This is a genomic window from Streptomyces sp. NPDC024017, from assembly GCF_040638895.1.
Classification (GTDB): Bacteria; Actinomycetota; Actinomycetes; order Streptomycetales; family Streptomycetaceae; genus Streptomyces.
In genome coordinates this window covers 114,931-345,075 of record NZ_JBEZYZ010000008.1, presented here as the reverse complement: position 1 = coordinate 345,075, position 230,145 = coordinate 114,931, and the positions used below count along the sequence as shown (strand labels likewise).

Sequence of the window (230,145 nt, the reverse complement as noted above, 5' to 3'; positions counted from 1 at the left end):
CAGGACGCCGCCCAGTACCTGCCGGGGCTGCGGGGCCAACGCCTGCGCTACGACAGCCCGGCCCTGGCCAGCGGCCAGACCGCCCTCGCCCATGACGCGACCCGCGCCCTGTTCTGGGCGGCCACCCGCGGCGACCGGCCGCAGAGCCGCGCCTCGACCTGGGTGAACCTGCGCAACGTCAAGATCGAGGGCATGGCCACCGGCACCATCGACTTCACCGGCGCCCCGCTCTACGGCGACCGCACCGGGCACAGCATCGTCCTCAAGAAGGTCAGCCGCGCCGACGACGGCACTGCCGAAACCCGGGTGCTGTGCCGGCGCACCGCGGGGGACACGAAACGCCTCACCCAGCAGGAGTGCCGGATCCGCTGAGCCCCGCCTCAGCCCTGCTCGGGGGCCAGCCGCAGCGCGATCGAGTTGATGCAGTACCGCTGGTCCGTGGGCGTCGAATATCCCTCGCCCGCGAACACGTGCCCGAGGTGTGAGCCGCACCGGGCACACCGGACCTCGGTCCGGACCATGCCGTGCGACCGGTCCTCGATCAGCTCCACCGCGTCGGTGTCCCTGGGGTCGAAGAAGGACGGCCAGCCGCAGTGCGACTCGAATTTCGTGTCCGAGGTGAACAGGTCCGCGCCGCAGGCCCGGCAGGAGTAGACGCCCCGGGTCTTGGTGTCGGTGTACTCACCGGTGAAGGCGGGCTCGGTGGCCGCCTGCCGCAGGACCGCGTACTCGCCCGGGCTCAGCTCCGCGCGCCACTGCTCGTCCGGCTTCTCGACGTCGTACGCCATGAGCTTCCAGCCCCTCAGTTCGACAGACGGTCCAGGATGTGCGGGCCGAGGTCGGTGACGTCGCCCGCTCCCATGGTGAGAACGAGGTCACCGGGCTTCGCCATTCCCGCGACGACCGACGGGACGTCCGCCTTGTCGTGCACCGGCGTCACGTCGGCGCCCGCGGCCCGGGCCGCCTCGATGATCAGCTCGCTCGTCACACCCGGGATCGGGTCCTCACGGGCCGGGTAGATGTCCAGCACGATCGAGGCGTCCGCGAGGGCGAGGGACTGGCCCATCTCCTTGCCGAGCTCCTGCGTCCGCGAGAAGAGGTGCGGCTGGAAGACGACCAGGATCCGGGCGTCACCGGCCGCCGCACGCATGGCCTCCAGGTCGGCGGTCATCTCGGTGGGGTGGTGCGCGTAGGAGTCGATGACCTGCACGCCGGCGGCCTCGCCCTTCAGCTGGAGCCGCCGCTTCACGCCCGTGTACGCGGCGATCGCCGAGGCCAGCTCGGCCGCCGGGACCCCGAGGGCCACACCCGCCGCCAGCGCGGCGACCGCGTTGTGCGCGTAGTGCCGGCCGGGGACGGAGACCGTGAAGGTCAGCTCCTGCCCCTCCAGCACCACGGTGACCTCGCTCTTCAGCCCCTGCGGCACGACCGACAGGATGCGCACGACCGCGTCCTCGGACTCGCCGTACGTCACCACCCGCACGCCGCGCCCGGCGACCCGGCGCGTCAGTTCCCGGGCGCCCTCGTGGTCGGCGGCGATCACCAGCGTGCCGCCCTCGGTGATCCGGTCCACGAACGTCTCGAACGACTCGTAGATCTCGTCCATCGACGCGTAGTTGGCGTGGTGGTCGAGCTCGACGTTCAGCACGATCGCCACGTCGGGCGCGTACTTGTGGAAGCTGCGGTCCGACTCGTCCGCCTCGGCGACGAAGATCTCGCCCTCGCCGTGCAGCGCGTTGGAGCCGGGCGCGTCCAGGTCCCCGCCGATCGCGTACGAGGGCTTCAGGCCCAGCTCGCTCAGCGACACGGCCAGCATCGAGGTCGTGGTCGTCTTGCCGTGCGTACCGGCGACGGCGATCGGCCGCAGCCCGTCCATCAGGGCGGCGAGCGCGTCGGAACGGTGCACGACGGGGATGCCGAGCTGGGCCGCGCGGGCCAGCTCGGGGTTGTCCTGCCGGATCGCCGACGACACGACCACACAGCTGGCGTCGTCGGCGAGATGCTCCGCGGCATGCCCGATGTGCACGGTCGCCCCCAGCGCCCGCAGCGCCTCGGCCGTGGCCGACTCCTTGGCATCACTGCCCGCCACGACGGCCCCGCGCTGCGCGAGGATCTTCGCGATCCCCGACATCCCGGCCCCACCGATCCCGATGAAGTGCGGTCGGTCCATGGCGGAAGGAAGGCCGGCTGCCATGCAGATCTCCAAGAGCGAGCGACGACGGTGAGCGCCCCCAGCCTATTTCAGGAACGGGGGGTGCTGTGGCCGACCCGGGGGCGCGGGGAACCGCGCGGGCAACCACCACCGGCCCGCACCCGACGAACCAGGACGACCCGCCCCTACGCCTTGCTGTGCGAGAACAGCTTCAGCACCGGCACCCCGACCTTGTGCCGGGCCCGGGAAGCCCAGTCCCGGTGGAAGAACTCCTCCACGTAGTGGGGATCGGTCAGCACGATGACCTCGTCCGCCCCGACCTCCTCCACCAGGGTCTTCAGCGCATCGAGCGGATGATCCTCGATCAGCCGCCCCTCCGCCCCACTGCCCGAGGCACGCAACGCGGCGAGGGACACCTCCAGCGCCCGCTGCCCCACGCTCAGCGCCTCCTCGCCCTCCGGCGTCTCCCCTTCGCGGACGGCCTCGTCGAGCTCGCCGAGCGCCACGTCGTCGATGGCCCGCAGCAGGCGGTCCGCCTGCTCACCGCGCGGCTGCAGCAGCACCTGGAAGGAGACCTGCTCCTCGCCGTGCAAGGTGGTGACGAACTCCACGTCGGCGGACGTCAGCGCCTTCTCGATCATCAATACGCTTGTGAACACCAGGCGCCCCTTCTGCTCCCGGGGGCCCGTGGCCCCCACTTCTCCGCGGGCCGTGCCAGGCCCTGCGGAAACCATCCTGCCCCGCGTGCGCACGGGTACTGCCGGATCCAGTGTGCCCTTCGAAAACCAAACGGAACGGCACATTCCATCTATGAACGGGCCGACAGTGAGGTTCACCCCCGCTTCGGGACGAACCGGCCGGCCGGATCCCCGGCCGCCGACACCTTGTACCCCCGGTCCGGCGATTCAGTACGCCGCTCAGGTCCGCCCGTAGCGCGTGAACAGGAAGCCGTTCTCCTCCAGCATGGACACCAGCCCGAAGCGGTGCGGGACCGTGACCGCGGGCCCCCCGGCGATGCGCTGCGCCTCGCCCGCCGTGAGCATCGGGGAGACGGTCAGGCACAGCTCGTCGAGCACGCCGGCCGCGACCATCTGCCCGAGCAGCCGCGGGCCGCCCTCGGTCAGCAGCCGGGTGTGGCCGAGGTCGGCGAGGGCCCGGACGGCGCGGGCGGGATCCACGCCGATGCCGTCTCCGGCGGTCACCACCCGGGCGCCGGCCTTCTCGGCGGTGGCGACGCGGGCCGGGGCGGCCGCGGCCCCCGTGAGGATCAGGGTGGGCACCAGGGGCGAGGTGAACAGCGGGAGCGAGAAGTCCAGGTCGAGGCTGGCGGTGACGACCGCGATCGCGGGTGCGGGCTGCTGCCCGGCCGCCCGGCGCATCGCCGCGAAGTCCTCACGCGCCCGGGCCGGCCGGTAGCCCTCCTGCCGTACCGTCTCCGCGCCGACGACCACGACGTCGGCCAGCGCCCGCAGCGTGCCGAAGATCCGCATGTCGGTGGCGCTGGAGATGGGCTGCGAACGGCCGTCGTGCTGGGCGGCCCCGTCCAGCGTGGACACCATGTTGGCGCGCAGCCACGGCACCGGACCCCCGGGCCCCGGCTCGGGATAGGCGTACGCGGCGGCCAGCTCGTCCAGGCTCCATTCCCGCCCGGCGCCCTCACCGGACGCGCCACCCGGCGCCGGAGCTGCTGTTTCATCGGTCACAGGGAACAGACGTCGCATGCCGTGAAGTGTTCCACGCGCCGTAGCATGGTGAACCGTGTCTTCTCCCCTGGCCCCCTCCGGATCCGGCCCCATAACCGACCCGGCCCCGCTGTCCCTGTGCGCCCGTGAGCCGCATGTCCCCGCGGACCGGCTGGTCGCCGAGATGGTGCCGCCGCCGCGGTTCGACTCCGTCCGCTTCAGCACGTACATCCCCGACCCCGACCAGCCCAGCCAGATCGAGGCCGTCGGGGTCCTGGAGGGTTTCGCGGCGGGCCTCGACTCGGGAGCGGCCGGAGGGTCCGGCAAGCGGCGGCTGTTCGGCTTCGGCAAAGCGCCGAAGAAGGTCCCCGCGGGCCCGCGCGGCGTCTACCTCGACGGCGGCTACGGCGTCGGCAAGACCCACCTGCTGGCGTCCCTGTGGCACGCCACCCCGGCCGAGCCCGCGCTGAAGGCGTTCGGCACGTTCGTGGAGCTGACCAACCTGGTCGGCGCCCTCGGGTTCCAGCAGACCGTCCAGACGCTGTCCGGCCACCGTCTGCTGTGCATCGACGAGTTCGAGCTCGACGACCCGGGCGACACCGTCCTGGTCTCCACCCTGCTCGGCAAGCTGGTCGACGCGGGCGTGGCGCTCGCCGCCACTTCCAACACGCTGCCCGGCAAGCTCGGCGAGGGCCGGTTCGCCGCGGCCGACTTCCTGCGCGAGATCCAGGGCCTGTCGGCCCACTTCCGCGCCCTGCGCATCGACGGCGAGGACTACCGCCACCGCGGTCTGCCCGAGGCGCCGCCGCCGTACTCCGACGCACAGGTGACCGACGTGGCACACGCCACCGAGGGCGCCTCCCTCGACGCGTTCTCGCCCCTCCTGGAGCATCTCGCCCGGGTCCACCCGAGCCGGTACGGCGCTCTGACCGACGGAATCAAGGCCGTCTGCCTCACCGGTGTGCGGCCGGTTCCCGACCAGTCGACGGCCCTCAGGCTGGTCGTCCTCGCGGACCGGCTCTACGACCGCGAGGTGCCCGTGCTGGCCTCGGGCCTGCCCTTCGACCAGCTCTTCAGCGACGAGATGCTGAACGGCGGCTACCGCAAGAAGTACTTCCGGGCCATCTCCCGGCTCACCGCCCTCGCCCGCGACGCGGGCAGGCTGGCCGACACCCCCTGACGACAGCCCCATTACCGCGTCAACCGCCTGGTGGGAAGTGCCTGTTCAAGCCAGTCCACCCGCGGTTTTCAGGCTCTCTTCAGCTTGAAACGTTAAGTTAACCCTGCAAACGACCTTGCAGGGTTAACGTGTTTCTTGACCAGCCATTGACCAAGTGTTGGTCCGCACTAGACGTGCGAATCATCTGAAGGGGGGCGCATGTACCGAGGTACGACGGCACGGACCGTGGTTTCGCTCCTCGCCGCCATCCTGCTCGCCCTTCAGTTCTTCGCACCGACGGCGTCCTTCGCATCCGCGCATGCGCACAGTCAAGTCAAGGCCAACGCTCAGCCCGGAATGAAGCCCTCCGGCACATCGGCGCGCCCCGTACACAAGCTGTCCGGGAAGGCTCTGCGCGACGAGACGGCCACCTGCCGAGCCGGACACCACGGGGACCCGACCGGTCCCCTGCGGACCCGCGACCGGTCCCACACCGCCGACTCGGCGCCCTCGGCGCCCGAGCGGCCCCTGCACCGGCACATCCAGCCGACGGCACCCGAACCGGTCAGACCCGGTGCCGCGCACCACCGCACGTCGAGATCCTCGACGTCGCACACCCCGGCGGCACTTCAGGTCTTTCGCTGCTGAGCAGCAGAGCAGTTTCCCCCCCACCCTTTGCCATGCCCGTCCGACGCGCCCCCACTGCGCGCCAGGAGGAGTCACCACACTCATGCAACCCCTCATCGACAACGCCCGCACCTTCGGACAGCGCCCTGAGGAGTTCGCCCACCTCGCCGAGGGCCAGTCCCCCGACGTCCTGTTCATCACCTGCTCCGACTCCAGGGTCGTACCGGCCCTGATCACGGGCGCCCGTCCCGGCGAGCTCTTCGAGCTGCGCACCGCGGGCAACGTCGTCCCCCCGCACTCCTTCGAGCACCCCACGTCGGAGGCGGCCACGATCGAGTACGCCGTGGAGGTTCTCGGCGTCAAGGAGATCGTGGTCTGCGGCCACTCGCACTGCGGCGCCGTGGGCGCGGTGGTACGCGGCGACGACCTCGCCGCCGTACCGGCGGTGCGTGACTGGCTCGCGCACGCCGCCGCCGAGCCCAAGTGCTCGGACCCGGCCGACCCGACGGTCGCCGAGGCCGTGCAGAACCACGCCCTCACCCAGGTGCTTCGACTGCGCTCCTACCCCTGCATCGAGCGCCGGCTGGCGGAGGGCCGACTCGGCCTGCACGCATGGTTCTACGAGGTGCACACCGGCACCGTGCGGCAACACCGCGCGGACACCGACTCCTTCGAGAAGCTGTGAGGGAATCCATGACCAAGTTCCCTTATCTCAGGCAGGACTTCACCGCCTCGCTCGTCGTGTTCCTGGTGGCGCTCCCACTGTGCGTGGGCGTGGCCGTCGCCTCCGGTGTCCCGGCCGAACTCGGCCTGGTCACCGGCATCGTGGGCGGCCTCGTCACCGGACTCCTGCCGGGCAGCAGCCTGCAGGTGTCCGGGCCGGCCGCCGGTCTGACCGTGCTCGTCTTCGAAGCGGTCCAGGAGTACGGGCTGCCCGCGCTCGGCATCATCGTGCTGGCCGCCGGTCTGCTCCAGCTGATCATGGGTGCCCTCAAGCTCGGCCGCTGGTTCCGCGCGATATCGGTCTCGGTCGTCGAGGGCATGCTGGCCGGAATCGGTCTGGTGCTCATAGCCGGCCAGCTGTATTCGACGGCCGGGCTGAAGGCACCCGCCTCCGGCATCGACAAGATCCTGGGCCTGCCCGGCGCCGCCGTCGACGCGGCCGGCAGCACGGCGGCGCTCACGTCCCTCGCGCTCGGCGCGGCCACCATCGCGGTGATGGTGCTGTGGAAGAAGCTGCCGAAGAAGGTGCAGGCCGTTCCCGGCGCACTCGCCGCGGTGGTCCTCGCGATCGCGGCCACCGCCGTGTTCAACCTGCCGGTCGCCACCGTCGAGGTGAAGGGCCTGCTGGGCTCCATCCAGCCGCCCGGCCTGGACACCTTCGGCGGCGTGGGCGTCGGCATCATCGGCACGATCGTCGCCTTCACCCTGATCGCCTCCGCCGAGAGCCTGTTCAGCGCCGCCGCGGTGGACCGGCTGCACGACGGTCCGCGCACGCAGTACGACAAGGAGCTGATGGCGCAGGGCGCGGGCAACACGATCTGCGGTGTGCTCGGCGCACTGCCGATGACCGCGGTCATCGTCCGCAGCTCCGCCAACGTCAGCGCGGGTGCCAGGACCAAGGCGTCCCGGGTGATGCACGGCGTGTGGCTGCTGCTGTTCGCCGCGCTGCTGCCCTCCACGCTGGCCCTGATCCCGCTGCCCGCCCTCGCCGGCATCCTGGTCCACGCGGGCTGGAAGCTGATCCCGTTCGCCAAGATCGTGCCGCTGTGGAAGGAGCACCGAGGCGAGGCGCTCATCCTGGTCGTCACCGCCGTGTCGATCGTCGCGGTGAACATGTTCGAGGGCGTGCTCATCGGTCTGGCCCTGTCGGTCGTCAAGACCGCCTGGGAGGCCTCGCACGTCAAGCTCGAGATCATCGACAAGGGCGCCGGCCCGATCCAGGCGTACCTGTCGGGCAACGCGACCTTCCTGCGGCTGCCGAAGATCCTCGACACCCTGGAGGCTCTGCCGCAGGACCGCCCCGTCGAGGTGGACCTCTCGGGCCTGCACCACCTCGACCACGCCTGCCGCACGGCCCTGGAGAGCTGGGCCGCACGCCACAGCGCGACGGGCACGGAGCCGGTGAAGGTCACGGAGCCCGACGAGGCCCCGGCGGAGAAGGTCACCGCCGCCTAGCCGCCTGATCGAATCACCCAGGCCCTGGTCCGGGGCGCGCAGCCGGCGCGCCCCGGACCACGCATGTCCGCCCGCTCCGGCCCCGGGCACCGGGCATGGCCCCACGCCCCAGTTCGGGCATATCGTTGCAGGAGCAGACGAATTCGGACCTCTGAACGGGGAGGTCGGCATGGTCGAAGAGGTGGTCGGCGTGGTGGCCGCGGTCGGGGCCGGTGCGCTGGTGTATCTGGCCTCCGCGGCGCGGGTCGTCAAGCAGTACGAGCGAGGGCTCGTCTTCCGGCTCGGGCGTCTGCGCGGGGACGTGCGGCGGCCCGGCTTCAATCTGATCGTTCCGGGGGTGGAGCGGCTCCGCAAGGTCAACATGCAGATCGTGACCATGCCCGTGCCTGCCCAGGAGGGCATCACCCGCGACAACGTGACCGTGCGGGTCGACGCGGTGGTGTACTTCAAGGTCGTGGACCCGGCGTCCGCGATCGTCAACGTCGAGGACTACCGCTTCGCCGTCTCGCAGATGGCCCAGACCTCGCTGCGCTCGATCATCGGCAAGAGCGAGCTGGACGATCTGCTGTCCAACCGCGAGAAGCTGAACCAGGGCCTGGAGCTGATGATCGACAGCCCGGCCGTGGAGTGGGGCGTGACCATCGACCGCGTGGAGATCAAGGACGTCTCCCTGCCGGACACCATGAAGCGCTCCATGGCCCGCCAGGCCGAGGCCGACCGGGAGCGGCGGGCCCGGCTGATCAACGCCGACGCCGAGTACCAGGCCTCCAAGAAGCTGGCGCAGGCCGCTCGCCAGATGGCCGACACGCCCTCGGCGCTCCAGCTCCGGCTGCTGCAGACCGTCATGGCGGTGGCGGCGGAGAAGAACTCCACGCTCGTCCTGCCCATTCCGGTGGAACTCCTGCGATTCCTGGAGCGGGGCGCGCAGCCCCCCGCGAGGAGCGCGGAACAGGCGGAGACCACGGACGCCGCGGAGATCGCGGAACAGGCGCAGAGCGCGGACGCCGTGGAGATCGCGGAACAGGCGGAGACCGCGGACGCCGCGGAGATCGCGGGACACGCGCAGACCCCGGACGCCGCCATCGCGGGACCCGCGCCGACCACGGACCCCGCGGAGATCGCGGAGGGCGCCGTCGACCGCACGGAGCAGGCCGTAGAGGCCTTGGCGGAGCTGCGGCGCGCCGTCGAGCAGTGACCCGCGCTACGCGCGTGGTTCCCGCTGCCCGCACCAGGTGATAGACACAGCGGGATCACAGTTCCTGTCCGCCAGCAGGAAGGTTTCCCCATGACCGAATCCGGTCGCTCCGCCACACGACGTCAGGTGCTCGCCGGAACGGGCGCCCTGGGCGTCGGGATCGCGTTCTCCGGTGCCCTGTCCGAACTCTTCGCCGGCACCGCCGCCGCCCAGGGCCTCGGCCGCACCGGCTACGGCCCGCTCCTCCCGGACCCGAAGGGCATCCTCGACCTGCCGGAAGGGTTCCACTACCGGATCCTCTCCCGCGAGGGAGACGAACTCCGCTCCGGCGAGGGCAAGGTCCCCTCCAACCACGACGGCATGTCGGCCTTCCCGGGCAGAGGCGGCCGTGTCCACCTGGTCCGCAACCACGAGAACCGCGCCAACGGCAAGGTGCCGGTCCCGACCGTCGAGGGCCTGACCTACGACCCGGCCGGCAAGGGCGGTTGTACGGCGCTGACGCTGGACTCCCGCAACCGGGTCCAGTCGGAACGCGTCGCGATCGCCGGCACGGCCGTGAACTGCGCGGGCGGCCCCACCCCTTGGGACACCTGGCTGACCTGCGAGGAGACCGAGGACAAGGCCGGCACCAACGGCTACACCAAGGACCACGGCTTCATCTTCGAGGTCGACCCGGCCGACCCGCACCGCACCGGGGCCGTGCCGCTGACCGCGATGGGCCGCTTCGCGCACGAGGCGATCGCCGTCGACCCCCGGCGGGGCGTGGTGTACGAGACGGAGGACGCCTTCGAGAAGCCCTTCGGCCTCTTCTACCGCTTCCTGCCGGAACGCCCGCTGGGCGGACGGGGTTCGCTGCGCGCGGGCGGCCGGCTCCAGGCCATGCGCGTGCCCGGCGTCCCCGACCTGTCCTCCATCCAGGACATCGGCGCCGAGTTCGACCACATCGAGTGGGTGGACGTACCGGACCCGCAGGCCGCGCAGACGCCGATCCGGTTCCAGGACTTCGGCCGTGGGGGCATCACACACGCGCAGAAGCTGGAGGGCTGCTACTGGGGCGGCCGTTCGGTGTACTTCGTGTCGTCCTTCGCGCACCGGTCGGACGGTTCGGCCGCCGACCACTTCGGGCAGGTCTGGCGCTACGACCCGGAGCGCCGCCGGCTCACCCTGGTGATCGTCTTCGGCCCCGACACCGATGTGCAGCTGCCGGGCGAGTCGCCGGACAACATCTGCCTGGCGCCCAGCGGCGGCCTCATGGTCTGCGAGGACGGCAACGGCGCCCAGCACGTCTACGGTGTCACCAGGCGCGGCCAGGTCTACGCGATGGCCCGCAACGGGCAGAACATCGGCACCCCGGAGGAGCCCGAGTGGGGTGAGTTCGCCGGGGTGACCTTCTCCCCGGACGGCGACACGATGTACGTCAACTGCTACGCGCCCGGCACCACGTTCGCGGTGACGGGCCCCTGGCGCCGGTAGCAGCGCTCGGCTCCCGACCGGGGCGCCGGGTGCGAAGCCCGGCGCCCCGCCGGACCATGGAGGCACAGGACCGCAAGGGGGCCCGGTGACACACAAGGACAGCACCTCGCTGCGGGAGCGGCTGCGCCTCCCCACCGGTGAGCCGGTCGACCTGACCCGGTACGACGCGGCCGCCACCCCCGCCGGCCCGGCCGGCAAGGCCGCGGGCAGGGCCGCCACGGCCCTGCTCGGCGAGCGGCTGGCCGTCCTCCAGGAACAGCTGTGGGCGGCGAGCACCAAGGGCGACCGGCGTCGCCTGCTGCTGGTCCTGCAAGGCATGGACACCAGCGGCAAGGGCGGCACGGTCAAGCACGTCATCGGCCTGCTCAACCCGTCCGGCTGCCGCATCACCGCGTTCAAGGCGCCCACCGCCGAGGAGCGCGCGCACCCCTTCCTGTGGCGAGTGGAGCAGGCGCTCCCCGTCCGCGGTGAACTGGGCATCTTCGACCGCTCCCACTACGAGGACGTGCTGATCGCCCGCGTCCGGGAACTCGCGCCCGCCACCGAGATCGCCCGGCGCTACGAGCAGATCAACCGCTTCGAGCGGTCCCTCGCCGACGACGGCGTGACCCTGATCAAGTGCTTTCTGCACCTCTCCTACGACGAGCAGCGCCGCCGGCTCCTCAAGCGCATCGACAAGCCGGAGAAGCACTGGAAGCTCGCGGCTTCCGACATCGCCGACCGCGCCCTGTGGCCGGCGTTCCAGGAGGCCTACGAGATCGCCCTGGAGCGCTGCGGCACCTCGCACGCGCCCTGGTACCTGATCCCTGCCGACCACAAGTGGTATCGCAACTGGGCGGTCAGCACGCTGCTCCTGGAGCACTTCGAGGAGCTGGATCCGCGGTATCCGGAGGCGGACTTCGACGTGGAGGAGTTCCGGAAGCGGCTGCTGGAGCAGCGCTGATCCGTCCGCTCAGGCCGCGAGCAGGGCGTCGATCTGGCCGACGGCCTCCTTCAGGCCCTCCTCCATGCCCATGGTGACCAACTGCTCCATCTGCTCACGGGAGTCGAACAGCGAGCGCATCTCCATCCGGGTGCCGCCGCCGTGCTCGCTGAGCCGCACCGTCACGGACATGGTCGGCATGTCGTCCTTGGGCTTGCCGTCGTCGTCGGCGAAGCCGTCGGTGAACTCCAGGGCCGTCGGCTCGCTGACCGAGGTGATCCGCCACCAGCCGCGGTGCCGGTCGCCCTCCGGACCGGTCATGAAGTAGGTGACCTCTCCCCCGGGCGTCAGGTCGTGCTCCTCCACGGTCGCCGGGTAGGTCGGCGGGCCCCACCAGCGCTCCAGCTGCCGGGGGTCGGCCCACAGCCGCCACACCCGCTCGACCGGGGCGGCGAAGTCGGCGACCAGGGTGAGGGTGAGGTTGTCGAGGTCCTTGTCGACACTGGTGACACTCATCGCTCGGGTCCTTCCGTCGTGTCGTTCTCTTCGGTTCCGGGGTCCTCGGCGAGCAGCCGGGCCATCCGGTCCACCCGCCCGCGCCACGCCGACTCCAGTTCGTCCAGGGCCTGGCGAGCGCGGCCCACCGCGTCGGGGTCGGTGCGCACGAGCTGCTCCCGTCCGCTGCGCTGTTTGGTGACCAGACCCGCCCGCTCCAGCACGGCGACGTGCTTCTGCACCGCGGCGAAGCTCATCGGGTAGGCCTCGGCGAGCCGGGACACGGACAGCTCCCGGCGCACGCAGCGGCGCAGTATGTCCCGGCGCGTGGTGTCGGCCAGTGCGTGGAACAGCCGGTCCACCGTCTCGTCGTCCAGCTCATCTACAACCATTTGGTTGTACGTTAGCCCTGCCCGCCTCTTCTGTAAAGCGACCCGCCCGACACTGAAGCGGACGGACGGGGGTACTCGGCGGGCTATGAGCGAGAAGCAGCAGGTCAGCAGCTCGTACTGGCTCGAGACGGCACCGGACGGCCGCCACCCGGCGCTCACGGAGGACCTGGCCGTCGACGTGGCGGTGATCGGCGCCGGGATCGCCGGGCTGTGCACGGCGTGGGAGCTGACGCGGGCCGGGCGGAGCGTGGCCGTGCTGGAGGCCGGACGGGTCGCGGCCGGCGTCACCGGGCACACCACGGCCAAGGTCACCGCCCTGCACACGCTCGTCTACGACAAGCTGCGGCGCACCCGCGGCCCCGAGGGCGCGCGGCTGTACGCGCGTTCCCAGTCCGAGGCGATCGAGCACGCGGCCCGGATCGCCGGGGAGCTGGGCGTCGACTGCGAGTGGGAGACGAGGAGCGCCTACACCTACGCCCGCGACACGGGCCGCGTGGAGGAACTGCGCGCCGAGGCACGGGCCGCGGCCGAGGCCGGGCTGCCCGCCTCGTTCGTGACGGAGACCGGGCTGCCGTTCCCGGTGGCGGGCGCGGTCCAGGTCACCGGGCAGGCCCAGTTCCATCCGCGCAAATACCTGCTGGCCCTCGCCGCCGACCTGGTCGAACGCGGCGGGCGGATCTACGAGGACACCACCGTCCTCGGCCTGGACGAGAGCGAGCCGTGCCGGCTGTCGACCACGACCGGGGCGACGGTCCGGGCACGGGACGTCGTCGTCGCGACGCACTACCCGATCTTCGACCGGGCCCTGCTGTTCGCCCGCCTGTCCACGCGCCGCGAGCTGGTCGTCGCCGGGACGATCCCCGCTGACCAGGACCCGGACGGCATGTTCATCACGCCCGAAGAGGACACCCGCTCGGTGCGCACCGCGCCCTACGAGGGCGATCGGCGGCTGCTCATCGTCACCGGTGAGCACTTCACACCGGGCACGGGCGACCCGCGGGCCCGTTTCGAACGCCTCACCGCCTGGGCCACCGGCCACTTCCCGGACCTGGAGGTCACCCACCGCTGGGCCACCCAGGACACCGAACCCACGGACACCGTGCCGATGGTCGGCCCACTGCACCACGGTGCCCGGCACGCCTATGTGGCCACCGGGTTCGGCGGCTGGGGCATGACCGGCGGCATCATGGCGGGCCGGCTGCTGACCGCGCAGATCACGGGCGAGGAGTGCGAGTGGAGCGGGCTGTACGACCCGCGCCGGCTGAAGCCCGCGCTGCGGGAGGCGCCGACGTTCCTCAAGACCCAGGCCAAGGTCGCCGGCCACTTCGTGGGCGACCGGCTGCGGCCTTCGCCGCCCGTGGAGTCCCTGCCGCCCGGCGAGGGCGCCGTGGTCCGGGCCGACGGCCACCGCCTCGCGGTCTACCGGGACGACGACGGCGGGCTCCACGCCGTCTCCGCCCGCTGCACCCACCTGGGCTGCCTGGTCGACTTCAACGCCGCCGAGCGCGCCTGGGAGTGCCCCTGCCACGGCTCCCGTTTCGACACGGACGGCAAGGTGATCCAGGGCCCGGCGACCAAGCCGCTGGAGCAGCGGGACCTCTGAGTACTCGCCCCCGACCTACGCTGGACGTATGAGCGAGGACGACTACTGCCTGATCGACGCGACCAGGCCGCCCCGGGCGGACGGGCCGCCGTACGCGGAGTGCGTGCTGTGCCGGGAGCCGACGGAGTATCCCGAGTCGTACAAGGGCATCACGCTCTGCCCCGTCTGCGAGTGGCAGGAGGCGCAGCGCACCGCCTGCTCAGGGTGATCTGCGGGAGGCCAGCGCACCGGCCAGGGCCAGCGCCGCGGCAGCGATCAGGGCCGCCGCGGCCAGGGGCAGCAGCGGCAGCGGGACGGTGCCCTTCCGCGAGCCGGTGACCAGGCCCTGCACGGCCGCCTGCGCCGGTGAGCCGGTGGCCACCAGGGACAGCAGCGCCGCGAGCAGCAGGGCCAGGACGGCACGGCCCGGCGACCGCAGCAGGGGCCGGCTGGTGAGCGCGCCGACGGCCGTGCCGAGCAGGGCGCAGGCCAGCGCGGCGAGCAGCCCGGCCCCGCAGGCCGGGGCGAGCGGCACGCGGGTGCGGTGGTCGGAGGCGACGGGGTCGCTGAGCAGCGTCACGGCGAGGGTCGCGAGTGTGCCGAGCGCCGCCGCGCCGGCCAGGGCCACCAGCAGACAGGCCGTGTGAGCCTTGGCGGGCCCGGCGGCCGCCGCCACACAGCCGCGTGCGGCGTCCGGTTCGCCGGTGACGCAGATCCGCACCAGCCAGGCGGCGACGGGCAGCAGGGCGGCGGCCGTGTAGCCGAGCGAGTCGAGCACCGGCTGCCCGGCCTGGATGCTGATCGCGAGGAAGGCCGCGTACAGCAGGAACGGCGGCAGCCAGCGCTGCGAACGCAGCAACAGGGCGGCGTGGTAGCGCATCAGGGCGGTCATCCCTGCCTCCCCGAAGCCGTCGCCTGAGGGGACACGCTCACCACGTGCCAGGGCGGACGGGCCGTCAGCAGGGTGCGCAGCAGGATGTCGGAGTGCGGGGCGGGGACGGTGAGGCGGTAGCTGCCCGGGGCGGTCTCGTCGGCCGTGGTGACGATCCGTCGCACGTCGTCGGGGAGCCGTCCGTCCGGCGGGCCCTGTACGTCGGCGGTGACCTGCGGGCCGGACGGGCCCGGCTCGGGCGACGCGCTCTCGACGAGGCCTGTGCCGCGCACCGCGTACGTCGCGTCGGGCAGGCCCGCGAGGCGGCTCGGGTCGTGGTCGACGAAGACCACGGATCCGCCGGCCGCCGTGCGTTCGGCGACCGCGCGCTCCAACTCGGCGCGCGCCTCGGTGTCCAGGCCGGTCCACGCCTCGTCCAGCACCAGCAGCTCGGGCTCCGCCAGCAGGGCCTGGGCGACCGCGACCTTCTGGCTGCTGCCCTTCGACAGCCGGGCCATCGGCGTCTCGGCGTACGCGGCGGCACCGAGTCGCTCCAGCCACTCCCCCGCGGCCCGGGCGGCCGCCGCCCGGGTCAGGCCGTGCACGGTGCCGAGATGGGTGAGGTATCCGGCAGCGGTGAAGGGCAGGGCCGGCGGGAACCGCTCGGGGACGTACGCCGTGCGCGGCCGGCCGGTGACACGGCCCTCGCTCGGCGCGTCGATGCCGGCGAGCAGCCGCAGCAGCGTGGACTTGCCGCTGCCGTTGGCGCCCTCGACGCGGACGAGCCGGCCCGGGGCCACCGCCAGGTCGACACCGCGCAGCACCCAGGGGCCGCTCAGACCGTAGCGGCGGCCCGCGTTCCGGAGGCACAGGTCGGGTCGCATGCGGCCATCCTGCACGATCTTCCGGCTGGCACACTGGGATTCGTGAGTGAAGACCCGACGCCCGTGAGCGACAGTCCCTTCCGGTCCGAGCCCTCGGCGCGCGACGAGGCACCGCAGTTCGTGCTGCCGCTCGTCGTGCGGATCGAGAAGGCGGAGCCGCCGGCGCGCACGGACGCACTGGAGACGGCCGCGCGGGCCGTGCTGACGATCCTGGCCGACGAGCGGTCGGCCGGCGAGGGCGAGTGGGCCGAGGCGATGCGGGACTGGCAGGACGCCAGGATCCGCAAGGTGGTGCGGCGGGCGCGCGGCGCCGAGTGGCGGCGGGCCGAGGCACTGCCCGGCATCACGGTCACCGGCAAGTCGGCCGAGGTGCGGGTCTTCCCGCCCGTCCCGCTGGACGGCTGGCCCAAGGACCTGGCCAGGCTCCAGGTCTCCGGCACCGACCTCGACGACCCGGAGCCGCCGGTGGACGCCGACCCGGCCGCCCCCGTGCTGTGGCTGAACCCGGACCTCGGCATGTCGGCCGGCAAGGCCATGGCCCAGGCCGGGCACGCCGCGCAACTGGCCTGGTGGGAGCTGTCCGACGAGGAGCGGACCGCCTGGCACGACGCGGGGTTCCCGCTCGCCGCCCGGACGGCCGACCCGGCCCGCTGGCCCGAACTGACCGGCATCGGGCTGCCGTTGGTCCGCGACGCGGGGTTCACGGAGATCGCGCCCGGCTCGTGCACGGTGGTCGCGGACCATCCGGCGCTGCGCCGGGAGCCGCACGGGCTCGGCCGCGCGGCGTCCACCCGTTCGGAGTAGCCGCAGGCGCGCCGGTCCCGAACGAATGCTCCAGTGGGGTTACCAGCCGAACCGACCCCCGGAGGCAGCCATGTCCAGCGCCGCGCCCCCTCCCCCCGCCCCGCCCGCCCCCGATGACCGGACGCCCGGCGGCTCCGGCCCGGGCGGTTCCGGCGACCCGCTGGCGGCCGGGGGTCTCGCTCTCGGCGGCATCCTGATGGTCGTCTACGGCCTGTTCGCGGTGCTCCAGGGCATCGCGGCGATCGCCGGCGACGAGGTGTACACGAGCTTCGGCCAGTACTCGTTCGAGTTCGACCTGACCGCGTGGGGCTGGATCCACGTGATCGTCGGCGCGCTGGTGGTGGTGGCCGGGCTCGGTCTGTTCACCGGGGTCGCCTGGGCGCGGGTCGTGAGCGCGGTCGTGGTCGGTCTGGCGCTGATCGCGAACTTCCTCTGGCTGCCGTACCAGCCGTTCTGGTCGATCATCATGATCGTGACCGGTCTGTTCGTCCTCTGGTCGGTGTTCAACTACCGCCCGGCCCGCACGATGTAGGGCACGCCCCCTCGGTCAGGGCGGTGGCGAGCGCCTCTCGCGCTCCGCGACCACCGCGTGCATCCGCCGGGACAGCGCTGTGGCCGCCGCCGTGAGGAAGACGAACGTGTAGACGATCTGGGCGACGGCCACCAGCCGGGCCTCCTGCCCGCGCGGGGTGATGTCGCCGTAGCCGACGGTCGCGAGGGTGACGACCGTGAAGTACAGCGCGTCGACCCGGGTGCGCAGGCCGGTGAACTGTCCCGGCTGCTGCGCGAGGGCGTAGTACCCGGACGAGAAGACCAGCACGGCCAGGCACATCAGCAGCGAGATCATGATGCCCGACCGGGCCTGCGGCTTCTCCAGCACGATGTCGCGCACATGGCGCAGCAGCAGCGCGGCCACGAGCGCCAGGCACAGCACGAACAGCGGCCAGCCCAGCCAGGGGCGGTCGGCACCGAGGCCCTCCAGCGGCAACAGGAAGTAGGCCGTGACGCCTGCCAGGAGCAGGGCTCCGGCCGCGATCCGCAACCGGCGCACGGCGGCCGCCCCGGACTCCGTTTCCCGCATCCGCGCGGCGCGGTGGGGCTGCTCGCTGCCTCCGGACATAGGTCCGGTCTACGGCGTATCGGGGCGGGACGCGAGCCTTGCGCCTCCGTCAGTGGGGACGGGGGGCGGGACCGCGAACCTCAAATGTTGCTCTGAAGGAGGGCGGTGCGCGGTTCGGGGGCCGGCGGCTGGGCCATACCCCCCTCACGTTCGAGGGTCGGGCCGGGTGGAGGAGGGGACGATGGAGCGACTGGGGACGGGCATCGGGTGGCGGCCGGAGATCGCGGACGCCGTGGAGCGGATGCCGGGGATCGACTGGGTCGAGGCCGTGGCCGAGAACGTCTGCCCCGGGCACCTGCCCGACTCGCTGCGGCGGCTGCGCGAGCGCGGCGTCACCGTGGTGCCGCACGGCGTCTCGCTCGGCCTCGGGGGCGCGGACCGGCCGGACGCGGCCCGGCTGACCGCACTGGCCGAGAGCGCGGAGGCGCTGGGCTCGCCGCTGGTCACCGAGCACATCGCGTTCGTCCGGGCGGGCGGGCCGCTGACGGCGTCTCCGCACCTGGAGGCGGGCCATCTGCTGCCCGTCCCACGGACCCGGGACGCCCTGGACGTCCTGTGCGAGAACATACGCATCGCCCAGGACTCACTGCCGGTGCCGCTGGCCGTCGAGAACATCGCCGCGCTGATCTGCTGGCCGGGCGAGGAGATGACGGAGGGCCAGTTCCTCTACGACCTCGCCGACCGCACGGGAGTCCGCCTCCTCATCGACGTGGCCAACCTGCACACCAATCACGTCAACCGCGGCGAGGACCCCGCCAAGGCCCTCGCGGAACTGCCCCTGGAGGCCATCGCCTACGTCCACGTCGCCGGCGGCTTCGAACGCGACGGCGTCTGGCACGACAGCCACGCCCACCCGGTCCCCCGGCCGGTCCTCGACATCCTCACGGACCTCGCCTCCCGCGTCTCGCCGCCGGGTGTGCTCCTGGAACGAGACGAGAACTTCCCGGAACCGGCGGAGCTGGAGAACGAGTTGAGCACGATCCGCCGGGCGCTGGAGGCGGGGGCTGTCGAACGCGTGAAGTCAGAGCTCCGCGCGGCCGGGCGAGGGGCGGAGACCGGGACCGGCGCGGCACGGCAGGGCCATGAGACCGGGGCGGCCGGGGCGACACGGGGCGCCTTCGGCCTGCCCCATCCAGAGGGTGCCGACGACGCCCGGCAGCGGCTCGGGCTGGCGCAGGCCGCGCTGCTGTCGGCGCTGGTCGCGGGGACGCCCGTGCCGGAGGGGTTCGACCGGGTGCGGGTCGGCGTGCAGGCGCGGGCGCTCGCGGCGAAGCGGGCGGACGTCGTGGCGAAGGTCGCTCCCGAGCTGCCGGTGATCCTCGGGGACGAGTACCGCACGGCGTTCCTCGGCTACGCGCAGACCCAGCCGATGACCGCCGGCTACCGGCGCGACGCCCTCACCTTCGCCGAGCACCTGCTGTCCGCCGAGCTGCCCGGGGACGCGCAGGCGCGGCGCGAACTGCGGGAGTGGTGGCTGGAGCGGTCGGGGCCCACGCCGCGCTCCCGGCGCCCGGCCCACCGGCTCGCGCGCGCCACGCGCAGGGTCCTGCTGCGGCGCTGAGGGAGCGCGCCCGGCCCGCGCTCTCACCCACCGTCGGTACGCCCCCCTCACCCTCGTCTCACTCCTGCCCCGGGCGTGGCCCGCCGGAGGCAGAAGCCTGTTTCTCCGGCACCGCATCGCCCGCCAGAGCCTCGCCCCGGCCGTAGTGGTGCGTCGTGAACATGTAGAGCAGGCCCGTCCCCAGCACCACGCCGCCGCACAGCAGGACGATCCAGTTCTCCCACCAGGACTTCTCCGGGGTGCGGGCCCAGCAGATGTTGATGATGGCGAGGATGCCGTAGGCCAGCGCGGCGATGTTCACCGTGAGGCCCCAGCGGCCCAGGGTGAACTCCCCCGCCGGTTTCCAGCCCTTGAGCCGGGCGCGCAGCGCGGCCAGGACCACCATCTGGAACGAGCCGTAGATGCCGAGGATCGCGAACGAGACGATGTTGGTGAGGGCGTCCTCGGAGAGCAGTGAGGCGAAGGCGATGATCAGCGGCACCACCGCGGACACGAACAGCGCCCAGCTCGGCACCGCGCGGGCGTGGACGAACCGCCGCAGCAGCCGGTACCCGACGATCATCTCGTCACGGGCGTAGGAGTAGATGAGCCGCCCGGCCGCGGCCTGGAGGCTGATCGTGCAGGACAGGAAGGAGATGAGCACCACGGCCATCACCATCCGCGCCCCGGTCTCGCCCATGGCGTCGTACAGCACGTCCACCACCGGGTCGGCCTGCTCGCCCGAGATGATCGCGTCGAAGTCCGTGACCGACAGCAGCAGCGACATACAGGTGAACGTGGCCGCCGCGCCGCCGATGTAGATGGTGCGGCGCATCGCGCGGGGGATGACCCGGCCCGGGTGGGCGACCTCCTCGGCGGTGTCGCCGCACGCCTCGAAGCCGTAGTACTGGTAGAGGCCGATGATGCCGGCTGCCAGGAACGCCGGCAGGTAGGAGCCGTCTCCCTCGACCCCGTAGGTGTCGAAGATGACCCCGAGGCCGTGGTGCCGGTGGGTGGCCAGCAGGTAGACGCCGACGACGAGGGCGCCGATGAGCTCGCCGGCGAAACCGATGAGCGCCGCCGCCGACAGCGCCTTGGTGCCCATGTAGTTGATGAGGATGGCGACGACGATGAGCACGGCGGTGCACAGCACGGTGGTGTGCACGGTGGCTCTGAAGCCGAAGAGGATGGCGATGTAGGGGCCGGCGCCGTAGGCGACGGAGGTGATGGTCACCAGCAGCGCCCACATGTACACCCAGCCGGTCATCCACGCCCAGCGCTTGCCCCACAGCCGCCGGGCCCAGGGGTAGACACCGCCCGCGATCGGGTACTGGGCGACGATCTCGCCGAAGATCAGCGCGACGAGGAACTGGCCGCAGCCGGCGACCAGGAACGCCCAGATCATCGGCGGTCCGCCGTCGGCGATCGCGATGCCGAAGAGGGTGTAGGTGCCCACCACCGGGGAGAGGTAGGTGAAGCCGAGGGCGAAGTTGGCCCAGGGGCCCATGTCCTTGCGGAACTCGGAGCCCGGCTCCCCCGAGGGGGCGCCGGACGCCGGTGCGGGAGGCTGTGTACCGGTCACTGCTGGGAACTCCGATCCGCGGTGATCAGGTCGGCGGCCCGCTCGGCGGCGAGCAGCACGGTCACCATCGGGTTGATGGTGGGCATCGTCGGGAACACCGACGCGTCGACGATCCGCACCCCCTCGACGCCGCGCAGTCTCAGCTCGGGGTCGCAGACGGCCGCCGGGTCGTCCGCGGCGCCCATGCGGCAGGTGCCGGCCGGGTGGTAGACGGTGTGGGCCACGCGGCGTCCGTACTCCGACAGGTCGGCGTCGGAGACGACGTCCGGGCCGGGTGCGACCTCGCGGACGAGCCAGTCGCGCAGCGGGTCGGTCGCGGCGACCTCGCGGGCCACCTTCAGACCGTCCACGATGGTGCGCTCGTCATGGCCCTCGTGGTCGGTGAAGTACCGGAAGTCCAGCGCGGGGTGTTCGGACGGGTCGGCGCTGCGCAGCCACATGCGGCCGGTGGAGCGGGCCCGCGGCACGTTCGGCGTCATGCACACCCCGTGCCGCGGTACGGGGTAGCCCAGGCGTTCGGTGTTGACGGTGAACGGCACCTGGTAGAAGTGGAACATCAGGTCGGGGCGCGGCTGGCCCTTGTCGCGGCGCAGGAACAGGCCGGCGTCGGAGTCCATCGCGGAGTTGGGCGGCAAGGGCCCCGCGGTCTCCCAGACGATCACGGACTCGGGGTGGTCCAGCAGGTTCTCCCCGACGCCGGGCAGGTCGGCCCGCACCTTGATGCCCAGGGCGTGCAGGTCGTCGGCCGGTCCGATGCCGGAGAGCATGAGCAGGCGCGGGGTGTCGATGGCCCCGGCGCACAGCAGGAGTTCGCGCTCGGCGCGCACGGTCGCGGGTTCGCCGTCGGCGCCCCGGACGGCGACCCGCGTCAGCCTGCCCGACTCGTCGGGGATCAGCCGGTGGGCCCAGGTCTCCAGCTTCAGCGTGAGGTTGGGCCGGTCCAGCACCGGGTGGAGGTACGCGACGGACGCGGAGGAGCGCAGGTTGCCCTCCGGCTGGTAGGCCAGCGAGAAGAAGCCGGTGCCGTCGGCGAAGGGTTCGGCGTTGAAGTCGTCGACGACGGGGACGCCGAGGGCGCGGGAGGCCGCGGTGACGAAGTCCTCCGCGATGGGATTGCGGTCGGCCTCGGCCACCGGGACGATCTGCGTGAGCAGCCGGTCGCGGTAGGGCAGGATCGTCGCCGGGTCCCAGCCGGAGCAGCCGTGACGCACCCAGTCGTCGAGGTCCTGCGGCAGCGGCAGGAAGCTGATCAGCGTGTTGTGCGAGGAGCAGCCGCCGAGCACGCGGGCCCGTGAGTGCAGGATGTGGGAGTTGCCGCGCGGCTGTTCGACGGTGGTGTAGCCGTAGTCGAACTCCGAGCCGAGCAGGTTGATCCAGTTGCGCAGGCGCAGGATGCGCTCGTCGCCGACATCGCTGGGGCCGCCCTCGATGACGCAGACGCGGCAGTCGGGGTCCTCGCTCAGCCGGGCGGCGAGCACGCAGCCGGCGGTGCCGCCGCCGACGATGACGTAGTCGTAGGCGGACTCGGCGCCGTGCGCGGGGGTGGTGGCCATGCCGTGCCTTTCGTGGTGGTGCGGGTCAGCCCTTGAACCAGCCGGAGGGGGCGGGGGCGAGGTTCTGGTAGATGTGCTTGGCCTCCTGGTACTCGCGCAGCCCCGTCGGGCCGAGTTCGCGTCCGACGCCGGAGCGGCCGAAGCCGCCCCACTCGGCCTGCGGTACGTAGGGGTGGAAGTCGTTGATCCACACGGTGCCGTGCCGCAGCCGCTGGGCGACGCGCTGGGCGCGGCTCGCGTCGGAGGTCCACACGCCGCCGGCGAGGCCGTAGCGGGTGTCGTTGGCCAGCTCCACCGCCTCGTCCTCGGTGCGGAAGCGCTCGACGGTGACGACCGGGCCGAAGACCTCCTCCTGGACGATGCGCATGGACCGGTCGCAGTCGGCGAAGATCGTCGGCAGCAGGAAGAAGCCGCCGCTGAGGGCGGGGTCGTCGGGGCGGGTGCCTCCGGTGACGAGCCGGGCGCCTTCCTCCTTGGCGACGGCGATGTAGCCCTCGACCTTCTCGCGGTGCTCGGCGGAGCTGAGCGGGCCGCTCTCGGTGCCCTCCTCCAGGCCGTTGCCGAGCCGGATCGCCCGGGCGCGCTCGGCGTAGGCCTCGACGAACCGGTCGTGCAGGGAGTCCTCGACGAGCAGACGCGAACCGGCCGAGCAGACCTGCCCGGAGTGCAGGAAGGCGGCGTCGAGGGCGTAGTCGACGGCGGCGTCGAAGTCGGCGTCGGCGAAGACGATGTTGGGGTTCTTGCCGCCCAGTTCCAGGGCGATGTTCCGCGGCCCCTCGGCGGCGCTGGCCATGATGGCGCGACCGGTGTTCAGGCCGCCGGTGAAGGAGACCAGGTCGACGTCGGGGTGGCTGGTCAGGGCCGCGCCGACGGTCGCCCCGGAGCCGAGCACCAGGTTGGCGACGCCGGGCGGGGCGCCGGCCTCCTCGATGAGGCGGATCATGGCGATGGTGGTGAGCGGGGTGGTCTCGCTGGGCTTGAGGACGAAGGTGTTGCCGGCGGCCAGGGCGGGGGCCACCTTCCAGGAGGCCTGCAGCAGCGGGTAGTTCCAGGGGGCGATGAGCGCGCACACGCCGATGGGCTGGTAGACGACGCGGCTGAGGACGTCCGGGCCGACGTCGACGACCCGGCCGCCGTCCTTGCCCGCGAGTTCGGCGAAGTAGCGGAAGGCGTTCGCCACGTCCTCCACGTCGATCCGGGCCTCGGTGAGCGTCTTGCCGGTGTCGAGCGTCTCGGTGCGGGCGATGTCCTCCCGGTCGCGCAGCAGCAGGTCGTGGACGCGCAGCAGGAGGTCGGCCCGGCGGCGGGAGGGGGCGTTCGCCCAGTCCTCCTCGGCGAAGGCGCGCCGGGCGGCGCGCACGGCGCGGTCGACGTCGGTGGCGTCGGCCTCGTCGACGGTGGTGACGACCGAGGCGTCGTAGGGGTTGACGACCTCGCGACGGCCACCGGCCGCCGACTGCGTCCATTCGCCGTCGATGTACAGCTCACCCACCGCGGGGCCTCCTTCGCGTCCGGCCGGAGCCCGATCGGCTCGACGGTCAGCAACATGGCCCATCGGGCGGGCGGCGGCCACGGGGCACACCGCCGCGAGGGCGTCCGGACGGCTCAGAGGACCCGGGTGGGCTAGTCGCCGGGCCCCGGGCGTGCGCGCCCAAGTGTGTGGGGACTAACACCCGGATCACATGCGATCGGAGTCGTGGGCCCTTTCTGACTGTTTGTCCCGGCATGTCATCCGTCTCGCATCCCGTATTTGCCCCCGTCCACCCCCGAAACAACCATTCGCCCCTGTACGGCAGTTGACGTAGACCCAGCAGTAACATGCCAACTCCGCACCCGAAGCGCACTAGCGTGCGGTGCCGTACCAGGAGGCACCACCATGCGACCGCGAACCCCCGTCAAGGGCCGAGGCGTCTTCAGCGGCACGGGGCTCATCGTCACGTGCCTGGCGGCGACGCTGGCCGCGCTGATCTTCCCGGTCTGGTCGTACACGGACCGGCCTGGGACGGCGCCGAACGTGCTGAGCGCCCAGACCTTGAAGACGAGTTACGGCCCGCTGTCCGCGCTCGACCAGGACTTCCTCACGAAGGTCCGGCTGGCCGGGCTGTGGGAGCTGCCCGCGGGGCGGCAGGCGCAGTCGAAGGGGACCACACCTGCCGTCCGGACGGCGGGCCGGCACCTCGTCGAGGGACACCGGTTCCTGGACGAGCGGGTCCGCGACGTCGCCACCCGGCTGAACCTCGCTCTGCCGGACGAGCCCAGCGAGCAGCAGAAGCAGTGGCTGGACCGGTTCGACCGGGCGCAGGGCGCGGAGTACGACCGCGAGTTCGCCAACATCCTGCGGCTGGCGCACGGCAAGGTGTTCTCGGTCGTCGCCCAGGTCCGCGCGAGCACCCGCAACTCCCTGGTGCGCGAGCTCGCCGACGACGCCAACTCGACCGTCCTCGACCACATCAAGGTCCTGGAGGCCACGGGCTACGTCGACTTCGACGCCGTGGCCCGCGACCTGGCCGGCGACAGCGCCCCCGCGGCCACCGCCCCGGGGCCGGCCGCCCCGCCGCCCTCGTCCCCCTCGCCGGACTACACGCTCCCGCCGCCCGCCTACCGCCCGCCACCGGACTGAAACGGAACGTCACATACCGACAACACTCCGTCCGGATTGTGAACGAGGCATGGTGTTTTCGGGACCGTGTCACATACAAACAACATATGCTCTGGGTTCTTTTCCTGCTGGCGGCCTGGGCCGTGGCCGGCACGGCGTGCACGCGTCTGTGCCTGGCCGCCGTTCGCGCCGCATCCGTGGACGCGGACACCGGCCGGGGGCGTGAACTCACCCTGTACGAGGCCGCGTTCCTCTCCGGTGGCCCCCGGCGGGTCGCCGACGTGACCCTGGTCGCCATGGCCCGCCAGCGACGTCTGCTCCTGGCCCACACGGGCTGGGCGACGGTCGTCGACCCGCGCGGGCGGGACGAGATGGAGCGGTCGGTGATAGGGGCCATCGGTCCCGAGGGGCAGTCCCGTCTCGCGCCGGTGCGGACCACGGCCGCGGCGGCGGACGCGGTGCGCGGGATCGCCGAGGGGCTGGTGCGCTCGGGGCTCGCGGTGCCGGACAGTGCCCGCACGACGGTCGCGACGGCCGTCCGGCAGGTGCGCGTGGCTGCCGTCGCCGTCCTCGGGCTGGGCGTGGCCGCGCTGCTGACGCCCGCCCCGCCGGACATGCCGCGGCACCTGATCGCCCTGTGGTTCGCGTTGCCGCTCGCCCTGACCCTGAGTTGCCTGGCCGTCGCGCGGGTCGAGATCCACCCCTACTCGCGCTGGGCCTCCCCGGCCGGTCAGCGGCTGCTCGGCGCGCTGACCCGGACCGCGGACGGCACCGCCGACGACCGTACGTACCTCACCTCGGTGGCCGTGCGCGGCGTCCGCGCGATCGGCGAACCGGATCTGCGCGCCGCGTTCGCCCACCGCGAGTCGCACGACTGACGGACCGGGGGCGCACAGGGGCATTGGGCCCGACACCGGCGGACGGTGCTTGCCTTCCCCTCGCACCGGACGAAACATCCCTTTCGTCGCCACCGTGCTCCGAAGGGATACGCGATGAGAGCCGCCCTCCTCTACTCGGCCGCCGGGTCCTTGCTGCTGAGCACCCTCACCGGGGCCCCGGACGCCGAGGACCGGACGGGGGCGGCCGAGAGGCGCGGCACCGCCGTGGCCGCCGCGCGCGCCGAGGCGGCCGGCGTCACCTTCGGCCCCTGCCCCGACGCGCAGGACCTGCCGGGCAGCATGCAGTGCGGCACGGTGAGCGTCCCGCTGGACTACGCCAGCCCGGACGGCAAGCAGATCGAACTCTCCGTCAGCAGGGCCCGGGCCACCCGGAAGGAGCCGCACAACAGCAAGCGCGAGGTGCTCCGGCAGGGCGCCCTCGTCCACAACCCCGGTGGCCCCGGCGCCACCGGCCTGTACTTCCCGCTCGTCGGCCTGCTCCCCGAGTGGAAGCGGATCGCGGCCGCGTACGACCTCGTCGGCTACGCCCCGCGCGGGGTCGGCCGTTCGGCGCCGCTGTCGTGCACGGACCCGAAGCAGTTCTTCAAGGGGCCCTCGCAGGCGCCGACCCACCCCTCGGAGTCGTACAAGAAGGAACGCATCGCGCAGGCCAAGGCGTACGCGCGCGGCTGCGCCGAGCGGTCCGGCGACGCGCTGCGGCACTACCACTCGCTGAACAACGCCCGCGACCTCGACGTGCTGCGCGCCGCACTCGGCGAAGAGCGGCTGACCTTCATGGGCTCGTCGTACGGCACCTACTTCGGTGCCCTGTACGCGACGCTGTTCCCGGCGCACGTACGGAGGATGGTGTTCGACTCGGTGGTCCACCCCGGCCCCGACCGGATCTGGTACCGCAACAACCTCGGCCAGTCGGCGGCGTTCGAGGGCCGCTGGGCGGACTTCCGGGCGTGGATCGCCCGGCACGACGACGTGTACGGGCTGGGCGGGACCGCGCGGGAGGTGCTGCGCAGCTACCAGCGGGCGAGCGCGCGGCTGGCCGCCGCCCCGGCGGGCGGGAAGGTCGGGCCGGGGCAGTTGCAGGGGGCGTTCTTGCAGGCCGGGTACTACGACGACCAGTGGCCGCACCGCGCGCACGCGCTGTCGGCGTATCTCAAGGGCGATTCCGGGCCGCTGATCGAGCAGGCGGAGCAGCACCCGGAAGCGGCGGCCGAGGCGGAGAACTCACGCGCGGTCTACCTGGCCGTCGAGTGCAACGACGCCCCCTGGCCCACGGACTGGAAGGTGTGGGACCGGGACAACACCCGGCTCGCGCGGGTGGCGCCCTTCGAGACCTGGGACAACGCGTGGACGAACCTGCCGTGCGCCTACTGGCGGGCGCCCCGGCAGCGGCCGCTCGACGTCGGCGCCGGGCCGGGCGAGCTGCCGCCGACGCTGATCCTGGCCGCCGAGCGGGACGCCGCCACGCCCTACGACGGCGCCCTCGAACTCCGCGACCGCCTCGCGGGCTCGGTCCTGGTGACGGAGCGGGACGCCGGCGCGCACGGGCTGGTGGGCGGTCCGAACGCCTGTGTCAACGGCCATATGGAGGCGTATCTGCTGGAGGGGCGGCTGCCGGGTCGGCGCGCGGAGTGCGCCCCGCACGCCGAGCCGAGGCCGACGGCCCCGGACCGGGCCGGGGCCGGGCGAAGCGTCCGCTGAATCAGGCCAGAGAGGCGACCAGCTCGGCGATGTCCTTGCGGCGGCCCGTGTAGAACGGCACCTCCTCGCGGACGTGCCGACGGGCCTCCGAGGCACGCAGGTGACGCATGAGGTCGACGATGCGGTACAGCTCGTCGGCCTCGAAGGCGAGGATCCACTCGTAGTCGCCGAGGGAGAACGAGGCGACGGTGTTGGCGCGCACGTCCGGGTAGCCGCGGGCCATCTTGCCGTGGTCGGCGAGCATGCGGCGGCGGTCCTCGTCGGGCAGCAGGTACCAGTCGTAGGAGCGCACGAAGGGGTAGACGCTCACGTAGTCGCGGGGCTTCTCGTCGGCGAGGAACGCCGGGATGTGCGCGCGGTTGAACTCGGCGGGGCGGTGCAGCGCCATGTTCGACCAGACGGGCTCCAGGGCACGGCCCAGCTTCGTCCGGCGGAAGAGGTTGTACGCCTCCTGCAGCGCGTCGCTGGTCTCCGCGTGCCACCAGATCATGAGGTCGGCGTCGGCGCGCAGGCCCGAGACGTCGTAGGTGCCGCGGATCGTCACGTCCTTGGCGGCGAGCTGGTCGAACAGCTCCTGGACCTCGTCGGCGTACCCGGCGCGGTCCTCGGGGAGGACGTCCTTCAGCTTGAAGACGGACCAGAGCGTGTAGCGGATGACCTCGTTGAGGTCCTTGGCCAGCTTGCCCTTGTTCGGGATGCGGTCGGGGGCGGCGCTGGAGGCCGTGGTGGAGGCGTCGTCACTCATGCCTCTCATTCTCCCGCTCCGCCGTGCAGGCTCTGCACCGGGTGGGCGGTGAGCTCCTGCACACCGCGCAGGTCACCGTGAATCTGGTCGACGGCGGCGTACGCACTGGCGATGCAGGCAGGGATGCCGACGCCGTCGTACGGGGCGCCGCAGACGGCGAGGCCGGGGAGGCGGGCGATGTGCTCGCGGATGCGGGCCACGCGCGCGTGGTGACCGACGGGGTACTGGGGCAGGCCGTCGTCCCAGCGGGTGACGCGGGTGGCGACGGGCGCGGCGTCGAGGCCGGTCGCCGCCTTCAGGTCGTGCCGGGAGACGTCGACCAGCTCGCTGTCGTCGCGCTGGAGGATCTCCGTCTCGCCGTACCGTCCGACGGAGGTGCGCAGGACGACCAGGTCGGGGTTGTCGTCGGCGATCCAGCCCCATTTCTGCGAGGCGAACGTGGACGCCTTGATGGTGCGCCCGTCGACGGGCGGCACGAGGAAGCCGCTGCCCTCGGGCAGTGCCGTCCCGGCGCGGCGGTAGGCGAGGGTGATCAGGGCCATGGAGGCGTACTCGACGCCGTCGAGCTCGGCGGCGGCCCCCGGGTTCTCGGCGCGCAGCAGCCGGGCGGCGGCGGGGGCCGGGGCGGCGAGGACCACGGCGTCCGCGAGCCACTCCCGCTCACCGGAGCGGACCTTCCAGCCGCCCTCGGGGGCGCGGCGCAGGTCCGTCACCGGCGTCCCGGTCAGGATCTCGCCCCCACGCGCCCGGACCGAGTCGGCCACCGCGAGCGGCAGGGTGCCGATGCCGCCCCGGATGCCCATGAACACCGGGCCGGTCTGCTGAGCCGCGGCGGCCTTGGCCTGGAGCTCGCGGACCCCTTCCGTCAGGGAGGTGTGGGTCCGGGCGACCTGGAAGAGCTGCGGTACGGCCGAGCGCATGGAGATGCGGTACGCGTCGCCCGCGTAGACCCCGCCCAGCATGGGCTCCAGCAGGCGGTCGACGACCTCGCGGCCGAGGCGCCGCGCCACGTACTCCCCCACGGCCACGTCGTCGCCGACCTCGGTGCGGGGCAGCTCGGCGTCCCGCTCGATACGGGCGAGGCCCTCCTCGGACAGCACGCCGGCCAGGGCGGACGCGGTGCCGGGCACGCCCATCACATGCCCCTTGGGGAAGGGGCGCAGGGCGCCGCGGGTCCAGAGCGAGGCCGTGGCGGACGCGGGGGGCTGGAGGCGGTCGGCGAGGCCCACCTCGCGCGCGAGCGCCACCGCCTCGGGGCGGCGGGCCAGCATCGACTCGGCGCCGAGATCCACGCGCGCGCCCGCGACCTCCCCGGGCAGCAGCTTGCCGCCGACCCGGCCGGAGGCCTCCAGCACGGTCACCCGCGCCCCGCGCTCCAGCAGCCGGTGCGCGGCGGCCAGCCCCGCGATGCCCGCCCCGACGACGACGACCTGCCCTTGAACTTCGCGCATGGCCCCAGCCTCTCAAACCCCACCGACAGCGCCGCCGCGCCCCGGTGTCCTCCACGAGTCCCGACCGTGACCGCATCGGAACCGTCCCGGGCCAAACGATCGGGGCCGTCCGGGCGTCGAAGAAGCGTCAGCAGAATCGACCCTCGGGGGATGCCCGCATGCGCACACGATCCGTACGACACCCCGCGTCGGCCCTGGCCGCACTCCTGCTGGCGGCCGCCCTCGCGCTCACCGGGTGCAGCGCCGGGGACGACGCCTCGGGCGGCAGCAGGTCCGCCGCCGACCACGGGGCGGACGACAAGGCCGTCTCGGGCGAAGCCGCGCCCGGCGGCGCCGGAAGCGGCGCGAAGGCCACGGCGCCGCCGAAGCTCGCCGCGAGCCACATCATCCGCACGGCCTCCCTGACCGTGCAGGTCAAGGACGTCCCGAAGGCCCTGGACCAGGCCCGCACCGGCGTGGAGAACGCGGGCGGCTACGTCGGCAACGAGACCACCACCCGGGACACCGAGGGCCACGAGCGCACCCGGGTCGTGCTGCGCGTGCCCGTCGAGAAGTACGACGAGGTCCTCGCCGAACTGGAGGGCTCCGGCAAACTCCTCGACCGCAGTGCCAAGGCCGAGGACGTCACCGACCAGGTCGTCGACGTGGAGAGCCGGATCAAGACGCAGCGCGCCAGCGTGGCCCGGATCCGCGAGCTGATGGACCAGGCCACCAAGCTCAGTGACGTGGTGACGCTGGAGGGCGAGCTGAGCACCCGCCAGGCCGACCTGGAGGCGCTGCTCGCCCGGCAGAAGTCCCTGAAGGACCGCACCAGCCTGGCCACCATCACCCTGTCGCTGTCCGAGACCCCGGTGAAGAAGGAGGCCAAGGACGACGACCCCGGGTTCGTGGACGCGCTCGCGGGCGGCTGGAACGCGTTCGTGACCATGCTGCGCTGGCTCGCGGTGGCCTTCGGCGCCGTGCTGCCGTTCGCGGCGGTGACCGCGCTGATCGCCCTGCTGTGGGTGCGGGTCGTACGCCCCCGCCTGCCGCGGCGTCCCGCGCCCGCGCCCGCGACGACCGCCCTGGGCCCGCTGCCGACGGCCCGGCCGGCACCGGAGTCCTCGCAGCCGCGAACCCCGGGTGAGCGGGACTGAAATGCCCTGCTCGCGTAGCGTGTTCGCATGAACATGAGCCGTACACGGGAGCGACTGGTCGTCATCGGCGGCGACGCCGCGGGCATGTCCGCGGCGTCGCAGGCGCGCCGTCTGAAGGGCCCCGACGAGCTGGAGATCGTGGCATTCGAACGGGGCCACTTCACGTCGTACTCGGCGTGCGGCATCCCCTACTGGGTGGGCGGCGACGTCACCGAGAGGGACCAGCTCATCGCCCGCACCCCCGAGGAGCACCGCGCACGCGGCATCGACCTGCGGCTGCGCACCGAGGTCACGGAACTCGACCTCGACGGGCAGCGGGTACGCGCGCGTGACGTCGAGTCCGGCGAGGAGTCCTGGACGTCGTACGACGAACTCGTGATCGCGACCGGCGCCCGGCCGATCCGGCCCGACATGCCCGGCGCCGACGCGGCCGGGGTGCACGGCGTGCAGACGCTGGACGACGGACAGGCGCTCCTCGACACGCTGGAACGCACGCGTGGCCGCCGCGCGGTGGTCGTCGGGGCCGGGTACATCGGTGTGGAGATGGCCGAGGCCCTCATCAACCGCGGCTACGAGGTGACGGTCGTCAACCGCGGCAGCGAACCCATGTCGACCCTCGACCCCGACATGGGCTGCCTGGTGCACAAGGCCATGGAGGGCCTGGGCATCACGATGGTGAACGACGCCGAGGTCACGAAGATCCTGACCGGTGACGACGGGCGGGTGCGGGCGGTGGTCACGGCAGACCGCGAGTTCCCGGCTGACGTCGTCGTGCTCGGCATCGGCGTCCGCCCCGAGACGACTCTCGCGCAGGCCGCCGGCCTTCCCCTGGGCCCGCACGGCGGTCTCCTCACGGACCGTTCGATGCGGGTGCGCGGCCACGAGAACATCTGGGCCGGCGGCGACTGCGCCGAGGTCCTCGACCTGGTCTCGGGACAGGACCGGCACGTCCCGCTCGGCACCCACGCCAACAAGCACGGCCAGGTCATCGGCACCAACATCGGCGGCGGTTACGCCACCTTCCCGGGCGTGGTCGGCACGGCGGTCAGCAAGGTCTGCGACCTGGAGATCGCCCGCACGGGCCTGCGGGAGAAGGACGCCCGCCGGGTGGGCCTGCGCTTCGAGTCGGTCACCATCGAGTCGACCAGCCGCGCGGGCTACTACCCGAACGCCTCCTCCATGACGGTCAAGATGCTCGCCGAGCACCGCACGGGCCGCCTCCTCGGCGTCCAGATCGTCGGCCGGGAGGGCGCGGGCAAGCGCGTCGACATCGCGGCGGTCGCCCTCACGGCAGGCATGACGGTGGAACAGATGACGGCCCTGGACCTGGGCTACGCCCCACCGTTCTCCCCGGTCTGGGACCCGGTCCTGGTAGCGGCCCGCAAGGCGGCGGCGAAAGTCCGCGGCACCTCGTGACGGGGTAGGCCCGTCAGGGGCGCGGGGCTGTATCAATGTGCGGCTCCGCCGCGGGCGCGACAAGCCACCACGCACCCGCGGCCGCCGACGCACCCGCGCCCCAACGGCGAAACGGCCTATGCGGTCCCCGCCGTACCGTTGATCCGGTCGATCGCCTGGCGCGCCTGCTCCGCCGGCGGCCGCGACGGCAGGGACGACACCGACGCCGAAGCAGCTGTCACCGCCGGTGGCTGCTCCCCCGCCGGCTTCGCGTGCGAGGCCACCCGGGTCGACCGCAACCGGTGGCTCACCGCCTCCTCCAACGTGACAGGCCGCCGCAACTGGGTCGCCAGCCGCCCCGCGTCCTGTCCGAGGCGGGCCACGTCCTCCCAGGGCAGCCGCACCACCAGCGTCAGCTCCGCCTCACCGTCGGGCAGTGCGTGCATCGCGGGAGTAACTCGGTCGTTCATCGCCTGTTCCTCACGTCGGCCCCGCGACCCGCCTTCCCCGCGCCGCGGGCGGTTGCCGACACATACGCACGCCCGTGCGGCCGCGTTCACCGAACCGGCCGATCGGATCCGCGTCAGCGCGCCGTCCGCGTGTGCACGTGCTCCACCAGCCGCGTCAGCGCGTCGGGGTCCGTGGACGGCATGACGCCGTGACCGAGGTTGAAGATGTGGCCTTCGAGGTCCTTCGCCGAGTCCAGGACCTCGAGGGTCTTGGACTCGACGGCCTCCGTCGGGGCGAACAGCACGGTCGGGTCGAGGTTGCCCTGGAGCGCCTTGCCGGGACCGACCCGGCGGGCGGCCTCGTCCATCGGGACGCGCCAGTCGACGCCGACGACGTCCGCTCCGGCCTCGCCCATGAGGCCCAGCAGCTCACCGGTGCCGACACCGAAGTGGATGCGCGGGACGCCGTAACCGGCCACGGCCTCGAAGACCTTCGCCGACGCGGGCAGCACCGAGCGGCGGTAGTCGACGGGGGCCAGCGCACCGGCCCAGGAGTCGAACAGCTGGACCGCCGAGGCGCCCGCCTCGATCTGCACCTTCAGGAACGCGGCGGTGATGTCCGCGAGGCGGTCGAGCAGGTCGGCCCACAGCTCGGGGTCGCCGTACATCATCGCCTTGGCATTCTCGTACGTGCGGGACGGGCCGCCCTCGACGAGGTAGCTGGCGAGGGTGAAGGGGGCCCCGGCGAAGCCGATGAGGGGCGTGGCGCCGAGCTCGCCGGTGAGCAGACCGATGGCCTCGGTGACGTAGGAGACGTCCTCGGGGGTCAGGTCGCGCAGCTGCGCGAGGTCCGCCCGGGTGCGGATCGGGCGCTCGACGACCGGGCCGACGCCGGGCTTGATGTCGAGGTCGATGCCGATGGCCTTGAGCGGGACCACGATGTCGCTGAAGTAGATCGCCGCGTCCACGCCGTGCCGGCGCACCGGCTGGAGGGTGATCTCGGTGACCAGTTCGGGCCGCATGCAGGACTCGAGCATCGGGATGCCCTCGCGCACCTTGCGGTACTCCGGCAGTGAGCGCCCGGCCTGCCGCATGAACCACACCGGCGTGTGCGGCACGGGCTCGCGCCGGCAGGCCTTGAGGAAGGCGGATTCGTACGGGGCGGACGGCTGCTGGGCCCGAGGGGCGTCGTTGGCACTCACGGGGCCAAGTTTCGCACGGCGTCCGACGGTGTGATTCAGCCCCTGGAGAGGCGCGGGGTGTCTAGCCCGGCACCCGGGCTCCGGTCCCCGTAATCTTCCCGCATGGCTGCGGCTCAGGGACGACTGTCGGACGGCGCTGGCGGAATGGACGAAGCGAAGGACACCGAGAACGACCGGCGGGAGGCGGACTCCGCCCCGCTGCCCTTCCGGGCCGCCGTCGACGCGCTCAGGGCGGCGCGGCTGCGGCCCCAGATCGAGGTCGAGCCGACGCCCCCGCCGAAGCGGCTCGCCCCCCACTCCTACGCGCTGGAGGCCGCGGTCGTCGACGGCGATCAGGACCTGGCCGACGGCCGGCTGGTGCTGCTGCACGACCCGGCCGGGCACGACGCCTGGCGGGGCACGTTCCGGCTGGTGACGCTGGTGCGCGCGGAGCTGGAGCCGGAGATGGCGGCGGACCCGCTGCTGCCGGAGGTGTGCTGGTCCTGGCTGACCGGCGCGCTCCAGACGCGCGGGCTGACGTACGGGGAGCCGAGCGGCACCGTCACGCGCGCGAGCTCCCACTACTTCGGCGGCCTGTCCGCGCGCCCGGCCGCCTCGCAGATCGAGATCCGTGCGTCGTGGACGCCGCGCGAGGGCCTGGGCGGAGTCCCGGACACGGCCGCGCATCTGGCGGCCTGGTGCGATCTGCTCGCCCAGATCGCAGGGCTGCCTCCGGCCGGCCCCGGGGACGCGTCGGTGGTGACGCTGCCTCAGCGGCGCGGACCGCAGTCCCGCTGATCGAACCCCCCTGACCGCCCCGCACTGATCGACCTTGTGCGGGGCGGTCAACCATGTCCTGCCGACGATCACACCTGAGTCCCCCTCTTGGCCGAATCACTTTGTCGATACGGCCACTTTCGACCGCGTACCGACGCAGACCGAAACCGTCCGGCCTTCGAATGATCGACCGCGTGTCCGAATTGCACGGATTGTTATCACCGAATCGTGATCATTCTCTAAAGGCGGACGGGTTCGGTGCCGAAGACGACTGTGACCTTGAAAGCACGGTTCGTCCCGGCTTCACCCCCCACGAGCCGGCCCCGTCCCGCACCCCAGGAGGCCTGGTGTCCGTTCTCCTCGAGCAGCCCGCAAGCCTGGTCGCCTACCGCCCGAACAAGCCGACCGCCATGGTGGTCGTGGCCGACCCGCGCGTCCGCTCCACCGTCACCCGCCACCTGTGGGCGCTCGGTGTGCGCGACGTCATCGAGGCCTCGTCCATCGCGGAGGCTCGTCCCCGCATCGGCAACCCCCGCGACATCTGTGTCGCCGACGTCCACCTGCCGGACGGCTCCGGCCTCACCCTGCTGTCGGAGACCCGCGCCGCGGGCTGGCCCAACGGGCTCGCCCTCTCCGCCGCCGACGACATCGGCGCCGTGCGCAACGCACTCGCCGGCGGAGTGAAGGGTTACGTCGTCACCGGCACCCGCACCAACGTCGGGCTCCCCACCCGCCCGGGCGCCGCCCCCATCGGCGCCGCCGCCGCGCGTCTGCACCGCCGCCCCCCGGGCGCCCCGAGCCACCCGGGCGGCTACCGCGAACTGTCCGGCCGCGAGGTCGAGGTGCTGCGACTGGTCGCGGAAGGCCAGTCCAACAAGGCGATCGGCGTCTCGATGGGCCTGTCTGCCCTGACCGTCAAGAGCCACCTCGCCCGCATCGCCCGCAAGCTCGGCACGGGCGACCGCGCCGGCATGGTCGCGGTGGCGCTGCGGACCGGGATCATCCACTGACCCTCCATCGTGACCCTACGTGATCATTCGTTCACGTGAACGAGACCGGCCGTCGGCCCCGTTCACTCACCCACGGTTCGTGAACCCGCCGCTTCCCCGACATGACTGGTTTGCGACCCTCGAGCGCCCGTCGACGGAACGTTCCGTCGGCGGGCGCTGTCCATACATGGATACCCTTGACAGGTGACCGACGCCCACGACACCGCAGCAGACAGCTCACTGCGAACCACCGGAGGCGCCCCTCCGGACGACGGCGGATCTTCTGCTATGGAGGCGCCGATCCCTTTGCTGGAACCACGTGAGGGCATTCCGCCCGTCATCGCGGACGAGACCGCCCTGGCCCGGATGATCGCCGCCTTCGAGGCGGGGTCCGGGCCCGTCGCCGTCGACGCCGAGCGCGCGTCCGGCTACCGCTACGGGCAGCGCGCCTACCTCGTGCAGCTGCGCCGTGAGGGCGCCGGAACGGCCCTGATCGACCCCGTGGCCTGTCCCGACCTGTCCGCCCTCGGTGATGCCCTGTCCGGCGTCGAGTGGGTGCTGCACGCCGCCACCCAGGACCTGCCCTGCCTGCGCGAGATAGGCATGGTGCCGACGCGGCTGTTCGACACGGAGCTGGCCGGACGGCTCGCCGGGTTCCCCCGGGTCGGTCTCGGCGCGATGGTCGAGAGCGTGCTGGGCTTCGTCCTGGAGAAGGGGCACTCCGCCGTCGACTGGTCGACCCGGCCCCTGCCCGAGCCCTGGCTGCGCTATGCGGCGCTGGACGTCGAGCTGCTCGTCGACCTGCGCGACGCGCTGGAGAAGGAGCTGGACCGGCAGGGCAAGCTGGAGTGGGCCCGCCAGGAGTTCGACGCGATCGCCTCGGCTCCGCCGCCCGAGCCCCGCAAGGACCCGTGGCGGCGTACGTCCGGCATGCACAAGGTGCGCCGGCGGCGGCAGCTGGCCGTCGTCCGGGAGCTGTGGCAGACCCGGGACCGGATCGCCCAGCGGCGGGACGTGTCGCCGGGCAAGGTGCTCGGGGACGCGGCCATCGTGGAGGCCGCGCTGGCGCTTCCGGCCAATGTGCAGGCACTGGCCGTGCTGAACGGTTTCGGCCACCGCGTGGGCAAGCGGCAGCTGGAGCAGTGGCAGGCGGCGGTGGACCGGGCGAAGGGGCTGAGCGAGGCGCAGCTGCCGCAGCCCGGGCAGCCGCTGACCGGCCCTCCGCCGCCGCGCGCCTGGGCGGAGAAGGACCCCGCGGCCGCGGCGCGTTTGTCCGCTGCCCGGGCCGGGGTGTCGGCGCTGGCCGAGCAGCTGAACATGCCGCAGGAGAATCTGATCACGCCGGACACGGTGCGGCGGGTGTGCTGGGAACCGCCGGCGGTGGTGGACGCCGAGTCGGTGGCGGCCGCGCTGGCAGGTCATGGCGCGCGGCCGTGGCAGGTGGAGCAGGTGACGCCGGTGCTGGTGGAGGCGCTGTCCGCGAAGGAGGCCTGAAGGCAGGGCCGGCTACTTCGTGGCCCCCCGGGTGAAACCGTTGTAGATGAACCGCTGGAGGAACAGGAAGACGACCAGAGTGGGGACGATGACCAGGATCGCTCCCGCCGAGATCGTCTCCCAGTGGGCGCCGAACGGGCCCTTGAAGCGGAACAGCGACGTCGAGATCACGCCAAGATCTTCGGAGGGCATGTAGAGGAAGGGGATGTAGAAGTCGTTGTAGACGTTGATCCCCTTCACGATCACGACCGTCGCGATCGCCGGTTTCAGCAGCGGGAAGATGACCTTGCGGTAGACCGTGAAGGCGTTGGCTCCGTCGATGCGGGCCGACTCGTCCAGGGAGACCGGGATCGAGCGGACGAACTGCAGGAAGATGTAGATCGAGACGACGTCCGTGCCCATGTAGAGGGCGATCGGCGCCCAGAGACTGTCGAACATGCCGAAGCTGTTGACGATCTGGAAGGTGGCCACCTGGGTGGTCACCCCGGGGACCAGCGCGGCGACCAGGAACAGGGCCAGGACCGACCTGCGGAAGCGGAACCGGAAGCGGTCGATGGCGTACGCGGTCATCGAGCCGATGAGGACCGTGCCGGTGATGGCGACGACCAGGATGATCGCGGTGTTGGCGAAGGCCGAGAGCATCCGGCCGTCCTGGAACGCCGTCACGTAGTTGTGGAAGTTGAACGGGTCGCCGGGGAGCGCGAGCGCCCCGCTGCCGTCCGCCATCTCCTTCTCGGACTTGAGGGAGGTCAGGAACACGGCGGCCAGCGGGAGCAGGACCACCGCGGTCGCGGCGATCAGCGACAGGTACACGAGGACGCGGGTCACCGCGCGGCGCGTCATACGAGGTCCACCTTGTCGTCGGGGGCAAGGCGCCGCTGCACCCAGGTCACCGCCAGGACGATCAGCAGCAGCACCACCGCGGCCGCCGAGGCGAGGCCCGTCTTGTTGAACTGGAACGCCAGCTTCACGGTCTGGATCACGAAGGTCTCGGTGCCGGTCGCGCCGCCGGTCATGATGTACGGGATCTCGAAGACCGACAGGGAGCCCGAGATCGAGAGGATCACGGTGAGGGACAGGACCGGCCTGATGCCCGGGGCGATGATGTAGCGGAACTGGTGCCAGCGGTTCGCGCCGTCCAGTTCGGCCGCCTCGTACAGCTCCCCGGGGATCGACTGGATCGCGCCGAGGAAGAGGACGAAGTTCAGGCCCAGGTAGCGCCAGACCGAGACGGCGGCGAGGGAGGTGTTCGCCGACGTCGGGGTGCCCAGCCAGGCGCGGTCCGTCTCCATGCCGAACAGGCTCAGCACGGAGTCGAGGGTGCCGCCGTCCTGGAAGAAGTAGAGGAAGACGAATCCGATCGCCACGCCGTTGATCAGGTACGGGAAGAACAGCACGCCCTTGAAGAAGTTCCGGAAGCGGACGTTGAAGCTGAGGATCGTGGCGAAGTAGAGCGCGGCCACGATCTGGACCACCGAGGCCGCCAGGTAGTAGCCGCTGACCCAGAAGACCTCGAACAGCTCCGAGCGGGTGAACAGTTCGGCGTAGTTCTCGGCTCCCGTGTAGTGCAGTTCGGGGCTCACCCCGTCCCAGTCGGTGAAGCTGTACGCGACCATGTTGGCGATCGGCGCGTAGGTGAAGACGATCAGGAGGGCGAGCGGGGCGAGCAGGAAGAGCCAGGGGGTGGCCCCGCGCCACAGACGTGCCCGGCGCGGGGCGGGGGCGGCGGGTGCCGCCCCCGCGACGGCCCCGGGGGCCGCCTTCTCGGTGGTGTCCGTCATCAGGACCCCAGCGACTTCCGCGTCTCGGTCCACTTCTTGCCGAGGCCGGCCAGGTAATCGTCCAGGTTGCCCTTCTTGGCACCGCGGGCGAGGTCGACGAGGTCCTGGCGGTAGTCGGGCTTGTAGATGCCGATCTCGGACTGGTTGTCGATGGACTTCACCCGGGCGCCCTCACTGTCGTCGAGGTCGAGGAGCTTCACGCCCTTCTCCTCGTACGGCTTCAGCACGGCGGGCAGCGGGGCGTCCTTGATCGGGGACAGCGCGAGGTTGTCCTGCGCGTAGCCGGACTTCTCGGTGAACCAGTCGATCCAGGCGCGGGCCGCCGCCTTGTTCTCGGAGTGGACGTTGACGGCCTGGTTGTAGTCGGGCAGCGCCACCGCGCAGAACGTGCCGTTCTTCTGGGCGGGGAAGGGCATGAACCCGATGTCGGCCGGGTCGGCACCGGCCTGCTTCGCCGCACCCTGCATCTGGATGACCGCCCAGGAGCCGAGCCACATCGTGGCGATCTCGCCCTTCGCCAGCTTGGGCTTTGACGCTTCCCAGTTGGTGGTCGTCGGGTCCTTCTCGACGAGCCCCTCGTGCACGATGTCGTACAGCAGCTCGTCGGCGGTCCGCAGGTCGGCTCCCTCGGCCCAGGGGTCGCCCTCGGCGAGTCCGGTGGTGGCCTGCTCGTCACAGCTGACGGAACCGTTGACCTGCGTCCACTGGGTGAGCGGCCACATGTCCTTGAAGTTGGTGTAGTACGGGACCGCTTCGGTCTTCGACTTGATCGTCTTCAGGTCGTCGAGGAACTCGGCGGGTGTCGTGGGCCAGTCGGTGATCCCGGCCCGCTGCCAGACCTTCTTGTTGTAGATGAAGCCCGGGACCGCGCCGAGCGGGCTCTGGCCGTAGACCTTGCCCTCGACGGTGGTGTAGTCGGTGAAGCGGTACTTCTTGCTCCGCTCGGTCCGACTGCCCAGCGAGGCGAAGAACTTGGGGTAGTCCTTCTTCTCGATGACCCCGGGGATCATGAGGACATCGCCGTAGTTCTCCGTGTTCATACGGATCTTGACTTCGCCCTCGTAGTCGGTGATGGCGTCGAACTCGACCTTCACCTTGGGGTACGTCTTGTTGAACTCGGCGGCGTACTTCTTCATCGTCCCGTCCTGCACGAGGTCGGTCCGGTGGGTGAGGACGGTGATGGTCCCGTCGACCTTGGAGGGATCGTCGGGCGCCTCGGCGTCGGCGCCTCGGGAGGAGCCTCCGGTGCCGGTGCAGCCGGAGGCCAGCAGGGCGGCGCCCACGGTGAGGGCGAGGACGGTTCGGCGGTTCATGTGCATCAGCTCCGTTCGCTGAGGGGGACTCGGGACGGACGAGCACGTGCGGTATGGCTGGTTCGGAACTCTGACAGCGTGCACTCAACCGGTAAAGTCCCAATCGCGCCAACGATGCGAAACCTACTCACGACTCTTCACTGAACCGGTTAAGGGAGTGCGCATGCTGGAGGCCACACCGCTCGGCGACGGATGGATCCTGCGGCACGACTCGGACACGCTGCCGGCCACCGTGCCGGGGTGCGTGCACACCGACCTGATGGCGGCCGGGGTGATCCCGGACCCGTTCCTCGGCCGGAACGAGACCGAGGTGGCGTGGGTGGGGCGCCGGGACTGGACGTACGAGCGGGAGATCGGCGGCCCGGGGAGACAGGAGCAGACCGACCTGGTCTTCGACGGGCTCGACACCGTCGCCGAGGTCTCCCTGGACGGGCGGCTGCTGGGGAAGGTGCGCAACATGCACCGCTCGTACCGGTTCGACGTGACGGGCCTGTCCGGGCGGCTGTCCGTGCGGTTCGTCTCCGCCTACGCCGAGGCCGAGGCCGTGCGGGGCCGGGTGGGCGAGCGGCCCGCCGCGTACGCCGAGCCCTACCAGTACCTGCGCAAGATGGCCTGCTCCTTCGGCTGGGACTGGGGGCCGACCCTGGTGACGGCCGGGATCTGGCGGCCGGTGCGCCTGGAGCACTGGTCGACGGCCCGGATCGTCCGGGTGCGCCCGCTGGTCACCGTCGAGGAGGGCACGGGCGTCGTCGAGCTGGCCGTCGACGTCGAGCGGACCCGGGTGGAGGCCCCACTGGCCGTGGAGGCGACCGTCGCGGGAGTGCGGGCGCGGGCCGAGATCGAGGGTTCGGGCGGGGTCGTACGGCTGCGGGTGCCGGACGCGCGGCTGTGGTGGCCGCGCGGATATGGCGAACAGCCGCTCTACGACGTCGAGTTGAGGCTGCTGCACGGCGACGACGCCCTGGACGTGTGGCGGCGGCGGATCGGCTTCCGGACGGTGGAGCTGGACCGGCGGCCCGACGCCCACGGCACCGGCTTCACCCTCGTCGTCAACGGCGAGCGGCTCTTCGCGCGGGGCGTCAACTGGATCCCCGACGACGTCTTCCCGTCCCGGATCAGCCGCGAGCGCTACCGGGAGCGGTTGGAGCAGGCGGCCGGTGCGGGCGTGGATCTCGTCCGGATCTGGGGCGGCGGGATCTACGAGAGCGAGGACTTCTACGACGCCTGCGACGAGCTCGGCCTGCTGGTCTGGCAGGACTTCCCGTTCGCGTGCGCGGCCTACCCGGAGGAGCAGCCGCTGCGCGGCGAGGTGGAGGCCGAGGCGCGGGAGAACGTCGTACGGCTGATGCCGCATCCGTCGCTCGTGCTGTGGAACGGCAACAACGAGAACCTGTGGGGCTTCCGGGACTGGGAGTGGGAGCCGCGGCTGGCCGGGGACTCCTGGGGCGAGGGCTACTACCTGGGCGTCCTGCCGCGCGTGGTCGCCGAGTTGGACCCGACCCGGCCGTACACCGCGGGGAGCCCCTGGTCCGGGTCCTGGCGGCACCACCCGAACGACCCGGCGCACGGCACCCACCACTCGTGGGAGGTGTGGAACCGGGAGGACTACGCGGACTACCGGCTGAGCGTGCCGCGGTTCGTCGCCGAGTTCGGCTGGCAGGCGCCGCCCGCGTACAGCACGCTGCGCCGCGCCCTGCCCGGGGAGGAGCTGGCGCCGGACTCCCCCGGCATGCTGCACCACCAGAAGGCCGAGGACGGCAACGGCAAGCTGGAGCGGGGCCTTCAGCACCATTTCGTCGTGCCGGACGGGGACTTCGGCCGGTGGCACTACCTCATGCAGCTCAACCAGGCGCGGGCGGTCGCGGCCGGGATCGAGCACTGGCGCTCCCACTGGCCGGTGTGCGCGGGCACGATCGTCTGGCAGCTCAACGACTGCTGGCCGGTGACGTCCTGGGCGGCGATCGACGGGGACGGCCGGGAGAAGCCGCTGTACCACGAGCTGAAACGGCTGTACGCGGACCGGTTGCTGACGCTGCAGGCGCAGGACGGCCGGCTGGTGCTGGCCGCCGTCAACCAGTCGGCCGGGGACTGGACGGGGACGCTCACCCTGCGCCGGATGTCCGTCGAGGGTGAGGTGATCGGGGAGAGCCGTGCGGGGCTGGCGGCCGGGGCGCGGAAGGTGGCCCGGGTGGACGTGCCGCCCGAGCTGACGCCCGTCGGGCCGAAGGAGTTCCTGGTCGCGGACGCGGACGGGCTGCGGGCGCTGCACTTCCCGGTGCCCGACCGCGACGTCCCCTACCCCGCCCCGCAGTTCGAGGTCGCGCTCGCCCCGGGCGGGATCACGGTGACCGCCCGCACCCTGGTCCGGGACCTGCTGCTCCAGGCCGACCGGCTGGACCCGGAAGCACGGGCCGACCGGGGGCCGGTCACGCTGCTGCCGGGCGAAGAGGTGACCATCGGGGTGCGCGGCTGGAAGACTCCGGACGCGGAGACTGCTCGTTCGGCCCTGTACTGCGTGGAGCCCACCCGATGACGGCAACGCCTGCCCCTCGCGTCACCATCAAGGACGTCGCCGCACGCGCGGGTGTGTCCAAGGGTGCCGTGTCCCTCGCGTTCAACCACAAGCCGGGCCTGTCGGAGGCCACCCGGGACCGGATCTTCCTCGCGGCGCGGGAGCTGGGCTGGGCGCCGAGCCTCACGGCGCGGACGCTGGCCGGATCGCGGGTGGACGTGGTGGGGCTGGCGGTGTGCCGGCCGGCGCGGATGCTGGGGCTCGAACCCTGGTACATGGAGTTCGTCTCGGGCGTGGAGAGCGTGCTGGCCGAGCACTCCAGTTCGCTGCTGCTGCGGCTCGTACGGAACATGGACGAAGAGGTGGGCGTCCAGGAGGCGTGGTGGCGGGGGCGGCAGATCGGCGGGTCGATCCTCGTCGACTTCCGCGCGGACGACCCGCGGGCGGCCATGACGGAGCGGCTCGGGATGCCGGTGGTCGCCGTCGGGCACCCCTCGCTGACCGGGGGGCTCACATCGGTGTGGACGGACGACGCCACGGCCGTGACGGAGGCGGTGCGGTATCTGGCCGCGCTGGGGCACCGGCGGATCGCCCGGGTCGGCGGGGCGGCGGACCTCGGGCACACGGCGATCCGGACGTCGGCGTTCGACGAGGCCGCGGGGGCGCTGGCGCTGGCCGGGGCGTGGCAGGTCGCGACGGACTTCTCGGGGGACGCGGGGGCGCGGGCGACGCGGTCGCTGCTGACCGCGGCGCCGGCGGACCGGCCGACCGCGATCGTGTACGACAACGACATCATGGCGGTGGCGGGGCTGTCGGTGACGGCGGAGATGGGCCTTCGGGTGCCGGAGGACGTGTCGCTGCTGGCCTGGGACGACTCCCAGCTGTGCAGGCTGACGCACCCGACCCTGTCGGCGATGAGCCATGACGTGCACGGGTTCGGCGCGGAGGTGGCCCGGACGCTGTTCTCCGTGATCACCGGGGCCGCCGAGGCGCCCGGGTCGCACCCCGTGCCCACGCCGGTGCTGACGCCGCGGGGGTCCACAGCGCCCCCGAAGGTGTGACGTTCACCGCTCCCCACGTCAGGACTGTGCAGCTACGTTACTCATAAGTAGCATGGGCCCTGAGCGCGCGCTCAGCGCATCGCAGCAGCAATGCAGATCCTGACCCTGGAGGAGAGCCATCGTGCCTCGTACCGTCAGGGACGTCGTCTTCGTCGACGGCGTCCGCACCCCGTTCGGCAAGGCGGGCCCGAAGGGCATCTACCACGAGACCCGTGCCGACGACCTCGTCGTGAAGGCGATCCGGGAGCTGCTGCGCCGCAACCCCGGACTCGACCCCAAGAAGATCGACGAGGTCGCCATCGCCGCGACCACGCAGATCGGTGACCAGGGCCTGACCCTCGGCCGCACCGCCGGGATCCTCGCCGGTCTCCCGCAGTCCGTGCCGGGCTACTCCATCGACCGCATGTGCGCCGGCGCCCTGACGGCCGTGACCGCGGTCGCCGGTTCCGTCGCCTTCGGTGCCTACGACGTCGCCATCGCCGGCGGTGTCGAGCACATGGGGCGCCACCCCATGGGCGAGGGCGTGGACCCGAACCCGCGGTTCGTCTCCGAGAAGCTGGTCGACGAGTCGGCCCTGTTCATGGGCATGACCGCGGAGAACCTGCACGACCGCTACCCGCAGATCACCAAGCTGCGCGCCGACGAGTACGCCGTGCGCTCCCAGGAGAAGGCCGCCAAGGCGTACGCCAACGGCAAGATCCAGGCCGACCTGGTGCCGGTCTCGGTACGCCGCACCTCCCCCGAGGCCGGTGAGACGGGCTGGGGCCTGGTCACCGCCGACGAGCCGATGCGCCCGGGCACCACGCTGGAGAACCTCTCCGGCCTGAAGACCCCGTTCCGTGTGCACGGCCGGGTCACCGCCGGTAACGCGGCCGGTCTGAACGACGGCGCCACCGCCTCGCTCATCGCCTCCGAGGACTTCGCGCGGGAGCACGACCTCCCCGTGAAGATGCGCCTGGTCTCCTACTCGTTCGCGGGTGTCGAGCCGGAGGTCATGGGCTACGGCCCGATCCCGGCGACGGAGAAGGCGCTGGCCCAGGCGGGCCTGTCGATCTCCGACATCGGCCTGTTCGAGATCAACGAGGCCTTCGCCGTCCAGGTCCTGGCCTTCCTCGACCACTACGGCATCGCCGACGACGACGAGCGCGTCAACCAGTACGGAGGCGCCATCGCCTTCGGCCACCCGCTGGCCTCCTCGGGCGTCCGCCTGATGACGCAGCTGGCGCGCCAGTTCGAGGAGCAGCCGCACGTCCGCTACGGCCTGACCACCATGTGCGTCGGCTTCGGCATGGGCGCGACGGTCATCTGGGAGAACCCGCACTTCGAGGGGGACAAGTGAGCACCACCGCCGAGCTTCTGAAGCAGGCTTCCGAGCTGTTCCCGGACGAGGTCGTCACGAGTGCGCACGTACGCCACTTCGACCTCCCCCTGGGTGCCGGGCGTTTCGCCCTGATCACCTTGGACAACGGCCACGACCACACCAAGCCGACCACCTTCGGCCCGGCCTCGCTGGCGAACCTGAACGCCGCCATCGACCAGGTCGAGAAGGAGGCGGCGGACGGCGAGATCATCGGTGTCGGCATCACCGGCAAGCCGTTCATCTTCGCGGTCGGCGCCGACCTCAAGGGCGTGGAGATCCTCAAGGAGTACGAGCACGCGCTCGCCATCGGCAAGGGCGGCCACGAGGTCTTCAAGCGGTTGTCGAAGCTGGCCGTGCCGAGCTTCGCGTACTACAACGGCGCCGCGATGGGCGGCGGTGTCGAGGTCGGTCTGCACTGCACCTACCGCACCGTCTCCGCGGCCGTGCCGGCGTTCTCGCTGCCCGAGGTCTTCCTCGGCCTGGTGCCCGGCTGGGGCGGCTGCGCGCTGCTGCCGAACCTGATCGGCCCCGAGAAGGCCGTCTCGGTGATCATCGAGAACAGCCTCAACCAGAACAAGCAGCTCAAGGGCAAGCAGGTCTACGAGCTCGGGATCGCCGACGCGATCTTCGAGGGCGCGGACTTCCTGGAGCAGTCGCTGATCTGGACCGCCGCCGTCCTCAAGGGCGAGCTGGAGATCGAGCGCCCGGTGATCGACCGCGGTGAGGCCTGGGACCAGGCCGTCGCCAAGGGCCGCTTCATCGCGGACTCCAAGGTGCACGGCGCCGCCCCGGCCGCCTACCGCGCCCTGGACATCATCGCCGCCGCCAAGAACGGCGACCTCCAGCAGGGCTACGACGCCGAGGACAAGGCCCTCGCCGACCTCATCATGGGCGGCGAACTGCGCTCCGGCATCTACGCCTTCAACCTGGTGCAGAAGCGCGGCAAGCGCCCGGCCGGCGCCCCGGACAAGTCCCTGGCCCGCCCGGTCACCAAGGTCGGTGTCGTCGGCGCCGGTCTGATGGCCTCCCAGCTCGCGCTGCTGTTCCTGCGCCGCCTGGAGGTGCCGGTCGTGCTGACCGACATCGACCAGGAGCGCGTCGACAAGGGTGTGGGCTATGTCCACGCCGAGATCGACAAGCTGCTCGGCAAGGGCCGCATCAACCAGGACAAGGCCAACCGCCTCAAGGCGCTGGTGTCCGGTGTGCTGGACAAGGCCGAGGGCTTCGCGGACGCGGACTTCATCATCGAGGCCGTGTTCGAGGAGATCGGCGTCAAGCAGCAGGTGTTCGCGGAGGTCGAGGCGGTCGCCCCGGCGCACGCGATCTTCGCGACGAACACCTCCTCCCTCTCCGTCTCGGAGATGGCGTCGAAGCTGAAGAACCCCGAGCGGGTCGTGGGCTTCCACTTCTTCAACCCGGTCGCGGTCCTCCCGCTCCTGGAGATCGTGCGCGGCGAGAAGACCGACGACGCCTCCCTGGCCACGGCCTTCGCCGTCGCCAAGAAGCTGAAGAAGACCGCGGTCCTCACCAAGGACGCCCCGGCGTTCGTCGTGAACCGCATCCTGACCCGCTTCATGGGCGAGATCCAGAACATCATCGACGAGGGCACCCCCGTCGAGGTCGCCGAGAAGGGCGTCGAGCCGCTCGGTCTGCCGATGTCGCCGCTGGTCCTGCTGGAGCTCGTCGGCCCGGCGATCGGCCTGCACGTCTCGGAGACGCTCAACCGGGCGTTCCCGGACCGCTTCACGGTCTCCCCGAACCTCGCCGCCGTCGTCAAGGCGGGCAAGCGCGGTTTCTACGTCTACGACTCCGGCAAGCCGGAGCTGGACCCCGAGGTCGCCGCGCTGCTGAAGCAGGGCGACAAGGTCCTGACGGAGGAGCAGGTCCGCGACCGCGTGCTCGACGCGGTGGCGCAGGAGATCGGCATCATGCTCGACGAGGGCGTCGTCGCCGAGGCGCAGGACATCGACCTGTGCCTCATCACGGGCGCCGGCTGGCCGTTCCACCTGGGCGGCATCACGCCGTACCTGGACCGCGAGGGTGTCTCCGAGCGCGTGAACGGCAAGAGGTTCCTGGCCCAGGGCGTCGCGAGCGTCCCGGCGTAACGCGTAACCCCTGAGGGGGGTGGGGCGTACGGTAACAATCCGTGCACCCGCCCCCCTTCTTGCATGCCGCCACAGATAGGATCCTCACACAATCCGACCATTGTTTACCTGACTCTGACGGTCTCCACCCCAGACCGCCGGGCGTCCTCGAAGGAGTCCTGCGTGGCGTCCCCTCGTCGCCGAACACCCCGACGCCGGGTTTGGCCCAAGATCAGGCTCCTGCTCCTCGTCGCGGTGGTCGCCGCCGGCGGCACGGCGCTCTATCCCGTGTGGAAGGCGGCGAACCCGGATCCGCCCGAGCTGAAGGTCCGCTACCGGACCGACACCCCGGCGACCGCGACGGCCGCCAAGCCGTCGCTGGAGGTCTTCAACGACACGGAGAAGCCACTGCCGTTGAGCGATGTGACGCTCCGGTACTGGTTCACCGCGGACGGCGCCGCGTCGTACGCCTTCAACTGTGTCAACGCCGTCTTCGGCTGCTCGAACGTGTCCGGGCGGATCGTCGCGATGGACAAGGCCACCGACACCGCCGACCACTACCTGGAGCTCCGGTTCACGGCCGCCGCGGGCAGCCTGAAGCCCGGCGCCAACAGCAAGGGCATCGACCTCCAGCTCTTCCGCACCGACCACAAGAAGCTGAAGCAGTCCGACGACCGCTCCTTCGACGCGGAGATGACCAGCTACAAGGAGGCGGAGAAGGTCACCGCCTACAAGCGGGGCGTCCTCGCCTGGGGCGAGGAGCCGGACGGCACCAAGGCGAGCGACGAGAAGAAGGCGACGGCGAAGGGCGCCGCGGCCGACCCGGTGCCGGCCCCTCCGGCCGGGGTGCTGTTCGACGACTTCACCTACCAAGGCCCCAAGGACCCGGCCCTGTTCAAGCACGGCTGGCTGGTCCGCACCAGCAAGGGCGGCCCGGGCGTCGAGAACACCTGGTCGGCGGACGGCGTCAGCTTCCCCACCGCCGAGGGCTCCCACGCCGACGGCCAGGTGCTCAACCTGCGGGCGAGCACGGACGGCACCAAGGCCGGGACGAAGCAGGCGAGCCTCGGCACGGCCGCGAGCAAGTTCCGCGACGGCACCTACGCGGCGCGGATCCACTTCAGCGACGAGCCGGCCACCGGGGACAGCGGCGACCACGTCAACCAGACCTTCTACACCATCGGCGGCACGGGCTCGAAGTACAGCGAGCTGGACAACGAGTACATGCCGAACGGCGGCTGGGGCCGGCCCGGACCCAAGCTCGACACCGTGACCTGGTACGACCACAAGAAGAACGACCGGGTCTACGAGACCACGAAGAAGAGCCTCGACACCTGGCACACCGTGCTGATCAGGGTGAAGGACGGCGTCGTCGCCTACTGGCTCGACGGCAAGAAGCTCTTCCTCAGCAACGGCAAGTACGCCCCGCGCGCGGACATGTCCGTGAACTTCAACCACTGGTTCATCGATCTGCCGTTCAAGGGCGACCGCGCCTGGGACATGAAGGTGGACTGGCTCTACTACAACGCGAACGAAACCCTGTCGGCGAAGCAGGTGCAGTCCGCTGTCGAGGACTTCACCGACCAGGGTTTGAACTACTTCGACACGGTTCGGGAGTCCCGGTGAGGAATAGGCGGTCCGGCGCCCACAGGCACGCTGCCGAGGCAACGGAGAACAAGCCGGTGGTGAGCAGGCGCTCCGCTCTGCTGATGGGCGGCACAGGAGGCGTCGCCATGGCCGGCGGCGGCGCGTGGCTCGGCAAGGTGGTGGCGCAGCCCGCCGCCGCCCCGGCCGCCGGGGCAGGCATCGGAGGCCTCACCACGCCTCCCCTGTACGCCCCCTCGGGCCGCCGCCCCAAGTACCGCCGGGCGAGCTGGTCCCAGCAGTTCCAGTCCGGCCACGGCTGGACGCCCGGGGGCGCGGGCACCGCGTCGGCCGAGGCGAACGACAAGACCGTCTTCGTGCGCGGCACCCAGTCGGTCCGGGTGACCACGGGCGGCACCGGCAAGCAGAGTTACGTCCGCAAGACGGGCATGCCTGCGATGAGCCTGACGGGCAAGATGATCCGGCTGGTCTTCCGCGTCGAGGACGTGACGAACCTGGCCAAGCTCGTCTTCTACCTGGGCAGCGGCTCCCTCGCGAACCACTTCGCCTGGACGCACCACGTCCACTCCAAGACCTCGGCCAACTACGTCCAGTCCGGCGAGTGGGTGACGGTCCATCTCCAGTGGGCGGACGTCAACGGGGCGGCCGGCACGTACTCCATCGGCGCCGACGGCAAGCCGTCCACGAAGACCGGCTTCACCGACATGTCGTTCGCCGTGTACGACGACGCGGGCGGTCCGGTGACCTACCGGCTCCAGGCCGTCGAGCTGATACCGGACACCGTCTCGGTGTTCCCGAAGGGCGTCGTCTCCATCACCTTCGACGACTCCCACAAGTCGGTCCACGACCTGGCCCGGCCGGTCATGGACCGCTACGGCTTCCCCGGCACGGTCTACAACATCGCCGACGCCATCGGCACCGGCAGCTTCCTGACGCTGGGCCAGATGCGGTCGATGCAGGACTTCTCCGGCTGGGAGATGGGGGGCCACTCGTACGCGAACGCCGTCCACACGGCCAGCTACCCCAAGCTCACCGCCGAGCAGGCCGACGACGACTTCCGCAAGCTGCGCGAGTGGCTGGTGTCCAACGGCTTCACCAGCGAGCACTTCGCCTACCCGCACGGCGCGTTCCAGAAGACGTCCGACGGGGTCCCGGTCGACCAGATCGCGAGCCGGCACTTCACCACGGCCCGGTCGATCATCTCCGAGACCATCGAGTCGTTCGCCCCGGCGATGCCGTACCGCCTCAAGGCGCTGACGGGCATCAACGACGGCACGGGCATCGGCGGTACGGCCCTTTCGAAGCTGACGGGCGCGGGCGGCCGGCTCGACCGGTGCGTGAACAGCGGCGACTGGCTGATCCTGTGCCTGCACAAGGTCGTCGACGGCGCCCCCGCGACGAGCACCGAGATCGGCAAGGCGGGCCTGGAGACGCTGATGAAGGCGATCGACGACCGGGACATCCCGGTGCTGACGGTCGAGGAGGCGATGGCCTCCTACACCTGAGGCCCGCACGCACCACCCGCACGCACAAGAGAGGGGCGGCCCCCCGGCCGCCCCTCTCTTCGTTCTGCTACGGCTCTACCAGCCGCCCTGCCCGTATCCCTGACCCTGGCCTTGGCCCTGGTGCCACGACGGGTCCTGGTGCGGATATCCGCCCTGCTGCGGGTCGTGGCCCTGGCCCGGGTACTGCTGCTGGTACGGGTCGTGGTACCCGGGGTGTCCGCCCTGCCACTGCTGCTGACCGGCCGGTGCCGGCGACCCCCAGCTCACGCGCTGCTGCGGGACGGCCGCGTGGTGCTCCTCGTGGTAGCCCGGGATCGGCTGCGGCTGGGAGGGGATGCCGTCCGCCGGGCGGGGCCGGGTGCGCAGCGCCACGCCCTCCAGACGCATCAGCTGGAGCGTCTCGGTGACCTTCTTGTCGGAGTACGGGTCCTCTTCCTCGAAGATCTCCGTCACGTCGTGCTCGTGGTCACCGGCCACGGACACCTCGACACCGCCCTGGCGGGTGCCCCAGCTGCCCTTGTGGAGGGTGAACAGGGCGTAGAAGCGCAGCGGGGTCAGCAGGGTCAGCTGGATCACGCCGTAGATCGGCGCGAGCAGGAACATGCCGAAACGCTTTACGAAGCCCATGCCGCGGCGCGGGAAGTCGAGGTAGCGCACATTGCGCAGGTAGCCCATCAGGACCATGAAGACCAGGTAGTCGCCGATGTGGTTGACGAACTGCGCGGGCTTGATGATGGGCAGGATGACCATCGAGTAGAACATCGCCGAGCCGAAGACCAGCCACAGCGCGAGCTCCATGCAGGTCAGCCAGAAGGCCGGCCGGTACTTCTTCTGGTGCCGGAACGCCCACAGCGACTCACGGAAGAAGGACTTGTTCCAGCGCACCTGCTGGCGCAGGAAGTGCGGCAGCTTCTCGGGGACGGCCGTGTAGCCGACGGCGGTCTCCTGGAAGACGACCTGGCCTTCCATCAGGCAGTAGTTGGTCATGCGGCGGTCGTCGCCGAAGACGGCCGGCTTGCCCAGGAACTGCTGGTTGAGGAAGTCCGGCAGGTACTTGCGCACCAGCGTGCCGCGGTACGCGGAGAGTGCGCCGCAGCAGCACAGCACCGACTTCAGCCGCGAGTAGGCGGCCCGCTCGAAGAGGAACGAGTTGCCGTAGCGCAGGTCCTGGAGGCGGGTGAAGATGTTGCTGTCGTGGTTGAGCGCGAGGACCATGCCGGTGGAGGCCATGATCTTCTCGTCGGCCAGCGGCAGCAGCAGCTCGCGCACGGTGTCCCGGGACAGCACGGTGTCCGAGTCGACGCAGAGGAAGATGTCGGAGTACGGGGCGGCCTCGAAGCCCAGCGCCAGCGCCTCGCGCTTGCCCTTGTTCTCGGGCTGGACGCTGACGGTGTACTTGACGCCCTTGGCCTCGAACTCGCGGCGCATCTTCTTCGCCGCCCTGATGCCCGAGTCGTTGGCGCTGGCGTCGTCGATGATGTGGATCTCGTTGGGCAGGCGGCTCTGCGCGAGGAGGCTGCGCATGCCCTGCTCGAACATCACCGGGTCCTCGTTGTAGATCGGGATGACCGCGGTGACCCAGGCGTTCTCCAGGTACTCCAGCTCCTCCCGCCCGGCCTTGGCCGGACGGTAGAAGAGGGCGCCGAACATCTTCAGGGCCAGCAGGCCCATGGCACCCATGGAGTACAGGTGCAGGGAACCGGCGTCGAGCCGGGTGGCGATCAGCGCGGCGAGGCCCAGGAAGACGAAGTACGAGACCTTCAGATGCCGCCGCTTCCGGTGCGCTCGACGCCCACCGGAGTCGACGGCACCGGGTATGAACGTATCTTCGGAAGTCACAGCTTGACCACCCGCGGGTGGTCGGCGGATTTGCCCCGGGTGTCGAAGAGGGCCCGGGCGCGGTCGGCGAGTTCGTCGAGGTCGATCTCGCGGTGCGGCTGGAGCAGGACGGTGAGGTCCGCGGCCTCGGCGGCGGCGAGGTAGTCGTCGGCCCGCTCGACGGGCGCACCGGCGACGTGCCAGTTCTCGACGCGCGGGTCGAAGTAGACGAGTTCGGCGCCGCGGGCGAGGAGGTTCTCCGCGACGGCCAGGGCCGGGCTCTCGCGCTGGTCGGAGATGTCCGGCTTGTAGGTCACGCCGAGCAGCAGCACCCGGGAGCCGCGGACGGCCTTGCCCTGGTCGTTGAGCAGTTCGGCGGCCCGGTTCACCACGTGGACGGGCATCCGCTGGTTGATCTCCTGCGCCAGCTCCACGAACCGGAACGGGATGCCCAGCGAACGCACCTTGTACGACAGGTAGTTGGGGTCGATCGGGATGCAGTGCCCGCCGACGCCGGGGCCGGGGTAGAAGGGCGCGAAGCCGAAGGGCTTGGTGGAGGCGCACCGGATCGAGTCCCACAGGTCGACGCCGATCTCGCGGCAGAACATCGACATCTCGTTGACGAGCGCGATGTTGACGTGCCGGTACGTGTTCTCCAGCAGCTTGGCCATCTCGGCCTCGCGGGTGCCCTTGGCCTCGACGACCCGGTTCACGAACCGCTCGTAGAGGGTGCGGGCGGCCTTGGTGCAGTCGGCCGTGATGCCGCCGACGACCTTGGGCGTGTTCTCCAGGCCGAAGGAGGCGTTGCCCGGGTCGATGCGCTCCGGGGAGAAGGCAAGGTGGAAGTCGATGCCGACCCGCAGGCCCCCCGCCTCCAGGCGCGGCCGGACGACCTCGTCGGTCGTGCCCGGGTACGTGGTCGACTCCAGGACCACGAGCGTGCCGGTGGTGAGGTGGGCGGCGATGTCGTCGACGGCGGCGTGCACCGCGCCGAGGTCCGGGGCGCCGTGGTCGGTGAGCGGCGTGGGAACGCACACGACCACCGCGGCGGCGTCGGCGATGACCGCGGCCTCGTCGACGGCCTCGAAGCCCTGCTCCAGCATGGCGCGCACTTCGGCGTCGGTGATGTCGTCGACGTGTGAACGGCCGGCGTTCAGTCCGTCGACCACCCGTCGGCTGCGGTCGAGACCGACCACCTTCAGGCCCGCGGCAGCGGCAGACCTGGCCAACGGCAGCCCCACGTAGCCGAGTCCGACAACGACAAGATCCACCGCGGAGGATCTGCTCACGACATCATTCCCCAACCCCGTTGCCACGGCGTCGGCCAGACGCAGCAGCAACCGGCCCCCCGAGCAAAAATCGAACAAGTCTGAGGAGGTTAACAAGACCTTCACTTTTTGACCACGTTCACCCTAGGTGCGCCTTGTCACCCACACATCTGTACAACCCTTGACACACTTCGTGTGTCTGGAGCGTCAAGAGCCTCAGAATGAAGGGGTCAGTTCCGCTTCCTGGAGGGGATTCAGATCTCCTGCCAGGCCTCCAGCGCGAGCCCCGGCTCGTCCTTGCGGCGGGTGAGCAGCACCGTCCCGGCCGAGGGTGACAGGGTCACCGCGACCACCTCCTCGTGCTCGTCGAGCGCCACCGACACCGTGGCGTCGGCGGGCAGTTGGGGCCCGGACTCGGTCCACCAGGCACCGGCGGACTCCTGCTCGGTCGGATACGCGGCGAAGGCGACCCGGCCGCTCGCCGACCGCTGCGCGAGCACGGTGCAGTCGTGCCCCTCGATCTCACACCGCACGGCGGAGACCGGGCCCGGCCCCGCGGAGGCGAGGAGAGTGACCGGCTTCTCGCCCGGCCGCCAGACGCACAGGTCTCCGGACAGGTCCGTGAAGAAGAGGGTGGTGTGCTCGGCGGACGTGGCCAGCGCGCGCAGCGTCCCCGCCCGGACGGCCACCTCCACGCCCTCGGTCCGCACCGGCGTCTTCCCGTGCTCCTCCTGCCGCCAGTGCAGAATCCCGCCGGGCACGGAGGCGTACACCTCCACCAGTCCCGACTCCCCCGTGACGGCGGCCAACTCCCCCTCGACATCATGCCCTTCGAGGTCCTGCCAGGGTCCCCAGCCGCCCTTCACCTTCTGGTTGCGCAGGCTCACCCCACCGCCCGCGTTCCGCACGAAGACATAGCCACGCCCCGCGGAGTCGACGGCTACGGCCGGCGGGCCCGTCCGGTCCCCCTTCTTGTCGGGGTGCCCGATCGGGACCCAGTCCAGGGGCGCGAGCCGGGGCCGGAAGTGCGTGGAGTGCACGAGGCCGGACTCGCCCGGCACTGTGGGGCGCCAGGCGGCCAGATGGGCGTACCCGTCGACGCCCTGGCCGACCGCCACGCCCGGGTGCAGCTTCTGGTCGCCGCCGACGGTGCGGGGAGCGTCGTCCCAGGGGCCGGCGGGACCGCGTTCCGCACGGCACAGGACGGCGTCGCCGGAGGGCAGATAGACGGTGAGGCGGCCGTCGCGGCCGCGGATGAGCCAGTCGCCGTTCACCTGTTCACTTTATGCGGCCGACAAGGCCCGGCGCTCCCGCCCGCCCCGGCCTCGCGCCCATCTCCCGTGCGACCCTGGCCACATGAACGCCAACGTGCCTGTCCTGGTCGTCGTGGACGCCGCAAACGTCGTCGGGTCGGTGCCGGACGGCTGGTGGCGGGACCGTCGGGGCGCGGCGGAGCGGTTGCGGGACCGGCTGGCGTCGGAGGGCGTCCCTGCCGTCTCCGGCCCGGTGGAGATCGTCCTGGTGGTGGAGGGGGCGGCGCGAGGCGTGGAGTCCGTGCCCGGGGTGCGGGTCTCTTCGGCGCCGGGCAGTGGCGACGACCACATCGTCGAGGTGGTCGCGTCGGCCGGTGAGCGTTCCGTCCTGGTGATCACGGCGGACCGGGAACTGCGGAGGCGGGTCGGGGAGCTGGGGGCGGACGTGGCGGGGCCGCGGACGGTTCGCCCGTAGGGCTCGGCATCGGCCTGGGGCCGAGGCGTTACGCAACCCGCCGGAGCGGGGCGCCGCTGCTCATCGCCCCCACCGGCACGATGGCCCGCAACGGAGCGGACCCGCACCCGCGTAGGGCGAGAAGGGGACGTGTCGGGGGCTCCGCCCGCAGCGGGTCGGCGCGTCGACGCACAGTCAGTCGGCGTCCGACCCATCGCGCCGTTCCGAGGACGGACCCCCCCGACGCGGCCCCGACCCACATCCACCGCGCAGGCGCAGCCACCCGGCGAACAGCAGACGCCTACGGCGTGCCGCCACCACCCACGCTCGGCTGTTCCTCACCCGCGTCGTGGCGCGCGAGACGGCTGTGGGTGCGGCCGTAGATGAAGTAGACGAGGAAGCCGGCGGCCATCCAGATGCCGAACCGCACCCACGTCTCGGCGGGCAGGTTGATCATCAGCCACAGCGAGGCGCACACCGACAGGATCGGGATGACCGGCACCCAGGGGGTGCGGAAGGACCGGGGCAGGTCCGGACGGCTCCGGCGCAGGATGATCACGCCGATCGCGACGACCACGAACGCGAACAGGGTGCCGATGTTCACCAGCGCGGCGAGCTCCGTCAGCGGCGTGAAACCGGCGAGGATCGCGATGACGACGCCGAGCAGGATGGTCGGCCGGTGCGGCGTCTTGAACCGCGGGTGGACGCGCGAGAAGAACCGCGGCAGCAGCCCGTCACGGCTCATCGCGAAGAACACCCGGGTCTGCCCGAGAAGCAGGATCATGCACACCGTCGTCAGGCCGACCGCGGCACCGAAGCTGATGAAGCCCGCGAACCACGGATGCCCGGTGGCCTTGAACGCGTCGGCGAGCGGGGCGTCGACGGACAGCTCGCTGTAGTGCTGCATGCCGGTGACGACGATCGAGACGAGGACGTACAGCGTCGTGCAGATCACGAGGGAGCCGAGGATGCCGCGCGGCATGTCGCGCTGCGGGTTCTTGGTCTCCTCCGCGGCCGTGGCCACGACGTCGAAGCCGATGAAGGCGAAGAACACGACCGAGGCGGCGGTGAAGATGCCCATCACGCCGAAGTTGGAGGGCGCCCAGCCGAACATGAGCTGGATCAGCGGGGAGTCGAGACTCGCCCCGGCCTCCACGGGCTGCTCCTTCGGGATGAAGGGGTCGTAGTTGTCGCCCTTGATGAGGAACGCGCCCGCGATGATCACGACGAGGACGACCGTCACCTTGATGGCGACGACGACCGACGTGATCCGCGCGGACAGCTTCATGCCGACCACGAGGATGCCGGTCAGGACGAGGACGAGCGCGGCGGCGAGGATGTCGAAGCCGAAGCCGTCGGCGCCCTCACGGCTGCCGAGGGCCGTAGGCATGACCCAGCCCGCGTTGTCCATGAGCGACTGGATGTAGCCGGACCAGCCGACGGCCACCACCGCCGTACCGAGTGCGAACTCCAGAACCAGGTCCCAGCCGATGATCCAGGCGGGCAGTTCACCCAGGGAGGCGTACGAGAACGTGTAGGCGGACCCGGCGACCGGGACCGTGGACGCGAACTCGGCGTAACAGAGGGCGGCCAGGGCGCACGCGACGCCGGCCGCCACGAACGCCAGAGCCGTCGCGGGCCCGGCGTTGTCCTTGGCGACGGTGCCGGTGAGTACGAAGATGCCGGTACCGATGATCACACCGACGCCGAAGACGGTCAGATCCAGCGCGGACAAGGACTTCTTGAGCGCGTGCTCTGGCTCCTCGGTGTCGAGGATGGACTGCTCGACCTTCTTCGTCCGGAAGAGGGTACTGCTCACGGGGTTACCTCCCACGCTCGTCGTCCTCGACATGATCGAGAGGTGGCACCATCCGTATGCCCCGGCACGGACGTATTCACGCCAATGGGCCGGTTCCACCACCCTCATGGTGGGGAAACCGGCCCATTCAGCGGTGTCAGTCGCGCGCGGGCTCCACCGAGTCCACGGCGTCCGCGGCGCTGCGCTCGTAGCGTCCGTCGAGCTTGGCGACCAGGCCGGTCACCTGCCGGGCGATGTCCGGCGCGGTGAGACCGATCTCGGCGAGGACCTCGGCACGGGAGGCGTGGTCGAGGAAGCGGGGCGGGATGCCGAAGTCACGCAGCGGCACGTCGACGCCCGCGTCGCGCAGCGCCTGCGCGACCGCCGAACCGACGCCGCCGACCCGGCTGTTGTCCTCGACCGTGACGACCACGCGGTGCTGCTCGGCGAGCGGGGCCATGGCCTCGTCGACGGGCTTGACCCAGCGCGGGTCGACGACGGTCGTGGAGATGCCCTGCCGGTCGAGCAGGCCGGCGATCTCCAGGCACATCGGCGCGAGGGCGCCGACGGAGACCAGCAGGACGTCGGGCCGGTCGGTGCCGGGCTCGCGCAGGACGTCCATGCCGCCGACACGGCGCACGGCCGGCACGGCGGGGCCGACGGCGCCCTTGGAGAAGCGGACCACGGTCGGCGCGTCGTCGACGGCGACGGCCTCGCGCAGCTGGGCGCGCACCTGGTCGGCGTCGCGTGGCGCGGCCAGCCGCAGCCCGGGTACGACCTGCAGGATCGACATGTCCCACATGCCGTTGTGGGAGGCCCCGTCGGTGCCGGTGACACCGGCCCGGTCGAGCACGAAGGTGACGCCGCACTTGTGCAGGGCCACGTCCATCAGCACCTGGTCGAAGGCGCGGTTGAGGAAGGTGGCGTACACGGCGAACACCGGGTGCACGCCGCCCGTGGCCAGGCCGGCCGCGGAGACGGCGCCGTGCTGCTCGGCGATGCCGACGTCGTAGACCCGCTTGGGGAAGCGCTTGGCGAACTTGTCCAGGCCCACCGGCTGGAGCATGGCGGCCGTGATGGCGACGATGTCCTCGCGCTCCTCGCCGAGCTTGACCATCTCCTCGCCGAAGACGGAGGTCCAGTCGGCGCCGGAGCTGGCGATCGGCAGGCCCGTGTCGGGGTGGATCTTGCCGACGGCGTGGAAGCGGTCCGCCTCGTCCTGGAGGGCGGGCTGGTAGCCGCGGCCCTTCTCGGTGAGGCAGTGCACGATGACCGGCCCGCCGAACCGCTTGGCCTTGGCGAGCGCGGACTCCAGGGCCTCCAGGTCGTGTCCGTCGATCGGCCCGACGTACTTCAGGCCGAGGTCCTCGAACATGCCCTGCGGGGCGATGAAGTCCTTCAGCCCCTTCTTGGCGCCGTGCAGGGTGTCGTAGAGCGGCCGTCCGACGACGGGCGTGCGCTCCAGGACCTCCTTGGTGCGGGCGAGGAAGCGCTCGTAGCCGTCGGTGGTGCGCAGGGTCGCCAGGTGGTTGGCGAGGCCGCCGATGGTCGGCGCGTAGGAGCGCTCGTTGTCGTTGACGACGATGACGAGCGGGCGGTCCTTGGCGTCGGCGATGTTGTTCAGCGCCTCCCAGGCCATGCCGCCGGTCAGCGCGCCGTCCCCGATCACGGCCACGACGTGGTCGTCGCGCTCGAGGATCTGGTTGGCCTTGGCGATGCCGTCGGCCCAGCCGAGGACGGTCGAGGCGTGCGAGTTCTCGATGACGTCGTGCTCGGACTCGGCCTGCGAGGGGTAGCCGGACAGGCCGCCCTTCATCTTCAGCTTCGAGAAGTCCTGACGGCCGGTGAGCAGCTTGTGGACGTAGGACTGGTGGCCGGTGTCCCAGAGCACCTTGTCCTTGGGCGAGTCGAAGACCCGGTGCAGGGCGATGGTGAGCTCCACCACGCCGAGGTTGGGGCCGAGGTGACCGCCGGTCTTGGAGACCGCTTCGACAAGGAAGCTCCGGATCTCCTCCGCCAGCTGGTTCAGCTCCTCCAGGTTGAGCCGGTCCAGATCGCGCGGTCCCCTGATACGGGTCAGCAGCGGCACCCGTGCCTCCTTGCAGTAGAGCTGTTGCCGGGCTTGTCGAGTCTAATGTTCCGCCTTCGCGGGCGGCGCCGAGGCTGTGCGTCGTACGTCACGCGTTCGGCTGTACCCATGTTGTGCCACACCTACGACACAGCTGTGCCCGGTACCGGGGAGGTACCGGGCACAGGTGGTTCCGCGGGGCTACGCGCGCCCTGCGGTCTTCTGCGTCTTGCGGGTGACGGCGTCGATCACGACCGTGGCCAACAGCACACCACCGGTGATCATGTACTGGACCGGAGAGGCGATGCCCTCCAGCGCCAGTCCGTACTGGATCGACACGATCACCAGCACACCGAGCAGCGCGTTCCAGGTGCGTCCACGGCCGCCGAACAGCGACGTGCCGCCGATCACCGCCGCGGCGATCGCGTTCATCAGCAGGTCACCGCCACCGGCGCCCTGGTTGGCCGCGGCGATCTTCGAGGCGATGAACAGGCCGCCCACCGCGGCGAAGGTGCCGGAGATCGCGAACACCGAGATCCGGACCATCTCCACGTTGATACCGGCACGGCGCGAGGCCTCGACGCTGCCGCCGAGGGCGAACACCTTCCGGCCGTAGGACGTGCGGCGCAGCACGAAGTCCGTGACCAGCAGCACCACGATGAAGATCACCACGGCGAGCGGCAGGCCCTTGTACTGGTTGAAGACGATGGCCACGGCGAAGGCGAGCACCGCCAGCAGCGCGGTCCGCACGATGGTCTCGCTCAGCGGCCGCGACGGCACGCCCGCGGCCTCGCGGCGCCGGTTGCCGAGGAAGGAGCTGAGGAAGAACCCGGCGGTCACCACCGCGGCCAGGCTGTACGCCGCGGCCACGTCGGAGAAGTAGTAGCTGGTCAGCTGGGCCACGACCCCGTCCGGGTCGAGGTTGATCGTGCCGTTGTCGCCCAGGATCTGGAGCATGAAGCCGTTCCAGAACAGCAGACCCGCCAGGGTGACGGCGAACGCGGGGACGCCGATCTTCGCGAAGAAGAAGCCGTGCAGCGCACCGGCGACCGTGCCGGTGAGGATGGCCAGCGCGAAGGCGAGCCACTCGTTCATGCCGTTGGTGACGTTCAGCACCGCGAAGCTGGCGCCCGCGACACCGGAGACCGAGCCGACCGACAGGTCGATCTCGCCGAGCAGCAGCACGAACACGATGCCGACGGCGATCATGCCCGTGCCGACCATGGCCACGGACATGTCGGACAGGTTGCCCGCGGTGAGGAAGTTGGAGTTCAGGCTCGTGAAGATGAGCCAGATGATCGCCAGGCCGATGACCACCGGGATGGAGCCCAGGTCACCGGACTTCATCTTCCGCTTGAACTCGGTGACGTAGCCGGCGAGGCCCTGCTCACGCACCAGCAGCCGGGGGTCGACGACCGTGACGGCGGCCTTGGCCGCCTCGGGGTTCTCCACGACGTGGTCGTCCGGAGCCGCGGAGGTCTTGTCGATGCTCACTTGGAACCCTCCCCGTTCGTGCGCGCCGCACGGCGGGTCACGGCGTTGTCGGTGGCGCCGGTGATGGCGGAGATGATCTCTTCCTGCGAGGTCGACTTGACCTCGAAGACGCCGTTGTTGCGCCCGAGACGCAGTACGGCGACCTTGTCCGCGACGGCCTTCACATCGGCCATGTTGTGGCTGATGAGGATCACGGCGTGGCCGCGCTCGCGCAGTCGCTCGACCAGGTCGAGGACCTGCGCGGTCTGCTCGACGCCGAGGGCGGCGGTGGGCTCGTCGAGGATGACCAGCTTGGGCTCGCCGAGCATGGAACGGGCGATGGCCACGGTCTGGCGCTGACCACCGGAGAGCGAGGCGATCGGGATGCGCACGCTGGGGATGCGGATCGACAGCGTGTCGAGCAGCTCGCGGGAGCGGCGCTCCATCTCCACCTCGTCCAGGACACCGCGCTTGCGGATCTCCCGGCCCAGGTAGAGGTTGCCGACGACGTCGATGTTGTCGCAGAGCGCGAGGTCCTGGTAGACGGTCGCGATGCCCAGGTTCTGGGCGTCGTGCGGCTTGCTGATCTGGACGGACCTGCCGTCCCATTCGATGACGCCCTCATCGATGGGGTGCACGCCGGCGATCGTCTTGACCAGCGTGGACTTTCCGGCTCCGTTGTCGCCCACCAGGGCGACCACCTCACCGGCGTGGACCTCAAGCTCTACGTCGGTGAGCGCCTGAACGGCACCGAACCGCTTGGAGACCCCGCGCAACGCCAGCACGGGCGTAGCGGACACGTGAACCATCTCCTTCGCCGCCTGACCCGGCGGGAGGTTGTGCAGAAGTGTGGGAGAAGTGATCCGTCCGGCGCCCCGCGGAGCTTGCGGGGCTGATGTGGCGGGGCGCCGGAGGAACTCGGGGGCAGCCGGTCCCCGCACGGAGCCACGGGAGTCCGTGCGGACTCCCGTGCCTCTCAGGGGACTTGGCGGCTGCTCTACTTGAGGCCGATCTTGTCGCACGCGGCCTTGTACTTGCCGGTGCAGATCTCGTTCACGGTGTAGATGCCGTCCTTGATGACGGTGTCGTTGATGTTGTCCTTCGTCAGCGAGACGACCGGGACGAGGACGGAGGGGATGGCCTTGGTGGTCGGGCTGTCGACCTTGTCCTTGGCGATCGAGTCGAGCGACTTGCCCTGGGCGAGGGCGACGGCCATCTCGGCCGCGACGTCCGCCTCCTGCGGGTAGGGCTTGTAGACGCTCATGTACTGCTCACCGGTGACGATGCGCTGCACACCCGCGAGTTCGGCGTCCTGGCCGGTGACCGGGATGTCGGCGATGCCGGCGGCCTTCAGGGCGGTGATGATGCCGCCCGCCATGCCGTCGTTGGCGGAGTAGACGCCGACGATCTTGTCCTTGCCGAGGGCGGAGATGGCGCCCTCCATGTTGGAGTTGGCGTTCTCCGGCTTCCACTCCTTGGTGTCGTACTCGCGGCCGATCTTCACCTTGCCGTCGAGAACGGAGTGGGCGCCCTTCTTGAACTGGGCGGCGTTCGGGTCGGTGGAGGACCCGTTCATCATGACGATCTGGCCGTCCTTGGCCTTGTCGCCCAGCGCCTTCAGCAGGGCCTCGCCCTGGGTCTTGCCGACGGTCTCGTTGTCGAACGAGGTGTAGGCGTCGATCGGGCCCTCGGCCAGGCGGTCGTAGGCGACGACGGGGATGCCGGCGTCCTTGGCCTTCTTCACCGAGCCGGCGATGGCCTTGGAGTCCACCGCGTCCACGATCAGCACGTCGACCTTGTTGGTCACCATCGTGTCGACCTGCTGGTTCTGCGTGCTGGCGTCCTGCTTGGCGTTGGCGTAGACGACCTCGCCCTTGCCGTTGGTGAGTTCCTTGACCTTCTTCTCGATGAGCACCCGGTCGAACTTCTCGTAACGGGCCGTCGCGTTCTCCGGAAGGAGCAGGCCGACCTTGATGTCGTCGCCCTTCTTGGCGGACCCGGTGGAGTCGGCGTTGTCGCCCGACTCCTTGGCGCTGCCACAGGCAGCAAGCGAAACGGCCATCGCACCGGCGGCAACAGCAACAGCGGCGCGACGCATACGCGTGTTCACTTCAGAAACCTCCCTGACGAGGCCGCGACATTGCGGCCGAGGTGGCTGGAAGTCAACTCGGCCACACGTGCGACGTCAAGAAGTAAATCCTTAACGAGATGGCAACGGTGCCATCCGTTCTCTAAGTGAAGGCAGGGGTGACTGCCTGCAGTGCCCCTGGAGCAGTGCCGTCCAAAAGGGTCGAATCACCCATCTCACTGAGGGCGAGAGCGAGCGCTCCGAGCACTTCCGCACGGCCGCCGAGGGCACCGGGGAGAACGGACAACTGGCGTGCCGCACTGGGGATGGCGTAGCGGCCGACGGACTCCCGGATCGGCCCGAGCACCAGCTCACCGGCCTCGGCGAGATCACCACCGAGGACCACACGGCTCGGGTTCAGCAGGTTGCAGAGATTGGCCACTCCACTGCCGATGTGGCGGCCGACGTCGGCGATCACCCGACGGCAGCCCGGGTCTCCGTCCCTGGCGAGCCGTACGACGCCTTCCATGGTCAGGTCGGTGCCGTGACTGGACTGGAGCAGCGGGAGCACGTAGCGCGCGGCCGCGAAGGTCTCCAGGCAGCCGCGGTTGCCGCAGCGGCAGACCGGGCCGGATTCGTCGAGTGTAATATGTCCGATTTCTCCGGCAGTGCCGCCAGGGCCGCGGTAGATCTTTCCGCTGATCACCAGGCCGGCGCCGACGCCGCTGGCCACCTTGATGTAGGCCAGGTCGCGGACGCCCCGGCCGCTGCCCCAGACCATCTCGCCGAGGGCGCCGAGGTTGGCGTCGTTGTCCACGTGCACGGGGACGCCGAGGCGGCCGCGCAGCTCCTCGGCGGGCTTGGTGCCGGTCCAGCCGGGGAGGATCGCGGTCGAGCCGAGGGTGCCGGACTCGACGTCGATGGGGCCGGGGACGCCGAGCCCGACGCCGGCGATCTTGGAGCGGTCGACGCCGGTGGCCTCGATCAGGCGGGTGACCAGCTGTTCCGCGCGGTCGAAGCCCTGGGTGGACGAGGCGTCCACGTCCAGGGGCTCGGATTCCTCGGCGAGCACCTGGTGGGCGAGGTTGCCGATGGCGACACGGAGATGGGTGTGGCCGAAGTCGACGCCGATCACGATGCCGGCGTCGCCGCTCAGCGACACGCTGCGGGCCCTGCGGCCGCCGGCGGAGGTCGGTGTGACCTCGACGGTGCCGCCGTCCTTCAACTCCCGCACGATGTTGGAGACCGTCGCCGCGGACAGACCTGTGGTCCGCGCGATCTCGGCCTGGGTGAGGGAGCCCGCCAGGCGCACGGCACGTACGACCCGCTCCAGGTTGGCTCGGTGCAGCGATGACTGCGACCCCGGAGTCTCCACGACGACCTCCTGCGCACGGGGCCGCTTCGATGAGACCCCGTCTATGTCCAACTAGTGAACTCTAAGCTGAGCCGTTCGGGTTGCCTCCCGTCAAGAGGTTGAACTGATTCCGGGGTGTGCGCGGGCCGTCGCGGAGCGCTATGTGGGGGTACGCGCTTTCTGCCTGCGCGGCTGCTCAGGGGTACGCGTAGCCCCCCGCCGGTGGTGGGTCGGGGCCGCGCCGGGGGGTGTCCGTCCTCGGAACGGCGCGATGGGCTTGTTCACCGACTGACTGGCGTCGACGCGCCAACCGCTGCGGGCGGACACCCCCCGACACGTCCCCTGCTCGCCGTACGCGGGTGCGGGTGCGCTCTGCCCGAGCTGCGCACCCACCCGCCCCAGCCCCGCCGGCTCGGGCTACTTCAGCGCACCAGCCGTCAGACCCTGCACCACCTGCCGCTGGAAGATGATGTACGCCGCCAGGACCGGCAGCATGGCCATCACCAGGCCCGCGAAGAGGCCAGACCAGTCGCCCTTGTAGCCCTGGCTCACCGCCAGCTGGACCAGGCCCTGGGTGAGGACCCGCTTGTCGGGGTCAGTGTTGAGGACCGTCGGGAGCATGTACTGGTTCCACTGGCCCAGGAAGTTGAAGATGCCGACGCTGATCAGGCCCGGCTTGGCCATGGGGAGCATGATCTGGAAGAACGTGCGGCTGTGGGACGCGCCGTCGACGAACGCCGCCTCCGCCACCGAGCTGGGCAGGGTGCGGAAGAACGCCGTCAGGAAGAACACCGTGAACGGCAACGAGTAGGCGATGTAGACCAGGATCAGGCCGTGGATGGTGTTCAGCAGGCCCATGTTGTTCACGACATAGAACAGCGGGACCAGCGCGAGCATGATCGGGAAGCTCATGCCGCCGATGAACAGGTAGTAGATGAAGCGGTTGCCCGGGAAGTCGAAGCGGGCCAGGACGTAGGCCGCCATGGAGCCCAGGACCAGGGTGCCGATGAGTGAACCGCCCACCACGAGGACCGTGTTGAGGAAGTAGTCGCTCATGTTGGCCTGGGTCCACGCCCGCGACCAGTTGTCGAAGTGCAGGGAATCCGGGAGCGACCAGGGGGAGCTGAAGATGGAGCGGTCGTCCTTGAAGGACGTCATGACCGCCCAGAGCAGCGGCAGGACCACCATGATCGCCCAGATGACCAGGACGCCGTGGGAGAAGACGTTGAGGACCCTGCCCTCCTTCTTCTCCTTCACGGGTGCGGGCGGTGGGACGTCGGTTTTCGTGAGGGGGGCGCCGGACTCGGCCGGGAGGGGAGCGGGGGTTTCGGTCGTCTTCATCGATCAGTACTCCAGCCGCTCGCGACGGCCCAGCCGCATCACCACGGCGGCGAAGGCCAGCGTGACGACGAGCAGGGCGACACCGATGGTGGTGGCGTAGGCGGCCTGCCCGTCACGGAACGCCTTCTGGTACACGTACAGGACCATGACGGTGGTCGAGTAGTCGGGACCGCCCGGCCCGGTCGTCATGATCTGCACGACCGCGAACGACTCGGCGCCCAGGGCGAGGATGCCCATGTAGACCCAGCCGGACTGCACGGTGTCCCACAGCAGGGGCAGGGTGATCCGGAAGAAGGTGGTGACGCGGTTCGCGCCGTCCAGGAGCGCGGCCTCGTACATCTCCCCCGGGATGGAGGCCATGCCTGCGGAGAAGAGGACCACGAAGAAGCCGACCGTGGACCAGACGAGGACCCCCATCACGGCCCACAGCGCCAGGTCGGGGTCGCCCAGCCACAGGGGCTGGACGTCACCCAGGCCGATGCCGCGCAGGAGCGAGTTGATCGCGCCGCTGTCCGGGTTGTACGCGAACGCGAACAGCAGCGCGACGATGGCGATCGAGAGGACCTGTGGGAAGAAGTAGACGATTTTGTAGAACGAGGAGCCTCGGACACCGGTGACCACCGGGCCGTTCCTTCTCTTTCTGCCGCCCACATTGATCATGAAGGCGAAGAACAGCGCGAGGCTGATCGTCACCACCGGCAGCAGGAGGGCGAACAGCAGGCTGTGCTGCAACGACTTCCAGAAGATGTCGTCGTCGAGCATGCGGCTGTAGTTGTCGAAACCGACCATCTTGAATTCGGGGCTCAGGCCGGTCCAGTCCGTGAACGAGTAATAGATGGACTGGATGAACGGCCAGACCACGAAGAGCGCGTACAGTCCCAGGGGCAACGCGAGGAAGCCCACGATGAACCGGTACTTGCCGTGCTGCATCGCCACTCCGGTGCCGTTGCGGAAATCGGGTTTCCGGTGCCGTTACTGGTGCTTGTAGTGCTTGATGGAGGAGTCCTTGGCCGCCTCGTCGGCAAAGCCCTGGATCTTTTTGATGGCCTCGGCCGGGGTGAGGCGGCCGGCCATCATCTCGCCCAGACCGGACACCCCGATCTTCTCCTTCTGCAACTGCACGTACCAGTCCTGGAGACGGGGGTTCACCACGTTCTCGCCGGCCTTGTCCAGCGCCGCGACACCCGATTTCAGGCCGGGGGTGAGGGCGACGCCGTCGGTGCCGCCGTTGTACGCGGTCAGCGACTTCACCTTGCCGGTGAAGTTCTTCGAGGAGGCCTCGCTGAGCATGATGCGCAGTTGTTCCATGCCGCCGGCGGCGTTCTTGGCCTTGGCCGGGACGATGAACGGCTCGCCGCCGGAGGCCCAGATGGTGCCGAAGGGCAGCTTGTCGGAGGAGTCGAGGCCGGTGGGCGCGGAGACGGCCAGGTCGAAGTCCTCCGGGATGACGTTGGCCGACTCGTTCTCCACCCAGGAGCCGTTCGGGATGAACAGCGCCTTGCCCTCGGCCCACGCGGTCTGCGACTGGATGTGGTCCAGGCCCGGGGTGCCCTTGAGGACGTAGCCCTTCTTGTAGAGCTCGTAGTACGCGTCGAAGCAGGCCTTGACGGCCGGGTGCTTCCAGGCGTTCGGCTCCAGGTTGTCGATCGCGTCGAGGACCTCGCGGCCGCCGACCTTGCCGATCATCGGGTAGAGCGAGAAGGGGAGGTAGTACGGGTATTTGCCCGCGTACGTCCAGCCCGCCATGCCCTTCTTCTTGGCCTTGGCGCAGACCGCGAGCATCTGGTCCCAGGTCTCGGGGTACTGCTCGTCGAGCGAGTCCAGGGCCTTCTGCGAGTACCAGACGCCGTACACGGTGTAGGCGTAGTACAGGATCCAGACCTTCTCGCCGTCGAACTGGCCCATCTCCACGATGCCTGGGCGCAGCGTGTCGCGGACCTTCTTGCCCGGGTCGTCGTAGGAGGGCGCGTCCAGCAGCGGGGTGAGGTCGGTGAGCTGGTTCTTGCCGACCAGGACGCCCATGTCCATCTGCTCGGCGCCGGAGTTGTCGATGAGGTCCGGCGGGGTGCCCTGGTTGAAGCGGGGCTGGAGCGTGGACTGGATCTTCTGGGTGGCGGAGAACTTCACCTTGACCTTGGGGAAGTTCTTCTCGTAGATCTTCACGGCGTCCTCGGCGTACTCCTTGCCGAAGCCGCCGTCGAACAGGACGAATTCCATATTGGCCGTGTCGTTGACGGCGAGCGGGTTCTTCGCGGTCTTCTTGCCGGCCTTGGCCTTGTCCCCGCTGTCGTCGCCGCCACTGCTGGCGCAGGCGGTCAGGAAACTCATGGTGGGGACGGAGATCAGCCCGAGCGCGGCAGACCTTTTGATCAGATCACGGCGGCCGACACCTTCGGTGCCGTGGTTCTCGGCGGAAGTGGATCCCATGCTCAAGTCCTCGCCTTCTCCAGGACTCAGGCGGTGAACCGGATCCTTCCCGGCACCGCGATCGGGTCACGCTGGGTCGTGCAGGAAAGTGCGGGTGGTGACGTGCGGGCGCTGACGTGCGGATCGTGTGAAGCGTCCGACAGGTATAGTCCACTTCCCGCCAGCGGATCAAGATCGAACACAAGGTTGGCCGTGGGTCTTATCCGAGTTGAGACCTCGCGGAAGTATGAGCGGCCTGTGGGTTCTCCGCCGGAAATATCCCGGCCGCCGCGCCCGAATGCCACACGCAACACCCTTGACACTCCGCACCACTTGGGCAACTACTGGTCCTTGCGCATCGAAGGTGACAACGTTGTCCACTGCGCAGGGAGGGTACCCGTTGATGCAGCGGAAAGCTCGGCACAGATGGGGATCGGCGGTCGTGTCGGCGACCGCCTTCGCTTTGGCCCTGGGCTCACAGGGCGTTGCGGTCGCACTGCCCGAAGCCCCCGAGAGCCCCGACCGGAAGTTCGCGTCCTCGTTTGAGGCGGACGACCCGGTTCCGGACTGGCTGAACACCGTCGACACCGCCCCCGACGGCGGCAAACGGGCCTCGGGTGTCGACGGCGGCTACAGCAGTGGCATACCGGGCAATGTGACGGACCGTGTGACGGATGTCCGGGCGGGCGCCGAGAACACGGGCGGCGGCGAGGTGAAGGAGAATCTCGTCGACGGCGAGCCGAGCACCAAGTGGCTCGCCTTCGAGCCCACCGGCTGGGCCGAGTTCGACTTGGACAAACCAGTCAAACTGGCGCGTTACGCGCTGACGTCCGCCAACGACCACGACGAGCGCGACCCCAAGGACTGGACCCTGAAGGGCTCTGCCGACGGCAAGGACTGGAAGACCCTCGACAGCCGCTCCGGCGAGTCCTTCTCCGAGCGGTTCCAGACGAAGACGTACGACCTGGCCGAACCGGGCGAGTACCGGCACTTCCGGCTGGACGTCACCGCGAACAACGGCGGCGACATCCTCCAGCTCGCCGACCTCCAACTGTCCACCGGCGGCACTGACGGGCCCGTCCCGCAGGACATGCTCTCCCTGGTCGACCGCGGCCCGAGCGGCTCCCCCACCGCCAAGGCGGGCGCCGGGTTCACCGGAAAGCGTGCCCTGCGTTACGCCGGCCGCCACACCGCCGACGGGCGGGCGTACTCGTACAACAAGGTCTTCGACGTGAACGTGGCCGTCGGCCGGAACACGCGGCTGGCCTACCGGATCTTCCCGTCGATGGCGGACGGCGACCTCGACTACGACGCCACGAACGTCTCCGTCGACCTCGCCTTCACCGACGGCACCCAGCTGAGCGACCTGCGCGCCACCGACGAGCACGGCTTCCCGCTGACCCCGCAGGGGCAGGGCGCTGCGAAGATCCTCTACGTCAACCAGTGGAACGACGTGGCCTCGCGGATCGGGTCGGTGGCGGCCGGGAAGACCGTGGACCGGATCCTGGTGGCGTACGACTCCCCCGAGGGGCCGTCGAAGTTCCGGGGCTGGCTGGACGACGTGACCATCGAGTCCGTCGCCCCCGAGCGGCCGAAGGCGCACCTGTCGGACTACGCGGTGACGACCCGCGGCACCAACTCCAGCGGCGGCTTCTCGCGGGGCAACAACTTCCCGGCGACGGCGGTGCCGCACGGGTTCAACTTCTGGACGCCGGTGACCAACGCGGGCTCGCTCAGCTGGCTGTACGACTACGCACGTGCGAACAACGCGGACAACCTGCCGACGATCCAGGCGTTCAGCGCGAGCCACGAGCCGAGCCCCTGGATGGGCGACCGGCAGACCTTCCAGGTGATGCCGTCCGTCGCCGCCGGCACTCCGGACCTGGGCCGGGAGGCCCGGGAGCTGGCCTTCCGGCACGAGAACGAGACCGCGCGGCCCTACTACTACGGGGTGCGCTTCGAGAACGGCCTGAAGGCCGAGATGGCACCGACCGACCATGCGGCGGCGCTGCGCTTCACCTACCCGGGCGATGACGCGAGCGTCCTCTTCGACAACGTGACGGACCAGGCGGGCCTGACGCTCGACAAGGACAACGGGGTCGTCACCGGCTACTCGGACGTGAAGTCCGGCCTGTCGACCGGCGCGACCCGGCTGTTCGTCTACGGCGAGTTCGACAAACCGGCGACCGAGTCGGACGCCGCCGGGGTCAAGGGCTACCTCCGCTTCGAGACCGACGACCGGACCGTCACCCTGCGTCTGGCGACCTCGCTGATCAGCATCGACCAGGCCAAGGACAACCTCCGCCAGGAGATCCCGGAGGGCAGGTCCTTCGAGGCGGTGAAGAAGAGCGCCCAGCGGCAGTGGGACCGGCTGCTCGGCAAGGTCGAGGTCGAGGGCGCGACACCCGACCAGCTGACGACGCTGTACTCCAGCCTGTACCGGCTGTACCTGTACCCGAACTCCGGTTTCGAGAAGGTGGGCGGGAAGCACCAGTACGCCTCGCCCTTCTCCCCCATGCCGAAGCCGGACACCCCGACGCACACCGGCGCGAAGATCGTCGACGGCAAGGTGTACGTCAACAACGGCTTCTGGGACACCTACCGGACGACCTGGCCGGCGTACTCGTTGCTGACTCCGTCCCGGGCGGGTGAGCTGGTCGACGGGTTCGTGCAGCAGTACAAGGACGGCGGCTGGACCTCGCGCTGGTCGTCCCCCGGCTACGCGGACCTCATGACGGGCACGTCGTCGGACGTGGCGTTCGCCGACGCGTACGTCAAGGGCGTCGACTTCGACGCGAAGGCGGCGTACGACGCTGCCGTGAAGAACGCGACGGTCGTGCCGCCGAACTCGGGTGTCGGCCGCAAGGGCATGGCCACCTCACCCTTCCTCGGCTACACCAGCACCGAGACCCACGAGGGCCTGTCCTGGGCGCTGGAGGGCTACCTCAACGACTACGGCATCTCCCGCATGGGCCGAAAGCTCTACGAGGAGACCGGCGAGCGGCGCTACAAGGAGGAGTCGGAGTACTTCCTGAACCGGGCCCGGGACTATGTGAACCTCTTCGACGCGAAGGCCGGGTTCTTCCAGGGCAAGGACGCCAAGGGCGACTGGCGGGTCGAGTCCTCGAAGTACGACCCGCGTGTCTGGGGCCACGACTACACCGAGACCAACGGCTGGGGGTACGCCTTCACCGCACCGCAGGACAGCCGGGGCCTGGCGAACCTGTACGGCGGCCGGAAGGGGCTCGGCGACAAGCTCGACGAGTACTTCTCCACCCCGGAGACGGCCTCCCCCGAGTTCGTCGGCTCCTACGGCGGTGTCATCCACGAGATGACCGAGGCGCGGGACGTGCGGATGGGCATGTACGGGCACTCCAACCAGGTCGCCCACCACGCGATCTACATGTACGACGCGGCCGGACAGCCCTGGAAGGCGCAGAAGAACGTCCGCGAGGTGCTGTCCCGGCTGTACACGGGCAGCGCGATCGGGCAGGGCTACCACGGCGACGAGGACAACGGCGAGCAGTCGGCCTGGTTCCTGTTCTCCGCGCTCGGCTTCTATCCGCTGGTGATGGGCAGCGGCGAGTACGCGATCGGCTCTCCCCTGTTCACGAAGGCGACCGTGCATCTGGAGAACGGGCGCGAGCTGGTGGTGAGGGCGCCCCGGAACAGCGCGAAGAACGTGTACGTGCAGGGGCTGAAGGTCAACGGCCGGACCTGGACGAAGACCTCCCTGCCGCACTCGCTGGTCGCCGGCGGCGGTGTCCTGGACTTCGACATGGGCGCGCGGCCGTCGTCCTGGGGCACGGGCGGGCCCGCGGCGCCCGTGTCGATCACCCGCGACGACGAGGTGCCGGCGCCGCGCGCGGACGTGCTGAAGGGTGACGGCGCCCTGTTCGACGACACCTCTGCGACGGACGCGGCGGTGACCTCCGTGGACTTGCCCGTCTCCAAGGGCGCCGAGGCGGTGCAGTACACGCTGACCTCGTCGGCGGACCGGACGAAGGCACCGGCGGGGTGGACGCTCCAGGGCTCCTCCGACGGCACGGACTGGCGGACGCTGGACCGGCGCTCCGGTGAGTCCTTCGCCTGGGACAGGCAGACCCGCGCGTTCTCCGTGAGGTCGCCGGGTACGTACGAGAAGTACCGCCTGGTCCTCGACGGCGAGGCCACCCTGGCGGAGGTCGAACTGCTCTCCTGAGCAGCCGAGTTGGGGGTCCGATGCCGCTTCCCGTGCCCGTCCTGCCCGAGGGTGTCGACCCGGCCTGGCTGCCGCCCGCCGCCTTCCGGGCGGTCGGCAGCCGGCGGACGCTGATCCGGGGATCGGGTCCGCTGGTGGAGACGGTGCACGGGGAGATGGCCGAGGCCTGCCGGAGGTTCGGGGGCCGGGTCGTGCGGGACGCCGTGCCGGACGGCGCGTACGACCTGGTCCTCGGCCTCGGTGCCGACGACCTCGGCGACGAGGGCTTCGCCTCGGCGCGCGAGGGCGGCACGACGACGGTCACCGCCTCCGGCGGACGCGGGCTGCTGTACGGCCTGTTCCACGTCGTCCGGCTCGGGGCGGCGGCCTTCACCGGGGAGTGGGCGCGGGAGATCCATCGCCCCTCGCTCGCCCTGCGCATGCTCGATCACTGGGACAACGTGGCCGTGCACCCGGTCATGGGCCAGGTGGAGCGCGGGTACGCGGGCGGCTCGCTGTTCTGGGAGGACGGGAGGGCTCGGGGCGAACTCGACCGGGTGCGGGCGTACGGCAGGCTGCTCGCGGCGTGCGGGATCAACGCGCTCTCCGTGAACAACGTCAATGTGCACGCGACCGAGGCGCGTCTGCTGACCGACCGCATCGGTGAAGTGGCGGAGATCGCCCGGGTGTTGCGGCCCTACGGCATCCGCACCCACCTGTCGGTCTCCTTCGCCGCCCCGATCACGCTGGGCGGGCTGCCCACGGCCGATCCGCTGGACGAGGCGGTGCGCGACTGGTGGGCGGTGGCGACGCGGCGGGTGTACGAGGCGATACCCGACTTCGGCGGGTACGTGGTGAAGGCCGACTCGGAGGGGCAGCCGGGGCCGTTCGCGTACGGCCGCAGTCACGCCGAGGGGGCGAATCTGCTGGCCGCGGCGCTGGAGCCGTTCGGCGGCACGGTGCACTGGCGGGCGTTCGTCTACGACCACCGCCAGGACTGGCGGGACCGCACGACCGACCGGGCCCGGGCCGCGTACGACCATTTCGTGCCGCTGGACGGGGAGTTCGCGGACAACGCCGTTCTCCAGGTGAAGCACGGCCCGATGGACTTCCAGGTGCGTGAGCCGGTCTCGCCGCTGATCGGGGCGATGCCGCGGACCCGGCTCGCGGTGGAGCTGCAGGCCACGCAGGAGTACACCGGGCAGCAGCGGCATGTGTGCTGGCTGGGGCCGATGTGGAGCGAGGTGCTGCGGTTCCGGCCCCAACCCGAGCTGTCCGTCGGTGCGTTGGCGCGGGGCGGGCTGGTGGGCGTGTCGAACGTCGGTGACGACCCGTTCTGGACGGGGCATCCGCTGGCGCAGGCCAACCTGTACACCTTCGGCCGGCTGGCCTGGCAGCCGGACGCCGAGCCGCACGCGGTGCTCGACGAGTGGATCGGGCTCAGCTTCCCGGACGCCCCGCCGCAGCTGGCCGGCGGGCTGCACGCCGTGCTCGACGGCTCGTGGCGGACGTACGAGAAGTACACCGCTCCCCTGGGCGTGGGTTTCATGGTGCAGCCGGGGCATCACTACGGGCCGAGCGTGGACGGGTACGAGTACAGCCCGTGGGGCACGTACCACTTCGCCGACCGGGACGGGGTGGGCGTCGACCGTGGTGCGGCGAGCGGTACGGGGTACGCCGGGCAGTACGGCAAGCCGTGGGCCGGGCTCTACGAGTCGCCGGACAGCTGTCCCGACGAGCTGCTGCTGTTCTTCCACCATGTGCCGTACGGGCATGTGCTGAAGAGCGGGAAGACCGTGATCCAGCACATCTACGACACGCACTTCGAGGGTGTCGAGGAGGTCGAGGAGGCCCGGGCGGCGTGGGCCTCGCTGGCCGGGCTGGTGGACCCGGCGCGCCATGCCCGGGTGGCGGAGCGCTACGAGGAGCAGCTCCGCAGTGCCCGCGACTGGCGCGACCAGGTCAACAGCTACTTCTTCCGCAAGTCCGGGGTCCCGGACGGGCGGGGGCGGGAGATCTACTGAAGGATCGCGACGCCCAGCGGGTCGAGGACCAGGGGGTCGCCCTGCTCCACCCGCTTGCCGGTGAGCAGGTCGGTGGCCGTGGCGTGGGCGGTCGGACGGGCCGGTTCGGGGGCGTGGTTGAGGAGGAAGAGCAGGCGGGTGCCGTCGGGGGCGACCCGGGTGGCGGTCTCCACCGCCGGGTGGTCTGCGTAGGGGCCGAGCAGGTCGTGGCCGGTCAGGATCCGGCGGACGACCTGGTCTACGCCCGGCTGGTCGAGGGCGGTGGCGACGTACCAGGCCTCGCCGGAGCCGAACCTGTTGCGGGTCACCGCCGGGGTGCCCGCGTAGAAGTCGGTGCCGTAGGTGGCGACCGGTTCTGCGCCGCGTGGAAGCACGATCTCGAAGACGAGCCGGGCCTTCACCCCCAGCTCGGGAACGGTCTGGGTGAACTCCGGTGGGCGGGCGTCCCATTCGTCCACGCGGATGCCCATGAGGGGCGCCAGCGGGCCGGGGACGTCGGTGAGGAAGGCCCGGTCGTGTTCGTCGACGCGGCCGGAGAGGAAGGTGGTCAGGACCGTGCCGCCGCGGGCCGCCACGGCTTCGAGGCGGTAGGCGAGGTCGCCCTTGACCATGTGCAGGGCGGGGGCGAGGACCACGTCGTAGGGGGTGAGGTCGGCGGACTGGGGGATCACGTCCAGGTCGGCTCCGGCCTCGCGGGCGGCCCGGTAGTAGGCGTGGACCACGTCCGGGTACTTCACCAGCCGGGACGGGCCGTCGGAGATCTCCAGGGCCCACCAGCTGTCCCAGTCGAAGAGGAGGGCGGCGCGGGCAGGGGTACGGGCGCCGAGTGTCCGGTCGCCCAGCGACTCCAGTTCCCCTCCCAGCTCGGCGACTTCGCGGAAGACGCGGGTGTCGTCGCGGCCCGCGTGGCCGATGACGGCCCCGTGGTACTTCTCGCAGGCGCCCCGGGAGGCGCGCAGCTGGAAGTAGAGGGCGGCGTCCGCTCCGTGGGCGATCGCCTGGAAGGTGGCGAGACGGAGTTCGCCGGGCCGCCGGAGCGGGTTGACGTCGCGGCAGGCCGTCGTGGACGGGGTCTGCTCCATCAGCCAGAAGGGAGCGCCGTCCTTCAGGCCGCGCATCAGGTCGTGGGCGAGGGCGGCCCGGGTCGGCGGGGCGTCGAGGGGCGGGTAGTTGTCCCAGGAGGCGAAGTCCAGGTGGGGCGCCCAGCGGTGGTAGTCGAGGGGGCGAAAGGTGCCCATGAAGTTGGTGGTGACGGGCGTGTCCCGGTCGTGGGCGCGGATCACCTCCTTCTCGGCCAGGAAACAGCCGAGGAGGGCGTCGGTGGTGAAGCGGAGGTAGTCGAGGGTGATGCCCTGGAAGGCGGTGTGGTCGGGGCCGCGCCAGTGCTCGGTGAGGGCGTTCGGCGGCTCGATCTGGTCCCAGTCGGTGTAGCGGTGGGACCAGAAGGTGGTCCACCAGGCGTCGTTGAGGGCGTCGAGGGTGCCGTGCCGGTCCCGGAGCCACTCCCGGAACGCCTCGGCGCACCGGTCGCAGTAACAGGCGCCGCCGTACTCGTTGTTGATGTGCCAGGCGAGCAGGGCCGGGTGGCCGCAGTAGCGTTCCGCGAGGCGGGCGGCCACCGCGGTGGCGTGTTCGCGGTACGCCGGTGAGCTGGGGCAGAAGGTGTGGCGCTGGCCGTAGCGGTGGCGGCGGCCCTCGAAGTCGGTGCGGTTGACCTCGGGGTGCCGCTTGGCGAGCCAGGGCGGGAGGGCGGCGGTGCCGGTGGCCAGGCAGACCTGGCGTCCCTCGGCGGCGGCCCGGTCCATGATGCGGTCCAGGATCGTGAAGTCGTAGGTGTCCGGGGCGGGTTGGGTGAGCGACCAGGTGAAGACACCGACGGTGAGGGTGTCGATGCCGGCCCGGGTGAACAGGCGGTGGTCCTCGTCCCAGACCTCCTGCGGCCACTGCTCGGGGTTGTAGTCGCCGCCGTAGCGGATCTTGTGTGTCATGCCGTGAAGTCCTTCTGCGTCTCGGCGATCACCGGGCGGCTGCCGTGCAGCAGGGACAGCAGCAGCGGGGCGGCCAGCAGGGCGGGCAGGGCCTCGGTCAGCAGGGCTGCCGACGCGGCCGTCAGGACCAGCAGGGAGGCGGCGGCGAGGGTGGCCCGGCCGTGCCGGAACAGGAAGTACGCGGCGAGGCGGGCGGTGTCCCGGGCGCGGAAGGCGAAGAGCGAGGTGAGGACGAGGGCGTGCGCGCCCCACAGGAGCGAGCCGGCGCCGATCGCCGCGAGCAGCAGCGCCCACCAGCCGGGCAGTCCGGTGGCGGAGAAGTGCGTGAGGGTGAAGGCGATGACCGTCAGCCAGGACAGCAGGGGTGTCCAGAGCTTCAGGGCCGGTACGGCGTTGAGCCGCCAGCCGCGCAGGTAGGCGCGGGCCGGGTGCAGTTCGGTGAGGTCGCGGCTGCGGTGGTGCAGGGCGTAGAGCGCGGCGGACAGGGCCGGTCCGAGGGGCAGCAGGCACAGGGCCGCGAGGGGGAGGTTCGTGGGGTCGGGGCCGAGCAGGAGCAGTCCGGCCAGTCCCGGGGAGGCGGCGAGGAGGAGCAGTGCCTCGACCGTCAGGAGGGTGTGGATCAGCGCGGAGGCGCGGGAGAGGGTTCCGGTGCCGAAGTCGGAGGTGCGTACGGTGCTCATGCCGCCTCCCCGCCGAGCAGCTGCGGCCCTCCGGCGAGTCGGCCGCCCCGCGGGCCGGGGACGCGGATCACCCGTTCTCCTTCTCGAACCGCTCGTACGCCTTGTTGTGCAGGTCGACGAGTTGCTGCATGTTCTTCGACTTCAGCTCGGCGAGGTAGGCGTCCCACTGGGACAGCGGGCGCTTGCCGAGGACGAACTGGAGGGTGTTCTGGATGACGTGGTCCTTGAGCGGGGTGTCCCAGAGGGTCGCCTGCTCCTGCTCGAAGGACTGGAGGGGATGGGCCGGGTCGATGGGCAGTTGCCGGCGCTGGGCCATGGCGTCCTGGAACTTCTTCTCGTCCGGGCTGAACGAGGAGGAGACCAGGTCCCAGCTGCCGCCGTAGGTGAAGACGCCGTTGAAGAAGCCGTAGTCCTTCTGGAGGTCCTTCGCCGCGTCGGGGTCGGAGCCCATGAGCGAGATGCCGGGCTTCAGCCGGAACCGGCCGCCGGACCGGGTGTAGGTGACGCCCTCGACGCCCCACTTGCAGAACTTCTGGCCCTCGTCCGAGTACCAGAGCCAGTCGAGGAACTGCATCATCGCGACGAAGTCGTCACTCTTGAGGGCCTTGCTGGAGACCATGACGCCGTTCTCCAGGCGGGTGCCGCCGAGCACGACGGGGCCGGCCGGGCCGAGCGGGACCGGCACCATCTCGATCTTCGCGCCCTCGACCTGCTTCTCCAGGTTGTAGCGGTAGTTCTGCACCAGCTCCTGCGGGTTGGCGCTGATCACGTAGGACTTCTCGGCCAGCAGCTTCTGCACCGCCTGGTCGTCCTGCTGCGTGAAGCTCTCCGGGTCCAGCAACTTCTCGGCGACGATCCTTCTCAGGTACTCGACCATCCGGCGGTAGCCGTCCGTCGCGCCGTTGAAGACGAACTTGCGCGCCTCGGCGTCGAAGGTGATGTTGTCGTAGGTCCAGCCCGCCTTGACCCCGTACGCCTGGCCGAGGTAGCTGAACAACGCGCCGCACGGGAAGGGGGTGTTGGTGCTCCAGCGGTCGGTCCAGGGGTACTTGCCGGGGTACTCCTCCTTGAGCGCCGTGAGGACGTCGTGGACCTCGTCCCACGTGGTGGGCAGGCTGAGGCCGTGCTTGTCGAGGACGTCCGTGCGGAAGGACAGCGAGTAGCCGGACTTGGCCTTCTCGTGCAGGCCGGGCAGCAGGTAGTACTTGCCGTCGGACTGGCGGATCGAGTCGAGCTCGGGCTCCAGCTTCCACTTGCGCACCTTGTCGCGGAAGTTGGGCATCAGCTTCACGTAGTCGCTGACCGGGAGGATCGCACCCGAGGAGACGAAGGCGACCTCCGAGGGGTGGTACGTCTTCGGGATCAGGAAGGGTGCGTCGCCCGCGCCGATGAGTACGCTGCGCTTCTTCTCGTAGTCGGCCAGCGGGACGTCGACCGGCTTGAGGGTGACGCCGGTGCGCTTGGTCAGCTCCTTCCAGAACAGCCAGCCGTTCTTCATCGGGTACACGGGGTTGTTGTTGTGCAGCACCGAGAAGGACAGCGGCTGGGACGCCTTGAACTGCTGCCCGGCCCGGTAGTTCTTCATGGCCCCGTCCTGCTTCTTCGACAGGTCCTTGCCGTCCCCGCCGTCGTCCCCGCTGCCGCAGCCGGTGACCGTGGCGAGACCGATGAAGCCGGCCGCGGCGAGCATCCGGCGCCGCGACAGCTGTCCTGTGTTCTTCACGGGAACCCCCTTGTTCCGTAAGCCAGTTGAGGAGAGAAGTGCGGCGGTCAGCCCTTGACCGCGCCGAGCATCACGCCCGAGACGAAGTAGCGCTGGACGAACGGGTACACGCAGAGGATCGGCAGGGCGGTGAGCACGATGGTCACCGACTGGATGTTCGCGCCGACCTGGCTGAGCTGCTCGGTTCCGGCACCGGCGTTGCCGCCGCCGGTGGCGCCCTGGATGAGGTTGCGGAGGTAGACCGTGACCGGCATCAGCTCGGTCCGGTCCATGTAGAGGAACGCGCTGAACCAGGAGTTCCAGAAGGACACCGAGTAGAAGAGCACCATCGTCGCCACGACCGCCTTGGACAGCGGCAGCACGATCCTCAGCAGGATGCCGTAGGTGCTCAGGCCGTCGATCTGCGCGGCCTCCTCCAGGTCGGTCGGCAGGTTCTCGAAGAACGCCTTCATCACCAGCAGGTTGAAGACGCTGATCGCGTTCGGCAGGGCGATCGCCCACACGCTGTTCTTCAGGCCGAGGCTGGTGACCAGGATGTAGTTCGGGATCAGGCCGCCGGTGAAGAACATGGTGAACACGGCGATGCCGACGAGTGCGCCACGGCCCTTGAGGTGCTTCTTCGACAGGACGTAGGCGTAACAGGTCGTCAGGACCATGGCGACCGCCGTCGCCACGACCGTGTAGAGCAAGGTGTTGCCGTAGTTCCGCCAGAACATCGAGTCCTGGAACACGATCTCGTACGTGGTGAGGTTGAACCCCTTGGGCAGCAGGGTCACCTCTCCGGCCCGGATCTGCCGCTCCCCGCTGAAGGACCGCGCGAGGATGTTGACGAACGGGTAGAGGGTCACCAGCACGACGAGGGTGAGGACCACTGCGTTGACGCCCTGGAAGACCCGGTAGGAGCGGCTCGGCTTCACCACAGGCTCGTCCCCACTGTGCGGCGTGAGAGCTGGTTGGCGGACGTGATGAGGACCAGGCCGATGATCGCCTCGAACAGGCCGATGGCGGCGGCGTAGCTGAAGCTGTTGGACTCGACGCCGGAGCGGTAGACGTACGTCGAGATCACGTCCGCGGTCGGATACGTCAGAGGGTTGTACAGCAGCAGCACCTTCTCGAAGCCGACCGCCATGAACGTGCCGACGTTGAGGATCAGCAGCGTGATCATGGTGGGGCGGATGCCGGGCAGGGTGACGTGCCAGATCTGCTGCCAGCGGTTGGCGCCGTCGATGCGCGCGGCCTCGTACAGGTCCTCGTCGATCGTGGTGAACGCGGCGAGGTAGAGGATCGTGCCCCAGCCGGCGGTCTGCCAGATCTCCGAGCCGACGTAGACGGTGCGGAACCACTCGGGTTCCTGGATGAAGCGGACCGGGTCGTGCCCGAGCCGGCCGAGGACGTGGTTGACCGGGCCGTCGCTCGCCAGCATCTGCAGGGTGATGCCCGCGACGATCACGATCGACAGGAAGTGCGGGAGGTACGACACCGACTGCACGAACCGCTTCAGGGAACGCCGGCGCACCTCGTTCAGCAGCAGCGCCAGCACGATCGGGATTGGGAAGCAGAAGAGGAGGGTGAGTCCGCCCAGCCACAGGGTGTTGCGGAACACCTGCCAGAAGGTGGGGTCGCTGAGGAACATCTGCACATAGCGCAGGCCCACCCATTCCTCGCCGAAGATCGAACCGCCGGGCTCGAAGCGCCGGAAGGCGATCACGTTGCCGATCATCGGCAGATAGCGGAAGACCAGGAAGAACAGCAGCGGCAGGATCGCCAGCGAGTACAACTGCCAGTCGCGGCGCAGCGCCCGCCGCCAGCCGGTCCGGGCGGGCGTCCGCTTGCCGCGTCGGGGGGCGGCCCGGGCCGGAGGCTGATCCTGGGTGCCCGGCGGGGCCGGTGTGGTGGACGTGCTCATTGCTCGGGCCTCCCGTGGGCATGGGACGCGGAACCGAAACTTTCGAGCTCTTACCGGTAACTTCGCGGCAACTTAGGGGCACCAGAAAGCGCTGTCAATGGGTGCTGCGGCACTCGGACGGGACGCCTGGGGCGCGTTGGAACACCGTCCGAGCTGGGTATGCCCCAGGGGCCGACTGCCCTACTACATCGCAAGTTTCTGGATGACCACCGACTCCTGCGAGGTGCCGCCGTGCCCGCGTTCGACCTGCCATTGACCGAACTGCAGCGTCACCGCCCGGACATCGAGGAGCCCGCCGACTTCGACGCGTTCTGGCTGAGCACGTTGAAGGAGGCCGGGCAGGCGGACCCGGTGGTGTCGGTGCGGCCGGTGGAGACGGGCCTTCGGCTGACCCGGACCTGGGACGTGACGTTCCGGGGTTTCGCGGGGGACCCGGTGCGGGCGTGGTTCAGCCGGCCGGCCGGGGTGGAGGAACCGCTGCCCGCTGTGGTCGAGTTCGCCGGGTACGGGCGCGGGCGCGGCCTTCCGCACGAGCGTCTGACGTGGGTCAACGCCGGGTACGCGCATCTGCTCATGGACAACCGCGGCCAGGGCGATCAGTACGGCTGCGGCGGTGACACGCCCGATCCGCACGCCGTAGCGCCGGGCGGGCCCGGGCCGGCGGTGCGGGGGCTGCTCGCCGCCGAGGACTACCACTACCGGCGCCTGATCACGGACGCGGTGCGCGCGGTCGCGGCGGTGCGGGCGCTGCCCGGGGTGGATCCGGCACGGACCGTGGCGGTCGGCAACAGCCAGGGCGGAGGGCTGGCCCTGGCGGTCGCGGGGCTCGTCCCGGACCTGGCGGCCGTCCTGGTCACCGCCCCGTTCCTGTGCGGCATCCGCCGCGCCCTCGACCTCACCGACGCGGGCCCGTACGGCGAGATCGCCGCCTACCTCTCCGTCCACCGGGGCGCCGAGCACGCCGCCCTGCGGACCCTTTCCTACGTCGAGGGTGTGTCCTTCGCCCGCCGCGCACAGGCTCCGGCTCACTTCGGGGCGGGGCTGCGGGACACGGTGTGCCCGCCGAGCGGCGCGTACGCCGCCTTCAACCGCTATGCCGAACTGACCGGCACGGACCCCCGCAAGGAGATGCACGCCTATCCGTTCAACGGGCACGAGGGCGGCGACGCGGTACAGGTGCGGCGCCAACTGGTGTGGCTGCGAACGGTGTTGGACGGAACGGGTGACGATCGCATGAGGTCGCGGTCAGCGTCCGGGACGCGTTGACCTCGCAGTGAGGCATCCGGGCCGCGGGGCGGTCCGGTGCGGTCGGACTCGCTCCGGTCCCGCGGACGACGGCCCACGGTCAGCCGGCACGCCGAGGGCGCGGCCCGGAGGCTGCGCCACCCTGCCTGGGCCGCCCCGGGGTCACTTTGCGATCGGGGACTCCGCGGTGCAGCCGCCGGCGGTCACCAGACCCTCGGTGCTCTGCTCCTCGACCACCTCGCCCTTGTAGATGATCTTGCAGGTGACCTGTGAGCCTTCGGGGTCCGCGGCGACCGGCATGACCGCCGCGGGCATGATGCCGCGCAGCGTGACCGTCTTCTTCCAGGGCAGCTCGGGCTTCGACACCGATTCGATCTTCGGCTCCATGGCCTTGCCGCGACCGCCGTGGAAGTCGATCGAGTCGATGTTCTTGCCTGTGACCTCGTAGGTGACCTCGTAGGTCTCGTTCACCGCCTTGTCGACCTGGTCGACCGCCTCGGAGCAGGAGCTGAGGCCGAGCGCGAGACCGGCGACCGCGACAGAACAGACGGCTGCACGAATGGTGCGGTTCAAAGGGATCCCCCCGGATCATGATGGTCGGATCCGCAGCCAACCGCAAAGGGAAATCAAAGTCAACTTCCGCTGTGGGGCGACCTCTTGGGCCGGACACAGGCGATGGCGCCTTCTTACTCCTCCGCCTCTCTCCAGAGAAGGCATTCGGTGTAGTCGAAGTTCCACTTCAAGCAGATCTGCATCCTGACCACCGACTTCCGGTCCTTGAATTCGGTGATGATCTTGTCGCCCTCGATCCGCGAGACTCCGACCTTCTCGTCGAAGTCGATTTTCATCTCGTTTTCCAGGTCGAGGCTGGACAGCGCGTACTTGCCCTGCGCCTCCGGATACCTGCGGAAGACCTCTTTGATCGCGTCGTGAAACTCGACGTCCTCATTCGGCATGCATGCCATGACCGCCTCCTGCTTTCCGCTTGACGTGCCGTCCGCTTATCCGAAGTCTGCGAGCACCTCGACGGAAGCGCGCGCCGCCCGTCACCCGAACGGGCCCCCACGCCGTTCCGGTCGCCGGGTCAGCAGGCGCCGGGGCGTCCCGCTCCGGCACCTGCGCATCGGATGGCACGCCTGCGGATGACCGCGGCCGCGCGGCCCGACATGCGCGCCACCGCCGCAGAGTGGCCGGAATCGCCACCGGCGCTCTTACGCCTGAGCCGTTTACATCTGCGCCACTGAGCGCTACCTTCCGCAACAGGCGGGGTGGGAGCGCTCCCATCACGGTGGACCGGAACCCGCCCGCGAGTCGCTCCCATCCCGCGCATCCGCGCACACACATCCGCAGACCCGCATCCCGACGAACGGATGATGCTGTCATGATCCTGACAACAGAGCCGGGAAGATCCACGCTGCGCCGATTAGCACTCCCCACCCGGGCCAGAGCCCTCTTCCTCGTGCTGCTCTCCCTCCTCGTCACCGTCCCGGCCATCGGCCTGGTCATGACGGCCGGCGGTGAGGCGGAGGCGCACGGCACCCCCATGAAGCCCGGCAGCCGCACGTTCCTGTGCTGGCAGGACGGGCTCACCGACACCGGTGAGATCAAGCCGGTCAACCCTGCGTGCCGAGGTGCGCAGCAGGTCAGCGGCACCACGCCGTTCTACAACTGGTTCTCGGTGCTCCGCTCGGACGGGGCCGGCCGCACCCGGGGCTTCGTACCGGACGGCGAACTGTGCAGCGGCGGCAACACCAATTTCACCGGGTTCAACACGCCCAGCAAGGACTGGCCGCTCACCCATCTCACCTCGGGGGCGTCGGTCGACTTCTCGTACAACGCGTGGGCGGCACACCCGGGTTGGTTCTACGTCTACATCACCAAGGACGGCTTCGACCCGACCAAGACGCTCACCTGGAACGACATGGAGGAGCGGCCCTTCCTGAGCGTCGACCACCCGCCGCTGAACGGCTCCCCGGGCACGGTCGAGGCCAACTACTCCTGGACCGGCAAGCTCCCCGACAACAAGTCGGGCCGCCACATCATCTACATGGTCTGGCAGCGCTCCGACAGCCAGGAGACCTTCTACTCCTGCTCCGACGTCGTCTTCGACGGCGGCAAGGGCGAGGTGACCGGCATCAAGCAGCCGGGCAACCCGTCCGAGCCGGTGCCCGGCACCTGCACGGCAACCCGTAAGACGACCGGCACCTGGAACGGCGGCTACCAGTCCGAGGTGACCGTCACCAACACCGGCACGGTGCCGATGCTCGGCTGGATGGTCGACTGGACGCTCCCGGCGGGCCAAAAGGTCGACAGCTTGTGGAGCGGCAGCGCGACCTACAACGGCCAGGCGGTGATGGTCCACAACGCCAACTGGAACGGCTCGCTCGCGCCAGGCAAGAGCACCACGTTCGGCTACGTCGTCTCCGGGGCTGGGGGTGACAGTACGAGCAGTCTGCCCTGCCGGGTGGGCTGAACCGTCACCCCGGGCGGGCCCGGTGACCGCGCAGCCTCGGTGACCGGGCCCCCTGCGCTGCCACACCCACAGGGGTCCGCGCCCCTGGTTGCCGACGGTCGCGACCGGGCGGTGCAGCGCCGCTCGGGCCGGCGGGCCCCAGGGCGCTGTGCCGCCGGGGCGGCCCTGGGGGGCCGGCCTCGCCGATGAGGAGGTGCCAGACGTGCTCCTCGCGCAGCAGCGCGTCCGCGGACTGCGTCACCCAGGGCAGATGACGGCCAGGTCGTCCCCGGGCCGCCACAGCCGGTCGTCCCCGCCGCGCGCACCGAGCCGCACGGGGCGATCGACCAGGTCGGGGTGCTGGTCGCGCAGCAGGTCCCGGCCCAGGTCCGCGGTGCTCTCGGTCTCCGGGTGGGCCATGCGGCGCCACGTCAGCCGAGTGGCGCCCCGAGACGGGGCTGCGTGATCAGAACCCGTCGGCGGTGCTGACTCGAGTCGGCCCCGCCGTCCCCATATGTCGTGGTTATCCAGGTATGCGATTCTGTTGTGTGGGTGCCCTGCCGCTCATGGCGGCGTGGATCCGCCATGGGAGGCGCGACCCCGCGCCGCCGGTCCCGTGCCCGCGTCGTCGTCGCCTGAGTTCCGGGGACTCCCACCTGCCGGTGGCTTCGGCATGGACGGGAGGTGGATGCGGACATGCCCCACTACGGCGATGCCCGGGCCGCGGTCCCCGGTCTTCGGGCGCCGGGGAACGGGGGCACCGGTCCGCCTCGTCCCGCTCCGGAGCCGGCCGCGCGAGCGCGGCTGCTGGCGTTCGCCGGGGTGGCGCTGGCGGCGGCGTACGTGCGCAGCGAGGACGGGGCGGAGCTCCGGCTGGTGGAGACGGCCGGGGCCGACCCCGAGCAGCGGTACCAGTTGCCGGGGCGGGTGGCGGTCTCGGTTTCGGGGGGATCTCCGGACACGGGGTCGAGCAGCTCCCCCGGGCCGGAGTCACCGATCACCTCCCCGGGCGCCCCCACCCCGGTGCCTCCGGGCCCGGACGACCCGGGAGGCGGTTTCCCGGCCATCGCCGAGGCCTATCTGCGGGGGCGGGCCGTGTGGCTCGCGGGGCCGGTGGTCGCACGGCGGGAGGAAGGCGCAGCCCCCTCCGCCCCGCTCGGGGCGTTGCCGCTGGGGGCGGCGGGCGGGTGGCTGGGGTGCCTCGTCGTGGTGGGAGAGGCCGGGGAGGGGTTCGGGGCCGAGCAGCGGGAGTTTCTGGAGCGGTACGCCGAGGCCGTCGCCGAGCGGCTGCGCGGCGAGGCCGACCGGACGGCGCCCTCGCCGCTGCTGGATTCCGCCCTGCGCGCCATGGGGGTCGGTTCCTTCGCCCTGTCGCCCGGCACCGGGCTGGTCGAGACGGACCCGGCCCTGCTCGAACTCGTCGGCATCCCCGAGGGCGGATTCGACGACAAGACCGACACCCTGCTCTCGTACAGCGTCCCGGAGGACGTCCCCGCGCTGATGTCGGTCATCGAGCCGTCCGCGCAGACCCCGGGCCGCCGTGAGCTGGAGTTCCGTATCCGCAGGCCCACCGGTGAACTGTGCTGGCTGCGGATGAGCTGCCGGGTGCTGAAGGGGCCCGACGGCGCTCCGGAGCGGGTGCTGGGCGTGGTGAGCGCGGCGCCCGTGCTGCGCCGCAGCGCCAGCGACGTCGCCCGGATCCAGTGGCTGACGGCCGCGCTCGACGACGCCACGACCGTCCGGGACGTCAGCCGTGTGGTGGTCGCCGCGCTGCGCGAGCCGCTGGGTGCCGACCGGGTGGCTCTCGCCGAGCTGCTGGAGGACCGGCTGGCGGTCACCGTGCTCGATCCGCCGGGTGCGGGTGCCTGGCCTGAGCTGTGGCGGCGCGAGTGGCGCTCGGAGTGGCCCGACGCACCGGTCACCGCCCTGCCCACGCTCCAGGCGGCGCTGCGGGACGGGCGGATGAGCCTGTGGCCGGGGGGTTCCGTGCTGGAACCGGGGCTCGCGGGGATCGGCCCCGGCGGGCTCGCGGTACTGCCGCTGCCGGCCAGGAGCAGGGTGGCCGGGGTGTGCCTGGTCGGCTGGGACACCCCGCACGAGTTCGCCCCCGAGGAGCGGGCCCTGCTGACCGCGACCGCGGGCCTGGTGGGGCAGGCCCTGAAGCGCGCGCACGCCTACGACGCCGAGCAGGAACTCGCGACGATGCTCCAGCGCAGCCTGCTGCCGCGCCGGCTCCCACGGCTGCCCGGGGGCACCGCCGTGGCCCGCTACCTGCCCGCCCGGCGCGGGCTCCAGGTGGGCGGCGACTGGTACGACGTGATCGCGCTGTCGGAGAGCAAGGTGGCGCTGGTCATCGGGGACGTGCAGGGGCACAGCGCCGGAGCCGCGACGATCATGGGCCAGATGCGCACGGCGGTCCGGGCCTACGCCGTGGAGGGGCATCCGCCGGACGTGGTCGTCGCGCACGCCAATCGCCTGCTCGTCGGCATGGAGACCGACCTGTTCGCCACCTGCTGCTACGTCGAGCTGGACATGGAGGAGGGCAACGCGCTGTTCGTGCGGGCCGGGCATCTGGCACCGCTGGTGCGGCACCCCGACGGCAGCACCGCGGAGATCGCGGTCGAGGGCGGGCTCCCGCTGGGCGTCCTGGAGGACGCGGAGTTCCCGATGACGGCACTCGCGCTCGCCCAGGGCTCGGTGCTCGCGCTGGTGACGGACGGTCTGGTCGAGTCGGCGGAGCTGCAGGTGGACGAGGGGATGCGGCTCGTACGCCAGGCGCTCGCCGCGGCCGATCCCGTAGACCCGGGGCGGATGGCCGACGAGCTGCTCGGCGAGGCCGGGCGCCGCGAGGACGACGTGGCGGTGCTGCTGCTGCGCTACGACGGGATGCGGATACGGCCGGTGCGGGCGGGCTGGGTGGTGTGGCGGCTGCCGGACGCGGTGATGCACGCCCGCCGGTTCAGTGCGCGCACGCTGCGTTCGTGGGGCATCGCGGCCGAGGCCGACACCGTTCTGCTGGTGGTGTCGGAGCTGGTCACCAACGCGCTGGTGCACACGCAGGGCGCGGTCCGGCTGGAGCTGACCCTGGCGGCGGACCGGCTGCGGATGGCCGTGAGCGACTCCTCGCCCCGGGCGCCGGCCAAGCCGGTGGTCGTGGACTGGGAGTCGACGGGCGGCCGGGGCCTCTTCCTGGTCGAGGCCGTGTCGGCGGCCTGGGGCTCGGTACCGGTGGGCGGTGGCAAGCAGGTGTGGAGCGAGATCGTCGTCACCCGTCCGGAACGGGAAACGGAACCCGGCGAGGAGCCGGACGAGGAGCCTGAGGCCGAGCCGGAGGAGGAGCGCAGGCCGGGCCGCGGCTGGGGCCTCGGCCGCGACCGGACCTGGGGCCTGGGCCGGAACCGGGACCGCCGCAGGTCCCGCGACCAGGTCCCGGCCCACGAGGACGACCGGGCCAGGGAGCGCAGCAACGACCAGATCATGGACCGCAGCAACGACCGGACCACGGACCACGCCGTGGACCGGACCACGCGCGGGGCCGAGAACCACGACACGGGCCGGGGCGACGGTGGGGTCCCCCGGAACCGGCCCCACGAGGGAGGTTTCTGATGCGTGGCCTCGGCCTGCGCGGCGCCGCCGGGCTGCTGGCGGTCCTGCTGACCGTGTCCCTCGCCGGATGTACCGACAGCGGTGGGGAGAGCGAGGACGGGCTGACCATCGGGCTGTTGCTGCCCAGCCGGGCCGTGCCCCGCTGGGAGAAGTCCGACAAGCCCTTGATCGAGAAGCGGGTGAAGGAGCTGTGCTCCGACTGCACGGTCGTGTACGCCAACGCCGAGAACGACGCGGCGAGCCAGCGGCAGCAGATGACCTCCATGATCACCCGGGGGGTCTCGGCCCTGATCCTGGACGTCGTCGACCCCAAGGCCCTGCGCTCCTCGGTCCGCGCGGCGCAGCGCGAGGGCATCCCGGTCGTCGCCTACGACCGGCTCGCCGAGGGCCCGATCTCGGGGTTCGTCAGTTTCGACGGTGCCCAGGTCGGCAGGCTCCAGGGCCGGGCACTCATGAAGGGCATGGGCGCCAGGGCCGACGGCGGCGGTGTCGTCATGATGAACGGCGACCCGTCCAGCCCCAACGCCGCCTGGTACGAGGGCGGGGCCCGGTCCGTCCTCCGGGACGACGTGCGGATCCTGAAGTCGTACAACACCCTGGGCTGGCGTACGGAGAACGCGCACGACCACATGTCCGCCGCGATCAGCGACCTCGGCCCGGGCCTGATCGACGGGGTGCTCGCGGCCAACGACTCGATCGCGGCCGGTGTCATCTCGGCGCTCAAGAGCGCCCGCGTCTCACCGCTGCCCCCGGTCACCGGGCAGGACGCCGACCTCGACGCGGTGCAGCGGATCGTCAAGGGCGAGCAGTACATGACCGTCTACAAGCCGTTCCGGCTGGAGACCGAGGCGGCCTCCGCGATGGCCGTCGCCCTGGCGCGCGGCAACGACATCGACGCCCTGGTCACGTCGAGGGTGGACAGCCCCACGACCGAGGACGTCCCGGCGATTCTGCTCACCCCGTCCGCCGTGACGCGCGAGACGATCGGCCGGACGCTCGTCCGGGACGGGGTCTACACGCTCGACCAGATCTGCACCCCGAAGCTCCGCTCGGCCTGCGAACGGGCCGGGCTCACCCGGTGAGTGAGGTGGTCCCCGTGGCCCATCCACCCGTACTGGCGTTGCGCGGCATCACCAAGCGGTTCGGCGGCGTCCAGGCGCTCCTGGACGTCGACCTGCAGGTCCGGGCCGGTGAGGTCGTGGCGCTGGCGGGCGACAACGGAGCCGGCAAGTCCACGCTGGTCAAGGTGATCTCCGGGGTCAGCCCCGCCGACCGGGGCGTCATCGAGTGGGAGGGACGCCTCGTGCAGATCAAACGCCCGCACGACGCCCACGCCCTGGGCATCGCGACCGTCTACCAGGACCTCGCCATGTGCGACAACCTGGACGTCGTCGGCAATCTCTTCCTCGGCCGCGAGATCGACCGGGTGGGCATCCTCGACGAGGTCGAGATGGAGCGCCGCGCCCGTGATCTGATGCGCGCCCTGTCGATCCGCATCCCCGACGTGCGGATGCCGGTCGCCGCGCTGTCGGCCGGGCAGCGGCAGGCCGTCGCGATCTCCCGCTCGCTGATGGGCGCCCCCAAGGTGCTGCTGCTCGACGAGCCCACCGCCGCCCTCGGCGTGGAGCAGACCAGCCATCTGCTGGACCTGATCGAGGAGGTGCGCGACCGCGGTATGGCGATCATCCTCATCAGTCACAACATGGGCGACATCAAGGCCGTCGCGGACCGGGTCGCGGTGCTGCGGCTGGGCCGCAACAACGGGCTGTTCGACGTGAGCACGGTGACCCAGGAGCAGCTCCTCTCCTCCGTCACCGGGGCGGCGGACAACGCCGTGGCCCATCGCTCCAGGGGCGACGAGGAGGCGTGGCCGTGAGCCGCGAAGGGCCGCACCGGGACGGCGGGCCGGCCGGGCCGGGCAGCGCCGGGCCGGTCACCACCGGCCGCGAGCGGCGCGCCACCCGCGGCTGGCAGGACACCCTGCGGGGGTACGCGCTGGAGGTCCGCAGCAGCGTGCGCGACGGTGAGCGGGGTCCGCTCCTGGTCATCGCCGGGCTGATCGTGATCTGGATCGTCTTCCAGGGGCTGGACGACAAGTTCCTCTCACCGCGCAACCTGTCCAACCTCAGCGTGGACATCGTCGGAACCGGGCTGGTCGCCGTCGGCATCGTGTTCGTGCTGCTGATCCGGGAGATCGATCTGTCGGTCGGTTCGGTCAGCGGCCTGGCGGGGGCCGCGTTCGCGGTGCTGAACGTGAACCACGGGGTGCCGGAATGGCTGGCGGTGATCGTGGCGGTGGCCGCGGGGACGGCCGTGGGCGCCTTCCACGGCTTCTTCCACGCCTGGCTCGGCGTGCCCGCGTTCGTGGTGACGCTGGCCGGGCTGCTGATCTGGAACGGCCTGACGCTCTACCTGCTGGGGGCGAGCGGCACGATCAACATCGACGAGGAGGGCCTGGTCGCCTCCCTGACCAGCCGGCACTTCGGCGACGACCTGGCGGCGTACGCGGTCGCGGCGCTCGGCACGGCCGGGTACTTCCTGGCCGCACGCCGCCGTCGGAGCCGCCACCGGGCGACCGGGATGCCCTACCGGCCCCAGTCCGAGATCTGGGTGCGCACCGGTCTGCTCGCGGTGATCGCCTTCGCCGCGGCCCACACCCTCAACCGGTTCCAGGGGCTGCCGCTCGCGCTGCTGATCTTCCTGGTGGTGCTGGTGGTCTCGGACTACGTGCTGCGCCGCACCCGCTACGGGCGGCGGGTGTACGCGCTCGGCGGCGGGGTCGAGGCGGCGCGGCGGGCCGGGATCGGGGTGGAGCGGGTGCGCGTCGCGATGTTCATGGTGTCGGGGACGCTGGCCGCGGTCGGCGGGCTGTTCGTGGCGTCGGGGCTGACCTCGGCGAGCCCCACGACGGCCCGTGCCGCCGGTTCGGGGATGCTGCTGATCAACGCGATCGCGGCGGCCGTCATCGGCGGGACGAGTCTGTTCGGCGGACGGGGCTCGCCCTGGTCGGTGCTGCTCGGGGTGGTGGTCATCCAGTCGATCGCCTCGGGCATGGGGCTGCTGGGGGTGCAGGACGCCGTGCAGTTCATGATCACCGGTGGGGTGCTGCTGGCCGCCGTCGCGGCCGACGCGCTGTCCCGGCGCGCTCAGGCCAGACGCGGCCGGCCATGAACCGCGGCCTGCCCGAGTCGCCCCCATTATTCCCTTTCCCATGAAATGCCTAATAAATGGCAAAGGTGGGTATGGGGCGAGATGTCATGAAGCGCAGCCGCCTCACCTGCGCGGCCGTGGCCGTCACGGTCGCCGCCGGCCTGGCTCTCGCCGGGTGCGGAGACACCGATCTGCCCGCGGACGAGGAGCAGGCCGACGTCAGTGTGCTCGCGACGGACGTGCCGCAGATCCAGACCCTCAAGAAGCTCACCAAGAAGCACTTCACGGCGGAGACCGGCATCACCGTCGACTACACGCTGCTGCCGGAGAACGAGGCGCGGGAGAAGATGAACCGCGAGTTCGCGACCCAGGCCGGCACCTACGACGTGGCGAGCGTCAGCGCGTACGAGGTGCCGATCTACGCGGACAACGGTTGGCTCGCCCCGCTGGACTCCTATGTGAAGGCGGACGAGGACTTCGACCAGGACGACGTCTTCCCCAACCTCTCGTCCTCGCTGACCGGGGAGGACGGCAAGCTCTACGCCGAACCCTTCTACGGCGAGGGCTCCTTCCTGATGTACCGCAAGGACCTGTTCCGCAAGGACGGGCTGACCATGCCGCCGAACCCGACCTGGAAACAGGTCGCCGACCTCGCCGCCCGGGTCGACGGCACCGACGGCGCGAGCGGCATCTGTCTGCGCGGCCTGCCCGGCTGGGGCCAGAACCTCGCCCCGATCAACACGGTCGTCAACACCTTCGGCGGCGCCTGGTACGACATGGACTGGAACGCCCGCCTGACCTCACCGGAGTTCAGACAGGCCGTCCGGTTCTACGTCGACCTGCTCCGCTCCCACGGCCAGCCCGGCGCCGAGCGGATGGGCGTGCTGGAGATCCTGGACCATTTCGTCCAGGGCAAGTGCGCCATGATGTACGACGCCACGTCGCTGGCCTCGTCGATCGAGGCCGACAGTTCCGCGGTCAAGGGCAAGGTGGGCTACGTCCCGGCCCCGCACGAGCGGACCGAGAAGGCCGGCTGGCTGTGGACCTGGGCCTGGGGCATCCAGCAGGCGGCCGAGAACAAGGACGCCGCCTGGGAGTTCATCTCCTGGGCGTCCTCCAAGGAGTTCCAGGAGCTGGTCGGCCAGGAGGTGGGCTGGACCTCGGCGCCCGCCGGGAACCGCAAATCCCTCTACGAGAAGCCCGAGTACCAGCAGGCGGCCGGCGCCTGGTACCGGCAGGAGTACACGGCGGCGACGGACTCCGCCGACCCGAAGGACCCCGGCGTCGGCCCCCGCCCCTACGAGGGCATCGGCTTCCTGGGCATCCCCGAGTTCGCCGTGCTGGGTACGGCGGTGTCCGAGCAGATCGCCGCCGCCATCGCCGGACAGCAGTCGGTGGACACGGCCCTGGAGAAGGCGCAGGACCTCGCCCAGGCCGCGGCGGCGAAGTACCGCGGCGAGTGAACCGGCGACCCCTCACCGCTGCTCGGAGAGGCCCAGCACCCGGCCCTCCGAGGGAAGTTCGGTCCTGGGCGGCAGTTCCACGGTGAACTCGGTGTGCCCCGGCACGCTGTCCACCCGGACCCGTCCGCCGTGCGCGTGCACGATCGCCTCGACGACGGCCAGACCCAGCCCGGACCCCCCGGCGCCCGGGCCGCTGCGCGCGCGGGAGGCGTCGGCGCGGGTGAAGCGGTCGAAGACGGTCGCGAGGAGATGCGGGGGAATGCCAGGGCCGTCGTCCCGGACGCGGATCACGCGGAGCTCGGCATCGACCTCCAGCTCGGCGACGACCGTGGTGCCGGGCGAGGTGTGGAGGCGGGCGTTGGCGAGGAGGTTCGCCACGGCCTTGCGCAGACCCGGCTCGTCGCCGGTGACCAGCGCGGATGCGTCGAGGGCGTCGAGGGGGAGCGCCAGTCGCCAGGTGCGGTCCGGGTCCGCCGCCCGGGCCTCCCACACGGCCTCGGCGACCAGCGCCGCCAAGTCCACCTCGGCGGACCGCGGCGGGCGGCCCTCGTCCATGCGGGCCAGCAGCATGAGGTCTTCGACCAGGCCCGCCATGCGGGCCGACTCGGCGGAGACCCGGCGCCAGGCCAGGGCCGGATCGAACGGAGCGGTACCGCGGTTCATGAGCTCGGCGTATCCGGCGATCGACGCCAGCGGCGTGCGGAGTTCATGGCCGGCGTCGGCGAGGAAGCGGCGCATGCGTTCCTCGCTGCGGCGCACCCGTTCCTCGTCCCGGTGGCGCGCTGCGCGGGAGGACTCGGCGTGGTCGATCAGGCGGTTGAGCGCGGCGCCGACCTGCCCGGCCTCGCTGCCGGGGCCGGTGTCCGCCTCGGGCACCCGGGGCAGCCCGGCGGGCCGGTCGCGGCCGAGCGGCGCCCGGGCGACCTCGGCGGCGGTGGCGGCGACCCGGTCGAGGGGGCGCAGCTGGCGCCCTACGACCACGGCACAGGCGCAGCCCGCGACCACCAGTCCGGTGACGCCGAGGGCCGCCTCGGCCACGGCGAGCCGGCCGGTCAGGTCCTGGACGTCGTCCACGGGCAGTCCGGCGAGGACGCGGACCCCGCTCGCGTCGAGGCCGGTGACCCGGTAGGTGCCGAGGCCCGGGACGGTGCGGGTGTGGGGGCTGCCGTCGGGGGCGATGCCGTGCAGGGCGGTGCGCCGGCCGTCGGTGAGGGGTCGCGGGCCGGCGTCCGGGCCGGTCACGGCTGCGGCGGTGACCGTGCCCCGCGCGTCGAGCCGGGCGGCGAGCAGCCCGGCGGGGTGTCCCTTTCCGTCGAGGAACGTCAGGTCACGGTCGTCGTCGGGGCGGAGCGAGGCCTCGGCCAGGCCGTGTTCGGCGGCGTCCATGACCCGGCCGTCGAGGTCGTCCAGCAACAGGGCCCGCTGGACGAGGAAGGCCACCGGGGCTAGGGCGGCACAGACGGCGACGAGGACGGCGCCGATCAGGAGGAGGAGCCGGGTGCGCAGGGCGCGCGGGCGCGACCCGGTGGCCGGGGGCGTGTTCATCGTCCGTCCTCGGCCGGACCGGGCGCGCCGGCGGCGGACGGGACTCGGATACGGCCGCGCGGGGACCCAGGGGTGCCAGACATGTACCGATCCTGTACCGGCCGGCTGGGGGAACCCTGTGTTCAGCCTGAGCACCGGCGATGTGCTGCCCGCGAACGGCGCGGGCCGCGCCCCCGGTCACCCGGGAACGCGGCCCTCGAACTGCCGTGGCGGTCCGCTTACTTGCGGATCAGGCTGCGCAGCACGTACTGCATGATGCCGCCGTTGCGGTAGTAGTCCGCCTCGCCGGGGGTGTCGATGCGGACGACCGCGTCGAACTCGACGCCGGTGTCGGTGGTGACCTTCACCGTGCGCGGGGTCGTGCCGTTGTTGAGCTCCTCGACGCCGGTGAAGTCGAAGGTCTCCTCACCGGTGAGGCCGAGGGACGCGGCGGACTGGCCCTCCGGGAACTGCAGCGGCAGGACGCCCATGCCGATGAGGTTCGAGCGGTGGATGCGCTCGTACGACTCGGCGATGACGGCCTTGACGCCGAGGAGCGCGGTGCCCTTGGCGGCCCAGTCGCGGGACGAGCCGGAGCCGTACTCCTTGCCGGCCAGGACGACCAGCGGGATGCCGGCGGCCTGGTAGTTCTGCGAGGCGTCGTAGATGAACGACACCGGCGCGTCGGCCTGCGTGAAGTCGCGGGTGTAGCCGCCCTCGGTGCCCGGCGCGATCTGGTTGCGCAGACGGATGTTGGCGAACGTACCGCGGATCATGACCTCGTGGTTGCCTCGGCGGGAGCCGTAGGAGTTGAAGTCACGACGCTCGACACCGTGCTCGGTGAGGTACTTGCCCGCCGGGGTGTCGGCCTTGATGGCGCCGGCCGGGGAGATGTGGTCGGTGGTGACCGAGTCGCCGAGCTTGGCGAGCACGCGGGCGCCGGCGATGTCGGAGACCGGGGTGGTCTCCATCGTCATGCCCTCGAAGTACGGGGGCTTGCGCACGTAGGTGGACTCGGCGTCCCACTCGAAGGTGTTGCCGGTCGGGATCGGCAGCGCCTGCCACTGGGCGTCGCCCGCGAAGACGTCCGAGTAGGACTTGGAGAACATGTCCTCGCCGATGGCGCTGGCGACGACCTCGTTGACCTCGGCCTCGGTCGGCCAGATGTCCTTCAGGAAGACCGGGTTGCCGTCCTGGTCGGCGCCCAGGGCGTCCTTGGTGATGTCGACCTTCATGGAGCCGGCGAGCGCGTAGGCCACGACCAGCGGCGGGGACGCCAGGTAGTTCATCTTGACGTCGGGGTTGATGCGGCCCTCGAAGTTCCGGTTGCCGGAGAGGACCGAGGTGACCGCGAGGTCGTGGTCGTTGACGGCCTTGGAGACCTCCTCCGGCAGCGGGCCGGAGTTGCCGATGCAGGTGGTGCAGCCGTAGCCGACGAGGTTGAAGCCGACCTTGTCGAGGTACGGGGTCAGGCCCGCCTTCTCGAAGTAGTCGGTGACGACCTTGGAGCCCGGGGCGAGGGTGGTCTTGACCCACGGCTTGCGGGTCAGGCCCTTCTCCACCGCCTTCTTGGCCACCAGGGCGGCGGCGACCATGACGTACGGGTTGGAGGTGTTGGTGCAGGAGGTGATGGCCGCGACCGTCACCGCACCGTGGTCGATCTCGTACGACGTGCCGTCGGGGGCGGTCACGGTGACCGGGTTGGACGGGGCGCCGTTCGGGGCGACGGCCGGGGAGTCGGAGGCCGGGAAGGACTCCTGGCCCGCCTCGTCGACGGAGTCGACGTAGTTGCGGACGTCCGTCTTGAACTGCTCGGCGGCGCCTGCGAGGACGATGCGGTCCTGCGGGCGCTTCGGGCCGGCGATGGAGGGGACGACCGTGGAGAGGTCGAGCTCCAGCTTCTCGGAGAAGTCCGGCTCGGCCTTCGGGTCGAGCCAGAGGCCCTGCTCCTTGGCGTACGCCTCGACCAGCGCGAGCTGCTGCTCGCTGCGGCCGGTGAGCCGCATGTAGTTGATGGTCTCGTCGTCGATCGGGAAGATCGCGGCGGTGGAGCCGAACTCCGGCGACATGTTGCCGATGGTGGCGCGGTTGGCCAGCGAGGTGGCGGCGACGCCCTCGCCGTAGAACTCGACGAACTTGCCGACGACGCCGTGCTTGCGCAGCATCTCGGTAATGGTCAGCACGAGGTCGGTGGCGGTGGTGCCGGGGGTGAGCTCACCGGTCAGCTTGAAGCCGACGACGCGCGGGATGAGCATGGAGACCGGCTGGCCGAGCATGGCCGCCTCGGCCTCGATGCCGCCGACGCCCCAGCCGAGGACGCCGAGGCCGTTCACCATGGTGGTGTGCGAGTCGGTGCCGACCAGGGTGTCCGGGTAGGCCTTGCCCTCGCGGACCATCACGACACGGGCCAGGTGCTCGATGTTCACCTGGTGCACGATGCCGGTGCCGGGCGGGACGACCTTGAACTCGTCGAACGCGGTCTGGCCCCAGCGCAGGAACTGGTAGCGCTCCTTGTTGCGGCCGTACTCCAGGTCGACGTTCTGCTTGAACGCGTCGTTCGTGCCGAACTTGTCGGCGATGACGGAGTGGTCGATGACCAGCTCGGCCGGCGCCAGCGGGTTGATCTTCGCCGGGTCGCCGCCCAGCTCCTTCACGGCCTCACGCATGGTCGCGAGGTCCACTACGCAGGGAACGCCGGTGAAGTCCTGCATGATCACGCGGGCCGGCGTGAACTGGATCTCCTGGCTGGGCTGGGCCTGCGAGTCCCATCCACCGAGGGCACGGATGTGGTCGGCGGTGATGTTCGCGCCGTCCTCGGTGCGGAGCAGGTTCTCCAGCAGGACCTTGAGGCTGTAGGGAAGGCGGGCGGAGCCCTCCACCTTGTCCAGCCGGAAGATCTCGTACGACTCGTCGCCCACCTGCAGCGTGCTGCGGGCGTCGAAGCTGTTCGCCGACACGACAGTCTCCTTCATTGATGTGCGCGTACCACCACGATCCTGCCGCCACGGCATCTCGACCGATCCGCTAAGGTAAGGCTAAGTTAGGTGAGCCTTACCAGTAGACCTGATGGTGGCGTGCGGCTGCGGTGCCCCTCGGCAGATATCTCGATGTCGAGATAACTCTAGTACACGAGGGCCGGATGGTCATGCCCGGATCCCGTGGCGTCCGCCGCACACCCGTGGACGATCTGCCATCAGTGCGCAAAGTCGGGGTATTCGCACGGAACCGGGGTCGCCCGGTGACACCGAGAGGAGGCACTCCATGCCGCTCACGTTCCGCAAGAGTTTCCGGATCCTTCCGGGAGTGCGGCTGAACATCAACAAGCGCTCCTGGTCCATCACCACCGGCGGCGGAAAGAACGGCCCGCGCCACACCCGCAGCAGCACAGGACGTCGTACGACATCGATGGACCTGCCCGGACCTTTCGGATGGCGGCGCACCACCAGGGCGCGTCGACACTGAGGCCACCGGACGGGGGTGACATTCCGTCACCCGTTCGGACCCCCCGGTCGGGCACCATCTCATATCTGAGATAACCTCAATCACATGGCAGACGACTACCTCGTACGCATCGGCAAGCTCATCCGCGACGCCCGGCAGCACCGGGGCTGGACGCAGTCGCAGCTGGCGGAGGCGCTCGGAACCAGCCAGAGCGCCGTCAACCGGATCGAGCGCGGCAACCAGAACATCAGCCTTGAGATGATCGCGCGCATCGGGGAGGCCCTCGACAGCGAGATCGTGTCGCTCGGCTACGCCGGTCCGATGCATCTGCGGGTGGTCGGCGGGCGCCGGCTGTCCGGTGCCATCGACGTGAAGACGAGCAAGAACGCGTGCGTGGCGCTGCTGTGCGCCTCACTGCTCAACGAGGGGCGCACGGTGCTGCGCCGCGTCGCCCGCATCGAGGAGGTGTACCGCCTCCTGGAGGTGCTGGGCTCCATCGGCGTGCGCACCCGGTGGATCAACGACGGTGTCGACCTGGAGATCGTGCCGTCGGCCGAGCTGGACCTGGCGGCGATCGACGCGGACGCGGCCCGCCGCACCCGCTCCATCATCATGTTCCTCGGCCCGCTGCTGCACCGCATGGACCACTTCAAACTGCCGTACGCCGGAGGCTGCGACCTCGGTACGCGCACGGTCGAGCCGCACATGATCGCGCTGCGCCGCTTCGGTCTGGACATCGCCGCCACCGAGGGCCAGTACCACGCCCAGGTGGACCGCGCGGTCAGCCCCGACCGCCCGATCGTCCTGACCGAACGCGGCGACACGGTGACCGAGAACGCGCTGCTCGCGGCCGCCCGGCACGACGGCACCACCGTCATCCGCAACGCCTCGTCCAACTACATGGTCCAGGACCTCTGCTTCTTCCTGGAGGCCCTCGGCGTCAAGGTCGACGGCATCGGCACGACCACGCTCACCGTGCACGGCGTGCCCACCATCGACGTCGACGTGGACTACTCCCCCTCCGAGGACCCGGTCGAGGCGATGAGCCTGGTCGCGGCGGCCGTCGTCACCGAGTCGGAGCTGACGGTGCGCCGGGTGCCGATCGAGTTCCTGGAGATCGAGCTGGCGGTCCTGGAGGAGATGGGCCTCGACCACGACCGCACGCCCGAGTACTTCGCCGACAACGGCCGCACCCGGCTGGTGGACCTCACCGTCCGGCCCTCCAAGCTGGAGGCGCCGATCGACAAGATCCACCCCATGCCGTTCCCCGGCCTGAACATCGACAACGTCCCGTTCTTCGCGGCCATCGCGGCCGTCGCGCAGGGCAAGACCCTCATCCACGACTGGGTCTACGACAACCGCGCGATCTACCTGACCGACCTGAACCGTCTCGGCGGCCGGCTCCAGCTCCTGGACCCGCACCGCGTCCTGGTCGAGGGCCCGACCCGCTGGCGCGCCGCCGAGATGATGTGCCCGCCGGCGCTGCGCCCCGCGGTGGTCGTCCTCCTCGCGATGATGGCGGCCGAGGGCACGTCGGTGCTGCGCAATGTGTACGTCATCAACCGCGGGTACGAGGATCTGGCGGAGCGGCTGAACTCGATCGGGGCGCAGATCGAGACGTTCCGGGACATCTGACCGGCGGCGCGTCCTCAGGTGTGGGCCCCCCGAAACGGGAAAGTCCGCCCCTGTGGACGCGTCCCTGCTGACCTTCGGGCACAGCACCGCCGGCCGGGGCCGGATCGGCGAGCTGCTGCGCCGCGCCGGTGTGGCGGCCGTCGTGGACGTGCGGACCGCTCCCGGCAGCCGCCGCGACCCCGACTTGCTGCGGGAGCGGCTGGCCGAGTGGATGCCGAGTGCCGGCCTCGCCTACCGGTGGGAACCCGCACTCGGCGGGTTCCGCCCCCTGCCCGCGGACAGTCCGGACGTCGTGTGGCGCAACGAGTCCTTCCGCGGGTACGCCGCCCACACCCGCTCCCCCGAGTTCGTCTCCGCCATGGACCGCCTGCTGCACGAGGCCGCGGACGCCCGCACGGCCGTGATGTGCAGCGAGGCCGTCTGGTGGCGCTGCCACCGCAGGCTGATCGCCGACTTCGCCGTCCTCGCCCGCGGCGTACCGGCCCTGCACCTCATGCACGACGGGCGCCTGAGTGCCCATACGCCGACGCCTGGAGCCCGCCTGCGCGACGACGGGCTCCTCGTGTACGACGCTCCCGAGTCGACCCGGGACTGAGCCGTCAGTACAGCTTGTTCACCGCCGTGACGGTCGTGGCCTTGAAGTCGGACACCTGGGCGTGCTGGAAGTTGCCCATCTGGCCCCAGCGGACGACCGTCACGGTCGTGCCGTCGCGGCCGACCGAGAAGAGGCCGATGTCGGAGGAGCCCCAGGCGGAGGCGGTGTGGATGCCGTAGACGTCGGCGCCCTCCTCGACGTTGAGCCGGCCGTAGTACTTCTGCGTCGCCGTGATGTCGGGGTCCTGCTGCATCAGTTTCTTCGCACAGCCGGCGAGGTCCTTGCGCAGCAGTGCCGCGAAGTCCTTCGCGCGCTGTTCGCTGCGCTCCACGACCGTGATCTGCTGGGCGTTCGTGTCGTACTCCGTCCAGTACTCCCGGTGCGTGGTGATGGACGGCAGGGCGTCGCCCACGCACATCGGCAGCGGGTCGGGCTGTCCGGCGGTGACCGGGCCGGCGTACCAGGGCGAGCCCGGGTGCGGCGGCAGTTCGGCCGGCTCCAGGAACCGGGGTGTGTCGGAGGCCGGCGCGGTGGCGGCGGTGGCCGGGACGGCGGCTGCGGCGACACCGGCCACGGCCGCCAGCGCCGCGACGGTGGTACGGATGCCTCGGGCACGGATCTGCATGGTCTCCCCCATTGGTTTTCACGGTCGAACGCGCGGGCTTCAGCCCCTGCCCCCGGTACGACCCGCCACCGGCCGTATCCGTTGCCCTGTACGCCTGCTACGGATCCGTCCCGAATGTCACCGGCGCGCAACCGGGTTCGAGGGGCGCGTCCCCGGCCAGTGATCCCCCTCACTCCCGCCCCGGGTGAGCCGGGGTCCGGCCGTTAAGGTGACCAGGGCGCATCAAGGCGCCCAAGGCGGACAATGCGGCGGAGGGTACAGGTGTCGGACCACCTTCCGTGAACAACCCGCCGCCGTCTGGGAGTTCACCTTCCAGGGCCGGGCCCGCATGTTCCGCGCCATCGACCTCGGCTACGGCCGCGAGGGCGGTCGTGAGTACGACATCTACCTCTCCGCACCCCAGGCGCAGTGGGACACCTACCGCCCTGTCTTCGACCAGGTCAGGGACGGCTTCAGGACGGGCTGAGCCCTGTGCGCCCGGCGCGCGCCGCACCTCGGGGCCGTGATCCGCTTCACACCGGCGACGGGACAGGTCCGTGCCTAACAGGGCGTAAAGCGACCGAAGAATGGATATGGGCTATACGGCGAAACGCGGGGAGTGTCCGACGTGCCCGGATGCCGGGCGCAGCGGCTTCAGGAGGGGGAGCGCGCATGGACGGCCGGCCCTTGTATCTCGAACCGCGGCTGGAGCCACGGCTGAGGTCGCTCGTGGCGGCGCACGGCACGCTGCACTCGCTCACCGACGCACTGGGCTCACCTCTGCACGTCGTGGTGCCGGACCAGATCGCCGAGAACCTGGAGCGGTTCCGGTCGGTGTACCGGGCGCACCATCTGTCGGGGCAGGTCTTCTACGCCCACAAGGCCAACCGGTCCAGTGCGCTGCTGCGGCGGCTCGCCGCGACGGACGCGGGCGTGGACGTCGCGTCGCTGGGCGAGTTGCAGCACGCGCTGGGTGCCGGTTTCGGCGCCGGCCGGATCCTGGCCACGGGACCGAAGAACCCCGAATTCCTGTGGCTGGCGGCGCGTACGGGTGTCACGGTGAGCGTCGACGCCGCCCCCGAGCTGGACCAGCTCGCCGCCCTGGTGCGCAAGCACGCGCTCGCGCCGGTGCGGGTGCTGCTGCGGCTGTCGGACTTTCAGACGTCGGGCGTGAAGGTGCTGAGCCGGCGCAGCCGCTTCGGCACGCCCGTACGGGAGTTGGAGCTGCTGCTGGAGGCGGTCGAGCGGCATGGTGACGCCGTCGAGGCGACGGGGGTGGCCTTCCATCTGGACACCACGAGCGTCGCGGAGAAGGCGACCGCCCTCGAAGGGTGCCTGGCCGCCCTGGAGTTGTGCCGGAGCCGGGGGTTGCGGCCCCGGGCCGTGGACGTCGGCGGCGGGTTCGGCATCAGCTATCTCGCCGAGCGGGAGCAGTGGGAGGCGTACACCAGCGAGCTCACCGCCGCCGTCCTCGGCCGGCGACCGCCCCTGACGTGGGGCGGGCACGGCTACGGGCTGCGCAACGAGTCGGGCACCCTGCGCGGCGCGCTCGGCCTCTACCCCGCCCACCGGTCCGTCGCCGGCGCCGCCTACCTGGACGACCTGCTGGCCCAGCCCGCCCCCTCGCTGGGCTCACGGCCGCTGGCGGCGCTGCTGCTGGAGCACCTGTACGACCTGTACACCGAGCCCGGCCGGGCACTGCTGGACCAGTGCGGACTCACGCTGGCGCGTGTGCTGGAGGTCCGTACCCAGGAGGCCGGTGGGGAACTGCTCGTACGGCTGGCCGCGAAAGCGGACGACATCGCCCTGGAGGACCACGGAGTGCTGATGGACCCGGTCGTCATCCCCAGAAGCGGAGGCGGGCCGGGCGAGGGGCCCGTCGCCGTGCACCTCTTCGGCAGCCTCTGTCTGGAGACGGACCTGATCACCCGGCGCACGGTGTTCCTGCCGCGCCGCCCGGAACCCGGCGACCTGCTGGCCTTCGCCAACACCGCCGGCTACGCCATGGACTTCCACGCCACGCGCGCCCAGCACCAGCCCGCCGCCCGCAAAGTCGCCGCCTGGCAGGACGGCGACGCCTGGCGCTGGTGTCTGGACGACCAGTTCTGGCCGATCACGCCCGCGAGGGGAGCTCAGTGAGGTACGACAGCATCACCGAGGCGATAGGCAACACCCCTCTGGTGCGGATAGACCCGGCGGTGCACGGCCTGCGCACCATCGATCTGTACGCGAAGCTCGAAATGCTCAACCCCTTCGGCTCGGTCAAGGACCGTGCCGCCTGGGGCATGGCGGGGCCCCTGCTGGACGAGGCGGTCGAACACGGCAGCCAGGTGGTCGAGTTGTCCAGCGGCAACACGGCCAAGGCCCTGGCGGTCATCGCGGGCATGCACGGCCTGGGCTTCAAGAGCGTCACCAACCGGATGCGGGTCCCGGAGATCAAGGACCTCCTGCTGTTGCTCGGCGCGGAGATCGAGGAGCTGCCGGGGCAGAGCGAGTGCCTCGACCCGACCGCCACGGACGACCCGCTGACCCTGTTCCACCGGACGCTGTCCGCCTCCGGCAGCGCCTATCTGCACACCGACCAGTACTTCAACCCGCGCAATACCGAGGCCCATCTCACCGGCACCGGGCCGGAGATCGTCAAGGACCTGGACGGCCGGGTCCCGGACTGGTTCGTCGCCTGTGTGGGCACGGCCGGTTCCTCCACGGGCGTCGCCCGCGCGCTGCGGGAGGAGGACCCGTCGGTGCGGGTGGTCGGGCTGGTGGCGGCCAAGTCCGACTTCATCCCGGGGATCCGCACCATCGACGAGGTGCAGGAGGTCGGCCTGTTCGACCCCGAGACATACGACACGATGGAGTCGGTCAGCGCCGACGAGGCGATCGAGGGGATGCTGACCCTGAACCGCCGCTGCGGCATCCTCGGCGGGCCCACCGGAGGGGCGGCCTACTTCGGCGCCGTCCGCCATCTGCGGGCGCTGGACGAGGAGTCGGAGGAGCGGCGGACCGCCGTGTTCATCGTCTGCGACCGGGTGGAGAGCTATCTGAGCTACGTCCGGCAGCGGCGCCCCGACCTGCTGGGCCGGCCGCCCCGGAAGAACTCGCCGGCCGACCTGTCCGACGCCGAGGTCGGCGCGGCGCCGTCGATCGGTGTGGCGGACGCCCGGCGCTGGATCGACACCGACCGGCCGCTGGTGGTCGACCTGCGCAGCCCGTACGCGTACGCGGCGCTGCACATCGACGGGTCGGTCAACATCGTCGACGAGCTGTTCGCGGAACTCCTCCAGGGCGGGCTGCCGTTCAGCCGGCGTCAGCCGGTGCTGCTGGCCTGCCCGGTCGGTGAGCAGTCCGCGCGGTACGCGGCGCTGCTGACCCGGATGGGCCACCCGGACGTGCGCAGCCTGGCCGGCGGCATCATCGCCTGGCGGGATGCGGGCGCGCCCCTGGTGCGGGACTGACCGGCATGACCGCACCGATCACCCGCGAGGATCTGCGCCCGTGGCAGCAGGCGCTGCGCGCCCAGTTCCCCATCGTCACCGGGCACCCCGAACTGGCGTACCTGGACAGCGCGGCCACGGCGCAGAAGCCGCAGGCCGTCCTGGACGCCGTGCAGACGTACCTGACCACGTCCAACGCCAACTCCGCGCGCGGCACCTACACCTGGGCCAACCGGACCACCGAGCTGGTCGAGCGGACCCGCGAGCGCGTCGCCCGGTTCCTCGGGGACTCCCGGCCGGAGCGCTCCGCCGTGCACTTCACCGGCGGCACCACCGAGGGGCTGCGGACCGTCGCCCGCGACTGGCTGCCGGGCTTCCTGCGCGACGGCGACGAGATCGTCGTACCGGACGCCGACCACCAGGCCAACATCGCGCCCTGGCTGGAGGCCCGGCAGCTGCTCGCGCGGGAGGGCGTGCACGTCCGGGTGGTGCCGATGCCGTACCAGAGCGGTTCCGGGGACTACGACCACCGGGCGCTGGCCGAACGGGCGGGCCCGCGCACCCGGTTCGTCGCCACCACCCATGTGCACCACGTCTACGGCGGCGACATGAACGTGCAGCGCATCCGTGAGGCCGTCGGCCCGGACGCGGTCATCTGCCTGGACGCCGCGCAGAGCGTCGGTCATCTGCCGGTGTCCGTGGCCGAGTTGGACGTGGACTTCGTCGTGTTCTCCGGTCACAAGGCGCTGGCCCTGCCCGGTTCCGGGGCGGTGTGGGCCCGGCAGGTGCGGGGGCCCGCGTTCGTGCCCGGCGGGTGGAGCGGCACCCCGAACACCGTGGGCATCGCCTCGCTCGAAGCGGCCCTGGACTGGCTGGACGCGGCCGGTGTCGACCGGATCGAGCGCTGGACGGCCGACCTGGCCGCCCGGCTCACCGACGGGCTGCGCCGGCTGGAGGCCTACGAGATCCTCGGCTGTCCCCTCAGCCTGGCCGCCGACACGACCGTGCAGCGCCGCCAGGGCATCGTGACCCTGCGGCACCGCGCCATCGACTCGGGCGACCTGGGGTTCATCCTGTTCAGCCACGGGTTCATGGTCCGCTCCGACCATCACTGCCAGGGGGACGCGGGCGAGAAGACCGGTTCGGTGCGGGTGAGTCTGCATGTGTACAACACGGTTGAGGAGATCGACCGGCTGCTGTCCGTTCTCGCATCACTCCAGTGACACCGCCAACTAAGCGTAATGGGAACCGTTTCCACCTGTAGGCTCGGTCCGGCAGGAGACAGGTGCGAGACGGCAAGGTGGCGCGAGCGGATGGGGCTGAGTCTGGCGACGGCGGAGCGATGGGTGGAGCGCTGGGAGCTCCAGCAGCGGCGGTACGCCGTGGACCGCGAGGAGCGGTTCACGGTGATCGCCGATGTCGTCGAGCACGTCACGGCGGGGCGCGCGGCTCCGCCCCTCGTCGTGGACCTGGGCTGCGGGCCCGGCTCCCTCGCGGCCCGGCTGGTCCGGCGACTGCCGGACGCGGAGATCGTGGCCGTGGACCGGGACCCCCTCCTGCTGGAGCTGGGCCGCACCCACCACCCCGACGCGGCCCGCTACGTCGACGCGGAGATCGGCGCGCCCGGCTGGGTGTGGGAGCTGGAGCTGGACCGGCCCCTGGACGCGGCGGTGTCCACGACGGCCCTGCACTACCTCGACCGCGACACCCTGCTCGGCACCTACCGGCAACTGGCCGCACTGCTGCGCCCCGGGGGCGTCCTCGTCAACGGCGACCATCTCCCCCAGGGCGCGACGGGCCCGGCCGGGATCGCCGCCCATATCGGGCGGTGCCGGGCCGAACGGCAGCGCGTGTTCGCCCATGAGGACTGGAGCTCCTGGTGGGCCGCGGTCGGCGACGACCCGGAGCTGGCCGACCTCCTCGCGGAGCGCCGGCGCCGCGAAGCCCCCCTCCACAGCGGCCGCCCCGCCGAACTCCCCCTCTCCGCCCACCTGGAGCTGCTCCGGCAGGCGGGCTTCGACAAGGCCGGACCGGTGTGGCAGTACGGCGACAGCTGCGTGATCGTGGCGGTGCGCTGAGGCGCGGTTCACCCGTACGCCCGCGACAGGTGGCGGGGAGTGGCGGGCGCTCCGACAATACATGCAGGAATCGCTATATGTTAATGTCGCGATGTCGGCCCGACCCCGGTACCGCGGGCGGCCACCAGCACATACGAGGAGCACCACCATGACCACCGCCGAGCACATCACCCACGAGGACCACGCGCACGCCCACGGCGACGACTGCGGCCACCTCGCCTTCGCCCACGGCGACCACACGGACTACGCCCACGACGGCCACATCCACCGGACGCACGAGGACCACACCGACGAGTGCGCGAGCGGCGGCCACGCGGTGCACAAGAACCACGACCACCAGCACGGCGACGACTGCGGCCACCTGGCCGTACGGCACGGCGACCACACGGACTACGTGCACGACGGCCACCGCCACGCCGCCCACGAGGGACACTGGGACGACCACTGACAGGAGTCGCCTCCGGCGAGACGGAGAGCAACTGGGAATCGTTGTCATATGCTAATGTGCGCATATGACAACGACGCCCTCTCCCCCGACGGACGAGCCGGACCCGACGCTGCAGGCGGCCGGCGAGCTGCTGCGCGCCCTGGCCTCGCCCGTTCGGCTGGGCATCGTGCGGGAACTGTCCGGCGGCGGGAAGTACGTCCATGAACTGGTGGCCGCCCTGGGCGTGAGCCAGCCGCTGGTCTCCCAGCACCTGAGGGTGCTGCGCACCTCCCGGATCGTCACCGCCCGGCGGCAGGCCCGCGAGACGCGGTACACCCTCACCGACGACCATGTGGCGCACATCGTGCTCGACGCCATCCGGCACGTACAGGAGTAGCGCGCCGCGCACCACCACGGCGCGGAAGAAACAGGCCACGGGCACGGTGAACGGACCGGCGAGGCCCCCGAAGCCGGGCCGTCCGCCGGTCCGTTCGCCCGTCGCGCTCAGGCCTGGGTCAGCGTGATGTCCTGCCCCTGGACCGCGTGGAAGGTGGGCAGCGGCAGGCCGCTGAAGGTGCGCAGTTCCATCAGTGTGGCCTCGACGTGGGCCGCCCCGGCCACGAGTGCGCCGGGCAGGGTCCGGCCCGTGTTCACCCAGCGGTGCTCCGCGCCGTCGCACACGGCCCGGGTGCCGCCGATGCCGTGACGGGTCGTGGAGACGCCCTGGCTCACCGAGGAGCTGACGAAGACCGGGCCGCTGGAGCTCGCGCAGCGGTAGGTGCCGGACAGGGTGACGGTGCCGTCGGCGGCGATCCGGCCCACCGTGTCGACCGTCACGGAGCCGGTCGGGGCGAGGGCGGACGCGCCGGCGGGTGCCGCGCCGGCCCCCGCGAGGAGGAGCAGCGCGGCACCGGCCGCCGCGCCGAGAAGGTGACGTACACGCATGGGGGAAACCTCCCGAAAGGAGTGGAATGCCGTCTTCCACTCCTTACCGGCCCTCCGGGCCGGCGCCCGTGACCCTCACCCCTTCGGTGGCGAGTCCGCGCCGGCCGTCGTGGAACCGTCCTGGGAATGTCCTGGGCGTGTCACGCTTCCCGTCGGGCCGTTCCGATGAGTTCGGGACGGGAGGATGGTCTGTCTGTACGAGTCAGACGAAGCCTTCGGATGGCCCTACCGACGTGGAGGTGCGCCATGTGTGCCCACCAGCCCCTGTGCCCCGCGACCGACTCCCCCGCCGCACACGTCGTGGCGGCCCGCCCCGAGCAGGGCTGGAGCCTGCTGTGCGACGGGACGGTCGTCTTCGACGACACCGGCGAACTGCTCCCGGACGGGCGCGTGGTGCAGCCGCGCCGGGGGACGACCGAAGGGCTGGCCGTCGCGGCCTGACCGGAGGGCCGCTCCACGGGCGGCGCGAAGGCCGCTCTACGGCAGGACCGCGAAGCCGTCCAGTTCCACCATCGCCTCCGCGTCCCACAGCCGGACGACCTCGACGACCGCCATGGCGGGGTAGTCACGTCCGGCCAACTCACGCCACAGACAGCCCAGTTCGGGCGCGTGCGCACGGTACGCCGCGACATCAGTGGCGTAGACGGTGACACGGGCCAGGTCGGACGGCGTGCCGCCGGCCGCGGTGAGGGCGCCCAGCAGGTTGGTGAGGGCCCTCTCGAACTGTTCGGGCAGGGTGCTTCCGACCACCTTGCCGTCGGTGTCGAGGGCGGTCTGACCCGCCAGGAACACCACCCGCGAACCAGAGGCCACGACGGCGTGGGAGAAGCCGGCCGGCGGGGACAGCTCGGGCGGGTTCACGCGCTCGGTGCTCACCGGGCCTCCTGACAGGCGTACAGCTCCTTGGCGATGATGCCGCGTTGCACCTCGCTGGCCCCCTCGTAGATGCGCGGGGCGCGCACCTCACGGTAGAGGTGTTCGAGCAGGTGGCCGCGTTGCAGCGCCCGGGCGCCGTGCAGCTGGACGGCCGTGTCGACGACGTACTGCGCGGTCTCGGTGGCGAGCAGTTTCGCCATGGCGGAGCGCCGGGGCACGTCCGGGGCGTCCGCGTCGTACGCCGACGCCGCCGCGTGGACCATCAGCCGGGCCGCCTCCGTGCGCAGGGCCATTTCGGCGACCTGGTGCGAGACGGCCTGCAGGTCGCTCAGTTTGCCCCCGAAGGCGTCCCGCCCGGCGGTGTGCGCCAGGGTCGCGTCGAGGGCCGCCTGCGCCATGCCGACCGCGAACGCGCCGACGCTGGGCCGGAACAGGTTGAGCGTCCCCATGGCGACCCGGAAGCCGCGGTCCACCTCGCCCAGCACGTCGTCGGCCGTCACGGGCACGGCGTCGAAGTCGAGCGCGCCGATCGGGTGCGGCGAGAGCATGTCGAGTCCGCGGCCGGTCAGGCCCGGCCGGTCGGCGGGGACGAGGAAGGCCGTGACGCCACGGGCCCCGGCACCCGGGGTGGTCCGGGCGAAGACGGTGTAGAAGTCGGCCTCGGGAGCGTTGGAAATCCAGCACTTCTCGCCGGTGAGACGCCAGCGGGCGGTGCCGTCGGGGGCGGCGGTAGGCGCCGTGGCGGCCGACGACCGGCCGTCCCGCGCGGCGTCCGGCTCCGCCCGCAGCCCCAGCGCCGCCGCGTCCGATCCCGCCCCCGGCTCGCTCAGTGCGAAGGCGGCGACCGCCGTGCCGGCGGTGACCCGGGGGAGCCAGCGGGCGCGTTGCGCCTGCGTGCCGTACGCGTGGACCGGGTGGGCGCCGAGGCCCTGGAGGGCCAGGGCCGTCTCGGCCTCCGTGCAGGCGTAGGCGAGGGATTCACGCATCAGGCACAGGTCGAGCGCACCCGAGGTGAACAGGCGTCCGAGCAGTCCGAGGCTGCCGAGTTCGGCGACCAGGGCCCGGTTCACCTGCCCCGGTTCGCCCTTGTCGGCCAGCGGTCGGAGCCGCTCCGCGGCCAGGGCGCGCAGTTCGGCACACCAGGCGAGTTGTGCCGGTTCGAGCGAGAATGCGGTCATCGCCGGTCCCTTCTCCGCCACCCTGCGTTCCGGCTGGGCCACTCCGAGGCTATCGCGGACCGTTGACTGTCGTCACCAACACGATACGCTCCAGGGGCGAGCCCACCACGCCAAGGGGGCGAACCGTATGAACGCACGGGGCACGGCCCACGTCGACACCTTCGCCCGGGACCATCTGCCACCCCGGGACCAATGGCCCGAGCTCCGCTTCGATCTGCCGGAGCTGCACTACCCCGAACGGCTCAACTGCGCCGCCGAACTGCTGAACGGCCCGCCCGACGACCGCCCGGCGTTCCTCACCGCCACCGGCGAGCCGTGGACGTACGGCGATCTGCGCGCCCGCGTGGACCGCGTCGCCCATCTGCTCACCGGCGAACTCGGCGTCGTCCCCGGCAACCGGGTGCTGCTGCGCGGCCCCACCACCCCCTGGCTCGCGGCCTGCTGGCTGGCGGTGCTGAAGGCGGGGGCCGTGGCGGTCACGGTGCTCGCCCAGCAGCGCCCGCACGAGCTGAGCACGATGTGCGAGATCGCGCGGGTGCGGCACGCCCTGTGCGACATCCGGGCCGTCGACGACCTCGCCAAGGCCGAGATCCCCGGCCTGCGGATCACGGCCTACGGCGGTGACGCCCCGGACGACCTCCTCAACCGCCCGGCGCCCGGCACCCCGTACGAGGCCGTCGCGACGGCGGCCGACGACGTGGCACTGATCGCCTTCACCTCCGGCACCACCGGCCGCCCCAAGGGCTGTATGCATCTGCACCGGGACGTCCTGGCGATCGCCGACACCTTCTCCCGGCACGTCCTGAAGCCCGACGCGGACGACGTGTTCACCGGCAGCCCTCCCCTGGGCTTCACCTTCGGTCTCGGCGGGCTGGTGGTCTTCCCGCTGCGGGCCGGCGCGCGTGCGCTGCTGCTCGAACAGGCGGGGCCCCGGCAGCTGCTGCCCGCCATCGCCCGGCACCGGGTCTCCGTGCTGTTCACCGCCCCGACGGCGTACCGCGCGATGCTCGACGAGCTCGACGCGTACGACGTCTCCTGCCTGCGCCGCTGCGTCTCGGCCGGCGAGAACCTGCCCGCCGCCACCTGGCAGGCCTGGCACGAGCGCACCGGCCTGCGCGTCATCAACGGCATCGGCGCCACCGAGCTGCTGCACATCTTCATCTCCGCGGCCGACGACCGGATCCGGCCCGGGACCACGGGCGTTCCCGTGCCGGGCTGGCACGCGCGCGTGCAGGACGCGGACGGCGCACCCGTACCCGACGGGCAGCCGGGGCTGCTCGCCGTGCGCGGACCCGTCGGCTGCCGGTACCTCGCCGACCCGCGGCAGCGCGACTACGTGCGCGACGGCTGGAACATCACCGGCGACACCTACGTCCGCGATCCCGACGGCTACTTCCGCTACGTCGCCCGCGCCGACGACATGATCATCTCGGCCGGGTACAACATCGCCGGCCCCGAGGTGGAGGACGCGCTGCTGCGGCATCCGGACGTGGTGGAGGCGGCGGTCGTGGGCCGGCCCGACGAGGCCCGCGGACAGGTCGTGCTGGCCTTCGCCGTCCTCAAGGAGGGCGCCGAACGGGACGCCGAGGCGCTGCGCGCCTTCGTGAAGAGCGAGCTGGCACCGTACAAGTGCCCGCGCGAGATCGTCTTCCTGGACGCGCTGCCGCGCACGGCCACCGGCAAGCTCCAGCGGTTCAGACTGCGCGCCCCAGGGGTACCGGTAGGCGACCAGGAGTGATCCGTACGACCTAAGATGATCAACGTGTCCGACCAGCATGCACCACGGTCTCTCATCGTCACGCTCTACGGCGCGTACGGCCGCTTCGTGCCGGGCCCCGTGCCGGTAGCCGAACTGATCCGGCTGCTGGCCGCGGCCGGCGTGGACGCTCCGTCCGTACGCTCCTCGGTGTCGCGGCTCAAGAGACGCGGACTGCTCGTGCCCGCCCGCACCGCCCAGGGCGCGGCCGGCTACGAACTGTCCCCGGACGCCCGCCAGTTGCTCGACGACGGCGACCGCCGCATCTACGCCTCGGCGCCGCCCGAGGACGAGGGCTGGGTCCTCGCGGTGTTCTCCGTGCCGGAGTCGGAGCGGCAGAAGCGGCACGTGCTGCGCTCCCGGCTGGCCGGGCTCGGTTTCGGCACGGCCGCTCCGGGCGTGTGGATCGCGCCCGCGCGGCTGTACGAGGAGACCCGGCACACGCTCCAGCGGCTGCGGCTCGACGGCTACGTCGACTTCTTCCGCGGTGACCACCTCGGCTTCGCCCCGACCGCGGAGGCCGTCGCCCGGTGGTGGGACCTGGCCGCCATCGCCAAGGAGCACGAGGCGTTCCTCGACCGCCACGCGCGCGTGCTGCACGACTGGGAGAAGCGCGAGGACACGCCGCCCGAGGAGGCCTACCGGGACTACCTCCTCGCCCTGGACTCCTGGCGCCACCTCCCCTACACCGACCCGGGCCTGCCGTCCGAGCTGCTTCCCGCGGACTGGCCGGGGGTCCGCTCGTCGGCGGTGTTCCGGGGGCTGCACGAACGGCTGCGGGACGCGGGGGCGGGGTTCGTGGGGCTCTGACCTCCACAGGCGCCGCCCGGTTTGCCGCGTTTGCTCCGCTATGGAACGGTCAACGATGTCCGCGAGTGGACGGAAACGTACCGGGAGGCGGACCGAGGGATGACCGTCACCACACCACCGAGGACGGCAGGCGCCCGCACGGACCGGCTCCCGTGAAGCGTCTCGGGCGCTCGATGCACGTCGGATGGCATCGGGCCGGCGCCCACACGCTCATCCGGCAGGGCCGCGACGTGGAGTTGCTGCACCGCGCCACCGGGTTCGCCACGCTCGCGCTGGTGACGCTGGCGCCGCTGCTGATCGTGGTCGCCGCCGCCGACCCGCTGGGGCGGGGCGGCTTCGCCTTGTGGCTGGCCGACGGCATGGGGCTGTCCGGGCGGTCCGAGCGGGTGCTCACGGACATCATCAGCCCCCCGCGCAAGGTCATCGGCACCACGAGCGTGCTCGGCGGCGTCGCGCTGGCCGTCTTCGGCGTCGCGTTCGGCGGAAGCGTGCAGAACGGCTACGAACGGATCTGGGGCCTGCCCTCGGGCCCATGGCATCGCGTCTGGCGGCAGGCCGTGTGGATGATCGCGATGACCGCCTACCTGTACCAGGAGGTGCAGACGCGCAGCCTCGTCTCGGGGCCGGAACGGATCGCGCTGAGCTCGGCGTCCGGCGTGGTCTTCTTCTGGTGGGGGCAGCGCTTCCTGCTGGGCGGGCAGGTCCGCTGGACCGATCTGCTCCCCGGGGCGCTGGCCACCATGGCGGGCCTGGTCGGCCTGCGCACGTTCTCCTACTTCGTCTTCACCCCGCTCATCGTCACCAACGCGATCAACTACGGAGCGGTCGGCGTCGTCCTCGTCGTGGAGTCCTGGCTCATCGGCGTGGGCTACGTCGTCTACGGCGGGGCGCTCCTCGGCCGCTGGGTCATGGAAGACCACGGCGGCCGGTATCGCGCAGAGTGACCGGACCCTCGGCCAGGTCGGAACCTCCCCGTCCGTACGAACGCACATGCCAACCCAAAGGATCCAGGTCCCGGCTCATGCGAACCCACAGGGAGTTTTTCCCTGGCATCTGCGGCATTATCATCGGCACACGTCCAGCAGAGGGAGCAGACCCGTGACGACCCCTACCGTGCGCCGGACCCGCCGCCCGCTCCGTGTGGCCGCGGTGGGAGCCGCCGCCCTGCTGGCGCTGAGCGCCTGCTCGGCGTCCGGCTCGGAGTCCTCGGCGAAGCCGGACTCCTCCGGGCCGGGCAAGCTCTCCGGCGAGGTGACCGTGTTCGCCGCGGCGTCGCTGAAGGAGAGCTTCACGACGCTGGGCAAGCGGTTCGAGAAGGAGCACCCCGGCACGAAGGTCACCTTCAGCTTCGGCGGCAGCGACTCCCTCGCCGCGAGCATCACCGGCGGCGCCCCGGCGGACGTCTTCGCCTCGGCCAGCCCCAAGACGATGAAGATCGTCACGGACGCCGGCGACGCCTCGGGCACGCCCGCGACCTTCGTCCGCAACGAACTGGAGATCGCCACCCTGCCGGGCAACCCGCACCGGGTCTCCTCCCTCAAAGACCTCACCGGGCCGGACCTGAAGGTGGTGCTCTGCGACACGGAGGTGCCGTGCGGCGCCGCCGCGCAGCAGGCCCTCGACGCGGCCCGGCTCAAGCTCACGCCGGTGTCGTACGAGCAGGACGTCAAGGCCGCGCTGACCAAGGTCCGGCTGAAGGAGGCCGACGCCGCCGTCGTCTACAAGACGGACGTGCGCGCGGCGGGTGACAAGGTGCAGGGCGTGGAGTTCCCCGAGTCCGCCGACGCCGTCAACGACTACCCGATCGCCCTGCTCAAGGACGCGAGGAACGCCGAGGCCGCCAAGGCGTTCATCGCGCTGGTGCGGTCCGCCGAGGGCCAGAAGGTCCTGAGCGGGGCCGGGTTCCTCAAGCCGTGACCTCCCCGACCGACAAGTCGCCCGCCCCGGCCGGCACCCTCCGGGGCGGTCCGCGGCGGCGCGTCCGGACCGGCGTCCCGCTTCCCCTGCTGCTCCCCGCGCTGATCGGCCTGGCCTTCCTGATCGTGCCGCTGATCGCCCTGCTCGTGCGGACCCCGTGGCGCAGCCTGCCCGAGCAACTGACCAGCGCGGAGGTGTGGCAGGCCCTCCAGCTGTCCCTGCTCAGCGCCACGGCGGCCACCGCCGTCAGCCTGGTCATCGGCGTGCCGCTGGCCTGGCTGCTGGCCCGCGTCGACTTCCCCGGCCGCGGCCTCGTACGCGCCCTCGTCACCCTCCCCCTCGTCCTGCCGCCGGTCGTCGGCGGTGTGGCGCTGCTGATGGCGCTCGGCCGCAACGGCATCGTCGGGCAGTGGCTCGACGCCTGGTTCGGGATCACCCTGCCCTTCACCACGGCGGGGGTCGTGATCGCGGAGGCGTTCGTGGCGATGCCGTTCCTCGTCATCAGCGTCGAGGGCACACTGCGGGCCGCCGATCCGCGCTACGAGGAGGCGGCCGCCACCCTGGGCGCGTCCCGCTTCACCGCGTTCCGCCGGGTCACGCTGCCGCTGATCGCGCCGGGCATCGCGGCGGGCGCGGTCCTCGCCTGGGCCCGGGCGCTAGGCGAGTTCGGTGCGACGATCACCTTCGCCGGCAACTTCCCCGGCCGCACCCAGACCATGCCCCTGGCCGTCTACCTGGCCCTGCAGAGCGACCCGGAGGCCGCGATCGCCCTCAGCCTGGTGCTGCTGGCGGTGTCGATCGCGGTGCTGGCGGGGTTGCGCGACCGTTGGATGCGTGCCGGATGACCCAGACCCACGAACAGGACGCGCACGCCGGCACCGCGACGGACGGGCTCGACGCCCGCCTCGTCGTGGACCGCGGCGGCTTCCGTCTCGACGTGACGCTGAGCGTCGCCCCCGGCGAGGTCGTCGCCCTGCTCGGGCCGAACGGCGCCGGCAAGACCACCGCGCTGCGCGCCCTCGCCGGTCTGACCCCGCTCTCCGGCGGCCATCTGCGGCTGGACGGCAGGGAGCTGGACCGCACGCCGCCGGAGGCCCGCCCCGTCGGTGTCGTCTTCCAGGACTATCTGCTCTTCCCCCACCTCACGGCCCTCGACAACGTCGCCTTCGGCCCTCGGTGCCAGGGCGCGAGCAAGGCGGAGGCCCGGGCGCAGGCCGCCGAGTGGCTCGACCGCCTCGGCCTCGCGGCGCACACCGGCGCCAAACCGCGCAGGCTCTCCGGCGGCCAGGCCCAGCGCGTCGCCCTCGCCCGGGCCCTGGCGACCCGCCCCCGGCTGCTGCTCCTCGACGAGCCGCTGGCGGCCCTGGACGCCCGCACCCGCCTGGAAGTACGCGCCCGACTCCGGCGCCATCTCGCCGACTTCGAGGCAGTCGCCGTGCTCGTCACCCACGATCCGCTCGACGCCATGGTGCTGGCCGACCGTCTGGTGGTCGTGGAACACGGCCGGGTCGTCCAGGAGGGCACCCCGGCCGACATCGCCCGCCATCCCCGTACGGACTACATCGCGCAACTCGTCGGCCTGAACCTCTACCGGGGCGAGGCCGACGGCCACACCGTCCGTCTCGCCGACGGCCCGCCCCTCACCACCACGGAGGTCCTGTCCGGCCCGGTCTTCGTGGCGTTCCCGCCCAGTGCGGTCACCCTCCACCGCGACCGGCCCACCGGCTCCAGCGCCCGCAACCTGTGGCGCTGCGAGGTGGCCGGTCTGGAGACCCACGGCGACCAGATCCGGGCCGACCTCACCGGTGAACTCCCCCTCGCCGCCGACCTCACGACGGTCGCCGCGGCCGAACTCGATCTCCACCCGGGCGCGGAGGTCTGGGCGACGGTGAAGGCGGCACAGACCCACGCCTACCCGGTCTGAGGCGGTCGGCATCCCGGAGCTCAGGCCGCTGTCCCGACCGGAGAGCTCTCCGGGACGACGGTCTCCCGCACGACGCGGCGGCGCCGGGCCGGCACGAGCAGCGGGTGGGCGACGCCCCAGGCCGCGCCCTTGCAGATGATCTCCTTGTAGAGCGCGGCGAGCCGGCCGGTCAGGGCCGACGACACGGCACGGTCGTCCGCGGTGACGTACTGGATCAGACCGTCCTTGCGGCCCAGCGAGATGCACTGGTTGAAGTAGCGCACGGACACGGTCGGGACCTTGCCTCCGGTCAGCCGGGCCGCGATGGCGTCGGCGGCCTGCCAGGCGCCGGGGACGCCCGAGGCGCACGACATCCGCAGCGGCTTGTCCCCGGGGCCCATCGCCAGGGCCGCGTCGCCGATGGCGTACACGTCCGGGTGCGACACCGAGCGCATGGTCCGGTCGACCACGATCTGGCCGGTGTCGGTGACCTCCAGGGTGGTGGCCTGCGCGATCGGGTGGACGGCGAAGCCCGTGGTCCAGACGGTGACCGCCGCCGGGATGTCCGTCCCGTCGCCGGTGGTGATGTGGCCGGCCTCGACGGCGGTGACGGCGGCGTGCTCGTGGACGGTGATGCCGAGCCGGTCGACGACCGTGCGCAGGTGCCCGGCGCCCTTCTCCGAGAGCCAGTCGCCGAGGCCGCCGCGGGCGGCGAGGGCGACGGCGAGGTCCGGGCGGGCCTCGGCGATCTCGGTCGCCGCCTCGATGCCGGTGAGACCACCCCCGACCACGACCACGGATTCTCCGGCGGCCAGGCCGGCCAGGCGCTCGCGCAGCCGGAGCGCTCCGGGGCGGCTCGCGATCTCGTGGGCGTGCTCGGCGGTACCGGGCACCCCCTGGTCGTTCCAGCCGCTGCCGAGGGCGTACACGAGGGTGTCGTACTCCAGCTCCTCGTCCATCGCCTCCCCGGTCGCGTCGAGGGCGGCGACGGTGACGGTCCTGCGGTCGACGTCGACGGCGGTGACCTTCCCCTGCTTCAGGGAAACGCCGGTGCCCCGGAACATCTCGCCGAACGGCCGGGGCGCGAGGTCCTGGCCGGCTGCGAGCTGGTGCATCCGGACGCGCTCGACGAAGTCGGACTCGGCGTTGACGAGGGTGATGGCGACGTCTTCGCGGTGCAGTCGCTTGGCGATGCGCCCGGCGGCGGTGGCTCCGGTGTAGCCGGCTCCGAGGACGACGATGCGGTGCTGCATGGCGTAGCTCCTGTCATGACGGCTGTCTGTTGCGGATTCACCCCTTGAACCGGGGGGCCCGCCGTTTCCTGACAGGAACGCCATGTGAAGCACGTCACACTGCCGTAGGTCGGGTCAGAAGACCGTGAGCAGGGGGTCTCCGTGGTCGCCGGCGGCCCACAGCCGGGTCGCGCGTTCGAGCTTGTCGGGGTTGACCTGGTTGCGGAACGCGGCGATGCCGTCGTCGGCGACTTCCAGGCACATGACGCCGATGACCCGGCCGTCGACAACCACAACGAGGGCGGGGTCGCCGTTGGCGGTCCAGGCGTAGACGTCGGGCGAGCCGCCGACCAGGGCGCGCTTGGCGGCGCTGGGCTTGAACAGGCCCCGCATGAACTTCGCGACCGCGAGGGCGCCCTCGAACGCCCTGGCCCGGGCCGGGACCTTCCCGCCACCGTCGCCGACCGCGACGGCGTCGCCGGTGAGCAGTTGCACGAGCGGCTCGGTCCGGCCGCTGGCGGCGGCCGCGAGGAACTCGTCGATGATCCGCCGCGCGGCGGCCTCGTCGATCTCGGTGCGCGTGCGGGCCCTGCCGTCCGCGACGTGCTTCTTCGCGCGGTGGAAGATCTGCTGGCTGGAGGCCTCGGTGATGTCGAGGATCTCCGCGATCTCCCGGTGCGGGTAGTCGAAGGCCTCCCGCAGCACGTACACCGCCCGCTCGTTCGGCGAGAGGCGCTCCAGCAGGACGAGCACCGCGTACGAGACCGATTCACGCTGCTCGGCGGTGTCGGCGGGCCCGAGCATCCGGTCCCCGGCGAGCAGCGGCTCGGGCAGCCACTGGCCGACGTAGGTCTCGCGCCGCGCACGGGCCGAGGTGAGCTGGTTGAGGCACAGGTTGGTGAGCACCTTCGTCAGCCACGCCTCGGGGACGTCGATGCGGTCGATGTCGGCGCCCTGCCAGCGCAGGAACGTCTCCTGCACGGCGTCCTCGGCCTCGCTCGCCGACCCGAGCAGCCGGTAGGCGACGGCCTCCAGGCGCGGCCTGAAGGCTTCGAACCGGTCCACGTCGTCCATGGTCATGACCATGCCCCGGATCCTAACGCCCCCGGGCGTCACCGCTTCCGAGACTCAGCCGGGGTTTCGGGGCGTCGGTGCGGCCCGTCTGGGGGCGGCGGCTGCCCGCGCGGTAGGGGGCCGGCCAGGTCGCGCCCGGGCCCGTGTAGCCCTGCTCGGCCGCCGCGTGCAGGGTCCAGTGGGGGTCGTAGAGGTGGGGGCGGGCGAGGGCGCAGAGGTCGGTGCGGCCCGCCAGGATCAGGGAGTTGACGTCGTCCCAGGAGGAGATCGCACCGACCGCGATGACCGGGATGCCGGTGGTGTGGCGGATCCGGTCCGCGAACGGTGTCTGGTACGACCGCCCGAACTCGGGCCGCTCGTCCGCCACGACCTGGCCCGTCGACACGTCGATCGCGTCGGCGCCGTGCGCGGCGAAGGCCCGGGCGATCTCGACGGCGTCCTCGGCGGTCGTCCCGCCCTCGGCCCAGTCGGTGGCGGAGATGCGGACGGTCATGGGCCGCTCCCCCGGCCACACGTTCCGTACGGCGTCGAAGACCTCCAGAGGGAAACGCAGCCGCTTCTCCAGGGAGCCGCCGTAGGCGTCGGTGCGGCGGTTGGTCAGCGGGGAGAGGAAGCCGGACAGCAGGTAGCCGTGCGCGCAGTGCAGTTCGAGCAGGTCGAAGCCGGCCCGGCCGGCGCGGACGGCGGACGCCGCGAACTGCTCTCGTATATCGGTCAGTTGAGCCCGGGACAGCTCGCGCGGGGTCTGGCTGAACCCCTTGTACGGGAGCGCCGAGGGGGCCACGAGCGGCCAGTTGCCCTCCTCCAGCGGCTCGTCCATGCCCTCCCACATCAGTTTGGTGGAGCCCTTGCGGCCGCTGTGGCCGAGTTGCACGCCGATCGCGGTGCCGGGGGCCCTCTCGTGCACGAAGTTCGTGATCCGCTTCCATGCCTCGGCCTGCCGACCGGTGTAGAGGCCGGCGCAGCCGGGCGTGATCCGGCCCTCCTCGCTGACGCACACCATCTCGGTCATCACCAGCCCGGCCCCGCCCAGCGCCCGCGCGCCCAGGTGGACGAGGTGGAAGTCGCCGGGGACGCCGTCGGCGGCCGAGTACATGTCCATGGGCGAGACGACGACCCGGTTGCGCAGGGTCAGGCCGCGCAGCCGGAACGGCGTGAACATCGGGGGCGTGCCGGGTGGGCAGCCGAACTCGCGCTCCACCGTCTCCGTGAAGCGGGCGTCGCGCAGCCGCAGGTTGTCGTGCGTGACGCGGCGGCTGCGGGTGAGCAGATTGAAGGCGAACTGACGGGGCGGCTGGTCCAGGTACAGCGCGAGGTTCTCGAACCACTCCAGGCTGGCCCGGGCCGCGCGCTGCGTGGAGGCGACGACGGGGCGCCGCTCCGCCTCGTAGGCGGCCAGGGCCTCGGGCAGCGAGTCGCACTCCTCCAGGCAGGCGGCCAGGGCCAGCGCGTCCTCGACGGCGAGCTTGGTGCCGGAGCCGATCGAGAAGTGGGCGGTGTGGGCGGCGTCCCCGAGCAGGACGACGTTGCCGTGCGACCAGCGGTCGTTGACGACCGTGCGGAACGTCGTCCACGTGGAGTTGTTCGACTGCAGGGGCCGGCCGCGGAGCGCTTCCGCGAAGATCTTGGCGCAGCGCTCGATCGACTCCGCTTCACCGAGCTCGTCGAAACCGGCCGCATGCCAGACCTCTTCGCGCATTTCGACGATCACCGTCGAGGCGTCGGGGGCGTAGGGGTAGCCGTGGAGCTGCATCACGCCGTGTTCGGTTTCGGCGATCTCGAAGCGGAAGGAGTCGAAGGGGAAGTCGGCGGCGAGCCAGATGTAGCGGCAGCGGTGGGTCGTCACCCGGGGGCGGAAGACGTCGGCGTAGGTCTCGCGGGTGGTGCTGTGGACGCCGTCCGCGGCGATGACCAGGTCGTGGGTGCGCGGGAGGTCTTCGGGGGCCTCGGTGCGGAAGCGGAGGTCGACGCCGAGTTCGCGGCAGCGGGTGTGGAGGATCTCGAGCAGCCGCTTGCGGCCCAGGGCCGCGAAACCGTGGCCGCCGGAGGTGTGGCGTTCCCCGCGGTGGACGATGTCGATGTCGTCCCAGCGGGTGAAGTGCCGCTGGAGGGCCTCGTAGACCTGGGGGTCGGCGTGTTCGATGCCGCCGAGGGTTTCGTCGGAGAGGACCACGCCGAAGCCGAAGGTGCTGTCCGGGGGGTTGCGTTCCCAGACGGTGACCTCACGTCCGGGGTCCAGGCGTTTGAGGAGGGCGGCGGCGTAGAGGCCGCCGGGGCCGCCGCCGATGATCCCGACGCGTAGGGGGTGGTTCTTGCCGGTGTGCGGGTGCGGGCAATGTGTGGCTGATCGCGCCCACGCGGCGGTAGCCGCATGTTCAGCACAGCCCCGCGCCCCTGAGGGCACCGTACTCACCGTCCGCTCCATTTGGGAGGGCGCTTCTCTGTGAACGCCGCGTGGAATTCCGCGTAGTCCTCACCCGTCATCAGGAGGGCCTGGGTGGAGGCGTCCAGCTCGATCGATGCCGCCAAGGGCATGTCCAGCTCCGACGTGAGGAGGGCCTTGGTCTGGGCGTACGCCAGCGCCGGGCCCTGGGCCAGGCGGTGGGCCAGTTGTTGTGACGTCTCGTCCGCCCGGCCCTCCTCCGTCAGTTCGCTGATCAGGCCGATGCGCTCCGCCTCGAGGGCCCGGACCGGGTCGCCCAGCATCAGCAGGCGGGTCGCGTGGCCCAGGCCGACGACCCGGGGCAGCAGGTAGGCCGCGCCCATGTCGCCGCCGGAGAGGCCGACGCGGGTGAAGAGGAAGGCGAAGCGGGCGGTGGGGTCGGCGATGCGGAAGTCCGCGGCCAGGGCCAGGACCGCTCCGGCGCCGGCCGCCACGCCGTGCAGCGACGCGATCACCGGGAACGGGCACTCCCGGATCGCGCGGACCACCTGGCCGGTCATCCGGTTGAAGTCCAGAAGCTGGGCGGTGTCCATGCCGAGGGTCGCGCCGATGATCTCGTCGACGTCGCCGCCGGAGCAGAAGCCGCGGCCCTCGCCGGCCAGCACCAGGGCCCGTACGGACCGCTCCCGGGACAGCTCCGCGAGCAGGTCGCGCAGGTCGGCGTAGGCACCGAAGGTGAGCGCGTTGAGCTTCTCGGGGCGGGCCAGGGTGACGGTGGCGACGCCGTCGGCGACGTCGACGCGCAGATGCTCCCAGCCGGGGGTGCGGGCGGCGGAGCCGGTGAAGGGACTCATGACGTGCGGCCTCCTCGGGCGGGCACTGCCTCACTGAGCTCTACCCCCCGAAGCTATCACTCATCCGTGACTGTCGTCATGAGTGCGCGATAGGCCGTCCGGGTAGGACTTCGGTGTGGGCCCGGCGTGACCTGGGCCGGTTACATCCGTCACAGATCGTCCACACCGGCGTAACGGCGGGAGCAGCTGTGCGAGGCGGCGCGTTCACCTGGGTAAGCCGTCCGGCAAGGAGGCAAGGGCGCCTCCGACGGTGCCCCTCGGACGTCTCCGAAGAGCGGCGCCGTACCATTCATCAGGTTGAAAGCAGGATGTCCTGCTCCATGAACGGACCCGCCTTGTACGAACTCCCCTCAGCCCCCGCCTCCTGGCGCATCGCGCTGCCGCACACCGCAGCGGCGGTGCCCGTGGCCCGTGCCCTGGTCCGTACGGCGCTGGCCGAGCTGGAGCAGGGAGCGGACTGCGACACCGCGGAGCTGCTGACGGCGGAGCTGGTGGCCAACGCCGTGGAGCACACCAGGGGCGAGACGCCGATAGTGCTGGTCGTGGAGCTGATGCCGTCGGGCTGCCAGGTCGAGGTGCACGACGCCGACCCGGCCCCGCCCGGCGATCTCACCTGCCCGCTCGGCGGGCCGCCCGACCCCTGGCAGGAGCACGGGCGCGGACTGCTGCTGATCCGCGCCCTGAGTTCCTCCTGCGGGCACCGCCCGACCGAGTCCGGCAAGGCCGTCTGGTTCAGACTGCCTGTGGTACCGGCTCAGCGGCGTCCGTCGGCGTGACCGCGGCGAGCCGGGAGTTCCGGCGCCCGTAGAGCAGGTACAGGGCGACCCCGACCGCGAGGAACCCAGCGAACTGGATCCAGGTCGTCGCGCCCGTCTCGTACATCAGGTACAGGCAGAAGCCGACGCCGAGCAGCGGGGTGACGGGGTACAGCGGCACCCGGAAGCTGCGGGCGAGGCCGGGCTCGCGGCGGCGCAGGGCGATGACCGCGATGTTGACGACGGCCATGATGGCGAGGGTGCCGATGGTGCAAAGGTTGACCACCGCGTCCAGCGGGGCGAAGGCCGCGGGGAGCGCGAAGACGCCCGCCACGATCAGCGTGCCGGCGACCGGGGTGGAGGTCTTCGGCGACACCTTCTCGAAGACGCGCGGGATCAGTCCGTCACGGGACATGGACATCAGGATCCGGGTCTGGCCGTACATCACGGCGAGCACGACCGAGGCGATGGCGACGACCGCGCCGAAGGCGATCACCCCGCCGCCGACGGTGGAGCCGGTGACCTGGTTGACGACGTAGGAGAGAGCCGCCGGACGGCCGCCGACCGCGTCGCCGCCGATGGCACCGATCGCGGCGAGCGCGACCGCGCTGTAGAGCAGCGTGACCAGGCCGATGCAGACGAGGATCGCCACCGGGATGTCCCGGCGCGGGTTCTTCGCCTCTTCACCGGCGGTGGTGATCGCGTCGAAGCCGATGTACGAGAAGAAGGCGGCGGTCGTGCCCGCGCCGATGCCGGCGAGGCCCGTCGGCGAGAACGGGGTGAGGTTGCCGTCCTCGAAGGCGGTGAAGCCGATCGCGATGAAGGCCACCAGGACGGCGAGCTTCAGCACGGCCATCGCGGCCGTGGCCCGGGCGCTCTCGCGCACCCCGCGCACCAGGAGGACGGCGGCCAGGGCGATGACGATCACGGCCGGGAGGTTCACCACTCCGCCCTCGCCCGGACCGGCCGACAGGGCCGTGGGCAGGTGCAGTCCGACGACGCTCTCGAGGAGCTCGTTGACGTACTGGCTCCAGCCGACCGCCACCGCGGACACCGACACGCCGTACTCCAGCAGCAGGCACCAGCCGACGAGGAAGGCCGTGCCCTCGCCGAGACCGGCGTAGGCGAAGGAGTACGAGGAACCGGAGACCGGGATCGCGCCACCCAGCTCGGCGAAGGCGAACGCGGTGAAGACGCAGGTGAGCGCGGCGAGGAGGAAGGAGACGACGACGGCCGGGCCGGCCTGGGCGACCGAGTCGGACAGGCCGACGAAGATGCCGGTGCCGACGATCGCGCCGACGCCGAAGCAGACCAGTTGGAAGAGGCCCATGGTGCGCTTGAGGCCATGGCCTTCACGGTCGGCGCCCGATTCCGCCACGAGGAGGGCAGGGGGCTTGATACGGGGAGCGGGCATGCGGGTGGTGCTCGTTTCTGGGTGGTGCGGGAGTGCGACGGGTTCGTCGCGCGGCGGCCGCGGAGAAGGGGTGGTTCCGGGCCGCCGGTCAGCATAAGGCCTGTTCAGGCGAGCGTTGCCACCATGACCGCCTTGATGGTGTGCATCCGGTTCTCCGCCTCGTCGAAGACGGCCGAGTGGGCCGACTCGAAGACCTCGTCGGAGACCTCCAGGTACTCCAGGCCGTGCGCCGCGTGGATCTCCTGGCCGACCTTGGTGCCGAGGTCGTGGAAGGCGGGCAGGCAGTGCAGGAACTTCACGTCCGGGTTGCCGGTGGCGCGCAGGACGTCCATGGTCACGGCGTACGGGGCGAGGGCGGTGATGCGCTCGGCCCAGACCTCCTTCGGCTCACCCATGGAGACCCAGACGTCCGTGGCGACGAAGTCGGCGCCGCGGACGCCCTCGTCCACGGTCTCGGTGAGCGTGATGCGGGCGCCGCTGGTCGCGGCGAGCGCGCGGGCCCGGTCGACGACCTCCTCGGCCGGCCAGAACTCCTTCGGCGCGACGAGCCGTACGTCCATGCCGAGCAGGGCGCCGGTGACCAGGTAGGAGTTGCCCATGTTGAAGCGGGCGTCGCCCAGGTAGGCGAAGGCGACCTCGGTCAGCGGCTTGTCGCAGTGCTCGGTCATGGTCAGGACGTCGGCGAGCATCTGGGTGGGGTGCCAGTCGTCGGTGAGCCCGTTGTAGACGGGGACACCGGCGTGCGCCGCCAGCTCCTCCACCTTCTGCTGGCTGTCGCCCCGGTACTCGATCGCGTCGTACATCCTCCCCAGCACCCGCGCGGTGTCCTTGACCGACTCCTTGTGCCCGATCTGTGAGCCGGAGGGGTCGAGGTACGTGGTCGAGGCGCCCTGGTCGGCGGCCGCGACCTCGAACGCGCAGCGGGTGCGGGTGGAGGTCTTCTCGAAGATCAACGCGATGTTGCGTCCCCGCAGGTACTGGGTCTCGGTCCCGGACTTCTTGGCGGCCTTCAGCTCGGCGGCCAGCTCGACCAGACCGCGGAACTCCTCCTCGGTGAGGTCCAGCTCCTTGAGAAGGTGGCGGCCGGCGAGGGCGGTCGGGACAGTCGCCATGAGGGCGCTCCAGGGATACGGGGACACAGAACTCCTGGAATACTATACGAAAGGCAGCATGTCTATACGGAGCTTCTCGGGGGCCTCTCGGGGACCTCCCGTGGCCTCCTACACCGGATCTCGTTCGACCGGGCAGCTCATGCAGCGCGGACCGCCCCTCCCCCGGCCCAGCTCGCTGCCCGGGATCTCTATCACCTCGATGCCCTGTTTGCGCAGGTGGGTGTTGGTGGTGGCGTTCCGCTCGTAGGCGACCACGACCCCGGGTTCGACGGCGAGGACGTTGCAGCCGTCGTCCCACTGCTCGCGTTCCGCCGCGTGCACGTCCTGCGTGGCGGTCAGCACACGGATCTCGTTCAGGCCGAGCGCGGCGGCGATCGCGCGGTGCATGTGCTCCGGCGGATGGTCGGTGACCTTCAGCTCCTTCTCGCCCACGCCCGGCTCGATGGTGTACGAGCGGAGCATGCCGAGGCCCGCGTACTGGGTGAAGGTGTCGCCGTCGACCATCGTCATCACGGTGTCGAGGTGCATGAAGGCACGCCGCTTGGGCATGTCGAGGGCCACGATCGTCTCGGCGGACCCGGCGGCGAACAGCTTGTGCGCGAGCATCTCCACCGCCTGCGGCGTGGTGCGCTCGCTCATGCCGATGAGCACCGCCCCGTTGCCGATGACCAGCACGTCCCCGCCCTCGATGGTGGACGGGTAGTCGGTCTGCCCCTCCGACCACTCGTGGAACGTCTCGTCGCGGAAGAGCGGGTGATGCCGGTAGATCGCCTCGAAGTGCACGGTCTCGCGCTGCCGGGCGGGCCAGCGCATGGCGTTGATGGACACGCCGTCGTAGATCCAGGCGGAGGTGTCCCGGGTGAAGAGGTGGTTGGGCAGCGGGCCCAGCAGGAAGTCGTCCAGTTCCATGACGTGGAAGCGCACGGAGGTCGGCTCCGGGTGCACGTCGAGGAACTCGCGTTTCGTCATGCCGCCGACCAGGACCTCGGCCAGCTCCCGCGCGGGCAGGTTCTCGAAGGCGGCTCTGAGCGGGTCGGTGGCCAGCGGGCCGTACTCCTTCTCGTCGAAGACCCTGTCCAGGACGAGGGATCTGGCCGCCGGAACCTCGAGCGTCTCGGCCAGCAGGTCACCGAAGAGGTGGACGGCGACACCGCGGTCGCGCAGCACGTCGGCGAACCCGTCGTGCTCGGCGCGGGCCCTGCGCACCCACAGCACGTCGTCGAAGAGCAGCGAGGTCTTGTTGCTGGGGGTGAGCCTTTTGAGCTCGAGATCGGGCCGGTGCAGGATGACGCGGCGCAGCCGCCCGGCCTCGGAGTGGACGTGGTATGCCATGCCTCCATCCTGACCATCGGAGAGCGTATTGACGCGCTCCTCGACCGTTTCCATGACCGCCAGTTCTCGTCGCACCGACGACAAACGCGCCACGCCGGGCTCACACCCGGGGCGACGGCTCCAGCAGCTCCTCGGGCCGGGCCGGCATCCGGCGCGCGGCCCGCCCGGGTTCGAGGAGCGCCCGGGCGACGATCCAGCCCGCGAGGTGCGGTGCAGGGCGGCGGCCGTGCGGGCGCGGGCCGGCGCGGCCGGAGGGACCTCCTCCCGCAGCCGGCCGTCCGACGAGCTCCTGGGCCGGACCGAGCGAGGGCGGGAGCGCGGACATCAGCCGGATTTCGAGCCGCTTCACAGCTCACCGACGTCCCTTTGCGAGTTGACCAGGGACGAACGGGAACGGAAGGGCGACGTCCGGCCAGGAGCGTCCCAGGCGGGACGAGCCTGGCCGGAATCGTGTGGGCTCCGGCTCACAGCCTCGGGTCGACCGGCTCCGACTCCAGCGCCAGCACCCCGAACACCGCCTCGTGCACCCGCCACAGCGGCTCGCCCTCGGCCAGCCGGTCCAGGGCCTCCAGGCCCAGGGCGTACTCGCGGATCGCCAGGGACCGCTTGTGGTTGAGGAAACGCGAGCGCAGGCGGGTGAGGTTCTCCGGGCGCGTGTACTCCGGGCCGTAGATGATCCGCAGGTACTCGCGGCCGCGGCACTTGATGCCGGGCTGCACCAGGCGGCCCTGGGTGTCGCGGACGAGCGCTCCGACCGGCTTGACGACCATGCCCTCGCCGCCGCGGCCGGTCATCTCCAGCCACCAGTCGACGCCGGCCTGCACCGACTCCGGGTCGGCGGTGTCGACGTACAGCCGCCGGGTGGTCTGGAGCAGGCCGCTGCCGTCGTGCTCGACGAGCCGGTCGAGCAGGGCGAGCTGCTCGTCGTGCGGCAGCCCGGTGAGGCTGCGCCCCTGCACCGCGAGTATCTGGAACGGTGCCAGGCGGACACCGTCCAAGCCGTCCGTGGTCCAGCAGTAGCGGCGGTACGCCTCGGTGAACGCGGCCGCGTCGGTGGCGCGTTCACCGGTGCGGGACAGGAGGCCGGTCACGTCCACGCCCCGCGTCGCCGCGCCCTGCAGGGCGGCCAGTGCCTGCGGGAGCACCGCGCCGGACGCGGCGCCCACGGCGGCGTACTGCGACCGCAGCAGCCCGGACGCCTTCAGCGACCAGGGCATCAACTCGGCGTCCAGCAGCAGCCAGTCGGTCTCCAGCTCGTCCCAGAGGCCGGCCTCGCCGATCGCCGTGCGCACCCGGTCGAGGATCTCCTCGGTGAGGGCGGCGTCGTCGAGGAAGGGGCGCCCGGTGCGGGTGTAGAGGGACCCGGTCGGGCCGTCCACGCCGAAGCGCTTGCGGGCCGCCTCCGCGTCCCGGCACACCAGGGCCACGGCCCGCGAGCCCATGTGCTTCTCCTCGCACACGACCCGCGCGACACCGTCGTCCTTGTACTGGGCGAACGCCTCCTCAGGGTGCTCCAGGTAGCCCTCGACGTGACTCGTGGCCGTCGGGGCCATGGTCGGCGGGAGGTACGGCAGCAGGCGCGGGTCCACCGCGAAGCGGCTCATGACCTCCAAAGCGGCGGCCGCGTTCTCCTCGCGGATCGAGACGCGGCCCTGGTGCCGGGTCTCCACGACCCTGCGGCCCCGCACGTCCGCCAGGTCCAGCGGGCGGCCGTCCTGCCCGCCGGGGGCCTCGCTGCGCAGCGGCTTCGCCGGCTCGTACCAGACCTGCTCCGCCGGGACGTCGGCCAGCTCGCGCTCCGGCCAGCGCAGCGCGGTGAGCTTGCCGCCGAAGACCGCGCCGGTGTCCAGGCAGATGGTGTTGTTGAGCCAGGTCGCCTCCGGCACCGGGGTGTGGCCGTAGACGACGGCGGCCCGGCCCCGGTAGTCCTCCGCCCACGGGTAGCGCACCGGCAGGCCGAACTCGTCGGTCTCCCCGGTCGTGTCGCCGTACAGGGCATGGCTGCGGACCCGGCCGGAGGTGCGGCCGTGGTACTTCTCGGGCAGACCGGCGTGGCAGACGACCAGCCGGCCGCCGTCGAGGACGTAGTGGCTGACCAGGCCGTCGAGGAACTCCCGTACCTCGGCGACGAACTCCTCGCTCTCGCCCGCCATCTGCTCGATGGTCTCGGCGAGGCCGTGGGTGTGCTGGACCTTGCGGCCGCGCAGGTAACGGCCGTACTTGTTCTCGTGGTTGCCGGGCACACACAGCGCGTTGCCGGACTTCACCATCGCCATCACGCGGCGCAGCACGCCGGGGCTGTCCGGGCCGCGGTCGACCAGGTCGCCGACGAAGACGGCCGTACGGCCCTCCGGGTGGACCCCGTCGACGTAGCCCAGCTTGCCGAGCAGCGCCTCCAGTTCGGCGGCGCAGCCGTGGATGTCGCCGATGATGTCGAACGGGCCGGTGAGGTGGGTCAGGTCGTTGAAGCGCTTCTCGGTGACGACCGTGGCGTGCTCGATCTCGTCGACGCCGCGCAGGATGTGCACCTTGCGGAAGCCCTCGCGCTCCAGGTGCCTGAGGGAGCGGCGGAGTTCGCGGGTGTGGCGGTGGATGACCCGGCGGGGCATGTCGGCGCGGTCGGTGCGGGCCGCGTTGCGCTCGGCGCACACCTCCTCGGGCACGTCGAGCACGATCGCGATCGGCAGGACGTCGTACTGCCTGGCCAGGTCGATCAGCTGGCGGCGGGAGTCGGGCTGCACGCTGGTCGCGTCGACGACCGTGCGGCGACCTGCGGCCAGGCGCTTGCCGGCGATGTAGTGCAGGACGTCGAAGGCGTCCTTGGTCGCGCTCTGGTCGTTCTCGTCGTCCGAGACGAGACCGCGGCAGAAGTCGGACGAGATGACCTCGGTGGGCTTGAAGTGCCGGCGGGTGAAGGTGGACTTGCCGGAGCCGGTGGCTCCGACCAGCACCACCAGGGACAGGTCGGTGACGGGCAGCACGCGCCCCTGCTGTACGTCGGTCATGCCGCCTTCGCCTCCTTCGGCGTGGTCAGGGTGAATACGGCCATCTGGGTGGGCGGCCCCACCTCCGGGTCGTCGGGGCCCACGGGTTCGAACCCGACGCCGTAGCCGTGCCGTTCGGCGACCGCCTCGGCCCAGGCGCGGAACTCCGCGCGGGTCCACTCGAAGCGGTGGTCGCCGTGCCGGACGTGGCCGGCCGGGAGGGACTCCCAGCGCACGTTGTACTCGACGTTCGGGGTGGTCACGAGGACCGTCCTCGGGCGCGCCGAGCCGAACACCGCGTACTCCAGGGCGGGCAGCCGGGGCAGGTCGAGGTGCTCGATGACCTCGCTGAGCACGGCGGCGTCGTAGCCCTTGAGCCGGACGTCGGTGTACGCGAGGGAGCCCTGGAGGAGCTGGACGCGGGAGGCCTGCCGCTCGCCCATGCGGTCCAGCTTCAGCCGCCGGGAGGCGATGGTGAGCGCGCGCATCGACACGTCCACGCCCACGATCTCGGTGAACGCCGGGTCCTTGAGCAGCGTCTGCACCAACTGGCCCTGTCCGCAGCCGAGATCGAGGACCCGGGCGGCTTTGGACTGCCTCAGCGCCGTGACGATCGCCTCGCGGCGCTGCACGGCCAGCGGGGTCGGCTTCTCCTCGGCCTCGGTCTCCGCCTCGACCGCGTTGTCGATCTCCTCGACCTCGCTGTCGTCGGTCTCGGCGAGCCGCACCAGTTCCAGGCGCTCGGTGGCCTGCCGGGTCAGCGACCAGCGGCGCGACAGGTAGCGGCTGGTGATCAGCCGCTGCTCGGGGTGGCCGGGCAGCCAGCCCTCGCCCACGCGCAGCAGCTTGTCGACCTCGTCGGGGGCGACCCAGTAGTGCTTGGCGTCGTCCAGGACGGGGAGCAGGACGTAGAGGTGACGCAGGGCCTCGGCGACGGTGAGCGTGTCCGATTCCAGGACGAGGCTCACGTACCGCGAGTCGCCCCAGTCGGGGAACTCGGTGTCGAGCGGCACGGGCTCGGCGGTGACGGTCCAGCCGAGCGGCTCGAAGAGCTTACGTACGAGGTCGGGGCCACCGCGGGCGGGCAGTGCGGGCACCTCGACGCGCAGCGGCCTGGTCTGGCCGGGGAGTTCCGGCCGGGCGTTGCAGACGCCCTTCATCGCGCTGGAGAACACGCTGCTCAGCGCCACGGCGAGCAGGGAGGAGGCCGCGTAGGGACGGTCGTTGACGTACTGCGCGAGTGCCGCGTCGGGGGCGCCGCCGCGGCCCTTGCCCTTGCCGCGCCTGACCAGTGCCACCGCGTCGACCTCCAGCAGCAGCGCCGCCGTGCAGCGCCCGGCGTCCGCCTCGGGGTAGAGGACGTGGGCCGTGCCGTAGGAGGTGGAGAACGCCTGCGCCTTGTCGGGATGCTTGTGCAGCAGGTAGCCGAGGTCGGTGGCGGGGCGCTCTGGGGTGCCGGTGGTACTGATCGTCAGGAACATGCGGAGGGCCTCTCCGGCTGGGTGGATGTTTTCGGTGCCGTACGTGCGAGAGCCCCCAGGACGGGTGATCCTGGGGGCTCGGCAGGACGACGCCCACAGCTTCGCACACCTGTGCCCACCAGCGCCTTCGTTTAACGAGGGCTGCCGGGCGGGCCCGCCTACGACAGCTGCGACTGCACCTGCGCGGAGATCAGCTCCAGGTGGTCCAGGTCGTCGAGGTCGAGGACCTGGAGGTAGATGCGGCGGGAGCCGGTCTCGGCGTAGCGGCCGATCTTGTCGACGACCTCGGCGGGGGATCCGGCCAGGCCGTTGAGCTTCAACTCGTCCACCTCGCGCCCGATCGCGGCGGCCCGGCGGGCGACCTCCTGGTCGTCGCGGCCGACGCAGACGACGAGGGCGTTGGAGTACGTCAGGTCGTCGCCGCTGCGGCCCGCCTCCTCGGCGGCGGCGCGTACCCGGGCGAACTGGCGCGCGCTGTCCTCGACGGAGGCGAACGGCATGTTGAACTCGTCGGCGTACTTGGCGGCCAGCCGCGGGGTGCGGGCCGGGCCGTGGCCGCCGACGAGTACGGGGATCTTCTCCTGGGCCGGCTTGGGCAGGGCGGGAGAGTCCGTGAGGTCGTAGTAGGTGCCGTGGAAGTCGAAGGTCTTGCCGGGGGCCGTCGCCCACAGGCCGGTGACGATCTCCAGCTGCTCCTCGAGGCGGGCGAACTTCTCCTTGGGGAAGGGGATGCCGTAGGCCTTGTGCTCCTCCTCGAACCAGCCGGCGCCGAGGCCGAGCTCGACCCGGCCGCCGGACATCTGGTCGACCTGGGCGACCTGGATGGCCAGCACGCCGGGCAGCCGGAAGGTGCCGGCGGTCATCAGGGTGCCGAGCCGGATGCGCTTGGTCTCGCGGGCGAGTCCGGCCAGGGTGACCCAGGCGTCGGTGGGGCCGGGCATGCCGTCCACGTTGCCCATGCGGAGGTAGTGGTCGGAACGGAAGAAGGCGTCGAAGCCGAGGTCCTCGGTGGCCTTGGCGACGGCGAGCAGAGTGTCGTAGGTGGCCCCCTGCTGGGGCTCGGTGAAGATGCGAAGATCCATGTTTCCATCCTGCACGCCGGGGTGTGCGAGCACGGGATCGGTCCCCCATACCGGCCGGTCCATCGGTCCCCCGTACCGGCCGGTCCCCGGTCGGGTGAAATTACGTCAATACCGCGGGGCCCGGGCGACCGGGCCAGTGACCGGCCCCGATGGTGATCGTTGGCTCGGGCGGAGCCGGAGCCCCCGGCTTCCGCACCGGGGGGGTGGACCGCCGGGGCGTCACCCGCGTCGGCCTCCCCGGGGGCCAGGGGCCGAGGAGGCCGTCATGTCCGAAGAGACCGTGCCGCAGCAGGGCGGGACCGGGCAGCCGAAAGGGCTGTTGCAGCAGATGGAGGAGCTGATGGCGGCGTTGAACGCGGACCTGTCGGCCTTGGACGCGGACCTTCAGGCGGCGGGGGATGCCGAACGCAAGGTCATGGAGGAAGGGCAGGCGGGTTAGGGCTGTCGTCCGGATCAGGTCGCAGGGAATCGACTGCGGCCTGCCGTCCCCGCGTCTGCGGCGTGATCCACACGGCGGGCCCCCAGGACCGGCCCTACCCCGCCTCCCGCTCCGGCACCGTCTGTTCCCGGTCCGCGAGTCTGCGGAGCATTTCCAGGACGCGGTCGCGGGACTCGTCCGCCGCGTCGATGGCCTCCATGCACTGCCAGTACGTGCCCTCGTCGCCGGCTGCGCTGGCCAGGGCGACGAGGGCGATGCCGACCTCGCCGAGGAGGCCGCCGAGGTGCATCAGGGTGTGGCGGGCGTCGCCCAACTCGGTGAGCTGGCCCGCCCGCAGCTCACCGGGGGCCAGTTCCGGCGGGTCGAGGACACCGCAGCCCCGGCCCGCCAGCTCCGTCAACCCCAGTGCCTCGCCGCGCAGTTCGGGTGGTCCGGCGACCGCCAGGCGGCTTCCTATGGCTTGCGCGAGGGCCTGCGCCTGCCACACCTCGGCCAGGGTCTCCCGCGCGTCGCCGCCCGCCGCCAGGGACCGCCTGCTCGTCACGATGAGCCGCACCGCGTCCATGCGCTGCCCCCGTCTTGTCCGACGCGCTGCGCGCGTCCGTCTGCCCGCACTCCCTTGTTCACTACCCAGAGTGAAGGGGTGTGAGACGAAAAGCCAGAGGAAGGTGGAAAATTGCGGACAACGATTCGGATTCGAGCCGCGATTTGATTACGCAGTGTACAAGCGGACTTCTTCGTTCTGAGCGATGAGACGGTGCCGCTAGATCGGGAACCTCCGCTCGTTCCGGTCGATCTTCGCCTCCAGTGCGGCCAGCGGGTCGATGCCGAGCACCTCGCACAGCTGGAGCAGATACGCGAGCACGTCGGCGACCTCGTCGGTGACGCGGTGGGCGGTGTCCGGGTCGGCCATGACCCGGGCCGACTCCTCGGGCGTCAGCCACTGGAAGATCTCCACCAGTTCGGACGCCTCGACGCTGAGGGCGGCGGCCAGGTTCTTGGGGGTGTGGTACTGCTGCCAGTTCCGCGCCGCCGCGAAATCGGCCAGGCGACGTTGCAGTCCGGCCACGTCCAGGGGATCAGTCACGGTCCAGGTGTACCACCGTGGCTCCCTCCGTCCCGGCGGCCCAGGAGCCGTCGCTGACCGCGCCGACCAGCCGGATGTGCCCCCGCTCGCACATCCGGGCCGCGAGGCTCAGCAGTTCCCGCCGTTGCCGTGGGTCCAGGCCCCGGTCGAAGCCGTCGGCGAGGACCGTGAGCGTCTGGAGCGCGGCGGGCACCTCGCCGGCCGGGTCGACCTCCAGCACACCGGGTCCGGTGAGCAGCACCAACGCGAAGGCCAGGTAGCGGAGTTCGCCGTGGCCGAGCCGCCCGAGGTCCGTGCAGAATCCGTCGCCCCGGTCCACGGCCGCGGTGACCGTTCCGGCGCCGGCCGGCCGGGCGAGCACGTCCGTCACCGGCCCCGCGCACCCCGCCCGCACCGCCGCGACGAACTGCGCATGCCGCCGCCCGCACTCCGCGCGGGTGCGCCAGAGCACGTCGGCGAGGTTGCCGCAGCCGCCCAGGAGACGGCCGGAGCCGGCCGGCACGGGGCCGCGCATGCGGGCGGGTTCGGGGTCGCAGGCGAAGGCCGAGCGCAGGGCGACGACCATCTGCTCGGCGGCCGCCAGCACCCTGCGCTGCCCGGATGTCTTGCCGGCGACGCGCAGCGGCAGCAGGGCGGTGCCGAGCCGGTCGTCCGGGAGCGGGCCGCGGGTCACCGGCGTCGGCCCGGCCGTGTGCCAGGCGGCCTGCACGGCACGCTTGCCCGGATCGCGCAGGGCGGTCTCCAGGAGGACCAGTCCGTCGGCCGTCAACCGCTCGCCCACCACGCGCAGTTCGGGCTCGGCCTGTACGGCCACGTCGAGACGGACCGGGCCGGCGGGGCCGTCGGCCGTGCAGCCGATGCGGAACCCGCGGCGGCGCTGCGCGTCGGGCCGGGCCCGTTCCGGCACGCAGGCGACGGGGTCGGGGAACGCCTCACCGAGCTCGGCGCCGCCCCCGAGCCGGGCGAGGGCCTCGTACGCCCGCAGTGCGCTGGTCTTGCCGCAGCCGCTGGGGCCGGCGAGGAGGGTGAGGGGCCCGAGCGGGAACGCGGCGCGGCGGTGGGTGGTGAAGGCGGCCAGGCGCAGTTCGGTGATGCAGGGGCGCTCGGGGAGGGCGGGCTGGGTCATATCCGGACGGTAGGGCTCCGTCGGCAGGACGAACCGTTCCGTCTCCGGGGGCTTCCTACGATCGAGCTACGGTCACACCCCGGGAAGCCCCGCCCCTTCCATCAGCCCCGTCACCTCGGTTCCGGCCGGCGTCAGCAGGAACACGTTGCGGTCCACCCGGTGCATCCCGCTCGCCAGGCCGAAGACCACGCCCGTGCTGAAGTCGAGGACCCGCTTGGCGACCTCCGTCTCCGCGCCGGTGAGGTCGAGGAGGACGGGGACGCCCGCCATCAGCCGCTCGGCGACGTCACGGGCGTCGGCGAAGACGTTCACGCGCAGGACGACGAAACGGCGGCGGGTCTCCGTCTCGGCCTCGGGTATGGAGCGGTGGCCCACGGAGGACGGCCAGGCGTCCCGGCCCCGCAGCGGCACGACCTGGGCGAGCCCCTCCCACTGTTCGTCGGTGACATCGTGGCTGTTCACCGGCATGCTCCGTCCTGGCTGGCGCTCGCTGTCTGCATCGGGCAATTCTTGCGCAGAGTCACCCGTTCGGCCCAACAGCGACACGCTCCGCGACCTCAATGCACCTCACAACGTCCGGAAGGCGGCTGTGTGACGGGCGTAACCCCTGATGATCAAGCCGTGTGACAGTGGCGTAACGGGCGTTTCGTACCGTCTACGGCATGACCACGACCCCCGGAACCCGGCAGGAGACGCAGCAGGTGCGCACCGTCTGCTCGTACTGCGGTGTGGGCTGCGGCCTCGTGCTCGACGTCGGTGCGGGTCCGGACGGCCGACGCAAGATTTTCAAGGCGTCCGGCGACAAGGCGCACCCGGCGAACGCGGGGCGGCTGTGCACCAAGGGCGCGACCACGGCCGACATGCTCGCCGCGCCCGGGCGGCTGACCGGCGCGCTGGTGCGCGGCGAACGGGGCGAGGAGGCGGTCCCGGCGCCCGTGGCCGACGCGATCGCCGAGACCGCCGCGCGGCTGCGGGCGATCGTCGACGAGCACGGGCCGGACGCGGTCGCCTTCTACGTCTCCGGGCAGATGAGCCTGGAGGCGCAGTATCTGGCGAACAAGCTGGCCAAGGGGTTCGTGGGGACGAACCGGATCGAGTCGAACTCGCGGCTGTGCATGGCGAGTGCGGGCACCGGCTACAAGCTGTCGCTGGGTGCGGACGGCCCGCCCGGGTCGTACGAGGACTTCGATCAGGCGGACGCCTTTCTCGTCATCGGGTCGAACATGGCCGACTGCCATCCGATCCTCTTCCTGCGGATGATGGAGCGGGTCAAGGCGGGCGCCAAGCTGATCGTCGTCGATCCGCGGCGGACCGCGACCGCCGCCAAGGCCGATCTGTTCCTGCAGGTCAGGCCGGGGACCGACCTCGCGTTGCTGAACGGTCTGCTGCATCTGCTGCACGAGGACGGGCACACCGACCCGGAGTTCGTCGCCGCCCATACCGAGGGCTGGGAGGCCCTGCCCGGGTTCCTCTCCGACTACGCCCCGGCCGCGGTCGCGGAGATCACCGGGATCGCGGAGGACGACCTGCGGACGGCCGCCCGGCTGATCGGCGCGGCGGGCAAGCGGTGGATGAGCTGCTGGACCATGGGCCTGAACCAGTCCACGCACGGCACCTGGAACACCAACGCCCTGGTCAACCTGCATCTGGCGACGGGAGCGATCTGCCGTCCGGGCGCCGGGCCGTTCTCCCTGACCGGGCAGCCCAACGCCATGGGCGGGCGCGAGATGGGCTACATGGGCCCGGGGCTGCCGGGACAGCGGTCGGTACTCGTCGACGAGGAGCGGGCGTTCACCGAGGAGGTGTGGGAGCTGCCGCCCGGGAAGCTGCGGGCCGACGGGGTCGGGCAGGGCACCGTCGAGATGTTCCGGCAGATGGCCGACGGGGAGATCAAGGCCTGCTGGATCATCTGCACCAACCCGGTCGCCTCGGTCGCCAATCGCCGGACGGTCATCGAGGGTCTTGAGGCCGCCGAGTTCGTCGTCACGCAGGACGTGTTCACGGACACCGAGACGAACGCGTACGCCGATGTCGTCCTGCCGGGCGCGATGTGGACCGAGGCGGAGGGCGTCTTCGTCAACAGCGAGCGCAACCTCACCCTGACCCGGGCCGCCGCGGACCCGCCCGGGGAGGCGATGGCCGACTGGCGGATCATCGCGGAGGTGGCGTGCGCGATGGGGTACGAGAAGGGGTTCTCCTACGACAGCGCCGAGCAGGTCTTCGAGGAGATCCGGCGGTTCTGGAACCCGAAGACCGGGTGGGACCTGCGCGGGGTGTCCTACGAGCGGCTGCGCGAGACGCCCGTGCAGTGGCCTGCGGCGCGGGAGGACGGGCCCGAGCGCAATCCCATCCGGTACGTCGGTGACGACGGGCTGCGTTTCCCGACGGCTTCCGGGCGGGCCGTCTTCTTCGCCCGGCCGCATCTGCCCGCCGCCGAGATGCCGGACGACGACTATCCGTTCGTGCTCAACACCGGGCGGGTCCAGCACCAGTGGCACACGCTCACCAAGACCGGGAAGGTCGCCAAGCTCACCAAGCTGAATCCCGGGCCGTTCGTGGAGCTCCACCCCGCGGACGCCTCGGCGCTCGACGTCGCCGACGGCGACCTCGTCGAGGTGGCCTCCCGGCGCGGGCGGGCCGTGCTGCCGGCGGTGGTGACGGACCGGGTGCGGCCCGGCGGCTGCTTCGCTCCGTTCCACTGGAACGACCTGTTCGGCGAGTACCTGAGCATCAACGCGGTGACGAGCGACGCGGTGGATCCGCTGTCGTTCCAGCCGGAGTTCAAGGTGTGCGCGGTGTCGCTGGCGAAGGTGGGGGCCCCTGTGCCGGCGGAACCGTCCGAGGCGCTGACCCCCACCGCCGTCACCCCGGGCACCGCGAACCCCTTCGGCATCGAGCCCTCCCCTCCCCCGGTGCTCTCCGCCCAGGAACGCCGGTACCTCACCGGCTTCCTCGCCGGGCTCGGCTCCGGCACCGTCGGCGGTGTCCCGGTGCTGCCGCCCGACGCGCCCTTCGCCCCCGAGCACGCGCTGTGGGTGAACGGGGTCCTGGCCGGCATGTACTCGCGGACCGGGGCGGCCGAGACGCAGGACCGGCCCGGCCGTGAGGTCGTCGTGCTGTGGGCCTCGCAGACCGGGAACGCGGAGGAGTTCGCGACCGCCACCGCCGAGCGGCTGACCTCGACGGGGCACCGTACGACCCTCGTCGGCATGGACGACGCCGACGTCGGGACGCTCGCCCGGACGGCGGACCTGCTGTTCATCACCAGCACCTTCGGGGACGGCGACGCGCCCGACAACGGCTCCGGCTTCTGGGACTCGCTCTCCGGCGAGCGGGCCCCGCGGCTGGACGGGGTGCGGTACGCCGTGCTGGCCTTCGGCGACTCCTCGTACGACGACTTCTGCGGGCACGGACGACGGCTGGACGCGCGGCTCGACGAGCTGGGCGGGGTACGCCTGACCCCGCGTACGGACTGCGAGCCGGACTTCGAGCCGTCCGCCGGGGAATGGCTCGACCAGGTGCTGTCGGCACTGGGTGAGAGGTCGGCCGTCCCGGCCGAGAAGCCCAGGACGAGGTCCAAGCCCGTCACCACCGCCCGGCTGGTCGGCAACCGGCTGCTCAGCCGGGCGGGTGCCGGCAAGGAGGTCCGGCGGTTCACCTTCGACACGAGCGGGACGGACCTGGCGTACGAGGCCGGGGACGCGCTCGGCGTGCGGCCGGTCAACGCACCCGCCCTCGTGGAGGAGTGGCTGGCGGTGACCGGGGTGGACGCCGGGTCGGCCGTGACGGTCGACGGTGTCGGTGAGGTGCCGTTCGGCGAAGCCCTGCACCGGCATCTCGACATCACCCGGATCACCCCCGATCTGCTGCGCTTCGTCGCCGAACGCGCCCGGGACAAGCACGAGTTGCGCAGGCTGCTGCGGCCGGACAACAAGGACGGGCTGGCGCAGTGGAGCTGGGGGCGGCAGGCCGTGGACGTGCTCGCCGAGTACGCGGTGCGGGCGAGCGCCGAGGAGTGGGCGGGGGTGCTGCGCAGGCTCCAGCCGCGGCTGTACTCCATATCGTCCAGCCCGCTGGCCGATCCGCACCGGGTGTCGCTGACGGTGTCCGTGGTGCGGTACGAGAATTTGCACGGCCGGGCGCGTGGCGGCGTCTGCTCGCCGTTCCTCGCGGACGCCGAACCGGACACGGAGGTACCGGTGTACGTGCAGCGCTCGCCGCACTTCCGGCCGCCGGCCGACGCCTCGACGCCGATGGTCATGGTCGGCCCGGGCACGGGCGTGGCGCCCTTCGTCGGCTTCCTCGAGGAACGACGGGCGCTCGGCCACCGCGCCCCCAACTGGCTGTTCTTCGGGGAGCAGCACCGGGCGACGGACTTCTACTACGAGGACGAACTGACGGCGCTGCTCGACGAGGGCACCCTCACCCGGCTGGACACCGCCTTCTCCCGGGACCAGCGCAACAAGGTGTACGTGCAGGACCGGATGCGCGAGCACGGGCCGGAGCTGTGGCACTGGCTGCGCGACGGGGCCCGCTTCTACGTCTGCGGCGACGCCTCCCGGATGGCGAAGGACGTGGACCGGGCACTGAGGGACATCGCGATGGCGCACGGCGGGCTGGGCGAGGCCGAGGCCGCCGCCTATGTGAAGCAGCTCGCGGCGGACAAGCGGTACATGCGGGACGTGTACTGAGCGCCGGGCCTCACTCGCCTCACACCGGACTCTTCACCTCCGTCCGGGACCCGCTCACCGGCGGCGGTTAGCGTCCGTCGGCGTGTACTCGGCAGAAACCACGCTGGTGGTGCCCGGCTCGCGCACGCAGCCGGCGGTGTCCGCGCCGCCGGCTCCCCCGGCCCAGTGGCACCGCGTCCTGACCCTGCTCGCCGACATCGGTCTGCTGATCGGTACGCGGGCGGTGTGGACGACGGCAGCCGCTCACCGGCCGGCCGTGGCCGCGGTGATCTCGCTGTGCTACGCCTCGATCCTGGCGTGCGGGGTGCTGGCCCTGGTCGTCCGCCGGGCCCGGTCGCTGGCCCGGGTGGACCTGTGCGTGCTGGTGACGGGCGTGACGCTCACCCTGTGCGCGTGGATCATGCTCCACCACGGCTCCGACGAGGCCCTCCTCACCACCCAGGCGGCGCGCGAACTGGCCGCGGGGCGCCCGGTGTACGGGCAGCCGTGGCCCTGGCTCTTCGGCCACGGCGTGGCCCTCACCCCGACGGTGACCGGCGGCTACGACTTCACCTACGGCTATCCGCCGCTGGCGCCGCTGCTGACCGTGCCGCTGCTGTGGCTGGGCCACGGCGGCACTCCGGCGACGGCGGTGAGCACGGGCGCACTGATCGCCGGGACGGTCGTGCTGTGGCGGCTGTTGCCGGCGCCGTGGCGGTCGGCGGCGACGCTGGTGTGCCTGGGCTTCGGGATGCTGCCGTCGTACGGGCGGCTCGGCTACCCGGCGGTCGTGGCGCTGGCGCTGCTGGTGCCGGTGGTGGTGCGCTGGCCCCGGACCGGTGCGGGCGGGCGGCTCGGGGCGGCGGGTCTGGCGCGGGCCGCGTGTCTGGGGGTGGCGTGCGCGGCGCAGCAACTGCCCTGGTTCCTCGCTCCGTTCCTGCTGGCCGGGATCTACGCGGTGCGGCGCGGTGAACTGGGCGGCCGGGCGGCCGCGCTGGTGGTGGCGAGATACGCCGGGGCAGCGGCCGTCGGGTGGCTGCTGGTCGACGCGTACTTCGTGGTGAGCGAGCCGGGGCGCTGGTTGACGGGGATCGCCCTGCCGCTCACACAGGGGGCGGTGCTGCACGGCCAGGGCGTGGTCGGCGTCTCGCTGTATCTGACGGACGGCAGCGACCGGATCGACTGGTACTCCCACGCGAGCCTGCTGCTCCTCGCCGGGCTGCTCGCGCTGTTCGTGCTGTTCGTACGGCGGCTGGGCCCGGCCGCGACCGTGCTGCCCTGGTGCGTCTTCTATCTGGCGACCCGGTCGCAGGACGGCTACTACCTGCTGATGACGCCCTTGTGGCTGGCGGCGGCGGTGACCGCTCCGGCGTCGGCGTTCGCCGGGGCGTGGCAGCCCCGTGCGGGCCCGCTGTCCGGGCCGCACGGCCGTCCGGCGCGTGTCGCCGCGACGGTTCTGCTGCTGGCGCCGGCGCTGGCCGGTGCGGCCGTGGCGGCGACGGGCACTCCGCCCCTGCGGATGCGGGTCACGGCGGCCCGGCACCCCACCGCGGCGACCGTCTCCCGTCTCGCCCTCCAGGTCACCAACACCGGGGACACGGCCCTCACCCCGCACTTCACCCTGACCACCGGCCAGGGCATGGACCCGTACTGGCGGGTCGTCAGGGGCCCGCGCACCCTGCCCGCGCACGGCACCGCCCGCTACGAACTCCGGGCGCCCGCAGGCAGGTTCGTCCTGCCGGGGCCGGGTGTCCGGATCCGGCTGCGGGCGTTCACGTCGTCGCCGCAGACCCTGTCGAGCGCGGATGTGCGGCGCGAGGTGCGCGGCGAGGGCTGAGGGGGTTCCGGACGGTGCCCAGCGCGTGGATCTGCGCGTGGAAGAGGACTGTCCCCCGTTCGTCCGGCCCTATCTGTTCGGCGGAGGGTGCGACAGCCAGCCGCCCACCTCGTCCATGGCCGCCGCGAAGTCGGCGCGGTCACTGTCGAGGAAGGCCTTGAAGAACCAGTTGGGCACGCGGGCCTGGTGCAGCCGCGTCCGCAAGAGGACATCCTGCGCCTGCCGGGCCAGGACGAGCAGGCCCATGGTGTCCGTGGGCGGCATCCCCGCTTCGGCGTACTCCCGCATGCGCGGCAGGATCACCGACCGCGCAAGCTCACGCACCGCTGCGGTGTCGCGCTGTGTCCGGTAGGTGTCGACGCCGAGCAGGAGCAGGCCGAGCGAGGGAACGAACCAGTTGACGAGGACGGAGAGGAGCGCCGCCTCGGTCACCACTCCCACCAGCACCCCTGCCGCCACCCACACGACGACGCCACCCTGAACGGCGACGGCGTAGCGCCGTCGTACACGGGCGCCCCAGGCGAGGTTCTGCAGGATGCAGGAGAGGACATCCAGCGGGCGGGGCAGGTCCGGGATCTCGTAGTAGTCGCGCAGCCTCTCCGCGGACCCTTTGTAGCGCCGGGCGAGACGGCTGACCTCGTCGGCCGAGGGAGCGCTTCCGGCCAGGACCTCGTTCCAGGGGAGCTCGTAGAGCCGAGTGTCGAAGGCCTCCTGCAACAGCGCCGCTCTGCGGAACTCGCGCTCCGTCCAGGAACTCGCGCCGGCTGAATAGACGAGGGCCCAGAGGAAGCCCGCGACAGTGAGGGTCTCCTGCACCGAGGTGACGAAGACGCCGAGCACGGCGCCGGCGGCGAGCAGGAAAGAGACGGACATGTGCACAGCGGCCAGTTGCCGGGCCCGGGCGTGGGACGACTCGCCGGCTCGCAGGATCTTCTGTAAGTCCTCGTTGTTCTGCCGCTGCGTTATCGGCACGGGCAACGGATGGCTCACGGCTCCCCCCAGTCCCCTTCGGGTGCACAGCACACTACGCGGACACCCTTGTCGATCGTTCCCCGTCGGCCCGACGAAAATCGCCGAACGTATTTGGCGGAGCGCCTCGGCGGCCTACCCTGATCGAGTTGCGGTACAGGCGCCGTGTGAATGCTGCGGCACGGGGGGAGTCACGGATGCCACAACAACTCGCTGCGCAGGACGCGCGGCGGCGCCACATCCTGCGCCAGGTCGTCGGAGTGCTGGGAGATTCACCCGCCCTCACCGACGCACGGGGAAGGCAGCAATGGCGGCGCGAGCTGGCGCAGTTGCTGGGGGGCCAGCCGTGGGGCGAGTTACCCACCGCGCACCAGGAGTTCCTGGAGGTCGTGCGGATCTGTGAGGCACGGGCTGACGGCCTGTCCCTTCTGCTCGACGCCACCGCTTTGGTGGCGCCACTCCTGGAGGACCATCTTGCCCCTCTGGTCGAGGAGTTGTACGCCCTGCAGTTGTACGAGGGCCGTGACTGGACGGCATTGCGCCGTGCTCTGCTGATCACGCTGCCGGGACTCGATGTGACGGTCGCGCAGATCACGGGCGACCGCATCCGGCTGCCCGCCTACTGCACCGACGCCTGGCAGGCGTTCCTGCACCTCTCGGGCCGTGCCACCATGCCGGATGCGGTACTGCCTCCCGGCATGGTGCTGTTGGAGCATCTCGCGCTGCACGAGGACCTGGCGTCGTGCGTGGGTGAGTTACAGGGCTGGAACGATCACTTCGCCGAGGTGTGGAGCCTGGCCGATCTCGACGGCGGACTGACCGACCTGCGCAATGCGCTGGGACACAGGCGTCCGACGGTCACAGGACCAGCCGTCGGCGAACCGGAGCCCTCGCCGCCGCCGGCGCAGATTCCCTCGGACAGCAAGCAACGCCCGGTCATCCGGCTCTACTTCAAGCTGACCCCGGACCTGATGCCGACTCAGGGCTCCGGCAGACGGCAGAACCGCAAGAGACAGCGCTACTGGGTCTCCGCCCGGGTGAAGTACGCGGAATCCTCGCAGTTGCACCATGCCAAGGAGGGCGAGACGCAGCAGCCCGTCCCCCGGTCCCAGGTGCCGACGACGGTGGCCGGCCTGCTGACCCGCATGGCTTCGCTGTGGCACGCGCGGGCCGAGGACGTGGTGCTGGAGTTCTTCCTGCCGACCGAGTTGCTCAACGAGCCGGTGGAATGGTGGGACCGTGACCCCTCACTCGCCTATCCCAACCCTCTGTTCAGCAAGTACCCGGAGATCGTTCTGCACAGCCTGGAACGACTTCAGCGACGCGACGCGCATCAGGTCTGGCGTCTGCGCTGGGCACGCTGGAAGGATTCTCAGGACAGGGACGACACCGTCCACTGGTGCGACCAGCAGGGGCATGCCGTGCCGACGTACCTGCAGTGGCTGGACGCGACGATAGGCGCCAGGCAGGACGTCGTCGCCATGGTGCTCAGCGAGCCGCCGACGACCGGGAACGAGGCGGGCTTGGGGGAAGTTCGCGTGGGCATTGATCTGGGCATCCCTGTCTTCATACACCACCGTGATGTGACGTCCGAACAGTTCCACAGCATGGTCCGGGACGGCCTGTCCGAAGGCGGTCTAGCGGGTTTTCCATCTCAGGCACGACAGTGGAAGAGCGATTCCCAAACGCGTCCGCACGGCAGTTCCCATGACGCCGCCCAGCAGCTCTGCGTCGTCTGGGACGACCCCGAGCAGTTGCTGAGCGGCGGTGCGGGAGCGCCTGCCGCCTTTGTAGGGGGGATTGAATGAGTTCGTCTCAGGCAGGACTGCTTCCGTCCGAGGCTCACGAGCCCGGTGGCCTGCTGTACAGCGGAACCGGTGCCTCCTTCACCGACGAGACTCCGTACGAGGAACGCGTCTGGCCGCCCGGCCCGCGCTGGCGCACGTTCGACGGAGGTCCGGTGCAGCCCAGGCCGCCGGAGGACGGTGAGGCGGACCGGCGGCTGGGCCCGCCCACGGCCCGTCGACGACCACCGGCGTCCGAGGTCCGCATGGTCAACGCGGCCATCCTGCTCAGGCGTCCACTGCTGGTGAGCGGCCGGCCAGGAGTCGGCAAGTCGACCCTCGCCTACCGCATCGCCCGGGAGCTGGGACTCGGACGGGTCCTGCAATGGCCGGTCACCAGCCGTACGACCCTGGCCTCGGGACTGTTCGAGTACGACGTGCTCGGACGCGCCCAAGCGGGCCAGGCATGGTTCGCCGCACAGGAACGAGCCGCCCAGGAGGAGGGTTCCGGAAACGGTGCGCCGGCGCCCGCCCTGGACATCGGCGATTTCATCCAACTCGGGCCTCTGGGCACCGCGTTGCTGCCACACCGGTTACCGCGGGTCTTATTGATCGACGAGCTGGACAAGGGCGATGCGGATCTCCCGAACGACCTGCTCTCCTTGTTCGAGGACGGGTGGTTCGCCGTTCAGCCTCTCGTTCGGGTGAAGCGTCAGGTCGACACCGTCACCGTCCATACGGCAGATCCAGGACAAACGGCTTCGATTCATAACGGAATCATTAAAACTCGATCATTTCCGATCGTGATCATGACCTCGAATGGTGAACGAGAGTTTCCTGAGGCGTTTATGCGCCGATGTCTGCGTCTTGATATACCGGACCCCGACCCAGAGGCGCTGGGCGAGCTGGTGGCCGCACACTTCGGGGACTCGCTCGGAGACGAACAGGGAAGGCTCGTCCGGGACTTCATGACACGCAGTGCGGAGGTCGATGGGCTGGCCGCGGACCAATTGCTCAATGCGGCACACCTGGTCACGTCCGGCGCACACTCCTACCGTGATGAGGATCGTGCCGAGTGGCACGCCGTCCTAGACGCCATTTGGCACCCATTGAATGGAGACGGGGCGGACTGGGGTGCCTGACCGATCGCCGGAGATCAACGGTCACGCTGCGGCCGACGGACGGCGGAGCCCGTCGCCCGCCGCGGACACTTCCGGCATGCCCGTCCGCGACCTCCATCCGCGGGACATCGCGGACGCACTCTGGCTGGCAACGCATCATCCAGAACTCGCGGTCGACGGGCACCCACGCGTCGCCAGGAATGTTCGTGCCCCCCAAGCGAGTCCTGGAACGAACGGCCCCGCCGCCCTTGATACGCCTCAGGACGCTTCGCCCACTCCCCGCTTCCCGCGCAGAGAGCAGAACGAGGACTTACCCCGACAGCACGACGACACGGCCCGCGGCACGTCGGATCACCCGCTGTGCGAGCCGATGCCGGTCCCCCTGGTGCGCCTCAGCGAGGGCGTCCAGGTCGACGCGTCAGGCGTGGGCACCATCGAGGATGTCCGACCTGTCAGGCCCGTACGCAACCACACGCCCGCCCTGCAGCCGCGTTCCTTCGCCCGCGCCCTGCGCCCCCTGCGCCGACCCGTGCCGGACCCTGACGAGCCCCGGATCGACCTCCAGGCCACGGCCGAACGCCTCGCGGTCGCGGCTGGGCTGCCTCCGGTCTTCTGCCCGGGGCCGGGGCCACGGTGGAAAGCGGTCCTCCTCATCGACGTGGCCCCCCGAATGGCCGTGTGGAGCGAAACGGCCGAACAGGTCATCGGCCTGTTCCGCACGTACGCCGGCTTCGGGGACTTCAGGGTGCTCCATCTCGACACCCGTTCGTCCGGCGACGGTGTGACCGTTCGGCTGCCGGGTTCCGGCGAGAAGCAGTCACCGCGGCGCCTGGTGGACCACAGCGGACGGACGTTGATCTTCGTCCTCACCGATGGCCTGGGGCCGGCCTGGCAATCAGGTGGCGTGCAGGCACATCTGGCCACCTGGGGGCGGCACCAGCCGGCGACCGTCCTCCACGTGCTTCCCCAGCGTCTGTGGCACCGCACCGCCCTGCAAGCGCAGCGCGTCCGGCTGCACGCGTCCGGGCCCTGGCAGGCCGGCCCCACCTGGGAGTACGTCGGGTCGGCCGGCGAGACCGGCCAACACGGCAAGCAGACCGTCGTCCCCGTGCTGGAGCTGTCCGGCAGCTGGCTGTCGCCGTGGACCGAGTTCCTCGCCGGCGACACGCCACGATGGACCGAACTGGCGGCCCTCGTCCTGCCCCGGGGGGCGCGACCGCCCGCCGAGCCGGCACCGGCTCCCGAGCGCGCCGACAGGAGCGCGGCCGAACGGGTCGCCCTGTTCCGGGTGTGGTCCTCTCCCGACTCCTTCGAATTGGCCACCCGACTCGCCACGGCGCCGCTCGAGTTGCCGCTCATGACGGCGCTGCAGATGCGGACCATGCCCCGCACCGGCCCGGAGCATCTGGCCGAGTTCCTCATGAGCGACCTGGTGGAGCCCGATCCGTCAGCGGGTGAGGCTGCTTTCTCCTTCCGCCCCGGGGTTCGTGCGGAAGTGCTGGCGGCGAGCAATCGGCAGGCGACGGAACTGGCGACAAAAACAGCAGCCGAGTTGCTCGCACCGCACAGTGGCGCAGCCCGGGAAATGCTGGCATACCTGGATGGGGCAAGCACCTCGAACCCACGAATTACTGACGCAGACCGGCACCTGCGGGAGATAGAACAGACGGTGCTGAGATCACTCTCCGGCGCGCATGCGCGCCGGGCCCAAATCATCGGGCAACTCATTCGGGCGCATGAGGAATCGAAACAGCACATGAGTAAATCGACACGCGGCGACCGGCACACCACCCCAGACACGGAAAGCTATGGCATAGTGACTGAACCGAACTCCCCCGAGGCGACGGTGCTCACCGAGCAACTCGGCCAGGCTGATGCCGGCCCCCTTTCAGGAGACGCCACAGTGGTCACCGGTTACTCCGCCACAGCACCGCGGACAACTATTGATCTTGGCCGCGCCTCGACGCCTGCTTCCGCGCGCCCCGCCGTATGGGGGAATATGCCGCCCCGAAATCTCGTATTCACCGGGCGCGAAGATCTCCTGCAGCGGCTCGAGCGGGAACTGCGGGGCGGCCCCACCGCCGTCCTTCCCCATGCGCTGCACGGCCTCGGCGGAGTCGGAAAATCCCAGCTCGCGCAGGAATACGTCTACCGACAGGCGAATCAGTACGACATCGTCTGGTGGATCCCGGCCGAGCGCCCCACCCAGATCGCCCAGGCTCTGGTGGAACTGGCCCACCGGCTGCACCTGCCGGTCAGCAGCGAGGCCATCACCGCCGTGCCGGCCGTGCTGGAGGCACTGCGCACTGGAAATCCCTACGGTAAATGGCTTCTGGTTTTCGATAACGCCGAGAGTCCCGAGGCCGTGCAGGACTTCTTCCCCAGCGGATCGGAGAATGGGCCCAACGGCTCCATCATCGTCACCTCACGCAACCCCCAGTGGAACACTCTCGCCCGACCACTTGAAGTCGACGTGTTCGAGCGCGAAGAGAGCATTCAACTACTTCAACGCCGCAACCCTGACCTGTCCGACGAGGACGCAGATCAGCTCGCCCACGTCCTGGGTGATCTGCCACTCGCGGTTGAACAGGCCTCGGCCTGGCGAGCCGAGACGGGAATGCCTGCGGCCGAGTACCTACGCCTGTTCGCAGAGAAACGCGCAGAACTGATGACTGTTTCCCCTCCCACACACTACGAGCAGACCGTCGCCACCGCTTGGAACGTCTCGCTCGACCATCTGGCGAGCAAGAATCCCGCGGCCCTGCAACTGCTGCAGATCTGCGCATACTTCGCTCCCGAGCCGATCGCGCGTTCTCTCTTCTCCGGGGCTCCGGTCCAGCCCATCGCGCCGGATCTGGACCGGGCCCTGACCGACCCCCTGCGACTGGCCCGGGCCATCCGTGAGATCAACCGCTACTCGCTGGCCAAGATCGACCACCGCAACAACAGCATCCAGATGCACCGACTGGTGCAGGCGGTGCTCATCGCCCGCATGACGGACGAACAGCGCCAGCGCATGCGACAGGGCGCGCACCTGCTGCTCGCGGCCAACGCGCCCCGCGATCCGCGAGACCCTGACCACTGGGGGCGGTTCGGTGATCTGTACCCACATGTGGTGGAGTCCGGCGCGATCGAGTCAGAGGTCGGCAACGTCCGGCAACTCGTCATCAACACGGCGGAATACCTCTACTACTGGGGCGACCACGAGAGCGCCCGCGAGTTCAGCCAGAAGGCGTACGAACGCTGGAAGGAGAAGTGGGGCGAGGGCGACCAGCAGACACTGCTCCTCTCCCGTGGTCTGTGGTACGTGCTGTGGCGCATGGGCCGCTACGGAGAAGCCGCCGAGCTCAGCCAGCGCATGCTGACCGCCGTGCAGCAGTTCGAGGGCGACGCGGAGGAGGAGCTGCTGTCCACCATGGGGTCGGTCGCGATCGACCGCCGCTCGCACGGTGACTTCCTCGGGGCCCTGCAGATGGCCCGCGAGGTCCACGAAAGGGCCGTACGCGCCTACGGCGAGGAAGACCCGCTGACGCTGGACCACACCCACAACCTCGCTGTCGCCCTGCGGGCCTGTGGCCACTACCGCGAGGCCCTGAAGCTGGACGACGAGACCTGGCGCCGCAATGTGCTGATCTACGGCGAGGAGGCCTACGACAGCCTCCTGTCCGAAATGGGTCTGGCGCTCGACCGGCGCGAGGCCGGCGACTACGCCCTCGGCGTGCGGATGTTCGAAGAGATCGTGGAGAAGTACCGCAGCGTCTTCGGGGAGACCAACCCGCACACCCTGCGGGCTGCGGCCCGACTGGCCGTGTCGCGGCGCAAGGCCGGCGACCACGAGTCCGCCTACGAGCTCAGCCGCCAAGCCAGCAAGGCGCTCATCGACCGCTACGGCGAGCGCAGCCCGGACTCGCTGGTGGCCTCCCTCAACCTGTCGGTCGACCTGCGGCAGATGGGCGACCTCGACAACGCCCTGAAGCTCGGCGAAAAGACTCGGGACCTCTACGGCGAGGTCTTCGGTTCCCACCACCCGGACACGGTCGCGGCTGACATCGACCTCGCCATCACTCTGCGGCTGGTCAACCAAGTGGAAGCCGCGCGCTCCCTGAACGAGAGCGCGCTGGAGCGGGCGCGCACGGCACTGGGCGACGACCACCCCACGGTGCTGGTATGCGCCGCCAACCTCGCCAGCGACATGTACGCCCAGGGTGACGCCAGCGGCGCTCTCGAACTGGACCAGAGCACTCTGGAGCGGGTGAAGGCCACACTGGGCGAAGAGCACCCCACCGCGCTGGCTCTGATGAACAACATCGCCTGTGACCTGCGCGCACTACGACGGGCCGAGGAAGCCGAGGCCATGCACGCCATCGCCGTGGAGGGGCTGCGGGCACAGCTGGGAGCCAACCATCCCGGCTGCGTCGACGCCGAGGCCTGGCGGCGCTCCAACTGCGACGCCGACCCGATGCCGTAGACCGCCCGGGCCGCACCCGAACTCGTCAGAGCGCGATCAGGGTGCGGCCCAGCCAGTCGGCGACGGCCAGCGGGTCCGGTGTGGTGTCGCTCTTGGCGCTGATCGATACATACACATGGCGCACCAGCTCCGGGTGCCGGGTCAGGACCCGCGCGGCCCCCTCCCGGCCGGGGCGCCCCCGCAGTGCCCGCGCCAAGCCCGCCCACACCGTCCCGGTTTCCGGAGCGGAGCCGCCCTTGGCCCTTATCTCCGCGACGTACATGCGTTCCGCGGTCGGCAGATCCCCTTCGAGGAGATGGACATCCGCCGGTCGGGCGCCGTGGACAAGGTGGCCGACACTGGTCGCTGTCCGTAGTTGGGCGGCGGTGGTCCGGGCCAGTCTCATGCGCATCAGGACCGCTCTGGCGTCCAGGTGCCGTGCGGCCGGGTCGGGCAACAACCGAGGCTCCGGATAGCGCCACCCTGCCTCCGTGGCCTGTTCCGGCGATCCCGTACACCACTCCTGCGCCAGGTCGACGACGAGGTCGGGGTCAGGGACGAGGTGGTGGGAGCGCCAGCTCAGCCAGTGGTCCTCGAGCGCCCACTGTGCCGCTTCGAGGCAGTCGGGGCGGATCGGTTCGTCCTGCCACTCCCCCACGGTCTCCAGCAGCCGACCGACCAGCCTGCGGCCGAGTGCGGTCAGTCTGGCGTCGTCCAGCAGAGTGGGCAGGACGCGCAGGAGCTGGCTGCGGCGCAGCGCGTACTCGAACGCCACCAGAGCCTGCTCCTCCGGAGCGCATCCACTGAGCATGTGGCCGCGCCAGAACCGGGCCACGCCGGTGAAGGCGTAGACACCGTGGAGCATGCCGCGCAGCGGGCGCGGGTCGTCGCGCCAGGGAGCGTAGAACCGGTGTGCCACGTCCGGCGTGTGCAGCGAGTACATGTGCAGCAGGGCGCTGAGCTTGCTGTGCTGCGCCTCGTGTGTGAGGACGGCGGCGAACTGGGCCGCCGCGGCGGGTTCGGTCCCGCTCGGCTCCGAGGCGGCCATCCCTCCCATCCCGTCCTCCATCGTGGCGCTGTGCCAGCGAAAGGGCCGGGCGGCCGGCAGCGGCTCGATGGAGCGCAGACAGGCGCTCACATCCTCCGACCCGCCGGGATCGACGTGTGTCAGCAGCGACCACGCGCTGTGCAGCACATCGGTCCAGCGGCGGATCGAGTCCTCCGACACCGCGTCGGTGAGCGCGCCGTTCGCACCGGTCTGCATCCGGTAGTGCCCCAGCTCGTGCAGCGCGACGGCCTGGGGGCCGTCCGGCAGGTCCAGGGGCAGCGTGCGGGGGACCTGCCAGCCGGGCGTCGGCTTCCTGAGCGGGTGCTCGACCCGTACGGGATCGTGACCGTGTCCCGCCGCGCCCGACAGGGCGAAGGTCATGGTGTCCCCGGCGAAGGCGACATCGGCGGGCTGCCATGGTGCGAGGGTGCCGTGCAGCGTCGCGCACCCGAGCGTGGGGAGCCACACCCGGCCGTTCCGGGCGGGTACCCGAAGCTCGAAGGGCAGGCCGGCCCGCACGGCCGCCGCGGCCGCGAGCAGATGCAGATGGCCCACGTCCACCCACAGGGGCGGCTCGTCGGGTGTGCGTTTCCGGCCGGAGGCCTGTAATCGCTGCAGGCAGTAGCGCAGCCAGCGTCCGGTCTCCGGCAAGAGGATGATCTCGTCGGCGATCGCGCCGCTGTGGCGTTCGGCTTCGACGAGGAGATTCCAGGCCTCTTCGGTGCTGGACAAGGGCCCGAGGACATCGGGACGTCGGCCCGCGGTGGCGGTCAGAAGACCGAGGAGCACCAGCCGGTGGCTGCGCTCCGAATCCCACAGATGGGCGATGACCGCACTGCCGCCTCCTCCGCCGGCCAGGGAGTCAAAGTGCCGCGGGGGAAGCCCATGCCGTGGGAGTCCTTCTGCCGGTCGTCCCGAAGTGCTGAAGGAGCCACTCACTGATGGGCCTCCGTGATCGCAGATCGGGCCTCGACATCACAGGTCCGCACTGCTCTTGGGGTCGCCGGCGAAGACGGAGGGGTTTCCGAACTCCTGCAGCAGCCGGCACTCCATGCTCTGCCACTCGTGCCAGTTCCGGTATGTGCGCACGTCCTCCAGCGTGAGCTGGGAAAGATCGAGCAGCTCCGACTCGATGACGGATTTCGCGTGATTCATGTTCTGCGGCCCTCCCCGTCCCGGGCCGCGCGGCCCGACCCTGCGCTTTCATGATGTCCCAGCACCGCATGACCGGAAACCCCGAGCCGCGTAATCCGGCCTCAGGGCCCGCCGTTGGCCTGTTGCTGCGCGAACTCCGGCATTCTCTGCAGAACACCGAACAGCGCGTCGCGTTCGCGGGTGCCGGTGTCCACGAACGAGACGGCCTCCCACAGGGCCAGCAGGCCGCCATGGAAGGTGACGCAGGTGTCGACCAGACCCAGCAGTTCGACGCGCAGAACGGCCGACCTCGGGATGCTCGTCGCCAGCCGTCGCGGCAGTCGCCGCAGGACAGCCTCCCGCGAGGCGGGATCGGTGATCGCCGGCAGTTCTTCCAAGGCTTCCACCAGCGCCTTGCGCTGGGCCGGTCCCGAGGCCTCCGCGCCGGTCCACCTGGTCGCGTCCGGCCGTTGCCGAGGCGGGTGGGGAGGCTGAGGAGAATGGGGAGCGGTAGCCCTCGAAGGGGCGGGGGCCGGTTCGTACCGTGCCTTCGGCAGTGCGGGAGTGGCGGCGTCGTCGGACCGGAGAAATGCCTTCCCCGCATGCGCGGCCAGGAGTTGGTACCAGTCCCGGACTTCGGGAGGGAGCACCGAGAAGGTGGTGAAGACCAAAGCCCCCGCGACGAGGGACAGCAGCAGTTGGTCCTGCCACGGTTCGCGCCACTGGCCCATCACCTCGGCGGCGGTGTCCCTGATGCAGTCGACCCGCCGCACGGCCTCCGCCGGGAGCAGGCCGACGTGGTCCTGGTGCGGGTCCACGACGTAGTCCAGCAGCGCCTGACGCTGCTGTGTGTGCGGCTCCCGGACAACGGGTGCCAGCCCCGACAGAAGCAGCATGGCGATGTCCCGGCTCAGCGCGCCGTCCGCGCGGAAGCTGCCCAGATCGATCAACCGGTACGCCTGTTCGCGCGGGACACCGTGCCGCAGCGGGACGATGATGTTGTCCGGATGGAGGTCCCCGTGCGTCAGGCCCGTCAGGGCCGACAGATCTCGGTCGGGGACGTCGGCGTGCCCGCCGACGATCATCACGTAGGGGTTGGGAAGGCGCCGGCCCGCCGCCTCGAACCACGGCCGCGAGGTGCCGGCCAGGCCCGCCCGCTGTCGCCACGGCTCGAGGCAAGCCTCGGTCAGCCCTGCGGTCTCCAGCTCCCGGCGCAGAAACACCGAACTCGCCATGCGCGAAGGGGCAGTTACTCCTCGGTTCCACTCGCTCAGGGTGCCCCGAGTCACGGCCGCGGCCGTTCGCGCGAAGTCCTCCCCCTGCAGGGCCCCGAGCGTCACGGCGCTGCGCAGGCCTTCTCCGGCGATCGCCTGGAACATCAGGGCGCCGCCGTTCTTCAGCGGGTAGGGAGCAAAGGCCTGCTCGACAAGGTGGTCAGCGACGAAGGAACGGGGCGACAGGCGCAGCGCCTGTGAATGCCGCCCCGGTTCGGTGCGGTGCGGGCCCTCCGGCAGCACCTTGAGGACGACCACACGGGGTGGCGGTGCGGTTTCCAGCGCGACCAGCCGGGCGCCGGTGTATCCCGTTCCGGACGGTAGCCATGACGGCAGAAGCAAACGGACCGACTGGCCGTTGAGGTCGGCCCAGTCGAGCAGAGCGTGCGAGACGTCCGGGCCCAACTGTTCGAGCAGCTCGGCGCTTTCGGGGACCGCAGCCACGTACGCCTCCTGGAACCGCCCCTTGGACACCGGTCCGCCGCGCAGCCGGCTGGCTGGTGCGTGCATCAGTCTTCCATGCGCGGTGCGCCCCTGCCAGAGGCCCGTGACCGGGCAGGCCGGGCCTGGTCAGCGGACTGCGGATCTGACGGGCCGGCACTTCAACCTCCTCCTGGCGGTCGCCAACCTCCCGGAACAAGGCCAGGGCCTGCGCCAGGTGGCGGGGTGCCTGTTCGCGGTCGCCTGCGCCGCGGTCCCGGCGCTGCGCGCCGGTCTCCTCGGTCAGCCCCTGAAGAAGCGGAGGGTGGCGGTGACCGTGGTCCGGCCGCGGATCATGCCCAGTTGGTTCCAGCCCATGCCGAACTGCTCGCGGTCCACGGTGAACTCGGTGGCCAGCGTGAGGCCCGCGGCGTCCCTGTCCGTCACGCGCGCGTTCAGGGAGAGCGGCCTGCTGATGCCGCGCACGGTCAACTGGCCGACGACGTGCACCTGGTCCCCGTCGCGGAGCTCGGCGCTGCGGGCCGCGAAGGTGATCTCGGGGTGGTGGTCGGCGTCGAAGAAGTGATCGGACCTGAGGTGGGTGTCGCGCTTGGCGTGCCCGGTGTCCAGGGACGCGACGTCGAAGGTCAGGGTGCCGACGGCGGACCCGTCGGGCCGGACCTCGCCGGTGCCGCTGACGGCGCCGAAGGTGCCCTTCACGGTGACCAGGCCCCACATGGTCTTGTGCCGGATGCCGACGGTCGAGGCGGTCGCGTCGAGCTGCCACTGTCCGGTTTCCACGGCGACGGTCATGATCGTTCTCCCTGTGATCTGGTCGGGCATCTCGTTCAAATTTGGATGACTGCTCGGCACGCTAGCGGCTAATCCAAAATTGAACAACCCTCTTCTCCAAATTTGGACGACAGGTAGACTCGACACCATGGCCGACCCCGAGGAGCACCCCACCGAGCTGCCCGAATGCCCGTCCCTCGGCGGTGGCGGGCTGCTGCCCGCGGAGCTGCGCGCCTGGATGCTGCTGCTGGCCGCGACGGGAGCGGTGGAGCAGCGGCTGCGTGCGGCCGTGAAGGAGAAGCTGGACGTCTCGCACGACGAGTTCCTGGTCCTGTGCCTGCTCGCGGAGCAGCCGGAGGGCGGCCTGCGCATGACGCGTGTCGCCGAGCTCCTGGGCCGCCCCAAGACCCGCCTCACCTACCAGATCGCCTGCCTCCAGCACGCCGGCCTGGTCACGCGCAGGTCGGTCTGCGGCGACAGGCGGGGCGTCGAGGTCGCCCTCACGGACAAGGCCCGGTCCCTGCTCGAGGAGGCCTCCGCCCCGCTCGCCGAGACGGTCACCGAGTCCCTGGCCCGGTTCATGGGGCCGGACCAGTGCGCGGCGATGCGCGGGCTGGTGCCGGACCTCGCGGAGGAGTCCCGCACGGAGTGAGGGGACCGACGGGGGTGTACGGACCACCCCGCCGGGCCGGTGCGCGGTCCGCACGGCCGGAAGCCCTGGCTCCGCAACCCCGGGCGGCGCCATCTACACGGCCGTAGAATCCGGGAACACCGGTGGGACGACGACCGTTGTCCCGGAGACACACCACACATAAGGAGCACGTTCTTGTCCGCCAGACCGACGGACCCTCCGGGGCACAGTCCCCGACCATCCCGCCACGGCATCAGTGATCGCGGCACACGGCGGGGTGGTGTTGGATGAGTGCCGCCGAGGCTCTGCTGGGCCTGCTCGCCGTGTTCGTGCTGACCGCCGGCACCGGCTACTTCGTCGCCCAGGAGTTCGCCTACGTCTCCGCCGACCGGCTCACCCTCGCGCGTGAGGCGGAGGCCGGGGACCGCAAGGCCGCCCGCGCCCTCAGGGTGCTGGAGCGCCTGTCGTTCATGCTGTCCGGCGCGCAACTGGGCATCACCGTCACCGGGCTGGTGGTCGGCTTCATCGCCGAGCCGTCGGTGTCCGCGCTGCTCAGGCCCGCCCTGTCCGGGCTCGGCCTGCCCGGCGCGGCCGTCGGCGGCATCGCCGTCGTACTGGCCTTCGTGCTGGCCACGGTCGTGCAGATGGTGCTGGGCGAACTCGCCCCGAAGAACCTCGCGATCGCCGTTCCCGAGCGGCTGGCGAAGGCACTGGCCCCGTCCACGCTGGCGTACCTGAAGGTCGTCGGTCCGGTGGTCCGGATCTTCGACAGCGCGGCCGACCGGCTGCTGCGCAAGGCCGGGATCGAGCCCGTCGAGGAACTGCACCACGGCGCCACGCTGGAGGAACTCGGCCATCTGATCGGCGAGTCCCACGAGCAGGGCGAACTGCCCAAGGACACCGCCGCGCTGCTGGACCACGCGCTGGAGTTCTCCGAGCGCGCCCTCGACGAGGTGATGGTGCCGCGCGCCGACGCCGTGTTCGTCCGCAAGGACGCCGGCGCCGAGGAGGCGGTCGGCCTGATCGCCCGGCACGGCCACTCCAACTACCCGGTGCTCGGCGACCACCCGGACGACATCGTGGGCGTGCTGGGCGTGCGCGAGCTGATGGCGCTGCCCGCCGCCCGCCTGGCCGGTGCGCGGGCCGGCGAGGTGGCCCGGCGACCGCTGCTGCTGCCGGACACGCTCGCGCTGCCCGACGCGGTGACGCGGATGCGGGAGCAGGACGACGAGTTCGCGGTCGTCCTCGACGAGCACGGCGGCGTGGCGGGCATCGTCACCTACGAGGACATCGCCGAGGAACTGGTCGGTGACATCGCCGACGAGTCCGACAAGGTCACGGTGCTCGCCGTCGCCGACGGCGACGGCTGGCTGGTGGACGCGGGGCGCCGGGTGGACGAGGTGGCCGAGGCGACCGGTCTCCGGCTGCCGGAGGACGACGACTACGACACCGTGGCCGGCCTGGTCGTGGACCGGCTCGGCCGCTTCCCGACGGTCGGCGACCGGGTCACGGTCGAGCTGCCGGGCGGCGGCCGGGCCGTGATCGACGTCCGCACGCTGGACCGGCACGTGGCCGACCGGGTCCGGATCAGCCGGCTCGTGGAGGCCGTGGAAGCCGAGGAGATGGCGTGAGTTTCCCGATGGCGGTCTTCGTGACCGTGCTGCTGCTGATCGGCAGCGGCTTCTTCGTGGCGGCGGAGTTCGCTCTCGTCGCGGCCAAACGGCACCGCTTGGAGAAGGCGGCGGCCGAGGGGCGGCGCGGCGCCGGGGCGGCCCTGGCCGGGATGCGCGAGCTGTCGCTGATGCTGGCCGGCGCCCAGCTGGGCATCACCGTGTGCACGCTGGGTCTTGGCTCGGTGTCCAAGCCGGCGATCTCGCACGAACTCGACCCGCTGCTGCACACACTGGGCCTGCCCAGCGCCGTGAGCTACGGCGTCGCCTTCGCCGTGGCGATGGTCGTGGTGGTGTTCCTGCACATGGTGGTCGGCGAGATGGCGCCCAAGTCCTGGGCGATCGCCCACCCCGAGCGTTCGGCGATGCTGCTGTCGCCGCCGTTCCGGGCCGTGGTGCGGGCCGTGCGTCCGCTGATCCGGCTGCTCGACCGGGTGAGCAACGCCCTGGTACGGCTGTGCCGGGTCGCGCCGCGCGCCGAGCTGGCCTCGGTGCACAACCGGGAGCAGCTGACGCACCTGGTGGAGGAGTCGGAGCGGCTGGGTCTGATCAGCGCGACCGACTCGGAGCTGCTGACCCGCTCGCTGACCGAGCCGGAGACGCCGGTCTCCGCGCTGCGGATCCCGGCCGCCGAGATCACCTGGGTCGAGGGCGGCGCGGACCTCGACGCGCTGTTGCGCTTCGCCGCCGACCACGACCGCACCCGGCTGCTGGTCCGGGAGAACGGCACCGTCCTCGGCTCGGTGCACGCCCGGGACGCCCTGGTGGCCCGGGCGCGGGGGCGGGACACGACCGCGCGGGACCTCGCCCGGCCGGTGCCCGAGCTGGCGGAGACCGCCACGGTCGCCGACGCGATCGAGGTGCTGCGCCGCCGCAGGTCGTCCCTGGCCGTGGTCCGCGACGCCTCCGGCCGGCTCACCGGCCTGGTCACCCTGGACGACCTGCTGGCCCGTCTGATGCAGCCGGCCGCGGCGGCCTGACGGGTACGGGGCCCGAACATCCAGCACATCTGCACACCGCGCGCCGGCAGGCGGGCGCGGCGCCCGGCGCGCCGCCGGCCCCCATCCGCGGCATGGGAACTTGGCGGCGATGTGCCCGCTTCGGGAATCGGGGCGCAACACTCCCGCGTCCGGGCGGGCGACGGGCTGTGTGAAGGAGTGGGTGCATCCGGTGACCCCGTGGTCACAGTGGTGAAGACGACTGCCGAGAGCAGCCGCGCAGCGCCGGCGGGCGGTTGGCCCTCATCTCCGGGGAGTGCTTTGATCCTGCGCACGGCGGGAGTGGCCGGGGCGGAGTCCCGGTCCCCGGACTCCGGCGCTCGCCCGCGCTCACCGCCACTGCGAGACATTCACGCGAAGGGAAACACCCCCATGAACCTCACCTCTCGGGTCGACACCGCCGAGCTCTCCGACGCCGACCTGGACACCGTCGCCGGCGGCAACGCGGGCGGCGTCGATGTCTCCGCGGGCCTCGTGGGCAGCCTCTCCGCCGGCCTGGTCGGTCCCCTGACCGGCGAGGCCTGCGGCGCCCTGCAGGCGACTCTCTCGCCGGAGGGTGCGACTGCGGGCGGGCACGCGAGCGTGCACACGACGTCGCTCTGACGACAACCGCGCTGAGGGCCCCGGGAAGCGATTCCCGGGGCCCTTTCGTGTGCGGGTCACGGGCACGGGCCGCAGCCGCAAACGTGGGGAATTTGCGAAGTACGTGACGGAAATCTGGACACACCGGGGGTGAGTAACACGGTGCGAGGGCGTGACGCAGACTTACTCGGACCCCTCAGATCCCGGCTGCAAAGCGATTGGAACACTGCTGTGAAGACCGACTCGACCCGCACCGAAGAACTGCCGATCTACGAGAGCCTCATACGCGAACTGGGTGACGTCGTCGAGGAGGCCCGTGTGGTGGCCGAGGAGACCCAGCACCAGATGAGCCAGGCGCTGAACGGCGTCGCCCCGACCCCGCACGAGCCCGGCGCGCACTGATCCCGGGGGCCGTCGGGCCTCTCCCGGGGCGGACGCTCCCCGGCCGGGCCGTCACCCGCCGAGCGGGTCGTGGCCCCAGTTCATCAGGGAGTACCGCCACCGCGTGTCCCGTACGTCCCCGGAGGGCCGCTGGGCCAGGTGGCGACGGACGTAGCCGACGACCTTGCGCATGTGCCGGTAGTCGTCGTCGGTGAGGTCGCCCTTGCCGGTCCGCAGGATCGCCACGATCCGCCGACCGGAGGCGTGCCCGGTGGACTCGCCCCCGTCCTGGTGCTGCCCGGCGTGCCGCGAGTCGTCGGACGCCAGCCACTTCTCCAGGTCGGCCGGTGTCATGTTCACCAGCTCCCGGAAGTCGTTCCAGGTCTCCTCGCGTTCCTCGCCGTCCACGCCGCCTCACTTCTTCTTGAGCGCGGACGGTTTGTGCACCGCGGTCCTTCCGGACTTGTCGCTGCGTACTTCGTACTGCGGGTCGTCCGGCGAGGCGTCGACCGTGCGGCCGGATGCCTCGGTCCGTTCGGTGATCTCCCTCTCCACCTCACCCTCGGTGCGGCTGCCGTGACTGCTCCAGGTGACCTTGTCGCCCTTCTTCGGTTTTCCGCCCTCGCTGCGGCCCTTCGCCATGCCGGTGCTCCCTCGCGGAGAAGTGTGCTGTCTCTCCAGCGTGCGGGCCGGGCGGTCACGGCGCAGCTCGACGGGCACCGGCCCGACTGCCGACCGTGTCGCGGAAGGCCCACGTCATCCCGGGTTCCGTCACACAGCGGAAGACCCGCCGCACGGACGGCGTGCACAGCGCGGTCACGACCACGGCCGCGACCAAGGTGGCGGCGATCACGCCGGCGGGCCCGCGGACCCAGGCCGGCTCGTACCAGCCCCAGTACTTCGCGACCTGCGCGACGAAGCCGTGCAGCAGATAGCCGGACAGGGTGCCGGCACCGAGCACGGTGAACCAGGTCCGGCGACCGGGCACCCAGGCGAGGAAGCAGCCGACCAGCACGAGGGAGCAGCCGAAGACGGCCAGGGTCATCAGGGGCCCGTACCAGAGGGGGACGCCCAGCTCCCGGGCGCTGCCGGCGTGGAAGAACCAGGCGTAGTCCATGCGCGGAACCGCCCAGTACGCCACCCCCAGGGCGCAGACGGCCACCGGCACGGCGAGGATCCGTACCTCGCGCCGCCGCAGGAGCCGGAAGTGCTCCGGCCGCAGCAGCAGACCGAACACGAAGTACGGCAGGAACTGCAGGGTGCGCTGCAGATCGAGGTCGTGGCCGATGGACGGTGCGGTCGTCGCCAGCATCGCGATGACCAGGGCGAGCGGCAGCGGCCACCGCACCAGCCGCCAGACCGGCGTGGTCAGCCGCCAGACGAACAGGGCCGCCAGGAACCAGGTGAGGTACAGGGGGTCCAGCAGGCTGACCGGGCGGTCGGGGTCCTGGCTGGTCCAGCGGGTGAACAGGGTGTACGCCGTCTCGAAGACCACGTAGGGGACGACGACGCCGGTGACCAGGCGCTTGAGGCGGGCCGGGCTGCCGTCGAAGGTGCGCGAGAAGTAGCCGGAGACGATGATGAACGCCGGCATGTGGAAGGCGTAGACGAGCATGTAGAGGGCGGTGACGGCCCTGCTGCCCTGGCGCAGTGGCTCCCAGGCGTGCCCCACGGCCACCAGCACGATCGCGAGGTACTTGGCGTTGTCGAAGAACGCGTCCCGCGTGCGGACCGGGCGGGACGCCGCGTCCGGCTCCTGCGTCCGCGCGACCCGGGTCGCTTCGGCCCCGGGGCGGGCCGTGATCACCGTGTCACTCACGGGCCCTCCCGAAGCGGCTCGGGGCGGCGGTACCTCGTCGTGCTCGGGCTAAGGGCGGGGCGGGGGCTGCGCAGAACATCGCCCGCACCCTAACCACAGGGCACCACCCTCGTTCAACTCGCAACAGGCGTAAGTCACATCGGCTCATGCCCGGGTATACGGATCGAGGCGGGCGATCGTCTCCCGGAGGGCGACGGTGAAGGGATGCCGCGGCTCGGTCAGGACCCGCCGGGCCGGTCCCTGTTCGACGAGTTCACCGGCGTCCAGTACGGCGATGCGGTGGGCGAGTGCCGCCGTGTCCGGGTCGTGCGTGATGAGGACGAGGGCGAGGTCGTCGCGGTCGCGGACCAGGGCGGCGAGCAGGTCGAGGATGCCGCGGCGGGTGACGGTGTCGAGGCCGGAGGTGATCTCGTCGCAGACCAGGACCCGGGGGCGGGCGAGGAGGGCGCGGGCGAGGGCGGCGCGCTGGAGTTCGCCGCCGGAGAGCTCGCCGGGGCGGCGCCGGGCCTGCTCCGCGGAGAGGCCGAGGCGGCTCAGGGTGGCCGACGCCTCCTCTGTCGCCGCCCGTTCGCCGGCACCCCGCAGCCGTACCGCCGTGCGGGCCACCTGGTGCAGGACGGGCCGGTGCTCGTCGAAGGCGGCCCGGGCGTCCTGGAAGACGTACTGCACGGCGGCGAGTCGGGCCCGGCTCCGGTGGCGCAGGCTGCGCGGGAGCGGGGTGCCGTCGAGCAGGATGTCGCCGTCGTGGTCGCGGTGGAGGCCGGCGAGGCAGCGGGCGAGCGTGGTCTTGCCGCTGCCCGAGCGGCCGACCACGGCCAGGCACTCGCCGGGGCGGAGCGCGAGATGCGGGACGCGCAGGACGGTGGTCCTGCGGTCGTGCACGGCGGTCAGGTTCCGTACGGTGAGCGTCGGTCGCACGGCGTCGTCGCACGCCCCGTCCGGCGGTGCCGCCCGCTGTGCGTCGAGCAGCCTGCGGGTCCACTCGTGGCGGGGCGCCGCCCACAGCCGCTCCACGGGGCCGGATTCCACGACGCGTCCCGCGCGCAGGACGAGCACCTCGTCGGCGAGGGCGCGGACGACGTCGAGGTCGTGGCTGAGCAGGACGACCGCGATGCCACGGGCCGCGAGCGCCGCCAGTTGGCCGACGATGCCGGCCTTGGTGAGCGCGTCCTGGCCGGTGGTGGGCTCGTCGGCGACGATGACCCGGGCGCCGAGGAGGAGGGCCTGGGCGAGGACGACGCGTTGCTGCTGGCCCCCGGAGAGCTGGTGCGGGTAGCGGCGCAGCAGGGGCCTCGCGTCCGGGAGTTGGGCGTCGGCCAGGGCGCGCAGGACCAGTTCGCGTGCCGCCTCACGGCGTTCGGGGCGGGGCAGGTGACGGACCCGGGGGCGGGCGATGTCGTCGAGCAGGGCGCTGACGCGGCGGGCCGGGTTGAGGACGGCGGCGGGGTGCTGCGGCACGTACCCGACCGGGCCGTCACCGGGGCGGCGCACCTCTCCCGTGACCTCGGCACCGTCCGGGTACTCCCCCAGCAGCGCGAGTCCGGTGGTGGTCTTGCCGCTGCCGGAGGCGCCGACCAGGGCGGTCACCCGGCCGGGCGGCACGCGCAGGTGCACGCCGTCGACGATCGCGCGGCCGTCGATCTCGACGCGCAGGTCGCGGATCTCGGCGACGGGCTCCGGCGCGGGGGTCAGGTCCGTCTCGTTCACGGCCGCCGTCCCTTCCTTCGGGGGCTCTTCTCCAGTGCGGCGTCGAAGAGCAGGTTGGTGCCCGTCGTGAGGGCGACGATCAGCAGGGCGGGCACGACCACGGCCCAGGGCTGGACGAAGAGGCCGGTGCGGTTGCGGTCGACCATGACCGCCCAGTCGGCGGCGTCCGGCGCGACGCCCACGCCGAGGAAGGCGGCCGTCGACACCAGGTACAGCACGCCGGTCAGCCGGACGCCGGCGTCGGCGGCCAGGGTGCGCAGGGCCGAGCGGCCGACGTAGCCGACGGCGACGCGCCACCACGACTCGCCCTGCATCCGCAGCGCCTCCACCGCGGGCCGGGCCGCCGCCTCGGCCGCCGCGGCCCGGACGATCCGGGCGGCGTCGGGCACGTTCACCAGCGCGACGAGCAGCGCGAGCCCCGCCGCGCCCGGTGTGAACACGGACGCCACCAGCAGGATCAGCAGCAGCGACGGCACGGCGAGCAGCACGTCCAGGGGGCGCATCAGCAGTTCCTCCAGCCGCCGCGCGTGGGTGACCGCGGCGACGAGTCCGACCGGCAGCGCGACCAGGTAGGCGAGGGCGGTCGCCGCGAGCGCGGTCAGCACGACCGTGCGGCCGCCGTGCAGCACCTGCTGCCAGACGTCCCTCCCTACGAAGTCGGTGCCCAGCCAGTGGCCGTCGCCGAGGGTGAAGGAGGGGGCGCGGGGGCCGGGTTCACCGGCGAACAGGGGTCCCAGGAGGGCGAGGAGCAGCGGGACGGCGACGACGGCGAGGCCGAGGAGGAACCGGCGCGGGGCGCTCACGCCGCCACCCCCGCCCGGGGCGTCAGCCGATACGCCACGATGTCCGCGCCCAGGTTGAGGACGACCGTCAGCACGCCGAACACCACCGCCAGCCCCTGCACCACCGGCACGTCCCGCTCGGCGACGGCGTTGAGGAGGACCGTTCCGAGACCGGGGATCACGAACAGCGCTTCCACGACGATGACCCCGCACAGCAACCAGTCGACGGTACGGGCGAGTTGCTGGGCGGCCGGGGCGAGGGCGTTCGGCAGCGCGTGGGTGTAGCGGACGCGGGCGCCGGGGACGCCGTAGCGGCGGGCGTGGGCGGCGTAGGGCGAGGCGAGGGCGTCGGCCATGCCGGCGCGGACCAGGCGGGAGAGGGAGCAGACCGGGCGGGAGAGCAGGACCAGCACGGGCAGGACGAGCACGGCCGGGTGGCCGAGGAGGTCGGTGCCGTAGCCCACCGCCGTCGGCGGCAGCCAGGCCAGTTTCAGTGCGAACACCGTCACCAGCAGCACGCCGAGCGCGAACTCCGGTACGGCGTACACGGCGAGCGTGACGGAGCTGACCAGCCGGTCGATCAGCCGTCCTTCGTGGCGGGCGGCGAGCACGCCTAGCCCGAAGCCGAGGGGGACGAGCAGGGCCAGGGTGAGCGCGGCCAGCAGCAGGCTCGGGCCGAACCCGTCGGCGAGGTACTGGGCCACCGGGCGGCCGGAGGCCAGGGAGGTGCCGAGGTCGCCGTGCAGCAGGCCCGCCGCCCAGTCCGCCAGCCGTTCGTGGGCGGGCCGGTCCAGGTCCATGGCCTCGCGGATCGCCGCGATGCGCGCCGGGTCGGGCTGGTCGCCCGCGAGGGCCACCGCGGCGTCGCCCGGCAGCGCCTCGGTGAGCGCGAAGACCAGCAGCACGACGGCCACGGTCTGCGCGGCACCGAGAAGCAGCCGCCGGGCGACGAAGGAGCGCAGTCCGCTCACGCGAGCCACACCTTGTCGAAGCGCGCCCAGTCGAGGGTGTTGGCGGGGGCCTTGGTCTCGACTCCCCTGACCTTGCGCGCAGTTCCGAGGATCCAGTCGGCGAAGCCCCAGATCAGGAAGCCGCCCTCGGTGTACAGGCGGCGCTGCATCCGCTCGTAGACGGCGGCCCGCCCGGTCTTGTCGCGGGTCGACTGGGCCTGCTGGTAGAGGGCGTCGAAGTCCTTGTGCCGCCACTTGGTGGCGTTGGTCGTGGAGTCGGTGAGCAGCCGCTGGGAGAGGTGCGCCTCGATGGGCATGGCGCCGGAGCGGTAGCAGCACAGCGTGCCGCCGTCGAGGATGTCGCTCCAGTAGGAGTCCTTGCTGCCCATCTTCACGTCGATCGTGACGCCCGCTGCGGCGGCCTGGTCGCGGAAGATGCTCGCGGCCTCGGTGAACCCGGCGGCGACGGCCGAGGTGTCCAGGGTGACCTTCAGCTTCTCGGCGCCGGCCTGCTTGAGCAGGGCACGGGCGCGGTCGAGGTCCTGCTCCCGCTGCGGCAGTGTGGAGGCGTAGTACTCGTAGCCCTTGCCGAAGAGGTCGTTGCCGACCTCGCCCGCGCCGGACAGGGCGCCGTCGACGAGTTCCTTGCGGTCGGCGATGAGGAAGAACGCCTCGCGCACCTGCTTGTCGTCGAAGGGGGGCCGGTCGGTCTTCATGCAGAACGCCTGCATGGCGCTGTTGCGCAGCCGCACGATCTCGATCTGCCCGCGGCCTTCGTGGGCGCGGGCGGTGGTGGGGTTGAGTTCGTGGGCGTACTCCACCTGGCCGGCGAGGAGGGCGTTGACACGTGCGGACTCCTCGTTGGCGACGACGAACTCGATCTCGTCGAGGTGCGGGGCGCCGTCCCAGTGGTCGTCGTAGCGGCGGAAGACGGCGGAGCGGCCGGGCGTGAAGGAGACGAACCGGAAGGGGCCGGAGCCGATCGGCTTCCGGTCGAAGTCGGCGGCGTGCTCGGGGACGATGTACGCGCCGAACGCGGCCAGGACGTTGGGGAATTCGGCGGTCGGCCGCTTGAGGACGAACTCGACTGTGCGCTCGCCCGTGGCGCGGCTGGCGTCGAGGTCGATGGGTTCCAGGGAGGCCTTGGCGCGGAAGGCCTGCTTGGGGTCGGCGATGCGCCGGTAGCTGTGCAGGACGTCCCTCGCGGTGACCGGCTTTCCGTCGTGGAAGGTGGCCTTGCGCAGGGTGACCCGCCAGCGGTCGAGGGTCTTGTTCGACTCCCACTTCTCGGCGAGGCGGGGCTGGGCGGAGAGGTCGGCGCCGTAGTCGGCGAGCTTGTCGTAGAGGGCCTTGGCGCGGGCGACGTCGGCGAAGAGGTTGGCCAGGTGCGGGTCGAGGGTCTCGCTGGCGCCGCCGCCGGCGAAGGCGGCGCGCAGCCGGCCGCCGCGCCGGGGCGTTCCGCCGCTGCCGCTGTCCGCCTTGCCGTCGGTGCCGCCGCCTCCGCAGCCGGTGAGGGCGAGGGCGGCGGCTGTGGTGCCGGCGGCGAGGAAGCCGCGGCGGCGCAGGCCGGGGAAGCGTTCGTCGTACATGACTGGTCCTTCGGGTCAGTGGGTGAGCGTTCGCGCGACGAGGTGGAGCCGGTCCCCGTCGGTGGTCCGGCCGGGCGACTCGCCCTCTTTCCAAGGGCGTTCGGTGCGTGGCCCGGGGCCGTCGTGGAGTTCGAGCACCTCGAATCCGTGGGCGGCGAGGAAGTGCCGCAGCTCCTGCGGGAGGAGCAGCCGCCAGGCGGAGTGCTGTGCGACGGGCGGGGATCCGTCGCCGGTGGTCCAGACGCGGGTGCGGCGCAGGAGCTGGGCCGTACGGTCGACCGTCAGCGTCGTGGTGGACCGGTAGGCCGTGCCCCGCCAGGTGAACTCGTGGACGGCCGGCCGGTCGAGCAGGTCGGTCCGGCCGAGGAAGTAGGCGCCGTTGCGCATCTCCGCGACGAGCAGACCGCCCGGCGTGAGCGCCTTGCGGCAGGAGGCGAGGAAGCCGTCGAGCTGGTCGTTGGTGTGGCAGTACAGCAGGGAGCTGTCCAGGCAGACGACGGCGTCGAAGGTGCCGAGGCCGAAGCCGTGCAGGTCGGCCCGGACGTAGGCGGGACCGGGGTGGTGCTCTCGGGCGTGGGCGAGCATCGCCTCGGAGAGGTCGGCGCCGGTCACGGTCCGGCCGGCCTTGTGCAGCCCGGCGGCGTCGCGGCCGGTGCCGCAGCCCATGTCCAGCACGCGCGGCCCGGCCCCGTGACGGCGCAGGCAGTCCTCCGCCCACCGGGCGGCCAGCCGCTCGGCGTCGGGGAAGCGGGCCTCGTACAGCGCGGGGTTGTCGGTGAGGAGGTTGCCGCCGGCCTCCGGGGTCCCGCTGGAGCCGCTGGTCACGCCTTGCTCCTCTCCCCCGCCGGAGCGGCGGCGACCTCCGGGACGTGGCTCGCGGGCAGGGCGCCGAGCCGCTGCAGCCAGGCCACGCCGAGCGCGGAGACGAGGCCGAAGAGCGCGCAGCACACCCAGGGCAGCCACGCGGCGCCCTGCTCACCGGTGTCCATGGCCCAGCCGACGGCGGTGTTGCCGAGGGCCGCGGCGACGCCGGAGACGACGTAGAAGATCCCGAAGTACGTGCCGGTCAGCTCGGGGCGGCCGAAGCCGGGGATCAGCTCCATGACGAACGGCTGGGCGACCATGACACCGAGGTAGAGCAGCAGGGCACCGGCCAGCACGGGCACGGCGTCGAGCAGCCCGTCTTGCGCGTCGCCCGCCACGAGCACCGGCGGCAGGAACGCCAGTCCCATCAGGGCGAGCCCGGCCGCGATCCAACGGCCCCTGCTGCCCCGGGACTTCAGCGACCGGGTGATGCGGAGCTGGAATGTGAGGTTGGCGAGGGTGCCGACGAGGAAGACGAGGCCGGCCGCGCCGTCCCAGCCGGTGGCCTGGCGGGCTCCGGCGGGCAGCAGCAGGTACAGCTGGCTCTCCAGGGTGAACATGCCGACCAGGGCGAGGGAGAAGGCCAGGAAGGCGCAGTTGCCGAGGACTTCGCGCCAGTCGGCGAGGACGCCGCTCTTGCTGGGCTCGACGTCCCGGGCGGGCAGGACCAGGGCCTGCGCGACGGTGAGGACGGCGAAGATCCCGGCGGCGGTGAGCGCGGAGGTGCGGAAGTCGACCAGCAGCAGGGCGCTGCCCAGCAGCGGGCCGATCAGGGCGCCGGTGGTGGCGAAGACGTTGAACAGGGCGAACGCCTCGGCCTTGTCCTGCCCCGCCTCCTGGGCGAGGTAGGCGCGCACGGCCGGGTTGAACAGGGCCCCGGCGACGCCGCTGAGCACGGAGGCGGCGAGCAGGACCGCCAGCCCGTCGCCGAGCGCGAACAGCGCGAACCCGAGGGTGCGCAGGGCGCATCCGGCGATGATGACGCCGCGCGCGCCGAGCCGGTCGGAGGCGGAGCCGCCGATGATGAACAGCCCCTGCTGGCTGAGGTTGCGGACGCCGAGGACGATGCCGACGACGGCCGCCGACAGGCCGAGGTTCTCGGTGAGGTGGGTGGCGAGGTAGGGGATGAGCAGGTAGAAGCCGGTGTTGACGCCGAGCTGGTTGACCAGCAGGAGCCGGATGGCGAGCGGGAAGCGCCGCATCTCATGCCACGTCTTCACGGACCGCCACCTCCTCGACGCCCAGGCCGGGGCGGTCGCTCGCGCGTACGACGCCGTCGGTGCCGCCGATCCCGGTCCACGGGTCGTGCGCGAGCAGCAGGTGCCCGTCGAGGTCGGCCCAGCGGGCCCGGTCGGCGAGGTGGACGGCGGGGGCGAGCCCGAGGGTGCTGGCCGTGAGGCAGCCCAGCATCAGCGCGGTGCCGCTGCCCTCGATCGACTCGGCGATGCGCAGGGCCGCGTGCACGCCTCCGCACTTGGCGAGCTTGACGTTGACGCCCTGGACGCGTCCGGCGAGGCGGCGCACGTCCTCCAGGCCGACGGCGTCCTCGTCGGCGATGACGGGGAGCGGTGCGCGCGCGGCGAGGGCGGCCAGGGCCTCCGGGTCGCCGGGGGCGACGGGCTGCTCCACGGCTTCCACGCCGAGGGCGGCGAAGCGCGGCAGCAGGGCGTCCGCCCGGGCCACGGACCAGGCGCCGTTGGGGTCGAGGAGCAGCCGGGCCCGGGGTGCGGCGTCGCGGATGACGCGGACGCGCTCGACGTCGTCCTCGGGGTCGGGGGCGCCCGCCTTGACCTTGATGACCTCGAAGCCGCGCGCGACGAGGCGACGGGCCTGGGCCGCCGCCCGGTCCGGGGCCGTGATGCCGATGGTGCGGGCGGTGGCGGCGACGGGGGGTGCGGTGGCTCCGAGGAGGCGGTGCACGGGCAGGCCCGCGCGCCGCCCGGCCAGGTCGAGCAGCGCCGACTCCACGGCGGCGGTGACCGCGGGCGGCACGTCACCGGCGGGCCACTCCCCGGAGCGCAGGGCTTCCAGAGCGCTCTCCGGGTCGGGGAAACGGCTCAGGTCCACGGCCGCCAGGAGCCGTAGCAGCGTCTCGGTGCCCAGTCCGTAGTAGACGCTGGTGACGGCCTCGCCGTGGCCGCGCAGTCCGTCGTGCTCGACGGTCAGCCACACGGCGTCGCGTGCGGCCATGGTGGAACGGGAGATGCGCAGCGGCTCGGCGAGTTCGAGGCGTACGGTGCGCAGGCTGGACTTCACGGGCTCTCTTCCTGGAGGGCGGGGGCGTTGAGCGGGTCGCTGACGCGGGTGCAGCGGACCCAGCCGGCGGCCTCCGCCGCGTACGGGTGCGGGATCTCGACGGGCCGGGTGGCCGCCGTGGCGGGGTCGAGGCCGTGGGCGGTGGTGAAGTCGTCGTCGAAGACCGTGCCGAGGTAGCGGTGGGGCCCGTCGGGGAAGACGGTGGCGACGACCGCCCCGGGGTGGACGCGGGCGGCCCAGGCGGCGACGCGGGCGGCGGCGCCGGTGCTCCAGCCGCCGCTGACGAAGGCGCCGCGCGCCAGCCGGCGGCAGCTGTCGACGGCCTCGGCGGGGCCGACCCAGTGGACCTCGTCGAAGGCGTCGTAGGCGACGTTGCGCGGGTGGATGCTGCTGCCCAGGCCGCGCATCAGCCGGGGCCGGGCGGGCTGGCCGAAGATGGTGGAGCCGGTGGCGTCGACGCCGATGAGCCGCAGGGCGGGCCAGTGCCGGCGCAGCGGGCCGATGATGCCGGCGCTGTGGCCGCCGGTGCCGACGCTGCACACCAGGATGTCGAGATGGTCGAGCTGTACGGCCAGTTCGGCGGCCAGGGAGGCGTAGCCGGCGGTGTTGTCGGGGTTGTTGTACTGGTCGGGCCAGTAGGCGCCGGGCAGTTCGGCGAGCAGGTCCCGCAGCAGGGCGAGGCGTGCGGCCTGCCAGCCGCCCCGCTCGGCCGGACGGTCGGCGATCTCCAGCCGCACCCCGTGCGAGCGCAGCAACTGCCGCATGGATGGTTCGAGTTCGCTGTCGCCGACGAGGACGACGGGGTGGCCGAGGGCCTGGCCGGCGAAGGCGAGGCCGATACCGAGGGTGCCGGAGGTGGACTCCACCACCGGTGCGCCGGGGAGCAGTTCGCCGCGCTCGCGGGCGCCCAGCAGCATCGACACGGCGGCCCGTGCCTTCATCCCGCCGGCCGCGAGCCCTTCGAGCTTGGCCCAGAAGCCGGGGTGCGGGCCCGCCAGGTCGGCGGTGATCCATGCCAGCGGGGTTCTGCCGACCAGGGAGAGCAGCTCCCGGCGCGCGTCCGGCCTCAGTGCGGTGGCGGTCACCGTCCGCCTCCCGGACAGGAGCCGGCGTAGCGGTGGACGACGCCCGGGCCGCCGTCGAGCCAGAAGAACGGGTAGGGCTCCGCGCACACCGCGCTGACGCCCTGGCCGAGGAAGCGGGGCAGGACGGCACTGCCGGTCTGCGCGAACATCACCAACTGCTTGCCGTGCGCCAGCGCGTGCCGCCGCAGCGGCTCGAAGGTGCCGTTGCCCAGGGTCATGCCGGAGACGAGCAGCGCGTCACATCCGCCGGCCGCGTCGAGCGCGTCGGCGACGACCGGCTCCCCCCACTCGGTCTGTCCGCCCTTGAGATCGCAGGGGACGTAGCGCAGTCCGCGTGAACGCAGGGCCTCCAGGAGGGAGTTGACGACTCCCACGACGAGGACGGTGGCGCCGGGCGGCAGGTCGAGCAGGGCGACGACGGCCCTCGCCCGGGCCCGGGACTTCTCCAGCGACGACCCGGCGGGCAGCGGCACGGGCGTGGCCCCCTGGTCCGGGGTGTGGGGCAGCACGTGCATCAGGTAGGCGTCGAGGGCCGCCACGCGCACGGGCAGCAGCGGATGCTCCAGCAGCCGGGCCACGTCGGCGCCCACGCACTCCTCGACCGCGCTGTCCGGCAACGCCCCGGGCTCCACCGCGCAGGAGCCGACGGCCTCGGCGAGACGGAGGCTGAGCACCTCGTTGCGGTAGCCGGTGCCGCGTCCGTCGTGCCGGACGGCCTGCCGGGTGGTGAAGGCGACGGCGATGCGGAGGGCGGCCGGGTCGGGCCCGAGGGCTCCCCCGCGCACCTTCTCCACCAGAGCGTCGTACGACGTGCCGGTGAGGGCGGTGGTCATCGGATCACCAGCCCCGACCGCAGGCCGTCCAGCAGGGTCTCGACGCGTTCGCGGGCCCCGAGCCCGTCGGCGTCGCCGGCCATGACGTGCCCCAGGTACTCGTTGTTGCTGCCGGCCGCCTTCACGGCCCTGCCGGGCTCGGCGAGTTGCACCTCCAGCACCCCGGGCAGGTCGCGTACCCCGCTGCCGTCCAGCGCTTCGAGCGTGCCGGTGGCCTCCGGCACCAGGAAGCCGACGGCGGCGCTGCGCAGCCCGGTGTCCGTGCGCCGCAGATCGGGTGCGTGGCCCAGGGCGACGTCGACGAAGGCGGCGGCGAGGTCGATGCCGGTGACGTGGCGCACGAGCTCGGTGATGCGGTTCCCGGCGGGGCGGGGGTTGACCTCGACCACGCGCGGCCCGGCGGAGGTCAGCTTGATCTCCGTGTGCGCCACGACGCCGTCGGTCAGGCCGAGCGCCTTGAGGGCCGCCAGGGCCGTCTGCTCGGCGGCCTCGGTGTCGGCCGACGTCAGGGCGGCCGGGAACATGTGGCCGGTCTCGACGAAGGCGGGCGCCCCGCCGACGCTCTTGTCGGTGACGCCCACCACCTGGACCGCGCCCGCGTACGACACCGTCTCGACACTCACCTCGGGCCCGTCCAGCAGCTCTTCGAGCAGCACCACGGGCGTGCGCCGCTGCCCGCGCGCGTTGACCGGGAAGTCGGCCAGGGCCCGGCAGGCGGCGGCGAGTTCGGCCTCGTCGTCGACCCGGCGCACGTACATGCCCGCGCACAGGTCGACGGGCTTGACGACCAGCGGATAGCCGATGTCCCGTGCGGCGCGGGCGATCTCGGCCCACTCCTCCCGGACGGCGAAGCGTGGTCCCGGCACGCCGGCGTCGTCGAGGACGCGACGGGTGGCGTCCTTGCGGCAGGCGTTCCGGACCGCTTCCGGACCGGGACCGGGCAGACCGAGGCGGCCGGCGATCCTGGCCACGGCCGGCAGGTAGTAGTCGCAGGACGTGACGACCCCGTCGAAGCCGAGCACCTCGTGCAGCCGCTCGACGTCGGGCAGCAGCGCCTCGATGTCGTTGGTGTCGGCGGTGATGATGTCGCGGGCGCCGAGCAGCGGATGGGCCGTCCCCTCCGGTGCCGAGCGCAGGTAGTGGTGCAGGTCGCGGGTGAGGAACGTGAACGTGTGCCCGTTCTCCCGGATCGCCCGCGGCAGCAGCCTGCTCATGGACCCGACCCAGCTCTCGACCACCAACAGATGAGCCACAACTCCCCCTTTCTTGCGATGAGTTCGAGGCGTGCGGGCAGCCCGGCGAACCCTCCGGGGGGAGGGTGCCGGGTGTTGCCGTCGAAGACGTTATCGATAATCATTTTCATTGTCATCTGATTGGGCGAAAGATCTTCCGGAGAACTCCTTGACCCGTCCCGCACGCCGAACCGCACTCCTGTGCGCCCTCGCGGCCGCCACCGCCCTGCTCCCCGCCGCACCCGTCCAGGCGGCCGGGCCGCCCGCGCCCCTGCGCTTCACCGCCTGCCCGGACTCCGTCCCCCGGCCGGCCGCTCCGGAGCGCGTCGAGTGCGGGCGGATCAGCGTGCCGCTCGACTGGCACCGCCCCACCGGGCGGCACATCGAGGTGGCGGTCTCACGCGTCCGCGCCTCGGGCACCCCGGCCGAGCGGCGCGGCATCCTGCTGGTCAACCCGGGCGGCCCCGGCGGCTCCGGACTTCCCTACGCGGTCACCAAGCGGGCCAGACTCCCCGAGAGCGTGCGCCGCGCGTACGACGTGATCGGCTTCGACCCGCGCGGCGTCGGACAGAGCACCCCCGTCACCTGCGGCCCGATGGGCGGCCTCTTCGACAGCCCGGGCAACGACCCCGTGCCGGTGGGCAGTTCGGCGGAGGGGGCGTACCTGAGGTCCCTGCGGACCATGGCCGACGACTGCGCCGCGCACACGGGCCGCCTGCTGCCGTATCTGTCCACCGAGCAGACGGCGTACGACATGGACGCGATACGAACGGCCCTCGGCGCACCGCGGACGAACTTCCTGGGCGTCTCCTACGGCAGCTACCTCGGCGCGGCCTACACCGCCCGGTTCCCGCACCGCGTCGGCCGGATGGTGCTCGACAGCGTCGTCGGCCCCTGGGACTGGTACGACTTCGACGTGCTGCAGAGCCGGGCCCTGCTGCGTCAGCGCGACACGTTCTTCGCCTGGGCCAGCGGGCACTTCGGTCTGGGCAGGACGCCGGACGAGGTGCGCGAAGCGTATCTACGGGTGCGCCGGGGACTCGCCACGCGGCCGGTGGCGGGTTTCGGCCCGGCGGAGTTCGACCGGGCGGTGTACCGCGCGCTGGGCCGCACCGAACGCTGGAGCGGCCTGGCGAACGGCCTGCGCGGCTACCTGACCGACGGGGACCCCGCCGGGCTGCGCCCGGCCACCGCGTTCGACAGCCCCGACTCGCGCACCTACGAGGCGGCCAACCGCGCGGTCAAGTGCGCCGACGGGCCGGGCCCCCGCCCCCGCGACATCGTCGAGGACGTCCGCCGCACCCGGCGCCTCGACCCGCAGCCGGTGCTGACGGGCATGGAGGCGAGCACCTGCGCCTACTGGCACCACCGCCCCGGCCGGCGCACCCCGCTCGGCAGCCCGGCGGCGCCGCCGCTCCTCCTGGTGGCCTCGGCGCACGACCCCGTGACGCCGATCGGGGGCGCCCGCTCGTTGCTGCGACTGCTCCCCGGCTCACGCCTGGTCACCCTCGACGACGACTACTCCCACGGTGTGTTCGCGAGCCGCGGCAACGCGTGCGTGGACGACACCGTGGCGGCCTATCTGCTGGACGGCACGGTGCCCACCGCGAACGTGCGGTGCGCGGGCCCCGGGCTGCCGACGCCGACGTGACGTCGGCTCCTCACGGCTCCTTCCACACCAGCACGGTCAGTACGGCGCTCGCGACGGTGACCGGCACGGCGGCCTGGTTCAGCAGCCGCACCCGCATGGCCCGGCCCGACGCGATCCGCTTCGTCACCGGTAGGACCGCGTAGGTGCCGCCGCCCGTGCCGACGATCTCGTGGATCGGGTGGTCCGCGCGGTGCTGGTCGCCCTGGTACTCCGACATGCGCGCCTGGACGACCGCGCCCGCCGGCAGACCGTCGATGTGGAGGCTGAGGGTTCCACTGAAGCGGGCCGGGCCGCGGGCGAAGACGCTTCCGCCGGTGGCGTGGTCGCCGGTCTCGTCGGTCCACTCCGCGGTGAACTCGACCGAGTCCCAGGCACCGGGCGCGAGTTGGTACTGCGCGGCGGCACCGAGGTTGACGTACTGGGGCATGGGGTCCTCTCCTTCCCACCGGCCCGCCGGGTGGGCCAGGGCGTCGGCGACGTCACGGCGGAAGCCGGCCATGTCGAATCCGCGCGGGTCGACCTTCCAGTCGCTCCATTCCAGGTGGCCGATGGCGCTCTTGGGGCCCCAGCCGTGTGCGCGGCAGATCGCGGCGGTGGCCTTGACCATCGCGAGGTACTGGGCGGGCGGCCACGGGTCCTGGCCGTCGCCCTTGTTCTCGCACTCCCAGCCGTAGAACCGGGCGTTGCCGTCGACCGCGCCGGCCGAGCCGTCGTGCTCGTGGGTCGGGGGCGGGTACGTGCCGTAGGACTCGCCGATGACGGCGTTGAGCACGTCACCGTCGCCGCCGCCGGCGTGGTTGGCCCGGCCGTTGCCGACGAGGTGGACGACGCCGTCCTTGGTGATGCAGCCGGTGGCGAGCGGGCCGGGCAGGGCGCTGTGGCCTCGGAAGATCAGCCCGACGACGTCCGTGCCGGGCCCGGTGACGGTGTGGTGGATCATCACGCCGTGCACGGGACCCCAAGGGCCCTTGTGGTTGCGGTTGTTGGTGCGCCAGCCGGCGACCTCGTGAACGGCGCAGCCCTCGGCCTTCAACGCGGCGACGAGCCGGGCGGCGGTGAGCGGGGTGGCCATGAGTCAGTCCTCCGTTCCGGCGCGTGCGTGCCGGTCTGAAGACGGTCCGATCACATCTGGGGAGCGTGCCTGGTAACCCAACGCGCCCGTTCTCGGAGCGTGCTGCCAGACCCTCACCATTCTCGCGCCGCTCGCGCCGCCGCTCACCTCGCCGTACGCCACGTCCGCAAATTCGGCGCGATTACGACGCTGCCGCATCGACGAGGGCGGACCGACGGCCTTCGGGGCACCGGTCCCGCGTCAGGCGTCCGGGCCGCTCGTGACCGCCGCGGCGGGGCCCGTCCTCTGGGTGCCGGGAGGGGGCCGGTTCCGACGGGGGATTCGGAACCGGCCCCTTCGTCAGGGGGTGAAGCGCATACCGGGCACGGTCACTGGTTCGGGCGGCGGTATGCCTTCACCACGCTGGCGTAGCTGTTCTTGGCGTGGCCCTGGGCGATGACGCCCTCCATGAGCGCCTCGGAGTACTTGGGCAGTTCGGGGTCGACGCCGAGCGCCTCGCTCTCCTCGACGAGGTGCTTGAGCGCGCCCAGGTGCGTCTCCAGGGTCGCGTCGTTGGCCGGGAACTTCTCGTCGCCGGCGTCGATCTGCGCGGCGTAGTCGGCCGTGAACATCTTGATCGCGTCGAGCCACATGTGCGCCCACGGCAGGAACTCCCGCGCCTTGACGCCGCCGGTCTCCACGATGGCCACGCCGTGCAGGAAGCTGTTCAGGGCGCCCCACATCAGGCCGAGCAGCGACACATCGAACAGGGCGGGCTTGCCGTGGTCGGTGCCGAGGTAGGTGGTGCCGCCGCCGAGGAGCTTCAGCACGGGCTCGTGGGCGTCGAAGACGGCCTGGTCACCGGCGTAGAAGAGGACGGAGGTGGCGGCGCCGATGCCGGGCGGGGTGATCATGATGGCGCCGTCGAGGTACTGCGCGCCGTTCTTCTCCGCCCACTCGGCGGTCTGCCGGGCCTGCTCGGAGGAGCCCGTGGTCAGGTTGACGACGGTCTTGCCGCGCAGGGCTTCGCCGAGCGAGCCGATCACGTCGTGCACCACGTCGTACGTCGACACGCACACGACCACGAGGTCGCTCGCGGCGACGGCGTCGGCGGGGTTCGCCGCGAGGACCGCGCCGTCCGCGACGAGGCCGTCGGCCTTGTCCGCCGAGCGGTTCCACACGGTGGTGGCGTGACCCGCCGCCAGGAAGGCGGCGGCCAGGGCCTGCCCCATCAGGCCGAGGCCGAGCACCGACACCGAGGTGTGGTTGTCACCCATGAATCAGTTCCTCCAGTACGAAGTGGTGTGCTGTGTGATCCGCCGCGCGAGGCGCGCCGATGGGAAAGAGGCCCGGGATGTGCCCGGGGGGTGTGGCGTCGACTCAGAGGAAGACGGTGCCGGGCTCCACCACGGCTTCCTTGGCCAGTTGGGCGGCGAAGCCGGTCTGGCCGCGCACGCAGGTCGGGACGATGCTGTCCACGGCTTCCAGTACGGCTGCCAGGTCATATTCGTGGCCACGGAACCACTGGCCGTCCATGGCGCGTTGCGCTCCTGTCTGTTCACCCGCGGTACGTGGTATCCGCGCTCTGCCCGGGCCCGGTGCAGCACACCGGCCCCCGCCTTCCGCACCAGCGCCGAACCGTATTCCTCGGGAAACCCTGGCATTTGCCCCTTCGGATTCGCTTCGGACGACTTCGGAAACGCTGCGGAGGGGCCCTTCACTGCGGTGGCCGAGCCCTTTTCGTCGCACGTGGCGCCGGTCGTCGGCTGGTTACGCTGAGATCATGGAATTCGGGGTGCTGGGGCCGCTGGAGGTGCGCACGGACGAGAGTCGCCTCGTGCGGGTACCTGAAGTCAAGGTGCGCATGCTCCTCGCCGATCTGCTCGCCCACCACGGGCAGGTCGTCCCGGCGGCGCGGCTCATCGAGGACCTGTGGGGCGGCTCGACGTTCACGGCACGGCCGACGGCGTCGCTCCAGGCCAAAGTCTCCCAGCTGCGGCGCGCGTTGGAGGACGCGGAGGCGGGCGGCCGCGAGCTGATCGCGCACCGGCCGCCCGGATACGTCCTGGACGTCCCGGCCGATGCGCTCGACGCCGGGCGGTTCCGCGAACTGGTCGCCCGGGCCCGGTCCGGCGGGGACCCGGTGACGCGGGCGGCGCTGTACACCGAGGCGCTGGCGCTGTGGCGCGGCCCCGCCTTCGCCGAGTTCGCCGACCAGCCGTCGGTGCGGCCGACGGCGGCGAGCCTGGAGGAGGAGCGTCTGACCGCGGCGGAGGAACACGCCGGGGTGCGGCTGGAGTTGGGCGAGCACAGCCTGCTGGTGGGCGAGCTGACCGAATTGGTGGAGCAGCATCCGCTGCGGGAGGGGCTGCGGGGCGCGCTGATGTGGGCGCTGTACCAGGCGGGGCGCTCCTCCGACGCGCTCGACTGCTTCAACGATCTGCGGCGCCGGCTCGACGAGGAGCTGGGGCTGACGCCCGGACCGTCCCTGGAGGCACTGCAACAGGCCATCCTGCGCCACGACCCGGTCCTGGCCCGGCCGGAGCCGCCCGTGCAGTCCGCCGCGGGGGTGCAGGCGGGGCCGGGGCCGACCGGTTCGGCCTCGCCCCTGGTGGGCCGCGAACAGGACGTCCAGGCGATCCGGACCCTGCTGTTACGGTGCCGCCTGGTGACGCTCACCGGCCCGGGAGGGGTCGGCAAGACCCGCCTCGCCCAGGCCACGGCGGAGAGTCTGGCGGGCGCGTTCGGGGAGGGTACCCGGCTGGTGGAGCTCGCGGACGCCGGGGGCCTGGAGCGGTTCGCCGGCGCGGAGGCGCTGGCCGAGCAGGTGATGGCGACGCTGGGAATCCGGGAGAACATCTCGGACGGCGACGCCAAGGGCCCGACGGACCGCCTGGCGAACGCGCTGGCCGGCCGGCGTCTGCTGCTCGTGCTGGACAACTGCGAACACGTCGTGGAGGCCGTGGCCCAGCTGGCCGGCCTGTTGCTGAGCCGGGCTCCGCACCTGCACATCCTGACGACCAGCCAGGAACCCTTGCGCACCCGGGACGAGACGGTGTACCCGGTGGCGCCCCTGTCGCTGCCTCCGGAGGACCGGCCCGGCCTCGACGCGCTGGCGAGCGCGGGCGCCGTACGCCTCTTCGTGGACAGAACCAGGGCGACGGACCCGGAGTTCGTGCTCGACGCCACCACCGCCCCGCTCGTCGCCGATGTGTGCCGGCGCCTCGACGGCATCCCGCTCGCCCTGGAACTGGCCGCCACACGGGTGAGATCGCTGGGCATCAGGGAACTGCACGACCGGCTCGACGATCGTTTCAAGGTGCTCAACAGCGGCTATCGGGACGCCCCTTCACGCCACCGGACGCTCCAGGCCACGCTCGACTGGAGCTGGGGCCTGCTCGACGACCGCGAACGGACCGTGCTGCGCAGGCTGTCGGTGTTCAGCGAGGGCTGCGGCCTGCGGGCCGCCGAGGACGTGTGCTCCGGCGGCGGCGTGTCGCCCGCCGACGTCCTCGACGCGCTGAGCCTGCTCGTGGAACGCTCCCTGGCCGTCCGCACCGAAGGGCCGCAGGGCCCGCGCTACCGGCTGCTGGAGTCCGTCGCGGTCTACGCGCGGGACAAGCTCGCCGATTCGGGTGAACACGCCGGGACCGCCGCCCGGCATCTGCGCCACTGCGTCCGCCTCGCCGAGCGGGCCCGGCCGCATCTGCACGAGCGGGAGCAGTCCCGCTGGTTCCAGTACCTGGACCTGGAGGCGGCCAATGTGCAGCGCGCGCTGGCCGAGGCCGACCGGGCCGGGGCCGCGCAGGAAGCGCTGCGCCTGGTCAACTCGCTGACCTGGTACTGGTACGTCCGTGGCCGGCTGGGCGAGGCCCGCAGAGCGCTGGCGACGGCCCTGGACACGCCGGGCGAGGCCGCGCCCGAAGAGCGTGCGGAGGCGGTGTTCTGGTACTCGGGCATCCGCCTGCTGCTCGGCGAGCACGAGCGGGAGTGCGACGCCCTGGAGGAGTACCCGCCCGAGTCGACCGTGGAGTCGACCAGGGCGCAGTGGTTCCTGGCGCACGCGCAGTGGACGGTCGGGGCCCTGGTCAAGGGCGAGCACCGGGTCGAGCGCGTCCTGGTCCGGTTCCGCACCCTGCGCGACGCGTGGGGCACCGCCGCGGCGCTGACCACGCGGGCGTGCTTCGCCCTGGCCCGCGGGGACCTGGAGTCGCTGCGCGGCAACGCCGAGGAGGCCCGCGCCCAGTTCACCGAACTGGGCGACCTGTGGGGCCGGTTGAAGACGACGGACGTGCTCGGCAGGCTCGCCGAGATCAACGGCGACTACGACCTGGCGGCCCGACTGCACCGGGAGAGCCTGCGGATCGCCCAGGCCCTGGAGACATGGCCCGAGATGTCCGCGAAGCTGTCGGGCCTCGGCAGGACCGCCCTGCTCACCCAGCGCTACGACGAGGCCGACGACCTGCACACGCGCGCCCTGCGGATCGCCGTCGGGCAGGGCAACCAGCCGGCCGAGCAGTTCGCCGCACTGGGCCTCGCACTCAGCGCCCGCCGCCAGGGCCGGCTGGACGCCGCCGAGGAGTGGCTGCGGCCCTGGCTCGCCTGGAACCGCCGCCGCGGCGACGGTCCGGGCCTCGCGCTGGTCCTGGCCGAACTGGGCTTCATCGCCGAACAGCGCGGCGACGCCGACCGCGCCCTGGCCCACCACCGGGACGGCCTCGCGGCCGCCGCGACGACCAAGGATCCCCGTTCGGTCGCCCTGGCCCTCGAAGGCCTGGCCGGCGCGTACTGCCTGGCAGGCGCCCCGGAACGGGCAGCGAGTCTCCTCGGCACGGCGGCGGCGACCCGGGAACGGGCCGGCGCCCCGCACCCCCCGGCGGAGCGGGGGGACGTGGAGCGCATCGCGGCCCGCCTGCGCGCCACGATGGACGAGGCCGCGTACGACCGCGAGTTCACCGCGGGCACCCGACGCGACCACGAGCGCGAGGCCGCGGTGGAGTCGGCCGCCCGGCCGGAGGCCCGGTGACGGGCCCGCTCACTCAGCGCACCGTGCGTCGGACGACGCTTCCTTGAGATCGCGGTTGCGCGCCCGCGCCCCCATCTCGTCCCAGAACCTGCGCAGGTTCGCGACCGTCGTCCTGCGCTGCCAGCGCGCCCGCCGCCGGAACCTGAGGGAGCGCCATGCCTGGAACTGGAATCTCTTGAGCATCGAATGCTGGTGGATGCAGAACAGTTCGTTGAGTTCGGTGCGGCACTGCGGCCCCTTGGGCGGGTACGGACAGAACTGGAACGCGCAGCCGTCGACGCAGTGGGAGCCGGGCAGCGAGCGTGGGGTCTCTCCGACCAGTGCCTGCCTCGGGTCGAGCGGGGTGCGGTCCTTGGCCAGGCAGGGCGGGAGGGCGTTCTGCTCGCCGGTGTAGGCGTCCTCCAGGCGCAGCAGCGCGTCCTTAGGCCGGTCGCCCCGTTCCTCGGTGAGGATCAGCAGGACCAGTACGTCGGCGAGGAGCTGCTGGGCGCTGGGGTCGAGGGTGCTCCATCCCCGGGACGGCGGGATCCACAGATTGTGCATCCGCCACTCGCGTGGCGAGCTGGTTCCGGATCCGATCTGTGAGGCCATGCCGGCCTCGTCGATCCACAGGAACCGGTCCGGGCGCCGGGTCTGCAGGGCCTGTCGCGCCATCTTGCCCGCGGCCCTGACCAACGGGTGCTCGTCCCGGCGCTTGCGCTTGACCTTGGGGTTGGCCGTCTGCTGCAGCCATTGACGTACCTGCCGGTCGGGACTCGCGCCGTGGCCGCGTCGGGGCTGCCCCTCGGTGACGTCGTCCGGGAGGGCCCACAAGGTCAGCGCGTGCAGCAGGGCGAGCCGGGCGAACCAGTAGTCGGTGTGCTTCAGCATCTCCCCGGCCTGCTCGTTGAGGAACTCGCCGGCCCTGCCGGGATGCGTGGGGGGTGTGCGATGGTTCGCCGCCTGCCGGAACCCCTGGGCGAGTGCGACCTGCAGTTCCAGGTCGACCTGCTTGTCCCGCATCCTCGACATCCACCCGGACAGCACTTCGTACGGAGTGTTCTGGTGCGGGGTGAAGGAGCAGGAATGGACCAGCATCGGAGCGAGCCAGGCTCTCATGATCCGCTTTCGTTGGTCCTCCTGATCCCGGTTCCGCTCCCTCTGCTCCTTGTTCTCTTCGTCGCGCCGCTTGTTCTCGAGGACTTTCGCGCGCCCTTTGCGCAGCAGGCGTTCGGTCCGGGTGGTGCCCGGCGCGGACGGCGGGCGTTCCGCTTCGAGCGATTCGGGGGAGGCGAAGGGAAGGCCACTTCCGCCTTCACTCGGCCCGAGCCGGGGGATGCCGTGGAAGAGGTCGTCGACGCTCACCAGACCGCGGGCGAACGAGGGTCCGGCTCCGGTGACGGCTCCGGCTCCGGTTCCGGCTCCGAAGAGAGAGAGGGCGGGAACGGGTGCCCTCGCGGCGGAGAGTTCGAACTGAAGAGCGCTGAAGGCTTCGTCGCCGCCCTCACCGATCGCCTGAGCGATGGCGAACCTCACGCCGTGGGAAGGCTCTTTGCCGGCGATGTCGAACAGCAGGTCGTAGGCGGTCCGGCCCCGGACCTCCCGCACACCGCTGGGTGGGAGGGTCCGCCGTCTGCTCAGCAGCAGCCCGGTGGCGGCGATCCGCCTGACCAGGGCCTTCTTCGGCGAGTCGAGCTTCCGGTCGTTGTAGACCTGCAGATTGCCCCACTTGTCGTGGATCTCCTCGACGATCTCTCGGTGCTGGGGCTCGTGGTGGAAACTGTCGACGTCGAGCGCGGCGGAGTACAACTCCAGGGCCCTGATCTTCGGATCCTGCTCGATGTCACTGCCTCCCCGGTCGTCCGGGGGCGCTTCGGTGCTCGGTTCGGCATCGCCTTTCAGCGCATTGTCCGCGGCCGTCCTGAGCTCCATCCGGACGAAATCGAGGGAACAGTGTTCCGCGGTCTGGCGGCGCTCCACGACTTCGGGGTGATCGCGACATCCGGCCAGCGCCTCGACCGACCGCGAGTAGAACACGAGAGCCATGGCGAGTTCACGGCCCGGGCAGGTGAGCGCCCGGGCGAAGAAGGCCTCACGGACGTCAGAGGCGGAGGAGCGCGGCCGTACCGCCCGGTCGAGGTTCACCAGGACGTCCATGCAGCGGGAGGCGAGGTAGGCCTGCAGAACGCTGTGCTGGAACCTGACTCCGCTTCCCCGTTCCTCCACGAGTCCCAGGCGGCTGCCCCAACTGGCCGCCAGACGCTCGTCCATACTCGCGTCCGCCACCTCACCGGCACCGAACCTCTTCGCGGCGAGTTGTACTCGGCGCTCGAGCAACTTACGCAATTCCTGTGCCGCTTCGGCGTCCTGCTGTGTCTTCTCCTCACCGATCACGCTGTCTTCGCCCGCGCGCGACGGCGTCAGGACGCCGTAGTCGACGTACGTCGAGTTGGTGCGCAGCGCCGCACAGGCGAGAACCGACAGGTATTCGACGGTCATGAAGCGGCCCTTGGCGGAAATGGGCTGCTCGGGGTAGAGGGCGCCTTCGACGAGGGCATCGACCCAGCCCTCCAGCAGGTCGTAACGCAGCGCCCACATGTCCTGGTCGCGTGGATCGCAGCGCTCGTCCCCTCCGGCGCCCACGATCAGTTCGAGCCTGCCGCGGATTTCGAGATCCTTGGCGATGTTGAGGTACAGCGGGGATTCGGCGATCTCGGCCGCCTCCACCACCCAGTCCATGCGCTGTTTGTTCGATCGCCAGTTGCTGCCCTGGGCGACGTACTGGAGCGCCGCTTCCTCACTGAGCGGTTCCAGAACCGTCTGCGCCGCACTGATGGCCTCCAGCGACTTCTGCTGCCTCGACGTGATGACCAGGGGCAGCCCGCAGTCCCGGGCGTCGTTGATGGCCTTCCGGATCTTGTTGTCGCGGTCGTCGACGTCCTTCAGGACGTCCTCGAGTCCATCGGCCAGTACGACCACCCGGTCCTGGGTGTAGCGCAGCCGCTGCCAGACCTTCTCGGCCTCCGAGACGGAGAAGACCCGCTCCAGGACCTCTTCGCAGAACTTGTCCTTGGCCTGCTCCGAGAAGTTGAGCCGCTCTTGTACATCGCGAAGCCGCAGCACGACGGGAACGATGCCCTTACGGGCCAGTCGCTGGGTGAGCCGCACGAGCAGAGCCGTCTTTCCGACTCCGATCGTGCCGACGATCACATGGGGCCGGCGCTGGCAGGAGTCGTGGAGATCGTTCATCAAGGCGTCGCACAGCTGATCGCGCCCCACGACGGTGCCGATGATGCTGCCCGGTTTCACCAGCTCGTCGGGATGTCTGCGCGCCTTGCGCAGGTAGTAGTGACGGGCCCGCCGGAAGCGCCAGGCGATGAACCACGCGGTGGCCACCACGGCCGAGGACGACAGGCCCACGGCTCCCAGCACGCCCTGCCAGCTGCCCCACTGGCGCGTCTCGCCCGGTTGCCAGACGCCGTACACGAGCAGCGCCAGGTACGCCGCGGAGAGGACGATGTACCCCGCGCTCATCAACCAGGTCTCAGGTCGCCACCAGTGACGCGCCCGCCGCTCGCCCCGTTTCAGCAGCCACCAGTTGCGCGCCTTGCGCCAGGCGAAGACAACCGGCCAGCTCGCCCCGAACCACAGCCGAGCCCACACACCTGCCGGCTGAGGGCCGGGCGCGCCATGCCTACGGGTCTCGTTGCCAGGGCTCATCAGAACTCCCCGTGCCAGGATCCCTGGCCAAAATTCGGCCCTCTTCCATGGAATCACGGCGATTTCGGGCAGGCAAAAGGAAGCACTACCGGGGAGTAACGAACGGGGCCCAGCGGCCGGCTGGGCACTTCCTCCAACACGCTCAGGACGAACTTCCGCGACTCGGCTGGAGACAACGCCAGGTCACGAACTGCAGCGCACCGCCGTCGCCCCGCACCGGCAAGGCGAGCCGAGTCCGCTGTCCAGGAGCAACGGCCGGGTTCGCTGTGCGGGCCCGGCCGTTGCCGCATCAAGGGGCCGAAACCGGGTCGAGGAAGGTCAGCACCGAGGCGTCCTCCTCGATCAGCGGAGTGAGGGCGGCGTTGAACGGGCCGCCGTACGGGGCGTTCAGGTGCGCCTGGAAGGCGTCCTCGTCCCGGTACACCTCGAAGATCCAGAAGGCGCGTGGGTGGGCTGACTTGGTGTAGACGTCGAAGGCGAGGTTGCCCTCCTCCTGACGGACCTTCTCGGCGTACTCCAGGATCATGCGGGCGACTTCGTCCTCCGCACCCTCGCGGGCGGTGAACTCGGCGAGCAGGGTCTTCTTCATGGTGCGGTGTCCTTGTCAGTCGTGGGCGGAGTCGAGGTGCCAGACCCGGGCCCGGTCCAGCCTCACCGAGCCGTTCTCGGCGAATACCTGCACTCCCTGGGCGGCCGGGTCGGGGAAGATCTGGTCGGTGATCACGGCCTCGCCGCTGCCGCCGAAGACCTCGACGGACGACCAGTCGACGAGGATCCGCAGCTTCACCTTGCCCTTCTCGGCCTTCAACGGCGCGGTCTGGACACCGGGGAAGGTGCTGTTGAAGTCCACGGCGCCGGAGCGGGTGCGGTCGACGTACAGCTCCTGGGTCGCGGTGTCGTAGCCGATGACGGTCTCCTCGCCTCCGGCGCCGGTACGCACCTTCAGGCCGAAGCGTTCGGCGTCTTTGAGGGAGAAGGTCGCCTCGATGTCGAGCGCCTTGCCCTGGGCCGCGGGGCCGATCAGCGGCTGGGTGGTGCTCTTGACGGTCACGCCGGACGCCGTCGGCGGCCCGCTCCGCCGGAGGGACTCCAGGCTGCCCACCGGCTTGCTGGTCAGCCGGATCCGGCCGTCGATCGTGCGCAGGGCCATCTCCCGGGGGATGCTCTGCGCGCCGCGCCAGGGGGAGGTGGGGATGGCGCCGCTGTAGTCCCAGTTGTTCATCCAGCCGATCATGTAGCGCTTGCCGCCCGGCGCGTTCTCCCAGGACACGGCCGCGTAGTAGTCCTTGCCGTAGTCGGCCCAGTCGGCGCGCTGTACGACGGACTTGGCCGGGGCGTCGGCGACGGTGAAGCTGTCGGCGAGGATGTGGCCCCAGCCGGCGGTGTTCAGGTCGACGATCTGGATCCGCGCCTTCTTGCCGGCGTAGGGACGCAGGTCGAAGGAGGCCCAGTCCAGGCTCTCGCTGTTGGCTCCGGTGGCGCTGCGGACGGTCTTGCCGTCGACGAGCAGGTTGACGGACGTCTCCTGGGAGACGGGCTGCGCCTTGGCGTCGGACAGCATGATGTGGTCGACGTTGAGGTGGCCCCAGCCGCCGGTGTTGTCGTCGACGATCCTGAGCCGCGCCTTCTTGCCGGCGAGGTCGCCGACGTCCCAGGAGGCCCAGTTGAGCGCCTCGGCATCCTTCCCGGTGGCGCTGCGGACGACCTGGCCGTCGACGAGGAGTTCGAGGGCGGTCGGGTGGTCGGAGCCGATGGGGTGGTTGCCGCCCCCGATGAGGAAGTTGATGTGGTTCTTGTCGATGGTGAATTCGGGTGAGGTGAGGGTGCCGGTGGTGGAGTCGCCGTTCAGGAAGGTGTTGACCAGGCCGTTGCCCAGGAATCCGGAGACTTCCTGCTGGTTGGGGAGGGTGCCATTGGCCGGTGCCGAGCCGAAGGCCTGGCCGGTCGTCGTCCAGTCGCCGTAGCTGCCGCCTTCGAAGTCGGCCAGGACCGTTCCCGCGGGCGGATCTCCCTGCTCCAGGAGCGTTCCGGACTCGTGCGGGTGCCGTCCGCCACCGACCTTGAAGTTCAGGTAGGGGCTGTCGACGGTGAACTCGGGCGAGGTGAGGATGCCGGTGGTCGCGTCACCGCCGTGGAAGCTGTTGGCGAGACCCTTGCCGTCGAAACCGTCGACGGTCCCCTGTCCGGCCACCGCCCCGGCCGCCGGACCGGCGCCGAACGCGGTACCGGTGGTCGTCCACGCACCGAATCCGGTGCCCTCGAAGTCCTGCATCACCGTGCCGGCGGGCGGGGTGTAGGTGCCCTTGTCCTCGGCGGTGAACTTCTTGCCGTCGAAGTCGCCGAGGAAGTACTGGGCGGCCGAACCGCCCGCGATGCCGCCGGGGTTGATGTTGACGACGAGGACCCACTTGATGTTGTCCTTGTCCCCGTCGACCGCCAGGGGGAACAGGTCGGGGCACTCCCACACGCCACCCGTCGCGCCGGCCGGTCCGAACTCGCTGAGCAGGTCCCAGTCCTTGAGGTTCTTCGACGAGTAGAACCGCACCTTGTGCTCGGTGGACAGCGAGACCGTCATCAGCCAGCTCTTGGTCGGCTCGTACCACTGGACCTTGGGGTCGCGGAATTCCTTGGAGCCGATGTCGATGACGGGGTTGCCCTGGTACTTGGTCCAGGTGCGGCCGCGGTCGGTGCTGTAGGCGAGCGACTGGGCCTGCTTGCCGCCGTTCTTGTACGCGCTGGTGTAGATCGCCACCATGGGCGGGTTCTTCTTCGTACCGAAGCCGGTGGTGTTGTTCCAGTCCACGACCGCGCTGCCGGAGAACACCATCTCCTCGTCGTCGTGCGACAGGGCGAGCGGCAACTCCTCCCAGTGCACGAGGTCCTTGCTCACCGCGTGCCCCCAGGACATGTCGCCCCAGGTGTTGCCGCTCGGGTTGTACTGGTAGAAGAGGTGGTATTCGCCCTTGTAGTACACGAGCCCGTTGGGGTCGTTCATCCAGTTCTTCTGCGGGGTGAAGTGGAACTGGGGTCTGTAGGTCTCGGTGTACGGCGGGGTGTCGGCAGCGACGGCCTGGGGGGCGAGCGCGGCTGCGGACAGGGCGCAGACGGTCGCCAGCGCCGCGATCGTCCGTATACGGGCCTGCCGGGATGCACGTCCTGAGCTCATCGTGTCTCCTGTGCTGCGGCCGTCCGCACGGCCGAGCCTGATGCCCGGGGCGGAACCGGCCAGCGAGTGGCGCCCTCCCGGCGCTGTCGTCCACGGCGCCGAGAAGGGATGTCATCGTTGACTTGTGTCATCGATGACATCGAGTGGCCCGATGATGGACGCAATCCGGCGGACGCGTCAACGGTTCGGCCGTGCCGTCCGCTGCCCGACTCGCCTGTCCGTCATGCGTGTTCGGCTGTGGCGAGCTGCTCCAACTGGCTCTGCCACGGCGGGTTGGGTCCGGCGACCGAGCAGGTCAGAGCCGCGACCCGGACGGCGAACCGGCAGGCATCCGCGATGTCGTCGAGACGGGTCTCCGTCAGGCGGCCACCGAGGAGACCGCGGACGCCGAGGTGGTGCAGCAGCCCGGCCGTGAAGGAGTCCCCCGCCCCGACCGTGTCGGCGACAGTCGTCTCCACGGCAGGCACCTCCACCCGTTCACCGGCGAGCGAGGCCAGGGCGCCGTCGCCGCCGCGCGTGATCACCACGAGCCGCGCCCCGGCCGCGTGCCAGATGTCGCACGCCTCCTCGGGAGGCGTGCCCGGCAGCAGGAGCTCCAGGTCGTCCTCGCTCAGCCGCAGCACGTCGGCGAGGCCGCACCAGTGCGTCAGCCGGGCGCGGTAGACGTCGGGGTGCACGAGCAGCGGCCGGACATTGGGGTCGATGCTGATGGTCGCGTGAGGGGCGGCCGCCGCCAGGAAGTCCTCCACCACCGCCGCTCCGGGCTGCTGGACCAGGGCCAGGGATCCGGTGTGCACGCAGGCGGTCGCGGACAGGTCCACCCGCGCCAGTTCCTCCGCCGTCCACTGCCAGTCGGCCGTGTTCTGCGCGTGGAAGGAGAACGCGGCCTGCCCCTGGGCGTCCAGCTCCGCCACGGCCAGCGTGCTGGGTTCCGCGGCCTGCACGGCGCTCGACAGGTCCACCCCGGACGTCTCCAGGTGGGCACGGAACAGACGGCCGAAGACGTCGCCCGACAGCCGCGCGAGGAAGCGGGCCGGGGTGCCGAGCCGGGCCAGTGACACGGCCGTGTTCGCAGGTCCGCCGCCGGGCAGCACACGCAGGGCGAGTTCGTTGGAGGCGCTTGCGGGCTCGGCGAACGCGTCCGCGACGCACTCTCCCAGGACGGTGATCTGGCGCGGTCTCATGGGCTGCTCTTCTCTGACGGACGTACGGGCACGCCGGGCGCGTCGAGGCGCGGCTGCCGGGTGGCGACGGTGGGAACGATCGCGGTGTCCGCCGCCGGCACCGCGGGGCCGCGGGGTGTTTGCCGATTTGTGACGAACGCAGGGCATTGACGTTTCCGGGAGACGGAGTCCATCATCCTCGCCATGCGGTGTCAACGATGACATAAGTCAACGATGACACCCCGGGCGGCTAGCTCTGACGACAGCCCCGTGCCGCTCGCCACACCTCAGGAGTCGAACATGCCTCGCACCACTCGTCTGTCCTCCTCCCTCCTCAGAGCGGCCGCCGTCGCGGGCGTCGCGGCCCTCACCCTGACGGCCTGCGGATCCGGCTCCGGTTCGAGCTCCGCCGGCTCTTCGGGCTCCGGCTCGGGCAGCGTCAAGGTAGGCCTGATCACCAAGACCGACACCAACCCGTTCTTCGTGAAGATGAAGGAGGGCGCGGAGAAGGCCGCCAAGGAGAACGGCGCCGAACTGTCCACCGCCGCAGGCAAGTTCGACGGGGACAACGCCGGGCAGGTCACCGCCCTCGAGAACATGGTCGCCGCCGGCGTCAAGGGCATCCTGATCACTCCGAGCGACTCGAAGGCGATCGTGCCCGCGATCGAGAAGGCCAAGGCCAAGGGTGTTCTGGTCATCGCGCTGGACACCCCGACCGACCCGGAGAGCGCGGTCGACGCCCTCTTCGCCACCGACAACCTCAAGGCGGGCGAGCTGATCGGCGAGTACGCCAAGGCCGCCATGAAGGGCAAGACCGCGAAGATAGCCGCCCTCGACCTCGCGCCGGGTGTGTCCGTCGGCGTCCAGCGGCACAACGGTTTCCTCAAGGGCTTCGGCGCCACCGACAAGGATGTCGCCTGCGCCCAGGACACCAACGGCGACCAGGCCAAGGGCCAGACCGCCATGGAGAACTGTCTCCAGAAGGAACCCGGCATCAACGTCGTCTACACGATCAACGAACCGGCCGCCCTGGGCGCGTACACCGCGCTCAAGGCCAAGGGCCGGGAGAAGGACGTGCTGATCGTCTCCGTCGACGGCGGCTGCACCGGCACCCAGGCGGTCAAGGACGGCAAGATCGCCGCGACGTCCCAGCAGTACCCGCTGAAGATGGCCGCCGAGGGCGTCAAGGCCGTCGTGGCGTACGCCAAGGACGGCAAGAAGGCCTCCGGTTACACCGACACGGGCGTCACGCTGATCACCGACAAGGCGCAGGACGGGGTCACGTCCAAGGACACCGCCTACGGCCTGGAGAACTGCTGGGGCTGAGCCGCCCCCGACGACCCTGCGACGCCGCTTCTCCTCAATCGGGGCGGCCGGCCCCTCCTCCCCGACCGGGGGGACGGCCGCCCCCTCGTTCCCTTGTCCTCCGGTTTCCCCGCTTCCTCCGGCTCTTCCCACGAGGACGGACAGGGACGGACAAGGACTCTGTCTTCCGACAAGGACTTCGCATGACCGCCACGTCCACGCCTCCGAGCACGTCCTCGCCGTACGCCGGGCTCAAAGCGCCGACCACGGCCCGCAGACTGCTCACGGCACCCACCACCGGCCCACTGGCCGCCCTCCTCCTGGCCTGCGCCTTCTTCTCCTTCTCGACGGAGCAGTTCCTCACGGGCGGCAACTTCTCGCTGATCGTGCAGCAGGTCATGGTCGTCGGCACCCTCGCCATCGGCCAGACCCTGATCATCCTCACCGCGGGCATCGACCTGTCGTGCGGTGCGGTGATGGCGTTCGGCAGCATCATGATCGCCAAGATGGCCGCCGAGGGCTCGCTGCCCCCGCTCGTCGCGATCGCCGTGGGCATCGGCGTCTGCGGCGGATTCGGGCTGCTCAACGGGCTGTTGGTGCAGAAGATCCCGCTGCCGCCGTTCATCGTCACCCTCGGCATGCTCAATGTGGCGTTCGCGCTGACCCACATCTACTCCGAGGAGCAGACGGTCACCAACCTGCCCGGCCCGCTGACGGCCCTCGGGCAGACCTTCCCGCTCGGCAACACCGACATCACCTACGGCTCCCTGGTCACCATCGCCCTGTTCCTCCTCCTCGCCTACGCGCTGAGCAGCACCGGCTGGGGCCGGCACGTCTACGCCCTGGGCAACAGCCAGGAAGCCGCGCGGCTGAACGGCATCCGCACCTCCCGCCTGACCATCGGCGTCTACACCGCGGCCGGCCTGCTCTACGGCATCGCCGCCCTGCTGCTCATCTCCCGCACCGGAGTCGGCGACCCCCAGGCAGGGCAGACCGACAACCTCGACAGCATCACGGCCGTGGTCCTCGGCGGCACCAGCCTCTTCGGCGGACGCGGTTCGGTGCTGGGCACCTTCATCGGCGTCCTCATCGTCGGTGTCTTCCGCAACGGCCTGCAGCTGATGGGCGTCGCCTCCATCTACCAGACCCTGATCACCGGCGTCCTGGTGATCCTCGCGGTGACCGTCGACCAGATCTCCCGGAAGAAGGCCCGATGACCTCCCCCACCCCTGTCCTTCAGGCCCGCGGTCTGGTCAAGCGCTACGGCCATGTCACCGCCATCGACGGCGCCGACTTCGACCTGATGCCCGGCGAGGTCCTCGCCGTCATCGGAGACAACGGAGCGGGCAAGACCAGCCTGATCAAGGCACTCACCGGTGCGGTGGTCCCGGACGAGGGCGAGATCCGCCTCAACGGCAAGCCGATCCAGTTCTCCGGGCCGCAGAGTGCCCGCGCCCACGGCATCGAGACGGTCTATCAGGACCTGGCCGTGGCCGCGTCCATGGACATCGCCTCGAACATGTTCCTCGGGCGCGAGCTCCGCCGTCCCGGTGTGCTCGGCAGTGTCTTCCGCATGCTGGACAAGAAGCGCATGCGCCAGGAGGCCGCCGAGCACATGGCCGACCTGAAGATCGGCCTGCGCTCGCTGACCCAGTCGGTCGAGACCCTCTCCGGCGGACAGCGGCAGGCCGTCGCGGTCGCCCGTTCCGTCGCCTGGGCCCGCAGTGTCGTCGTCATGGACGAGCCCACCGCCGCCCTCGGCGTCAAGGAGTCCGGACAGGTCCTCGACCTCATCCGCCGGGTCCGGGACAGGGGCATGCCGGTCGTCCTGATCAGCCACAACATGCCGCATGTCTTCGAGATCGCCGACCGGATCCACGTCCACCGGCTGGGCCGGCGGGCCGCCGTGATCAAGCCGTCCGACTACTCCATGGCGGAGGTCGTGGCCATCATGACCGGCGCGCTCACCGTCGACGCGGCCGGAGATACTGTCGTAGCGGATTCCGCGGCGGCGAAGGCCGCGGGAGTCCAGGCCAACTGAAGCACTCACAGGTTCCGGCCGAGGCCGCGGCCGGGACCGACGAGCACAGGAGACTGTTTCCTCCATGGCAGCGAACCGCCGCCCGACCATGGCAGACGTCGCCCGAGAAGTGGGCGTCAGCGCCAAGACCGTCTCCCGGGTCCTCAACGAGGACGGATACGCCTCGGAACAGACCAGGGAACAGGTTCTCGCCGCCGTTGCCAAGCTCGGCTTCCAGCCGAACCTCATGGCCCGCAACATCCGGGTCGGAGGGCCCGACACCACGATCGGACTGGTCGTCCCCGACCTGGCCAACCCCTTCTTCGGGGCCGTGGCCAGGAGTATCGAGGACACGGTCCGCGACCGTGGCCTGACCCTGCTCGTGGGCTCCTCCGCGGACGATCCCGACCGCGAGCGCTCGTTGACGGACAAGTTCCTCGCCCGCCGCGTCAGCGTCCTCATGGTCGTACCGTCCGTCGGCGCCGACCACTCCCATCTCAAGGCCCACCGCACCGCGGGACTGCCCGTGGTCTTCATCGACCGTCCCGGCGCGGGCCTGGCCACGGACAGCGTCGTCAGCTCCAACCGGGACGGATCCCACGAGGGCGTCGCCCACCTGATCGCCCATGGACACCGGCGCATCGGGTTCATCGGCGACCTGCCCACCAAGCTCTACACCCGCCGCGAACGCCTGGCCGGCTACCGAGCGGCCCTGCAGGAAGCCGATATTCCCTACGACCGCTCCCTGGTCGTCAGCGCACACGACCAGCAGGGGGCCGAGGCCGCGACCGCGAAGCTGCTCGACCTGGCCGATCCCCCCACGGCCCTGTACGCCGGGAACAACATCATGGCGCTGGGGATAGTGGCCGAACTCGCCCGCAGCAAGCGCAAGGACGTCGCCTTCGTCGCCTTCGACGACGTCTCGCTCGCCGAAGCCCTCGAACCGGCCCTGACCGTCGTGGCCCAGGACCCCGGGGAAATCGGCAGAACAGCGGCGACGACCGCCCTCGCCCGCCTGGACGGCGACCGGTCCCGGGCACGCACCGTCACCGTCCCCACCCGCCTGATCGTCCGAGGCTCGGGCGAGCAGCGGGCGCCCGGCACGCGGGAGGCATGAGCGGGCCGCCTCCCCGGAGGGCGACATCTGCCTTGGTCAGTTGGCCGCCAGCCACTCGTGAGGACCCGGTGCACCTCCGGGTCGGTGTCCGGACGGGCGTCGGAGAGGACGGTGAGTCCGAAGTCCGGATCGTTCGCCCGGCACAGGGTGGACAGCACCACGGCGCTGGTGGCGATGCCGGTGAGCACGAGGCTGCCGATACCGCGCAGCCGCACCCGCCCCGAGGCCACTGACAAGTCGTCAGCGGCCTCGGGATCCTCGACCGTCAGAATGCGGGTGACGGTCGGGGACGGGTCACGCCGGTACGAGCTGCCATTGGCGCATCGCAGCGGACCCGACCCTGGCCGGCGTGCACGTCGTCATGCTGACCAACTACGGCATGGACGAGTACGTCTTCGAAGCGCTGCGCGCCGGCGCCGCCGGGTTCCTGGTCAAGGACATCGTGCCGGAGGACCTCCTGCACGCCGTACGGGTAGCCGCCCGCGGCGACGCTCTGCTCGCCCCGTCCATCACCCGCAAGCTGATCCACCGGTACATCGCCCAGCCGCCCCCCGCCTCCAGTGCCGCGCTGGAGGAGCTGACCAGCCGCGAGCGCGAAGCGGTCGCCCTGGCCGCACAGGGCTTGTCCAACGATCAGATCGCCGGCCGCATGGTGATCAGCCCGATGACCGCGAAGACCCACATCAACCGGGCCATGACCAAACTCCATGCCCGCGACCGGGCCCAACTCGTCGTTCTCGCCTACGAATCCGGCCTGGTCGCCCCACGCAACGGCTGACAGCCGACAGCGGTCGCCGACTTCGCGGTGGACGTCCGACCATGCCCCGACCACAGCACCGCCCCGGTGCTCGCCGCCTTCACGCCCCCGGCAAGCCGATACCCGAGACTGACTGCGGGGCGCCCGGTCAGTCCGTCCAGGGCGCGCATGACTTGCGGCCGAGCAGCCGTCGAACTCGCCGGCCTGCCTGATCGGGAACTCCCCACACTCGCATGTGCTTTCTCATGCGGATCCCGCGAACACGTACCTGGTCAAGCCGCCAGATACGTCACGGGGTGCCGGCCCTCATGTGTGCTGCGTTCGTTCTGGCCGGGCAGCCATCCGACGAGCGGTCACGGCTGCCCGCCGTCGGGCGGAGGGTTCGCCGGGGCCGCCTTCGCGACGGGGCGGCGCGAAGCTGAATCCAAGCGAAGCTACATCACGCACGCGCGCAAGACCGCAGGTCAGGAGCCCTTCGCGGCCGGTTCGAGGATGGCGACACACTCCACGTGATGCGTCATCGGAAACAGATCGAACGCCCGCAGCATCCGCACCCGGTACCCCCCGTCCCGGAAGTACCCCAAGTCCCGCGCCAACGCAGCCGGATCACACGCCACGTACGCGATCCGCCGCGCGCCCAGCGAGGCCAGATGCTCCACCGTCTTGCGACCCGCCCCCGCCCGCGGCGGGTCGAGGACGATCAGGTCGACCTCCGAGATACCCGTGCGCGGCAGCACGCTCTCGACCTTGCCCTGCTCGATCCGCACCCGCTCGAAGTCCGCGAGATTGTGCCGCGCGTCCTCCACCGCCCGCTTGCCGGACTCGATGCCGAGCACCGCGCCCTGGTCGCCGACGCGGTCGGCGAGGGCGCCGGCGAAGAGGCCGACGCCGCAGTACAGGTCGAGGGCCATGTCGCCCTTGCGCGGCAGCAGCCCCTGCATGACCGCGGTCACCAAGGTGTCCGCCGCCTTCGGGTGGACCTGCCAGAAACCGCCGTTCCCGACGCGGTGCGTGCGGCCGTCCGCGCGTTCGCGGACGAAGGGGCGGCCGTGGACACGGTGGACACCGCCGGTGCGCTCGTCCACGCGCAGGACGGAGACGGGGCGGTCGAGTTCGACGAGCGGCAGGCGCGCGCCCGGCTTGGGGGTGAGGATCACCTGGCGGTCCTGGGAGCCCGTCGCCGCGATCGCCTCGACGGAGTCCATGCCCGTCCAGACCCGCTTCTCGATGCCCAGCTCGCTGACCCCCTCCGCGGCGATCATGCAGTGGTCGATCGGCTCGACCTCGTGCGAGCGGTGTCGGCGCAGTCCCGCCCGGCCGTCGGCGGTGACGGCGTACTGGACGCGGGTGCGCCACGCGGGGACCTGGCCCGCGGGCAGCTTGTCGCCCTCGGCGGGCACCACCGTGCCGTCCCAGCCGGCCTCCTCCGGGGTGAGGCCGGCGAGGTGCTGGAGCTGTTCGGCGATGACGTCGGCCTTCAGGCGCCGCTGCGCACCCGGCTTGGCGTGCTGCCAGTCGCAACCGCCGCAGCGGCCGGGGCCGGCGAACGGGCAGGGCTCGTCGATCCGGTCCTTGGAGGCGTCGAGCACCGTCACGGCGTCGGCGCGCAGGAACCGCGCGCCCTGCTCGCCCTCCGTCACCCGCGCCACGACCCGCTCACCGGGCAGCGCGTGCCGTACGAACAGCACCTGGCCCTCGGACGTGCGGGCGATGCAGTGACCGCCGTGGGCGACGGGGCCGATCTCGACCTCGTACTCCTCCCCCACCAGCGATTTCCTCGGTTCTGCCTGCATGGCGGGGTGACTCCAAAACGCGTGAGGGGCAAGGGCCGAACGGAAACGGCCGGACAACAGCCCACCAGTCTACGTGGCTGCCGCCCGGCCGTTTCACACCAGCCGTCCCCGTCACACGGGTCGTCCGTCCCCGTCACGCGGGTCGTCGTCTCACGACTTGTGGTCCGTGGACTCCTTCGACCGCACCTGCGCGGGACCGCGACGCACCGACCCCGGCGCGTTCCAGTCCTGTTGCCTGCGGGCCCGCCGCTTGGCCGCCTCGGAGGACTGCAGCTGGTACGGCACCGAGGTCACCATGATCCCGGGCGTGAACAGAAGCCGGCCCTTGAGCCGCAGGGCGCTCTGGTTGTGCAGCAGGTGCTCGTACCAGTGGCCGACGACGTACTCGGGGATGATCACGGACACCGCGTCCCGCGGCGACTCCTTGCGCAGCCCCTTGACGTACTCGATGATCGGCCGCGTGATCTCGCGGTAGGGCGAGTCCAGGACCTTCAGCGGTACGTCGATGCCGCGCCGTTCCCACTCCTCGCGCAGGGCCTTGGTCTCCGCCGGGTCGACGTTGACGCTCAGCGCCTCCAGCGAGTCCGAGCGCATCAGCTTGGCGTAGGCCAGGGCGCGCAGCGTCGGGCGGTGGATCTTGGAGATCAGGACGACCGAGTGGACACGGGAGGGCCGTACGCTGTCGTCGCTCGGGCCCTCGGGGGCGGCGATCTCCTCGGCGACCCGGTCGTAGTGCTTCCGGATGGCCGTCATCGTCGCGTAGAAGATCACCATGCCGAGCAGGGCGACCCACGCGCCGTGCGTGAACTTGGTGACGAGGACGACCACCAGCACCAGGCCGGTGAAGAAGGCGCCGAAGGCGTTGATCGCGCGCGAGCGGATCATGTGGCGGCGCTTGGCCTGGTCCTTCTCGGTGGCCAGGTGGCGGTTCCAGTGCCGGACCATGCCGGTCTGGCTGAGCGTGAAGGACACGAACACGCCGACGATGTACAGCTGGATCAGGCGGGTGGAGTCGGCGCCGTAGATCCCCACCAGCAGTGCGGCGGCGCCGGCGAGGAGCACGATGCCGTTGGAGAAGGCCAGCCGGTCGCCGCGGGTGTGCAGCTGGCGCGGCAGGTAGCGGTCCTGGGCGAGGATCGAGCCGAGCAGCGGGAAGCCGTTGTAGGCGGTGTTGGCGGCGAGGAACAGCACCAGCGCGGTGGCCGCGGCCAGGATGATGAACAGGAAGCTGCCCTTGCCGAAGACGGCCTCGGCGACCTGGGAGATCACCGGGTTCTGGACGTAGTCCGGGCCGAGCGGGACACCGTTGTGGATGAGGTCCTTGGCCGGGTTCTCGGCCATGCGGACGTCGGTCGCGACGGCCAGCGCGATGATGCCGCAGAACATGGTGACGGCCAGCAGGCCCATGGCGGCGAGGGTGGTCGCGGCGTTCTTGGACTTGGGCTTGCGGAAGGCCGGGACGCCGTTGGAGATCGCCTCGACTCCGGTGAGGGCGGCGCAGCCGGAGGAGAAGGCGCGCAGCAGCAGGAAGACCAGGGCGAAGCCCGCGAGGCCCTGGTGCTCGGGCTTGATGACGTAGTCCGCCGTCGGTGCCCGCATGGTGTCGTCCAGGACCAGGCCGCGGAAGACGCCCCAGGCGATCATGGTGAAGACGCCCGCGACGAAGACGTACGTCGGAATCGCGAACAGCGAGCCCGACTCCTTCACCCCGCGCAGGTTCATCAGGGTCAGGAGCACGATCACACCGATCGCGCAGAGCACCTTGTGCTCGACCACGAAGGGGATCGCGGAGCCGAGGTTCTCGATGCCGGAGGAGATCGACACCGCGACGGTGAGGACGTAGTCGACGAGCAGCGCGCTGGCGACCGTCAGGCCGGCCTTGGGGCCGAGGTTGGTGTTCGCCACCTCGTAGTCGCCGCCGCCGCTGGGGTAGGCGTGCACGTTCTGCCGGTACGAGGCGACCACGGTGAACATCAGCACGACGACCGCGACGGCGATCCACGGACTGAAGTGGTACGCCGTCACGCCCGCGATCGACAGGACCAGCAGCACCTCGCCGGGCGCGTACGCCACGGAGGACAGTGGGTCGGAGGCGAAGACGGGGAGTGCGATGCGCTTCGGCAGGAGCGTTTCGCCCAGCCGGTCGCTGCGCAGTGCGCGCCCGATCAGGATCCGTTTGGGCACGTCGGTCAGTTTGGACACAACAGAGGATCGTAAGCGTTCGATTGCGGGGGTGCCCACCCGCCACCCCTCATCGGCCTTCCGTCTGCTCTCCGAGTGAATTCAGAGGCGCGTGCGGCTGCGGATTCCGCAGGTCATCCGTTTCCCATGCCTATATGACTAAGCCCTGTCCGTCTTCCGGCCGTTGCCGCCCCTGGAGGTCCCATGCACACGCCCGCCCAGCTGATCGGCGCCGCGGCCACCCTCGTCACCCTCGGAATCCTCACGGTGGCGAGCGTGCGAAGCATCAGCCGGCGCAAGGACGTGTCGCCGGGGGCGCGCTAGGAGGACGCGGAGCCCGGCTGCTCGAAGCGCTTGAGCCGCGCCACCCCGGCGCTCAGTTCCTCCCGCCCGATGCCGGCCGCCCGGGTCGAGGGGATCGTGCAGGCGTAGGCGCCGGCCACCGTGCCGTGCAGGGCGCTGCGGTGGGGTGGGGTGCCGTTCAGCCAGGCGTGGAGGAACGCGGCGGCGAAGGCGTCGCCCGCGCCGTTGGAGTCGACGACCGGGGCCGGGGGCTCGGCGGCGGGGACGTGGGTGAACTCCCCGTCGGCCAGCAGGTAGGCCCCCTCCGCCCCCGCGGTGGCGACGATGATCCGGGCCCTGCCCCGCTCGGTGATCCGCCGCATGGTCCGCTCCGGGTCGGTCAGGGCCGTGCTGGACAGGAAGACGAGGTCGGCCTGGTGGGCGAAGGGCTCGTGGTAGGGGTTGGAACCGTCCCAGTCGTGCAGGTCGGTGGAGATCGTGACGCCCGCCTCGCGCAGGGCGGGCAGGGTGTGGGCGCACGGCTGGGTGATGACCACGTGGGCGTGCCGGCTGACGCCCGCGAGTGCGCGCACCGTGGCCTCGGGCAGCCGGTCCGTGTCGGCGGCCCGGGTGGCGTCGTAGAAGGACTGCCGCCTGCCGTCGGGGCCGACGAGGTTGACCGCGCGCTTGGTGCCGAGCGGTTGCGGGACGGCGGTGAGCCCGATGCCGTGGTCGTGGTGCAGCGCGCGGACGAGGTCACCCTCGGGGTCGTCGCCGAGCAGGTCGAGGTGGTGGGTGCGCAGGCCCAGCGCGCTCGTCCCGAGGGCCACGAAGTCCCCGCTCTGACCCGCCCGGGTCACGATCCCGGGCCGGATCATGTGGCTGTCCGCGAACGGCACGGGCAGCTCGGGCACGTGCACGATGGTGTCCACGCCGGCGCCGCCCAGCACGAGGACGTCGATCTCGGTACTCATGACAGGTTCCTCCCCGGCCCGGGGCCCGGCAGGGCCCCCGGCAACCCCCTCGGCTTTGCGGATACGTTGGAGTCGGACAGCCGAACGCGGCACCGTCCCCGGAGGGCATCATGGCGTGATTCCACCGGCATGATGTTGCCCGGCGGCCCGCACGCAGGCCGCGACGTGATGCCTGGCGAGCCGAGAGAGAGACATGAGCACGACATTCATGAAGGCCAGAGGGCCTGCAGGAAGCGCGGTGTGACGCGATGCATATTGTGATCATGGGGTGCGGAAGGGTGGGTTCCGCACTGGCCCAGAACCTGGAGCAACAGGGGCACACGGTCGCCGTGGTCGACCAGGACCCCACCGCCTTCCGCCGGCTGGGCTCCTCGTTCGGCGGCCGCCGGGTCACCGGCGTCGGCTTCGACCAGGACACGCTGCGCGAGGCGGGCATCGAGGAGGCCGGCGCCTTCGCCGCCGTCTCCAGCGGTGACAACTCCAACATCATCGCCGCCCGCGTGGCCCGCGAGATGTTCGGCATCGAGAACGTCGCCGCCCGCATCTACGACCCCCGCCGCGCGGAGGTCTACCAGCGCCTGGGCATCCCCACCGTCGCGACGGTCCGCTGGACGGCCGACCAGATGCTGCGCCGTCTGCTCCCCTCCGGCGCCGAGCCGCTGTGGCGCGACCCCACCGGCGGCGTCCAGCTCGCCGAGGTGCACACCTCCACCGCCTGGGTCGGCCACAAGATCAGCCGGATGCAGGAGGAGACCGGCGTGCGCGTCGCGTTCCTGACCCGGCTCGGCGAGGCGGTCCTGCCCACCTCGCAGACGGTGCTGCAGGAGGGCGACCTGGTGCACGTGATGATGCGCACCGACGAGGTCGACAAGGTCGAGGCGGCGTTCGCCCAGGGTCCCGAAGAGGAGGGCGGTCACTGATGAGGGTCGCCATTGCCGGAGCCGGCGCAGTCGGCCGCTCGATCGCGGGCGAACTGCTGGAGAACGGCCACGAGGTCTTGCTGATCGACAAGGCGCCGACCGCCATCTCGGTCGAACGCGTCCCACAGGCCGAGTGGCTGCTCGCCGACGCCTGCGAGATCACGTCCCTGGACGAGGCGGCGCTCCAGCGCTGCAACGTCGTGATCGCCGCGACCGGCGACGACAAGGTGAACCTGGTCGTCTCGCTCCTCGCCAAGACGGAGTACGGCGTCCCGCGCGTCGTCGCCCGCGTGAACAACCCCAAGAACGAGTGGTTGTTCAACGAGTCCTGGGGCGTGGACGTCGCCGTCTCCACCCCGCGTCTGATGTCGGCCCTGGTCGAGGAGGCGGTGAGCGTGGGCGACCTGGTGCGCCTGCTCCGCTTCAGCCACGGCGACGCCAACCTGGTCGAGCTGACCCTGCCGGAGGAGTCTGCCCTGGCCGGCACGCAGGTCGGCGACGTCGAATGGCCGCAGGACACGTCCCTGGTGACGATCATCCGCGGCAACCGTGTCCTGACCCCCTCCCGGGAGGACTCCCTGGAGGCCGGCGACGAGCTCCTCTTCGTGGCCGCCCAGGCTCGCGAGGAGCAGCTGGAGGACCTGTTGTCGGTACGACGGAACGCGGCGGGCTGAGCACGTCCCCCACGGGGAACAGACGGAAGGGGCGTCCCGAGTGCTCGGGACGCCCCTTCCTTCAGCGGTGGTCAGTTTCTGTCAGCTCTGGAGACTCACTGCTCGGCGGATCGGGCGGCAGCCTGCCGCTCCCGCTCCTCGGCCGCCTTCTCCTCCGCCTCCATCTCCGCGAACACGTCGATCGGAGCGGGCGCCTTCGCCAGGAACACCCACGTCAGGTACACCGCGAGCAGGAACGGCGGGATCTTCAGGGCGACCAGGACCCAGCCCAGCTGCGTGGTGTCGGCCCACCAGTACAGCGGGAAGAGGATCGCGCACTTGGCGAGCAGGATCGCACCCCACGCGTAGCTGGCCTTCGCGTATGCCTTCTTGCGGCCCGGGTTCCGCGTGCGCCAGGAGAGGTTCTCCTTGAAGACCGGGCCGAGGATCAGCCCGATCAGCGGCACCCCGCACAGGGTGGTGATGATGTAGGCGAGGCCCAGACCCAGCGTGTAGAGCATGCCGGGCAGGTAGAAGTCCTTGGCGTTGCCGGTCATCATCGCGAAGACGACACCGAAGGCCACGCCGAAGACACCGCTGAAGGCGTGCTTGACGGTGTCCTTCATCACCAGCCGGACCACGACCAGCACCAGCGACACGGCCAGCGCCGCGATCGCCGACAGGTGCAGGTCCTTGTTGATCGTGTAGATGGTGACGAAGAGGAGGCCGGGCAGAACCGTCTCCACCATGCCCCGCACGCCGCCGAACGCCTCGAACAGGGCGGCCTCGGTCACCGCCCGGGCGTCGTCCGCAGATGTCTCTTCGGTCGGCTTGTCGAGCGACGTCACCGGCTACTCCCGTCCGAGGGGTCTCAGTTCGTACTTGGGATTGAACAGCACCCGGCGGCCCCGGCTCATCGAGACCCGGCCCGATGCGATCAGCCTGCGCCCCGGCTCTATCCCCACGATGGAGCGCCTGCCGAGCCACACCACGTCCAGCGCGGCGGAGCCGTCGAACAGCTCGGCCTCCAGGGCCGGGACTCCGGCGCGCGGCCGAAGGGTGACCGTGCGCAAGGTACCAGTAACCGTCACTATCTGCCGGTCCTGGCAGTCTCCGATCCGGGTGCAGCCGGCCGTCTCGCTGTCTTCGCGCAGTTCCTCGGACTCCAGGTCCTCCTGCGACGAGGAGAGCCGGTCGAGCATGCGCCGGAAACGGCCCGCCGGCTTTTCGGAACGAGGGACAGCACTCATATCTGAAGCGTACCGGGGCCTGCTGACGAAGGGCGAGGAGCCTATTTCTCGAAGCGATACCCCATCCCCGGCTCGGTGATGAAGTGCTTCGGGTGCGACGGATCCGCCTCGAGCTTCCGCCGCAACTGCGCCATGTACACGCGCAGATAGTTCGTCTCGGTCCCGTACGACGGCCCCCACACCTCCTGGAGCAGCTGCCTCTGCCCGACCAGGCGGCCGCTGTTGCGCACGAGGACCTCCAGCAGGTGCCACTCCGTGGGGGTCAGCCGTACGTCCTTGCCGGCGCGGTTGACCTTCTTCGCGGCCAGGTCGACGGTGAACTCGCCGGTGTCGACGATCACGTCGTCCTCACCGCCGCCGGCCGGTTCGGCGCGGCGCACGGCGGCCCGCAGCCGGGCCAGCAGTTCGTCCATGCCGAACGGCTTGGTGACGTAGTCGTCGGCGCCCGCGTCCAGCGCCTCGACCTTCTCGTCGGAGGAGTGCCGGGCGGACAGCACCAGGATCGGCACCCGGGTCCAGCCGCGCAGGCCCCTGATCACCTCGACGCCGTCCATGTCGGGCAGCCCGAGGTCGAGGACGATCACGTCGGGGTGGCGGGCGGCGGCGAGCCGGAGGGCGGTGGCGCCGTCATGGGCCGCGTCGACCTCGTACGCGCGTGCCTTGAGGTTGATCACGAGGGCGCGCACGATCTGCGGCTCGTCGTCGACCACGAGGACGCGGGTCATGAGGGCTGCCTTTCCGGTTCTGCTGCGTGGTGAAGGTCTCGGCGGGTTCCCGCCGCGCGGAGGGTGAGGACCATGGTGAGTCCGCCACCGGGGGTGTCCTCGGCGTTCAGGGTGCCGCCCATCGCCTCGGCGAAGCCGCGCGCCACCGCGAGCCCCAGGCCCACGCCCGCGCCGCGCGGGGCGTCGCCGTGGCGCTGGAAGGGCTCGAAGATGCGCTCCTTGGCCTCGTCGGGGACCCCGGGCCCCCGGTCGACCACCCGCACCTCGACCCGGTCGGCGAGCGCGCTGGCGGCGACCAGCACGGGCACGCCGGGCGGACTGTACTTCACGGCGTTCTCGACGAGGTTGGCCATCGCCCGCTCCAGCAACCCGGGGTCCACGGCGACCATGGGCAGTGTCTCGGGCACGTCCAGCCCGGCGCTGCCCTCGGGCACGCCGCCGAGCGCCATCGGCACCACCTCGTCGAGATCGATCTCACGGATCAGCGGGGTGACGGTGCCGGTCTGGAGCCGGGACATGTCGAGCAGGTTGCCGACGAGGTGGTCGAGCCGGTCGGCACCCTCCTCGATGCCCGCCAGCAGCTCGGCCCGGTCTTCCTCGGACCACTCGACGTCCTCGGAGCGCAGGGAGGTCACCGCCGCCTTGATCCCGGCGAGGGGAGTCCGCAGATCGTGGCTGACGGCGGCCAGCAGGGCCGTGCGGATGCGGTTGCCCTCGGCGAGCGTGCGGGCCCGGTCGGCCTCCTCCCGGAGCCGGCGGCGGTCCAGGACGACGGCGGCCTGGGCGGCGAAGGCGGCCAGCACCCGGCGGTCCTCGGCGGGCAGCACGCGGCCGGTCAGCGCCAGGGCCATGTGGGCTCCGACGGGGATGTCCACGTCCGCCTGGTCGGGCCGCTCGACGGGACGCCCCCGGCCGGCCCGGCCTGCGCAGGTCCACGGCTCGACGTCGCCCGCCCGTTCCAGCAGGGCCGCGGACTCCATGCCGAAGGTCTCCCGGACCCGTTCCAGCAGGTCCTCCAGACCGGTCTCGCCGCGCAGCACGTTGCCGGCGAGGAAGGACAGGATCTCGGACTCGGCCCGCAGCCTGGCCGCCTGGTGGGTGCGGCGAGCGGCGAGATCCACCACGGAGGCCACCGCCACGCCGACCGCCACGAAGATCACGATGGCGACGATGTTCTTCGGGTCGGCGATGGCCAACCGGTGCAACGGCGGTGAGTAGAAGTAGTTCAGCAGCAGGGAGCCCACCGCCGCGGACGCCAGGGCGGGCAGCAGCCCGCCGAGCAGGGCCGCCGCCACCGTCAGCGCCAGGAACAGCAGCATGTCGTTGGCGAGGCCGAGGTCGACGGTGCTGAGCAGCGCCGCGAGGAGCGGCGGGCCGGCGACGCCGGCGATCCATCCGCACACCCGCCGGGAGCGCCCGAGGCGCGCGCCCCGGGCCACCGGCAGTCCGCGGCCCCTGGCGACCTCGTCGTGGGTGACGATGTGCACGTCGAGGTCGGGCCCGGACTCCCGGGCGACCGTCGCGCCGACGCCGGGCCCGAAGACGTACTGCCACGTCTTGCGGCGTGAGGAGCCCAGCACGATCTGGGTGGCGTTCACGCCACGGGCGAAGGCGAGCAGCGCGGCCGGTATGTCGTCGCCGACGACATGGTGGAACGTTCCGCCAAGATCCTCGACCAGGGTCCGCTGCAGCGCCAGTTCCTCGGGCGAGGCCGAGGTCAGCCCGTCGCTGCGGGCTATGCAGACGGCCAGCACCTCACCGCCGGCGCCCTTCTCGGCCAGCCGGGCGCCCCGGCGGATGAGCGTGCGGCCCTCGGGGCCCCCGGTCAGGCCGACCACGATCCGCTCGCGCGAGCCCCAGATCGTCGACACCCGGTGCTCGCTGCGGTACCGCGTGAGGTGGGCGTCGACCCGGTCGGCCACCCACAGCAGGGCCAGCTCGCGCAAGGCGGTCAGGTTGCCGGGGCGGAACTGGTTCGCCAGGGCGGCGTCGACCTTGTCGGGCCGGTGGATGTTGCCGTGCGCCATCCGCCGCCGCAGCGCCTGGGGCGTCATGTCGACGAGCTCTACCTGGTCGGCCCGGCGTACCACCTCGTCCGGCACGGTCTCCTGCTGCCGCACCCCGGTGATCGACTCGACGACGTCGCCGAGGGACTCCAGGTGCTGGATGTTGACGGTCGAGACCACGTCGATGCCGGCGGCGAGCAGTTCCTCCACGTCCTGCCAGCGCTTGGCGTTGCGGGAGCCGGGGAGGTTCGTGTGGGCGAGTTCGTCCACCAGCGCGACCTGGGGGCGGCGGGCGAGGACGGCGTCGAGGTCCATCTCGGGGAAGACGCCGCCGCGGTACTCCAGCTCCCTGCGCGGCACCTGCTCCAGGCCGTGCAGCATCTCCTCGGTGCGGGGTCGGCCGTGGGGCTCGACGAAGGCCACCACACAGTCCGTGCCCCGCCCGACACGGCGGTGCGCCTCGGACAGCATCGCGTACGTCTTGCCGACGCCCGGCGCCGCGCCGAGGTGGATCCGAAGCTTGCCGCGTGCCATGGCCCCATTGTCTTCCGGTGGTCTGCCGACTTCGCAGCGTCGACCCTACGGCCGGAAAGCGCGGCATCCGGGCGCCGGGCGCCGGTCCGGGGCGCACTTTGACGGAACTCTGACGCGGCCGGCCCGCCGGAGGCCGGACGTCGGGTCCCCGCCCGGCGCCCGGTCGGTCAGGAGGTCAGGCGGGGCTGTCGCCGTGGGTGAGCGTCTCCCAGGCGACGAAGAGGTTGTTGCTGCCGGCGGGGCGGCCCCGCTGGGTCAGCGTCCCGGTGTTGGTCATGACGTGCCCGAGACGGTTGGCCAGGGCGTTGTGGCCCACCTCGGTCACCGGCCCGAGCCCGAGCTTGAGCGAGCCGCCGCACAGCCAGCCCTCGGCACCGGCGCCGAGCTGGTACTTGGCGTGGAAGCCGAGCCCGTGCCGGAGCCGCTCGCCCACGTCGGTGCCGTAGAGGTCCAGTCCCTGGATGCGGCTGGTCTCGGCGACGTGCGAGATGGCCGAGAGGCCGTAGCCGGTGTGGGTGAAGTCGCGGCAGGTCTCCTGGCTGAGCCCGTTGACGAAGGTCGACTGCCCCTGCCAGTACTTGACGACCTTCTCCCGGGTGTTCAGGTTCTGGCTCGGCACGGTCTTCGGGAGCGCGCCGTCGGACTCCAGGTAGACGTAGGCGGCCGTGCGCGTGCGGAATTTCGCCATGGCCTTGTCGTACGACGCCTTGTCCTCCAGGAAGACGGCGATGCCGACGGCGGCCTCCATCATCGACAGCTCCCAGTTGCCGTTGGAGTTCGAGCCGTTGATCACCTCGGGGAGGTACACGGTGCGGAGCATGGTGGCGAAGCGGCCGGAGTTCGCCCAGGTGCCGGTGTACGTGTACTTGATGATCTCGGCGGCCCTCGGCCAGGAGGAGCCGGCCCAGCCGGTCTGCAGGGGCGCGTTGCTGTCGGTGTGGTCCCGGATCACGGCGGACCAGGCGTCCATCAGCTCGATCGCCTTGCGGGCGTGCCGTTCGTCGCGGGTGAGGTACCAGGCGAGCGCGTGGGTGTACGCGGCGATCGCGTCCTCGCGCTCGTCGGTGCAGCCGTAGTTGGGGTTGGAGTACGAACCGCACTCGACGACCGCCCGGGGCCTGGGCGTGCGGTTCAGGTCGGCGTACTTGCTCGCCATCATCCGGTCGAAGGCGCCCTTCCAGGGCTGGGCGCCGGCGTTGACCTTGGAGCGGGTGAAGTCCAACTGGCCCTTGGAGACGGTGACTCCGGGGTGGACGAAGGTGCCGGGGGCGCTGGGAGCGGCGCCGGCGGGCCAGGCGAGGACACCGGCGACGAGGGCGGCCGAGGCCGCGAAGAGAGCGGTTCTGTGCATACGTGGGGGGCCTTCCGTTCTCGTATGTGAACGTGAAGCGCCTTTATGAACAGACGCGTTGGACGGAGACCGTAGGTACAGACCAATGCGCCGTCAAGGTTCCGCGCACGAGAAAGGGCCGCACTCCCGGTGGGGTGCGGCCCTGGTGTCTCTGCGGGTCAGCGGACCTCGGTGATCTCCGGTCCGCGCTGGAGCTGGCCCATTCCGCCGGCGAAACGGGAGCCCTCCTCCTGCTGGACGCCCTCGGGGACCATCTGGGCGTCGTTCGGCAGCTTCAGGACGATCGGGTCGCGGGGCGCCATCGGGCCCTCACCGCGGACCACGACCGTGTCCCGGAAGATCTGCTCGAGCAGCCCGGCGGCCTGCGGCTGCACCGCGCCCTGGCCCGAGATGACCCCGCGCAGGAACCAGCGGGGGCCGTCCACACCGACGAACCGCACGACCTGGAAGCCGCCGGTGCCGTCCGGCAGCTGTACGGGCACCTGGGCGCGCAGCTCCCAGCCCAGCGGCCCCTCGACCTCGTCGACGATGCCGCCCTGCTGGGTGATGCCGGTACCGATCTCCTCGCGCACCTCGCCCCAGATGCCCTCGCGCTTGGGGGCGGCGAAGCCCTGGAGCTGGATGGCGCTGTCGCGCAGCACGACCGTGGCCGCGACGATCGCGTCGCCCGCGACCTCGACCCTGAGCTCCATGCCGTCGACGCCCGGCACGAACAGGCCGCCCAGGTCGACCCGGCCTTCGCCCGGGTCCCGGACCTCCGAGTCGTCCCAGGGCCCGTCGGGGCGCGGCGCGGGCTCCAGCCTCAGGCGCTCGCGCTCTTCGTCCGCCTCAGTGTCGACACCGTCGACGACCTGCTCGGCCTCGCCGGCCGCGTCCTCGGCGGCATCCCTCTTCTTGCGACGTCCGAACACGTCACTGTCCTTCCCGGTCGGATACGACCGAAGCGTATCGATTCCCACCCGCCTGACCGCCCACGGCGGCCTGACCGCTTGTGCCGCTCGTCCCGTCCACCGCGGCATGGCCTCCGGTGGACCCGAAGCCCCCCTCGGCCCGCGCGGAGCCGGGAAGTTCCGCCACCTCCTGGAAGCGGACCCTCTCGACCTGCTGGACTACCAGTTGGGCAATCCGGTCGAAGCGCTCGAACCGCACGGCCTCGCGCGGGTCGAGATTCACCACGATCACCTTGATCTCCCCACGGTACCCGGCATCAACCGTCCCCGGGGCATTCACCAGGGCGACGCCGCAGCGGGCGGCCAGACCGGATCGCGGGTGCACGAAGGCCGCGTACCCCTCCGGCAGCGCCACAGACACCCCCGTGGGCAGCACGGCCCGCTCGCCCGGCTCCAGTTGGCACGCCTCGGTGGTGCGCAGATCCGCCCCGGCGTCACCGGGCTGCGCGTACGACGGAAGCGGTACGTCCGGGTCCACGCGCCGGATCAGCACGTCCAGCGGCTGCCTGCTCACGGGGCTCGTGGGAGTCATGGGGGTCTCCGGGCTCACCGGGCTGGTGAGGCTGTCGGGGCTGTCGGGCAGCACGGGACGGGCTGTGCTCACGGGTTCACCTCGAAGGCGCGGGCGCGCCGGACCTGGTCCGGGTCGCTCATGGCGGCCTGGATCTCCTCCCGGCGGCCGTGGTCGACGAAGTGGTCGACCTTCACCTCGACGAAGAGCGCGTCCGCGCGCACGGCGACGGGCCCGTCGGGGCCGCCGACGCGTCCGGTCGCTGTGGAGTAGATCTTCCGCCCGGCCACCGCCGTCACCTCCGCCTCCAGGTACAGCGTGGTGCCGACGGGCACGGGGCGTACGAAGTCGGTCTCCAGCCGCCCGGTCACCGCGATCGTGCGCAGCAGCCAGTTCAGCGAGCCGAGGGTCTCGTCCAGGGCGGAGGTGAGCACGCCACCGTGCGCGAGGCCCGGGGCGCCCTGGTGGGCGGGCTGCACGGTGAACTCGGCGGTGAGCGACACGCCCTCGCCGGCCCGCGCCTCCAGGTGCAGCCCGTGCGGCTGGTCGCCGCCGCAGCCGAAGCACTGGCCGTAGTGCGCGCCGAGGAGCTCACCGGGCGCGGGCGCGTCCGGGTGACGCACCGGTTGCACGGCTTCGGCCGGAGGCTGGAGAGCTGCGGAAGTACGACTCACAGCCGCAGACCTTACCCGCGCGTCGGTCCCTTCCCGACACCGTGTCAAGCTTGGCCCCATGCAGCTCTCCGCCGCCCCCTACGAAGAACGCCTCACCGCCCCGCGGAGCTGGTGGCTGATCTCGTTTCTCGTGGGCGTCTCCATGGCCCTGATCCTGCTCCCGTTCGGCACGCTGCCGACGCTCGGCGGCCTCGCCGGGGGCACCGCGGTCGCGGCCGTCGCCGCGAGCTCGTACGGCTCGGTCCGCATTCGCGTGGTCGGCGACTCACTGATCGCGGGCGAGGCGAAGATCCCGCTGGCGGCACTGGGCGAGGCGGAGGTGCTGGACGCGGAGGAGGCCCGCGCCTGGCGCACCTACAAGGCCGATCCGCGCGCCTTCCTCCTGCTGCGCGCGTACATTCCCACGGCTCTGCGCGTGGAGGTCACGGACCCGGAGGACCCGACTCCGTACCTGTACCTGTCCACGCGCGAGCCGGAGCGGCTGGCGGAGGCGCTGCGGACGGCGAAGCCGGCGTAGCACACCTGAGCGGGGCATCACCCGGCCGCTGTCGACGGGCCGGTCTCAGCGCCCGTCGCCGTGGCCGTGTCCGCCGTCGGGCCGGTCGTCCTGGTGACGGCCCAGGGGGTCGGTGGTGATCTGGTCCATCTCCAGGGCGTCCGCCGGAGATTCCAGGGCGGGGAGTGCTTCCAGGGCCTCCCAGGACACCTGGATCTTGCGCAGGTCCTTCCGGACCCGGCCGGCGAGCTTTCTCGTCTCGCCGCGGTTCATCACCGCCCCGACGGCGGCGCCCACCAGGAACGGCATCAGGTTCGGCATGCTGCGGACCATGCGCTTCATGATCCGCTGCCGCAGGTCGCGCTTCATGCGGCTGTTCAGCGCCACGCTGAGGGTCGACGGCTTGGACGCGTCGATCCCGCGCTCGCCCGACCACGAGTCGAGGTACGCGGTGCTGCGCTGCTTGAGGTTGCCGGGCGGCCGGACGCCGTAGACCTCGTGGAGTTCGGCGATCAGCTTCAGCTCGATCACCGCGACGCCGGTGACCTCGGCTGCCAGTTCCGTCGGCATCGCCGGGGGGACGGGGAGCATCGCGGCCGCGCCGATACCCGCGCCGACCGTGGCCGTCGCGTTCGCGGCGCCCGCCACGAGCTTGTCCGCGAGCTCCTCGGGCCCGAGGCCCGGGAACTGCCTGCGCAGCGTCGCCAGGTCCCGTACGGGGACGCGCGGGGCCAGTTCGATGATCCGGTCGGCGAGGTAGGCGAGGCCGGCCCGGGCCCGGTCGCCGCCCTTGCGGGCGCCTTCCATGACCCGCTCCCGGATCGCCCCCGCCCGCCGTCTCGCGACGGGTGCGGGGACGTCCACGGACGCCGGGAGGTCACCCCGGTCCGCTGTCGGTTCGAGCGAGGCCGCCCCCGTACCGGTTGAGCCTCGCTCGTCGTCACGCGCGCCGTACTGCGGGCCGTCCTTCGGCCCTTCGTCCGCTTTCCGCTTGGAGAAGCGGCGCTTCCAGGGAGGGGTCGAGCCAGTCACGGCCGACCCGTCCTCAGTCGCAGTCGCGGCAGATCGGCTGGCCGTTCTTCTCCCGGGCCAGCTGGCTGCGGTGGTGCACCAGGAAGCAGCTCATGCATGTGAACTCGTCCTGCTGCTTCGGGAGCACCCGGACGGCCAGTTCCTCGTTCGAGAGGTCGGCTCCGGGCAGCTCGAGGCCCTCTGCGGCCTCGAACTCGTCGACGTCCACGGCGGAGGCCGACTTGTCGTTCCTCCGAGCCTTCAGCTCTTCGAGACTGTCCGAGTCGACGTCGTCGTCGGTCTTGCGTGGAGTGTCGTAATCGGTTGCCATGGTCGCTCTCCCCCTCTGGGTGTCTGCGGTGTCTCCAGCGCACGTAACGCGTGAGAGGCCGGACTTGTGCCCGACCTGAGGCGGAGATTTTGCCTCACATCAAGGTCTGTTACTCAATCGACACCCAACCGGACTCCTCACGAGTGATCGGCTTGGATGGCGATGGGGACCGTACACGGTCCGTATGCCGCACGCCAAAGGCGTCTCACCGTGTACTTCCCGTGATCAAGACCCCCGAAAACCGGGATTTTCCCGGCTTTCCGACAGCATGCATGATCACGGAGAGTAGATGGCCGGAAAGGCGTCCCTGTGATCGATCACACACGGCGCACGCACGGTGCCGCCTCAAAAATTCCGCGCAAAGCGAACATCCCCGTGCGCCGCCGAGTTGATCGGCGACATGATCTCAGATCGGCAGCGTGACGCGCATGACGAGCCCACCCCCCTCACGCGGCTGGGCGTAGATGTGGCCGCCGTGCGCCCGGGCCACGGACCGGACGATGGACAGCCCGAGCCCGACACCCTTGTCGCTGCCCGTCCGCTCCGTGCGCAACCGCCGGAACGGCTCGAAGAGGTTGTCGATCTCGTACGCCGGCACGACCGGGCCCGTGTTGGAGACGACCAGGACCGCCTGGCCGTGCTGCACGTCGGTGGTGACCTCGACCCAGCCGCCCTCCGCGACGTTGTAGCGCACGGCGTTCTGCACCAGGTTGAGCGCGATCCGCTCCAGCAGCACGCCGTTGCCCTGGATGACCGCCGGCTTCTGCTCGCCGCGGATCCCCACGCCCTTGCTCTCGGCCTCGCCGTGCACCTGGTCGATGGCCTGCGAGGCGACCTCGGCGAGGTCCACGGGCCCCCGCTCGACGATCTGGTTGTCGCTGCGGGCGAGCAGCAGCAGGCCCTCGACGAGCCGCTCGCTTCGCTCGTTGGTGGCCAGCAGCGTCTTGCCGAGCTGCTGGAGCTCCATGGGCGCCTGCGGGTCGGACAGGTGCACCTCGAGGAGCGTGCGGTTGATCGCCAGCGGCGTTCTCAGTTCGTGTGAGGCGTTGCCGACGAAGCGCTGCTGGGCCGTGAAGGCGCGCTGCAGCCGCTCCAGCATGTCGTCGAAGGTGTCCGCCAGCTCCTTCAGCTCGTCGTCCGGCCCGTCCAGCTCGATCCGGCGGGACAGGTCGGAGCCCGCCACCGCCCGGGCGGTGCGGGTGATCCGGCCCAGCGGCGACAGGACCCGGCCGGCCATCGCGTAGCCGAAGGCGAAGGCGATGACGGCCAGGCCCAGCAGGGCCAGGAGCGAGCGGCTGAGCAGGCTGTCCAGGGCGTGCCGGCGCTGCTCGTTGACGCAGTTGTTCATGGCGTCGTTGAACTCGCTGGGCGAGGCCTGGCCGGGCAGGTTGCAGATGTCGCTGGTGACCTTGCCCTCGACGATCTTGAACGGCAGATTACTGCCCACGTTCAGGGCCTGGGCGGCCAGCAGGTAGATGATCGACAGCAGCAGGATGCCTGCGATCAGGAACATGCCGCCGTAGAGCAGCGTGAGCCGTATGCGGATGGTCGGGCGCAGCCACGGGAAGGGCGGCACGGGCCTCCTGGGGTCCCAGGTGGGCTTGGGAGGCGCCTGCGGGGGCGCGGGAGTCGCTGCCACGGCGTATCAGATCCGGTAGCCGGAGCCGGGGACGGTGACGATGACGGGCGGCTCGCCCAGCTTGCGGCGCAGGGTCATGACCGTCACGCGCACGACGTTCGTGAACGGGTCGGTGTTCTCGTCCCAGGCCTTCTCCAGGAGCTGCTCCGCGGAGACGACGGCGCCCTCGCTGCGCATCAGCACCTCCAGGACCGCGAACTCCTTGGGAGCGAGCTGGACCTCCTTGCCGTCGCGGAAGACCTCGCGGCGGTTGGGATCGAGCTTGATCCCGGCGCGCTCCAGGACGGGCGGCAGGGGCACGCTGGTGCGCCGCCCGAGGGCGCGCACCCGCGCGATCAGCTCACTGAACGCGAACGGCTTGGGCAGGTAGTCGTCGGCGCCGATCTCCAGTCCCTCGACCCGGTCGCTGACGTCGCCGGAGGCCGTCAGCATCAGCACGCGGGTGGGCATGCCCAGTTCGACGATCTTGCGGCAGACGTCGTCGCCGTGCACGAGCGGGAGGTCGCGGTCGAGGACGACCACGTCGTAGTCGTTGACACCGATGCGCTCCAGGGCGGCCGCACCGTCGTACACGACGTCGACGGCCATGGCCTCCCGGCGCAGTCCGGTGGCCACCGCATCGGCGAGCAGTTGCTCGTCCTCGACGACGAGTACGCGCACGTTCCTGGTCCTTCCTCATGTCCACCCGCGCAGCCCTTCACCGGGCGCACGCGGGCAGGGGTCTTCGACGGTGCCTTGGTGTGTTGCCCTCCATCCTGCCCTTTTCGGCCATAAGTCGGAGGTAAGGCGGGTGGGAGGGCGGTGACCCGAGGGGGAATACGAGATTTTCTCCTCCGGTTAGGTTTCCACGAAAGGGAGCTTGGGGAGGACGGCTTTACATCCCACGATCACGCTCTGCTGGCGCCGCACCACCATGCGGTGCGCATCAATCCGCTTTTCCGCAGGGCGGGCGTGGGTGTCCGGCACCGTCGCCGCCCAGCCGAGCGGCGCTGGGCATCCACATGCGGCGTGATCGTCCCTTCCGAACGGCACACCCCCGTGCCAACGACCCACGACCCAGGACGAGGGGGCGCAGCATGGACGCATTCACCGCAGGACTTCTGCAGCGCATAAGGGCGACCGAGTCCGATCTGTCCCGGGCTCGCGACGAGGGCGACGAGTTCCTCGTCGATGTGGAGCAGGGCGAGCTCGACGACCTGCGCCGTCTCGCCGCCGAGCACGGTGTGCAGGTCGGCGCGACGAGCGTCTGATCAGGCCGTACGAGCGGGCCCCGGCGAATCCAGCGCCGGGGCCCGCTTCGTTGCCGCAGGGGTGTGTTCACCTGGTGTTCGGCGCACCGTCGGCCCTCGTCGGGCGGGCCCCGGCCTCCTCAGTCGTGCCACGCTCCGAAGTCCTCCAGGAGGCGCTGGAGGGGCTCGAAGACGCCGGGGGTAGCCGCCACTGCCAGATCGCCTGACGGGCGCTCTCCGGGGCGTCCACCGGTCAGTGCGCCGGCCTCCCGGGCGATCAGGTCCCCCGCCGCGAGGTCCCAGGGGTGCAGGCCGCGCTCGTAGTAGCCGTCGAGGCGTCCCGCGGCCACGTCGCACAGGTCGACCGCGGCCGAGCCGCCGCGGCGGATGTCGCGCAGCAGCGGGATCAGCCGCTGGGCCACATCTGCCTGGTGGGCGCGGACCTGGGCGACGTAGTTGAAGCCCGTGGAGACCAGTGCCTGGTCCAGGGGCGGCGCGGGGCGGCAGGCCAGCCTGCGCTCGCCGTCCCAGGCGCCGGTGGCCCAGGCGCCTCGGCCGCGCACGGCGTGGAACGTCTCGCCGCGCATCGGGGCGGCGACGACTCCGACGACGGTCTCGCCGTCCTGCTCGGCGGCGATGGACACGGCCCACGTGGGCAGCCCGTAGAGGTAGTTCACCGTGCCGTCGAGCGGGTCGATCACCCAGCGGACGCCGCTCGTGCCCTCCGTGGCGGCGCCCTCCTCGCCGAGGACGCCGTCGTCCGGGCGGTGTTCGGCGATCAGGCCCGTGATCAGCTTCTCCGCCGCGATGTCCATCTCGGTGACGACGTCGATGGGGCTGGACTTGGTCGCGGCGACCGCGAGGTCGGCCGGGCGTCCGTCGCGCAGCAGCGCGCCGGCGCGGCGGGCGGCCTCCTGGGCGAGTTCGAGCAGGTCCGTGTGCAGGGGGTCGGTCACGGGACTCCTCACGCGTAGGTGCTGTCGGCGCCCGCGGCGACGGGCCGGGGGGCGCGGGCCGGGCAGCAGCCGACCGGGCACAGGTTGTGGCTCGCCCCGAGGGCGCCCAGGGCGCACGGCGTGACGTCCTGCCCGCGCTCGACGGCGGCGCGCTCCACGACGAGCTCGCGGATCGCCGCGGCGAACCTCGGGTCGGCGCCGACGGTGGCCGAGCGCCGCATCGGCAGCCCGAGCTCCTCGGTCCGGGCCTTGGCCTCCGTGTCGAGGTCGTAGAGGACCTCCATGTGGTCGGAGACGAAGCCGATGGGGGCGATGACGACGGCCGGGACGCCGGCCGCGTGCCGCTCGTCGAGGTGGTCGCAGATGTCGGGCTCCAGCCACGGGATGTGCGGCGCGCCGGAGCGGGACTGGTAGACGAGCTGCCACGGGTGGTCGACGCCGGTGCGCTCCCGGACGGCGTCGGCGATCTGCTGCGCCACGTCCAGGTGCTGCTTCACGTACGCGCCGCCGTCGCCGTGCTCCTCGACGGGGCCGGAGGTGTCGGCGGAGGCCGTCGGGATCGAGTGCGTCGAGAAGGCGAGGTGCGCCCCGTCGCGGACGTCCTCGGGAAGCTCGGCGAGGGACTGGAGCACCCCGTCGATCATGGGCTCCAGGAAGCCCGGGTGGTTGAAGTAGTGCCGCAGCTTGTCGACCTTCGGCAGCTCCAGCCCCTCGGCCTCCAGAGCCGCGAGCGAGTCGGCGAGGTTCTCGCGGTACTGGCGGCAGCCCGAGTACGAGGCGTAGGCGCTGGTGGCGAGGACCAGGATGCGGCGGCGGCCGTCGCGGACCATCTCGCGCAGCGTGTCCGTCAGGTACGGCGCCCAGTTGCGGTTGCCCCAGTAGACCGGCAGGTCCAGGCCGTGGTCGGCGAAGTCCTTGCGCAGAGCATCCAGCAGGGCGCGGTTCTGGTCGTTGATCGGGCTGACCCCGCCGAAGAGGAAGTAGTGCTGCCCGACTTCCTTGAGGCGTTCCTTGGGGATGCCGCGCCCACGCGTCACGTTCTCCAGGAACGGGACCACGTCGTCCGGGCCTTCCGGGCCGCCGAACGAGAGCAGGAGCAGGGCGTCGTAGGGGCTGACATCGCGCGCGTCTGGCATGAGTCGATCCTGCCACCCTGCACTGACAGCCGGGAAACGGCGGGGTGACGCCCGCGCGGCAGGCAGGCCCGGGGGTGCTGCGGGGTTGGGCCGGACGGGTGCATGGGGGCGCCCCGAGCCGTAAGCTGTGTCGACTGCGTTCGCAGCTTACTGAGCCTTTCGGAGACCCCGTGCCCAGCCCCTACCGCGCCCTGTTCGCAGCCCCCGGCTCCAAGGGTTTCTCCGCCGCGGGCTTCCTCGGCCGGATGCCGCTGTCGATGATGGGCATCGGCGTGGTCACGATGGTCTCCCAGCTCACCGGGCGGTACGGGCTGGCCGGTGGCCTGTCGGCGACCATCGCGCTGGCCGCCGCGGTGGCCGGACCGCAGGTCTCGCGCCTGGTGGACCAGTACGGGCAGCGGCGGGTGCTGCGCCCGGCCACACTGATCTCGCTCACGGCGGCGGCAGTCCTGCTGTTCGCCGCCCACTACGGGTGGCCGGACTGGGTGCTGTTCCTGGCCTGCGCCGGCATCGGCTGCGTGCCGAGCGTCGGCGCGATGATCCGGGCCCGCTGGGCGGCGCTGTACCGGGACACCCCGCAACTGCACACCGCGTACTCCTTCGAGTCCGTGGTGGACGAGGTGTGTTTCATCTTCGGGCCGATCATCTCCATCGGCCTGTCCACGGCCTGGTTCCCGGAGGCCGGCCCGCTGCTCGCCGCCTGCTTCCTGGCCGTCGGCGTGTTCTGGCTGACCGCGCAGCGCGCCACCGAACCCGAGCCGCACCCGCGCGAGCGGGAGGGCGGCGGCAGCGCGATGCGCGCGCCGGGGCTCCAGGTCCTGGTGGCCACCTTCGTCGCCACCGGCGCGATCTTCGGGGCGGTCGACGTGGTCACCGTGGCCTTCGCCGACGAGGAGGGGCACAAGGCCGCGGCGAGCGTCGTCCTAGCCGTGTACGCGGCGGGTTCCTGTGTGGCGGGCATGGTCTTCGGGCTGCTGCACTTCGCCGGGGCGCCGGAACGTCGATGGCTGCTGGGCGTATGTGCCATGGCCGTGAGTATGATCCCCCTCCTACTGGTCGGAAACTTGCCGTTTCTGACCGTGGCGCTGTTCGTTGCGGGTCTGTCCATCGCTCCCACGATGATCACGACGATGTCCCTCATCGAAAAGCACGTACCACGCGCGCAGCTCACCGAAGGAATGACCTGGGTGAGCACCGGGCTCGCGGTGGGAGTCGCACTCGGCTCCGCCGCGGCCGGCTGGGTGATCGACGCGGCCGGGGCGCGTGCCGGGTACGGGGTTCCGGCGGTGGCCGGGGCCGTCGCGGTCGCGGTGGGTTTCCTCGGGTTCCGCCGGCTCAAGCGACCGGCACCGGGTCGGGGAGGCTCCGTTGAGCAGCACAGCGAACGGAAAGAACGGCACGTGGCGTAACTGGGGCGGCAACGTCTCGGCACGTCCCGCGCGAGAGGTCACCCCTGCCTCCGTGGACGAGCTGGCCGCCGCCGTGCGGCGGGCCGCCGAGGACGGTCTGAAGGTGAAGGCCGTCGGCGCCGGGCACTCCTTCACGTCGATAGCCGCGACGGACGGCGTGTTGATCCGTCCTCAACTGTTGACCGGCATACGTAACATTGATCGCGAGAACATGACGGTCACGGTGGAGGCCGGCACCCCGCTCAAGAGGCTCAACGTGGCCCTCGCGCGTGAGGGCCTGTCGCTCACGAACATGGGCGACATCATGGAGCAGACGGTCTCCGGGGCCACCAGCACCGGCACCCACGGCACGGGCCGCGACTCGGGCTCGATCGCCGCTCAGATCAAGGGTCTGGAGCTGGTCACCGCCGACGGCTCGGTCCTGAGCTGTTCCGAGAAGGAGAACCCGGAGGTCTTCGCCGCCGCCCGCATCGGCCTCGGCGCCCTGGGCATCGTCACCGCGATCACGTTCGCCGTCGAGCCGGTCTTCCTGCTCACGGCCCGCGAGGAGCCGATGCCGTTCGACCGGGTCCTCGCGGACTTCGAGGAACTCTGGGCCGAGAACGAACACTTCGAGTTCTACTGGTTCCCGCACACCGGCAGCACCAACACCAAGCGCAACAACCGCAGCGCGGGCCCGGAGAAGCCGGTGCCGCAGCTCCAGAGCTGGTTCGAGGACGAGTTCCTCTCCAACGGCGTCTTCCAGGTGGCCAACTGGGTCGGCCGAGCGGTGCCCGCCACGATCCCCGCGATCGCCCAGATCTCCAGCAAGGCCCTGTCCGCGCGGACCTACACGGACATCCCTTACAAGGTCTTCACGTCTCCGCGCCGGGTGCGCTTCGTGGAGATGGAGTACGCCGTTCCGCGCGCGGCCGTCGTCGAGACGCTGCGCGAGCTGAAGACGATGGTCGACCGTTCCGGCCTCAGGGTCAGCTTCCCCGTGGAGGTGCGCACCGCCCCGGCCGACGACATCACGCTGTCCACCGCTTCCGGCCGGGACAGCGCGTACATCGCCGTCCATATGTTCCAGGGCACGCCCTACCAGCGGTACTTCACGGCCGCCGAGCGCATCTTCACCGCCCACGAAGGCCGTCCGCACTGGGGCAAGGTCCATACGCGGGACGCCGAGTACTTCTCCCGGGTGTATCCGCGCTTCGGCGAGTTCACGGCGCTGCGGGATCGTCTCGATCCTGATCGGCGGTTCCAGAACGACTACTTGCGGCGGGTTCTGGGGGCGTAGGCGAAGCACTGGGGGTGGTGCTCCCTGCCTCTTCGCTCCCGGGCTCGCTCGACTCACCGATGGTTCCGATTCTGGTGATTACGTGAAGTTCCCCACGTTCAAGATCGCGCATCGGGGGCAAGAGGCGACCAAGTCCCACCCCTCGCCAGAAGTTGGACGGCGCGCCAATCCACGCACGTGGCCCAAATGGAGTACTGTGGCGAGCCCTGGGTCCGGTCTCCCGTCAGGGTGTACAGGGCCTTAAGGACCGCCGGGAGGGGGCTAGTTGCACAGGGTGACAGAGTTCGTCACTTAGCGTTGCGAATAGGTAACCGTGCCATAACGGCGATCCAGGGCCAGCGCCCGACACGCCGGGCAACTCGGCAAGGTTGTGGCAGGCTGCACCCGGGCAGGCCACACTCGACTAGCGGAAGCAGCGACGCACGTGACGTCGGCAGGCACCACCCGGGAGGTCCCCATGCCCGAACTGCGTGTCGTGGCCGTCTCGAATGACGGCACACGGCTGGTGCTGAAGGCTGCCGACTCTACGGAGTACACGCTTCCGATCGACGAACGCCTGCGCGCCGCCGTGCGCGGCGACCGTCCCCGTCTCGGCCAGATCGAGATCGAGGTCGAGAGCCACCTCCGCCCCCGCGACATCCAGGCGCGTATACGTGCAGGCGCGACCGCGGAAGAGGTCGCGCAGATGGCCGGCATCCCCGTCGACCGGGTGCGCCGCTTCGAGGGTCCCGTGCTCGCCGAGCGTGCCTTCATGGCCGAGCGGGCCCGCAAGACCCCGGTCCGCCGCCCCGGCGAGAACTCCGGTCCGCCCCTGGGTGAGGCCGTACAGGAGCGGCTGCTGCTGCGCGGCGCCGACAAGGACACCGTCCAGTGGGACTCGTGGCGTCGCGACGACGGCACGTGGGAAGTCCTGCTGGTCTACTGCGTCGCGGGTGAGCCGCACTCGGCGAGCTGGACGTACGACCCGCCCCGGCGGCTCGTCCAGGCCGTCGACGACGAAGCGCGCTCCCTGATCGGCGAGTCCGACGACCTGGCAGCGCCCGAGCCCAGCTTCCCGTTCGTCCCCCGGATCGCCCGGCTGCCGCGCGACAGACCGCTGGACCGCCCCGAGCGCGAGCGGCCCAGCCTGCCCGCGCAGGCGTCCGAACCGGTCGAGGAGACCACGGGCGAGCGTGACTCGCTGACCAGCCTGCTGGAGGCGGTGCCGAGCTTCCGCGGCGACCTGGTGGTTCCGGAACTCCCCCCGGCGGAGCCCGAGGAGGAGCCCGTCGTCGCCGAGGTCGAGGAGGAGGAGCCCCCGGCCCCCGCGGCCTCGGCCGGTTCCGCCTACGCGGACGTCCTCATGCCGCGATCCGTGGGCAGCCACCGCGACCGGCTCGTCGGTGCCACCGACCGCCAGGCCGAGGCGGACGGCGTCCGCCCGGGCCGCAGAGCGGCCGTCCCGAGCTGGGACGAGATCGTGTTCGGGACGCGGCGCAAGAAGCAGGAGTAGCCGAGTCGGCTGACGAACGACGAGGGCCGCGCCGTCCGGGCACGGCCCTCGCTTCGCGTCAGGTCACTGCGGATCCGGACCCACGGCGACCGGCCGTCCCGGGTCCGAGGACCACTCCGACCACGACCCCACGTACAGCTCGGCCGCGATGCCCGCGGCCGCCAGCGCCAGGACCTCGTGGGCGGCGGAGACCCCCGACCCGCAGTACACGCCGACCCGCGACCCCTCGCTCACGCCAAGTCCCTCGAACCGCGCCCGCAGTTCCCCGGCGGGAAGGAAGCGCCCGTCGGCCCCCACGTTCTCCGAGGTGGGCGCCGACACCGCGCCCGGGATGTGCCCGGCCACCGGGTCGATCGGCTCCACCTCGCCCCGGTACCGCTCCCCCGCCCGCGCGTCCAGCAGCACCCCGGACCGGGCCAGCGCTGCGGCGGCATCCGCGTCGAGCAGCCCCGTCGCCCGCGGCTCGGGCACGAAGTCGCCCTCCGCCGGAGCCGGCACCGACTTCTCCAACGCCCCCTCCCAGGACGTCAACCCGCCGTCGAGGACCCGCACGTCAGGGTGACCCGTCCAGCGCAGCAGCCACCACGCCCGGGCCGCCGCCCACCCTTGGCCTCCGTCGTAGACGACCACCGGCGTCCCGGCCGACACGCCCGCCCGGCGCATCGCGGCACCGAACTGCGCGAGGTCGGGCAGCGGATGCCTGCCCGCCTTGCCCGGCGCGGAGGCCAACTCCCGGTCCAGGTCGACGTAGACGGCCCCGGGAAGGTGCCCTGCCTCGTAGGCGGCCCGGCCGTCGAACGGCGGCTCGCCGGCCGCCTTGGCCGCGGTGAGCTGCCAGCGGACGTCGAGCAGGACCGGCGGGTGGGCGCCCGTGAGGTCCTTCGCCAGGTCGGATGCGGAGATGATGGCGTTCATGGTCCCCATCCTCGCGCACGGGGGTGGCCGAGCCGTCCGTGTCCGGCTACTCTGCTCGGCCGGAGCGGAGCGATCACGCGGCGTACGGGAACAAGCACATGCTGTACAGCTGAACGACACCTGCCGATAAGCGCGCCGCGAGGGACAGGGGCCCGCACATCGGGCATTCTCCCGGACAAGGGACGCCCTACAGGGCCGCCCCGCCAGGCTGCGGAGAGCACGGCCACCGCGAGGCCGAGAAGAGAGTGACGATGACCGACGCACGGGGGTCCACCGGCCCGAACGGCGACACACCCGCTCGGCACGCGCCCGGCGCACCCTGCTGGGTGAGCCTGATGGTGCACGGCCTGGACGCGACCGAGGAGTTCTACGGAGCGCTGTTCGGCTGGGAGTTCCAGCCGGGCCCCCAGCAACTCGGCCCGTATGTGCGCGCGCTGCTCGACGGGCGCGAGGTGGCCGGCCTCGGCCGGCTGCCACCGGACCGCCATCTGCCCATCGCGTGGACGCCCTACTTCGCCTCGGAGAACGTGGATCTGACGGCCGAGACGGTACGCAGCCGCGGCGGCACGATCGGCGTGGGTCCGCTGGACGCCGCCGACGCCGGCCGCCTGGCGATCGGCTCCGACCCCGCGGGCGCGGTCTTCGGCATCTGGCAGGCCGCCGCGCACCTCGGCACCGCCGTCTCGGGCGTTCCCGGCACACCCGCCTGGAACGAACTGCTGACCTTCGAGTCGACGAGCGTCGCCAAGTTCTACCGGACGGTGTTCGGCTACGAGGAGGAGCCGGTGGTCTCCGCCGACTTCGACTACGTGACCCTGAACCTCGGCGGCGAACCCGTCGCCGGCATTCACGGCCTGGGGGCCGCCCTGCCCCGCGACCGGGGACCGCACTGGGTCACGTACTTCCAGGTCGCCGATGTCGACGACGCCGTGGACCATCTCGTCCACCTGGGCGGGCAGGTCCTCAAGCCGGTGCACGACACCGCCCACGGGCGGGTGGCGAGGGTCACGGATCCGGAAGGGGCGCGGTTCGCGCTGCTGCAACGGCCGAGCTGACGGCCACAGGGCCGGACGCAGGTCAGCCGGACGTCACCGGCAGCACGTCCGGGGACAGGGCCGCCGCGTGGGCGGTCGCCGCGGTCATCCGGCGGCGGTGGTGGCGGCGGCACAGGACCTCGTACCCGACCTCGTCGGCGGAGTGGGTGACGTCGCCGACGACGACTTGGGCGCCCTCGACGACCATCACCCCGCCTATCGTGCGGGCGTTGTGCGTGGCGCGGGCTCCGCACCAGCACAGGGCCTCGACCTGGAGCACCTCGACCCGGTCGGCCAGTTCCACCAGCCGCTGCGAGCCGGGGAACAGCTTGGAGCGGAAGTCCGTCGTGATGCCGAAGGCGTAGACGTCCAGGCTCAGGTCGTCGACCACGCGCGCGAGTTGGTCGATCTGCTCCGGGGCGAGGAACTGCGCCTCGTCGGCGATCACGTAGTCCGCGCGGCCGCCCTGCGAGAGGTGGTCGACGAGGTAGCCGTAGAGGTCCTGCCCGTCGCCGACCTCCACCGCGTCGGTGACCAGGCCGAGGCGCGAGGACAGCTTGCCCTCGCCGGCGCGGTCGTCGCGCGAGAAGATCATGCCCTGCAGACCGCGCGCCGACCGGTTGTGCTCGATCTGGAGAGCCAGCGTGGACTTCCCGCAGTCCATCGTTCCGCAGAAGAACACCAGCTCGGGCATGTGGAGTTGAGCACCTTTCGGCGTGAGAGGTCGGGGAGGTCGGCGTGGGACTGTGTCAGGAGCGTACTTCGAGCAGGGGGACGAGCTGCTCGGCGGGGGTCATCGAACCGTGGTTGCCGACCATCGCCGACTCCTTCGGCTCCCGCTCGGAGGCGATGAGCAGGACGTCGTCCTGCGCGGCCGCGACCACGTCACCGATCCTGCCGTACACCCGTTCGTCGATCTGCGGGCCGAACCAGCCCGCCGCGATGGCCTCGTCGCGTGAGGCCACCCAGAACTGCTCGCCGAGCACCTCGCGCCAGCAGGTCAGGACGTCGTTCGACGCACCGGGCACCGCGTAGACGTGGCGGGCGCGGCCCTCGCCGCCGAGCAGGGCGACGCCGGCGCTCAGCTCCCAGTCCTCGTCGAAGTCAATGCGGTGCTGCTCGTCGAAGGGCACGTCGATCATGCCGTGGTCGGCGGTGATGTAGAGCACGCTGCGCGGGGGCAGTTGCTCGGCCAGGCGCTGGACCAGGCGGTCGGCGTACATGAGCTGGCCGCGCCAGGCGTCGGAGTCGACTCCGAAGCGGTGGCCGGCGCCGTCGACCTCGGCGAAGTACGTGTACACCAGGGAGCGGTCGCCCGCGGCCAGTTGCTCTGCCGCCAGGTCCACGCGGTCCTCGCCTGACAGCCGTCCGAGGAATCTTCCGCCGCTGAGTGCGACCTTGGTCAGCGGGGTGTTCTCGAAGGTCGGGGACGACACCTGCGCGGCGTGCACCCCGGCCGCGTGCGCCAGCTGGAAGACCGTGGGGTACGGCTGCCAGGGGCGGGGCGGGGCCCACGGCTGCCAGCGCAGCTGGTTCATCAGCTCGCCGGTGTCCGGGTTGCGGACGGTGTAGCCGGGCAGGCCGTGCGCGCCGGGCGGCAGGCCGGTGCCGACGGAGGCGAGGGAGGTCGCCGTGGTCGCCGGGTATCCGGCGGTGAGAGGACGCCCGGTGCCGCCGCGGGAGGTGGCGAGCAGGGACGTCATGAAGGGGGCGTCCTCGGGGTGCGCCCTCAGCTGCTCCCAGCCGAGGCCGTCGATCAGGAACACGCAGTTCCGGTCGGCGGGGGTCAGCTCGGTGATGGTGGCGCTCATGTCCGGTACGCCCAGGCCGGCGGCCAGGGTGGGCAGGAGGTCGGCGAGCGATCCGCTGCCGTACTCGGGGACGGGCGCGGAGGCGAGGGAGAGCGGTTCGGGGTGGTGGCCCCAGGCCATCTCGGGCTGTGCCATCAGCGGGTCGTGTCCGCGGTCGCCTCGGAGAGGGCCTGCGCGAAGGCGAGCGCCTCGCGCACGGTCTCCGGTCCGTCCCCGGCCTCGCTGACGCGCAGGCTGAGGTCGTCCGCCGTCGAGTTGCCGGTGTAGCCGTGATCCGCCTCGCAGTTGGGGTCGCCGCAGGCGGCCGGCTCCAGGTCGATCCGGGAGACGGCGCCCCAGCCGATGGTGAGGACGACCTCGCGGGGCAGGGTGCCCGGCTTGTACGACTCGGGGTTGGCGACCACGCGGCTGACCACGATCGACGAGATGCGGCCGATCTTCACGGACTCCGTCGACGTCGTGGCGTACGGCGTCGGGGAGGTGCTGTCGGCGGCCTGTTCGTCGGTGTGGCTGACGATGAAGCGGTTGTCCGTGAGCACGAGCACCGTTACGTGCCGGCGCACCTCGTTCTGGTCGAACGTCGTCTCCTGGTGGACCAGGTACGACCGGATGGGCTCGCCGCCCACGGCGGCCTCCACCGCCTCGGCCACGAGGGCCGGGTAGTAGCCGCTGCGCTCGATCGCCGCCCGCAGCCCCTGGGTCGTCGTACTGGTCTTGGCCATGACGCCCATCCTACGGGGGACCACTGACTGCGAGGGACAGCTCGCCCCCTGTCAGTACGCGGGGAGGGTCCGCGGGCCGAGGTCGTCACGGGCGGGCGGGGGCGCGAGGCGGACGGAGGCACCCAGGACGCTCAGGCCGTGCGAGGCGACGACGACCGGCTCCAGGGTGACCGCGACGACCTCGGGGTGGTCGTCGACCAACCGGGACACCCGCAGCAGCAGCTCCTCCAGGGCGCGGGTGTCGGCCGGTGCGGAGCCGCGCCAGCCGAACAGCAGGGGGGCGGTGCGGATCGAACGCACCAGCGAGGTCGCCTCCCGGTCGGTGACCGGGATCAGCCGGTGCGCCGTGTCCCCGAGCAGCTGCGAGGCGGCCCCGGCGAGCCCGAAGGAGAGCACGGCCCCGGCCGCGGGGTCGATGACGGCGCGTACGACGACGTCCACGCCGCGCGGCGCCATCCGCTGCACCACCGGCCGCAGCTCCTCGGGTGCGCCGAACAGCTCGGTCAACTCGGCGTACGAACGGCGCAGTTGCTCCTCGTCCGCGAGGTCGAGGCGGACGCCGCCCAGGTCGGCGCGGTGCCTGAGGTGCGGGGCGGTGGCCTTGAGGGCCACGGGGTAACCGAGGGCGCGGGCGGCCTCCGCGGCGGCGGCGGGGGTCGGGGCGGGCAGGGCGCGGTGGACCTGGACGCCGTAGTGGCCGAGGAGGTCGCAGGTCTCGTCCGTGCCGAGCGTGAGTCCCTGCCCGCGCGCGAGGAGGCCGTCGATCAGCGCGGCGGCACCCTTCTCGTCGATGTCCTCGTACTCGGGCACCTTGCCGGGGTCGGCGGCGTCGCGCCGCCACTGCGCGTAGGCGACGGCCTGGCCGAGGGCGCGGACGGCGCGCTCGGCGGCGGGGTAGGCGGGGATGAGGTGGGCGCCTTCGGGGGCGTCGGTGGCGGGGAAGCGTTCTTCCACGGGTGCCGGACTGGGGGCGGTTTGAGATGGTTTGCCCGAGCCGACCTGTGGAGCGGTGCTCGCCGCGGCCGACAGGGCCTCCGCCAGGCCGCCGAGCTCCACGTGCACGACCAGGACCGGCTTGGCCGGGGCCGCGGCCGATGCCGAGCGCAGGGCCTCGGCGAGGGCCGCGTCGCCGACCGAGCCCTCCCCCACCGCCGGTATGGCGGTGACGACGACCGCGTCGCACCGGTCGTCGGCCAGGGCACGGGACAGGGCGGCGTGGAAGTCCGCCGCGGAGGCCGCGGTGGTCAGGTCCTGCGGGGGGTGCGGCCGCAGGCCCTCGGCGAAGCACGCGTCGTACGTGAGCAGGCCGAGCGACTCGGAATTGCCCAGGATCGCCACCCGGGGTCCGGCGGGCAGGGGCTGGCGGGCGAGCAGCAGGCCCGCGTCCACCAGCTCGGTGATGGTGTCGACGCGGATCACGCCGGCCTGCCGCAGCAGCGCCGAGACGGTCGCGTGCGGCAGCCGGGTCGCCCGTACGGCGTGCCCCTGGGGAGCGGCGCCGTGCCGCGCGCCCTGGACGACGACCAGGGGCTTGGCGGCGGCGGTCCGGCGGGCGAGGCGGGTGAACTTACGGGGGTTGCCGATGGACTCCAGGTACATGAGGACGACGTCGGTGTCGGGGTCCTCGTACCAGTACTGCAGGACATCGTTGCCGGAGACGTCGGCGCGGTTGCCGGAGGAGACGAAGGTGGAGACGCCGGTCACACCGGTGACGCCGCCGCCGCGCCGGTGCAGCCGGGACAGCAGGGCGATGCCGATGGCGCCGGACTGGGCGAACAGGCCGATCCGGCCCGGGCGCGGCACCTCGGGGGCGAGGGAGGCGTTGAGCCGTACCCGTGGGGAGGTGTTGATGATGCCGAAGGCGTTCGGGCCGATGATCCGCATGCCGTACGTGCGCGCCTGCCGCACGAGTGCGCGCTGGCGTTCGCGCCCCTCGGGGCCGCTCTCGGCGTACCCGGCGGAGACCACGACCAGCCCCTGCACGCCGTGTTCGCCGCACTCGGTGACGACGTCGGGCACGTGCTCGGCAGGCACGGCGACCACCGCGAGGTCGACGGGGCCGTCGATGTCCCGCACCGAGCGGTGGGCGGGCACCCCGTCGAGCTCCTTCTGCCCCTCCGGAAGGGCCCTGTTCACGGCGTACAGACGGCCGCTGTACCCGGCGTCCCGGATGTTGCCGAGAACGCTGCGGCCCACGCCGCCGGGTGTGCGGCCGGCGCCGATGACCGCGACCGAGCCGGGGGCGAGCAGCCGCTGCACGGAGCGCGCCTCGGCGCGGTGTTCGCGCGCGTACTGCACGGCGAGGGAGCGGTCGGTGGGTTCGAGGTCGAACTCCAGACGGACGACGCCGTCCTCGAAGCTGCGCTTCTGGGTGTAGCCGGCGTCCGTGAACACCTTGATCATCTTGTTGTTGGCGGGCAGCACCTCGGCGGCGAAGCGGCGGATGCCGCGCTCGCGGGCGACGGCCCCGATGTGTTCGAGCAGGGCGGAGGCGACCCCGCGGCCCTGGTGGGCGTCCTGCACGAGGAAGGCGACCTCGGCCTCGTCGGCGGGTGCGGACGCGGGCGTTCCGTCCTCGCCGATCCGGTCGTAGCGTACGGTGGCGATGAACTCGCCGCCGACTGTGGCCGCGAGTCCCACCCGGTCCACAAAGTCGTGGTGCGTGAAGCGGTGGACGTCCTTGGCGGACAGGCGAGGGTACGGCGCGAAGAAGCGGTAGTACTTCGACTCGTCGGAGACCTGCTCATAGAAGCTGACCAGGCGATCGGCGTCATCAACGGTGATGGGCCGGATGCGCGCGGTACCCCCGTCGCGCAGCACCACGTCGGCTTCCCAGTGGGCGGGATACTCGTGCCGGTCCGGCGAGGTCTGCATGGGCCCCAGAGTACGGCTAGCGTCCGACAGCGGGCGCGAGGCAGTCTGTGGAGGGCGTCAGTCGGGTCGAGGCCGCGATCCGACGGCACCCCTGGAGTGGAACGCGAGGACCGCTCCTGGTGGGCTTCACGATATGGGAAACTGGTCTAGACAACCCTGAACACCGAAGGGCAGCAACACATGGCTGAGCGCCGCGTCAACGTCGGCTGGGCCGAGGGTCTCCACGCCCGCCCCGCCTCCATCTTCGTCCGAGCCGCCACGGCCGCAGGCGTCCCGGTGACGATCGCCAAGGCTGACGGCACCCCCGTCAACGCGGCCTCCATGCTGGCCGTCCTGGGCCTCGGCGCCCAGGGTGGCGAGGAGATCGTCCTCGCCTCCGACGCCGAGGGCGCGGACGCCGCCCTGGACCGGCTGGCGAAGCTGGTCTCCGAGGGTCTCGAGGAACTGCCCGAGACCGTCTGATTTACCCGTGCGCCCGATACGGCGCACACCGAAGGGCTCGTCCGAATTCACCGGGCGAGCCCTTCGTCATTCCCGGCCGAGACCGGGCTGGAAATCGAGAATTCACAGTTTCCGGGCAAGGGAAAACAAGCCCCCGTGAATAGCTGCTCTTTGTATACGGCGGCCGTGTTAATGCCGCAGGCTCGCCGTGTTTACGGGATGTTGCGAGTTCCTCACACGGTCGGCCCGCTCCCCCGCGGAGCCGAACCGCAGGCGGTGCGCGCCCATCGCGCGCTCGGCGTGCCGCGCCGTGACCGCCCGCGCGCGCTCAGCGTCCCCGCGCGCCACCGCGTCCACGATCGCGCCGTGCTCCGTCCAGGACTCCACCGGGCTGACCGGCGCCTCCACGGCGTACATCCAGGCGATCTTGTGGCGGAGCTGGGTGAGCATCGACGTCAGCGCGGGGCTGCCGGAGGCCTGGGCGAGCGTCTCGTGGAACCAGCCGCCCAGGGAGCGCAGGTCCTCGCTGTTGCCCCGGCGGGCCCGCTCCTGGCCCAGCCGGACCAGGCCGCGCAGAACCTTCAGATGCGCCTCGGTGCGGCGCTGGGCGGCACGGGCCGCACCGAGCGGCTCCAGCAGCATGCGCATCTCCAGCAGGTCACCGGCCTCCTGCTCGGTGGGTTCGGCCACGCACGCGCCCGCGTGCCGGCGGGTCACCACGAAACCCTCTGCCTCCAAGGTGCGCAGCGCCTCCCGGACGGGCACCCGCGAGACGCCGTAGCGGCGCGCGAGGAGTTCCTCGGTGAGCCGGCTGCCGCGTGCGTGGACACCCGCGACGATGTCGTCCCGGATGGCCGTGCACACCGAGTGCGCGGGAATACGCATGACCGACCTCCGCTTAATCCCCGTGAAACGCCGACGAGCGGCGCGCGTTCCGTGACTCTATTGCAATGAGCCGGAATTTCCGACGGCAGCCGGGAATCCATGGATTTTTTTTGGACAGCGGGCGGCCACAAACGCCGAAAGCCCCGGCTCGGGGAGCCGGGGCTTCTGGAACAGCGGAGAGGTTCCGGTCAGAGGTTGACGCCGTGCGAGCGGAGGTAGGCGACCGGGTCGATGTCCGAGCCGTACTCGGGGCTCGTACGGGCCTCGAAGTGCAGGTGCGGACCGGTGACGTTGCCGGTCGCGCCGGACAGGCCGATCTGCTGGCCGGGGGTGACCTGCTGGCCCACCGAGACGCCGACGGAGGACAGGTGGCCGTACTGGGTGTACGTCCCGTCGTTCATCTTGATCACGATCTGGTTGCCGTAGGAGCCACCCCAGCCGGCCTCGACGACGGTGCCCGCGCCGACCGCGTGGACGGAGGTGCCGCTGGCGGCGTGGAAGTCGACACCGGTGTGGCTGCCGGAGGACCACAGGCCGCTGCTGGCCTTGTAGCTGGTGGAGACGTACGAGCCGGAGATCGGGGGCACGAAGGTGTTGAGGCGCTTGCGCTCGGCCTCGCGGGCGGCGCGCTCCTTGGCCTCGCGGGCCTTCTCGGCCGCCTCCTTGGCCTTCTCGGCCACCTCGGCGGCGCGCTTGCGGGCGGCCTCCTCGGCCTTCTGCTTGGCGGCGGCCTCGTCGGCGGCCTGCTGCTGCGCGACGGCCTGGGCGTCGATCTGCTGGGCCACGGTGTCGCCCATGGTGACGACGGGAGTGAGGCCCGTCTGCTCGGCGCTGGGCTCGGCGGCGAAGGCAGCGGGGGCCGCCACGGTGCCGATCACGCCGGTGGTGGCGAGGGCCGCGACGCCGGCCGCGCGGGCGGTGCCGCGCTGGATCCTGCTGGGACGACGGTGCTTCCCGGTGGCGCGAGTGAACGCCATGTGGTGGCTGGTCCTTTCCTTCCTTCTCGCCTACCGGGTTAGCTGACGGGTTCGGAGCAGGAAGGTCTCCTACGGACTCCCTCGCGGCTCGCGCGGGCGTCCGATTCACCCCAGGGACTGCGGTGGGTCCCCGGCTCCCCTGGCTCGCGCCGTACGGGGACTCGGCGATGACTGTCCGGTGCCGCGGGTGCGGCGCACTGCCTGACGAACAGCCCGGATGACGCTAAGCGGCGCCACTTTCAATTCCCAAACGAATCCCGGCTTTTGTAGCGCATCCCACAGGGCAGACAGGCAACCTCCGTATCAATTCGGGCATAAAGGGGCCCTGGTGCCTCGGAAGACAACCAGGGCCCCTACGCGCGCGTGCCGCTACTCGGCGGCGACGACGGTGACTTCGCCGATGCCGAGGGCCTCGACAGGTGCCTTGATCTGCGCCGCGTCACCGACGAGGACGGTCACCAGCCGGTCCACCGGGAAGGCGCTCACGGCCGCCGCGGTGGCCTCCACGGTGCCGGTCGCGGCGAGCTGCCGGTACAGGGTGGCCTGGTAGTCGTCGGGCAGATGCTGCTCGACCTGGTCGGCCAGCGTGCTCGCGACGGCCGCCGCCGTCTCGTACTTCAGCGGCGCCACACCGACCAGGTTCTGCACGGCGACGTCCCGCTCGGCATCGGTCAGCCCCTCGGCGGCGAGGGTGCGCAGCACCGTCCAGAGATCCTCCAGGGCGGGGCCGGTGTTGGGCGTGTCCACGGAACCGCTGATGGCGAGCATCGCGGCACCCGTGCCGTCCGGGGCGGACCTGAGGACCTGGCCGAACGCCCGTACGCCGTAGGTGTAGCCCTTCTCCTCGCGCAGCACGCGGTCCAGGCGGGAGGTGAGGGTGCCGCCGAGGCAGTACGTGCCGAGCACCTGCGCGGGCCACACACGGTCGTGCCGGTCCGGGCCGATCCGGCCGATCAGCAGCTGCGTCTGGACGGCGCCCGGACGGTCCACGATGACGACCCGGCCGGTGTCGTCGGCGGTCACCGGCGGCACCGGACGTGGCTCGGCCGAGGAGCCCGTCCAGGCGCCCAGCGTGTCCCCGAGCAGGGCGTCGAGGTCGATGCCGGTGAGGTCGCCGACGACCACGGCGGTGGCCGTGGCGGGGCGGACGTGCTTCTCGTAGAAGGCGCGCACGGCCGCGGAGTCGATCGCGGCGACGGTCTCCTCGGTGCCCTGCCGCGGCCGCGACATGCGCGAGTCCGCCGGGAACAGCTCCTTGGAGAGCTCCTTGGCGCCACGGCGGGAGGGGTTGGCCAACTCGTGCGGGATCTCGTCGAGGCGGTTGTTGACCAGCCGCTCGACCTCGCTGTCGGCGAACGCGGGCGCCCTGAGGGCGTCGGCGATCAGGCCCAGCCCCTTGGCGAGCCGGGAGGCCGGCACCTCCAGGCTGAGCCGGACGCCGGGGTGGTCGGCATGCGCGTCGAGGGTGGCACCGGCGCGCTCCAGCTCGGCGGCGAAATCCTCGGCGGAGTGCTTGTCGGTGCCCTCGGAGAAGGCCCGGGCCATGATCGTGGCCACACCGTCGAGGCCGGCCGGCTCCGCCTCCAGGGGGGCGTCCAGCAGCACCTCCACGGCGACGACCTGCTGGCCGGGCCGGTGGCAGCGCAGCACCGTCAGGCCGTTGTCGAGCGTGCCGCGCTCGGGGGCCGGGAAGGCCCACGGCTTGGCCTCGCCCGCGTCGGGGCGGGGGTGGAAGTCCATCGTGGCGAGCTCGGTCACTTGGCCGCCTCCTCGTTCTCGTCGGTGGCCGCGGCTGCGGTGTCCTCGGGGGCGTCCTCGTCGGCGAGGGGCTCGTAGACGAGCACCGCGCGGTTGTCGGGCCGCAGGCGGGCCTTGGCGACCTCCTGGACCTCCTCCGCCGTGATCTCCAGCACACGCTGGACGGCGGTCAGGGCGAGCTGCGGGTCGCCGAACAGCACGGCGTACCGGCACAGTTCATCGGCGCGGCCCGCGACCGTGCCGAGCCGGTCCAGCCACTCGCGCTCCAACTGGGCCTGGGCGCGCTCCATCTCCTCGGCCGTGGGGCCCTCCTCGGCGAACCGGGCGAGCTCCTCGTCGATGGCGGTCTCGATGACCGGAACCTCCACGTCACCGGAGGTCTTCACGTCCAGCCACCCCAGGGAGGGCGCCCCGGCCAGCCGCAGCAGGCCGAATCCGGCCGCCACGGCCGTACGGTCGCGCCGCACGAGCCGGTTGTAGAGGCGGGAGGACTCTCCGCCGCCGAGGACGGTGAGGGCCAGGTCGGCCGCGTCGCACGCGCGCGTGCCGTCGTGCGGCAGCCGGTAGGCGGCCATCAGGGCACGCGCCGGGACCTCCTCCTCGACGACCTCGCGCAGCTGCTCGCCGATGGTCTCCGGCAGCGAGCCGTCGCGCGGGGCGGGCTTGCCGTCGTGACCGGGGATGGAGCCGAAGTACTTCTCGACCCAGGCGAGGGTCTGCTCCGGGTCGATGTCGCCGACCACGGAGAGCACGGCGTTGTTCGGCGCGTAGTAGGTGCGGAAGAACGCGCGAGCGTCCTCCAGGGTCGCCGCGTCCAGGTCGGCCATCGAGCCGATCGGGGTGTGGTGGTAGGGGTGGCCCTCCGGGTAGGCGAGGGCGGTCAGCTTCTCGAAGGCGGTGCCGTAGGGGACGTTGTCGTAGCGCTGGCGGCGCTCGTTCTTGACGACGTCCCGCTGGTTCTCCATCGACTCGTCGTCGAGCGCGGCCAGCAGCGAGCCCATGCGGTCGGCCTCCAGCCAGAGGGCGAGCTCCAGCTGGTGGGCGGGCATGGTCTCGAAATAGTTGGTCCGCTCGAAGCTGGTCGTGCCGTTCAGCGAGCCGCCCGCGCCCTGGACGAGCTCGAAGTGGCCGTTGCCCTTGACCTGCGCGGAACCCTGGAACATCAGGTGCTCGAAAAGGTGAGCCAGGCCGGTACGCCCCTTGACTTCGTGGCGTGAGCCGACGTCGTACCAGAGGCACACCGCCGCGACCGGGGTCAGGTGGTCCTCGGAGAGCACCACGCGCAGGCCGTTGGCCAGGCGGTGCTCGGTCGCTGTCAGGCCCCCGGAGCCTGCCTGGGCTGTGGCCGTGTGACCCATGGGCATGTACGTCCCTTCGATCGCTGAGCGGTTGTTCAGACCGCGGATTCCTGCCGGTCCTGCCACTGTATGCAAGCGTGCGAAGCCCTGGTGAAGTTCCCGGCGGCGACCTGGTCCCGACAGCGCGAGAGCCGCCCAGGACCGGGTGCTGGTCCCGGTTGTCAGTGCGGAGGTCCACAATGGTCGGCGTCAGATCCGGATCGCAGCAGCAAGGAGCCGGCAGCGATGGCCCGCCGCAGCACGAAAACCCCGCCGCCCGACGACTCGTACGAGGAGCGGATCCTCGACATCGACGTCGTCGACGAGATGCAGGGCTC

At 71.3% G+C, this 230,145-nt stretch carries 191 protein-coding genes, 4 pseudogenes and 1 riboswitch (2 of these 196 cut by a window edge); of the genes and pseudogenes, 83 read left to right on the top strand and 112 right to left on the bottom strand.

What is annotated here, in order from left to right:
* Positions 1–372 carry the 3' portion of an ABC transporter substrate-binding protein gene (locus tag AB0G20_RS23550; protein ID WP_361305580.1) on the top strand. It extends 2,487 nt beyond the left edge of the window, so 372 of the gene's 2,859 nt are visible here — the last part of the coding sequence; its start codon lies off the left edge, out of view; its stop codon occupies positions 370–372.
* Positions 373–380: 8 nt separating this feature from the next.
* Here the strand turns inward: AB0G20_RS23550 and msrB are convergent, their stop codons facing one another.
* The 4 genes from msrB to AB0G20_RS23530 all read right to left on the bottom strand — a co-directional run bounded on the left by msrB (position 381) and on the right by AB0G20_RS23530 (position 3,873).
* The gene (gene msrB, locus AB0G20_RS23545) at positions 381–788 is read right to left on the bottom strand and encodes a peptide-methionine (R)-S-oxide reductase MsrB (protein ID WP_361305578.1); all 408 of its coding nucleotides are present in this window, start codon (positions 786–788) and stop codon (positions 381–383) included.
* A gap of 14 nt (positions 789–802) precedes the next feature.
* A complete protein-coding gene (murC, locus tag AB0G20_RS23540) occupies positions 803–2,194 on the bottom strand; it encodes a UDP-N-acetylmuramate--L-alanine ligase (protein ID WP_361305576.1) in 1,392 nt (463 codons plus the stop codon).
* Positions 2,195–2,337: 143 nt separating this feature from the next.
* The gene (locus AB0G20_RS23535) at positions 2,338–2,811 is read right to left on the bottom strand and encodes an indole-3-glycerol phosphate synthase (protein WP_361305574.1); all 474 of its coding nucleotides are present in this window, start codon (positions 2,809–2,811) and stop codon (positions 2,338–2,340) included.
* A gap of 258 nt (positions 2,812–3,069) precedes the next feature.
* Complete coding sequence (locus AB0G20_RS23530) at positions 3,070–3,873, bottom strand: pyrimidine reductase family protein (protein ID WP_361305572.1); 804 nt, start codon at positions 3,871–3,873, stop codon at positions 3,070–3,072.
* A gap of 37 nt (positions 3,874–3,910) precedes the next feature.
* Between AB0G20_RS23530 and zapE the strand changes: the two genes are divergently transcribed.
* The 7 genes from zapE to AB0G20_RS23495 all read left to right on the top strand — a co-directional run bounded on the left by zapE (position 3,911) and on the right by AB0G20_RS23495 (position 11,409).
* Positions 3,911–5,014 (top strand): cell division protein ZapE, encoded by a 1,104-nt coding sequence (zapE, locus tag AB0G20_RS23525; RefSeq protein ID WP_361305570.1) that lies wholly within the window; start codon positions 3,911–3,913, stop codon positions 5,012–5,014.
* A gap of 198 nt (positions 5,015–5,212) precedes the next feature.
* Positions 5,213–5,641 carry a hypothetical protein gene (locus AB0G20_RS23520; protein ID WP_361305568.1) on the top strand — a complete coding sequence of 143 codons (429 nt, stop codon included), beginning with the start codon at positions 5,213–5,215 and terminating at the stop codon, positions 5,639–5,641.
* 82 nt (positions 5,642–5,723) lie between these two features.
* Positions 5,724–6,305, top strand: coding sequence for a carbonic anhydrase (locus AB0G20_RS23515; protein ID WP_361305566.1), 582 nt, complete (start codon positions 5,724–5,726; stop codon positions 6,303–6,305).
* Positions 6,306–6,313: 8 nt separating this feature from the next.
* Entirely contained in the window at positions 6,314–7,798 is a 1,485-nt protein-coding gene (locus tag AB0G20_RS23510) for a SulP family inorganic anion transporter (protein WP_361305564.1), read from the top strand.
* A 169-nt stretch (positions 7,799–7,967) separates the two neighbouring features.
* Positions 7,968–8,993: an SPFH domain-containing protein gene (locus tag AB0G20_RS23505; RefSeq protein WP_361305562.1), complete on the top strand. Its 1,026-nt coding sequence runs from the start codon at positions 7,968–7,970 to the stop codon at positions 8,991–8,993.
* Between the two features lie 90 nt (positions 8,994–9,083).
* Entirely contained in the window at positions 9,084–10,466 is a 1,383-nt protein-coding gene (locus AB0G20_RS23500; RefSeq protein ID WP_361305560.1) for a PhoX family protein, read from the top strand.
* An 85-nt stretch (positions 10,467–10,551) separates the two neighbouring features.
* Complete coding sequence (locus AB0G20_RS23495) at positions 10,552–11,409, top strand: PPK2 family polyphosphate kinase (protein WP_361305558.1); 858 nt, start codon at positions 10,552–10,554, stop codon at positions 11,407–11,409.
* 9 nt (positions 11,410–11,418) lie between these two features.
* On the opposite strand, the gene AB0G20_RS23490 is transcribed toward AB0G20_RS23495, so the two are convergent.
* Both AB0G20_RS23490 and AB0G20_RS23485 read right to left on the bottom strand, forming a co-directional pair.
* The gene (locus AB0G20_RS23490) at positions 11,419–11,904 is read right to left on the bottom strand and encodes an SRPBCC domain-containing protein (protein WP_031134441.1); all 486 of its coding nucleotides are present in this window, start codon (positions 11,902–11,904) and stop codon (positions 11,419–11,421) included.
* Complete coding sequence (locus tag AB0G20_RS23485; protein WP_031134443.1) at positions 11,901–12,275, bottom strand: metalloregulator ArsR/SmtB family transcription factor; 375 nt, start codon at positions 12,273–12,275, stop codon at positions 11,901–11,903. The genes AB0G20_RS23490 and AB0G20_RS23485 overlap by 4 nt, the downstream gene beginning before the upstream one ends.
* Positions 12,276–12,360: 85 nt before the next feature.
* On the opposite strand from AB0G20_RS23485, the gene AB0G20_RS23480 reads away from it, so the two are divergent.
* The gene (locus AB0G20_RS23480) at positions 12,361–13,878 is read left to right on the top strand and encodes an FAD-dependent oxidoreductase (protein WP_361305555.1); all 1,518 of its coding nucleotides are present in this window, start codon (positions 12,361–12,363) and stop codon (positions 13,876–13,878) included.
* Between the two features lie 28 nt (positions 13,879–13,906).
* Positions 13,907–14,086: a hypothetical protein gene (locus tag AB0G20_RS23475; RefSeq protein WP_010034064.1), complete on the top strand. Its 180-nt coding sequence runs from the start codon at positions 13,907–13,909 to the stop codon at positions 14,084–14,086.
* Here the strand turns inward: AB0G20_RS23475 and AB0G20_RS23470 are convergent.
* Together AB0G20_RS23470 and AB0G20_RS23465 are read right to left on the bottom strand one after the other, a co-directional pair.
* A complete protein-coding gene (locus AB0G20_RS23470) occupies positions 14,078–14,749 on the bottom strand; it encodes an ABC transporter (protein ID WP_361305553.1) in 672 nt (223 codons plus the stop codon). The two genes, AB0G20_RS23475 and AB0G20_RS23470, sit on opposite strands and share 9 nt — an antisense overlap.
* A complete protein-coding gene (locus AB0G20_RS23465; protein ID WP_361305551.1) occupies positions 14,746–15,612 on the bottom strand; it encodes an ATP-binding cassette domain-containing protein in 867 nt (288 codons plus the stop codon). Before AB0G20_RS23465 ends, AB0G20_RS23470 begins: the two co-directional genes overlap by 4 nt.
* A gap of 42 nt (positions 15,613–15,654) precedes the next feature.
* On the opposite strand from AB0G20_RS23465, the gene AB0G20_RS23460 reads away from it, so the two are divergent.
* Both AB0G20_RS23460 and AB0G20_RS23455 read left to right on the top strand, forming a co-directional pair.
* Positions 15,655–16,416: an aminoacyl-tRNA hydrolase gene (locus tag AB0G20_RS23460; protein ID WP_361305549.1), complete on the top strand. Its 762-nt coding sequence runs from the start codon at positions 15,655–15,657 to the stop codon at positions 16,414–16,416.
* A gap of 70 nt (positions 16,417–16,486) precedes the next feature.
* Positions 16,487–16,948 (top strand): hypothetical protein, encoded by a 462-nt coding sequence (locus AB0G20_RS23455; RefSeq protein WP_361305547.1) that lies wholly within the window; start codon positions 16,487–16,489, stop codon positions 16,946–16,948.
* 15 nt (positions 16,949–16,963) lie between these two features.
* On the opposite strand, the gene AB0G20_RS23450 is transcribed toward AB0G20_RS23455, so the two are convergent.
* Entirely contained in the window at positions 16,964–17,536 is a 573-nt protein-coding gene (locus tag AB0G20_RS23450) for a potassium channel family protein (RefSeq protein ID WP_361305545.1), read from the bottom strand.
* Positions 17,537–17,717: 181 nt separating this feature from the next.
* Between AB0G20_RS23450 and AB0G20_RS23445 the strand changes: the two genes are divergently transcribed.
* A complete protein-coding gene (locus AB0G20_RS23445) occupies positions 17,718–19,097 on the top strand; it encodes a DUF692 domain-containing protein (RefSeq protein WP_361305543.1) in 1,380 nt (459 codons plus the stop codon).
* A 58-nt stretch (positions 19,098–19,155) separates the two neighbouring features.
* On the opposite strand, the gene AB0G20_RS23440 is transcribed toward AB0G20_RS23445, so the two are convergent.
* From AB0G20_RS23440 to AB0G20_RS23430, 3 genes are read right to left on the bottom strand one after another with little or no spacing between them, the layout of a single operon-like run.
* Positions 19,156–20,658: an APC family permease gene (locus tag AB0G20_RS23440; protein WP_361305541.1), complete on the bottom strand. Its 1,503-nt coding sequence runs from the start codon at positions 20,656–20,658 to the stop codon at positions 19,156–19,158.
* A complete protein-coding gene (locus tag AB0G20_RS23435; protein WP_361305539.1) occupies positions 20,655–22,211 on the bottom strand; it encodes a GMC oxidoreductase in 1,557 nt (518 codons plus the stop codon). The genes AB0G20_RS23440 and AB0G20_RS23435 overlap by 4 nt, the downstream gene beginning before the upstream one ends.
* A gap of 25 nt (positions 22,212–22,236) precedes the next feature.
* Positions 22,237–23,703, bottom strand: a complete 1,467-nt coding sequence (locus AB0G20_RS23430; protein ID WP_361305537.1) for an aldehyde dehydrogenase family protein — start codon at positions 23,701–23,703, stop codon at positions 22,237–22,239.
* 384 nt (positions 23,704–24,087) lie between these two features.
* Between AB0G20_RS23430 and AB0G20_RS23425 the strand changes: the two genes are divergently transcribed.
* The 3 genes from AB0G20_RS23425 to AB0G20_RS23415 all read left to right on the top strand — a co-directional run bounded on the left by AB0G20_RS23425 (position 24,088) and on the right by AB0G20_RS23415 (position 27,407).
* Positions 24,088–24,831 carry a DUF4142 domain-containing protein gene (locus AB0G20_RS23425; RefSeq protein ID WP_361305535.1) on the top strand — a complete coding sequence of 248 codons (744 nt, stop codon included), beginning with the start codon at positions 24,088–24,090 and terminating at the stop codon, positions 24,829–24,831.
* A gap of 86 nt (positions 24,832–24,917) precedes the next feature.
* Positions 24,918–25,688 (top strand): TIGR04222 domain-containing membrane protein, encoded by a 771-nt coding sequence (locus tag AB0G20_RS23420; protein ID WP_361305533.1) that lies wholly within the window; start codon positions 24,918–24,920, stop codon positions 25,686–25,688.
* Positions 25,689–25,802: 114 nt separating this feature from the next.
* Entirely contained in the window at positions 25,803–27,407 is a 1,605-nt protein-coding gene (locus AB0G20_RS23415; protein ID WP_361305531.1) for an alpha/beta hydrolase, read from the top strand.
* 1 nt (position 27,408) lies between these two features.
* Here AB0G20_RS23415 and hemQ read toward each other — a convergent pair whose 3' ends face one another.
* Both hemQ and hemG read right to left on the bottom strand, forming a co-directional pair.
* Entirely contained in the window at positions 27,409–28,152 is a 744-nt protein-coding gene (gene hemQ, locus AB0G20_RS23410; RefSeq protein WP_361305529.1) for a hydrogen peroxide-dependent heme synthase, read from the bottom strand.
* Between the two features lie 5 nt (positions 28,153–28,157).
* Positions 28,158–29,603 (bottom strand): protoporphyrinogen oxidase, encoded by a 1,446-nt coding sequence (gene hemG, locus AB0G20_RS23405; RefSeq protein ID WP_361305527.1) that lies wholly within the window; start codon positions 29,601–29,603, stop codon positions 28,158–28,160.
* A 158-nt stretch (positions 29,604–29,761) separates the two neighbouring features.
* Here hemG and AB0G20_RS23400 point away from each other — a divergent pair, with 158 nt between their 5' ends.
* Together AB0G20_RS23400 and AB0G20_RS23395 are read left to right on the top strand one after the other, a co-directional pair.
* Positions 29,762–30,739 carry a DUF4349 domain-containing protein gene (locus AB0G20_RS23400; RefSeq protein ID WP_361305525.1) on the top strand — a complete coding sequence of 326 codons (978 nt, stop codon included), beginning with the start codon at positions 29,762–29,764 and terminating at the stop codon, positions 30,737–30,739.
* Positions 30,740–30,766: 27 nt separating this feature from the next.
* The gene (locus tag AB0G20_RS23395) at positions 30,767–32,155 is read left to right on the top strand and encodes an FAD-dependent oxidoreductase (RefSeq protein ID WP_361305523.1); all 1,389 of its coding nucleotides are present in this window, start codon (positions 30,767–30,769) and stop codon (positions 32,153–32,155) included.
* A gap of 116 nt (positions 32,156–32,271) precedes the next feature.
* Here the strand turns inward: AB0G20_RS23395 and AB0G20_RS23390 are convergent, their stop codons facing one another.
* Positions 32,272–32,604 (bottom strand): hypothetical protein, encoded by a 333-nt coding sequence (locus AB0G20_RS23390; RefSeq protein WP_361305521.1) that lies wholly within the window; start codon positions 32,602–32,604, stop codon positions 32,272–32,274.
* 113 nt (positions 32,605–32,717) lie between these two features.
* Positions 32,718–33,785 (bottom strand): uroporphyrinogen decarboxylase, encoded by a 1,068-nt coding sequence (hemE, locus tag AB0G20_RS23385; RefSeq protein WP_361305519.1) that lies wholly within the window; start codon positions 33,783–33,785, stop codon positions 32,718–32,720.
* Between the two features lie 102 nt (positions 33,786–33,887).
* Between hemE and AB0G20_RS23380 the strand changes: the two genes are divergently transcribed.
* The 3 genes from AB0G20_RS23380 to AB0G20_RS23370 all read left to right on the top strand — a co-directional run bounded on the left by AB0G20_RS23380 (position 33,888) and on the right by AB0G20_RS23370 (position 37,024).
* Positions 33,888–34,562, top strand: coding sequence for a DUF3000 domain-containing protein (locus AB0G20_RS23380; RefSeq protein ID WP_361305517.1), 675 nt, complete (start codon positions 33,888–33,890; stop codon positions 34,560–34,562).
* 326 nt (positions 34,563–34,888) lie between these two features.
* The gene (locus tag AB0G20_RS23375) at positions 34,889–35,551 is read left to right on the top strand and encodes a response regulator transcription factor (protein WP_003993737.1); all 663 of its coding nucleotides are present in this window, start codon (positions 34,889–34,891) and stop codon (positions 35,549–35,551) included.
* A gap of 183 nt (positions 35,552–35,734) precedes the next feature.
* A complete protein-coding gene (locus tag AB0G20_RS23370) occupies positions 35,735–37,024 on the top strand; it encodes a ribonuclease D (protein WP_361305515.1) in 1,290 nt (429 codons plus the stop codon).
* A gap of 12 nt (positions 37,025–37,036) precedes the next feature.
* Here AB0G20_RS23370 and AB0G20_RS23365 read toward each other — a convergent pair whose 3' ends face one another.
* From AB0G20_RS23365 to AB0G20_RS23355, 3 genes are read right to left on the bottom strand one after another with little or no spacing between them, the layout of a single operon-like run.
* Positions 37,037–37,867 carry a carbohydrate ABC transporter permease gene (locus AB0G20_RS23365; protein ID WP_361305513.1) on the bottom strand — a complete coding sequence of 277 codons (831 nt, stop codon included), beginning with the start codon at positions 37,865–37,867 and terminating at the stop codon, positions 37,037–37,039.
* On the bottom strand, positions 37,864–38,805 hold the full coding sequence (locus AB0G20_RS23360) for a sugar ABC transporter permease (RefSeq protein ID WP_361305511.1): 942 nt from the start codon (positions 38,803–38,805) through the stop codon (positions 37,864–37,866). Before AB0G20_RS23360 ends, AB0G20_RS23365 begins: the two co-directional genes overlap by 4 nt.
* On the bottom strand, positions 38,805–40,118 hold the full coding sequence (locus tag AB0G20_RS23355; RefSeq protein WP_361305509.1) for an ABC transporter substrate-binding protein: 1,314 nt from the start codon (positions 40,116–40,118) through the stop codon (positions 38,805–38,807). The genes AB0G20_RS23360 and AB0G20_RS23355 overlap by 1 nt, the downstream gene beginning before the upstream one ends.
* Before the next feature lie 163 nt (positions 40,119–40,281).
* Here AB0G20_RS23355 and AB0G20_RS23350 point away from each other — a divergent pair, with 163 nt between their 5' ends.
* From AB0G20_RS23350 to AB0G20_RS23325, 6 genes are all read left to right on the top strand, one after another.
* The gene (locus AB0G20_RS23350) at positions 40,282–42,651 is read left to right on the top strand and encodes a glycoside hydrolase family 2 protein (protein ID WP_361305507.1); all 2,370 of its coding nucleotides are present in this window, start codon (positions 40,282–40,284) and stop codon (positions 42,649–42,651) included.
* The gene (locus AB0G20_RS23345) at positions 42,648–43,691 is read left to right on the top strand and encodes a LacI family DNA-binding transcriptional regulator (protein ID WP_361305505.1); all 1,044 of its coding nucleotides are present in this window, start codon (positions 42,648–42,650) and stop codon (positions 43,689–43,691) included. The genes AB0G20_RS23350 and AB0G20_RS23345 overlap by 4 nt, the downstream gene beginning before the upstream one ends.
* Before the next feature lie 121 nt (positions 43,692–43,812).
* Positions 43,813–45,030 (top strand): acetyl-CoA C-acyltransferase, encoded by a 1,218-nt coding sequence (locus tag AB0G20_RS23340; RefSeq protein ID WP_361305503.1) that lies wholly within the window; start codon positions 43,813–43,815, stop codon positions 45,028–45,030.
* Entirely contained in the window at positions 45,027–47,156 is a 2,130-nt protein-coding gene (locus AB0G20_RS23335) for a 3-hydroxyacyl-CoA dehydrogenase NAD-binding domain-containing protein (RefSeq protein WP_361305501.1), read from the top strand. Before AB0G20_RS23340 ends, AB0G20_RS23335 begins: the two co-directional genes overlap by 4 nt.
* A 162-nt stretch (positions 47,157–47,318) precedes the next feature.
* Positions 47,319–48,761 (top strand): cellulose binding domain-containing protein, encoded by a 1,443-nt coding sequence (locus AB0G20_RS23330; protein ID WP_361305499.1) that lies wholly within the window; start codon positions 47,319–47,321, stop codon positions 48,759–48,761.
* Between the two features lie 59 nt (positions 48,762–48,820).
* On the top strand, positions 48,821–50,245 hold the full coding sequence (locus AB0G20_RS23325) for a polysaccharide deacetylase family protein (RefSeq protein ID WP_361305497.1): 1,425 nt from the start codon (positions 48,821–48,823) through the stop codon (positions 50,243–50,245).
* A 75-nt stretch (positions 50,246–50,320) separates the two neighbouring features.
* On the opposite strand, the gene AB0G20_RS23320 is transcribed toward AB0G20_RS23325, so the two are convergent.
* The 3 genes from AB0G20_RS23320 to AB0G20_RS23310 all read right to left on the bottom strand — a co-directional run bounded on the left by AB0G20_RS23320 (position 50,321) and on the right by AB0G20_RS23310 (position 54,605).
* On the bottom strand, positions 50,321–52,084 hold the full coding sequence (locus AB0G20_RS23320; protein WP_361305495.1) for a glycosyltransferase: 1,764 nt from the start codon (positions 52,082–52,084) through the stop codon (positions 50,321–50,323).
* On the bottom strand, positions 52,081–53,352 hold the full coding sequence (locus AB0G20_RS23315) for a nucleotide sugar dehydrogenase (RefSeq protein WP_361305493.1): 1,272 nt from the start codon (positions 53,350–53,352) through the stop codon (positions 52,081–52,083). The genes AB0G20_RS23320 and AB0G20_RS23315 overlap by 4 nt, the downstream gene beginning before the upstream one ends.
* 233 nt (positions 53,353–53,585) lie before the next feature.
* Positions 53,586–54,605 carry a hypothetical protein gene (locus tag AB0G20_RS23310; RefSeq protein WP_361305491.1) on the bottom strand — a complete coding sequence of 340 codons (1,020 nt, stop codon included), beginning with the start codon at positions 54,603–54,605 and terminating at the stop codon, positions 53,586–53,588.
* A gap of 82 nt (positions 54,606–54,687) precedes the next feature.
* Here AB0G20_RS23310 and AB0G20_RS23305 point away from each other — a divergent pair, with 82 nt between their 5' ends.
* On the top strand, positions 54,688–55,059 hold the full coding sequence (locus AB0G20_RS23305; RefSeq protein WP_361305489.1) for an NTP pyrophosphohydrolase: 372 nt from the start codon (positions 54,688–54,690) through the stop codon (positions 55,057–55,059).
* Between the two features lie 280 nt (positions 55,060–55,339).
* Here AB0G20_RS23305 and AB0G20_RS23300 read toward each other — a convergent pair whose 3' ends face one another.
* The 9 genes from AB0G20_RS23300 to ngcE all read right to left on the bottom strand — a co-directional run bounded on the left by AB0G20_RS23300 (position 55,340) and on the right by ngcE (position 67,567).
* Positions 55,340–56,857: an amino acid permease gene (locus AB0G20_RS23300; RefSeq protein WP_361305487.1), complete on the bottom strand. Its 1,518-nt coding sequence runs from the start codon at positions 56,855–56,857 to the stop codon at positions 55,340–55,342.
* A 136-nt stretch (positions 56,858–56,993) separates the two neighbouring features.
* Positions 56,994–58,925, bottom strand: a complete 1,932-nt coding sequence (dxs, locus tag AB0G20_RS23295) for a 1-deoxy-D-xylulose-5-phosphate synthase (protein WP_361305485.1) — start codon at positions 58,923–58,925, stop codon at positions 56,994–56,996.
* Positions 58,926–59,105: 180 nt separating this feature from the next.
* Positions 59,106–60,398, bottom strand: coding sequence for a sugar ABC transporter permease (locus AB0G20_RS23290; RefSeq protein WP_361305483.1), 1,293 nt, complete (start codon positions 60,396–60,398; stop codon positions 59,106–59,108).
* Positions 60,395–61,186 (bottom strand): ATP-binding cassette domain-containing protein, encoded by a 792-nt coding sequence (locus tag AB0G20_RS23285; protein WP_361305481.1) that lies wholly within the window; start codon positions 61,184–61,186, stop codon positions 60,395–60,397. The genes AB0G20_RS23290 and AB0G20_RS23285 overlap by 4 nt, the downstream gene beginning before the upstream one ends.
* A 188-nt stretch (positions 61,187–61,374) precedes the next feature.
* A complete protein-coding gene (locus tag AB0G20_RS23280; RefSeq protein WP_361305840.1) occupies positions 61,375–62,475 on the bottom strand; it encodes a sugar ABC transporter substrate-binding protein in 1,101 nt (366 codons plus the stop codon).
* A 133-nt stretch (positions 62,476–62,608) separates the two neighbouring features.
* Positions 62,609–63,820 (bottom strand): ROK family transcriptional regulator, encoded by a 1,212-nt coding sequence (locus AB0G20_RS23275; RefSeq protein ID WP_185010911.1) that lies wholly within the window; start codon positions 63,818–63,820, stop codon positions 62,609–62,611.
* A 396-nt stretch (positions 63,821–64,216) separates the two neighbouring features.
* Complete coding sequence (locus AB0G20_RS23270) at positions 64,217–65,140, bottom strand: carbohydrate ABC transporter permease (protein ID WP_361305478.1); 924 nt, start codon at positions 65,138–65,140, stop codon at positions 64,217–64,219.
* A 3-nt stretch (positions 65,141–65,143) separates the two neighbouring features.
* A complete protein-coding gene (locus AB0G20_RS23265; RefSeq protein ID WP_361305476.1) occupies positions 65,144–66,070 on the bottom strand; it encodes a sugar ABC transporter permease in 927 nt (308 codons plus the stop codon).
* A 42-nt stretch (positions 66,071–66,112) separates the two neighbouring features.
* Positions 66,113–67,567: an N-acetylglucosamine/diacetylchitobiose ABC transporter substrate-binding protein gene (ngcE, locus tag AB0G20_RS23260; RefSeq protein ID WP_361305474.1), complete on the bottom strand. Its 1,455-nt coding sequence runs from the start codon at positions 67,565–67,567 to the stop codon at positions 66,113–66,115.
* Between the two features lie 382 nt (positions 67,568–67,949).
* Here ngcE and AB0G20_RS23255 point away from each other — a divergent pair, with 382 nt between their 5' ends.
* Positions 67,950–71,747: a GH92 family glycosyl hydrolase gene (locus tag AB0G20_RS23255; protein WP_361305472.1), complete on the top strand. Its 3,798-nt coding sequence runs from the start codon at positions 67,950–67,952 to the stop codon at positions 71,745–71,747.
* A gap of 20 nt (positions 71,748–71,767) precedes the next feature.
* Entirely contained in the window at positions 71,768–73,750 is a 1,983-nt protein-coding gene (locus AB0G20_RS23250; RefSeq protein WP_361305468.1) for an alpha-glucuronidase, read from the top strand.
* Here AB0G20_RS23250 and AB0G20_RS23245 read toward each other — a convergent pair.
* The 5 genes from AB0G20_RS23245 to AB0G20_RS23225 all read right to left on the bottom strand — a co-directional run bounded on the left by AB0G20_RS23245 (position 73,744) and on the right by AB0G20_RS23225 (position 80,047).
* Complete coding sequence (locus AB0G20_RS23245) at positions 73,744–75,738, bottom strand: beta-galactosidase (protein ID WP_361305466.1); 1,995 nt, start codon at positions 75,736–75,738, stop codon at positions 73,744–73,746. The genes AB0G20_RS23250 and AB0G20_RS23245 overlap by 7 nt on opposite strands.
* A complete protein-coding gene (locus AB0G20_RS23240; RefSeq protein WP_361305464.1) occupies positions 75,735–76,418 on the bottom strand; it encodes a hypothetical protein in 684 nt (227 codons plus the stop codon). Before AB0G20_RS23240 ends, AB0G20_RS23245 begins: the two co-directional genes overlap by 4 nt.
* A gap of 67 nt (positions 76,419–76,485) precedes the next feature.
* On the bottom strand, positions 76,486–78,141 hold the full coding sequence (locus AB0G20_RS23235) for an extracellular solute-binding protein (protein ID WP_361305462.1): 1,656 nt from the start codon (positions 78,139–78,141) through the stop codon (positions 76,486–76,488).
* 47 nt (positions 78,142–78,188) lie between these two features.
* Positions 78,189–79,061, bottom strand: a complete 873-nt coding sequence (locus AB0G20_RS23230) for a carbohydrate ABC transporter permease (RefSeq protein WP_361305460.1) — start codon at positions 79,059–79,061, stop codon at positions 78,189–78,191.
* The gene (locus tag AB0G20_RS23225) at positions 79,055–80,047 is read right to left on the bottom strand and encodes an ABC transporter permease subunit (RefSeq protein ID WP_361305458.1); all 993 of its coding nucleotides are present in this window, start codon (positions 80,045–80,047) and stop codon (positions 79,055–79,057) included. Before AB0G20_RS23225 ends, AB0G20_RS23230 begins: the two co-directional genes overlap by 7 nt.
* 231 nt (positions 80,048–80,278) lie before the next feature.
* On the opposite strand from AB0G20_RS23225, the gene AB0G20_RS23220 reads away from it, so the two are divergent.
* Positions 80,279–81,313, top strand: coding sequence for an acetylxylan esterase (locus AB0G20_RS23220; protein WP_361305456.1), 1,035 nt, complete (start codon positions 80,279–80,281; stop codon positions 81,311–81,313).
* A gap of 141 nt (positions 81,314–81,454) precedes the next feature.
* Here the strand turns inward: AB0G20_RS23220 and AB0G20_RS23215 are convergent, their stop codons facing one another.
* Positions 81,455–81,865, bottom strand: coding sequence for an MmpS family transport accessory protein (locus AB0G20_RS23215; protein ID WP_361305454.1), 411 nt, complete (start codon positions 81,863–81,865; stop codon positions 81,455–81,457).
* 113 nt (positions 81,866–81,978) lie between these two features.
* Positions 81,979–82,257, bottom strand: a complete 279-nt coding sequence (locus AB0G20_RS23210) for a hypothetical protein (protein ID WP_361305452.1) — start codon at positions 82,255–82,257, stop codon at positions 81,979–81,981.
* Between the two features lie 416 nt (positions 82,258–82,673).
* On the opposite strand from AB0G20_RS23210, the gene AB0G20_RS23205 reads away from it, so the two are divergent.
* Positions 82,674–83,765 carry a lytic polysaccharide monooxygenase gene (locus tag AB0G20_RS23205; protein WP_361305450.1) on the top strand — a complete coding sequence of 364 codons (1,092 nt, stop codon included), beginning with the start codon at positions 82,674–82,676 and terminating at the stop codon, positions 83,763–83,765.
* A gap of 196 nt (positions 83,766–83,961) precedes the next feature.
* Here AB0G20_RS23205 and AB0G20_RS23200 read toward each other — a convergent pair.
* Positions 83,962–84,164: pseudogene (locus AB0G20_RS23200) on the bottom strand (aminoglycoside phosphotransferase); the annotation flags it as partial.
* A 276-nt stretch (positions 84,165–84,440) separates the two neighbouring features.
* On the opposite strand from AB0G20_RS23200, the gene AB0G20_RS23195 reads away from it, so the two are divergent.
* The 5 genes from AB0G20_RS23195 (at position 84,441) to AB0G20_RS23175 (ending at position 91,963) form a co-directional block, all read left to right on the top strand.
* Entirely contained in the window at positions 84,441–87,350 is a 2,910-nt protein-coding gene (locus AB0G20_RS23195) for a SpoIIE family protein phosphatase (protein ID WP_361305448.1), read from the top strand.
* Positions 87,350–88,432, top strand: coding sequence for a substrate-binding domain-containing protein (locus tag AB0G20_RS23190; RefSeq protein WP_361305446.1), 1,083 nt, complete (start codon positions 87,350–87,352; stop codon positions 88,430–88,432). Before AB0G20_RS23195 ends, AB0G20_RS23190 begins: the two co-directional genes overlap by 1 nt.
* Positions 88,433–88,446: 14 nt before the next feature.
* The gene (locus AB0G20_RS23185; RefSeq protein ID WP_361305444.1) at positions 88,447–89,226 is read left to right on the top strand and encodes an ATP-binding cassette domain-containing protein; all 780 of its coding nucleotides are present in this window, start codon (positions 88,447–88,449) and stop codon (positions 89,224–89,226) included.
* Positions 89,223–90,521 carry a sugar ABC transporter permease gene (locus AB0G20_RS23180; RefSeq protein ID WP_361305442.1) on the top strand — a complete coding sequence of 433 codons (1,299 nt, stop codon included), beginning with the start codon at positions 89,223–89,225 and terminating at the stop codon, positions 90,519–90,521. Before AB0G20_RS23185 ends, AB0G20_RS23180 begins: the two co-directional genes overlap by 4 nt.
* A gap of 86 nt (positions 90,522–90,607) precedes the next feature.
* A complete protein-coding gene (locus AB0G20_RS23175; RefSeq protein ID WP_361305440.1) occupies positions 90,608–91,963 on the top strand; it encodes a sugar ABC transporter substrate-binding protein in 1,356 nt (451 codons plus the stop codon).
* 12 nt (positions 91,964–91,975) lie between these two features.
* On the opposite strand, the gene AB0G20_RS23170 is transcribed toward AB0G20_RS23175, so the two are convergent.
* Both AB0G20_RS23170 and acnA read right to left on the bottom strand, forming a co-directional pair.
* Positions 91,976–93,508 carry an ATP-binding protein gene (locus AB0G20_RS23170; protein ID WP_361305438.1) on the bottom strand — a complete coding sequence of 511 codons (1,533 nt, stop codon included), beginning with the start codon at positions 93,506–93,508 and terminating at the stop codon, positions 91,976–91,978.
* Between the two features lie 218 nt (positions 93,509–93,726).
* A complete protein-coding gene (acnA, locus tag AB0G20_RS23165) occupies positions 93,727–96,444 on the bottom strand; it encodes an aconitate hydratase AcnA (RefSeq protein ID WP_361305436.1) in 2,718 nt (905 codons plus the stop codon).
* 304 nt (positions 96,445–96,748) lie between these two features.
* On the opposite strand from acnA, the gene AB0G20_RS23160 reads away from it, so the two are divergent.
* The 3 genes from AB0G20_RS23160 (at position 96,749) to AB0G20_RS23150 (ending at position 99,158) form a co-directional block, all read left to right on the top strand.
* Positions 96,749–96,949 (top strand): DUF4236 domain-containing protein, encoded by a 201-nt coding sequence (locus AB0G20_RS23160; RefSeq protein WP_078899171.1) that lies wholly within the window; start codon positions 96,749–96,751, stop codon positions 96,947–96,949.
* An 84-nt stretch (positions 96,950–97,033) separates the two neighbouring features.
* Positions 97,034–98,563: a UDP-N-acetylglucosamine 1-carboxyvinyltransferase gene (locus AB0G20_RS23155; RefSeq protein WP_361305434.1), complete on the top strand. Its 1,530-nt coding sequence runs from the start codon at positions 97,034–97,036 to the stop codon at positions 98,561–98,563.
* 52 nt (positions 98,564–98,615) lie between these two features.
* The gene (locus tag AB0G20_RS23150) at positions 98,616–99,158 is read left to right on the top strand and encodes a DUF488 domain-containing protein (RefSeq protein WP_361305432.1); all 543 of its coding nucleotides are present in this window, start codon (positions 98,616–98,618) and stop codon (positions 99,156–99,158) included.
* A gap of 4 nt (positions 99,159–99,162) precedes the next feature.
* Here AB0G20_RS23150 and AB0G20_RS23145 read toward each other — a convergent pair whose 3' ends face one another.
* On the bottom strand, positions 99,163–99,795 hold the full coding sequence (locus tag AB0G20_RS23145; RefSeq protein ID WP_361305430.1) for a hypothetical protein: 633 nt from the start codon (positions 99,793–99,795) through the stop codon (positions 99,163–99,165).
* Between the two features lie 253 nt (positions 99,796–100,048).
* Here AB0G20_RS23145 and AB0G20_RS23140 point away from each other — a divergent pair.
* The 7 genes and pseudogenes from AB0G20_RS23140 to AB0G20_RS23110 all read left to right on the top strand — a co-directional run.
* A pseudogene (locus tag AB0G20_RS23140) lies at positions 100,049–100,249 on the top strand (serine/threonine protein kinase); the annotation flags it as partial.
* Between the two features lie 185 nt (positions 100,250–100,434).
* Positions 100,435–101,901 (top strand): alanine racemase, encoded by a 1,467-nt coding sequence (locus AB0G20_RS23135; RefSeq protein ID WP_361305428.1) that lies wholly within the window; start codon positions 100,435–100,437, stop codon positions 101,899–101,901.
* Positions 101,898–103,217 (top strand): pyridoxal-phosphate dependent enzyme, encoded by a 1,320-nt coding sequence (locus AB0G20_RS23130; protein ID WP_361305426.1) that lies wholly within the window; start codon positions 101,898–101,900, stop codon positions 103,215–103,217. Before AB0G20_RS23135 ends, AB0G20_RS23130 begins: the two co-directional genes overlap by 4 nt.
* A 5-nt stretch (positions 103,218–103,222) precedes the next feature.
* Positions 103,223–104,419 carry an aminotransferase class V-fold PLP-dependent enzyme gene (locus tag AB0G20_RS23125; protein WP_361305424.1) on the top strand — a complete coding sequence of 399 codons (1,197 nt, stop codon included), beginning with the start codon at positions 103,223–103,225 and terminating at the stop codon, positions 104,417–104,419.
* A 90-nt stretch (positions 104,420–104,509) separates the two neighbouring features.
* Positions 104,510–105,274 (top strand): class I SAM-dependent methyltransferase, encoded by a 765-nt coding sequence (locus tag AB0G20_RS23120; RefSeq protein WP_361305422.1) that lies wholly within the window; start codon positions 104,510–104,512, stop codon positions 105,272–105,274.
* Between the two features lie 148 nt (positions 105,275–105,422).
* Positions 105,423–105,722 (top strand): hypothetical protein, encoded by a 300-nt coding sequence (locus AB0G20_RS23115; RefSeq protein WP_361305420.1) that lies wholly within the window; start codon positions 105,423–105,425, stop codon positions 105,720–105,722.
* A gap of 64 nt (positions 105,723–105,786) precedes the next feature.
* The gene (locus AB0G20_RS23110) at positions 105,787–106,098 is read left to right on the top strand and encodes a metalloregulator ArsR/SmtB family transcription factor (protein ID WP_361305418.1); all 312 of its coding nucleotides are present in this window, start codon (positions 105,787–105,789) and stop codon (positions 106,096–106,098) included.
* A gap of 107 nt (positions 106,099–106,205) precedes the next feature.
* On the opposite strand, the gene AB0G20_RS23105 is transcribed toward AB0G20_RS23110, so the two are convergent.
* Complete coding sequence (locus AB0G20_RS23105) at positions 106,206–106,646, bottom strand: DUF6299 family protein (protein ID WP_361305416.1); 441 nt, start codon at positions 106,644–106,646, stop codon at positions 106,206–106,208.
* A 246-nt stretch (positions 106,647–106,892) separates the two neighbouring features.
* Here AB0G20_RS23105 and AB0G20_RS23100 point away from each other — a divergent pair, with 246 nt between their 5' ends.
* Positions 106,893–107,087, top strand: a complete 195-nt coding sequence (locus tag AB0G20_RS23100; protein WP_361305414.1) for a DUF5999 family protein — start codon at positions 106,893–106,895, stop codon at positions 107,085–107,087.
* A 36-nt stretch (positions 107,088–107,123) separates the two neighbouring features.
* Here AB0G20_RS23100 and AB0G20_RS23095 read toward each other — a convergent pair whose 3' ends face one another.
* Together AB0G20_RS23095 and AB0G20_RS23090 are read right to left on the bottom strand one after the other, a co-directional pair.
* The gene (locus AB0G20_RS23095) at positions 107,124–107,522 is read right to left on the bottom strand and encodes a RidA family protein (RefSeq protein WP_361305412.1); all 399 of its coding nucleotides are present in this window, start codon (positions 107,520–107,522) and stop codon (positions 107,124–107,126) included.
* The gene (locus AB0G20_RS23090) at positions 107,519–108,700 is read right to left on the bottom strand and encodes an acyl-CoA dehydrogenase family protein (RefSeq protein WP_361305410.1); all 1,182 of its coding nucleotides are present in this window, start codon (positions 108,698–108,700) and stop codon (positions 107,519–107,521) included. Before AB0G20_RS23090 ends, AB0G20_RS23095 begins: the two co-directional genes overlap by 4 nt.
* A gap of 127 nt (positions 108,701–108,827) precedes the next feature.
* Between AB0G20_RS23090 and AB0G20_RS23085 the strand changes: the two genes are divergently transcribed.
* The 6 genes from AB0G20_RS23085 (at position 108,828) to AB0G20_RS23060 (ending at position 115,107) form a co-directional block, all read left to right on the top strand.
* Positions 108,828–110,438 (top strand): AMP-binding protein, encoded by a 1,611-nt coding sequence (locus AB0G20_RS23085; RefSeq protein WP_361305408.1) that lies wholly within the window; start codon positions 108,828–108,830, stop codon positions 110,436–110,438.
* Between the two features lie 15 nt (positions 110,439–110,453).
* Positions 110,454–111,266: a PaaX family transcriptional regulator C-terminal domain-containing protein gene (locus AB0G20_RS23080; RefSeq protein WP_361305406.1), complete on the top strand. Its 813-nt coding sequence runs from the start codon at positions 110,454–110,456 to the stop codon at positions 111,264–111,266.
* 173 nt (positions 111,267–111,439) lie between these two features.
* A complete protein-coding gene (locus tag AB0G20_RS23075) occupies positions 111,440–112,210 on the top strand; it encodes a ribonuclease BN (protein WP_361305838.1) in 771 nt (256 codons plus the stop codon).
* A gap of 154 nt (positions 112,211–112,364) precedes the next feature.
* Entirely contained in the window at positions 112,365–113,183 is an 819-nt protein-coding gene (gene modA, locus AB0G20_RS23070) for a molybdate ABC transporter substrate-binding protein (protein ID WP_361305404.1), read from the top strand.
* Positions 113,180–114,028 (top strand): ABC transporter permease, encoded by an 849-nt coding sequence (locus AB0G20_RS23065; RefSeq protein WP_361305402.1) that lies wholly within the window; start codon positions 113,180–113,182, stop codon positions 114,026–114,028. The genes modA and AB0G20_RS23065 overlap by 4 nt, the downstream gene beginning before the upstream one ends.
* On the top strand, positions 114,025–115,107 hold the full coding sequence (locus AB0G20_RS23060; RefSeq protein ID WP_361305400.1) for an ABC transporter ATP-binding protein: 1,083 nt from the start codon (positions 114,025–114,027) through the stop codon (positions 115,105–115,107). Before AB0G20_RS23065 ends, AB0G20_RS23060 begins: the two co-directional genes overlap by 4 nt.
* 20 nt (positions 115,108–115,127) lie before the next feature.
* Here the strand turns inward: AB0G20_RS23060 and AB0G20_RS23055 are convergent, their stop codons facing one another.
* The 4 genes from AB0G20_RS23055 to AB0G20_RS23040 form a co-directional block, all read right to left on the bottom strand.
* Complete coding sequence (locus AB0G20_RS23055; protein ID WP_361305398.1) at positions 115,128–116,339, bottom strand: FAD-dependent oxidoreductase; 1,212 nt, start codon at positions 116,337–116,339, stop codon at positions 115,128–115,130.
* 114 nt (positions 116,340–116,453) lie between these two features.
* A complete protein-coding gene (gene sigJ, locus AB0G20_RS23050) occupies positions 116,454–117,404 on the bottom strand; it encodes an RNA polymerase sigma factor SigJ (protein WP_361305396.1) in 951 nt (316 codons plus the stop codon).
* Positions 117,405–117,414: 10 nt separating this feature from the next.
* Positions 117,415–119,817: a bifunctional salicylyl-CoA 5-hydroxylase/oxidoreductase gene (locus AB0G20_RS23045; RefSeq protein ID WP_361305394.1), complete on the bottom strand. Its 2,403-nt coding sequence runs from the start codon at positions 119,815–119,817 to the stop codon at positions 117,415–117,417.
* Positions 119,802–120,629 (bottom strand): enoyl-CoA hydratase family protein, encoded by an 828-nt coding sequence (locus AB0G20_RS23040; RefSeq protein WP_361305392.1) that lies wholly within the window; start codon positions 120,627–120,629, stop codon positions 119,802–119,804. The genes AB0G20_RS23045 and AB0G20_RS23040 overlap by 16 nt, the downstream gene beginning before the upstream one ends.
* A gap of 320 nt (positions 120,630–120,949) precedes the next feature.
* Between AB0G20_RS23040 and AB0G20_RS23035 the strand changes: the two genes are divergently transcribed.
* Positions 120,950–121,405 (top strand): ATP-binding protein, encoded by a 456-nt coding sequence (locus AB0G20_RS23035; RefSeq protein WP_361305390.1) that lies wholly within the window; start codon positions 120,950–120,952, stop codon positions 121,403–121,405.
* Here the strand turns inward: AB0G20_RS23035 and AB0G20_RS23030 are convergent.
* The 7 genes from AB0G20_RS23030 to AB0G20_RS23000 all read right to left on the bottom strand — a co-directional run bounded on the left by AB0G20_RS23030 (position 121,362) and on the right by AB0G20_RS23000 (position 130,789).
* Positions 121,362–122,798 carry an amino acid permease gene (locus AB0G20_RS23030; RefSeq protein WP_361305388.1) on the bottom strand — a complete coding sequence of 479 codons (1,437 nt, stop codon included), beginning with the start codon at positions 122,796–122,798 and terminating at the stop codon, positions 121,362–121,364. The two genes, AB0G20_RS23035 and AB0G20_RS23030, sit on opposite strands and share 44 nt — an antisense overlap.
* Positions 122,799–122,902: 104 nt before the next feature.
* On the bottom strand, positions 122,903–123,910 hold the full coding sequence (argF, locus tag AB0G20_RS23025) for an ornithine carbamoyltransferase (RefSeq protein WP_361305386.1): 1,008 nt from the start codon (positions 123,908–123,910) through the stop codon (positions 122,903–122,905).
* 108 nt (positions 123,911–124,018) lie between these two features.
* Positions 124,019–125,242 (bottom strand): arginine deiminase, encoded by a 1,224-nt coding sequence (locus AB0G20_RS23020; protein ID WP_361305384.1) that lies wholly within the window; start codon positions 125,240–125,242, stop codon positions 124,019–124,021.
* Between the two features lie 100 nt (positions 125,243–125,342).
* Positions 125,343–125,591, bottom strand: a complete 249-nt coding sequence (locus AB0G20_RS23015) for a hypothetical protein (protein WP_361305382.1) — start codon at positions 125,589–125,591, stop codon at positions 125,343–125,345.
* Positions 125,592–125,706: 115 nt separating this feature from the next.
* The gene (locus AB0G20_RS23010) at positions 125,707–128,247 is read right to left on the bottom strand and encodes a polynucleotide kinase-phosphatase (protein WP_361305380.1); all 2,541 of its coding nucleotides are present in this window, start codon (positions 128,245–128,247) and stop codon (positions 125,707–125,709) included.
* On the bottom strand, positions 128,244–129,707 hold the full coding sequence (locus tag AB0G20_RS23005) for a 3' terminal RNA ribose 2'-O-methyltransferase Hen1 (protein WP_361305378.1): 1,464 nt from the start codon (positions 129,705–129,707) through the stop codon (positions 128,244–128,246). The genes AB0G20_RS23010 and AB0G20_RS23005 overlap by 4 nt, the downstream gene beginning before the upstream one ends.
* A 158-nt stretch (positions 129,708–129,865) precedes the next feature.
* A complete protein-coding gene (locus AB0G20_RS23000) occupies positions 129,866–130,789 on the bottom strand; it encodes an LLM class F420-dependent oxidoreductase (protein WP_361305376.1) in 924 nt (307 codons plus the stop codon).
* 265 nt (positions 130,790–131,054) lie between these two features.
* Between AB0G20_RS23000 and AB0G20_RS22995 the strand changes: the two genes are divergently transcribed.
* Positions 131,055–131,228 (top strand): hypothetical protein, encoded by a 174-nt coding sequence (locus AB0G20_RS22995; protein ID WP_361305374.1) that lies wholly within the window; start codon positions 131,055–131,057, stop codon positions 131,226–131,228.
* Between the two features lie 94 nt (positions 131,229–131,322).
* Here AB0G20_RS22995 and AB0G20_RS22990 read toward each other — a convergent pair whose 3' ends face one another.
* The 4 genes from AB0G20_RS22990 to AB0G20_RS22975 form a co-directional block, all read right to left on the bottom strand.
* Positions 131,323–131,793 (bottom strand): DUF6099 family protein, encoded by a 471-nt coding sequence (locus tag AB0G20_RS22990; RefSeq protein ID WP_361305372.1) that lies wholly within the window; start codon positions 131,791–131,793, stop codon positions 131,323–131,325.
* Positions 131,794–131,991: 198 nt separating this feature from the next.
* A complete protein-coding gene (locus AB0G20_RS22985) occupies positions 131,992–132,315 on the bottom strand; it encodes a nucleotide pyrophosphohydrolase (RefSeq protein WP_361305370.1) in 324 nt (107 codons plus the stop codon).
* Positions 132,308–133,441 carry an ATP-binding protein gene (locus AB0G20_RS22980; protein ID WP_361305368.1) on the bottom strand — a complete coding sequence of 378 codons (1,134 nt, stop codon included), beginning with the start codon at positions 133,439–133,441 and terminating at the stop codon, positions 132,308–132,310. The genes AB0G20_RS22985 and AB0G20_RS22980 overlap by 8 nt, the downstream gene beginning before the upstream one ends.
* Positions 133,442–133,513: 72 nt before the next feature.
* Entirely contained in the window at positions 133,514–133,909 is a 396-nt protein-coding gene (locus tag AB0G20_RS22975; protein ID WP_031134653.1) for a cell division protein SepF, read from the bottom strand.
* A gap of 194 nt (positions 133,910–134,103) precedes the next feature.
* On the opposite strand from AB0G20_RS22975, the gene AB0G20_RS22970 reads away from it, so the two are divergent.
* Together AB0G20_RS22970 and AB0G20_RS22965 are read left to right on the top strand one after the other, a co-directional pair.
* Complete coding sequence (locus AB0G20_RS22970; protein ID WP_361305365.1) at positions 134,104–138,132, top strand: bifunctional nitrate reductase/sulfite reductase flavoprotein subunit alpha; 4,029 nt, start codon at positions 134,104–134,106, stop codon at positions 138,130–138,132.
* Positions 138,133–138,268: 136 nt separating this feature from the next.
* Positions 138,269–139,948 (top strand): hypothetical protein, encoded by a 1,680-nt coding sequence (locus AB0G20_RS22965; protein ID WP_361305836.1) that lies wholly within the window; start codon positions 138,269–138,271, stop codon positions 139,946–139,948.
* A gap of 69 nt (positions 139,949–140,017) precedes the next feature.
* Here the strand turns inward: AB0G20_RS22965 and AB0G20_RS22960 are convergent, their stop codons facing one another.
* Positions 140,018–140,920 carry an S-4TM family putative pore-forming effector gene (locus AB0G20_RS22960; RefSeq protein WP_361305363.1) on the bottom strand — a complete coding sequence of 301 codons (903 nt, stop codon included), beginning with the start codon at positions 140,918–140,920 and terminating at the stop codon, positions 140,018–140,020.
* A 194-nt stretch (positions 140,921–141,114) separates the two neighbouring features.
* Here AB0G20_RS22960 and AB0G20_RS22955 point away from each other — a divergent pair, with 194 nt between their 5' ends.
* The 3 genes from AB0G20_RS22955 to fxsT all read left to right on the top strand — a co-directional run bounded on the left by AB0G20_RS22955 (position 141,115) and on the right by fxsT (position 148,290).
* Positions 141,115–142,725 (top strand): hypothetical protein, encoded by a 1,611-nt coding sequence (locus AB0G20_RS22955; RefSeq protein ID WP_361305361.1) that lies wholly within the window; start codon positions 141,115–141,117, stop codon positions 142,723–142,725.
* A 242-nt stretch (positions 142,726–142,967) separates the two neighbouring features.
* A complete protein-coding gene (locus tag AB0G20_RS22950; RefSeq protein WP_361305359.1) occupies positions 142,968–143,843 on the top strand; it encodes a MoxR family ATPase in 876 nt (291 codons plus the stop codon).
* 76 nt (positions 143,844–143,919) lie between these two features.
* Complete coding sequence (fxsT, locus tag AB0G20_RS22945) at positions 143,920–148,290, top strand: FxSxx-COOH system tetratricopeptide repeat protein (protein WP_361305357.1); 4,371 nt, start codon at positions 143,920–143,922, stop codon at positions 148,288–148,290.
* A gap of 25 nt (positions 148,291–148,315) precedes the next feature.
* Here the strand turns inward: fxsT and AB0G20_RS22940 are convergent, their stop codons facing one another.
* From AB0G20_RS22940 to AB0G20_RS22925, 4 genes are all read right to left on the bottom strand, one after another.
* Positions 148,316–150,049 carry an HEXXH motif domain-containing protein gene (locus AB0G20_RS22940; RefSeq protein ID WP_361305355.1) on the bottom strand — a complete coding sequence of 578 codons (1,734 nt, stop codon included), beginning with the start codon at positions 150,047–150,049 and terminating at the stop codon, positions 148,316–148,318.
* A gap of 243 nt (positions 150,050–150,292) precedes the next feature.
* On the bottom strand, positions 150,293–150,472 hold the full coding sequence (locus AB0G20_RS22935) for a hypothetical protein (protein ID WP_361305353.1): 180 nt from the start codon (positions 150,470–150,472) through the stop codon (positions 150,293–150,295).
* Positions 150,473–150,573: 101 nt separating this feature from the next.
* Positions 150,574–152,235, bottom strand: coding sequence for a hypothetical protein (locus AB0G20_RS22930; RefSeq protein ID WP_361305351.1), 1,662 nt, complete (start codon positions 152,233–152,235; stop codon positions 150,574–150,576).
* A 213-nt stretch (positions 152,236–152,448) separates the two neighbouring features.
* Positions 152,449–152,958: a YceI family protein gene (locus AB0G20_RS22925; protein WP_361305349.1), complete on the bottom strand. Its 510-nt coding sequence runs from the start codon at positions 152,956–152,958 to the stop codon at positions 152,449–152,451.
* Between the two features lie 127 nt (positions 152,959–153,085).
* On the opposite strand from AB0G20_RS22925, the gene AB0G20_RS22920 reads away from it, so the two are divergent.
* The 5 genes from AB0G20_RS22920 to AB0G20_RS22900 all read left to right on the top strand — a co-directional run bounded on the left by AB0G20_RS22920 (position 153,086) and on the right by AB0G20_RS22900 (position 157,220).
* Positions 153,086–153,589, top strand: coding sequence for a MarR family transcriptional regulator (locus tag AB0G20_RS22920; protein WP_361305347.1), 504 nt, complete (start codon positions 153,086–153,088; stop codon positions 153,587–153,589).
* 266 nt (positions 153,590–153,855) lie between these two features.
* A complete protein-coding gene (locus AB0G20_RS22915; RefSeq protein ID WP_361305345.1) occupies positions 153,856–155,199 on the top strand; it encodes a hemolysin family protein in 1,344 nt (447 codons plus the stop codon).
* Positions 155,196–156,218 (top strand): hemolysin family protein, encoded by a 1,023-nt coding sequence (locus tag AB0G20_RS22910; RefSeq protein ID WP_361305343.1) that lies wholly within the window; start codon positions 155,196–155,198, stop codon positions 156,216–156,218. Before AB0G20_RS22915 ends, AB0G20_RS22910 begins: the two co-directional genes overlap by 4 nt.
* A 390-nt stretch (positions 156,219–156,608) precedes the next feature.
* Entirely contained in the window at positions 156,609–156,839 is a 231-nt protein-coding gene (locus AB0G20_RS22905; RefSeq protein ID WP_361305341.1) for a hypothetical protein, read from the top strand.
* Positions 156,840–157,049: 210 nt separating this feature from the next.
* Entirely contained in the window at positions 157,050–157,220 is a 171-nt protein-coding gene (locus AB0G20_RS22900; RefSeq protein WP_361305339.1) for a hypothetical protein, read from the top strand.
* Positions 157,221–157,271: 51 nt separating this feature from the next.
* Here the strand turns inward: AB0G20_RS22900 and AB0G20_RS22895 are convergent, their stop codons facing one another.
* The 13 genes from AB0G20_RS22895 to AB0G20_RS22835 form a co-directional block, all read right to left on the bottom strand.
* The gene (locus AB0G20_RS22895; protein ID WP_361305337.1) at positions 157,272–157,607 is read right to left on the bottom strand and encodes a DUF3140 domain-containing protein; all 336 of its coding nucleotides are present in this window, start codon (positions 157,605–157,607) and stop codon (positions 157,272–157,274) included.
* 6 nt (positions 157,608–157,613) lie between these two features.
* Positions 157,614–157,841 (bottom strand): DUF2945 domain-containing protein, encoded by a 228-nt coding sequence (locus AB0G20_RS22890; RefSeq protein WP_062929600.1) that lies wholly within the window; start codon positions 157,839–157,841, stop codon positions 157,614–157,616.
* Between the two features lie 55 nt (positions 157,842–157,896).
* On the bottom strand, positions 157,897–159,018 hold the full coding sequence (locus AB0G20_RS22885) for an acyltransferase family protein (protein ID WP_361305334.1): 1,122 nt from the start codon (positions 159,016–159,018) through the stop codon (positions 157,897–157,899).
* A gap of 144 nt (positions 159,019–159,162) precedes the next feature.
* Entirely contained in the window at positions 159,163–160,725 is a 1,563-nt protein-coding gene (locus AB0G20_RS22880) for an ATP-binding cassette domain-containing protein (RefSeq protein ID WP_361305332.1), read from the bottom strand.
* On the bottom strand, positions 160,722–161,528 hold the full coding sequence (locus AB0G20_RS22875) for an ABC transporter permease subunit (RefSeq protein ID WP_361305330.1): 807 nt from the start codon (positions 161,526–161,528) through the stop codon (positions 160,722–160,724). The genes AB0G20_RS22880 and AB0G20_RS22875 overlap by 4 nt, the downstream gene beginning before the upstream one ends.
* Positions 161,525–162,478 carry an ABC transporter permease gene (locus tag AB0G20_RS22870; protein ID WP_361305328.1) on the bottom strand — a complete coding sequence of 318 codons (954 nt, stop codon included), beginning with the start codon at positions 162,476–162,478 and terminating at the stop codon, positions 161,525–161,527. The genes AB0G20_RS22875 and AB0G20_RS22870 overlap by 4 nt, the downstream gene beginning before the upstream one ends.
* Complete coding sequence (locus AB0G20_RS22865) at positions 162,475–164,046, bottom strand: ABC transporter substrate-binding protein (RefSeq protein ID WP_361305326.1); 1,572 nt, start codon at positions 164,044–164,046, stop codon at positions 162,475–162,477. Before AB0G20_RS22865 ends, AB0G20_RS22870 begins: the two co-directional genes overlap by 4 nt.
* Before the next feature lie 15 nt (positions 164,047–164,061).
* On the bottom strand, positions 164,062–164,871 hold the full coding sequence (locus AB0G20_RS22860) for a class I SAM-dependent methyltransferase (RefSeq protein WP_361305324.1): 810 nt from the start codon (positions 164,869–164,871) through the stop codon (positions 164,062–164,064).
* Complete coding sequence (locus AB0G20_RS22855) at positions 164,868–166,130, bottom strand: MFS transporter (protein ID WP_361305322.1); 1,263 nt, start codon at positions 166,128–166,130, stop codon at positions 164,868–164,870. The genes AB0G20_RS22860 and AB0G20_RS22855 overlap by 4 nt, the downstream gene beginning before the upstream one ends.
* Complete coding sequence (locus AB0G20_RS22850; RefSeq protein ID WP_361305320.1) at positions 166,114–167,166, bottom strand: dipeptide epimerase; 1,053 nt, start codon at positions 167,164–167,166, stop codon at positions 166,114–166,116. The genes AB0G20_RS22855 and AB0G20_RS22850 overlap by 17 nt, the downstream gene beginning before the upstream one ends.
* A complete protein-coding gene (locus AB0G20_RS22845) occupies positions 167,163–168,251 on the bottom strand; it encodes a pyridoxal-phosphate dependent enzyme (protein ID WP_361305318.1) in 1,089 nt (362 codons plus the stop codon). Before AB0G20_RS22845 ends, AB0G20_RS22850 begins: the two co-directional genes overlap by 4 nt.
* A complete protein-coding gene (locus AB0G20_RS22840; protein ID WP_361305316.1) occupies positions 168,248–169,084 on the bottom strand; it encodes a DUF364 domain-containing protein in 837 nt (278 codons plus the stop codon). Before AB0G20_RS22840 ends, AB0G20_RS22845 begins: the two co-directional genes overlap by 4 nt.
* Positions 169,081–170,337: an ATP-grasp domain-containing protein gene (locus tag AB0G20_RS22835; protein WP_361305314.1), complete on the bottom strand. Its 1,257-nt coding sequence runs from the start codon at positions 170,335–170,337 to the stop codon at positions 169,081–169,083. Before AB0G20_RS22835 ends, AB0G20_RS22840 begins: the two co-directional genes overlap by 4 nt.
* Positions 170,338–170,485: 148 nt before the next feature.
* Here AB0G20_RS22835 and AB0G20_RS22830 point away from each other — a divergent pair, with 148 nt between their 5' ends.
* Positions 170,486–171,967 (top strand): alpha/beta hydrolase, encoded by a 1,482-nt coding sequence (locus AB0G20_RS22830; protein WP_361305312.1) that lies wholly within the window; start codon positions 170,486–170,488, stop codon positions 171,965–171,967.
* A 10-nt stretch (positions 171,968–171,977) separates the two neighbouring features.
* Here the strand turns inward: AB0G20_RS22830 and AB0G20_RS22825 are convergent, their stop codons facing one another.
* From AB0G20_RS22825 to AB0G20_RS22815, 3 genes are all read right to left on the bottom strand, one after another.
* On the bottom strand, positions 171,978–173,039 hold the full coding sequence (locus AB0G20_RS22825) for an N-acetylmuramoyl-L-alanine amidase (protein ID WP_361305310.1): 1,062 nt from the start codon (positions 173,037–173,039) through the stop codon (positions 171,978–171,980).
* A gap of 368 nt (positions 173,040–173,407) precedes the next feature.
* The gene (locus AB0G20_RS22820) at positions 173,408–174,295 is read right to left on the bottom strand and encodes an NAD(P)-binding domain-containing protein (RefSeq protein WP_361305308.1); all 888 of its coding nucleotides are present in this window, start codon (positions 174,293–174,295) and stop codon (positions 173,408–173,410) included.
* Between the two features lie 103 nt (positions 174,296–174,398).
* Positions 174,399–174,554, bottom strand: coding sequence for a hypothetical protein (locus tag AB0G20_RS22815; protein WP_361305306.1), 156 nt, complete (start codon positions 174,552–174,554; stop codon positions 174,399–174,401).
* Between the two features lie 247 nt (positions 174,555–174,801).
* On the opposite strand from AB0G20_RS22815, the gene AB0G20_RS22810 reads away from it, so the two are divergent.
* The gene (locus AB0G20_RS22810) at positions 174,802–178,044 is read left to right on the top strand and encodes a BTAD domain-containing putative transcriptional regulator (RefSeq protein ID WP_361305304.1); all 3,243 of its coding nucleotides are present in this window, start codon (positions 174,802–174,804) and stop codon (positions 178,042–178,044) included.
* A gap of 9 nt (positions 178,045–178,053) precedes the next feature.
* On the opposite strand, the gene AB0G20_RS22805 is transcribed toward AB0G20_RS22810, so the two are convergent.
* From AB0G20_RS22805 to AB0G20_RS22790, 4 genes are all read right to left on the bottom strand, one after another.
* Positions 178,054–181,743, bottom strand: coding sequence for an ATP-binding protein (locus tag AB0G20_RS22805; protein WP_361305302.1), 3,690 nt, complete (start codon positions 181,741–181,743; stop codon positions 178,054–178,056).
* Positions 181,744–182,032: 289 nt separating this feature from the next.
* Complete coding sequence (locus AB0G20_RS22800; protein ID WP_361305300.1) at positions 182,033–182,332, bottom strand: putative quinol monooxygenase; 300 nt, start codon at positions 182,330–182,332, stop codon at positions 182,033–182,035.
* Between the two features lie 15 nt (positions 182,333–182,347).
* Complete coding sequence (locus AB0G20_RS22795) at positions 182,348–184,909, bottom strand: GH32 C-terminal domain-containing protein (RefSeq protein WP_361305298.1); 2,562 nt, start codon at positions 184,907–184,909, stop codon at positions 182,348–182,350.
* A gap of 221 nt (positions 184,910–185,130) precedes the next feature.
* Positions 185,131–186,093, bottom strand: coding sequence for a carbohydrate kinase (locus AB0G20_RS22790; protein WP_361305296.1), 963 nt, complete (start codon positions 186,091–186,093; stop codon positions 185,131–185,133).
* A gap of 279 nt (positions 186,094–186,372) precedes the next feature.
* Here AB0G20_RS22790 and AB0G20_RS22785 point away from each other — a divergent pair, with 279 nt between their 5' ends.
* From AB0G20_RS22785 to AB0G20_RS22770, 4 genes are all read left to right on the top strand, one after another.
* Complete coding sequence (locus tag AB0G20_RS22785; RefSeq protein ID WP_361305294.1) at positions 186,373–187,398, top strand: sugar ABC transporter substrate-binding protein; 1,026 nt, start codon at positions 186,373–186,375, stop codon at positions 187,396–187,398.
* Between the two features lie 182 nt (positions 187,399–187,580).
* Positions 187,581–188,594 (top strand): ABC transporter permease, encoded by a 1,014-nt coding sequence (locus tag AB0G20_RS22780; RefSeq protein WP_361305292.1) that lies wholly within the window; start codon positions 187,581–187,583, stop codon positions 188,592–188,594.
* The gene (locus AB0G20_RS22775) at positions 188,591–189,418 is read left to right on the top strand and encodes an ATP-binding cassette domain-containing protein (RefSeq protein WP_142158637.1); all 828 of its coding nucleotides are present in this window, start codon (positions 188,591–188,593) and stop codon (positions 189,416–189,418) included. Before AB0G20_RS22780 ends, AB0G20_RS22775 begins: the two co-directional genes overlap by 4 nt.
* A gap of 64 nt (positions 189,419–189,482) precedes the next feature.
* The gene (locus AB0G20_RS22770; RefSeq protein WP_361305289.1) at positions 189,483–190,514 is read left to right on the top strand and encodes a LacI family DNA-binding transcriptional regulator; all 1,032 of its coding nucleotides are present in this window, start codon (positions 189,483–189,485) and stop codon (positions 190,512–190,514) included.
* A 56-nt stretch (positions 190,515–190,570) separates the two neighbouring features.
* On the opposite strand, the pseudogene AB0G20_RS22765 reads toward AB0G20_RS22770, so the two are convergent.
* Positions 190,571–190,729: pseudogene (locus AB0G20_RS22765) on the bottom strand (isochorismatase family protein); the annotation flags it as partial.
* Positions 190,730–190,833: 104 nt separating this feature from the next.
* Here AB0G20_RS22765 and AB0G20_RS22760 point away from each other — a divergent pair.
* Positions 190,834–191,292, top strand: a pseudogene (locus tag AB0G20_RS22760) (response regulator transcription factor); the annotation flags it as partial.
* Between the two features lie 443 nt (positions 191,293–191,735).
* On the opposite strand, the gene AB0G20_RS22755 reads toward AB0G20_RS22760, so the two are convergent.
* The 3 genes from AB0G20_RS22755 to AB0G20_RS22745 all read right to left on the bottom strand — a co-directional run bounded on the left by AB0G20_RS22755 (position 191,736) and on the right by AB0G20_RS22745 (position 196,501).
* Positions 191,736–193,064, bottom strand: a complete 1,329-nt coding sequence (locus tag AB0G20_RS22755; protein ID WP_361305287.1) for a class I SAM-dependent RNA methyltransferase — start codon at positions 193,062–193,064, stop codon at positions 191,736–191,738.
* Positions 193,065–193,214: 150 nt separating this feature from the next.
* Positions 193,215–195,266 carry an APC family permease gene (locus AB0G20_RS22750; protein WP_361305285.1) on the bottom strand — a complete coding sequence of 684 codons (2,052 nt, stop codon included), beginning with the start codon at positions 195,264–195,266 and terminating at the stop codon, positions 193,215–193,217.
* Positions 195,267–195,565: 299 nt separating this feature from the next.
* On the bottom strand, positions 195,566–196,501 hold the full coding sequence (locus AB0G20_RS22745; RefSeq protein WP_361305283.1) for a PfkB family carbohydrate kinase: 936 nt from the start codon (positions 196,499–196,501) through the stop codon (positions 195,566–195,568).
* Positions 196,502–196,749: 248 nt separating this feature from the next.
* Between AB0G20_RS22745 and AB0G20_RS22740 the strand changes: the two genes are divergently transcribed.
* Positions 196,750–197,421 (top strand): TrkA family potassium uptake protein, encoded by a 672-nt coding sequence (locus tag AB0G20_RS22740; protein ID WP_361305281.1) that lies wholly within the window; start codon positions 196,750–196,752, stop codon positions 197,419–197,421.
* Positions 197,421–198,095, top strand: coding sequence for a TrkA family potassium uptake protein (locus AB0G20_RS22735; protein ID WP_030845583.1), 675 nt, complete (start codon positions 197,421–197,423; stop codon positions 198,093–198,095). The genes AB0G20_RS22740 and AB0G20_RS22735 overlap by 1 nt, the downstream gene beginning before the upstream one ends.
* A gap of 95 nt (positions 198,096–198,190) precedes the next feature.
* Here AB0G20_RS22735 and AB0G20_RS22730 read toward each other — a convergent pair whose 3' ends face one another.
* From AB0G20_RS22730 to AB0G20_RS22695, 8 genes are all read right to left on the bottom strand, one after another.
* Positions 198,191–198,922 carry a DUF3159 domain-containing protein gene (locus tag AB0G20_RS22730; RefSeq protein WP_161361303.1) on the bottom strand — a complete coding sequence of 244 codons (732 nt, stop codon included), beginning with the start codon at positions 198,920–198,922 and terminating at the stop codon, positions 198,191–198,193.
* 3 nt (positions 198,923–198,925) lie between these two features.
* Positions 198,926–199,324, bottom strand: coding sequence for an OB-fold nucleic acid binding domain-containing protein (locus AB0G20_RS22725; protein ID WP_361305278.1), 399 nt, complete (start codon positions 199,322–199,324; stop codon positions 198,926–198,928).
* 41 nt (positions 199,325–199,365) lie between these two features.
* Complete coding sequence (locus AB0G20_RS22720; RefSeq protein WP_361305276.1) at positions 199,366–200,049, bottom strand: response regulator; 684 nt, start codon at positions 200,047–200,049, stop codon at positions 199,366–199,368.
* Positions 200,046–202,589, bottom strand: coding sequence for an ATP-binding protein (locus AB0G20_RS22715; protein WP_361305274.1), 2,544 nt, complete (start codon positions 202,587–202,589; stop codon positions 200,046–200,048). Before AB0G20_RS22715 ends, AB0G20_RS22720 begins: the two co-directional genes overlap by 4 nt.
* Before the next feature lie 175 nt (positions 202,590–202,764).
* Entirely contained in the window at positions 202,765–203,940 is a 1,176-nt protein-coding gene (locus AB0G20_RS22710) for an alginate lyase family protein (protein ID WP_361305272.1), read from the bottom strand.
* 158 nt (positions 203,941–204,098) lie between these two features.
* Entirely contained in the window at positions 204,099–204,851 is a 753-nt protein-coding gene (locus tag AB0G20_RS22705; protein ID WP_221754568.1) for a DUF3710 domain-containing protein, read from the bottom strand.
* Position 204,852: 1 nt separating this feature from the next.
* On the bottom strand, positions 204,853–205,422 hold the full coding sequence (gene dut / locus AB0G20_RS22700; protein ID WP_107459962.1) for a dUTP diphosphatase: 570 nt from the start codon (positions 205,420–205,422) through the stop codon (positions 204,853–204,855).
* Positions 205,423–205,490: 68 nt separating this feature from the next.
* Positions 205,491–206,075: a PaaI family thioesterase gene (locus tag AB0G20_RS22695; protein WP_361305270.1), complete on the bottom strand. Its 585-nt coding sequence runs from the start codon at positions 206,073–206,075 to the stop codon at positions 205,491–205,493.
* Positions 206,076–206,133: 58 nt separating this feature from the next.
* Here AB0G20_RS22695 and AB0G20_RS22690 point away from each other — a divergent pair, with 58 nt between their 5' ends.
* Positions 206,134–206,592 (top strand): DUF3093 domain-containing protein, encoded by a 459-nt coding sequence (locus AB0G20_RS22690; RefSeq protein ID WP_361305268.1) that lies wholly within the window; start codon positions 206,134–206,136, stop codon positions 206,590–206,592.
* 45 nt (positions 206,593–206,637) lie between these two features.
* On the opposite strand, the gene AB0G20_RS22685 is transcribed toward AB0G20_RS22690, so the two are convergent.
* From AB0G20_RS22685 to AB0G20_RS22670, 4 genes are all read right to left on the bottom strand, one after another.
* On the bottom strand, positions 206,638–207,603 hold the full coding sequence (locus AB0G20_RS22685; protein ID WP_361305266.1) for a hypothetical protein: 966 nt from the start codon (positions 207,601–207,603) through the stop codon (positions 206,638–206,640).
* Positions 207,604–207,616: 13 nt separating this feature from the next.
* Positions 207,617–207,913, bottom strand: coding sequence for a DUF4193 domain-containing protein (locus tag AB0G20_RS22680; RefSeq protein ID WP_003993510.1), 297 nt, complete (start codon positions 207,911–207,913; stop codon positions 207,617–207,619).
* A gap of 406 nt (positions 207,914–208,319) precedes the next feature.
* On the bottom strand, positions 208,320–209,552 hold the full coding sequence (locus AB0G20_RS22675; protein ID WP_361305264.1) for a HAMP domain-containing sensor histidine kinase: 1,233 nt from the start codon (positions 209,550–209,552) through the stop codon (positions 208,320–208,322).
* Between the two features lie 6 nt (positions 209,553–209,558).
* The gene (locus tag AB0G20_RS22670; protein WP_003993508.1) at positions 209,559–210,212 is read right to left on the bottom strand and encodes a response regulator transcription factor; all 654 of its coding nucleotides are present in this window, start codon (positions 210,210–210,212) and stop codon (positions 209,559–209,561) included.
* 416 nt (positions 210,213–210,628) lie between these two features.
* On the opposite strand from AB0G20_RS22670, the gene AB0G20_RS22665 reads away from it, so the two are divergent.
* Positions 210,629–210,802: a hypothetical protein gene (locus tag AB0G20_RS22665; protein ID WP_167526644.1), complete on the top strand. Its 174-nt coding sequence runs from the start codon at positions 210,629–210,631 to the stop codon at positions 210,800–210,802.
* Between the two features lie 119 nt (positions 210,803–210,921).
* Here AB0G20_RS22665 and AB0G20_RS22660 read toward each other — a convergent pair whose 3' ends face one another.
* Together AB0G20_RS22660 and AB0G20_RS22655 are read right to left on the bottom strand one after the other, a co-directional pair.
* A complete protein-coding gene (locus tag AB0G20_RS22660) occupies positions 210,922–211,737 on the bottom strand; it encodes an inositol monophosphatase family protein (protein ID WP_361305262.1) in 816 nt (271 codons plus the stop codon).
* A gap of 8 nt (positions 211,738–211,745) precedes the next feature.
* The gene (locus tag AB0G20_RS22655; protein WP_361305260.1) at positions 211,746–212,873 is read right to left on the bottom strand and encodes a ferrochelatase; all 1,128 of its coding nucleotides are present in this window, start codon (positions 212,871–212,873) and stop codon (positions 211,746–211,748) included.
* Between the two features lie 170 nt (positions 212,874–213,043).
* Between AB0G20_RS22655 and AB0G20_RS22650 the strand changes: the two genes are divergently transcribed.
* The 3 genes from AB0G20_RS22650 to sepH all read left to right on the top strand — a co-directional run bounded on the left by AB0G20_RS22650 (position 213,044) and on the right by sepH (position 217,053).
* Complete coding sequence (locus AB0G20_RS22650; RefSeq protein WP_361305258.1) at positions 213,044–214,282, top strand: MFS transporter; 1,239 nt, start codon at positions 213,044–213,046, stop codon at positions 214,280–214,282.
* The gene (locus AB0G20_RS22645) at positions 214,242–215,561 is read left to right on the top strand and encodes a D-arabinono-1,4-lactone oxidase (RefSeq protein ID WP_361305256.1); all 1,320 of its coding nucleotides are present in this window, start codon (positions 214,242–214,244) and stop codon (positions 215,559–215,561) included. Before AB0G20_RS22650 ends, AB0G20_RS22645 begins: the two co-directional genes overlap by 41 nt.
* Before the next feature lie 457 nt (positions 215,562–216,018).
* Positions 216,019–217,053, top strand: coding sequence for a septation protein SepH (sepH, locus tag AB0G20_RS22640; protein ID WP_361305254.1), 1,035 nt, complete (start codon positions 216,019–216,021; stop codon positions 217,051–217,053).
* Between the two features lie 63 nt (positions 217,054–217,116).
* Here sepH and AB0G20_RS22635 read toward each other — a convergent pair whose 3' ends face one another.
* Positions 217,117–217,968, bottom strand: a complete 852-nt coding sequence (locus AB0G20_RS22635) for a sulfurtransferase (protein WP_361305252.1) — start codon at positions 217,966–217,968, stop codon at positions 217,117–217,119.
* Positions 217,969–218,219: 251 nt separating this feature from the next.
* On the opposite strand from AB0G20_RS22635, the gene AB0G20_RS22630 reads away from it, so the two are divergent.
* On the top strand, positions 218,220–219,023 hold the full coding sequence (locus tag AB0G20_RS22630) for a VOC family protein (protein WP_361305250.1): 804 nt from the start codon (positions 218,220–218,222) through the stop codon (positions 219,021–219,023).
* Between the two features lie 22 nt (positions 219,024–219,045).
* Here AB0G20_RS22630 and AB0G20_RS22625 read toward each other — a convergent pair whose 3' ends face one another.
* Genes AB0G20_RS22625 through AB0G20_RS22610 form a run of 4 tightly spaced genes read right to left on the bottom strand, consistent with a single transcriptional unit; the run spans position 219,046 to position 224,409 of the window.
* Positions 219,046–219,696 carry a thymidine kinase gene (locus AB0G20_RS22625; RefSeq protein ID WP_361305248.1) on the bottom strand — a complete coding sequence of 217 codons (651 nt, stop codon included), beginning with the start codon at positions 219,694–219,696 and terminating at the stop codon, positions 219,046–219,048.
* A gap of 55 nt (positions 219,697–219,751) precedes the next feature.
* A complete protein-coding gene (locus tag AB0G20_RS22620; protein WP_361305246.1) occupies positions 219,752–220,948 on the bottom strand; it encodes an alkaline phosphatase family protein in 1,197 nt (398 codons plus the stop codon).
* Complete coding sequence (locus AB0G20_RS22615; protein ID WP_283972847.1) at positions 220,948–221,535, bottom strand: DUF5998 family protein; 588 nt, start codon at positions 221,533–221,535, stop codon at positions 220,948–220,950. The genes AB0G20_RS22620 and AB0G20_RS22615 overlap by 1 nt, the downstream gene beginning before the upstream one ends.
* Positions 221,536–221,586: 51 nt before the next feature.
* Positions 221,587–224,409: a GNAT family N-acetyltransferase gene (locus AB0G20_RS22610; protein ID WP_361305243.1), complete on the bottom strand. Its 2,823-nt coding sequence runs from the start codon at positions 224,407–224,409 to the stop codon at positions 221,587–221,589.
* 180 nt (positions 224,410–224,589) lie between these two features.
* Here AB0G20_RS22610 and AB0G20_RS22605 point away from each other — a divergent pair, with 180 nt between their 5' ends.
* Positions 224,590–224,871: an HPr family phosphocarrier protein gene (locus tag AB0G20_RS22605; RefSeq protein WP_114255742.1), complete on the top strand. Its 282-nt coding sequence runs from the start codon at positions 224,590–224,592 to the stop codon at positions 224,869–224,871.
* 168 nt (positions 224,872–225,039) lie between these two features.
* Here the strand turns inward: AB0G20_RS22605 and AB0G20_RS22600 are convergent, their stop codons facing one another.
* The 4 genes from AB0G20_RS22600 to AB0G20_RS22585 form a co-directional block, all read right to left on the bottom strand.
* Complete coding sequence (locus AB0G20_RS22600) at positions 225,040–225,735, bottom strand: GntR family transcriptional regulator (protein ID WP_361305241.1); 696 nt, start codon at positions 225,733–225,735, stop codon at positions 225,040–225,042.
* Positions 225,736–225,923: 188 nt separating this feature from the next.
* Positions 225,924–226,712: a M23 family metallopeptidase gene (locus AB0G20_RS22595; protein WP_361305239.1), complete on the bottom strand. Its 789-nt coding sequence runs from the start codon at positions 226,710–226,712 to the stop codon at positions 225,924–225,926.
* Between the two features lie 13 nt (positions 226,713–226,725).
* Positions 226,726–226,889: riboswitch (cyclic di-AMP (ydaO/yuaA leader) on the bottom strand.
* A gap of 192 nt (positions 226,890–227,081) precedes the next feature.
* Positions 227,082–228,470 carry a pitrilysin family protein gene (locus tag AB0G20_RS22590; protein WP_361305237.1) on the bottom strand — a complete coding sequence of 463 codons (1,389 nt, stop codon included), beginning with the start codon at positions 228,468–228,470 and terminating at the stop codon, positions 227,082–227,084.
* The gene (locus tag AB0G20_RS22585) at positions 228,467–229,828 is read right to left on the bottom strand and encodes a pitrilysin family protein (RefSeq protein WP_361305834.1); all 1,362 of its coding nucleotides are present in this window, start codon (positions 229,826–229,828) and stop codon (positions 228,467–228,469) included. Before AB0G20_RS22585 ends, AB0G20_RS22590 begins: the two co-directional genes overlap by 4 nt.
* A 225-nt stretch (positions 229,829–230,053) precedes the next feature.
* Between AB0G20_RS22585 and AB0G20_RS22580 the strand changes: the two genes are divergently transcribed.
* Positions 230,054–230,145, top strand: partial view of a DNA topoisomerase IV subunit A gene (locus AB0G20_RS22580; protein WP_361305235.1) — the 5' portion only. It continues 2,365 nt past the right edge of the window; the window shows 92 of its 2,457 coding nt (coding positions 1–92); it begins with the start codon at positions 230,054–230,056; the stop codon falls past the right edge of the window.

Bases quoted from the DNA above. Each gene is read 5' to 3' on its own strand.
- AB0G20_RS23380 (WP_361305517.1), top strand. From the start codon at position 33,888: ATGGCTGCGGCTCAGGGACGACTGTCGGACGGCGCTGGCGGAATGGAC.
- AB0G20_RS22780 (WP_361305292.1), top strand. From the start codon at position 187,581: ATGACCGCCACGTCCACGCCTCCGAGCACGTCCTCGCCGTACGCCGGG.
- AB0G20_RS23415 (WP_361305531.1), top strand. From the start codon at position 25,803: ATGAGAGCCGCCCTCCTCTACTCGGCCGCCGGGTCCTTGCTGCTGAGC.
- AB0G20_RS23355 (WP_361305509.1), bottom strand. From the start codon at position 40,118: ATGAACCGCCGAACCGTCCTCGCCCTCACCGTGGGCGCCGCCCTGCTG.
- AB0G20_RS23345 (WP_361305505.1), top strand. From the start codon at position 42,648: ATGACGGCAACGCCTGCCCCTCGCGTCACCATCAAGGACGTCGCCGCA.
- AB0G20_RS22725 (WP_361305278.1), bottom strand. From the start codon at position 199,324: ATGAGTGCTGTCCCTCGTTCCGAAAAGCCGGCGGGCCGTTTCCGGCGC.
- AB0G20_RS22790 (WP_361305296.1), bottom strand. From the start codon at position 186,093: ATGAGACCGCGCCAGATCACCGTCCTGGGAGAGTGCGTCGCGGACGCG.
- AB0G20_RS22635 (WP_361305252.1), bottom strand. From the start codon at position 217,968: ATGAACGCCATCATCTCCGCATCCGACCTGGCGAAGGACCTCACGGGC.
- AB0G20_RS22825 (WP_361305310.1), bottom strand. From the start codon at position 173,039: ATGGCCACCCCGCTCACCGCCGCCCGGCTCGTCGCCGCGTTGAAGGCC.
- ngcE (WP_361305474.1), bottom strand. From the start codon at position 67,567: ATGGGATCCACTTCCGCCGAGAACCACGGCACCGAAGGTGTCGGCCGC.
- AB0G20_RS23000 (WP_361305376.1), bottom strand. From the start codon at position 130,789: ATGGATCTTCGCATCTTCACCGAGCCCCAGCAGGGGGCCACCTACGAC.
- AB0G20_RS22585 (WP_361305834.1), bottom strand. From the start codon at position 229,828: ATGGGTCACACGGCCACAGCCCAGGCAGGCTCCGGGGGCCTGACAGCG.
- AB0G20_RS23390 (WP_361305521.1), bottom strand. From the start codon at position 32,604: ATGAACGACCGAGTTACTCCCGCGATGCACGCACTGCCCGACGGTGAG.
- AB0G20_RS23225 (WP_361305458.1), bottom strand. From the start codon at position 80,047: ATGAGCACGTCCACCACACCGGCCCCGCCGGGCACCCAGGATCAGCCT.
- AB0G20_RS23530 (WP_361305572.1), bottom strand. From the start codon at position 3,873: ATGCGACGTCTGTTCCCTGTGACCGATGAAACAGCAGCTCCGGCGCCG.
- AB0G20_RS22690 (WP_361305268.1), top strand. From the start codon at position 206,134: ATGCAGCTCTCCGCCGCCCCCTACGAAGAACGCCTCACCGCCCCGCGG.
- AB0G20_RS23435 (WP_361305539.1), bottom strand. From the start codon at position 22,211: ATGGCCACCACCCCCGCGCACGGCGCCGAGTCCGCCTACGACTACGTC.
- AB0G20_RS23120 (WP_361305422.1), top strand. From the start codon at position 104,510: ATGGGGCTGAGTCTGGCGACGGCGGAGCGATGGGTGGAGCGCTGGGAG.
- AB0G20_RS23510 (WP_361305564.1), top strand. From the start codon at position 6,314: ATGACCAAGTTCCCTTATCTCAGGCAGGACTTCACCGCCTCGCTCGTC.
- AB0G20_RS22770 (WP_361305289.1), top strand. From the start codon at position 189,483: ATGGCAGCGAACCGCCGCCCGACCATGGCAGACGTCGCCCGAGAAGTG.
- AB0G20_RS22595 (WP_361305239.1), bottom strand. From the start codon at position 226,712: ATGGCGTTCACTCGCGCCACCGGGAAGCACCGTCGTCCCAGCAGGATC.
- AB0G20_RS22950 (WP_361305359.1), top strand. From the start codon at position 142,968: ATGGTCAACGCGGCCATCCTGCTCAGGCGTCCACTGCTGGTGAGCGGC.
- AB0G20_RS22680 (WP_003993510.1), bottom strand. From the start codon at position 207,913: ATGGCAACCGATTACGACACTCCACGCAAGACCGACGACGACGTCGAC.
- AB0G20_RS23195 (WP_361305448.1), top strand. From the start codon at position 84,441: ATGCCCCACTACGGCGATGCCCGGGCCGCGGTCCCCGGTCTTCGGGCG.
- AB0G20_RS22610 (WP_361305243.1), bottom strand. From the start codon at position 224,409: ATGCAGACCTCGCCGGACCGGCACGAGTATCCCGCCCACTGGGAAGCC.
- AB0G20_RS22800 (WP_361305300.1), bottom strand. From the start codon at position 182,332: ATGAAGAAGACCCTGCTCGCCGAGTTCACCGCCCGCGAGGGTGCGGAG.
- AB0G20_RS23365 (WP_361305513.1), bottom strand. From the start codon at position 37,867: ATGACGCGCCGCGCGGTGACCCGCGTCCTCGTGTACCTGTCGCTGATC.
- AB0G20_RS23205 (WP_361305450.1), top strand. From the start codon at position 82,674: ATGATCCTGACAACAGAGCCGGGAAGATCCACGCTGCGCCGATTAGCA.
- AB0G20_RS22720 (WP_361305276.1), bottom strand. From the start codon at position 200,049: ATGACCCGCGTCCTCGTGGTCGACGACGAGCCGCAGATCGTGCGCGCC.
- AB0G20_RS22990 (WP_361305372.1), bottom strand. From the start codon at position 131,793: ATGGACGCGGTGCGGCTCATCGTGACGAGCAGGCGGTCCCTGGCGGCG.
- AB0G20_RS22980 (WP_361305368.1), bottom strand. From the start codon at position 133,441: ATGACCCAGCCCGCCCTCCCCGAGCGCCCCTGCATCACCGAACTGCGC.
- AB0G20_RS22905 (WP_361305341.1), top strand. From the start codon at position 156,609: ATGAACCTCACCTCTCGGGTCGACACCGCCGAGCTCTCCGACGCCGAC.
- hemG (WP_361305527.1), bottom strand. From the start codon at position 29,603: ATGCGCGAAGTTCAAGGGCAGGTCGTCGTCGTCGGGGCGGGCATCGCG.
- AB0G20_RS23470 (WP_361305553.1), bottom strand. From the start codon at position 14,749: ATGACCGCCCTGATGCGCTACCACGCCGCCCTGTTGCTGCGTTCGCAG.
- AB0G20_RS23445 (WP_361305543.1), top strand. From the start codon at position 17,718: ATGGAGCGACTGGGGACGGGCATCGGGTGGCGGCCGGAGATCGCGGAC.
- AB0G20_RS22755 (WP_361305287.1), bottom strand. From the start codon at position 193,064: ATGCAGGCAGAACCGAGGAAATCGCTGGTGGGGGAGGAGTACGAGGTC.
- AB0G20_RS22715 (WP_361305274.1), bottom strand. From the start codon at position 202,589: ATGGCACGCGGCAAGCTTCGGATCCACCTCGGCGCGGCGCCGGGCGTC.
- AB0G20_RS22815 (WP_361305306.1), bottom strand. From the start codon at position 174,554: ATGGACGGCCAGTGGTTCCGTGGCCACGAATATGACCTGGCAGCCGTA.
- AB0G20_RS22710 (WP_361305272.1), bottom strand. From the start codon at position 203,940: ATGCACAGAACCGCTCTCTTCGCGGCCTCGGCCGCCCTCGTCGCCGGT.
- AB0G20_RS23110 (WP_361305418.1), top strand. From the start codon at position 105,787: ATGACAACGACGCCCTCTCCCCCGACGGACGAGCCGGACCCGACGCTG.
- AB0G20_RS22865 (WP_361305326.1), bottom strand. From the start codon at position 164,046: ATGTACGACGAACGCTTCCCCGGCCTGCGCCGCCGCGGCTTCCTCGCC.
- AB0G20_RS23360 (WP_361305511.1), bottom strand. From the start codon at position 38,805: ATGACGGACACCACCGAGAAGGCGGCCCCCGGGGCCGTCGCGGGGGCG.
- AB0G20_RS23285 (WP_361305481.1), bottom strand. From the start codon at position 61,186: ATGGTTCACGTGTCCGCTACGCCCGTGCTGGCGTTGCGCGGGGTCTCC.
- AB0G20_RS23465 (WP_361305551.1), bottom strand. From the start codon at position 15,612: ATGCGACCCGACCTGTGCCTCCGGAACGCGGGCCGCCGCTACGGTCTG.
- AB0G20_RS22970 (WP_361305365.1), top strand. From the start codon at position 134,104: ATGACCACGACCCCCGGAACCCGGCAGGAGACGCAGCAGGTGCGCACC.
- AB0G20_RS23175 (WP_361305440.1), top strand. From the start codon at position 90,608: ATGAAGCGCAGCCGCCTCACCTGCGCGGCCGTGGCCGTCACGGTCGCC.
- AB0G20_RS22820 (WP_361305308.1), bottom strand. From the start codon at position 174,295: ATGGGTGACAACCACACCTCGGTGTCGGTGCTCGGCCTCGGCCTGATG.
- AB0G20_RS23105 (WP_361305416.1), bottom strand. From the start codon at position 106,646: ATGCGTGTACGTCACCTTCTCGGCGCGGCGGCCGGTGCCGCGCTGCTC.
- AB0G20_RS23190 (WP_361305446.1), top strand. From the start codon at position 87,350: ATGCGTGGCCTCGGCCTGCGCGGCGCCGCCGGGCTGCTGGCGGTCCTG.
- dut (WP_107459962.1), bottom strand. From the start codon at position 205,422: ATGACTCCCACGAGCCCCGTGAGCAGGCAGCCGCTGGACGTGCTGATC.
- AB0G20_RS23160 (WP_078899171.1), top strand. From the start codon at position 96,749: ATGCCGCTCACGTTCCGCAAGAGTTTCCGGATCCTTCCGGGAGTGCGG.
- AB0G20_RS23450 (WP_361305545.1), bottom strand. From the start codon at position 17,536: ATGTCCGGAGGCAGCGAGCAGCCCCACCGCGCCGCGCGGATGCGGGAA.
- AB0G20_RS22785 (WP_361305294.1), top strand. From the start codon at position 186,373: ATGCCTCGCACCACTCGTCTGTCCTCCTCCCTCCTCAGAGCGGCCGCC.
- AB0G20_RS22795 (WP_361305298.1), bottom strand. From the start codon at position 184,909: ATGAGCTCAGGACGTGCATCCCGGCAGGCCCGTATACGGACGATCGCG.
- AB0G20_RS23125 (WP_361305424.1), top strand. From the start codon at position 103,223: ATGACCGCACCGATCACCCGCGAGGATCTGCGCCCGTGGCAGCAGGCG.
- AB0G20_RS22810 (WP_361305304.1), top strand. From the start codon at position 174,802: ATGGAATTCGGGGTGCTGGGGCCGCTGGAGGTGCGCACGGACGAGAGT.
- AB0G20_RS23135 (WP_361305428.1), top strand. From the start codon at position 100,435: ATGGACGGCCGGCCCTTGTATCTCGAACCGCGGCTGGAGCCACGGCTG.
- AB0G20_RS22975 (WP_031134653.1), bottom strand. From the start codon at position 133,909: ATGCCGGTGAACAGCCACGATGTCACCGACGAACAGTGGGAGGGGCTC.
- AB0G20_RS22920 (WP_361305347.1), top strand. From the start codon at position 153,086: ATGGCCGACCCCGAGGAGCACCCCACCGAGCTGCCCGAATGCCCGTCC.
- AB0G20_RS23010 (WP_361305380.1), bottom strand. From the start codon at position 128,247: ATGACCGACGTACAGCAGGGGCGCGTGCTGCCCGTCACCGACCTGTCC.
- AB0G20_RS22630 (WP_361305250.1), top strand. From the start codon at position 218,220: ATGACCGACGCACGGGGGTCCACCGGCCCGAACGGCGACACACCCGCT.
- msrB (WP_361305578.1), bottom strand. From the start codon at position 788: ATGGCGTACGACGTCGAGAAGCCGGACGAGCAGTGGCGCGCGGAGCTG.
- AB0G20_RS23245 (WP_361305466.1), bottom strand. From the start codon at position 75,738: ATGACACACAAGATCCGCTACGGCGGCGACTACAACCCCGAGCAGTGG.
- AB0G20_RS23455 (WP_361305547.1), top strand. From the start codon at position 16,487: ATGTCCAGCGCCGCGCCCCCTCCCCCCGCCCCGCCCGCCCCCGATGAC.
- AB0G20_RS22955 (WP_361305361.1), top strand. From the start codon at position 141,115: ATGCCACAACAACTCGCTGCGCAGGACGCGCGGCGGCGCCACATCCTG.
- AB0G20_RS22735 (WP_030845583.1), top strand. From the start codon at position 197,421: ATGAGGGTCGCCATTGCCGGAGCCGGCGCAGTCGGCCGCTCGATCGCG.
- AB0G20_RS22740 (WP_361305281.1), top strand. From the start codon at position 196,750: ATGCATATTGTGATCATGGGGTGCGGAAGGGTGGGTTCCGCACTGGCC.
- AB0G20_RS23515 (WP_361305566.1), top strand. From the start codon at position 5,724: ATGCAACCCCTCATCGACAACGCCCGCACCTTCGGACAGCGCCCTGAG.
- AB0G20_RS22605 (WP_114255742.1), top strand. From the start codon at position 224,590: ATGGCTGAGCGCCGCGTCAACGTCGGCTGGGCCGAGGGTCTCCACGCC.
- AB0G20_RS22805 (WP_361305302.1), bottom strand. From the start codon at position 181,743: ATGAGCCCTGGCAACGAGACCCGTAGGCATGGCGCGCCCGGCCCTCAG.
- AB0G20_RS22935 (WP_361305353.1), bottom strand. From the start codon at position 150,472: ATGAATCACGCGAAATCCGTCATCGAGTCGGAGCTGCTCGATCTTTCC.
- AB0G20_RS23280 (WP_361305840.1), bottom strand. From the start codon at position 62,475: ATGCGTCGCGCCGCTGTTGCTGTTGCCGCCGGTGCGATGGCCGTTTCG.
- AB0G20_RS22995 (WP_361305374.1), top strand. From the start codon at position 131,055: ATGTCCGAAGAGACCGTGCCGCAGCAGGGCGGGACCGGGCAGCCGAAA.
- AB0G20_RS23060 (WP_361305400.1), top strand. From the start codon at position 114,025: ATGACCCAGACCCACGAACAGGACGCGCACGCCGGCACCGCGACGGAC.
- AB0G20_RS23030 (WP_361305388.1), bottom strand. From the start codon at position 122,798: ATGCCCGCTCCCCGTATCAAGCCCCCTGCCCTCCTCGTGGCGGAATCG.
- argF (WP_361305386.1), bottom strand. From the start codon at position 123,910: ATGGCGACTGTCCCGACCGCCCTCGCCGGCCGCCACCTTCTCAAGGAG.
- AB0G20_RS23270 (WP_361305478.1), bottom strand. From the start codon at position 65,140: ATGAAGACGACCGAAACCCCCGCTCCCCTCCCGGCCGAGTCCGGCGCC.
- AB0G20_RS23250 (WP_361305468.1), top strand. From the start codon at position 71,768: ATGCCGCTTCCCGTGCCCGTCCTGCCCGAGGGTGTCGACCCGGCCTGG.
- AB0G20_RS23520 (WP_361305568.1), top strand. From the start codon at position 5,213: ATGTACCGAGGTACGACGGCACGGACCGTGGTTTCGCTCCTCGCCGCC.
- AB0G20_RS22665 (WP_167526644.1), top strand. From the start codon at position 210,629: ATGGACGCATTCACCGCAGGACTTCTGCAGCGCATAAGGGCGACCGAG.
- fxsT (WP_361305357.1), top strand. From the start codon at position 143,920: ATGCCCGTCCGCGACCTCCATCCGCGGGACATCGCGGACGCACTCTGG.
- AB0G20_RS23090 (WP_361305410.1), bottom strand. From the start codon at position 108,700: ATGACCGCATTCTCGCTCGAACCGGCACAACTCGCCTGGTGTGCCGAA.
- AB0G20_RS23045 (WP_361305394.1), bottom strand. From the start codon at position 119,817: ATGGAGCGGACGGTGAGTACGGTGCCCTCAGGGGCGCGGGGCTGTGCT.
- AB0G20_RS23400 (WP_361305525.1), top strand. From the start codon at position 29,762: ATGCGCACACGATCCGTACGACACCCCGCGTCGGCCCTGGCCGCACTC.
- AB0G20_RS23480 (WP_361305555.1), top strand. From the start codon at position 12,361: ATGAGCGAGAAGCAGCAGGTCAGCAGCTCGTACTGGCTCGAGACGGCA.
- AB0G20_RS23080 (WP_361305406.1), top strand. From the start codon at position 110,454: ATGATCAACGTGTCCGACCAGCATGCACCACGGTCTCTCATCGTCACG.
- AB0G20_RS23485 (WP_031134443.1), bottom strand. From the start codon at position 12,275: ATGGTTGTAGATGAGCTGGACGACGAGACGGTGGACCGGCTGTTCCAC.
- AB0G20_RS22840 (WP_361305316.1), bottom strand. From the start codon at position 169,084: ATGACCACCGCCCTCACCGGCACGTCGTACGACGCTCTGGTGGAGAAG.
- AB0G20_RS22890 (WP_062929600.1), bottom strand. From the start codon at position 157,841: ATGGCGAAGGGCCGCAGCGAGGGCGGAAAACCGAAGAAGGGCGACAAG.
- AB0G20_RS22930 (WP_361305351.1), bottom strand. From the start codon at position 152,235: ATGCACGCACCAGCCAGCCGGCTGCGCGGCGGACCGGTGTCCAAGGGG.
- AB0G20_RS23420 (WP_361305533.1), top strand. From the start codon at position 24,918: ATGCTCTGGGTTCTTTTCCTGCTGGCGGCCTGGGCCGTGGCCGGCACG.
- AB0G20_RS23505 (WP_361305562.1), top strand. From the start codon at position 7,968: ATGGTCGAAGAGGTGGTCGGCGTGGTGGCCGCGGTCGGGGCCGGTGCG.
- AB0G20_RS23115 (WP_361305420.1), top strand. From the start codon at position 105,423: ATGACCACCGCCGAGCACATCACCCACGAGGACCACGCGCACGCCCAC.
- AB0G20_RS23210 (WP_361305452.1), bottom strand. From the start codon at position 82,257: ATGGCATGCATGCCGAATGAGGACGTCGAGTTTCACGACGCGATCAAA.
- AB0G20_RS22625 (WP_361305248.1), bottom strand. From the start codon at position 219,696: ATGCCCGAGCTGGTGTTCTTCTGCGGAACGATGGACTGCGGGAAGTCC.
- AB0G20_RS22745 (WP_361305283.1), bottom strand. From the start codon at position 196,501: ATGAGTACCGAGATCGACGTCCTCGTGCTGGGCGGCGCCGGCGTGGAC.
- AB0G20_RS23040 (WP_361305392.1), bottom strand. From the start codon at position 120,629: ATGAGTCCCTTCACCGGCTCCGCCGCCCGCACCCCCGGCTGGGAGCAT.
- AB0G20_RS23145 (WP_361305430.1), bottom strand. From the start codon at position 99,795: ATGGGGGAGACCATGCAGATCCGTGCCCGAGGCATCCGTACCACCGTC.
- AB0G20_RS23005 (WP_361305378.1), bottom strand. From the start codon at position 129,707: ATGTTCCTGACGATCAGTACCACCGGCACCCCAGAGCGCCCCGCCACC.
- AB0G20_RS22915 (WP_361305345.1), top strand. From the start codon at position 153,856: ATGAGTGCCGCCGAGGCTCTGCTGGGCCTGCTCGCCGTGTTCGTGCTG.
- AB0G20_RS23020 (WP_361305384.1), bottom strand. From the start codon at position 125,242: ATGGCATACCACGTCCACTCCGAGGCCGGGCGGCTGCGCCGCGTCATC.
- AB0G20_RS23395 (WP_361305523.1), top strand. From the start codon at position 30,767: ATGAACATGAGCCGTACACGGGAGCGACTGGTCGTCATCGGCGGCGAC.
- AB0G20_RS23475 (WP_010034064.1), top strand. From the start codon at position 13,907: ATGAGCGAGGACGACTACTGCCTGATCGACGCGACCAGGCCGCCCCGG.
- hemQ (WP_361305529.1), bottom strand. From the start codon at position 28,152: ATGAGTGACGACGCCTCCACCACGGCCTCCAGCGCCGCCCCCGACCGC.
- AB0G20_RS23305 (WP_361305489.1), top strand. From the start codon at position 54,688: ATGAACGCCAACGTGCCTGTCCTGGTCGTCGTGGACGCCGCAAACGTC.
- AB0G20_RS23255 (WP_361305472.1), top strand. From the start codon at position 67,950: ATGCAGCGGAAAGCTCGGCACAGATGGGGATCGGCGGTCGTGTCGGCG.
- sepH (WP_361305254.1), top strand. From the start codon at position 216,019: ATGCCCGAACTGCGTGTCGTGGCCGTCTCGAATGACGGCACACGGCTG.
- AB0G20_RS23490 (WP_031134441.1), bottom strand. From the start codon at position 11,904: ATGAGTGTCACCAGTGTCGACAAGGACCTCGACAACCTCACCCTCACC.
- AB0G20_RS23170 (WP_361305438.1), bottom strand. From the start codon at position 93,508: ATGAACACGCCCCCGGCCACCGGGTCGCGCCCGCGCGCCCTGCGCACC.
- AB0G20_RS22620 (WP_361305246.1), bottom strand. From the start codon at position 220,948: ATGGCACAGCCCGAGATGGCCTGGGGCCACCACCCCGAACCGCTCTCC.
- AB0G20_RS23155 (WP_361305434.1), top strand. From the start codon at position 97,034: ATGGCAGACGACTACCTCGTACGCATCGGCAAGCTCATCCGCGACGCC.
- AB0G20_RS22655 (WP_361305260.1), bottom strand. From the start codon at position 212,873: ATGCCAGACGCGCGCGATGTCAGCCCCTACGACGCCCTGCTCCTGCTC.
- AB0G20_RS23265 (WP_361305476.1), bottom strand. From the start codon at position 66,070: ATGCAGCACGGCAAGTACCGGTTCATCGTGGGCTTCCTCGCGTTGCCC.
- AB0G20_RS23500 (WP_361305560.1), top strand. From the start codon at position 9,084: ATGACCGAATCCGGTCGCTCCGCCACACGACGTCAGGTGCTCGCCGGA.
- murC (WP_361305576.1), bottom strand. From the start codon at position 2,194: ATGGCAGCCGGCCTTCCTTCCGCCATGGACCGACCGCACTTCATCGGG.
- AB0G20_RS22925 (WP_361305349.1), bottom strand. From the start codon at position 152,958: ATGACCGTCGCCGTGGAAACCGGACAGTGGCAGCTCGACGCGACCGCC.
- sigJ (WP_361305396.1), bottom strand. From the start codon at position 117,404: ATGGTCATGACCATGGACGACGTGGACCGGTTCGAAGCCTTCAGGCCG.
- AB0G20_RS22600 (WP_361305241.1), bottom strand. From the start codon at position 225,735: ATGCGTATTCCCGCGCACTCGGTGTGCACGGCCATCCGGGACGACATC.
- AB0G20_RS23100 (WP_361305414.1), top strand. From the start codon at position 106,893: ATGTGTGCCCACCAGCCCCTGTGCCCCGCGACCGACTCCCCCGCCGCA.
- AB0G20_RS23035 (WP_361305390.1), top strand. From the start codon at position 120,950: ATGAACGGACCCGCCTTGTACGAACTCCCCTCAGCCCCCGCCTCCTGG.
- AB0G20_RS23055 (WP_361305398.1), bottom strand. From the start codon at position 116,339: ATGCAGCACCGCATCGTCGTCCTCGGAGCCGGCTACACCGGAGCCACC.
- AB0G20_RS23075 (WP_361305838.1), top strand. From the start codon at position 111,440: ATGCACGTCGGATGGCATCGGGCCGGCGCCCACACGCTCATCCGGCAG.
- AB0G20_RS22775 (WP_142158637.1), top strand. From the start codon at position 188,591: ATGACCTCCCCCACCCCTGTCCTTCAGGCCCGCGGTCTGGTCAAGCGC.
- AB0G20_RS23425 (WP_361305535.1), top strand. From the start codon at position 24,088: ATGCGACCGCGAACCCCCGTCAAGGGCCGAGGCGTCTTCAGCGGCACG.
- AB0G20_RS23350 (WP_361305507.1), top strand. From the start codon at position 40,282: ATGCTGGAGGCCACACCGCTCGGCGACGGATGGATCCTGCGGCACGAC.
- AB0G20_RS23085 (WP_361305408.1), top strand. From the start codon at position 108,828: ATGAACGCACGGGGCACGGCCCACGTCGACACCTTCGCCCGGGACCAT.
- AB0G20_RS22615 (WP_283972847.1), bottom strand. From the start codon at position 221,535: ATGGCCAAGACCAGTACGACGACCCAGGGGCTGCGGGCGGCGATCGAG.
- AB0G20_RS23240 (WP_361305464.1), bottom strand. From the start codon at position 76,418: ATGAGCACCGTACGCACCTCCGACTTCGGCACCGGAACCCTCTCCCGC.